This is a genomic window from Paraburkholderia sp. BL27I4N3 (genome assembly GCF_003386115.1).
GTDB lineage: Bacteria > Pseudomonadota > Gammaproteobacteria > Burkholderiales > Burkholderiaceae > Paraburkholderia.
This window is the reverse complement of sequence record NZ_QREJ01000001.1, coordinates 6,665,176-6,892,293: the sequence shown is the minus strand read 5'-3', so window position 1 is coordinate 6,892,293 and position 227,118 is coordinate 6,665,176. Positions and strand designations below refer to the sequence as shown.

Sequence of the window (227,118 nt, the reverse complement as noted above, 5' to 3'; positions counted from 1 at the left end):
CGAACACAGACGGCTGGTTCCCTACCAGCGCTTTCATGCGCTCTTCGACCCCATGGATCCGCTGTCCAGCCGGTACGCCGCGCTAGAGAAAGCTGTTGCTCTTCTGGCTGGGGAGAGCGGCGTCGACTACGGTGCGCTACTCAGTTTGGCGAATGGACTTGCGGGAAAGGAATTTTATTTGCGCTTCAGGCGCAACAGATTCGACGACTATCTGGCTGTCATGGGCAGTCAGATGCACGAACATTCGTTAAAGAAAAAGAGGTGTCTCGTTGAAGCAGAGCGTGCCCGCGTTTTCGATGATGCAACGTTGTCGAAGCCGACCCGGCGGTCGGCGACGTGAGCAAACTCAAAGTCGGCGATGGGGTTCACATCGCCATGAGGACGCCTTGCTGTTGTCGGCGGACAAAGCCGGATTCGCGGCACCTTAACGCGCGGCTTCCCTGCGTCGCAACGAATCAGGCAAGCCGTAGAGCACGATCAGCGCGCACACCAGGCTCATCGTACCGATCACATACAAGGCCGGCGTCGTACTGCCGGTCAGGTCTCTCACACGCCCCACCATGATCGGGCTCACAATCCCGCCGAGTTGGCCGAGCGTGTTAATCAACGCGATCCCACCCGCCGCGCCCGCGCCCGTGACGAGCTTCGGCGGCAGCGCCCAGAACGCTGGAATCGATGCGACCACGCCCGCCCCCATCACAGCCAGCGCGACGACCAGCAACGCCGTCTGCTTGTCGAAGAACCCTGCGGCAAAGAAGCCGATCGCCGACATCACCAGCAAGCCGAACACGAACTTGCGCCGCTCGCCGCTCGCATCAGACAAGCGCCCGACCACTACCATGCAGATTGCGCCGGCAATATAAGGCACCGCCGTCAGCAAGCCGATCACCGTCGGGTTGTTCGTACCCGCCACGTGAATCAGATGCGGCGCCCAGAAATTCAATCCATACGACGCCACCTGAATCAGGAAGTACACCAGCCCCAGCGTGAGAAAGCCCGGCGTCCTGATGGCGCCCATCAACGAATGCCCGGTATCCGGATGACGGCTCTGTTGCGCAATCTGCCCCGAAAGAAAAGACTTTTCCGCGGGCGACAGCCAACCTGCATCCTCGATACGGTCCTTCAACAGTTTCAGCACCAGATAGCCCAGCACGATGCACGGCAACCCGCCGAGCAGAAACAGCCAGTGCCAGCCCGGCATGCCGAGCACGCCGTTCATGTGTCCAATCACGAGTCCGGCAAGCGGCGCGCCGACCAGGCCGGAAAACGCGGACGCGAGAAACAGCATCGACGTGATACGCCCGCGATAGCTCGGCGGAAACCACAGCGTCAGGTAATACAGCACGCCCGGCGCGAAGCCCGCTTCCATGGCGCCGATCACGAAACGCAGCCCGTAGAACTGCCACTCGTTGCTGACGAACACCATCGCGGCCGTCGCCAGTCCCCACGAGATCATGATCCGCGCGATCCAGCGCCGTGCGCCGACCTTGTACAGAAACAGATTGCTTGGTACTTCGAACAGCACGTAACCGATTACGAACAGGCTGGCACCGAGGCCATAAGCGGTGTCGGACAAGCCGAGGTCGCTCTGCAACTGGAACTTCGCGAAGCTGATGTTGATGCGGTCGAAGAACGCAAACAGATAGCAGATCATGATCAACGGCATCAACCGCCACGCCACTTTGCGGATGATGGCCGCAGCATCGTTCGAGCTGTGCTCGCGGTTGCCGGTTGCGACTGCGCCCAGGTCACTCATGTTCGTCTCCAATGCCGGATTCGGCGAAGCCGTCCGGTCGTCTAATCGATTAGGAAAATATCAAATTTGTAGAACGTATTCGGGTACGGGATGCAGGTCGCGGTTACGGCCTGCCTTCGCCAGTTGCCCCGGGACGTCGTGGCCGAGCAACGCGGGCAAGCCGCGCGACAACGCGATCAGCTTTTCCAGATCGATCCCGGTGGGGATGCCCATTTCGTCGCACATGTTCACGAGATCCTCCGTGCAGATATTGCCGGACGCGCCCGGTGCGAACGGACATCCGCCGACGCCACCCAATGCGGCATCGAAGCGGCGCGCGCCGGCTTCGTATGCCGCCAGAACATTCGCAAGACCCAGCCCGCGTGTGTTGTGGAAGTGCAGCGTGAGCGCGGCGGCCGGCAGACGTTCGAGCACGCGTGTGACGAGGCGCGTCACCTGGCGCGGGTTCGCCATGCCGGTCGTGTCGGCAAGCGTGATGCCCTCGATGCCCATCTCACGATATGTATTGACAATGCCGATCACGCGGTCTTCGTCGATCTTGCCTTCGAACGGACAGCCGAATGCCGTCGCCACCGACGCGTTCAACAGCACGCCCGAGCCCTTCACGTGCCGCACGATATCGCCGAACGCCACCAGCGACGACTCGCAGCTCATCCGCATATTGGCCCGGTTGTGCGTCTGACTCGCGGACATCACGAGGTTCAGTTCATCGGCACGCGCAGCCAGCGCGCGTTCGGCGCCCTTCAGATTCGGGATCAACGCCACGTAGATCACGCCCGGTTGCCGCTCGATCTGCTGGAACACCGCCTCGCCGTCACGCAACGCAGGAATCGCTTTCGGCGAAACGAAGGAGCCGGCCTCGATGCGGGTGAAACCCGCGGTGGATAGCGCGTTGATCAGCGCGATCTTGTCGGGCGTATCGACCCATGTGGGTTCGATCTGCAAGCCGTCGCGCGGCGCGACTTCCTGCACGATCAGTTTGTCAAATTGCGGGGTGTTCAAAACGCGAGTCATTGCACGGCTCCTTCGCGGCGCAGCCGCTCGATTTCGTCGTTGGCGAATCCCAGTTGGCTGAGCACGCTGCCGGTATGCTCGCCTAACGTCGGCCCTTGCCAGCGCACTTCGCCCGGCGTGTCCGAGAGCTTCGGCACGATCCCCGGCATCTTCACCGACGCGCCGCCCGGCAGTTGCGCCTCCAGCAACATGTCGCGCGCCTGGTAGTGCGGATCGGCGACGATATCGGCCACCGAATAGATGCGCCCCGAGGGCACTTCAGCACGTTCGAGCGCCGCCAGCACGTCGTCGGTGGAATGGTGCGAAGTCCATTCGGTGATGGCCTGATCGAGCATCGCGCAGTGCCGAACGCGGCCGTCGTTGCGCGCCAACGCGGGATCGTCGGCGAGATCGGGACGGCCGATTACCTGCATCAGGCGTTTGAAAATCGGATCGCTATTACCGGCGATCACGACGAAGCCTTCGTCTTCCGTGCGATACGTATTGGACGGCGCAATGCCAGGCAACGCGCCGCCGCTCCTCTCGCGCACATGGCCGAGCAGATCGTATTCCGGCACGAGGCTTTCCATCAGATTGAACACGCTTTCGACCAGCGATACATCCACCACCTGGCCTTCGCCCTGCCCCGTCTTCACACGCAGCAGCGACATCAGCGCGCCGATCACGCCATGCAGCGACGCAAGCGAATCGCCGAGACTCACGCCCACGCGCGCCGGTGCGCCATCCACTTCGCCGGTCGTGTAGCGGATGCCGCCCATCGCTTCGCCGATCGCGCCGAAGCCAGGACGATCGCGATACGGACCACTCTGACCGTAGCCGGAAATGCGGACCATCGTCAGTTTCGGATTGACAGCGTGCAGCACGTCCCAGCCGAGGCCGAGCTTTTCGAGCGCGCCGGGGCGGAGGTTTTCGATCACGACGTCGGCGTCGGCCGCGAGCCGCTTAACGATCTCGACACCGTCCGCCGACTTCAGATTCACGCAGATGGACTTCTTGTTGCGCGACTGCAGATACCACCAGAGCGAGGTGCCCTCGTGCAGCTTGCGCCATTTGCGAAGGGGATCGCCGCTCTCGGGCGCTTCGATCTTGATGACGTCGGCGCCGAACTCGGCCATGAGGCGCGCGGCAAACGGCGCGGCGATGAGGGTTCCGATCTCGATGACGCGGATACCCTGAAGGGGTCCACCCATAATGCTGTCTCCGATGCTGGTTTCGTGTTGGGAGACAGCTTATGAGCGGTAAGACCGCAGCGTCCAACCGCAAATCGCCAACGACCGTTCGCGAACGGCGAACGCTCTCCTTCAAGCGTTGATGGGCTGGGCTTCCGACGCTTCGACGGTGCGCAGATGGTCGAACAACAGGCGGCTCACCGGCGACAAAGCATCGACATCGCGCACCACCAGCACGAGGCTGCGCGCCGACCAGTCGTCTTCGAGCGGCGCACCGACGAGACCCAGCGGCCGGCCCATCAATTGATACACCTTCAGCGGCAACACGCCGACGCCCATGCCGGCCTGCACCATCCGGCAGACCGCATCGAAGCCGGGCACGTGGATGCGCAACCGCAACGGCTTGCCCGCCTGACGTGCGGCGAGATGCGTGCGGGCGTTGATGGAACTCGCGGCGTGCAGACCGACGTGATCGCCATCCAGCGTTTCGACGAAGGCGACGCTTTCGCGCGCCGCCAACGGATGATCGTCGCGCATTACGAGCACCAGCGAATCGTGCCGGTAGTGTTCGACGTGCAGATCGCGCGTGTCGGCGTCGCCGGAACAAATGCCGACGTCGACGAGGCTGTCGTTGACGGCTTCGACCACGCCGCCGCTCGGCCGCTCTTCCAGATCGAGCTTGACGCGCTCGTGCCGCAACTGGAACGCGCGCAAATCTTCCGGCAGGAATTCGACGATCGCCGAGAGGTTGGCCATCATGCGCACATAGCCGCGCACGCCGCTCGCATGGCCGGCCAGTTCAATGCCGATGTTCTCGATGTCGCGCATCACGCGGCGCGCGTGATGCAGCAGCGTTTCGCCCGCCGGCGTAAGCGTCATGCCACGCGCGTTGCGCTGGAACAGCGTGGCGCCGACCGCCTGTTCGAGTTCGAGCAGACGCTTGCTCGCGGCGGAGACGGCAATCGCCTCGCGCTCGGCGGCACGCGTGAGCGTGCCTTCCTCGTAGACCGCGAGAAAGAGTTGCAGCGTGGTGAGGTCGAGCCTTCGGAGAAGGTTTTTGATTACCATGACGGGGCGCCGCGTTGTTGTGCGATCCGCCTATTCTGACGCCAGACGCAAAAAATAGGTGCCGTGCCCTCGCGGATTCCGCCATTCGTCAAAGGAAGTCTTCCGATGCCCACCGTCGCGATCGCGATCTTTCCCGGGGTGCAGGCGCTCGACGTCGCCGGTCCGGTCGACGTGTTTTCCGAAGCCAACCGCTTCATCGCGCCCGCGGATGCCTACGAGGTCAGGTTGCTCAGCGCCGAAGCCGCCCCGCTGCGCGCGTCCAACGGCATGATGCTGGTCGCCGACGCCACCTTCGACACGGCGCGCGGTCCATTCGATCTTGCGCTGGTCGCGGGCGGCCCGGCGCTACCGGACGTGGTGCCTGATGCGCCACTGCTCGAGTGGTTAGCGAACGTCGCCACAAAGTGCGGCCGCTACGGTTCGATCTGCACCGGCGCGTTCGCGCTCGGTCACGCAGGCCTGCTCGACGATCGCAACGTGACGACGCATTGGCAGCACGCCGCGCAACTGGCGGCGCAATTTCCAAAGGCGCGCGTCGACTTCGACCGTATCTATCTGCGTGACGGGCAACTCGTTACGTCGGCCGGCGTGACCGCGGGCATCGATCTATCGCTCGCTTTAGTTGCGGAGGATCACGGGCCGCACACGGCCCTCGCCGTCGCGAAACGTCTGGTGGTGTTCGCACAGCGGCAAGGCGGCCAGTCGCAATTCAGCCCCTACCTGACGGCGCCCGCCGACGACACCTCGCCAGTCGCCAAGGTCCAGGCGCACGTCATGGAACGGATTCGCGAGAGCTTTTCGGTGAAGCAACTCGCGGATGTCGCAGGCATGAGCGCCCGCAACTTCGCGCGCGTGTTCGTGCAGGAGACCGGCGTGACACCGCATGAATTCGTCGAACGCGCCCGTGTGGATGCGGCGCGCAAGCTGCTCGAAAGCAGCGGTGCGGCGCTCAAGGCGATTGCGTACGACTGCGGCTTCGGCACGGCGGATCGCATGCGTATCGTCTTCACTAAACGGATCGGCGCGACGCCGATGCAGTATCGCGAGCGGTTTCGCCCGGCTTGACGTGAAGCGCATGCACCGGGGGTGAGAGCGGCCGCACGCGGAAAAATGTCGCGTGAGAAAATAGCCACCTTTTCAGGCCAACAATCTCAAGGACGACATGACCACTTCTTCTCCGATCCGCGCGATCGTCACCGGCCACACACGCGGTCTGGGCGCGGCGCTCGCCGAACAACTTCTGGCTCGCGATATCGCCGTGCTGGGATTGTCCCGCTCGCGTCACGAGACGCTCAAAGCGCGCTTCCCGGCGCTGCTCGAAGAAATCGAACTGGAACTGGCCGACACCGCGCGCGTCGCGCACTGGATCGCGAGCGATGCGCTGCGTGGATTTGTCAGCGGCGCGCAGACGGTTCTGCTGATCAACAACGCGGGCATGGTGCAGCCCATCGGCCCAATTGAAGGACAAGACGCGGCATCCATCGCGACCGCCGTGAGCCTGAATGTCGCCACGCCCTTGATGCTGGCCAGCGCGCTCGCCGCAGCCGCCGTCGATGCAAGCGACCGGCGCATCGTGCATATTTCCAGCGGCGCCGCACGCAACGCGTATGCCGGCTGGAGCATCTACTGCGCGACGAAGGCCGCGCTCGATCATCACGCACGCGCCGTCGCGCTCGATGCGAATCGTGCGTTGCGCATCTGCAGCCTGGCGCCGGGTGTGATCGATACGAATATGCAGGCGGAGATTCGCGGTAGCGGCGTCGAACAGTTCCCCATGCGCGAGCGATTCGAAGAACTCAAGCGCAATGGCAAACTGTCGACGCCAGAACAATGTGCGACCCAGTTGCTCGATTACGCATTGAGCGATGCGTTCGGCCAAACGCCGGTCGCCGACATTCGCGAAATCGCAAAGCCCGTGTGACGCGTTGATAACGGATCAATAAGGGAGCAAAAAGGAAGCGTATGACGCGCTCCCGAAAACCCTCACCTTTCGCCTGATCCTCCGCAAATCTACACGCCGGGCGCGACCATCACACCGCGCTCGGCCGCACCGAGTTCGCCGTGCGGCACGAACACATAGCCGCGTCCCCACACCGTTTGCACATAGCGCGGCTCGGACGGATCGATTTCGATCAGCCGACGCAGCCGCCAGATCGACACGTCCAAACTACGCCCTTGATGCAATACGCTATTGCCGCGCAGTTTCTCGTTGAGCTGCACGCGCGTGAGCACGGTCATCGCGTGATTGACGAAGATCTTGAGCAACGCGAACTCGGAACTGCGCAACGCGAAGTGCTCGTTGTCGCGGCGCAATTCGCGCGCGGAGAAGTTCAGTTCGCAGCGGCCGAAGCGATAAGGCGGCCGCGTCTCTGGCGCGCCGGGCGCGAGCGAGCCGCGCCGTCGCAGCAACACGCGAATTCGCGCGAGCAGTTCGGCCGGGTCGGCGGGCTTGCTCATGAAGTCGTCGGCGCCGAGTTCGAGACCGATCACGCGATCAATTGCTTTGCTGCTTGCCGATAGCAGAATCACGGGCACGTCGTTGCCGCTCATGCGCAAGTCGCGCAACACGGCGAGCCCGTCACCGTGCGGCGCCGAGATGTCGAGCACCAGCAACGAAGGCCGCTCCATCTCTATCACATGCTTGAGCCCGGCGGCAGGCGGACGTGCCGACACACCGCAGCCCTGGCCGCGCAATGATTCGCCCACCACGGCAGTCAAGCCGGCGTCGGCACCCACGAAAAGAATATGCTGACTCATCCAACTGATTCCAGGAGACGATCGTTTTTCAGAGACAGGCATCTGGCAGGCGGATATAGCCGATCCGCGCACCCTGTCGTCCGCGTCGCCATCTTCCCTGCTTGCGGGTGTTCTCAAAACGCGGAACAGCCCCTTAGGTTGCCAATTTCTTCCCAACTCTTTCAATGTGAAACGTGATAAGAGTCGGCGCGTGTGACGCACCGTACGAATCACCGGCTCCTCTCCCGAAAGACCTCACCTTAGAGACGGAGCACTTGGGGTTCGAGGCGAGGTGCGCGTCGGATTGCTCCCGAAAACCCTCACCTTTCGAGCTTGGGGGCAGGCCGCAAAGGCATGCTGGGCGCGGTTCGACTACTGCAAAACAGGCCACTCCCGCAAACCCTCACCTTTAAAGCCGGTGGAGTAATTTGCATACCCAGGTAAGCAGCGGCGCGCGTGCGGGCCTTCGCGGGTGATGAAGATGGGAGATTTACGCGGGAGTTGCGCACTGTGATCGTGAGCGCGGATCAATTTCGCCGATCACCGTTTTGATCCCGATGCGCGAAACGCGGAGAAAGCGGCATGGTCCGCGCATGCGGCGATAAACGAGGCGTTGCGGCGAGCGTCGCATGAATACGCGGGAGGTCCCGAATATCCTCACCTTAGAGCAGGCAGAGGCGTCCGGAAGCATCGCCTCGATCGCTGCGCCAGCCGGTTTATCGGCATTTATCCCGTGTTTCGACAGTCGCCGTGACTGCGAAACAGACTCAAACACCGGCGAGCGCAAGTCTCCCGAAAACTCTCACCTTTGCGTTCACTCGCAGCGAAATCCGCGCTCAGCTCGCCAGTTTGCGGAACGTTTCCAGCGCCGCTTCGCCCTTGAACGGTTTGACGATCCAGCCTTTCACTCCGGCTGCCTTGCCGCGCTCCTTCATCGCCGGGCTGCTCTCGGTCGTCAGCATGATGACGTTGACCGTCTTGTTCGCGAGCTCGCCGCGAATCTTCTCGACCATTGTCAGGCCGTCCATATTCGGCATGTTGACGTCGCTGATCACCAGCTTGATGCCGGGGCTCGCCTTCAGCTTGGCGAGGCCGTCCTTGCCGTCCACGGCCGTGTCGACGTCCAGACCGTTTTTCTTCAGAAAGCCGGCCACTTCGTCGCGCACCGTGCTCGAATCATCCACCACCAGAATTTTTGACATGTTTCTTCCTATGACAACACTCAGAACAGATCCAGTTCGCCTGCCTCGACCATTGCGCCGACGTCGTCCGCGACTTCCTTGAAGTCCTCCGGCGACCAGCTCAGGCTGAACACAAAACGTTGATGCAACTTGACCGCGCGGTTCGACTGCGGGTCCTTCAACCAATACGTGAAGCACAGTTGCGGATTGCCGCTGCCGAACGAGATGTACTTGTGCTTGTGATTCACCAGCAGCGGCACTTGCACCTGGCTGCGCGTCCAGGCGTCCGCGTCGCCGGCGTAGCGGTTCTTGAAGGAACCCCAGATCAGATTCGTCACTTCGCCGAGCACGCTGTTCAGGTCGCTGAAATCCGCTTCGCCGTGCCGCGCGTTATCAATCATCTGATAGCGATCAAGCAGTTCGAGGATCGGCGTCTCTTCGGCCTGCATCATCATGTAGCCGCGGCACCATGCGCTTTCCAGCGGAATCAGGCTGAACACCTCACCGAAGATGATGCGGTCGCGCACGATATACGGCGTGTCGCACGTGATGGCCAGGTCCTTGAACACATCGCCAAGAATCGCCTGCGTCATGTCGGCGATGCCACGCACCAGCGCGTTCGGATAATCCAGGCTGAAGATGTAGTCGTCGATCACCTGGCGCAGCGGCGCCATATCGTGCGCGACGTACGCGGCGCAGACCACGCGTCGCAAGCTCTCCGGCAAGCTCTCCATGCCGGGATCGCTGTCCCGGCGCATGATGATAGGCAACTCGGGGCGCACCGCATTGATCCTGATCGCGATCTCGGCGCTCGCTTCCGGCGAGCCGCCATAACTTTCGGCAAACAGCACCGCGCCCAGATCGATGTTCGAGCGCAGCACCGATTGCAGACGATTCTTGCCGACTTTCACGCCGACCAGATTGTTCTCGTCGCAAAAGCGCTTCAGCGCTTCTTTGTGCGCCGGGCAGTCGTCCAGCACCAGCACTTTGCTGACCGGCTTGTTCATGTTCATGTCGCGTCCCCGCTCACAACGGCTAATCAACTCACGGTCAGAACAACTCCAGCTCGCCGCTGGTTTCTTCGACAGCACTCGTATCGGCGACGAAGTCGAGCGGCGCATCCGCGCACACGCACACTGTCGCGGCAAGCCGCACGCCGGCGTCGAGCGTGATCGAATACGACGACAGCAAAGCCGGTTTCAATTCATGCAAATGCGGCAGGCAACGCGCGTTCAGCACATAAGGCGTCGACATCCCGAGGTCGGGGAAATAGCGCAGCAACTCCTGATTCATCGCTCCGCAACACAGATTGCAGATTTCCAGAAAGGCTTCCTGGAAATCGCGTTCTTCTATCGAGTCTTTCAGGTAGTAGCTGCGCGTGCTGTCGTCTTCGTCGAAATGGAGGATCAGCAGCAATCTGAACACGATTGACGAAATGGTCAGCACAACCACTTGCGTGTCTTTGGATACGTCAATATTAGCGTCGGCTATCGGCGCGATCTCGCACAGATCGCCCGAATCCAGCGGCAAGCGCGCCTGCGCCGCCTTGCGAAAAATGCGGTCGAAGCTTTCTCTGGCGTGGGCCGAGATCACGCCGCCACCTCGTGCAGCTTCGAATGAAACTGGTTGGCCAGCGATTCGACGCTGGCCAGCGACGCCGCGATCATCTTGCCGCCCGCCTGAATGTCCTGAAACGTGGACGTCGTGGTCAGGTCGTTGCGATGCAGGCTGTCGCGATAGCTTTTCGACAATTCTTCGGAACGCGCGGCAAGCGCGCGCACTTCACTGGCAACCACGGCAAAGCCGCGACCCGCCGGCCCCGCGCGCGCGGCCTCGATCGACGCGTTCAGCGACACGATCACCACGTGTCGCACAATCGAAGACAGCTCCTGATTCTTCGCATGCATGTCGTGGTTTTGCGTCATCAGCGAGATCATCTGTTCGTGCCAGCGCTCGAATGTCGCGCCGAGACTCTTCAAACGCTCGGCTTCGCCGGCAATCTGCCGCGCGTGATGCGCCAACTGGTCTTTGTCTTCGCTAGCCGACTTCAGTGCCGCTCGCAGTTCGTCAGCGTTGCTTTGTTGTTGCGCGAGTTCCTCGCGCAACAGTGTGGTCAACGCGTGCAGTTCCTGCTCGGCCTGCTCTCGCTTGCGAATGGCTGCGCCGTGATCGGCCCGCTCAGCCTCGAACCTGGAGATGCTGGCTTGCGCTTCGGCACGCAGCCGTGCCGTCAACTTCACGCTGTGCAGCCTGTGCGCGGCAAATGCAAGCAGCGCGGTCACCGCGCTGCTTGCTGCCACCGCCATTACATACTGTTGAATCACAACCGTTCCCTTCGATTTGCGTCGCGACGTACGCCGACCAGGCGCTCAGTCCGCCATCGCGTCGAGTTGCAGTGTGCCGGCTTCGCCTCGCGCTTCCATGCCGAGCGCATCGACGGCAACGTTGTCCGGCAGGCAGACGATCGTCTGGAACTGACGGAAGGCCGCGCCTTTGCGGTCGTCGGTGAAGCGCAGTTCTATGCTGCCGTTCGCACGCTTGAGGAAGTCACGCACGGCGTCCATGCCGACACCACGGCCCGACAACTCCGTGACCGTTTCCGCGGTCGAGAAGCCCGGCCGGAAAATGAAATCGGCGATCGCTTCGTCGCTCGGCGTGTCGTCGCGGCCGATCCAGCCGCGCTCCATGGCGATGCCGCGAATGCGTTCGAGCGCGAGGCCGCGGCCGTCGTCGCTCAGCGTGATTTGCAATGCGCCGCTGTCCACGCCGACTTCGATATCGATCGCGCCGGCCGGCGCCTTGCCGTGGGCGCTGCGCGCCTCGGCGGTTTCAATGCCGTGATCCATCGAATTGCGCAGCAGATGCATGAACACGTTGTTCAGCGTGCCGCCCGCCTGGCCACGCAGACGGTAACCGTTGTCGTCGATATGCACGGTCGGCGCGGGCTTGCCCAACTCGCTCGCCAGCGAGGGCAGCGAGTCGAGCACGCCGGAGAGCGCGTCGCGCACGCTTTCGCTGCCCAGTGCGCGCAGCGTGCGGCGCAGCGCATCGCGCATCGACTGAAGTTCGTGCAGTTCGCCGGCGTTGGTTTGCTCCAGCATGCTCAGCGTGTGCTGGATATGGTCTTTCGCGACCATGACGTAGTGGCCTGAATTGGCGGCGTCGTTCGTCTGACCGTTGCCCTTGCTCTTGCGGCCAAGGCTCTGCTCGTTGATCTTCGCGTAGCTGTCGATGGCATCGCGCACGCGCGTCAGTTCGCGCATCAGATGCTCCTGATCCCACGAACGATCCGCGTCCGGTTGGCGCAGTTCGTGGTAGCTCTGCTCGGTTTCGTGCACGACGTTGGTCAGATGCTGCAGGTTGTAGGTCCGCGCATTGCCCTTGATGGTGTGCATGTTGCGGAACAGTTCGGCAATCGCGGCGTGATCCGCTTCCGAATGCTTGCGAATGATCCGCTCGTTCTCACTGATAAAGCCCGCTGAGCTCTCGATGAAGTGGTGGAACTTCTCCTCACTGACCGCGAGAATCTCGCCGATCATGTCGAGGCGCCGACGTTGTTCGCTGGCTTCGGCGGCCAGCTTGCGCAACTCGGTGACGTCGCGCACGCACAGCATCAGACGCTGGATCACGTCGTTTTCATCGGTAATCGCCGACCAGCTCAGGTCGAGAATCTTCACGCGGCCGTCCGGCATGCGTTTGGAAATTTCGCCGACCAGCAGATGTTGATTGAACGCGAAGTTAATGCAATCTTCGCCGAGACACGCATGCGCCGCGGCATCGACTTGAGAGAGTGCGTCCGAACCGAGATCGGTATCCGCGAACACCAGATCCATCAGGCCGCGCCCGGCGATATCCTTCGTTTCGAAGATGTCTTCCAGATATGCCGAGTACTCGGAGTGGATCACGGCGCCGTCGATCACGGTCAGAATGCCTTGCTGCATGTTCTGCAACATCGCCTGAATGTCAGCGGTTTTCTGCTTGAGTTGTGCCGAGCTTTCCTGGATCTTTTCGATCATGCCGTTGAAGGCGACGATCGAATGGCCGATCTCGTCGAGCCGTCCGACCGGCACGCGCCGTGTGAAGTCCTGGCTCGAAGCGATCTCGCTCATCATCGCCTGCATGCGGCTGAGCGGGCGCGTGATCTGCCGGTAGAGCAGCGAGCCAATGGATGTCAGCAGAATGATCGCGATGCCCGTGACGACGGCGATGGCCGTGGTCGTAGTCGAAAGCGTGGTGTTCAGCGTGCTGATTGCCTCGTCTTTCTCGCGGTTCTTCTCGACGCGCAAGGTCTCGACAATCCCTTCGAGTTCGTCGCGATACTGCGCGACGTTGGCGAACAGATACGCCTGCGCGAGTTCGTTCTTGCCGTCGGCCTTCATTTTGGCGGTCTCGGCAATCGCGGAAAAATAGTTCTCGAGACTGTCGTTGGCCTGCGAAACGAGGCCCTTCTGAGCGTGGCTCGCGGCATCTTTCGCTTGCAACGCGAGCGCCTGTTGCAGCGCGGCGCGCTTCTTCTTCAGTTCGTCCTGCGCCTGCGCGACCATGTTGGCGTCGGGCGCGTACACCAGCGTCATCGTGGCGAGTTGCACGTCCTTGACTTGCGACACGAGGTCGGCGGAAGCGAGCGCGCTGGGCACGACGCCTTCCGTTACCTTGCGCACCTCGGCGGCGCTGCCGCGTGTCTGGTAGACGGCGTATCCGCCGATCGCCGATAACGCGACGAACATCAAAACGACCAATAACGTGATGCGATGACGAATAGTCATGTGAACCCCCCGGGGTCTGGCCTTCGCGCCAGCCCTCGTTGGGAGCAGCGCGTTTTATGCGAAATTTGGTCTGACTTGCAGCGCTGCGGAGTATTGCGTAGGCATGTTACTAAGCGATGACTGAAGACTTTTTTAAAGCGTGTTCAACGCTCTAAATTAATGGCTAAAGTTTCCGCATAAAACGCCGTTAACTAGTGCCATTTTTTGATTTTTGTTCTTGTCACCATTTCAACAAACTGCGCATCCAGACTAAAGCTCCATTCGACATCATGGAGCCAAATGATGAATGTAAGCGTGCGCAGCTATCTGTCCCCGACCCTCGTCCTGCTCGCTTTCGATTGGCCCGAAGGCGGCACGCGCGAAGACTTCCTGGGTTTCGCCATCAAACGGACGCCGGGCTTTCTCTCCGCCGACGGACACGAGCGCGAAGCCAGCAGTTGGCTGCCCAACCGGCTGACCTTCAAAGGCGTGGTGCCTGACACACAGAAAGACGCGCCCACGAATGAAGCGCCCATTCAGAAATTCATGTGGTGGGATGCGCGAATCGACGAAGCGGATCGGGAGAAGTCGTTCACGTATCTCGTCTATCCAGTGGTCGGCGCGCCGGAGGCGCCGCAATTGCTCGACGCCCAGAAGGGCGAATGCAAGCTGACCCTGCCCGCGCATACGGAAGCGAACATTGGCTCGTGGTTCAACCGCGCCGTGGTCAGTTCGCAGGCGTTCGCGCGCAAAGTCGCGGCGCTGCATCTGGCGCCGGATGCAGCGCCGTCGCCGGAGCAAGCGTTGCGCCTGCGCACATGGCTCGCGAACGATCTGCAGGAAGTCTTCGCGCTCACGCTCGGCCATGCGCATCGCGCGGCGTCGGCGGTGTATCACCTGACCGATCCGCTCTGGGCGATTCCCGCCTTCGAGGCCTTCGGCAAGAAGCAGGGCAAAGCATCGCTTGCCATCGTTTACGACTCGCACAAAGTCTCGCAGAAGGGCAAGCCGCCGGCGCCGTCGCCGAATCAGCCCGCAGTCGATCAGCTCGCCGATTTCGCCACCTTCGCGCCGCGTGACAAGACGCACATCATGCATGACAAGTTCATCGTGGTGGACAACGGCAACGGCGAGGCCTCGCCGGCTCGGGTGCTGACGGGCTCGGCCAACTTCACCACCGAAGGCATCACGGAGCAGGCCAACGTGCTCCATCTGTTCGATTCGCCGGAATTGGCCGCGCTGTATAGCGAACGCGCCAAGGCGCTCGCCGGCAATCCGAGCATTGCCGCGACGGCCAGGCTCACGCCGGGCTGGTCCGACTCGATTGCGATCGGCAGCGCGAAAGTGCGGGTCTGTTTTTCGCCGGAAGCAAACGACTCGCGTTTGCAGATCGACACGATCGTCGACGCCATCAACAACGCGAAACACTCGGTGGTGTTCTGCCTCTTCATGCCGACCGACGCGCCGCTGCGCGATGCCTGTTTCGCGGCCGGCGACAAAGGTCGGATGATGTTCGGCCTGGTCAACCACATCAGCCCGACGTCGGCGCAGGCTGCGGAGGAAGCGGAGAAGAACGGACAGATCGTCTCGACGACCGCGCTCGCCAACATGGAGTTGTATCACCGCGGCCGCGACAAGCACGACGTGATCGACGCGGAGTATTTTTCACCGGCAACCGTGCCGGCAGGCTTCGAACCCGAGTTGCGCCTTTTTCCAGGTGAACACGCGCCGAGCTACGCGCCGGTCATCATTCACCACAAGTTTCTCGTCATCGATGCGGAGGGTCCGAATCCCATCGTCTACACGGGCTCAGCAAATATGAGCAACAACTCGGAACATTTCAACGACGAGAACCTGCTGGAGATTCGCGACCGCCGCATCGCCGGCACGTATCTCGCGGAATTTCTACGGCTCTACGAACACTATCGGGCGCGCGCGTTGGCGATACGGCAAAAGAACGACGGCACGCATGAGAGATTGATGCTGGCGCCGGACGGATCGTGGGCAAAGAAGTATTTCGTTGCGGACAGTCCGGAAGGCAAAGCGCGTGTGGCGCTCGCGCACGGCGGCGATTAAACCGCTTGTGGGCGAATGCAAGGTGGTCGAAGCACCGTCAGCGAATCGGCGGAAGATGCTTCGACGCCTCGCGCAAGGTGAGCGGCGAGACGAGCTCTCGCGACGCCGATAGAAAATCGCTCACCGCCTTGGGCGCATGCCGCGCGTAATCCCGCAGTGCCCACCCGATCGCCTTGCGGATAAAGAAGTCCTTTTCCGCAGCCAGCGAACGCGCGTAGCCGAACAGGCGATCTTCGTCGGTATGCCCGCGCCAGCCGAGTTGATGAATCATCGCGATGCGGCGCACCCACATGGATTCGTGCAGAAGCGCCGCATCCATTGCGGCCTGGACTTGCGCTTGCGGCGTCTGGATTCGCGCCGCTTTCAGCACATGACCGACCACGGCCGCGAGGGGGTCGATCGAATCCCACCACGAAGCGTTCTGAGCGATAGTCAGCAAATGCGCGATGTCAATGACGGCAAGTGTTTTGCAGTTGCGCGCCAGCAGATCGGTCGCGACGTACTGGTATTCGCGCGCCGGCATCGTCCATAAGCGATTGGCACACGCCAGCAAGTGATCGGCGTTCTCCACCGGCAGCCGCTTGAAAACCGGCGTTACCGCTTGACGACGCAGCGGCGTCGGCACACCGATAAAATTGAACTGGTGACGCATATAGGCGCGCATGGCGAGCGCGCGCTCCGCGTCCGCATGGGGAGCAAGCGCCGCCTTGATTTCCTTGACGAATGCGTTGGGCGTCATTGAGGAAAGTGCTCGACGTGACCTTCACCGCACCGGCCGACGTCGTGCTCATGCTTCGCGTGCATGGTGATCTCCCGCAGGGTTGGACGTCCATTGGATGGAAGCGTCGAGTAGACGTGGATCGAATCGTAGTTTGCTGGGAAATGAGCGTCAAGGTCACGGAAAACACTGTTCAATAGTCCCGGACTTCTGCTCCCGCATTCCCTCACCTTTAGATTTAAAGTGCGCACCCAGGTAGCGATATTCTCACCTCGCCGGCTCCCGAATCTTCTCACCTGTACGCTTTCAGCCCTGCTCCCAACCTCCGCCCAACACCTTGTACAAAGTCACGAGATTCGCTTGCCGCGACAGCGTATCCGTCGCGAGTTGCTGTTGCGCGGTGTAGAGCGTGCGCTGCGCATCGAGGAACGTGAGAAAGCTATCGGTGCCCGCCTTGTAACGCGCTTCGGCCAACGTGTAGTACCGCTGCGAGGACGCCACGTATTCGCGATCCGCCTGCACCTGATCGACATAAGTGGCGCGCGCCGTCAGCGCATTCGAAACCTCCTTGAACGCCGTCTGGATCGTGCTTTCATAGTCGGCGACCTCGATCTGTTTCTCGATCTTCGCGACATCGAGCGATGCCTTGTTGCTGCCGTAATCGAAGATCGGCATCGACACGCTCGGCGCAAATGCCCACGCTCCGGTGCCGGCCTTGAACAGGCTCGAGAGCGTCGAACTCGACGTGCCGGCCGTCGCGGTCAGCTCGATCTTCGGAAAAAACGCGGCGCGCGCGGCGCCGATGTTCGCATTCGCCGCCTTTAACGCGTGCTCCGCCTGCACGATGTCAGGACGACGGGTGAGCAGCAGCGACGGCACGCCCGCACCGATGTCGGCGAACATCGACTCGTCGTCGAACGGGCGGGCGGGCGGCAGGTCATCGGGAATCGGCGCGCCGAGCACAGCGACCAGGTTGTTGCGGTCCTGCGCGACAGCGCGACGGTAAGACGCAAGACTCGCCTTCGCGCTCGCCAACGAGTTCTCGGCCTGTTGCACGTCGAGCAGAGAAGAATTGCCCAACTCCTGGACACGCTTCGTCACGTCGTAGGTCGACTGATCCGCCTTGACCGTGTCTTCGGTCAACTGCAACAGGCGTTCATCGGACAGCAAGGTCAGATAGTCGGTCGCCACCGTCGCGATCAGACTGATCCGCGTGCTTTGCCGCGATGCATCCGTTGCGAGATAGTTTTCCAGCGCCTGACGCTTCAGGCTTCGCAGGCGTCCAAAGAAATCGATTTCCCACGACGTCGTGCCGACGTTGAGGTCGCTGGCACTGCTCGTCACGCCTTGGGTCCGCTCACGAGTCAGGCTGCCGCTTGCGCTGATCGACGGCGCGAGCGCGGCGCGCGTGATACGGTATTGCGCTTCGTATTCCGCGACGTTCAACGCCGCCACGCGCAAGTCGCGGTTGTTCGCGAGCGCGATTTCGATCAATCGTTGCAGGCGTTCGTCGCGAAAGAAAGTACGCCATGCAGTATCGACGGCAAGCGGCGATGTGGCGGCCGTAGCGCTCGCGCTGTTTGCCGCTGTGCTCGTGCTCGTGCTCGTGCTCGTGCTTTCGTAAGCATCGCCTTGCGGATACGCCACCGCCACCGGCGCTGCGGGCCGTTCATAGTGCGGATCGAGCGTGCAGCCCGCGAGCACGGCGAGCGCAAACGCCACTGCACCGGCACCGAGTTTGAGTCTCATCATTCAACACCTTCCTGTTGCTTGGGGTCGCCGTGTTCGCCGAACAGGCGTCGCACGACGACGAAGAACACCGGCACGAAGAAAATCGCGAGCAACGTGGCGGCGATCATGCCGCCCATCACACCGGTGCCGATTGCATGACGGCTCGCCGAACCGGCGCCGCTGCTGATCACGAGCGGCAAGACGCCGAATATGAACGCGAGCGACGTCATCAGAATCGGCCGCAGCCTCAGCCTGGCGGCTTCGACGGTGGCCTCGATCAGTCCACGGCCCTGCGCTTGCAGATCCTTGGCGAATTCGACAATCAGGATCGCGTTCTTGGTTGACAGACCAATGGTCGCGAGCAGGCCGACCTTGAAGTAAATGTCGTCGGAGAGCCCGCGGATATGCGCGCCCAGCACCGCGCCTAGCACGCCAAGCGGCACCACCAGAATCACCGCGATCGGAATGGACCAGCTTTCGTACAGTCCGGCGAGACAGAGGAACACGACGATCAACGAGATCGCGTACAGATAGATCGCCTGAGAGCCGGCGATGCGCTCCTGGTACGATTGTCCAGTCCAGTCGATGCCATAGCCCGCGGGCAGTTTCTTGACGAGCGCGTCGACGGCGTCCATTGCCTGGCCCGTGCTGGTATTCGCACCGGTTTGCGCGGTGATTTCCATCGCCAGCGTGCGGTTGAAGCGCTCGATCTGCGGCGGCCCGAAGGTCCATTTGCCGGTGGCGAAGGCGGAGAAGGGCACCATCTCGCCGTCGTAGCCGCTGGTGGTCGTGGTGCTCGTACTGCTCGTTGTGCTGGCCGTACTTGTACTTGTGCTCGTCGAAGCAGTGCTCGACCGCACATACCATCGGCCGATGTCCGACGGCATCATCCGGTACGGCGCGTCGGCCTGCACGTAGACCTTTTGAATCCGCCCCGTATCGACATAGTTGTTCACATACGACGAGCCGAACGCGGTCTGCAACGTGTCGTTCACATCGGCAATGGAAAGTCCGAGCGCGCTCGCCTTCTCACGGTCGATGTCGACATGGAACTGCGGCGTGTCGTCGAGACCGCCGGGGCGCATGCCCGACAGCGCGCTGTCTTTGGCTGCGAGCGCCAGCAGTTGCTGGCGGGCGGCCATCAGCTTGTCGTGACCTTGGCCCGCGCGATCTTCGAGTTCGAAGTCGAGGCCGCTCTGCGTGCCGAGTTCCTGAATGGCAGGCGGATTGAGCGCGAAAATCTGCGCGTCGCGCGTGGCCGCGAAGTGCATGTTAGCGTGCTGGATCAGCGCCGCCGCCGAGCCGTCCTTGCCGCGCCGGGTGCTCCAGTCCTTGAGCTTGACGAAGGTCAACGCGTTGTTCTGTCCGGAGCCGTTGAAGCTGAAACCCGTCAGCGCGATGATCTTGTCGACCTGCGGAAGCCCGAGATAATAAGCTTCGACCTTTTTCACGGTCTCCAGCGTCTGCGCGGCCGGCGTGCCGACCGGCGTGGAAATCGACGTGATGATGATCCCCTGATCCTCGTCCGGCAGGTACGACGACGGCAGTTTCATGAAGAGCAACGCCACGACGCCCGCGATCAAGACGTAGATCACCATGTAGCGCATCGGATTGCCGATCACACGCGAGACCGCCGAGTCGTAGCGATCGGTGCCGCGCGCAAGCACGCGGTTGAACCAGCCGAACACGCCACGCTTCGCGTGATGCTCGACGTCCGCGCGCCGTAGCAAGGTCGCGCACAGCGCCGGCGTGAGTGTGAGCGCGAGGAACACCGAGAGAAGCATCGCTGCGACGATCGTCACGGAGAACTGCCGGTAGATCGCACCGGTCGAGCCCGAGAAGAAAGCCATCGGAATGAACACGGCGATCAAGACCGTCGTGATGCCGACCAGCGCGCCGGTGATCTGCTTCATCGCCTTGCGCGTGGCTTCGACGGGCGACAGTCCTTCTTCGGCGATCAACCGCTCGACGTTTTCGACGACCACGATGGCGTCGTCCACCAGCAGGCCGATCGCCAGCACGAGCCCGAACATCGACAGCACGTTGATCGAAAAGCCGACCGCCGACATCACCGCGAACGTGCCGAGCAAAGCAACCGGCACGACAATGGTCGGAATCAGTGTCGCGCGCAGGTTCTGCAAAAACACGTACATCACGACGAAAACCAGCATCACCGCTTCGACCAGTGTCTTCACCACTTCTTCGATCGAGATCTTCACGAACGGCGTGGTGTCGTACGGATAATCGACTACCACGTTGCGCGGCAACTGCCCGCTCATTTCGTCGAGCTTCGCGCGCACGGCCTTCGCCACGCTCATGGCATTCGCACCGCTCGCGAGCTTGACTGCGAGCGATGCGGCCGGCTTGCCGTTCAGGCGCGAGTCCGTACTGTAGTCGTCGCCGCCCACCTCGACGCGCGCGACGTCCTTGAGCATGACCTTCGAGCCGTCGCTATTCACACGCAACAGAATCGCGCCGAACTGCGCGGGTGTGGTGAGCAGGCTCGACGCGGAAATCGTCGCGTTGATAGCTTGCGTTTTCGTGGACGGCGAACCGCCAATCTGGCCCACCGAGAGTTGCACGTTCTGATTCGTGATCGCGGTGGTCACGTCAGCCGTGGTCAGTCCGACTGCCTGCAACTTCACCGGGTCGAGCCAGATGCGCATGGCGTGTTGCGCGCCGAACAGCGTGACGTCGCCCACGCCGTCGATCTGCGTAAGCGGGTCCTCGATTTGCGTCGCGATGATATTGCCGAGATCGATGGAATTCATGCTGCCGTCCGTCGACGACAAGGACACGATCATCAGGAAAGCGTTGGCCGCTTTCGCGACCTGCACGCCTTGCTCCTGAACCGTCTCCGGCAGCGACGAACTGGCCTGCTCGACCTTGTTCTGCACCTGCACCTGAGCAATGTCCGCGTTGGTGCCCTGCTGAAATGTCAGCGTGATACGCGCTTGTCCCGACGAACTGCTGGTGGACGACATGTAGAGCAGATGGTCGATGCCGCTCAGCTTCTGCTCGATCACCTGCGTGACGGTAGTGGCGATCGTTTCCGCCGAGGCGCCGGGATAGGTGGCGGTGATCTGCACGGAGACCGGCGCCACGCTCGGATACTGTTCGACCGGAAGCGTCCCGATGGAAGCGCCGCCAATCATCATGATGACGATGGCGATGACCCACGCGAGAATCGGTCGGTTGATAAAAAATCCTGCCATGAGAATCTCGCTTTAACTATGTGCTGCCGACGTGTTGTCCGCGGTGGCGGGCGTACCCGATGCGCTCGATGCACCCGATGCGTCCGCCGCAGCGGGACTTTCGACCGGCTTGACGAGCGCACCGGCGCGCGCATTCTGCGAGCCCGCGACGATCACGCGATCGCCCGCCTTGAGGCCGCTCGTGACGAGCCAGTCGCTGCCTGATGCGGTGTCGGCGGTCACGGCGGTTTGCGCGACCTTGTTGTCGGCGCCGACGGTGAGCACGCTGGCCGAGCCGTCCGACGCACGCGAGACCGCGAGTTGCGGCACGGTGATTGCCTGCTGATTCACGCCTTCTTCGAGTCGCGCGCGCACGAACATGCCGGGCAGCAACACGCCGTCCGGATTGGGAAACACGCAGCGCAAGGTCACCGAACCGGTGGTGGCATCGACGGTGATATCGGAGAACAGCAGCTTGCCGGGTTGCGCATAGGTGCTGCCGTCTTCCATCACCAGATGAACGACGGCGCCGTCCGTTCCCGACTGCTGCAATTGCCCGCTCGCGAATTCCTTCTGCAAGCGCAGCCAGTCCGCGGAAGAGCGCGTGACGTCGAGATACATTTCCGTGGTTGCTTGCACGGTTGCGAGCGCGGTGGTCTGTTCGGCAGTCACGAGCGCGCCTTCGGTCACGCTCGATTTGCCGATGCGGCCCGCAATCGGCGCCACCACCTTCGTGTAGCCGAGGTTGATCGCCGCGGTCTTTAACGCAGCGCGATCGGCGACCACGTCGGCTTTTGCTTCGTCCAATGCGGCGACGGCGTCGTCGTAGTCCTGGCGACTCACGCCCTGGATTTTCGAGAGCTCGGCATAGCGCGCGGCCTTGGTCTGTGCGGCGCTGGCAGTCGCCACTGCTTTGGCCAGCGTGCCGACTGCCTGGTCATAAGTGGCTTGATAACTGGACGCGTCGATCTGATACAGCACGGCGCCGGCCGCGACTTGCGAGCCCTCGGTGAACAGGCGCTTTCTGACGATGCCTTCAACCTGCGGCCTGACTTCGGCGACGCGAATCGCCGAGAGCCGCCCGGACAATTCCGTGCTCGACACGACGGCATGCGGCGTGATCGTTTCTACGCTGACTTCGGGAACCGACTGCATCGGCCCGTGAGACGCCTGTTCGCCGCAACCCGATAATATGAACGTGGCAGCGGCAACGGCCGCGGCAAGAAGCGTGAACGCCGGCGCGCGCCGCAACGGTTCGACCGCGATGGAGAGAGTGGGCATGCTATGAGCATCCTTCTACTGGATTCGACCAAGGGCCGCCCGGCATGCGCCGTTCGCTCGCGAAGAGCCCACGCAGCGCCGCGCGGGCGGCAAGATGGGGCCCAGCATAGAGAGCTGCGTCTTACGGTGGCTTAGAGAGGGATTACGACGTGTAACGCGGTGAGGAGTCATCGCGTGGAGGGGCGTGAAGGGACGCGATAGTTCGCGCAGGCCACTCGAACTGGCGCCGCTACAGTAATAAACTGTAAGCACGGTTAAGAACCCGAAACCGCCGGCGCCGCGCGATTCGATATATTTCGACGAGCGACAGGCGCGCGCAAACGCCGTCAGTCAAATGTCCTCATCGATCAGGGCCCAGCCATGTCAGACACGCCCATCCAGGTTTTACTGGTCGACGACGACGCCGACCTCCGCGACCTGCTCCGAACCTTCTTCCAGCAACGCGGCATCGAGATGTCCGTGCTGCACGACGCCAATCATCTGGCTCGCCGGCTCGAACGCGAACGGCCGTCCATCATCGTGCTCGATCTGATGATGCCGGGCATCGACGGACTCAGCGCTCTCAAGCAATTGCGCGCCAACGGCGACACGATTCCCGTGATCATGCTGACCGCGCGAGCCGACGATGTGGATCGCGTGATCGGTCTCGAACTCGGCGCCGACGACTATCTCGGCAAACCGTTCATGCCGCAGGAATTGCTCGCACGCATTCATGCCGTGCTGCGCCGGCATGCGCAACCGGCGCCTGCCGCGACGACGCCGGTCGAGAAGCGCGAGGCGCTGCGCTTCGGCCGCTTCCGGCTCGATTTCGCGAGCCGTACGCTGTTTCGCGACGACGAGCCGCTCAAGCTGACCGGCAGTGAATATGCGTTGCTTGAAGTGCTCGCCCTGCATCCCATGGAAACACTGTCGCGCTCGAAGCTCGTCGATCTGCTGCACGGCCCGTATTCGGAAGTGACCGAACGCGGTATCGACGTGCCGGTGTGGCGCCTGCGCCGTCTGCTCGAAGATGATCCGGCCAATCCGCGCCTGATTCAGACCATACGCGGCACCGGCTACATGTTCGTGCCTGGCGGCAGTGACGATGACCAATCCCTTTAACACACTGTTTGGCCGGCTCTCCTTGATGACGGTGAGCCTGATCGTGCTGGTGCACATCACCGCCCTGCTGCTCGTGGACCGTGAGCGCGGGCAGATCGATACGAGTCATGCGCGGCAGGCGCTGCTTCTGGCTGTCCAGGCCGAACACGACGGCGCACTGGCCGCGTCGCACGTTTCGGCGATACTCGGCGTGTCGTATGTCAAGGCGGGCGACGCAATCGCGGCGGGCTGTCCCGCGCCATGCGAGAACACGTCGGGTCCATTCGAACGGGACCTGCGCGCGAAGTTGCCGCCGGGCAGCCAGGTAGTGGCCAACGCCGATGACGGCACGGTGTGGGTGCACTACGCGGGCTACTCGGACTGGCTCAAACTGCAGAATTCGATGCTGCCGCCACGGCGCTTTCTCGGCGCATCGGCAACCATGCTGGTGCTTGCCGTGATCATGGCGTTGGTTGGCGCCTGGCATTTGCAGCGGCCATTGCATCGGCTTGCGCTTGCGGCGCGTGAATTCCGCATCGGCCATCGCGCGCCGGTCGTCGAGGCGAGCGGTCCGCGCGAGTTGAAGGAATTGATCGGCGACTTCAATCAGATGGTGCATGAGCTTGCGCAGGCCGACCAGGAACGCGCGGTGATGCTGGCCGGCGTGGCGCACGATCTGCGCGCGCCGATCACGCGCATGCAGGTGCGCGCGGATCTTCTGCCCGACGAAGCGAACCGTCGCGGCTTTTTGCGCGACGCGGAGTCGTTGTCGCGCATCGTCACGCAGTTTCTGGATTTTGCGCGCGAGACCGCGGATACGTCGCCGCGCACTAACGTCGACGCGCATTGCCGCCGGCATTACGGCGACAGTCTCGCCGACGATGCACTCGTGCGTCTGAATCTGCACGCCGGCGACGGCTTCGAGTTGCCGCTCGTCGACCTGGACCGGATTCTGACGAACCTGATCGAGAACGCACTCACCTATGGTGAACCGCCGGTGGAAATCTCGACGTCACGGCATAACGGCCGCTTTACGCTAGAGGTGCGCGATCACGGCGGCGGCATTCCCGGCGGTCAGCTCGACCGCGCGCTGCAACCCTTCGTGCGACTCGACGAAGCACGCAGCGGCGATGCGCATTGTGGCTTGGGCCTCGCGATCGTTCGGCGTCTGGTGCGCTATAACAGCGGCGCTTTTCATGCGGATAATGCGGCCGACGGCGGGTTCGTGGTGTCGATGACGTTTCCGGCGTAGTTGCTCTCGTGATTGTGCAGATGAACTGTTCGCACGGTTGCCGCGCGTGAACTCACGCACGGCGTGTATCGGTCAGGATTGAACGACGTTGCCGGGAACGACGATCGCACCGTGAGGCCCATCGCCCCCACCGGGGCCACCGCCGCCGGGACCACCGTGACCCGGACCGCCGCCACCCCAACCCGGAGGCGGTCCCCACCAGCATCCGCTCAAGGTTGCGCTCAAGGCGGCTAGCGTCGCGATTGCCAATAACTTCTTCATGCTTTCTCCCTTCGATAAGTCTATGGTCACGTCACGTCGTCGTCCGTATCTGGAGTGGCGACGTCGCGTGTCATGCGCAACTTATCAACCGGCGAAAGATCATGTTTTACGAAGCCGTTACAAGCTCGGTGGTGAAAGGCGCTTGCTGCGAAACTCGTGAGCGCGTGTGTGGCCCGATGGCGCAGGCGACGTGACTTTTTGCAGCGTCGCGCGGGCGAGCTGATGCGTTCACGCTTTGTTTGTATATGGAAGAGGATGTAAGCAGATGGGCGGCATCGGCACTGCGTCGATGCCCTTCGAGGTGAGGTGCTTGGGCGCTTGATGCTTCACCGTCGGCGCTATGAATCGAACTCCCTGGAAATCCTCACCTTGTCATCGGTGCGAATTCAACGCGGCGATGACTCACCTCCTGGAATCGCTCACCTTTGCCGGCTTGTCTCATGAAACGGCTCACCTAGACGTCTTTGTCTCTGACTAAGGTGCGGCTCCCGCTCCTGGGACTGCTCACCTCTCAGCAAATTTTAACTGTCTGTCTCCTGGAAAGCTTCACCGTTGAACGTAATGAAGCGACCTCCTGGAATTCCTCACCTTTGATCGTGGTGGTGCCGTCTCCTGGAATTCCTCACCATTCACCGGTGTGGCGCTATCTCCTGGAAATCCTCACCATCCTGGAACGGCTCACCTCAACGAGCGACCCTATCGGCAAGCCAGACGACTGCTTTTATTGCGGCGTCGAGTGCTTCTTCCTTCGAAGCAAACACGGCACCCGAATAGTATTGGACCGGCGTCCAGGCTCCGCCGTCTTCAACATCGCGGCGAAACTCTTCAAATCCGTAGGTGCTGTCTGAACGCAGGAACAGATCCACGCACCGGTTGTGCTCATCGTTTTCGATGCTGTCGAGCACCAGCGAAGACTTGTCGATACGTGATGACATTTCGAATCTCCACTCGCAGACCGGATTCACACTTTGTCGTTGTCACGACTTACCCGTCGGGATGCTATCACCGCGGGCGACTCCCTGTTTTCGGCCACCCATAGACCATTCGTAATCGGCTTTTTTAAGCGCGGGGATGCCCGGAATCCCGCCATGGGCAGCGCCTCGTCCCATTGTTCGGTTTGTAGCAACTGTGATTTCAAACTATCGGCATAGAAAAAAGATAGGCGCCAACTAAACTGCATCTTGTCAGCAGCGCGCGTCCCATCCGGTTCGCGGTGCTCCTAAAAAAATCGCATTGGAGGTTCATCATGAAAAGCAAACTTCTCACAGCCTTGCTCGTCGCAGCCACTACCGCTTTCGCTGCTCCTGCATTTGCTAGCGGCTACGGTCCAGCACCTTCGTATCGTCCGTCGGTCGGCGCCCCCGCTTCGCAGCGCGGCCAAAGCGCGCAAACCGTCGCAGCAGAACGCAACGACGCAGTCGGTTCGGTCAATAGTTCGTACGGTGGCGTCGTAACGTCGTCCTCGGAATCCGGCAGCCGTCAACCGGACCAGTCGTTTGGTCGTGTGTACGCAGGTCACTAATCTGAAAAGTCGTGTGCGTACCAGGGCTGTGGCGAGGTGTCGAAATGTTGAAGATTATCGAAGGTGCAGCGGTTCTGGGTGCGCTGATGTTGTATCTGGTACCCGCAATGATTGCGGACGCCAGAGAACGGAAAGACGCCTTTGCGGTGACCATGGTGAACATCCTGCTCGGATGGACGGTGATCGGTTGGTTCGCGGCGCTGATCTGGGCGAGGCATCCAGTGAGCGATCGCCGTCTGAAGCACTTCGCGATGCGGGCGCAACGCGCGGTCGCGCGAATCACCATCGATACAATCGTCGCTCGCGCTGAATGCCGTGGTAGTTCGATCCCGGCATTCAATCCGCGTGTTGTGCCGATCGTTGCGCGCATTGCGGCGCGTAGTAGTAGGCGGAAAATTTAGCTCGGGCTGCTGGTTGCGTGGCATCTTCGGATGACCGCGAGCTATCGGGGTATCGAGAGTTCCGTTAGAACTTCACCTTCAACTGAAAGCCGATCGTGAACGGAAGGTCATCTGACGGAATCGGCGGAATCACAATGAAGTTCGCGCCCACGCGCTTGTATTCGACCATAACGATAGGCGCGACCACCGGCCCGACCGTGTGGTTGCGGCCCAAGCCCCAGTTGCCGTAGTTATAGCCCGAGATAATCCCGCCGATGGCCGCGATCCGCACAATGCCCCAGTGCGCGAATTCGGGCGCCCATACCCCGCCACCGTAATACGAAGGCCGGCGCAACGAGTTGCGAAAGCCGCCGGCAGTCAACGCCCATTGGTTATTGAGCCAGCATTCGACGCCCAGGCCCGGGTTGAACTGCTCGAAGTGCGTGTTCGGGTCGGGGTTGATGTGATACGAACCGAGCATGGCGTCGACCCATATGCCGCCCTCGCACCAGTCGCCGGCATGCGCGGCGGTGGCAGCGGCGAAGCTGGCAAAGAGCGCTACTGCGGTACGTCGAATGTTCTTGTTGATCTGCCGAAAATGCATGTCCTCTCCGCCACCGGTCGAGCGCCGGCGTCATCTATGTTCTGGGTATGCCTGCTTGCCGTCCGTCGCGCACTGTACCTCAAGCCGCACACACGATGTTGAGGACACGCTCGGGCGCGCGGGCACAAGACGTGCCCGGTAGCGCAGACACAACAGTAACGGAGAACCGATGGCAGAGCGGTGAACGCGCCTCACGCGTTCACCCGCGGAAGGTCAAAGACCGAGATCGGACAGGCTCGGATGGTCGTCAGGGCGGCGGCCGAGCGGCCAGTGATAGAGACGGTCGGCTTCGCGGATCGGCATATCGTTGATGCTCGCGTGACGGTGCGCCATCAGCCCGTGCTCGTCGAATTCCCAGTTCTCGTTGCCGTACGAGCGGAACCAGTTGTTCGAATCGTCGTGCCATTCATAGGCAAAACGCACGGCGATGCGGTTATCGGTGAACGCCCACAGTTCCTTGATCAAACGGTAATCGAGTTCTCTCGCCCATTTGCGGCGCAGCAAGCCGACAATCTCCGCGCGACCATTCGTGAATTCGGCGCGATTGCGCCAGATGCTATCCACGGTGTAGGCGAGCGACACGCGCTCGGGGTCGCGGGTATTCCAGCCGTCTTCGGCGGCACGCACTTTCTGGATCGCGGTTTCGCGTGTGAAGGGCGGCAGCGGCGGGCGGGTTTCGATTGTGTCGGCCATGATAATTCCTCAGTCAGGTTGCGGTTCGCCGGGATGGCGGTCGTTTGCTTGGCGGTATGCCTGGCTCGCACGCACACTGCGCGTCGAGCAGGACTTGGGCTGCGGCTTGCGCGTCTAGTGCGGCATCGGGCTCGCCGCTCACCAGCGCCACGGCAATGGCGCCATCGAGCAGGATCAGCCATTGACGCGACAGGCGCGCCGCGCGGCGGGTGTCGAGTTCCGACTCCGCCGCGAATGCATCGCATTCGGTTCGCACGAACGCCAGCAGGCGTTCCTTGTGATGGCGCGCGACGATCCGGATCGGGTCGTCCGCGGAGGCAATCTCACCGGATGCATTCAGAAACGCGCAACCGTGAAAATCCTCCGATGCAAACCATTCGCGCAGCACTTCGAACATGCCGAGCAGGCGTTTTCGCGCCGTCTTGCCATGCCGTTGCGTGCCGGCGATAAACCAGTTCATCCAGCGCTCATCGCGCCTGTCGAGCGCGGCCGCAACGAGCGCGTCTTTCGATTCGAAATGCGTGTAAAAGCTTTTGCGCGCTGTGCCGGACTGCTTGACGATCGCGTCCACGCCCGTTGCGTGAATGCCGCCGGCGTAGATCAGCGCCTCAGCCGCGTCCAGCAGCCGCTCGCGCGCGCTGCCGGGTGTGATCGATTCAGTGTGAGTTTCGGTAGCCATGAACGAAGAGTAGAACGATCATTCTCCCTCGTCAAGTCTTTTGCGTTTTTGCAGCGGGAAGGTGCGACCTGCTATCTTGTGCACGATCGGTCAACGGGAACGAACTTCATGAGCACACTGACTCTCCGCGCCACGATCGCGCGCGCCTTGCTCAGCGCAACGCTACTGACGGCGATGGCCTGCACGCCTGTGCAAGTGCTTACGCATACGGTCAGCCAGAACGAGACGCGCGTGCCGCCCGGCCGCTACGAAATCGATCCGGATCACTGCAGCATTACCTTCGACATCGATCACTTCAAGTATTCACGCTTCACGGCGCGCTTCGATCGCAAGAAGGGAGAACTCGACTGGAACGAAGGCGGTCTCGACAAGAGCACGGCATCGGTGACAATCGACGCGGCGAGCATCGATACGAATGTGCCGTTGCTGGACAAGATGGTGAAGAGCGCAAACATGCTCGACGTGGAGCGCTATCCGGAGATTCGCTTCGTCAGCACGCGTTTTGAGCGCACGGGCGAATCGCGCGGCACGTTGACTGGCGATCTGACGATTCGCGGCGTCACGCAACCGGTCACGCTCGACGTCACCTTCAACGGTTTTGCCCCCGATCCGCTCACGAAAAAAGACACGCTCGGCTTTTCCGCCGAGGGTCATTTCAGCCGTGCGAAGTTCGGTTTGGCAACGTGGTATCCGGCCGTCGGCGATGATATTCATGTGCGTATTCAGGCCGAGTTCGTCAAAACGCCCGCAGGCGGTTGAGCGCGGTGCGGGCGTTTTGAACCATGCGTTTGGCGCTGTGCGCGCGCTGCTACGATAGCGCGCGTCAAAGCAGATTCACCACGTGTTAACTCACGCGGCCGTCCAGTCGAGAATGACCTTGCCACTCTCGCCTGAGAGCATCGTGGCGAACGCTTCCTGATAGTCGTCGACCTTGAAATGGTGCGTGAGGATCGGCGAGAGATCCAGCCCGCTTTGCAGCATCGCGACCATCTTGTACCAGGTCTCGAACATCTCTCGCCCATAAATGCCCTTGATTTCGAGGCCTTTGAAGATCACCTGGGTCCAGTCGATCGCGGTCTGCGCGGGCGGAATGCCGAGCAGCGCAATCTTGCCGCCGTGGTTCATCGCTTCGAGCATGCTGGTGAACGCGCTCGGCACACCTGACATTTCCAGCCCGACGTCGAAACCTTCGGCCATGTGCAGATCCGCCATCACGTCGCGCAACGATTCGCGCGAGACATTGACCGCGCGCGTCGCGCCCATCTTGCGCGCAAGTTTGAGGCGATAGTCGTTGACGTCGGTGATCACGACGTTGCGCGCGCCCACGTGTTTCGCGATCGCCACCGCCATGATGCCGATGGGTCCGGCGCCGGTAATCAGCACGTCCTCGCCGACCAGATTGAACGACAGCGCAGTGTGCGTGGCGTTGCCGAACGGATCGAAAATCGCGGCGAGGTCGTCGGAAATCTCCGGCGGAATCTTGAAGGCGTTGAAGGCCGGAATCACCAGATACTCGGCAAACGCACCTTCGCGATTCACGCCGACGCCCACCGTATTGCGGCACAAATGCCGGCGCCCCGCGCGACAATTGCGGCAGAAACCGCAGGTGATATGTCCTTCGCCCGACACGCGATCGCCGATCGCAAAGCCGCGCACTTCCTGGCCCATTTCGACGATTTCGCCCACGTATTCGTGACCGACGTGCATCGGCACGGGAATCGTTTTTTGCGCCCAGTCGTCCCACTTCCAGATGTGGATATCGGTGCCGCAAATCGCGGTGCGCGTGATGCGGATCATCACGTCGTTGTGACCGACTTCGGGTTTCTTGACGTCCGTGAGCGTGAGGCCGGGAGCACGTTCGAGTTTTGCCAATGCTTTCATGTGCGCCTCCGTTTTAAATGACGCCGAGTTCGCGGCCGACGCGGGCGAATGCATCCACCGCGCGGTCGATCTGTTCGGGCGTATGGGCGGCGCTCATCTGCGTGCGAATGCGCGCGCGGCCCTTCGGCACGACCGGGAACGAGAAGCCGATCACGTACACACCTTCTTTCAACAGTGCGTCGGCCATTTTCGAAGCAAGTTGCGCGTCGCCGAGCATGACCGGAATGATCGGATGTTCGCCGGGCACGAGCGTAAAGCCGAGCGCGCTCATTTTGCTGCGGAAGTGCGCGCCGTTTTCGCGCACACGTGCGCGCAGTTGCGCGCCTTCTTCGCTCGCCAGCAGTTCGAGCACTGTCAGCGAAGCGGCGGCGATGCTCGGTGTCAGCGTGTTCGAGAACAGATAGGGACGCGAGCGCTGCCGCAGCAACTCCACGATCTCCTTGCGCGCGGCCACGTAGCCGCCCGATGCGCCGCCGAGCGCTTTACCCAGCGTGCCGGTAATGATGTCGACGCGCGACAGCACGCCGCAATGTTCCGGCGTGCCGCGCCCATGGTCGCCGACAAAACCCACCGCGTGCGAATCGTCGACCATGACGAGCGCGCCGTAACGGTCGGCCAGATCGCAGATGCCGGCGAGATTGGCGATGATGCCGTCCATGGAGAACACGCCGTCGGTCGCGATCAGTGTGAAGCGCGCGCCGGCGGCCTTCGCTTCGACCAGTTTCGCTTCGAGATCGGCGAGATCGTTGTTCTTGTAGCGAAAGCGCTTCGCCTTCGAGAGCCGCACGCCGTCGATGATGCTCGCGTGGTTCAGCTCGTCGCTGATGATGGCGTCGTTTTCGTCGAGCAAGGTTTCGAACAGACCGCCGTTTGCATCGAAGCAACTGGAGTAGAGGATGCAATCGTCGGTTTGCAGAAACGCGGCGAGCGCGTGTTCCAGATCTTTATGCACGGTTTGCGTGCCGCAGATGAAACGCACGGACGCCATGCCGAAGCCGTCGTTGTCGAGGCCTTGCTTGGCGGCATCGATCAGCCGCGCGTCGCCGGCGAGGCCGAGGTAATTGTTCGCACAGAAGTTCAGCACGTCGGTGCCGTTAGCCAGACGAATGTCAGCCGATTGCGGGCTGGCGATCACGCGCTCGTTCTTGTAAAAGCCGTCAGCGCGAATCTGCTCGAGGGTGCCGCGCAGATGGGCGAGGTAAAGGTCACGCATGAACCAGACTCCTGAAATGGGTGATGGCGCCTGTGTCAGCGTGTTCGGCATGTGCGACCACGAGGCGGCCTGTTATAGTCGGCTGTCAGTTTTATCGGATATTTTCGTTTTTCCGAACTAAAATCCGGTATGTCGAACAACTCTAAACGATGGGTCAGGAAATGGCAAGTTCGGGTATCCGCCGCGCCGCAGTCAACGCGGCGCCCACTTCAGGCGTAATGTCGGTGCCGGCAGTCGCGGCGCCGCCGCGCGTCGGCGAACAGATTCAGCGTTTGCGCGCCGAACGGCGCATGACGCTCGACGATCTGTCGCGCGCGGCCGGCGTGTCGAAATCGATGCTCTCGGAAATCGAGCGCGACAAGGCCAATCCGACCATTGCGGTAGCGTGGCGTCTGACCAATGCGCTCGGCGTCAGCCTGGATTCGCTGTTTGCGCCGCAAAAGACGCCGGAAGCGATCGCCGTCTCCGGCCCGCACGAGATTCCCACGTTGAGTGGGCACGACGCCAGGTATCAGTTACGCGTGTGGGGGCCGATCGAGCTGGCCGGCAAGTTCGAATGGTACGAGTTGACGCTGCAGCCGGGCGGGGCGCTGGTATCGAACGCGCACGAACCCGGCACGCGCGAGCATCTGACCGTGCTGCAAGGATCGATTGAAATCGAGGCCGCAGGCGCGACGAAGCGGCTGAAGTCAGCGGACACCGCGCGCTATGTCGCCGACGAGCCGCACGCGATCCGCAACGCCGGCAAGGGCGAGGCGAAGGCGCTGCTGGTGGTGATCCACGGCTGATTTTTCGGCGCACTGTGGCTAGCAGTTGGCGGAATCGACACTTCGGCTGAGGTTGCATCCGACACTGTATATTTGTACAGTACAGGGTATCGACTGGAGCCGATCATGAACAACCTGACAACCGACTCGACCGACCATGCTCTGGCCGCGCTGCGCTATCAAACCGCGGCCCGCGATCTCGAACGAATCGTGCGCAATATTGCTACGCGCTACATCGTTCAGGAGGTGCCGCTCAGCTGGCGTCTGCTGCATGCCATCGAGGCCGAAGCGCTGGCTGACCTCGGCTTCGCCAGCCGGCACGACGCAGTGATGCTTGGCCTTTTTCAGCGTCCGTCCGATCTGCCGTATCCGGAAACGGACGAGGCGGTGGATTTCGGAACGTCCACGGCACTGCCTGCGGTGTTCGCCTTCGCGGTCAGTGCTTATGAGGAGGCGGCACGTCGCGCTGCGCAACCGTCGTCGGAGAACGCGCCTCTCAAACGTGCACGCGCCTGGGGCGACTGACCGACAGCTGCATTTCCATCGGTTGCCACCTACAATGCGTGCAACTAACAGAAAGAAAGCTCATGTCACCTCCCCACCTGACCGACTCGGTCCCACGTCCTGCGCCGTCCACCGATCTCTTCGATCAGCAACGTGAAGACTGGCGTCGCGATCCGCAAATCGCTTTCGACGCATGGCTTGCCAAGCAGCATTTCCGCCGTTCCTCCGCTGAGGTCTACCAGGCGCAATGGGGGCTTTTTCTCGAATGGCTGAGCGTGCGCCAGAAAAGTCTCGTCACTGTCGATGCTCATGCGATTGCCGAGTTCGTCGCTGGTCTCGACGTTAAAAAAACTCAACGTGTACGGTATTTGCGGCTGATCGAACGGGTGCTCGATCATGTGCGCGAAATCGAATCCGCTTCGACCAATCCGGCGCGCTTCATTGCTCAGGATGGCGAAGCAGCGTGGCGGAACGCGCGCGATAACGAGCCGACCGGCTTTCTCAGTCACGCGGAAAGAACGACGCTGATTGCGCATCTGTTTTCGCCGTTACCGGATTTGTCCGCGGCGCAACGTTGGAGGGAGCGGCGCGACCGCGCTTTGATCGCTGTGTTTTTAGGTGGCGGGTTGAAGACGGGCGAGGCCGCAGCGCTTACGGTTAGTTGCGTGAATGCCGGAACGCCCTGGGTGACGATCGAGTCAGCCAACCCGATGCTCACACGGCGTACCCGGCTCGCGCCGTTCGCCGCGGCGATTCTCGACGCGTGGCTGGCGGAACGGCGGCTCTCGGAACTGGCCGGCAATCTGGTGTTTCCCGCATCGCCTTCCGGAAGGCCCATGCATAAAGCCACCATGCTGCGCGCGGTCGACGCCTTGGTCGACGGAGCCGGGATCGCCGAGTCGCGGGCGTCGCGAGCCAGTCCGCAAACATTGCGGAATACGTTCGCGGCGGATCTGTTCGAAAGTGGCGTCGAGGCGGAACTGGTCGGACAATGGCTGGGATTTGTTCAGGCGGTGTCGGCTAACCGTCTGTACCGAGCATGGCAAAACTGGATGGATCAGCAGGATTCTCCCGCCGCCGACGTTCCGGATCCAGCGGTCACACCCTTACCCGCACCTAGACGCGACGGGCGTTTGACGAGGAATGGGGGAGCCGGCGAGCCCTGAAATTCCTCACCTTTCGGGTCCCGAATTTCCTCACCTTTGCCGATTTATCCGCTATTGCACCGCGTCAAACGTCACGCCGACGCCGCAATCGGGTCGCCGGACAGAAACCGGCTAACCGCCTCCAGCCTCGATTCGCCAAGACCCGACGAGTGATCGCACTCGGGACATTGCAGTTCGAAGCGGTGATTCACTTGCGACAGTTCCGGCTCACCTTCCTCACATTTTGGGCACCGCAGCGGAAGGGCGACGTGACCATCCGCGGCCGTGCCGATCGCCCTCAATTCGTCGCCCGTCAAGCGTCCGGCTTCGACTAGCGAGCAGAGCAGATTCGCAATCGCCGGATCGATCCCCTGTTGACCGCGCAAAACAGCGACTTCTTTCATGAGCCTATCTACTTCATCCGATTGCTCGCGCAGTTGGGCGTCGAGTCGGTCGCCGCGCGCCTTGGCCGCGGCGATCTGCTGAATAAACTCAAATTCCTTGCGACTCGCGTCGCGCACCCCCGACTGGTAAGTGGCCGCCATGCTGCGCAACGAATCGAGCTCGACCAGCATCGGCTTGACGCGTCGCTCGGCTTCGGCGACAGCGTCCTTGATCTGCTGCGCATAATGTTCGGTGCTTTGGCGCAATTCGACGTGCAATGCGTCGATCCGGTCTCTCAGCGTCGCGTTGTTCGCGAATTCGTTGTCGAGCCGTTGACGAAGCGCTTCGTTTTCGTGATCGAGCCGGCGCACCGTTGCCTGTAAACCTTCCTGATGAGCATTTCCGTGCGTGGCGGCGTTCGACAACTCGGTCTCGAGCGCGCGAACACGTTCCCAAGCAGCCTCGGCTCGCAACTCGCTGCGCTTGATCGCGTCTTCCGATGCTTGCTGGCGAATTTCCGCGTCTCGAGCGCGCTGGTCAGCGGCGGCGACTTGCGCACGAATTTCCTCGCGCTCGTCGTCGAACGTAGTGCGCGCATGTGAGACGGCTTCTTCAAAAAGTGCACCTAGCAATTCGCCGGCACGATCCTCAAGTGCTTTCGGGATAGCACCTGCGCCGACTTTCACACGCGACACATTCCGGATGCGCTCCCAGAAGTGGTCGATGTCCTTTGGAATGTCGCTCGCGCTACCAGTCTGGGTCAGATCACGAACCGTGGCCATGGACGGGCGAACTCCCAGATCAAAAAACAACCGTTTGCATGCGTGCAGCGAAAGTTCTTGCCGCCGCGCTCCGTTGGCTCGCAGCACTTCCAGCTCGTCCCGAATGGATTGCCGTTCCTGATCCAGATTCATGTATGCCTCGATGTCGCTCGGAATTGGACGAATCATAACAAGTTACGTAATGTTTGCTACGTATTTGTTGGCTGAGGGTACGGAATGGAGAAAAGTGCTGTCTTGCTACCAAAGGTGAGGCGGCGGATTTGTGCTAGCGGATTTTTTCCGTGAAACAAAACGAAGAATAGCCAATAACTTGTTGTAAAGAAAGGGCTTTTAAAGCCTTTACGACGATCGCGCACTGTTTCACGAACGCGTCATGTTGGCTGCATGGGTTTGAGACTTTGTCCGAAGGACACGCGGGGGGAAATTCTAGAGAGTAATAAAAGTAAACACCTTTGAACCCATGTTAAAAACGTTAACGCCACGGCAAAGCCTTACCTGGCAAGGACTTCAGCCCGGTAAGGTGAAGCTTTGCGGGAGAGGTGGTGAGGTCTTGCGGGAATGTCGAGTGATGAGGTTCGGGGGCCTTGGTGAGTGGGTCCGGGACAGAACGTGAGCGGGTTCAGGAACCACCCCAAAAGTGCGGCACAGCCAAAGGTGAGGTTTTGCAGGACCTGAATGCCGTGGATCCCCCCGGCAGTGCTCGACAGTCGGTTTGAGGCCTGGCCTAGGCGAGGGTGAGCGCTTTCGGGATGTGATTGCCTCCCTGTTTTGGGCTGTATTTTGAGCTGGTTAACCCCATTGGTGAGCCAAGTCAGGAGAAAACGCGAACCGAAGGTGAGGCTTTACGGGGTAAGGCGGCGTTTTTGCCTTATTTCTGTGCATTTCGATGCCCAAGGTGAGAGTTTTCGGGAGCGGGCCGGGTTTTTGTCATGAACTTCGGGGTCGGCGCCGATGAGTGGCTCGATGGCCGTGGTCTAAGGTGAGGAAATTCGGGAGGCGGGTTTTGCGCGGTCTGCCGTTCGTGAAATGCACCTGATCTGGGTCAAAGGTGAGGTTTTTCGGGAGGTGTTTGGGAGCTTGACGATCGTCCAGGTGAGGAAATACGGGACCAAAATGGCTTTTATCGGCCCGAAAGGCCCTGCTGACGCTGTCAGAGTCACTTGCATTTAACGGTCGCGGAAATCGAACGGTGAGATTTTTCAGGACTGTGGCGGTCGCGAGCGGAAATGGCTGATTCCTCTGAAATGGGTCTTGAGGTGAGGTTTTCCGGGAGTGGTCGCGGTCGATGGTGCGGGAGTGTAAGTTCTAAGTCGTTGAAAATATGGAATATTATTGTCGTGAGTCACAAAGGTGAGGTTTTTCGGGGGCACGTAACTGAGGTGATGGGAGACCCTCTGATGCCGCTATGGTGAGGTTTTTCGGGACGGTTTTTTGGTGCTTTCGGAGCACAAGTCGTCTGAAGGCCGCGTCGTTCCGAGCGCTCCGCCAGTCTTGAGGTGAGGTTTTTCGGGGGGTATGAGCGGGTTAAACCGACCCATTGGCTCAAGACGCCGTACTTGAAGTTCGTCTGAGGCCGTTGCGCAAGTGGTAGTTGCATCGAAGCACAAACCTCAGGCGGAGTCGAAACAGGCTGGGCACGTGGTTGGAAGGCTTGCGACGCCTGCAGTGAGATCGCTCGTGGGGTGCGGATGCCCTTACGTCTGAGCCGTAGTGTAGGTGCGGTCCCACCAACGCGGGCAAGGCTTGTAGCTGTGTTCAGCCCTTGGCGTGGAGGCGCACGTATCGGCGAGGCGTTCCTCGTCAACGCTGCATCGATTCGGCCGTTCGCGCGTTCGCGCGTTGGCGTCTCGCAATCGCGCTGGTCGGCCGCCGTCCTCCAGTCAAACGATGCTCAAAACTTGTCCCTCGGTTTGATCGGCCATACGAGGACTTAGTCCGTAGCGGCACACCCGTCAAAATTCACCAGGTTTTTTTGAGGTGAGAAGATTCGGGACTGAAAGGCCCTCGTTCGCACTTGCAGCAGAAATGGTCTGAAATTGCCAGGCCCGCGACCTGCAAGGACGGCCCGAACCTGGCGCCAAATGGCTGAGGTGAGGGTTTTCGGGAGTTGCTCGAGGTGAGTCGCGCCTCGTAAACTCGCTTCACCCGCAACGGTGAGATCCACGCTATAGACGCGTATCACCGCAGCCGGTATGCTCTCGCCAAATCCCTCCTCGACCCGACGCATGGCCACGAAGCGCGCGAAGAAGACCGACGTAGTCAGCCCGAGCTCGGCCGAATTGCGCAAAGCCGTCGAGGCGATCGCGATTCAGCCCAAGAGCGGGAAAATCACGCTCCTTACCCGTAAGCTGTTCAACGTGCTTCTCGCCGTGGCTCAACAAGCGGACGAATCCGGCGACACGTATCGGGCCTTGCTGTCCGACATCGTCGCGAACTCCGCGTTTGATTCCAACGACACCGCACTCGTCAAGGAGCACTTGCGGCGCATGGTGTCGGTGCAGGTTGAATGGAGCACGGGCACGTCCAGTCAGAAGCCGGGCCGGAAATGGGGTATTTCCACGCTGATTGCCGACGCGGAAATTCTCGAAGACCCGACCACCCGTCGTGTCTGGGTGGAGTTCTCCTTTGCACCGAAGATCAAGAAAAAGCTACTCGATCCGGTTCAGTACGCCCGCCTGAGTCTCCAGTTCCAAAGCCAGCTGCGCAGCAGCGCGGGCCTCGCGCTGTACGAGATTTGCGTGCGCTATCTGACGAATCCGAGCCATTTGACAATGCGCGAGACGTGGGAATGGTGGCGCCCTATCCTCTCCGGCACGCCGGACACGGAAGCGGGCGATGAAGCGAAGCGCGAATACAAGTACTTCAAGCGGGATTACTTACGGCCGGCCATCGCCGAGGTCAACGCCGTCACCAACATCTTTGTCGAACTGATCGAACATCGCGAAGGGCGGCGGGTCGCCGAGATCCAGTTCCGCGTGACCGAACGGAAGCAGCCGATGCTCGCGCTCGACGAACATCCGAACGTGTTCGATAGCACGCTGGTCGACCGGATGGTGAAGATCGGCATCCCGCTGAAGGAAGCGCAAACGCTCTACGCCGACAGCGAAGAAAATCGCATTCGCGCCGCACTCCAGATGACCGAGCAACGCATGCGCAGCACGTCGCTGCCGCCGGTGCGCAGCGCGCCGGCGCTGTTCAAGGACGCGTTGAAGAAAGGTTACGCGCCGCCGGTCGAAGCGCTGCCGTCAGGTACTGGCGGCAAGGCTGCGGTTGCCGCGCCGGCCGACGACCTCAAAGCGCGCCTGCTAGGAGAGTATTCGGCGTATCGCCGCAAGGAAGCGCGCGAGTTGTACGACGAACAAGGCGAGTCCGAGCGGGATATCGCGCGGCAGTCGTTTGAAGAAGATGAATTGCCGGGACTCGGCACGCACATGCGCGATGACTGGCGTCGTCGTGGGCTGGATTCGAAGATCGTCGAAACGGCATTCTTCGATTGGCTGGCTCGCAAGACCTGGGGCGAGCCCACCGACGGTGATCTGCTTGCCTTCACGCTGAGCCAATCGCGCGCGGCGTAATTACTGGTGGGGCGCGGCTATCGGCTGCCGGCCCCATCGTTCTATCAGTCTTTCCTACTTCAACATCTTCTCAATCTGGCGAAGGATGTCATCACGCTTTTCACGCGTGAGCCCCTTCAAGCGCAGTTCGATTCGATCATCCCCATACGATTTGAGATCGCCGACAGACACGCCGTCGAGTTTGATTTCCAGACGCTGAGCGTAGCGTTGACGGCCCGCAGGTTTGGTGCTTTCCTGGGTGGTCGCTCTTCCCTTGACGATGTCCGCAACTTGCCGCGTACTCAGATCGTCCGAGAGGATTTTGTTGATCAGGCGTAGCGTTGCGTCGGCGCCGCGGGCGGTGTGATAACGACCCACCTGATACGCCATGTTCGAGCCAAAGCGGTCTGGTCGCGCGACCATCTCGTGCATGACGACCTCAGGCAGTTTGGCGATCGACAAGGCGACCGCAACCGTCGACTCATCTAGCCCGAGGTGTTCGGCAAGCTCCTTCTGACTCTGGAAATGCCGATCGTCGAGAAAGCGTTTCCATACAACCGCGTTGTCGAACACCGTCTGCGAATCGCGCTGGACGTTGAGATCGTAGCCAAGCTTGTAGCTCTGGATACCGATCGGCAGATCGATGACGATCGCCTTCACCGTTTCCTTGTTCGCTTCTTTCAGCGCCCGTACCCGCCGCCCGCCATCGCTGACGTAGTACGTGCCGGGATTGTCGTAATCCGGGATGACATGAATCGCCTGCTGCTGCCCCTGCTTCGCCAGATTGACAGCGAGTTCGGCAATCGACGACTTGAGGTAGAAGTGCCGCGGATTGAACGGACTCGGCTTGATCGTCTTCAGCGGCAGATCGATCACCTGGCCCGGTCGGTAGCCGTGCTCGTTGCGCCACGTGCGATAGGCCACCGATTCATTGGCGGCGTCAGCGGCGTCGACTTCGGCAACGCTCTGCGACGGCATGACTGGCGCGATGGTGCGTCTCACCGCGTCGCTACTCTTCGGATCATTCTTGACCAGGCCGTCGATAGCGTTCAGTCGATCGAGGGCGGTTCGCTTTTCGCTGCTGGTTGAATCAGGACGTGCTTGAAAGCCTTTGGCGAATTGGGAGGGTTTCATTCAGGGTCCTTTATGCGCATAAATTTCACGGGAGCAAGGCGGCGATCTCATTCGCGCACGCCCGTACTTCGATGGCAGCCAGTTTGGCGCCGCGATCATTCATCTGAAGCACTGTCTGGCCTAACGCCATGGCCTGCTTGTAGGCCTCACGTGTTGGGATCTGTGTCTTGAGCAACGGGAAGCCGAGCTCCTCCAACGCGCGCTTCAGTTCGCGCGTCAGCATCCGTTTTTCTTCAGTCTTGTTGAGGAGGAAGACTGCACGCAGATCTTCGTTCATCACCTGAGCCTGCTGGACGAGCTTCACCAACCCGATGCTTGACCAGTAGTCGGCGGGGGATGACGAGGTGGGAATCACCGCGACGCTCGCGGCGAGAAGGACGACGCCGGAGACTTTCTCGGTGATAGAAGGCGGGCAGTCGACGACGATGATGTCGTAGTCAGACACGAACTTCTTGATCTCCCGATGAATCTGGCTGCCTGCTTCGGACAGGTTGACGACGGGAAACGGGATACCGGTGTCGCCGTCGGATGATGCACTGGCCCAGTGGATCAGCGTGTTTTGACCGTCTGCGTCTACGACGAGGACGCGTTTGCCTTTCTCATGAAACGCAGCGCCGAGGTGCATCGCGATTGTGCTCTTCCCGACCCCGCCCTTTTGCTGTGTTACCGCGATGATTTCCGCTGCCAATCTTCACCTCCTCTTTTTAGACGCAGATGGATTTTACCTGGATGAATTTGTATATCAATCGTTTTTGTGTAAACGCGAGAAGGATTAGCCGTTCGGGATAGGTTTATGCGCATAAAGAAGGGAGTCGCGCGGCGCTCTGCCGCAGCTGAGGGTGGCCAACGGCCACTAAGGGGCGATGTGTTGGCCGACCGGCCCCGCAGCGCTTGTTGCGCGCTTCAGTGATCCGATTGGCTGCGGATTGACAGCCGCTCAAACGTTCGGCGGACTCAAGCGGTTTTGTGCGCGCGGCGCCAAACCACTTGCACGTGGACAGTGTCCGGATCGCTGTGTCTGACGGTCGGACGTAGTCGGTTATGTGATATGCGTCAGCGGTGAATGCGCGATAGGCCGGCGGAATTGGCCTCAAGATTTATGCGCATAAAGTCGTCGCGGCACCCTGCTTTGACGATCTGTTCGCCCAACAGCGCGCCGGCCTGGTAGCTCAGAGCACCGAAGCGGTTCGCAAGCGTCGAAGCGAGCCAAGCCGAGTTGCCGGAGATCTGGCGCCAGACAAGCCCACAAGCGCTGGCGACGTTCGTAGACGGGCGTGCTCCGACGGGAAAGCGTGACGCTTGAGACACGGGTAATCGCAGAATGCCGGTCGCACGGTTTATGCGCATAAACTGCGAAACGGAAGTGTGAGAGATCGGCGCGCCGTACAACACGCAGGCGCCGCTTTGCCAACCTATTGACCAATCAATCGAACCGGTGGGCTGTTCGCGGGTCCGTGCCTTCGCGTCGCACCCTGTCGGGACTGCTCAAGTTGCGTCACGCCCTGGGTGATTGACAGAACCCAGTGTGGCCCGCCGCGCCCAGCACCATTCGCAGCCGAACGACAAATCCAAAAACGAAGCAAATAGAAGAAGCGCCTCCTCCACGCGAAGACTCAGCCCAGCGTGGACATCACGCTCGTCACGCGATTACGCAATCGTCTCGCACCCGAATCCGCATCAACCGCGCACCGTGCAACCGGCAAATACAAAACCTCCACCGCAACGCATCGATCAGCCAACTCCGCACCCGCTAAAATCCCACCCAACTGCCGCCGCGCACACGTGCCTCCAAACCACCCCGCAAACCCATGATCACGATCTACCACAACCCCCGTTGCTCGAAATCGCGCGCCACCTGCGAGCTAATCGCGACCTCCTACAACAGCGCAAACGAAGCCACAGAAATCGTCGAATACCTGAAGCATCCACTCACAGCGAAACAACTCAAGCAACTCAACGTTCAACTAGGCTGCACCGTCCGTGAAATGCTTCGCGATAGCGAAGCCGAATACAAGGAACTTCAGCTCTCCGACACGGCATTGACCGACACTCAGTTATACGAAGCTTTGGCAAAACATCCGATCCTTCTGCAACGGCCGATCGTCTTGCGAAACGGGCGAGCCGTAATCGGTCGCCCGCCGGAAAACGTTGCCGCGTTATTCGCCTGAATGGCGTGACAAAGCGCTCAAATCGAAGCAGAGTGCCAAGCTAGCAAACTACACTTTGCTATCTGGCAACGCCGCATCCCTGGTCACGATCTTCGTCGGAATGATGCGCAACTCGCTGAAGGTATCGGCGATACGTTGCTGTTCCGCAAGCACGTTCGCATCGACGGGTTTGTACACGTGTGCATAGTGCCGCAAACCCGCTTCGATCACGCCCGCGTCCAGACCCTGAATCGGCGCGAGCTGCGCGGCGGCCTCGCTGTAATGCCCGCGCACCCAAGCGCCTTCTTTGCCCACTTCGTCCATCGTGATCGCGAGCACAGTGGCGTTCCGTTCCGCGAACGACCGCGCGCTCAGGAAGAACTGGTGATGGCTCACAATGCCGTCGGCGTCCGTCAGCAGGCGCGCGTTCGACTGACGCTTCGCCGCTTCGAGAAACGGATCCCAGATCGCCCATGCATCGATCGCCCCGCGTTCGAAGGCGGCGCGCGCATCCGCCGGCGCCAGATAGACCGGTTGAATCTCGCTGTACTTCACGCCGGCTTTCTGCAGCGCGGCGACCAGAAACCAGTGCACGTCCGAACCTTTGTTGAAGGCGATTTTCTTGCCCTTAAGATCGGCCAGCGTTTTGATCGACGCATCCTGATGCACGAGGATGCCTTCGGCATGCGGCGTCGGGACCTCATAGGCGACGTAGACGAAATTCGCGCCGGCGGCCTGCGCGAACACGGGCGGCGCCTCGCCGACATAGCCGAAGTCGATAGCGCCGACATTCAGTCCTTCCAGCAACTGCGGTCCGGCAGGAAACTCAGTCCATTTGACGGTAATGCCGAGCGGCGCAAGCCGTTTTTCGAGCGTGCCGTGCGCCTTCAGTAATACGAGCGTATTGGCGGCTTTCTGATAACCGATGCGAAATTCCTGTGCGTGCGCTTCGGCGGCAAAAACGGACGTGGAGATGACGGGCAGCGTGGCGGCAGCGAACGTTGCGCCCACGCCGGCAATGAACGAGCGGCGCGTGAACAGCGGATGACGTGACATGAGAGGGCTTATGAAAAAGACGGACGCAAAACGGACCGATTGGCTCCGACGATAATTCGTATGCAAGCCTGGACGAACCGATAAATTCGCATAAGCAAATCACGCGGATAAAACGAAGCAGGACGGACTGTGTTTTGCCTGCCTAACTGCGTCGATTCTGAAGCGGTCGCTACAATTCGTCATCCGCGCACGGCCGCGGCTGCGTCATTCGACAAAAAGGAACAGCAGCGTGCATCTGACGACAACACTTGCCCCGTGGTCATCCCACGACACCCAACTCATTCTGTCGTGCGTGCTCGGACTCGCACTGATCATCGTTTTCATCAGTGTGTTTAAACTCGCGCCATTCCTGTCGATTCTGGTCGGCACGTTCGCCGCGGGTTTTGCAGCCGGCCTGCCGCTGGAGGCCGTCGCCAGTGCATTCAGTAAAGGCGCCGGTGCGCTGCTCGGTGACGTCGGCATCATCATTGCGCTCGGCGCCATGCTCGGTGCGCTCATGGCTGAATCCGGCGCGGCCGACCGGCTCGTCTCGACTATTCTCAAACACTCCACGCCACGCACGCTGCCTTGGATGATGGCGGTCGTCGCGCTGATCATCGGCTTGCCGCTCTTCTTCGAAGTCGGCCTCGTGATGATGGTGCCGATCATCTTTGTGATGGCGCGCCGTTCGCAGCAGCCGATCCTGCGCATCGCGATTCCGGCGCTGGCCGGCATGACCACGCTGCATGCGCTCCTGCCGCCGCATCCTGGTCCGCTGATCGCGGTGAGCGCGCTGCATGCCGATCTCGGCCTGACGCTCGGGCTTGGTCTGATCGTCGCGATTCCCGCGGTGATTCTCGCCGGGCCGCTGTATGGCATTTGGTTGTCCAAACGGATGCACGTCGTCGAGCCGGAGGAAATGGGCAAGCTCTTCAGCGCCAAACAAGACACCGGCGAGCCGCCGAGTTTCGCGATCTCGCTCATCACGATCCTGTTGCCCGTCGTGTTGATGCTAGGGCGCACGGTTGCCAAGCTGCTGCTCCAGCCCGAAACGTTCCTTTTCAACACGCTGAATTTTCTCGGTGAGCCGCTGATCGCGCTCGGCCTCACCGTGCTGTTCGCCGTGGTGGCGCTGGGATGGTCGCGGGGCATGGCGCGTGAGCGCGTCGGCGGGATTCTGCGCAAGAGCTTGCCGCCGATCGCCGCGCTGCTGCTGACCATCGGCGCCGGCGGCGGTCTGAAGCAGGCGCTCGTGGTGGCCGGCATCAGCTCGACCATCGGCAAGATCGCGGTCGGCGCGCACATGCCGCTGATTCTGCTGGCGTGGCTGATCGCCGTCGCGCTGCGCCAGGCGACGGGCTCGGCAACGGTCGCCACGACGACAACCGCCGGCATCGTCGCGCCGGTCGTCGCCGGCCTGAGCACGACGCACAATTCGCTGATGGCGCTCGCCATCGGCGCGGGTTCGGTGTTCTTCTGCCACGTGAACGATGCGGGCTTCTGGATGGTCCGCGAGTATTTCGGCCTGCAATTGAAACAGACCGTGCTGGTCTGGTCGGTGTTGCAGACGATCGTGTCCGTCGTCGGCCTCGCGCTCACGCTGGTGTTGTGGACCGTGCTGACTTGACGCCGCATGAGGCTGTCGCGGCGATGGCAGGAATTGATGCGCGGCTGTCCATTCCGGGCGGCCGGCGCCGCTTACACTGCCCGGCAAGCGAACTGCGGTCCCGCAGCGCGCCTCCCTGAAAACGCGGAGCCACCATGCTAGAACTGAGACCGTCCTGTGAAGGATGCGGCAAGTCACTGCCACCGAACGCGTCCGATGCCATGATCTGCACGTACGAGTGCACCTTCTGCGAAATGTGTGCGCTCACTACGCTGCGCAATATCTGTCCGAATTGCGGCGGCAATTTCCAGCATCGACCGGTTCGCACGCGCGCGCAGCTTGAGAAACATCCGGCCGGCACCACGCCGCATCCCGTTTCGCTCGATGAAGCGTCGCACGCGCGTTTCTTCGAGCGTTATCGGGACACGCCGCCCGGCGAGCGCTAGCTCAGATGGCGCGTTCACGCGCGCCGTGACACCAAAGCACGGCGCAGCTCGCGTGCCGTCCTCGCCGGGCGCGTCAATCGTCGTTATTCACCGCACCCGGCGCCGCGATTCCGCTGACCGTATGCGCCGCCACGCGCAGCAGACGGATCTGCTTTCGATAGTTGCGGCAGCCACTGCAGGTCGGCAGATGCAGACGGATCGCGACCCACTCGCCGGTCGTCAAGGAGCGGTCGAGCGCGTCGGACAACAAGCGCGTGATGTGCTTACATTTCCCCATTTGCGTCCTCGCTGGATAGGCCCTTTTCGCTCAGGCAAGTGCGCAAGCGCAGCCGCGCGCGGTAGATCAACACGCTGCAATGATTGGCGCTCATCTGCAATTCCGCGCAAATCGCCTCGGTCTCGAGATCGAGGAATTCGCGCATCATGAACACGCGTCCGATGTGCTCAGGCAAGCGTTCCAGGCACATCTCGAACAAGGTCCAGAACTGTTGCTGACGCAGCACGGTTTCAGGCGTCGGCCACGGGCGCGGCTTGCTTTCGCGCGACCAATGGCCGTTGTCCTTGAACAGCTCGCGATCGAGCAGGCCTTCACCGTCGAGCTCGGACTCGAGCGCCGACAGGTTGATCGTGCGTCGCCGGGCGCGCAGGGTATCGACGAGTTTGTGCCGCAGGATGCCGAACACCCAGGTCTTGTGTTCCGATTGCGCGGCGAATCGATCGGCTTGCGTCCATGCTGCAGCGAGCGCTTCCTGGACGGCGTCTTCCGCGGCGGCGGCATCGCGCAGTTGCAAACGGGCGAAGCGCACCAGGTCGCGTCGCAGTTGCGTCAGATAAACGGGATCGTCGAGCGCCGGCGCGCCTACTTGCGCCATGGACGACCTCGTCGGCGCAACGCTTTCTCGCGCGTGTTTTTTGTTGGATGGTAGCGATTCATAAGCGGGTGGTTGTCCTCGCACTGTGGCTGAGCGTGTGCGCCATTCTCCCGCGAGCGCGTGCGCAATCGAATCGGTATTGAACATAAGCCCGACCTTGAGCGATGACCAGACCCAGTTAGTCGCACCACGCGTACCGTTATGACAGCAACAATAGATTATTGCGAAAATTGAAACCGCACCAATAGTAGTGCCAGTGGCGCACGGCTGCACAAGGAATGCCCACCGTCGATAGGGGCTCCAACTGCCACAAGTCAGCCGGCCAGATTATTTCATGAATTGAAATAAAGTCTTATTGTCTTCGCTGTTTTTCAGCCGCCGATCAGTCGATATTCTTCAGTCCATCGATCGCCCCAGATCGCGAACCAAACGCTGAGGAGCAGCACCATGAAACGCATTCTTTCCGCCCTGATCGCATCCGTCGCCCTGTTTGCCGCCGCTTCCGGCGCTGCTCACGCTGCCGCTCCGTCGCAATGCAACGGCCCGGCCTCGTACTGCAACGTGTTCTTCGGCAACTGATCGGCTGGCGGGCGCGGCCCCGTCGACGACGAAGCTTCCGAAGTCAAGAAGAAGGGCGCCAATGGCGCCCTTTCGCTTTTGAGCCAGAAAAACCAGGCCACGACTCGATGCTAGCCTAAGTATTCCGCCCAGTGTGCCAAGCGCCCCAATCAACCCGGCAACTGCCGTCAGCCGAAGAAATCCAGAAAGAAGGGGTCCGAGGGAAGCGGCACATCTCACGAGCGGAAAACAATACCCGGCACTCCGAAGCAACACTCGCGCCCGGCACGCAAATGCGTTCAATGGTCACCCTACTAACGTGTTACAGTGGGTCAACAGCTTGCAGTTCTCCTGCGCGTACGCGCAGTCTCTGACGCAAACGCCTCGCATCACAGCGCCCTGAACCGAACAGGGTCCCTTCCTCCAAAGCAGCTTCGCGGTGTCGTCAACCTGGCCTATTGAATCGGCCGTTCTTTACGCGCATCGTCGATCAACACCAGGTTTCGCTGGTACGCCGCGTTTTGTTGGGCATGCGCCCGGCAACCAAGCCACGTTCCACGAAAGCGTTCACCGGAGACGAGCATCATGGGCAATACAATCAGAAGTTATCGAGGTCTCGAGATCTATCCGTTGGTGTATCCGCACCAGCCAAGCGGTCTCGACGGCATCCGCCACTACGATTCGGGCTTCGATGCCGCCGTGCGAATCTGCCGGCGCGGCACGGACGACACAATGACCAGCAGCCGCGTGTTTCGCGTGCCGAGTCGTTCGCCGTTCGGCGCGGCCGGCGACGCGCGCATTGCTTCAACCAGCTACGCAGAGCAGGTTATCGACGGCATGGTTGCCGGCCAGTCGATCGCTGGACTCTGATGCGTGCGCCAATGGCAAGTCAAGCTACCAGGCGCTCGCAGAGCGCGAATCTTCCCGCCCTCACGGGGCGCGCGAACTATCAGGTGATGGCGTCCTCGCGCCGCACTTCGAGCGGCACCTTGCCGACGCTGAAAGTGATTCGCTTGAGCGACGAACGGGTCATCTACCCGTTCCGGGGGCACGCCGACATGCCCTTTTTCGAAGACGCCGCAGCGGCGCAGTCGTTCGCTGAAGCCTATGGCTGGCAGTTGGTAGATGGCGACATTGCGGTGCCGGAATGACTTACTGTAAGCGGGACGAGGCAATCTCGTGACGCAACCGCGGTAGAGACACAACGCCACAACCTAAGCGGCCGGGCGAGTCGCCGCTCCGCCGCCACAAGCCACAAACGCCGAGGGCAACATAACGGCGCAATGCGCTACGCCCGCCGCGCTACCGGCGACTAAATCTTCCCGCCGCCATCCATGCCGCTGCCGCGGCGCCACACGTCCTTGCCACGTTCGGACAACTCGCCGCTGCTATGCGTGGCGTCCGCCGCTGTACCGTCGACGGCCATCTCGCCCCCGGCCTGTTCCTGTGCCCGCTGCCTTTCCTTCTTACGAGCGGCGACTGCTTCATCGTGGGATTTGCCTGCGTAATTCGAAGTCATGACCTTATCCTCCAGCAATTAAACGCGCTGACGCGGCGCACGCGACCGGTCATTTATGCCTGCCGCATCGATTTCTATCGAAACAGGGCGGTAGCAGACACCCCTTTGCCTCAAAACGTCCTAGGCCGAAAGCGTGCTTGATTGACAAGGCAAAAGTACCAGTTATCCACAAAGTTATTCAGAGAATCTGTGGATAACTTTGTGCGATGGAAAGTTATCCACATCGCGCCTCCCGTCGTACGTGCCCCAAAAGTCTTGGCGCTGCTATTTTGGTGCCGCCGTCCCCGCCTGCCTACGTTTTGCCTATGATGGACAGTTCGTACCCTTTTGCGCGTCGAGCGCCTTACACAAGGAAGCGAATCATGGCCTATCACATTGCAGTCGTCGTCGGCAGCTTGCGGCGGGAGTCGTTCAACCGGCAGTTGGCGCAAGCCGTGATTTCACTGGCGCCGGCCGACTTCAGCTTCGAATTCATCGATATCGGTTCATTGCCGCTCTACAGCCAGGACTACGACGCCGACTACCCGGAAGCGGGCAAGCATCTAAAGCAGCGCATTGAAGCAGCCGACGGCCTTCTGTTCGTCACCCCCGAATACAATCGCTCCATGCCCGGCGTGCTGAAAAATGCGCTGGATTGGGGTTCCCGCCCGTGGGGCACCAATTCCTGGGGTGGCAAACCCGGCGCGGTGATCGGAACGTCGGTCGGCGCTACCGGCACGGCGTTGGCGCAACAGCATCTGCGCAACGTGCTGGCATATCTGGATGTCGCGGTGCTTGGGCAACCCGAGGTGTTCATCAAGCACGATCCCGCGGTTATCAACGAAAAAGGCGAGATCCTGAACGACGGTACGCGCAAGTTTCTGCAGACTTTCATGGATCGCTACGTTGCGTGGGTTAAACATCGAGGCGCTGCTTAAAAGCGCTCGGGCGGCAACGTTGCGAGAGAGAAGCAAGCTGATCGCGCGGCGAAGGCGGTGGCATGCCGTAACTGCACGGCCTGCCGCCGCGGACGCTCTCATGTTCAGACGTGATGATGTCCCGCCACCCGCTCCCAGCCGTGACGCACGGCTAGCTTGAAGCGCTCCCAGGTGCTATCCGGCGACGTGCTTTCCCAATGGCGCCGTGCTTCCGGCTCGACGTCGTCCCACGGCTGGTCGCGATAGCGCATGTCCTTGCCGATCTCCGCGCCATAGCGGTACGCCGGTACATAGTCTTCGTAACGCGCGTTTTCAGACGCGTACTGTTCGTCGTAGTGCGCGCGGAAATCTTCCTCGTACTCGAGATACTCGTTCGGCATCTGCGCGCCTAAGGCGGCGTGCGGCTGTCCCGCTTCGGAAACGACTTCGGACGGCTGCATGACCGCGCCCGAACCCGGCATCGACCCGGCGGCGATCGCGCTACGGCCCGCGTCGCCGACCAGCGGATCCGTCACCGGTTCGTTGATCGGATCGATCATAGGCCGTTCGCTGAGCGGCGGCGGCACGAACGGCTCGGCGTCGGGGCTTCCGGGCGGCACCGCGTATCGCGGCTCGGCCATCGCGGCAGGCCGTCCTGTCGCCGCCGCGTCCGCGGCGGCTGCGGTCGCGGCCTGCTTCGGGACGCTCGAGGTACGCGGCGTGCCGGGCATCGCCGCGCCGATGCCGAGTTCATCAAGGACAGAATGTTCGCGTCCGGTTTCGTCGACCGGCGCGTCCCAATCGGGCGCGCGTTCGCCGATGTCGGTCGCGCCGAGTCTCGTCAAAGTATCGCGAGCGAGGTCCGCATGAGCTTCGCTCACCGCGTTGACGCATACCAGCACGGCGCCGCGGCGGACGGCTTCGGCGTAGCGTGCCGTTTCCGTTGAGCGTGGACCGCTTGCAAACAGGCTCGACAGGAAGCGCTCGATATTCGCCAGCACGCCCGAACCGGCAACTTCGTCAGTGGCGGAGCCGACCGACGGTTCCGGATTCGCCTGCAATTCGATCGTTTCGCGGCCGAAACCTGTCTGGACGAGCGAGTCGCGCGCTGCTTCCGCTTGCGCGTAGGTGTCGAATAAACCAATCACGGTGTGTCGCATGGCTGTCTCCCGACGTATTTAGGCACAACGGACGACGCATCGACGCGCCGCCCTCCTTGCCTTGTTTCGCCGCAACGATCATGCCGGGCCGGTGCGGCGGGCCTGCGCGCCCGCTGGCGCCTACTCGCGCGCGGCGTCGGCAAAGAAAGCCCGGCGTAAGCGCGCCGCGCTTTTACAACCACCGGTAAATGTAAGACTTCGCCCCGCGCTCGCCAGCGCCGGCCTTACTCCGCCGGATGCGCCGCCGGGTCGGCGCCCGTTTGCGTCAGATCGCGCTGGATCGTTTGCAGGAGTTCTTCCAGCAAACCGATATCGAAAGGCTTGGAAAGCACCCGCAAATCGACATGGCGCGCCCGGTCGAGTTCTTCCGCGTAGCCGGTCACCAGAATGACCGGCAGTTTGGTGTCGAATGCGAGCACCGCCTCGGCCAGATCGATGCCGTTCAGGGTGCCGGGCATATGGATGTCGGACAGCACCAGATCGAACGGCAGCGGTTCGCCGGTGCGCGCTCGACGCGCGTGGGCGTCGTCGAACAGGTGCAGCGCGGTGTCGGCGTTGAAGACGCACGTGACCTGATGGCCCATCATCTGCAGCAGGGCTTCGGTGCCGGCGGCCACTTCCTCGTTGTCCTCGACCAGCAGAATGCGCAAGCCCGGTGGCGCGCCGCTCTCCTCGGCGCCCGAGTCCGGCGGTCCGTCGACCTCCGGCTCGGCTGTGGCGCGCGGCAGATAGAGACGCACGGACGTGCCCGCGCCGACTGCGCTGTCGATCGCGGCAAGGCCGCCGGAGCGCTCGCAGAACGCGAAAACCTGCGGCAAGCCGAGGCCCGTGCCCATGCCTTTCGGCTTGGTCGTGAACAGCGGTTCGAAGGCGCGGGCGAGCACTTCGGGCGCCATGCCCGCGCCGGTATCTTCGAGCGACAGTTGCACGAAGTCGCCCGTCAGCGGAAAGCCGTCTTCGTGCCGGAAATGGATATTGGTCGCGCGCACGGTGAAGCGTCCGCCGTTGGGCATGGCGTCGCGCGCGTTCACCGCAACGTTAATGAGCGCAAGCTCCAGTTCGGCGACGTCGACGCGCATCGGCCAGATCTCGACGCCGATATCGATCACCAGCGACACCTTCGCGCCGAGCGAGGCGCGCAGCAGATCGCGGCACGCCGGCAGCCAGCGTTCGAGCGACAGCGTCTCGTTGCGTAAAGGCTGCTTGCGCGCCACGCCGAGCAATTGCCGCGTAAGCGACTGACCGCTCTTGAGCGCCCGCTCCATTGCCGACAATTCGCGGTCCAGACCCGTTATGCCGCGCCGCCGCGCGATCTGCACATTGGCCGACAGGATCATCAGCAGATTGTTGAAGTCGTGCGCGACGCTGCCGACCAGCGTGCCCAGCGCTTCCATCTTGCGCGACTGACGATACGCGGATTCGATCGAACGGCGCATGGACGCTTCGGCCTGCCAGCGTTCCCACGCTTCCTGTTCGGCGCCGAGGCGGCGCAGCGACAGCCAGATCACGCACCACAACGCAATGGACGGCGAGAACATCGACAGGATCAGCACGCCGAGGTGCCGATACCACGCAGCCCAGATCGCCGAGGCACGATAGCCGCACACCACGTACACGGGATACGAACCGACATGGCGGAAGGCGAGGATGAGATCTTCGCCGTCGACATTCGAATGCATGCGCACTACGCCGGCCCGTCGCCCCTGCGCGAGGGCTTCGGCGAAGGGCGTGTGCGGCGCCATGGCGGTCGGCTCGCGCGGCGTGCGCGGATAGTGCGCGAGGATCGAACCGTCCGCGCGCACGAGGCTCATGGTCATCGGCGTGCCGTTGCTGCTGCCGGTGCCGCCGAGCAGTTCGCGGTAGAACGCGTCGAAATAGCTCGGCCGCAGCGCGACCGAAACCACGCCGGCGAACGAGCCGTCGGCGCCGGGCCGTTCGACGCCCATGTTGAACACCTGTTCGCCGGCCACGTGCCCCGTCATGACCTTCGAGACGTGCTCGAGGTCCTTGCCGTCGCGAATGCCGACGAAATCCTCACGCTCGCCAACCGAGATGGCCGGCGACGGCAGATAGCGGCTGCTGGCAAGCAAGGCGCCGTCGCGCCCGAAGATCGACACGGCCGCCACTTGCGGATAGCCGCCGCCCATGACGCGCAGCTTCTCGTGAATGGCGGCTTCGCGGGCCCGAATGCCGTCGTCGTCGAGCCCCTCGATCAGATCGACGATGCGCGCGTCGAGCGTCTCGTTCATGTCGAACACTTTCAGCGCGTGTTCTTCGGCGATCCGCACGGTGCGCAGCGTCATGTCGGTGGCGTCGGCATCGCGCGTGCGCAAATCGCTAATAGCCATGGCCGCGACATACACGCACGGCAGGACGATCGCCACGATCAACAGCGCGATCAGCGTAATGCGCCGCACATGGAAGTTCTGTTCCGGCACGGCGGGGAACAACGCCTCGTCCTGCCGGCTGGCGGCAAGGCGGCTCGCGGGCGGCGGTTCGAACCGGTCTGGTGTCATTGTCGTTAAAGCGAAGGTCGTTCGGGACGCAGAGGCCGGGAGTCAGCATCATACGAGAAGCATAGACACGGAGCGGCGGTAGAAGTTACCCGCGGCAAACGGAGCCCGCCGTGAGGCCGCTTGCGGCGCCGCCGCGACCGATGACTCATTTGTCTGCTTTAAAACAGCGACGAATCGAGAAGCGCAAACGTACACAAAGGCATGGAAACTGGAAATTCCTTCTGAATCTACCAAAATATTTTCATAAATAGAATTTAATGAGAAAATCTCTTTAATGAAAGTGGAATTGGCGAGTTGCCTTTCCGCCGTTTTGCTTCGAGAATCAGCGCCATGATAAAAATGCGTCCGCCATGTTCGGACGCATCTGCCGCGAGGGCACCCAGCCAAACCATGCGTACCACGCGTGGCGGACGGCGTTCGCGGAATCACATGCGCGGCAAGGGACCAGCCCGATCCACGAAGCCGCGCGGATTCATCTACGGGGTAGGCTTCGAACATGCCGGTCATCGCCGTCGTCCACCGTGCGCGTACGCTTTCAGGCGTGCCAGCCGGTTCCGTGCACCGCGCCGCGCCGCGGGCGCTCCCCGCTCGCCTGCAATCCGCATATCAGCAAGCTTCAGCCCGCTTTGCCGCTGGCCGACAGACATCGCGCTAAAGAATCCGCCTCGATCCGCCGTTAACGCGAATGAGCTAATTCCGCTTTTCGACCCGCCCATGCCTTTGCCTATTGTGATCGCCGATGATTCATTGCTTGCCCGCAAAGTGCTAACCAAGGCACTGCCGCCGGACTGGGAGGTCGACGTCTCTTACGCATCGAACGGGCGCGAGGCGCTCGCTCTGTATCGCGAGGGCAAAGCGTCGGTGATGTTCCTCGACCTGACCATGCCGGACATGACCGGCTATCAGGTGCTGGAAGCGCTTCAACACGAGGATCTGAACACCTTCGTCATCGTCGTCTCCGCCGATGTTCAGCCGATGGCCCAGTCGCGCGTGCGCGCGCTCGGCGCCGCGGCGTTCATCGCGAAGCCCGTGACGCCAGAGGCGCTACTACCCATCCTCAAGGAGTACGGGTTGCATGGCTGAGCCAGTCCTCAACGAAGATCAGCGCGACGCGCTGCAGGAAGTCGCCAATCTGGCGATGGGCCAGGCCGCGACGCGTCTGGCGCGACTCCTCGATGCGTTCATCGAATTGTCGGTGCCGCGCGTGAAAGTGGTGGCGGTCAGCGAGGCGGCGCAGACACTGCGGGAGATGACCGGGATCAAGGACACGGTGAGCGCGGTGCGTCAGGGTTTCCGCTCCGATATCAAGGGCGAGGCGCTGGTGATCTGCCGCAGCGACAGCGTCGAGCAACTGTGCGCACTCGTCAGCGATCCGTATTCGCGCTCGGCTTACGAGGCGGTGAGCCAGACCGAACTCGTGTTCGACGTGGCCAACGTGCTGACCGGCGCCTGCGTGTCGTGCATTCTGGACCAGCTCGGCCGCACGCCGGTCTTCTCCGCGCCGGGTCTGCTCGGCGAAGCCATGACGCTCGACGAAGTCTTCCAGCCGGGCGTGCTGCAGTGGGAAGTGGCCTTGCTGGTCGAAGTGAATTTCGCCCTCGAAGACCAGAGTTTCCGCGCGCATCTCGTCATGCTGATGGCCGAGGAATCGATTCGCCACATGAACAGCGCGCTCGACGCGCTGCTGTCGAGCCTATGAATGTGCCCATGGAATCGTTGAGCGATCTGGTGGTCGAACGTGTCGGCTTCGGCATCTTCGTGTTGGACCGCGACATGAACGTGCTCATGTGGAATCGCTTCATGCAGGATCACAGCGGACTGACGCCGGATCAGGTAGTCGGCAAGTCGCTCTTCACGCATTTTCCGGAACTGCCGCGCGTGTGGCTGTCGCGCAAGATCGAAAGCGTGTTTCAACTCGGCAGCTTTGCATTCAGTTCGTGGGAACAGCGCCCGTATCTTTTCAAGTTCGATCACGACCGGCCGATTACCGGCGGCGTCGATTTCATGCAGCAGGACTGCACCTTCATGCCGCTCATGCGTGAGCGCGAAGTGGTGGCCGTGTGCGTGACCATTTCCGATGTCACGCACGTGAGCATCGTGCAGCGCGAACGCGAGGAAGCGGTTGCAAAGCTGCAGGAATATGCCGATCGCGACGGCCTCACGGGCATCGCCAACCGCCGTTTCTTCGAAGCGCGCCTGCACGACGAATACACGCGCTGGCAGCGCTACGGCGGCGATATGTCGGTGCTGCTGTTCGATCTCGACCACTTCAAGAAAATCAACGACCAGTTCGGCCACGGTGTCGGCGACACGGTGTTGCGCGTGATGGCGCAGCGCGTCGCCGAAGTGGTGCGGGCGCAGGATACCTTCGGGCGCTTCGGCGGCGAGGAATTCGCGTTGCTGCTGCCGTGCACGCCGCTCGACGACGCGATGCGCGTCGCTGAAAAGATCCGCTGCGCGATCGCCGACACACCGGTCGAAGTGCAGGGCACCAGCGTGCCGGTGACGGCGAGCGTCGGCGGTGCGTCGGCGCGGGTCGGCGTGTCGTCGTACGACGTGCTCATCAACGAAGCCGACGCCGCGCTCTACAGCGCGAAGCGGCAAGGTCGCAACCGCTCGGTCGCGTTCGTGTGACGACCTCGTACGGCAGCGGCGTTGCACCTCGCATGAGGCGCGTTTCGAGCCTTGCAGCAAGCCGCCTGACGCACCGTCCCACCGCTTCCAGGCTTCCTTCGGGCCCCATATCCGCCGACGAAACTGCGGCATCTCACAAACGTTGATATACTTTTCGCCGTTTCCGGCCTCCCAGCCGGGCGTTTCGCGCGTGTCCGCGCGCGCGTGCCGCCAGCCCTGCGGGTGGCCATCAAACTTCTTGAACGCCTTTCAGCGGGCGCCTCCAGCGGAGATCGTCTTGGCTGTTTCCAATCTTGTCGTGGACGATACAGAAATCGACGCCGCTGCCGCCACATCCGGCAGCTCGTTCTATCTCGCCATGCGCATCCTGCCGGCCGCGCAGCGCGATGCGATGTATCAGGTCTACGCTTTCTGCCGCGCCGTCGACGATATCGCCGACAGCGACATGCCGCGCGCCGAACGCGCCGCCGCGCTCGAGCGTTGGCGGGCCGATATCGACGCGTGCTACGCCGGCGCGCCGCGCGCTTCGCTGCGCGCGCTCACGCGGCACATTCACACGTTTCACCTGCAGCGCGAGGATTTTCACGCGATGATCGACGGTATGGCGATGGACGCCGCCGAAGACATCTGCGCCCCCGATGAAGCGACGCTCGACCTCTATTGCGACCGCGTCGCCAGCGCGGCGGGCCGTCTTTCAGTGAGGATATTCGGGATGCAGGAAGAGCCCGGCCGTTTGCTCGCGCATCATCTGGGCCGCGCGTTGCAGCTCACCAACATCCTGCGCGATATCGACGAAGACGCCGGCATCAACCGCTGCTATCTGCCGCACGAATTGCTGGCGCGCGAAGGCATCGCGGTGACGAATCCCACGCAGATTGCCGACGACCCGTCGCTGCCGCGCGTGTGCGCCACGCTCGCCGAGCGGGCCAAGGAACACTTCGCCGCCTCCGACGCGATCATGGACCGCGAGCCGCGCAACCATGTGCGCGCGCCGCGCATCATGTCGGGCGTGTATCGCCTGCTGCTCGAACGGACGCTGGAACGCGGCTTCGACATTCCGCGCACGAAGGTCAGCAAGCCGAAGCTCCGCATGCTGTGGATCGTGGCGCGTTACGCGCTCTTCTGAGCTGATGCAAAAGCTCGTACATGTGGTCGGCGCAGGCCTTGCCGGCCTGGCCGCCGCAGTGCAGCTCCAGCGGCGCGGCGCGCACGTCGTGCTGCATGAAGCGGCTGCCCAGGCGGGCGGCCGTTGCCGTTCGTACTACGATGCCAAGCTGGGCGCGACGCTCGACACCGGCAACCACATGGTGGTCTCGGGCAATGCCGCGACGCTCAATTACGCGCGGGCAATCGGCGCCGCCGACGAACTGGTCGGCCCGGCCCAGCCGGAATATCCGTTCGTGGATCTGGCCACGCGGGCTCGCTGGACCGTGCGGCTGTCGCCGGGACATCTGCCATGGTGGGTCTTCGATTCGAACGCGCGCGTACCGAACACCGGGCCGGGCGATTATCTGGCGCTCGCGCCGCTTCTGTTGGCGAGGCCAGGACGCAGCGTCGCGCAGACCATGCGTTGCAACGGTCCGTTGTGGGACCGTCTGCTGCGGCCGCTGTTTCACGCGATGCTGAACGTCGAGCCGCGCGATGCGTCGGCGGAACTGACGGGCGCCATGGTGCGCGAAGCCCTGCTTGCCGGCGGCCTCGCGTGCCGGCCGCTAGTGGCGCGCAACGGGCTGGGCAGCGCGTTCGTCGATCCGGCGTTGCGCCTGCTGCAACATGGCGGCGCGGCGATCAGGCTGGGTTCACGCCTTGACGGAATCGTCTTTGCCGCCGACAACCGCCGCGTGCAAACGCTGCATTTCGCCGACGAAAGCGTCACGCTCGACGCGAACCATGCGGTGATTCTGGCGGTGCCGCCGGACATCGCGCAGACCCTCGTGCAGGGATTGCGCGCACCGACGCGCTTCGCGGCGACCGTCAACGTGCATTTCGCGGTCGAGCCGCCGTTTGGTTTGCCGCAGGTCACCGGGTTGCTCAACGGCACGGCAGAGTGGCTGTTCGCCTTTGAAGGCCGCTTGTCGGTGACCGTGAACGGCGCTGAGCGCCTGCTCGACACGCCGCATGAGGCCCTCGCCGCCACCGTTTGGGCCGAAGTGGCGCAGGCGGCCAGTTTGCCGGTCACGCCGATGCCGGCCTGGCAAGTCGTCGTGGAAAAACGTGCGACTTTCGCCGCGCTGCCGGATCAGGAAACGCGGCGGCCCGGCACGCGCACTCGCTGGAATAACCTGATGCTCGCGGGCGACTGGACGGCTACCGGCCTGCCCGCGACGATTGAAGGCGCGATCCGCTCCGGCCAGAAGGCTGCGGATACGTTGCTGAATGAACCGATGGAACGCCGATGAACGATTTATCTCAAGCCCAGCCGCTGGACGCCGTCTTGCCCGATTTCGCCCCCGCAGCGCCGAGCGCGCCCGCGCCGATGAGTGTGGGCGAAACGCCCGCAGCATCGCTCGACGCCGCGATCACACGCGCGACCGATGCGATTCTCGCCGCGCAGAAGCCGGACGGTCACTGGGTCTACGAACTCGAAGCCGACGCGACGATTCCCGCCGAATACGTGCTGCTGGTTCACTATCTCGGCGAAACGCCGAACGTGGAGCTGGAACAGAAGATCGCCCGCTACCTGCGCCGCATCCAGTTGGCCGACGGCGGCTGGCCGCTGTTCACCGACGGCGCGCTCGACATCAGCGCCAGCGTGAAGGCGTATTTCGCACTGAAGATGATCGGCGATCCGGCCGACGCCGAGCACATGGTGCGCGCGCGCGAGGCGATTCTCGCCCACGGCGGCGCCGAAACCGTGAACGTCTTCACGCGCATTCTGCTCGCGCTGTTCGGCGTGGTGTCGTGGCGCGCGGTGCCGATGATGCCCGTCGAGATCATGCTGTTACCCATGTGGTTCCCGTTCCATCTGTCGAAGGTGTCGTACTGGGCGCGTACGGTGATCGTGCCGCTGCTCGTGTTGAATGCGAAGCGGCCGGTGGCGCGCAACCCGCGCCGTGTGCGCATCGACGAGCTCTTTCGCGGTGCGCCGGTCAACACCGGCCCGCGCGATAGGGCGCCGCATCAGCATGTCGGCTGGTTCCGGTTCTTCAGTGGCGTGGACGTGCTGCTGCGCGCCGTCGACGGTTTGTTCCCGAAGGCGACGCGCGAGCGCGCGGTGCGCGAAGCGGTGGCTTTCGTCGACGAACGGTTGAACGGTGAAGACGGTCTCGGCGCGATTTTCCCGGCCATGGCGAATTCGGTGATGATGTACGACGTGCTCGGTTACCCGGCCGATCATCCGAATCGCGCGATTGCCCGCCAGTCGATCGACAAGCTGCTCGTTATCAAGGATGACGAAGCATATTGCCAGCCGTGTCTGTCGCCGGTGTGGGATACGTCGCTCGCGGCGCATGCGCTGCTCGAAACCGGCGAGGCGCACGCTGAACAGGCCGCCGAACGCGGACTCGCCTGGCTGCGTCCGCTGCAGATTCTCGATGTGCGCGGCGACTGGATTTCGCGTCGTCCCAATGTGCGGCCGGGCGGCTGGGCGTTCCAGTACAACAACGCGCATTACCCGGACGTCGACGATACGGCGGTGGTCGCCATGGCAATGCAGCGCTCGGCAACGGTAACGCAATCGGACGTCGATCGCGAAGCGATTGCACGCGCCCGCGAATGGGTGGTCGGCATGCAGAGCAGCGATGGCGGCTGGGGCGCGTTCGAACCGGAAAACACGCAGTACTACCTGAACAACATTCCGTTCTCCGATCACGGCGCCCTGCTCGATCCGCCGACCGCGGACGTCTCGGGCCGCTGCCTGTCGATGCTCGCGCAACTCGGCGAGCTGCCGCAGAACAGCGAGCCGGCGCAGCGCGCGTTCGACTACATGCTGAAGGAGCAGGAATCGGACGGTAGCTGGTATGGCCGCTGGGGCTTGAACTACATCTATGGCACGTGGACCGCGCTGTGTTCGCTGAACGCTGCCGGCCTGCCACACGACGACCCGCGCATGAAGCGCGCGGCGCAGTGGCTCCTGTCGATCCAGAACGAAGACGGCGGCTGGGGCGAGGGCGGCGAGAGCTACAAGCTCGACTACCACGGCTACGAACGTGCGCCGAGCACGGCGTCGCAGACCGCGTGGGCTCTGATGGGTCTGATGGCGGCCGGCGAAGTGAATCACGAAGCGGTGGCGCGCGGCGTCGCCTACCTGGAGCGTGAGCAGCGCGAGCACGGCCTGTGGGACGAAACCCGCTTCACCGCGACCGGTTTCCCGCGCGTGTTTTATCTGCGCTATCACGGCTATCGCAAGTTCTTCCCGTTGTGGGCGCTGGCGCGCTTCCGCCATCTGAAGCGCAACGGCCTCACGCGCGTCACGGTCGGGATGTGACGGATGCCGCTTTCCCCCAGCCTGTCCGCCGATGACGGCCGCAGTCCCTTGCCGGTGATCGTGGTGACCGGCATGGCGTTCGAAGCCCGCATCGCGCGCGGCGAAGGTGTCGAGGTCGTCTACGCGGCGCGCGCCGATCTGCTGGAGCGCGCGTTGAGCGCGGCGGTCGAACGCGGCTGTTCGGGTATCGTGAGTTTCGGCACGGCGGGCGGTTTGGCGCCGGACCTGGAGCCGGGTTCGCTGATCGTCGCTGACGCCGTCTACGGGCCGTTTGGGCGCCTCCCGACCGATCTGCTATGGTCTGACAGGCTCGCGGCCGCACTGGCCGTTGGGCCGCTCTCCACGCGTTTGCGGCGCGGTCTCGTGGCGGCCGTCGCCGCTCCTCTGGTGGGCGCGGGCGATAAGGACGCGCTGTATCGCTCGAACGGCGCTCTGGGGGTGGATATGGAATCGCACATCGCCGGGGCGAAGGCTGCCGCGCATGGCGTGCCGTTTGCCGTGTGCCGCGCGATTGTCGATCCGGCGTGGCGCACGCTGCCTTCCGCGGCAACCGCCGGCCTGCGCGATGACGGCAGCACAGCGTTGGGGCCGATTCTGCGGGAATTGATGCGACAACCTTCGCAACTCGGCGCGCTGATCCAGCTTGCCGTCGATGCCCGGGCGGCGCGCCTCTCGCTGGTCCACGCACGGCGTGCGATCGAGGAAGCGGGCGCTTTTCGCATGGCTACCTCCTGAAAACGCGTGTGGCTGCGGGCCTTTCCCTTTTATTCAGCAGGTATTGAAATACTGGGGAAAACCCTTATCTTTGGTATAGTGTCAGTGTTAACCCTAGGTCGTGACGCAAGGCGTGCACGCCTGGGCGCCTCGAACACGGAGTACCAAATGAATTTTCACACCAGAAAGTGGGTCAAGCCCGAAGATCTGAACCCGAACGGCACGTTGTTCGGCGGCAGCCTCCTGCGCTGGATCGACGAAGAAGCCGCGATCTACGCCATCTGCCAGATGGACAATCAGCGTGTCGTGACCAAGTTCATGTCCGAGATCAATTTCGTCAGCTCGGCGCGGCAGGGCGACATCATCGAACTCGGAATGACGGCCACGCATTTCGGCCGCACGTCGATCACGCTGCGCTGCGAAGTGCGCAACAAGATCACGCGCAAAAGCATCCTGACCGTCGAGAAGATGGTGTTCGTCAATCTGGACGAAAACGGTGAGCCGGCGCCTCACGGACGTACGCAGATCCGTTATGCGGACGAGGCGTTTGCCCGCTATCGCGAGAATTCGCGGCCGGTGCCGCAAGGCGCGATTGCCGTTGAAGAGGAGCAGGTTGCGTCGCGCGGCGAGGTGGATAGCCTGCATTGAACCGGTTGAATGGCTCTAACGCAGGTTGCGGCGCATCGCGGGCCGAAGCGGTAAGCGGCGATTCGTCCGCTTCTGTGCCAGCGTCGAGTTCGGCTTTACAGGGCGCCCGTTCTGGGCGCCCGTCTAAAATCCCAATACTTATTGCGTCACCGGTGCTGAAGCCGGCTGCGTGCTGTCGGCCGGCGCGGCGGGCGGCGTCGGTGCGGGCGTGCCCGAAGCGCCGTTGGGCGCGGCAGCCGGCGCGATCGGCGTCGAACCTGCCGCGCCGCTCGCGGGCGTTTCGCCTGGATCGCTGTAGTTGGGCACGCCTGCCGGTGCGCCCGTGGCAGCGCCGGAGGCCGCATTCGGCGCTTCCGCGGCATCGCCCGGATCCGCGTAGTTCGGCAAAGCACCTGCAGCGGGCGCGCCGGCTGCGGGTGCCTCCGAGGCGCCGGAATCGCCCTGATCGTCATAGTTGGGCAGCGGCGCTGCGTTGTCGCTCGTGCCGCGCAGACGGGCACGGCGTTGCTGCGTATAGGCATCGCGCACGAACGAGTACTTGTCCAGCGCAGCTTGTTGCAACAGGTCCGACGCACCCAGCAGGTCTGAACGCACGCTCACGAACTGCAGCACGTAGAGCGGATTGCGCACCGCCGGCTCCATGTAGTTCAGCGGGTTGAACTTCACGTCGACGATCAGCCCCATGCTGTCACGCACCGTGCTCGGCCCGAACAGCGGCAGCACCAGGTACGGACCCGACGGAATGCCCCAGTGACCCAGCGTCAGGCCGAAATCCTGATGATGCTTGGGCAGCCCTGCAGGCGTCGCCCAATCGAGCAGGCCGCCCAGGCCGAAAGTCGAATTGAACGCGAAACGGACGAAGTCCTCGGTCGCGTCGGTGAACTTCAGCTGCAGCAGCGCGTTCGCGGCGTTGGTCAGGTCGCCAAGATTCGAGAAAAAGTTGCTCACGGCGGTGCGCAATGGTTGCGGCGTCACCTTCTGGTAACCCTTCGCCACTGGAACAGCGACGTAGCGATCCACGCCGTCGTTGAAATTGAACACGGCCCGGTTCATCGGTTCGAACGGGTCGCCGGGTTTGCGGTCGGGGCCGGTGGCGCAGCCGGAGATCAAACCGGTGGCGACGAGCGCCAGCGCGGCGTTACGCAGCTTCATGCTTATATTCCTTTTTGCTTCGCGCGACGTGAGCGCGGCTTGCCCATCAACACGGGTTGAAACACCACTGCGCCGACCAGTGTGCAAAACAGCGAGAGCGCCAGCAAGCGCCCCATGCTGGACGTTCCCGGATGGTGCGACAGCCAAAGGCTGCCGAACGCGGTCGCCGTGGTCGCCGCGCTGAACAGCACAGCGTGCGTCAGGCTCGACTGCAGAAGGCCGGTCTGACCGTGGCGCCACGCCATCACGAAGTAGATCTTGAACGCTACGCCGACGCCGAGCATCAGCGGCAAAGCGATGATATTCGCAAAGTTCAGCGGCATGCCGAATACCACGCACAACTCGAGCGTCACGAGCGCGGATACCAGCAACGGAACCAGCGTGCGCAACATGTCGCTGACGCGCCGCAGCGCGATCCACAGCAGGATCGCAATCGACACGAGCGCGTAGCCCGCAGCCTGCAGGAACGCCTTGATGATGGTGTCGGCCGAATGAAGGATCGAAATCGGCCCGCCGATCGCGCCCGGCTCCGCTTTCTTCACGGCGTGGGCGAAGTGCGCCAGCATGACGTCGTCGTTCGGATCGGTGCCGGGTTTCACCTTCGGCGCGATGTCCACGAGAGCGCGGCCGTCCTTCGAGACCCAGCCCTTGGAGATTTCCTTGGGCAAATTCTCGCGGGTGATCTCGGTGGGTTGCAGCAGGTTGGCCAACTGCTTCAGTGCGATGCGCAGCGTGTCCGACATTGCGGTTTCGGCGCGGTCGCGCGTGGCGGCATCGGTGGCGGCCAACTTCTGCAATGTGGCGGACAGATGCTTGGCTTCGGCGGCGCCCGGCCCCGGGTGATCGTCGGCGGCAAGCGAGAGCTGGTTCGACGCGCGCTTGAGCGCGGCAACGCGCACGGCGTCCGTTGCCGGTTGCGCGGGCTGTTGCTGCAAGGCGGGCAGTAGCTGCTGCGCGGCGCTCGCGATCAGCATCAGCTTTTGTTGCTGATCGGCGGGCACGAAGGTGTCGAGCGTGGTGACGCGGCCTACTTCCGGCAACGTACGTAAATGGTCGGCTATGCGGTCGGCGTCGGCGAGCGAGGGCGCCAGCACATGCACATTGTTGACCGCGGCCTCCGGCGAATCCTTGAGCGACAACAACGTCGCCATCGACTCCGTATGCGGGTCCTTCAAATGCAGCGGGTTGAAGTCGAAGCGCAGATGCGTGAGCAACGGCGTGGCGCCGATCACGACAATCAGCGTGCCGATCAGCACCGGTTTGCGATGATGAGCGAGGAAATCGTCGACCGGGGCGAGCTGCTTGAAACCTGGCGAACCGGCTTCGCCGGGCGGTCGGAAGATTTTCAGCAGGGCCGGCAGCAGCGTCATGTTGGTGAAGTACGCGACGAACATGCCGACGCCCGCGATCTCACCCAGCTCGGACACGCCGCGGTAAGCCGTCGGCAGGAACGAGAAGAAGCTCAGCGCGACCGCGACCGCGGCGAGCGTGAGCGGCACGCCGATACTGTGCGACGTGTGCATCAGCGCAGCGGAAAGCCGGTTGTCGCGATTGCGCTCCTCGCGATACTTGACGCCGAACTGCACGCCGAAATCGACCCCGAGCCCGACGAACAGCACCATGAAGGCGACCGAAATCATGTTGAGCGCGCCCACCAGCATCAGGCCGAGCGCCGCGGTGATCGCGAGCCCGACGAACAGCGTGATGAACACGGCGGCGATCATGCGGCCCGAGCGCAGCGCCAGCCACAAAATGATCAGCACGACGATGAAGGTGCCGATGCCGTTGAGCACCGCGCCGTCCTTGACCGAAGCGAACTCTTCGTCGGCGAGCGGCTGTTCGCCGGTCAGACGGACGGTGGCGCCGTAGCGCGAGTCGAGGTGCAGCGCGGCCGCGGTGTCGCGGATCGACTTCGACGCCGACGCGCCCGGCTCGAGCGCATCGTAGTTCACGACCGGCTGCACGATGACGAAGGCGCGCGCCGGCTCGGCGGCCGCGCTCTTGTCGACCAGCGCGCGCCACGAGAAGGCGGCTGGCTGGCCGGCCAGTACGCGGTCCAGCGTGGTCGCGCTTTGCGACAGCAGATGGCTCATGTCGCCAAGCTTCACCTGGCCGAGTTGAAGCGGCAGCAACAGGCTCGTGGTCAGCGTGCCGGCAAGGCCGGTCAGGCTCGGATCGTGGGCAAGGGCATTGACGAGCGGGCGGGACTGGACCAACTGCGAGGTGGTCGACATGACCTCGTCGAGGGACGGGAACAGCAGGCCATTGTGTTCGAAGAACGGGCCGCCGGCCGGCTGCGAAACCGCGACGAATTCCTTGGGATCGGCCTTGAGGGCGGTGGTCAGGGCTTGCGCGGCGGCGTCGGCGAATTCCGGCGCGCGCGCTTCGACGACTACCAGCACGGTTTGGCCGCGATCCGGGAAGGCCACGTCCACGGCATGTTCGAGCGCCGACCATTGCTTGTCGTTCTCGATGAGACGGCTGATGTCCGTGTTGATCTTGAAGTTAAAGGCAACGTAGAAACCGCTCAGAACGGCGAGCACGAGCGACAGCGCGACGATCCGCATTGGATGACGCACTGAATAGGCGACGAGACGGACAATAGATGACTTCAGCATGTAGGCGAAATTGGCCTTATCACGGTTGTTGTTTTTGACGAAAGTGCACAAGTATACAGAGACGGAGCGGCGAGCCCCCGGTTCGGTAGCAAGTGCGGCTCCCGCACACGCTCTTCGGGGCGGGAACGCAATCTCGGTATACTGGTCTATCCTGCTTTCGCCGCGTGCTTGCAAGCCCGGCGGTGCTTACTTCTTTCGGGTTCTGTCGAACGTATGAAACGTTATCTGTCTGCTTTTCTGGCTGCGGCCGTGGTGTCCACCGCGGCATATGCGCAAAGCGCGCCCGACGCGGTGGTAAAAAGTGCTGTCGAGGGCACGGTGGCGGCGATGAAGGCCGACCCGCAGGCGCGCGGCGGCGACATGGCGAAGATCACGCAACTGGTCGAGTCACGCTTCCTGCCGGCCACGGACTTTCAGCGCACCACGCGCATCGCGGTCGGCAAGGCCTGGTCCACCGCGACCCCCGACCAGCAAAAGCAACTTTACGAGCAGTTTACGCTGCTGCTCACGCGCACTTATGCGGCCTCGCTGTCGCAACTGCGTGATCAGGACGTAAAGTTTAAGTTCGCGCCGGTCAACGTGCCGGCGGGCGCCAAAGACGTGGTCGTGCAATCGCACGTGCTGAGCAATGGCGGCGATGACGCGATCGACTATCGCATGACCAAAGATGCCGCAGGCTGGAAGGTCTACGACATCAACATGATGGGCGCGTGGCTGATCCAGGTGTATCAGACGCAATTCGCCGATCAGATTTCCAAAGGCGGGATCGACGGGCTGATCAAGTTTTTGACCGCTCACAATGCGCGTAGCGCTGGGTAGCCGTGGGTAGCGGTTGATGGCCCACACGTCGCAACGTGTGAGGCATGAGGCATAAAAAAAGCGCGGTGGCTGAATGGCCACCGCGCTTTTTTGCATACAGGACAAAGGACGGCGCGAGGCCGCCCCTTCGACCGCTTAAGTTGCAGCCGTCGCCGTCTGCACTTTCTTGCCCTTGCCCGACACCTTGATCTCTTCCAGCTTGATCTCGACGTGGCGGGAGAAGACGTACTCGGCGGGACGTTGCTTATCCAAAGGAATGTCCTTCGTGAACGCGCCCGAGGTCTTCGGACCGCGCACGGCAACCTTCAGCGCCTTCAGCGGATGCGTGACCGTGTCCATCACGGCGGTCGCTTCGAAACCGCAGTGCACCATGCAGTCCGCGCACTTCTCGTAGTTACCCGTGCCGTACTTGTCCCAGTCCGTGGTCTCCATCAGTTCCTTGAAGGTCTTCACGTAACCTTCGCCGACCAGATAGCACGGCTTTTGCCAGCCGAACACGGTACGCGCGGGGTTGCCCCACGGCGTGCATTCGTATGTCTGATTACCGGCCAGGAAGTCGAGGAACATGCTCGACTGGCTGAACGACCAGTTCTTGCCGTTGTTGCCGCGCTTGAAAATTTCGCGGAACAGGTGCTTGGTCTTGTCGCGGTTCAGGAAGTGCTGCTGATCCGGCGCGCGTTCGTACGCGTAACCCGGCGAGACGGTGATGCCGTCCACGCCCATCGGGCCCAGCGTGTCGAAGAACGCAGCGACGCGTTCCGGCACGGCGTCGTTGAACAGCGTGCAGTTGATGTTCACGCGGAAACCGCGGCGCTTCGCTTCCTTGATGGCGGCGACAGCCTTGTCGTACACGCCGTCTTGCGACACCGAGTGGTCGTGCGCCTGCTTGTCGCCGTCCAGGTGAACCGACCAGACGAAGTACGGATTCGGCTCGTAGTCGTCCATCTTCTTTTCCATCAGCAGCGCGTTCGTGCACAGGTACACGAACTTCTTGCGCGCCATGATGCCCTTCACGATCTGCGGCATTTCCTTGTGCAGCAGCGGTTCGCCGCCTGCGATCGAGACCACCGGCGCATTGCATTCGTCGACGGCTTCAAGGCATTCCTGCAGCGACAAACGCTGATTCAGGATGGGATCCGGATAGTCGATCTTGCCGCAGCCATTGCAGGCGAGGTTGCAGCGGAACAGCGGCTCCAGCATCAGGGCGAGCGGATAGCGTTTGTTCCCGGACATATGCTGACGCATGATGTATGCGCCGACCCGGACTTTCTGTAGCAGCGGAATAGACAAGACGTCCTCCTTAAACTTCGCGTGCAGCGAGTGGTTGCATCAGCTTCGATGGCAACTTGAATTCGACTTTTTCTTCACGGCCCGCCATCGTCGTGACATCGACAGGCCCCAATGCGCTCAGCGCATCGATTACATTCTTGACCATCTCTTCCGGCGCCGAAGCACCGGCCGTGATGCCGACGGTCTGCACATTCGCAAACCATTCCGGCTTCACTTCCGAACCGTCGGCGACGAGATAGCTCGCCACGCCGCTTTCGCTGCCGATCTCGCGCAGCCGGTTCGAATTCGAACTATTGGTTGCGCCCACCACCAGCAGCACGTCGACCTCCTTGCTCAACTCGCGCACCGCGGCCTGGCGGTTTTGCGTGGCGTAGCAGATGTCGCGCGTATCCGGACCGACAATATCGGTGAAGCGGCGCAGCAGCGCGTCGATGATGCCGCGCGTGTCGTCCACCGAGAGTGTGGTTTGCGTGACATAAGCGAGCGGTGTGTCGAGCGGCAGATCCAGACGCGCGACCTCGGCCTCGCTCTGCACCAGCAGCACTTTGCCCGGAATCTGGCCGATCGTGCCTTCCACTTCCGGATGCCCGGCGTGGCCGATCAGTATCAGCGTGCGGCCGGCGCCGACATACTGGCGGCCCTGCACGTGCACTTTGGTGACCAGCGGGCAGGTCGCGTCGAGCACGTCGAGACCGCGCGCTTCGGCATCGCGCTCAACTGTCTGAGCGACACCGTGGGCGCTGAAAATCGCCACGGCGCCTTGCGGCACCTCGTCGAGCTCCTCGACGAAGCGCGCGCCTTTCTGGCGCAGATTGTCGACCACGTGCCGATTGTGAACAATCTCGTGGCGAACATACACGGGAGCGCCGTGTTGCTGCAACGCGCGATCGACGATCTCGATTGCGCGAACAACACCCGCACAAAAGCCGCGGGGTTGAGCAAGGATGACTCGCATAAGTTGGCGAACTCCGACTGACGCGGGTTTCGAAGAAGTCGGTAAATCTGACTTTATCGCCGCGATCATCTAATTAGTTGACGTCTTGAGCCCCGGCGACGTGCCGGTACAGCAAAACCAAACGCGCATTCTAACGCTATCAGCCGGGCTTTGCTCTGGCAGCGCCCGGCGGGTGTTGGTCTGGCGTCGCAACAGCGGAACGGCGCCCGGCGCGGCAAGCATCGGGTATGGCAATGTGGAAGCGGTAATGATTGCACGCTGCAGCGGTTTGACGGAACCCTTAAACTACGTAGTCGCGCGGCGCCTGGTGCCCGCATTACAAAAGGGTTTCAAGGCTCGCTGGATGGACGTCGATCAATACGAAAACTTTCCGGTCGCGAGCGTGTTGCTGCCCAAGGCGCTGCGCGCGCCCATCGGCATTATCTATCAGGTCGTACGCACGGCGGGCGACATCGCCGACGAAGGCGATTGGAGCGCAGCCGAGCGGCATGCCCGTCTCGCCGACTTCCGCGCCGGCCTCGACGCGGTGGCGGACCAACGCGCGGCGCCAGTCCATCCGCTGTTGTTCGGCAAGCTCGCCTGCGTGGTCGCGCAGTATAAACTGCCGCTCGCGCCGTTCTACGATCTGCTCCAGGGGTGCGCCCAGGATATCGACGCCGGCCGTTTCGCCGACCGCGCCGCGCTGCTCGACTATTGCCGTCACTCGGCCAACCCGCTCGGGCATCTTATGCTGCATCTGATCAACGCGGCCACGCCGGAGAATCTCGCCGAGGCCGACGCGATCTGCACGGCGTCGCAGTTGATCAGCTTCTGGCTGGACGTCTCCGCCGACTGGAAAAAGGACCGCGTGTACCTGCCGCTCGCCGATATGCGGCGCTTCAACGTGACCGAAGCGCACATTGCCAGCGGAGTCGCCGATGAAGACTGGCGGGCGCTCATGGCGCACGAAGTGTCGTTCGTGCGCGAGATGCTCGTGCGTGGCGCGCCGCTCGCCTTGCGGATTCAGGGCAGGCTGGGCATCGAGTTATGCGGTGCCGTTCACGGCGGCCTGCGCTTTCTCGAACGCATCGAGAGCGCGGGCTACGACGTGTTTCACGAGCGGCCGGTGCTCAATACGTTTGACTGGTGCGTGGTCGCGGCCCGCACCGTGGTGATGTGGCTGTCGCGTCGCGTCGGCGTGCAAGCGCGTTCAATCGAGGGTAATGCTTAATGGCGGTGGTTCTGTTTCTTCTGTCGTGTCTCTCCTTGCTGATCTGGTGTGTGCTGCTGTTCGGGCGCGGCGGTTTCTGGCGCGCGCGTCCTGCTGCGCCGCTGACCATCGCGCCGCGCGCAACGTGGCCGGCCGTGGCCGCCGTGGTGCCGGCCCGCAATGAAGTCGATGTGATCGCAGAGGCGGTGACCACACTGCTTCAGCAGGACTATGCGGGCGACTTCCACGTGATCGTCGTCGACGACCACAGCACCGACGGCACCGCCGACGCCGCTCGCGCCGCGGCCCTGCAGTTGCAATGCCCGGACCGTCTGACCGTGTTGAGCGCGAAGCCGCTGCCGCCCGGTTGGTCGGGCAAGGTGTGGGCACAGTCGCAAGGTATCGAGGCCGTGCGCACGCTTGGCTTGTCCGCGGACTACCTTCTGCTGACCGATGCCGACATCGGCCATCCCGCCGACGCGGTCGCGCAACTCGTCGCGCGCGCCGACGCGGAACAGCGCGATCTCGTTTCGCTGATGGTGCGGCTGCGCTGCGATTCGTTCTGGGAAAAGGCGCTGATTCCCGCCTTCGTATTCTTCTTCGCCAAGCTGTACCCGTTCTCGTGGGTCAACAACCCGCGCAATCGGACGGCGGCGGCCGCGGGTGGCTGCATGCTGGTGCGCCGTAGCGCGCTGGAAGAAGCAGGCGGCATCGAGTCGATTCGCGCCGAGCTGATCGACGACTGCAGCCTCGCCGCGCGCATCAAGCATCGCGGCAAGGGGCGTCATCCGATCCGGCTGGATGTGGCGGCGCGCAGCGTGTCGCTGCGTCCGTACGATAGCTGGCGTGAGATCTGGAACATGATCGCGCGCACGGCCTTCACGCAGCTGCGCTACTCGCCGCTGCTGCTGGCCGGCACGCTGGCCGGCATGACGATCATCTATCTGATGCCGCCGGTCGCCGCGCTGGTGCTCGGTCCGACAGGCTGGCCCGCGTGGCTCGCGTGGGCCGCCATGTGTTGCGCGTATGCGCCGATGCTGAGCTATTACCGCCGCTCGCCGTTGTGGGCGCCGTTTCTGCCGCTGATCGCATTGTTCTATGTCGGCGCGACGTTTGCGTCGGCGGTGCGTTATTGGCGCGGCAAGGGCGGACAGTGGAAGGCGCGGGTTCAGGCGCCGGTGCAGGAACGCTGAAGCGAACGGTAGTCGGAAATCGCGGAGGAATGCAAAAGCGGCGCTCATCGGGCGCCGCTTTTTTACTTGGTGAGCATCATGTAAAGCTGGATCACCATGTCGGGCGAAAACGTGAACGGCACCCAGCCGTGGCCGGTGTGGCGCATGACCAGCAGACGGTCGCCATTCGACTGTTTCTGCACCGCCATGACCGGATTCTTGGTGGACACGAAGCGCCAGCCTGGCGGAATGCCCGGCGGCGGTTCCGGCGTCATCGACGCGCGCGCGTTCGACAGTTCCTCGATCAGTTGGCCGATCTGCTCCGCGCGCAACGCGACGGTCTGGCCGCCGATCGTCATGGTGATCTCGTTCTGCGCGGGGCGATTAATTTCGAGCGTGGGCTGAAGCTGCGGGGCCGGCGCCTCACCTTCGACGACGGCCGCCTCGGTCTCAGCCGCATTTGCATTGGATTCGGACGCGACGTGATCCGCGGATGCAGACGCTGGCGGCGCGGCGTTCTGTGCGGGTGTCTCGGAAATGTTTTCGGCCAGCGGGGCCACGACAGCCTGAATGAGCTGATCGACGCCCATTTCCAGTGCGCCGAGCTGTTCGTGAAGATTCATGCGAGCTTTTCTCTGGTAAGACCCACGATTTTAACTGCTGCGCGTAGGCTTTTACCTGTCGCTAACACAGTGACGTTGTAACAAAATGCTTGCGGCCGAGCCGGCTTGCGGGACACAGGCCGCTTGTTCATGCAGATTACTGCTTCAGATAGCCCGCTTGCCTGAACCAGTCGAGCGCGTCGCTCAAGCCCTCGCGATAGGGCCGTGCGCGATAGCCGAGTTCGCGTTCCGCTTTCGCCGACGTGAAATACATCTTGTTCTTCGACATTTTCAAGCCGTCGATGGTGACGAACGGTTCGCGTTTCGTGATCTTGGCGACTGCTTCGGCACCCATGGCCAGCGGATAGAGCGGCCAGCGCGGCAGACTTAGCGTCGGTGCCTTGCGGCCGGTCAGCGCCGCGATATCCGCGAGCATCTGCTGAAGCGGCAGATTTTCGCCGCCGAGAATATAGCGCTCGCCGATCTTGCCACGTTCGAGCGCGAGGAAATGGCCGGCCGCGACGTCATCCACGTGCACGAGATTCAGGCCCGTATCGACGAACGCCGGAATCTTGCCGAGCGCCGCTTCCACGATGATGCGTCCGGTCGGGGTCGGCTTGACGTCGCGCGGTCCGATCGGCGTGGAGGGATTGACGATCACCGCCGGCAAGCCGTCTTCGGCGATCATCCGCTCCACCGCGCGTTCGGCCAGCACCTTGCTGCGTTTGTACACGCCAATCGCCTGATCGGCTTTGAGCGGCGAGGTTTCGTCGGCGGACTGGCCGGAACTGGTCACTTTCAGCGTGGCCACACTGCTCGTGTAGACAATGCGCTCGACGCCTTCCTTCAGCGCCGCGCGCATGGTCGCTTCGGTGCCTTCGAGGTTCGAGCGCTCGATCTCGCTCGGGTCAGGCGCCCACAGCCGATAGTCGGCGGCCACGTGCAGCAGATAGCGCACGCCGCGCAGCGCGTGGCGCATCGACGCTTCGTCGCGCATATCGCCGATCACGATTTCCGCGTCCAGCGACTCGACGTTCTGACGCGGACTGGTGGCCCGCACCAGCACACGCACCTTGAAACCCTTTTGTTGCGCGATGCGCGCCACCGACGAGCCGACGAAGCCGGAGGCGCCGGTCACGAGCACGAGATCGCGATTCTGTTCGGTCATTCTGTTTCCATTTCCCGCATGACAGTCGACGGATTGTACGTGGCGCGCGCGCCGTGCGTCGCGCCGGCGGTCCCATGCGAACAATCAGATGCGCGCTTTGCCGAGCAAGCTCGCCGGGACGCGACTAGAATGCCGGCTTGAAAGTATGCGAAGAGAGGACGGCATGGCCCCGGATCTGGATCAGCGGATCGAAACGTATTACGTGCGCGTGCGCGGCACCGTGCAGGGCGTCGGCTTTCGCCACGCGACTGTGCGGCAGGCGCATGCGCTCGGTATCAAGGGATGGGTGGCGAATCTCGACGACGGCTCTGTCGAAGCGATGTTGCAGGGCTCGGCCAACCAGGTCGACCGGATGCTGTCGTGGTTGCGTCACGGGCCGCCGGCGGCGCGCGTGACCGAGGTGGCCGGCGAAGAGCGCGCGACCGAAAAGCGTTACGAACGTTTCGAGCAGCACTGAGCGGCAGCACGTAGAGCGCGCGAATCACGTAAAACGAAGGCGGCGCGCCATCATGCGATGGCGCGCCGCCTTGCTGTGTTTGCGTGACCGCGCTTCGGTCAGCGGCCCAGCGCGCTCAACGCGCCAGCAGCAGGCTCTCCGCAAAGCCCCATTCGTCTTCGATCCATTGATGACTGCACAGGAAGCCGGCGTCGTCGGCAATCGCGGGCATCTCTTCCGCGCGATATTTGTGGCTGCTCTCGGTCCAGATCGTTTCGCCCGCCTTGAGCGACACCGTCAATTGCGCCGCGCCCACGTGCGCGGTGATGTCGCGCTTGGCTCGCAGATGCATTTCGATGCTGCGCGCGTCCGGGTTGAAGCGCGCGACGTGCTCGAACGCCTCGAGCGGAAAGTCGCCGTCGAGTTCGCGATTGATGCGTGCCAGCAGGTTCAGATTGAACGACGCGGTGACGCCGATCGAGTCGTCATAGGCGGCCACCAGGACGGGCGTCGGCTTGATCAGGTCCGTGCCGAGGAGCAACGCGTCGCCGGGAGCGAGCATGTTGCGGATATCGCGCAGGAAACGTGTTGCCGCGAGTCTGCCGAAATTACCGATCGTACTGCCAAGAAACAGCACAAGTAACCGCTCGTCCGACGCGCGCTGCTTGCTCACTTCAGCAAGGCCGGCCAGGTAATCGCGTTCATAACCGACAATCGAAATGCGCTCGATGTCGCCGAGTTCGCGTCTGCACAACTGCAATGCGCTGCGCGAAATTTCAATCGGACAGTAAGAAGTAGGGCGCTTTTTACACAGCGCTTCCAGAATGCGCCGTGTTTTACGGCCGCTGCCGCTGCCGAGTTCGGCGACCGTCACGTCGTGTGGCAAGTGCGCGACGATGTCCGCGGCGTGTTTGGTAAGCAGGCGTTCCTCCGCGCGCGTCACGCCGTATTCCGGCAACACGGTAATCACTTCGAACAGCGCGGAGCCCACTTCGTCATACAGATACTTGGACGGCAGTTCTTTCTGCGGCGTATGGGTGAGGCCGGCGCGAACGTCGGCGGCAAAGGCGGAGCGTAGGTCGGGCGATGCGTCGTGCGATAGGGCTGGCTGGGTCATGCTGGCTCCAGTAGTCATATTCGATGAGCGGGATGCTGCCGGGCGGCGGCACGCGCGATGAACGCAGTTGAGGCGTGCCGTGGAGAAGAAGGTCGGGCTCGGTCCGTAGGACTGTCATCGCCGGCCTGGCTCAGGGATGCTGCACATGCTGTTCCCAAGGGGACGTCCTTGGGGGCGTTGCGAACGTTAATGCAAGCAGCGTCGCAAGACCAGGTAGCAAGATTCGCGCTTCAGCCGCCTGGCGCGAAATGATGTGGCACGTTGCCGGTGAAAAGACCGGCGTGGTTGGCCGCACATGAAGTTATGTTCTAGTCCATCGACGCGCGATGCGCACGGAATAATTTCAGCTGATTGTTGACAGCGCGCGGCCCCTACGCGGAGCCGCGAACGGATAACCCGTCTAGAATGCCGCCTTCATATCGTTTATCGAAAGCAAAAATACAGTGCTGGACACGCGCTGCCCGCTTATGAGATTCCATTTCCAATGACAACAACGAATGCCGGGCGGCCGCATGCTGCACTGCAAACAACCTCGCCCGCGCACGCGCCGGTGTCGCGTCTCGAAGCGACTGCCCAACGGGGCGCTCGATGAATCAGTATGCCCTGAAGCGCGGGATCGCGTTGTCGGTGTGCGCGACCACGACCTTTGCATTACTGTCCGCTTACGCAACCCTGCTCGCGCCGCTAAGCGGCCTCGACATTTTCGCCTGGCGTGTCGTCCTGACCGTGCCGGGCGCGCTGTTGCTGGTGGCATTGAGAAAGCGCCTGCCCATTCTGCGGCAGCTTCTTTACCGCATGGTGACCGCCCCGAAACTCGGCTTGGCGATGATCGTGAGCGCGGCGTTGCTTGGCGCGCAACTGTGGGTATTTCTGTGGGCGCCTCTACATGGCCGGATGCTCGAAGTCTCGCTCGGCTATTTCCTCCTTCCGCTGACGATGGTGCTTGTCGGGCGCTTTTATTATCACGAGCGTCTGGACCGTTTGCAGTGGCTCGCTGTTGCGTGCGCGGCGATCGGTGTCGGCCATGAACTGTGGGTGACGGGCGCATTTTCGTGGCCGACCTTGCTGGTTTCGCTCGGCTATCCACCGTATTTCGTTTTGCGTCGCAAGATCAATCACGACTCGCTCGCGATGTTCACCGTGGAAATGGCGCTACTGTTGCCGCCGGCAATCGTGCTGGTTTTCAACGGCGGCTCGCTGGCGATGATCGCCGGCCATCCGGATCGGTGGTGGCTACTGTTGCCGGGCCTCGGCGCGCTGAGCACCATTGCGCTGGCGTCGTATCTCAAGGCGAGCCGGTTGTTGCCGGTCGCATTGTTCGGCATTCTCGGCTATGTCGAACCGGTGTTGCTGGTGCTGATCTCGATCACGTTGCTTGGCGAAACGCTGAGCGTCGCGCAGTTGGCGACCTACGTTCCCATCTGGATCGCGGTCGCGCTGACGGCATTGCATAGCGTGCGCCTCATTCGTCTCGCACCGAACTGAGCGGGCTGCGCCGCGGCGAATGAGCCGTCGACGAAGCGGCGGCGCGCTCTAGCGATGCGCGGCCGTGCGGTCCGCGTTGAGACGCGTCGGACCGGCTTGCGCTTCGATTGCTGCGCGCAGTGCGGGCCGCCAGCCGAAGCCGAACAACACTTCGGCCAGCACGAACAGCGGTCCGATCAGCAGGCCGATCACATCGTCCACAAAGGCAGGCTTGCGATGTTCGTAGGCAACGTGCCCGATGAACTGAAACACCCAGCCGACCAGAAAGAGCCCGACGCCGATCACGAGCCACATCAACGTGGATTGTGTGGCTGTCCACTGGCCGAACGCGACGCAGAGCGCGGACACGAAGGCCATCATCACGCCGAGCGGCACGTCGAGCACGAGGTAATACAGCGTGGCCGCGACGAATAAAACCCACGCCGGCGATAGCGTCAGCGGCCAGGCATCGACAACGAAAGCAGGCCGGCTCAACAATACCGCCAGGGCCAGCACGATCATCGGAATGCCGATGAAATGCGTGGCGATATTGCGCCGGTCACGATGGTAGGCCGCGTATTGCGTGAGCTGTTGCGTCAGCGTTCTCATGGATGCCGCTCCTCTGTCAAAGTCAGCATAATCGCGGGCAACGGAATTTGAAACCATCGGGTAGCCGACAATCGGGCACGAGCGCCGTTCTATGAATGCGAGTTTTCCATTGGATGAGCTTGCCGCGCTGCTGGGACGCAGCGCGTGGTTTCGCTCGACGCCGGCTGCCATGCAGGCGCAGTTGATCGAAGCGGGACGTGTCGAACGGCTCGCCGCCGGCCAGCGGCTCTTCACGCGCGGCGATTCCGACGACGGCGTCTATTGCGTGCTCGATGGCCTGGTGAGAATCGGCGCGGCCAGTTCGGCGGGCAAGGAGGCTTTGCTTGCCGTGATCGAGCCGGTGAACTGGTTCGGCGAGATCGCGCTGTTCGACAACCGGCCGCGAAGCCACGACGCGTATGCCGAACGCGATTCCGAGCTGTTTCATGTGCCGCGCGCCGCACTCGTCGCGCTACTGGAACGCACGCCCGCTTATTGGCATCTGTTCGGTCTGCTGTTGACGCAAAAGCTGCGTCTTGCTTTCGACGCGATCGAAGAGGCCGCGTTGCTGCCCGCGGCGCAGCGCGTGGCGCGCCGCTTGTTATTGATGGCGGGTGGTTACGGCGAGCCCGGTGCATTGCGGCGCGTGCTCAAAGTCCCACAGGAAGATCTCGCGATGATGCTGGCGTTGTCCCGGCAAACGATCAACCAGGTGCTGAAGCAGTTCGAAACGCAAGGCGCGCTGAAGCTCGGTTATGCGGAAATCGAAATTGCCGATGTGCAGAAGCTGGCGGCATTGGCTGAGTTGAGTCCCGTGGGGGATTGATTGCGACGAGTAGTCCGCGAGACGCTGCAATGCGTCGATCAGATCCCTGAGAAGCTGATTAGCGCGCCATCACAGCCGCGGTGCGGCGCTTCAACGGTCCGATCATCGCGGCGGGAAGTGTCGCGATCAGTGTGTGCAGTGTGAAGTCGAGGTCGTCGGGAGCGATGTCGAGTTGCACGCGAATTTCCTGGCGAACCGCCTGCGTGGCAACGACATAAACACCAAGAGGGGAATGGAGCAGGGCGCGAAGCTGGGTGCCGGCGAGTTCTTGCGGTCGATGAGGCAAAGTTATCTGCAAGCGGACGCGTGCCGCGAGGAAGGGAATGACGTTGTTGCGCTGAACGTGTGGCTCGTTGAGCGGGTGAATAGAGAAACTGTCGATTGATTGTGTGAGAGCCATGTGATGCGGCGTTTATCGACGCCATGGTTGATCAAGACAGTTCGAGATTAGACGTCTGCGGGTAAACGCGGTGCAAAAATTGGGGTGTGTGTTGGAAAAAAACCGCGCATAAAAAAAGGCGAGTCGTATGACTCGCCCTCCCTGAACGGCACAGTTCGGCTTCGATTACCTATACATGCCTGGCCGGTGCGTGCCGAAACCGATCACGTGTTATTGCGTTTTTGTCGTGTCGGTCTTTGCGCCGTCGGCTTTTACCGGGGCATTGCTGGCCTCTTTCGCGCCCTCCGTTTTAGTCGTGGCGGCGCTCGTTTCAGCCGCGGCCTTCTTGGTGGTCTTGTGGGCTTTTGCCGTGTGATGGGCGGACGTCTTCTTCACGTGCGCTTTGGTCGTGGCTTTGGCCGGCGCCTTCGTTGCTGCGGCGCTGTCGTCCGTGGCGCCCGTTTGAACGGCGGTGCTCGCCTTCAGGTTCGCCTGGCCGGCGGGTTGCGTTTGCGCGGGCTGCGCGGCGGACGGTGCGGCCGTTTGAGCGAAAGCGGTCGACACGAGCAGAGCGGAAGCGAGAGCGGCGAAAAGCGTCTTCATGGTTTAACTCCTGGTTTTAACCGGTTGATTCTTGTGTCGCGGCTGAAATGTTTCAGCGCTGCCGGTTTAACGTTGACGGGAAGACAGGAGTTGACGTCGCTCTGGTGACAAAACGTAACCGCTGAAACATATTGGGGATGCCGAAGCAGTTTCGGCCCTCCGGCTCGCGCCACGGCTACAAGTGGGAAACTCGCTTGTTCGCACCCAAGGCGCTATCTATATTGTGATATAGGAGTTTTTACCGGCGGAATATCATCTGCCTCCCCCGTCAACCGGGCGGCCTGACTTCTGACCTAACTTGGGCGAAACACCAGATGAACCCGTCACTCAAACTCGCGCAGCGGCGCTCGCAGGATCCGGCATTTCTGCAGGGCTACTTCTCTGGCGCCGGCCTGGACATGGGCGCCGGGCGCGATTCCGATTTCGGCTACGCGGGTCTTTTTCCTCGCATCGAACAACTGATTGCCTGGAACGTGAATGAGCGTGACGTTATCTATATGGACGACGCGCCAGCCGATGTATTTGATTTCGTTCATTCAGACTGCCTCGGGCGTTTCGCCAATCCTCATCAAGTGCTCGCAAGGTGGCTCGAACTCATCAAGCCCGGCGGTTATCTGATTTTGACGTTGCCGACCGATTCTCGCGGCGAAGAAATACTCTCGCCCACCCTGACGGACGTCGATCGTGAACGCACCTTCACCCCGCATCGGCCTGACCTGGCGATTGCGGGTTCCGCGAATGCGCTCGACCTGGTGAACAATGCTTCGGCTGTTTCATCGTGCGAACGCTTTTGCGTGCTCTGCGAGTTCGGCGAGAACCGGCAAGAGGGCTTCGCTGACAGACAGCATCAAGCGGCCGCGTACGCGATAGAAATAGTGCTGCGCAAGCGCGATGTGCCTCGAGTCTTCGACCTGGTCACTGCCATGCCGAGTGCGGAAACCGATTCGGCGATGCTGGACCTTTGCCACGAGACGCTAAGACTGTATCCGTATCGACTCCAGACCTACTTCCACATCAACCTCGAACTGGTGCGTCGGGGTCTTTGCGATCAACTGGAGGACTTGTGGGACGAAGGTGTCCGACGACTCCCGAACGAGCGCTTGCCGCGACTCTTCAATGCACTGATGCTGATTGCTGTCGGCAAACTCACCGAGGGTTTTCGTCGACGTGAGGCGCTGTTCGACGGCTCGGATTGGCGAGGCCGGACTACCGTGGCGCCGCCGGCTTATGCAAACTGGCGTGGCGAGTCGCTCGAAGGCAAATCGATCGTTATCTGGAGCGAATTCGGGCTGGGTGACGAGATTTTCTTTTTTCGGTTTGCGCGGATTTTTCGCGAACACTACGGGGCGGTGCGGGTGACGGTGGTATGTCAGGCGCCGCTCGTCGAATTGTTCAGGGCCTCGGGCGAGGCCGCGGCGATCTGCTCCGTCGAAGATGCGCCGCTACTGCCGATTCATGACTATTGGGTCTATCCGCATGCGATCCCGGTGTGGGCATCTCTCGACATCGATCATTTGCCGGACGTGGTGCCGTATCTGCGGGCGGGCGTCGCGCACACACCGATGGCCTTGCCGGGCAATCTGCAGGCATTGAAAGTTGGCGTGATCTTCAAAGGTGCGCCGACGCACGAGAACGACGCTGCCAGATCGCTGCCGTCGCTCAGCTGTCTCGATCCGCTCTTCGCGCTCGAAGACGTGGAGTTCTACATCATGCAGAAGGGCCAAGGCGAAGACGAAGCCGCCGACTACGCCATGCGCTTGCGCAACGTGCATGATCTCGGACCTGGTCTTCGTTCATTTGGCGATACGGCAAAACTGATGGACGCGCTGGACCTGGTCATTAGCGTGGACACATCGGCGGCCAATCTGGCGGGCGCGATGGGTAGGCCGCTGTGGCTAATGCTGCCCATGCTGGGCGACTGGAGATGGCACCTCGAACGGGAAGACAGTCCGTGGTTTCCCTCTGCTCGCCTGTTTCGGGAACAAGGCAGAGGGTGGCCCGAGGTCGTGGAGCGGATTCGCTTGGCTTTGATCGAACTGCGAAACACAAGATGAGGGCCGGCCGCTCGCACGAATAAAATGCATCGCGCCGGTGGCCGGCGCTTTGCGTGACTAATTGAACGGGTTCTGCACGACGCCCGGCTTCGCATCCGGTTCATCCTTGACCTTCGCGGGCAAATTGCTCTGCGCCTGCAAGCTGGCCACGATCGTATCTACAGCGTCTTTCAGTGCCAATGCGGCCTTCAGTCCGCGCTGATCCTGCGTCAGCTCCAGCGTGCCGTTCAGCACGATGCGCGTCGTGCCGTTACTCACGGTCAACGCATCGCCTTGAATGTTGAGCACGTCGTCGTCATTCGAATAGGGTTTAAACACCTTTCAGTCCTCCCGGTCGCTGATCTTTGAGGTTCTCCGGAATGCCCGGAAAACGGATGCCCGATGCTGCTTCAAGTTCGTGAATCGTCTTGATGTCGTAACGATTCGTCGAGACGTTGTCCACTACCACGGCGAACGCCATCTTTCGCGAAGGCACGTAGATCGCCTTGAACAACTGCGTCGGCACGAATACGCCCGTCGGTCCGATAGTCTGCAACTGCTGGCCGTTGAAGATCGGGCCGGTGACCACATAGGTATCGTCGTACGACACTGCGATTTTGCGCACCGACGTTTCAATGCGCGCCCACAGGCGCTGATTGTTCTCGCGGTTTTGCGGCACGACATTGGCCAGCGAGAACGATTGTGCCATCGCTTCCTGATTCCAGCGATTGCCTGCCGGGCTCATATGACCGCGGTCGAATCCGCTGCGTTTGTAGTCCGCGAGCGTGGCGCCTTCACCGTCCGGCAGGCGCGCGTCTTCGAAGAACTTGTTGGTGCGCACCATGTCTTTGGCGGCCTCGATATGATCGCGCGTCAGATGCTCGGCGGACCACAGCGGACCGTGCGTGATGCCCGAATGCAGAACCGCGAAATCGCTATAGCAAAGCATGCGCGTTTTCGACGCCATCTTCTGATTGCTCAGAACCGGCCATTGCGCATTCGATGTGAATTGAGTGCAGGAAGGCGCTGCGCTGGCGTGAGCGGCAACGACGAACAACAGATAGGCAAACCACTTCTTCATGTGTCAGTCAGTCGAGGGATCGGGGGCGCAAGTATAGCGTTGCGAGCCCGTCCCGCGCGACGTGAAATACAGGAAAACACTGGAGGAGAAAACGGATTCGGGCGTTGAGCGCTGTCATGAAAACGATACCGCCGCACGGCGCGCACGGCAACGTCTCACATCTCGCCGCACCAAAAAAAACGGGCCGCCTTGCAGCGACCCTAATGCGTGGACCTCCAACTCTACTCACGCAAACTTAAGGCGACCTTAAATGCGCGAGCGACGAAATCGCAATGAGGGAATCAAAAACGCGGCGTACGAACGCACGGACAAAATGACCCATGCGCTAGCGGAGCGCCGCTCGCGCACGGAAATTTAGACCGATAAAAACGAGTGCTAAAACCTAATTGTCGAACACGCTGTGTTCGGCGCGGACCTGTTGGCGGTCCACTGCTTGCAAGCGCCAGAAGCCGCTGGTCTGCGCGCGCGTCGGCAGGGCGGTCCATGCCGCGGCGCCTTGCGCGGCGCTCACGCGCTGCTTGCGGTCCACGTGTAATCCGCGCAGCGTGCACAGCGGCGCATCCGTGCTGGGCGCACACAAAGTGGTCACGCCGTTATCGTCGCGCAGTTCGCCCCACGGGGGCAGATCGATCCCTTGATGTGCTTCTCTCGACCACCGGTGTTCGTCGGTGTCGAGCCATAGCACAGCGTAATCATGGCTGACGGTGGGATCGGAACCGTTGATGAGGATGGTCAGTCGCATGGCGGGTTCCGTACAAATTGCGAAGTTGTGCTTTAACAGTCTATGCTGCAACGGGCGTTATGCAAGGCAAACCGCGTCACGATCAGGTACGAAAAAAAAGGACGCACGTTGCGCACGGTTGTACGATAGCCGCGTCCTGTTGACGTTCGCGGAGGCACGCCATGCTTCATCGATTTTTGCATTGCACAGTGATGGCGGGATGCCTGAGCGCGGCGGCGATCTCCAACGCCGCCGGGGCGGACAGTGCACCGTTCGCGGCGCCGGCGCCGGTCGTGTATGTCGCCGACTTCGATCTGGACGTCGCGAACGTGACGCCGGACAGCGGACCAGGTCAACGCGTGCGCCGCCTGCGCGGTTTGCTGCCGAGCGGACCCGGACCGATGGGCGAGGACAAAAATCCGCAGGATCATGCGAAACATATCGTGGACGAAATGGCGGAAGCGCTAACGGACGATCTGAAAAAGGCGGGCGTCGACGCGCGCCGCAGTGCGCCGGGTCAACCGTTGCCGGCTTCCGGTTGGCAAGTGCGCGGCGTGTTCTTGAGTGTCGACGACGGCAATCGCCTCAGGCGCGCCATGGTCGGATTCGGCGCCGGCCAGAACGACATTCAGGTCGCGGTGTCGTGCGACAACCTTGGTACGCCTGATTTGCCGCCGCTGTATCAGGCCGTCGACGAAGCCGACAGCAAAGGCATGCCGGGCGCGGCCATCAAACTGAATCCGTACGTGATCGCCGCCAAGTTCGTGATGGCGAGCGGCGACGAGAAGAAGACGATCAAGAAGACGGCTCAACAGATCGCCGATGCGGTGGTCGCAAAACTGCACGGCGCCGCGCAGTCCAAGCCGCAGTAATTCGAGTTGAAACGCCCTCGCCGCGCCGCAGGCGTTTCAACTTTCGAACGTTCAAGCGTTCAGGCCAGATCCAGCGTGCCCGTCAAATCTCCCAGCGGCGCGAGTCCGTTGCTTGCGAATGCCCGATCGCGCGCCACCACGCCATCGAGCGGCGCGAGCCCATGCACGCGGCTGATCAGTCGAAGGATCGAGTTGGTGTCGTACACCGTGTGATCGACGTAACCCTTCTTCGCCAGCGGCGAAATCACCAGCGCGGGAATCCGCGAGCCCGGGCCCCAGCGATCGCCCTTCGGCGGCGACACGTGATCCCACCAGCCGCCGTTCTCGTCGACGGTGACCACCACGACCGTGTTCGTCCATTGCGGCCCACGCTGAATATGCTCGATCACCGTCGCGATGTGACGGTCGCCCGACGCGACATCCGCGTAACCCGCGTGCATGTTCAGATCGCCTTGCGGCTTGTAGAACGCGACCGTCGGTAAGCGTCCTGCATCGATATCCGCGATCAGATGGTTGGTCGACGCGTCGTTGCCGAGGCCGCCATCGCGCAGATACTTGCGCCGCGCCACCGTGCCCGGCGCGTAATTCGTGAAGTAGTTGAACGGCTGATGGTGATACTGGAAGTCGGGCACCGCGCCGGTATCCTGATGCTCCAACGCGTACTGCCACGCGCCGCTGTACCAGGCCCAGTCGACACCCTTGTCGGTCAGCCGGTCGCCGATCGTCGCGTAATTCTGCGGCGGCAGCACGCGCGGATTCGACAGGTCCGCGAAGGCCGGATTGCCGCCTTCGGCCGGCCGCACGTTGCTCGGCTGATAGGGCGGCGCCATCGTGTTGACGGCGTAGCCGTCGGCGGTGAACGCGCCGTCGTTGACGAATTTCGGCGGACCGTCGAGCGCGGAGGCGGGCGAGTCTTCCGCCTGTTTCAGCCGCGTGCCGGTGGGATCGTCGCCGTCGACCACGGACACCATCTTCTTCGCCGGGCTGTTCTGAATGTCGGGATAGAACGGCGCCTGCGCCGAGATCAGGAAGATGTGGTTCAGCCACGAGCCGCCGAAAGCCGCCATGAAGAAGTTGTCGCACAGCGTGTACTGCTGCGCGAGGTTCCACAGACGCAGCGTGTCGGCGGAATTACGGTAGTGTCCCATCACCAGGCCGCCGGAATCGCCCCACGCGGCGAACTGGTTGTTGCGGCCGGCGTTGATCTGCATCTGGTTCTGATAGAAGCGATGCACGAGGTCGCGCGTGATCACGCCGGTCGGCAGCGGCGTGCCCTGCGCGTCGGCGATATGGAACGGGCGGTTGTGCAGATTGACGATATCCTTCTGGCCGATCATGTAGCGCTTGCCGTCCACTTCCTGGGCTTGCGGCACGAGGCCGCCCCAGATGGCCGGCAAGCGCGGCAGCGGCGTCTTGCCGTCGCGGTCGAGTTGCAGATAACGTTCTGCGCTCACGGCGTCGAGCGGATGCTGAACGCCGGGGAAGTTGCCGTACAGGTTTGCGAAGCTGCGGTTCTCCGCGTAGATCACGACGATGTGTTTCACCTGATCGTGAAGCGCGGCGTCCAGACGCAGGTCGGCGGCGCTGCGCGGCGCGCCGGTGCTCGACATGCTTTGGTCGGTTTTGCAGCCCGTCAGCGCCAGTCCGATACCGACTGCTGCCAGGCCGGTAAGGACTCGGCGGCGGTCGGGGTCGTCGGGGCTGTCATCGGCATTCGGCGGCAGGCTGGAGTCGTTGTCGGTCATCGGGAAGCTCCGAAAGGGCTGTGACGGACGCAGGCGCGCTGCTCGGGGCGGCGTGCGCGCGGCACCGGTTGCGGATTCGAGGTGGCCGGACGGTTCCGGCTAGGGGAGTCTACGCTTCACGCGCCAACTATTGTGTGTCGCGTCGACGGCAAGCAGAAGCCAATGCCGCGTATCGACGGGGTGACGCTTTTGCGTGGCATAGCGGTCGACCATCAGTTCGAGTTCGTCGAGCGCGCGGCGGTGGCAGGTGGCATTGGCGCCGGAACCATCCGCGAATTCGACGACGGCGGCCGCCGCCCGGGCCAGTTCGGGCAAGTGCGCGGTGCGCACCGCACAGCCCGGATAAAGGTGCGAATCGGCAACCTGAATCTGAATGGAATCGGACATGAGCGTGGCCTCCCGACGCTTGAGCGGCCCATTGCGCGGCAGCGAGGCCTCGCGCAATGAACCGCTTCAAAAGCATAGCACCCCGTGAAATGGTGGCAGTGCAGCAATTGGCATGGTTAACCGCGGCGCGCCACGCGCTATCATGCTGATCTGACCTTGATGAACAGTAGAAACGGCAGCCAAGATGGCAAAAGAAGAGCAGACAGGAGCGGGACGCAAGCAAGCGAAGCCACGCGGTGCGGCAGCGTCGATTTCGCAGGACGACGCGTTGCCGCAGGCCCAGGCAAACGACGCCGACTCCCAGGATTCCACCGACGAAGAGAGCGCCGGCGGATCGACTTATCTCGTGCCGGGTCTCGAACGCGGTTTGCGCATTCTGGCGGAGTTCAGCGCGCGCGAGCCGGTGCTCGGCGCGCCCGAATTGTCCAAGCGCATCGGCATTCCGCGCACCACGACGTTCCGTTTATTGCAGACGCTCGAAGCGCTCGGCTTTCTCGAACGCGTCAACGGCGACCGCTATTTCCGCCTGAGCGTCGCGGTGCTGAGGCTCGGTTTCGAATATCTGAGTTCGCTCGAATTGACCGATGTCGGCACGCCGATTCTCGAACGCCTGCGCGACGCCACGGGCCTGAGCACGCATCTGCTGATCCGCGATGAGCGCGACGTGGTGTTCGTCGCCAAGGCGCAAACCCATGCGCCCATGTTCAGCTCGGTGAAGGTCCATGTCGGCACGCGCTTGCCGGCGCATGCCACAGTGCATGGTCAGGTGTTGATGGGCGACTTGAGCTTCGAGGAATTGCGGCAGTTGTATCCCGAACCGCAACTCGAACGTTTCACCGAGCGCACGCCGGCCACGGTTGAAGAACTATACGAAAGAGTGCGCGAAAGCGCGGCGCTCGGTTATGCGCTGAGCGAAGCGTCGTTCGAGCGCGGTATTTCTGTAGTGAGCGCGCCCGTGCGCGACCAGAGCGGCAAGATCGCGGCGGCGTTGACCGTCACGATTCCGCGTTCGGATATCGGCGAAACCGAAGAGCGCGAGCCGCTTATCGTCGCGGTTTGCCAGGCGGCGCTCGAACTGTCCGAGCGACTCAGCTACCGGCCGCGTCCGGACGATCCGACAGCGGTTCAGGCGCGCCGCAAGCAGGTGGCGGCGGGCTGATTCCGCGCTATTTCAGCTTTCGCTTCAGCGCTAGTCTGGCTGCGTTCGTAGCCGGACTAGCCGCATCAGATCACAACCCCACCTGTCCCAGCAGAACCTCAGAACGAGTGATGGATGCCAGTCAGAATGATCGTCTGGTTCCGTCCACTCGACACACCCGCCGTAAAGAACGCCGCATCCGTATTCGAACCGGCACGCTCGTACAGAGCGTTCACATACAACTGCGTCGATTTCGACAACGCGTAAATGTCGCCGATTTCGAACTGCGTCCAGCGATGCCCCGCCAGCGTCGTCGTCGCGGCGCCGCCAGCCACGGTGTTGAACGGCGTGAACTGGTAATTCGCGCCGACGTCGTAGCTCTGATACGTGTCCGAGTGGCCGCCCGACTCCAGTTTCACGCGCGTATACAGTCCGTGCACGAGCAGCTTGCCGAACTGGTATGACGCGCCCGCCCCCATGTTCTCGACCTTGTCCGCGGTGTAATTGGCTGCAGCCACGCCCTGGAAGTTGGTGATGCCCGTCGTGACGATCGACGGCGTGCGATTGTGCTCGTTCGCATACGTCGCGCCGGCCTTGAACGGACCGTTCGCATAGCTAAGCGCAAAGCTCAGCGTCTTGCCGGTCGAGAAATTGGTCGTGTTGCCGAGACCCATCATCGCGCCGACCTGGAAGCCGCTGAAACTCGCCGAGCGGAATTTCACCGAATTGTCGAACGGCACCACGCCCGTGTCGGCGAGTTCGTCGATATTGCCCGGATGGAACGCGTACCAGCTTGCCGCCAGATAAGCCGTGCTCAGCGGACCCAGCACATCGAAGCTGAACGGCGTCTGATGACCAAGTGTCAACGTGCCGATCGTGTCCGAGCTCAGACCGACGAACGCCTGGCGATTGAACAGCACGCCCGCTTTAGCGAACGCGCCGGTGTTCGTATAAAAGCCGTTCTCCAACTGGAAAATCGTCTTCAGACCGCCGCCCAGATCTTCCACGCCTTTCAGGCCCCAGCGGTCGGGCTGCATGTTGCCCTGTTCTTCCATCCACTTCGAATGGCCGCCGACATTGCTGATATACGCGACACCGGCATCCAGACTGCCGTATAGCGTCACACTGCTCTGCGCCCATGCGCCTGTCGTTGCGCAGATTGCCGTCAAGGCGGCTGCAATGATGTGCTTCACCGTTGGTTCTCCTGATCACACGACGGGTAGCTCTCGCCAGATTCGTAGTCGCTGATCCGTGCTTTGGGTTGGATGCAGTTCTGCGCCGTTTACGCCGAAACTGCTACGCTTTGTATGTTCCATCTATGGGCGTTTGTATCGCCTATGGAAAATTATAGTGAGTCTGCAGGTGGTCAAAATAAATTTTCGGACCCCGTACAAACCCGTATAAGGGCTGGCCAATACGACTGAAAATTTGGCTTGAGCCTTGCGTGACAAGGCTCGCAGAGCATCGAAGCGGTTCGCGCCCGATTCCGCGACGTTGTCTTTCGAGCGCCACGCTCGGTGTTTTCCCCTATCGGCCGAGATTTTTATTTTCTCCAGCCAAACCCGCTCCTATAATTATCCATACACGAACTGATGTTCCTTGTATGGAACATAGAGCTTCAGGAGAAGGCGAGAAATGACTGAACAATGGCGCTGCGCCGGCCATGCCGGCGACCTGTCCGATGACACGCCGCTCGAGTTCAAACTCGACGGCGCCGAGATCGGCATCTACAAGGTGGGCGAAGCGCTGTACGCGCTGGAAAACGTCTGCCCCCATGCGTACGCGCTGCTGACGCAGGGCTTTGTCGACGGCGACACCGTCGAATGCCCGTTGCACGAAGCCGTGTTCCATATCCCGACCGGTAAATGCTTGAAAGAGCCCGGTGGCCGCGACCTGAAGGTGTACTCGGTGCGCCTCGCGGGTGAAGAAATCCAGATCAAGGTGGAATGACATGCGAGAGCAAATCGTGAACTTCAATCCTTTCCTGAAACCGTGGCTCGCGCCCCAGCCGAACAACGTCGCGGGTAAGGGCGTGATCGAAAAACCGGGCGAGACAGAGAACTTCATCTGGCAAACGCGCAAGGCCGAGCCGACCCAGTACGAAAACGACTTCGGCGACGCGCTCGAAAAAGTCTTCGAAGCCGGCGCGATCGAGTTGCAGGAAGTGGTCGACGGTCTGAACCGCGTCGGCTTCCGCACCTCGGAAGGCGGCACGTGGAACGCCGACCGCCTCGCTGCCGAATTCCGCCTGCTCGCCGAATAGGCGCGCTTTCCCGAACACGTTCATCGCTTTCGTACCCGGAGTCTCTTCATGACGTCCCCCAATACAACTCAAGGCGCGGCGGACCCGATCCAGTCGTATCTGGACAAGGGCCTGCGCAACTACTGGTATCCCGTTGCACCGAGCTGGCAAGTCGGCGACGCGCCGGTCGGCATCACGCGTCTCGGCGATCAGATCGTGCTGTGGCGTGACAAGGAAGGCAAAGTCCGCGCGCTCGAAGACCGCTGCCCGCACCGCGGCGCGCGTCTGTCGCTTGGCTGGAATCTTGGCGGCAGCGTCGCGTGCTGGTATCACGGCATTGAAATCGACGGCAGCGGTGAAGTCACCAAAGTGCCCGCCGTGTCGAACTGTCCGCTGGAAGGCCAGAAGTGCGTGAAGTCGTATCCGGTCGAAGAACATGCCGGCGCAATCTTCCTGTGGTTCGGCGACGAAGCGCATAAGGAGCCCACGCCGCTCGTGCTGCCGGAAGAATTGGTTGGCGAGGAATACGCGAGCTTCCTGTGTATGTCGCACTGGAAATGCAATTACCAGTACGCGATCGACAACGTGATGGACCCCATGCACGGTGCCTATCTGCATGCGACGTCGCACTCGATGGCCGAAGGCGACAAGCAGGCCGACATGCGTGTACGCAAGACCGAAACTGGACTGATGTTTGAAAAGGTCGGCCAGCGCGACGTGAATTTCGACTGGGTGGAACTCGGCGAAACCGGCACGCTGTGGATGCGCCTGGCCATTCCCTACAAGAAGAAGTTCGGCCCGGGCGGCAACTTCGGAATCATCGGTTTCGCAACGCCGGTGGACGGCGACAACTGCCAGGTTTACTTCTGGCGCACTCGCAAGGTGTCGGGCTGGCAGCGCGACGCATGGCGCTTCCTGTATCGCAATCGCCTGGAAGGTCTGCATTGGGCCGTGCTGGAGCAAGACCGCTATGTGCTGGAAAGCATGGCGCCGAACGCGCGCGCTCATGAATTCCTGTATCAGCACGACGTCGGCATGACGCGCGTGCGCCGCATGCTGCGCCAACGTGCGCAGCAGGACTTCGCCGCGCTGGAAGCGCATCGCGCCGAAGCGGCAAAAGCAGGTGTCGCGCAACCGGCGGAAGCAGGCCACAGCCATGCATAACGACGCGTCCGCAGCGCTCAACGGCCGGCGCGTCCTCGTGACGGGCGGCGCGCGTGGTCTCGGCGCGGCGTTCGTCCGCGCGCTGGTGCAGGCCGGTGCGCGCGTCGTGTTCGGCGACGTGCTGCACGACGAAGGCCGCTCGCTCGCGGCATCGCTCGTCGAGCAAGGACATGCGGTCACCTACGTGCCGCTCGATCTCGCCGACCCCGCCAGTATCAAGCAATTTGCGGAGCAAGGCGCGGCGCAACTCGGCGGTCTCGACGCGCTGATCAACAACGCGGCCATCACCAACTCCGGCGGCAAGTTCGCCGACGAGTTGTCTGTCGATACGTGGGACGCCGTGATGAACGTCAACGTGCGCGGCACCTGGCTGATGAGCACCGCCGCGCTGCCGTATCTGCGCGACTCGGGCCGCGGCAGCATCGTCAACATTGCCTCGGATACGGCGATGTGGGGCGCGCCGAAGCTGCTCGCCTATGTCGCGAGCAAAGGCGCGGTGATTTCGATGACCCGCTCGCTGGCGCGTGAATTCGGCGCTCACAACGTAACCGTCAACGCAATCGCGCCGGGGCTGACCGAAGTCGAAGCAACCGCATACGTGCCCGCCGACCGTCACGAGTATTACCTCCAAGGCCGCGCGCTGACGCGCGCACAAGTGCCCGACGACGTCACCGGGCCGGTGCTGTTCCTGTTATCCGATGCCGCTCGCTTCGTGACCGGCCAACTGCTGCCGGTCAACGGCGGCTTCGTGATGAATTGATCTTGTCGAATCGAAAGGAGAAAGAGATGGCGGACGCCGATATCGAACGCAAATCGTGGGACCAACCCGCGGACGCAAGCTTTGCCCAATGGCTGGACAGCCGCGTCGCGCGCCTGGAAACGCGTCGCTACGACTGGGACGCGCTGAAGTTTCAGGCCGACTACGACCCGAAGTACCGCCGCGCGCAGATGCGCTACGTCGGCACCGGCGGCACGGGTGTCGCGAAAGACATGAACACGGTGCCCGCGGGCGGCTTCACGTTCTCGACGATGGTGATTCCGGCCGGCAACATCGGCCCGAGCCATATTCATATGGATGTCGAAGAAATTTTCTTCGTGCTGCGCGGCAAGATGAAAGTGGTCTGCGAGAAAGACGGCGAAACATGGGAAGCCGTGTTGGGCGAACGCGATCTGATCTCGGTGCCGCCGGGTGTGTATCGCACGGAAATCAACGTCGGTGAAGAAGACGCGTTGATGTGCGTGATGCTCGGTTCGCCGAAGCCCATTACGCCGACGTATCCGCCGGATTCGCCGTTGGCCAAGCTCAAGCGCTGAGCCTTCAAACGCTTCCGCAGTTTTAAAACACCCGCGAAGGAAATCATGTCCGCAGTCCCGTCCGTTACAGCTGATCAACACGCCACGCTCGAAGCCCGCGTTGCGCGCTTTCCGGCGCAGCAGATCTGGCTGGCCTCGCAACGCGCGGTGAGCTATCGCGAAGTGGATAGCGCCGACAGTAACGCGCTGCCGCTCGTGCTGCTGCACGGTATCGGTTCGGGCGCGGCGTCGTGGGTGCAGCAGTTCGAAGGGCTCGGTGCGACGCGCCGCGTGCTGGCGTGGGATGCGCCGGGTTATGGCGCATCCACGCCGGTCGCGGCCGGATCGCCCGCCGCAGCCGATTACGCGAGTGTGTTGAAAGAGTGGCTCGACGCGCTCGGCATCGAACGTTGCGTGCTGCTCGGCCATTCGCTCGGCGCGATTATCGCCGGCGCGTTTGCCTTTGAGTATTCGCAGCGTGTGGCCGGTTTGTTGCTCCTGTCGCCGGCTGGTGGCTACGGCGCGGCATCGGTAGAAATGCGTAATACGAAGCGCGATCAGCGTCTCGCGATGCTGGACGAACTCGGCCCGCAAGGACTCGCTGATAAACGCAGTACCAACATGCTGTCCGCTCACGCGAGCGACGAAGCGCGCGCATGGGTGCGCTGGAACATGTCGCGCGTGATTCCGCACGGCTATGCACAGGCCACACATCTGCTCGCCAACGCCGATCTCGCCGGCGATCTCGCGCGCTTTGATGGCCGCGTCAACGTGGCCGTCGGCGCCGACGACACCATTACGACGCCCGAAGCCTGCGGGCGACTCGCGCTCGCCGCCGGCACCAAACTGCAGGTCGTGCCTCACGCGGGCCACGCCGGCTATATCGAAGCCCCCGCCGCGTACATCGCGATCATCGACACGTTCTGTCGCGCGAGCGACGGACAACGGAGCCAATGAATGACGCCCGACACGCCCGACACCGCTCACGCCGAGCGCGACGCGGACGAAGACCGCACCGACACCAACGGCGACACCGCCTACCGGGTGCCCGGTCTTGAACGCGGTCTGAAGATTCTCACGGAATTCTCACCCCGCGAGCCGATTCTCGGCGCACCGGAATTATCCAAGCGCCTGAAGATTCCTCGCACGACGGTGTTCCGTCTGTTGCAAACGCTCGAATCGCTCGGCTTTCTGGAGCGTGCCGACAAGGACCGCAACTATCGCCTCGGCGTCGCGGTGCTGCGGCTCGGTTTCGAATATCTGAGCTCGCTCGAATTGACCGACCTCGGCTTGCCGGTCATCGAGGCGCTGCGTAACGAAACGGGCCTTACCAGCCACATCGTGATTCGCGATGGACGCGATGTCGTGTTCGTCGCCAAGGCGCAAAGCCACACGCCGATTTTCAGTTCCGTGAAGGTCAATGTGGGCACGCGTCTGCCGGCTCATGCCACGACACACGGCCAGGTGCTGATGGGCGACCTGACGCTCGACGAACTGAAGAAGCTCTATCCCGAGCCGGAACTCGAACGCTTCACGAAGCAGACGCCGGTCACCGTCGACGACCTGTACGAACGGATTCGCGACGACGCGCGGCGTGGTTTCGCGATCAGCGAGTCGTCGTTCGAACGCGGCATTTCGGTGGTGAGCGCGCCGGTGCGCAACGACACGGGGCGCATTGTCGCTGTCATCACGACGACGATTCCGCGCCACGAAATCGACGCGTCGCTGCTCGATAGCGGCCTGATCGACCAAGTCCGCCGCGCGGCCGACGACCTCTCGCAGCGGCTCAACTATCGGCCGAAGAGTGGCGCGAAGTCGGGTAGCAACTACATGAAGGCATTGGGGCTCTGATGATCCAAATCGACTTGAGCGGACAGGTAGCGGTGGTGACGGGCGGTTCGTCCGGCATTGGCCTCGCGACTGCCGAACTGTTTCTGCGGGCGGGCGCCTCGGTCGCGATCTGCGGCCGCGACACCGAACGTCTCGCGCAAGCGGAAGCCGCGTTGAAGGCGCAGTTCCCGCAGGCGCAATTGCTCGCGCATCGTTGCAACGTTCTCGACGCTGACGACGTGAAAGCGTTCGCGGACACGGTGAAGACACGTTTCGGCCGCACCGACATGCTGGTGAATAACGCCGGCCAAGGCCGCGTATCGACTTTCGTCGACACCACCGACGATGCCTGGCGCGAAGAACTCGACCTGAAGTACTTCAGCGTGATCCGCCCGACTCGCGCGTTTCTGCCGATGCTGCGCGACGCTTCCAATCCCGCGATTGTCTGCGTCAACTCGCTGCTCGCTCTGCAACCCGAGCCGCACATGGTGGCGACTTCGTCAGCGCGCGCCGGCGTGCAGAACCTGCTCAAGTCGCTCGCGGCGGAGCTCGCGCCGCAGCGCATCCGCGTCAATTCGATTCTGATCGGCATCGTCGAGTCGGGTCAATGGCGCCGCCGTTACGCGAAAGAAGCGCAGCCGGGCCAGAGCTGGGAAGACTGGACCGCCGAACTGGCGCGCAAGAAAAGCATTCCGCTAGGCCGCTTCGGTCGCCCCGAAGAAGCCGCTCAAGCGCTCTTTTATCTGGCTACGACGCTGTCGTCCTATACGACGGGCAGTCATATCGATGTTTCTGGAGGCGTTGCACGACATGTCTAACACAACCACCGTTGGCGAACTGATCGCCGCCTTTCTCGAGCAATGCGGCGTTCAAACCGCATTCGGCGTGATCTCGATCCACAACATGCCGATTCTCGACGCGATCCACAACCGCGGCAAGATCCGCTATGTCGGCGCGCGCGGCGAAGCCGGCGCGGTGAACATGGCCGATGGCCTCGCGCGTGTCTCCGGCGGCCTCGGCGTTGCATTCACCAGCACGGGCACCGCGGCGGGCAACGCAGCGGGCGCGATGGTCGAAGCCTTGACCGCGGGCACCGCGCTGCTGCACGTCACGGGTCAGATCGAAACCGAATACCTCGATCAGGACCTCGCGTATATCCACGAAGCACCGGATCAACTGTCGATGCTGTCGTCGATTTCGAAGGCCGCGTTTCGCGTGCGTTCCGTCGAAACCGCGTTGCCGACGATCCGCGAAGCCGTGCGTGTCGCGCAGACCGCGCCGAGCGGCCCGGTGAGCGTTGAGATTCCGATCGACATTCAGGCCGCCGAAGTGGAATGGCCCGCTGATCTCGCCGCGCCGCACATCACGACGCTCACACATTGCAAGCAGCGCGTCGCGCAACTCGCCGATTCGCTGGCGACGGCCAGGCGCCCGCTGCTGTGGCTGGGCGGCGGCACGCGTCACGCGACGAAGGCAGTCGAGCGTCTGGTCAAGCTCGGGTTCGGCGTCGTGACCAGCGTGCAAGGCCGCGGCGTGCTGCCGGAAGATCATCCGGCGACGCTCGGCGCGTTCAACGTGCATACGGCGGTCGAGAGTTTCTATAAGACGTGCGACGCGCTGCTGGTGGTCGGTTCGCGTCTGCGCGGCAATGAAACGCTGAAGTACAAGCTCGCGTTGCCGCAACCGTTGTATCGCGTCGACGCCGACGCGCTTGCTGATAACCGTGGCTATCACAACGAGATGTTTATCCACGGCGATGCATCTTCGGTGCTCGAAGAACTCGCGACGCTGCTCGAAGGCCGTCTCAAGGTCGATCCGACATTTGCGCAGGATCTCGCGGCCGCACGCGAAAGCGCCGTCGCCGACGTGGGCAAGGGCCTCGGCCCGTACAAGCGTCTCGTCGACGCATTGCAAGCCGCAGTGGGCCGCGACTACAACTGGGTGCGCGACGTCACGATCTCGAACAGCACGTGGGGCAACCGCATGCTGAAGATTTTCTCGCCGCGTGCGGGCGTGCACGCTTTGGGCGGAGGCATCGGCCAGGGCATGCAGATGGGCATCGGCGCGGCGCTTGCGGGTAGCGCGGCGAAGACTGTGTGCCTCGTCGGCGACGGCGGCTTGATGGTCAACGTCGGCGAACTCGCGACGGCCGTGCAGGAAAACGCCAACGTGATGATCGTGCTGATGAACGACCAGTGCTACGGCGTGATCCGCAACATTCAGGACGCGCAATACGGCGGCCGCCGTTGCTACGTCGATCTGCATCAGCCGGATTTTGCGCAGTTCTGCGCGAGCCTCAAGCTCACCCACTACCGCATCAAATCGCTCGACCAGGCCGACGCGATCATTCGCGAAGGCATGGCGAAGACCGGCCCGGTGCTGGTTGAAGTGGACATGCTGTCGGTCGGCTCGTTCGCCACCGCGTTTGCTGGCCCGCCGGTCAAGGAACAGGAGCCGGAACATGCGTGATGCGGGCTACGCGGGGCATCACGCACCCGTCGACGTCGCGATGATCGGCTTCGGCGCGATCGGCCAGGCCGTGTATCGCTCGGTCGCCGCCGATCCGACCGTGCGCGTGTCGCACGTGATCGTGCCGGAGCGTCACATGGCTGCGGTGCGTGAAGTAGTGGGCGACTCGGTGGATGTCGTGGCCTCCGTGTCCGCCTTGAGCAGCCAGCCGCATTTCGCGCTGGAATGCGCGGGACATAGCGCGCTGGTCGATCACGTGGTGCCGTTGCTGAAGGCCGGCACGGACTGCGCGGTTGCGTCGATCGGCGCGCTGTCCGACATGCTGCTGCTGGACGCATTGTCCGCCGCCGCCGATGAAGGCGACGCCACGCTGACGCTGCTCTCCGGCGCGATCGGCGGTGTGGATGCGCTGGCCGCCGCCAAGCTCGGCGGTCTCGACGAAGTGCTGTACACCGGCCGCAAGCCGCCTACGGGTTGGCTCGGCACGCCGGCGGAACAGCTCTGCGATCTGCACACGCTGAATGAAGAGAAGGTGATCTTCGAAGGCAGCGCGCGCGAAGCGGCGCGGCTGTATCCGAAGAACGCCAACGTGGCCGCGACGATCGCGCTGGCGGGCCTCGGTCTGGACCACACCACGGTTCGACTGATCGCGGATCCGAACGTGACGCGCAACGTGCATCGCATCGTGGCGCGCGGCGCATTCGGCGAGATGTCGCTCGAAATGTGCGGCAAGCCGCTCCCGGATAACCCCAAGACGTCCGCACTGACCGCGTATAGCGCGATGCGTGCGCTACGTAATCGCGCGGCACGCTGCGTGATTTAAGCCATCAGTTGAATAGCTGAAGCAAACTGGAATGACCGACATGACTCACTTCGATACCAGCCTCGTGCCCACCGGCGATATTTTCATCGGCGGCGAATGGCGGCAAGGGCGTGGCAACCCGTACACAAGCCTGTATCCGGCGGATCAGTCGGTCAACATGGAAATCTCGACGGCCAATGCCGACGACGCGCGCGACGCCGTGGAAGCCGCGGACCTCGCATGGCGCCGCGCGGACTGGTCGGGTTTGAAGCCGCATCAACGCGCGCTGGTTCTGTACCGCATCGCCGATCTGATCATGGCGCGTCACGAAGCGCTCGCGCAATTGCAGCGCCGCGATAACGGCAAGCCGATCGGCGAAACGCGTGTACTGGTGGCGAGCGCCGCGAACACGTTCCGCTATTTCGCTGCGTGCCTCGAAACACTCGACGAAGAAGTCACGCCCTCGCGTGGCGATTATCTGACAATGAGCATCTACGAGCCGATCGGCGTGATCGCGGCGATTACGCCGTGGAATTCGCCGATTGCTTCCGACGCACAAAAACTCGCTCCGGCGCTCGCGGGTGGCAACGCGGTCGTGTTGAAGCCGGCTGAAGTGACGCCGTTGGTCTCGCTGGCATTGGCGCGCATCTGCGAAGAAGCTGGTGTGCCGAAGGGCGTTCTAAGCGTTGTGCCTGGCAAAGGCTCGGTGATCGGCGACGTGCTGGTGCGTCATCCGCTGGTGAAGAAGGTGTCATTCACGGGCGGCACCGAAGTGGGCCGCGGTATCGCGCGCATCGCGGCGGACAAGCTGATGCCGGTGTCGCTTGAACTGGGCGGCAAGTCGCCGACCATCGTGTTCGACGACGCCGATCTCGATCACGCGGTCAACGGTGTGCTGTACGGCATTTTCAGTTCGTCGGGCGAAGCGTGCATCGCGGGTTCGCGTCTGTTCGTGCAGCGCTCGATCTACGACGTATTCATGAAGCGTCTCGCGGAAGGCGCGCGCAAGCTGCGCGTGGGCGATCCGACGCGTTCCGAAACGCAAATGGGTCCGCTCATTACGGCGGCGCATCGGGAAACCGTCGAGCGTTATGTCGCGCTCGGTCTCGAAGAAGGCGGCCGCTTGCTGTGCGGCGGCGAGCGTCCGGTTGGCGACGGCCGCGAAGCCGGCACGTACTTCCAGCCGACGATTCTCGAAGGCCTCACGAACAACGCCCGCATCTGCCAGGAAGAAATCTTCGGCCCGGTGCTGGTGGCCATGCCGTTCGACGACGAAGCCTCGCTGCTCAAGGAAGCGAACGACAGCGTGTTCGGCCTCGCCGCCGGCATCTGGACGCGCGACTACAAGCGCGCGTACCGGATTGCCCGCGCACTCGAAGCCGGCACCATCTGGATCAACACCTACAAGCTGTTCTCCATCTCGACGCCGTTCAGCGGCTGGAAAGAGAGTGGCATGGGGCGCGAGAAAGGCCGGCTCGGCATCCGCGAATACATGCAACAGAAGAGCCTCTACTGGGGCTTGAACGACGCGCCGCTGGCGTGGGCTAACGCGCCCCGGGCGAATTAATACGCAAGATACGCAAGAGGCACGTTATGACGATTCTCGGCATTGAACAGATTATTTACGGCGTGACGGATCTGGCCACCTGTCGCCGCTTTTTCGCCGACTGGGGCTTGAAGGAAGTCGCGCACGACGAAACCCAGGCGCGTTTCGAAACGCTGAACGGCTGCACGATTCTCGCTGTGAATGCGAATGATCCTTCGCTGCCGCCCGCTTTCGAAGAAGGCCCGACGCTGCGCGAAGTGACGTGGGGCGTGGCCACGAAAGCCGAACTCGACGAACTGCGCGGCCGCTTCGCCGGTCAGCCGGGCCATTTCGAAACCGACGACGCCGTCGGCTGCATCGACCCGAACGGCATGGCGATTCGCGTCGAAGTGACCCGCAAGCGCGCGCTCGACATTCACGGCTCGCCGTCGAACGTGTGGGGCCAGACGCTGCGCGTCGACCAGCCTTCGCCGATTTATGAACGTGCCGAACCGGTCGAAGTAGGCCACGTGGTGTTCTTCACGAACAAACTCGCCGAGCAGGAAAAGTTCTATCAGGAACTGCTCGGCTTCGAAATGTCGGACCGTTATCCGGGCCGTGGCGCGTTCATGCGCTGCGCGCCGCACGGCGGCCATCACGACATTTTCCTGCTGGCCTTGCCCAACGGTAAGCGCGGCCTGAATCACGTCGCGTTCACCGTGCGCGATATTCATGAAGTGTTCGGCGGAGGCATGCATATCAGCCGCTGCGGCTGGGACACGCAACTCGGGCCGGGGCGTCATCCGGTGTCGTCGGCTTACTTCTGGTATTTCCAGAATCCGGCAGGCGGCTTGATCGAGTATTACGCCGACGAAGACCAGCTCACGCCCGAATGGCAGCCGCGCGATTTCGAGCCGGGTCCGACCGTGTTCGCCGAATGGGCGATCGACGGCGGTATCGACGGCAATACGCGACGCCAGAAAAACGCGCAGGCGCCGGAAGGCAAGTTCATGACGGAGCGGAAAAATGACTGACGCTGCTGCTGCAAAGGCGCAAGCCGCCCATGCCGGACTGGAGGCACCGCGCACGATCGTCGTGATTGGCGGCGGCCAGGCGGCCGGCTGGGTCGTGAAGACCTTGCGCAAGGAAGGCTTCGACGGCCGCCTCGTGATGATCGCCGACGAAGTGCATCTGCCGTACGAACGCCCGCCGCTGTCGAAAGCGGTGCTCGCGGGTGAAGCGGATATCGATACCGTGCGGCTCGTAAAGCCCGACGACTTCGAGGCGCTGAATATCGAAGCATGGCAACCGGATTGCGCGACTTCGATCGATCGCGAACAGCGCATCGTGCGCACGCAGTCGGGCCGCGAAGTGCAATACGACCGACTGGTGATCGCCACGGGCGGCGCGGCGCGCAAGCTGCCGGAGTCGCTTGTGAAGACCTCGCACATTGCTTACCTGCGTACGCTCGACGAAGCCGTCGCTCTGGGTGAACGGCTGCGCGCCAGCAAGCGCGTGCTGGTGGTGGGCGGCGGCTGGATCGGTCTCGAAGTCGCGGCGACCGCGCGCAAGCTCGGAGTGGATGCAACAGTAGTGGAAGGCGCGCCGCGTCTGTGCGCACGTTCGCTGCCGCCGATGGTGTCCAGCTTCCTGCTCGATCTGCATCGCGCGAACGGCGTCGACGTGCGTTTGAATGCTTCGCTCGTATCGCTCACGGATCATCCGAACGACGCCAATTGCATTCGCGCCACGTTTGCGGACGGCTCGACGCTCGACGCCGATTTCGCCGTGGCCGGCATCGGGCTTACGCCGCACACGGCGCTGGCGGAAGCGGCGGGCGTGAAGGTGGAAGACGGCATCGTGGTCGATCATTTCGGCGCCACCGACGACCCGCGCATTTTCGCGTGCGGCGACGTCGCCAATCATCCGAGCGCGTGGCTCAAGCGCCGTGTGCGGCTCGAATCTTGGGCCAATGCGCAGAACCAGGCGATTGCCGCCGCGAAAGCATTGCTCGGCACCTTCGAACCGTATGCGGACATTCCGTGGTTCTGGTCCGATCAGTACGACGTCAATCTGCAGATTCTCGGCGACATTCCGGGCGATGCGCAACTGGCTGTACGCGGCGATTTGCCCGGCAAGCGCGCCACGCTGTTTCATCTGGAAGACAGCGCGATTCGCGGCGTGATCGCCATCAATACGCCGCGCGAACTGAAACTGTCGCGCAAATGGATGAACCAAGGCCGGACCATCGACCTTGCCACCCTGACCGACGCCTCAACGGCACTTGCCTAACCACATCTACGGACGGCACAACGGCATGAGAACCATCGACAACACCATGGGGGACCGCAGCAGCGCCGGTGTCTCAGGCCCTGTGACCCGGGGCTCGATCATCGCGCGTCTGGAGCGCTTGCCCAAGAATGCGATGCAGGTGCGCGCGCGCATACTGATCGGTCTCGCGACGTTCTTCGACGGCTTCGACGTGATCGCCATCGCGGCCACGTTGCCGATCCTGATCGCGAAGTGGCATCTCACGCCGTGGGAAATCGGCTTTCTGATCGGCTCCGGTTCGGTCGGGCAACTGATCGGCGCGTTCGTTTTCCCGTGGTATGCGGAGCGCAAGGGGCGCGTGAAGGCGATCGCGCTGAGTTCGGGGATCATCGGCATCACCAGCATTGCTTGCGGTTTTGCGCCGACGTTCGCAGCCTTCGTCGTGTTGCGCGTGATTCAAGGGCTCGGACTCGGCGGCGAGTTGCCGGTGGCCGCGACTTACATCAACGAGATCAGCCGTGCGCATGGCCGTGGCCGTTTCGTGCTGTTGTATGAAATCGTTTTCCCGGTCGGCCTGCTTGCTTCGAATGCGTTGGGTGCGTGGATCGTGCCGCGTTTCGGCTGGCAAGCCATGTACTTTATCGGCGGCATGCCGTTGATTCTGTTCTTCGTGCTGCGCAAACTCGTGCCGGAATCGCCGCGCTGGCTTGCTGAACGTGAACAGATGGCTGACGCGGACGCTGCGGTGCATGTGTTCGAGCGTTCGGTCAAAGGTCCGCTGCCGCCGGTCACTCACACGACTGAATTTGAAGCGATGGCCAATCGCCATCCGAAGCGCCGCATGGGCGACCTGTTTGGTCCGGCGTACCTGAAGCGCACGCTGGCCGTGGCCATGTTGTGGATTACCTGCGGCTTCATTCAATACGGCCTTTCGACGTGGCTGCCGACGATTTACCGCACGATTTATCACGCGCCGCTGCAACTCGCGTTGAATCTTGCGGTGGCCGCTTCGGTGCTCGGCGTGGTGGGCTCGCTCACTTGCGCATTGCTGGTCGACAAGGTGGGACGCAAGCCGATCATCAATCTCTCGTTTGTTGCGTGTGCGATTTCGCTGCTACTGGCGGGTGTGTTCCACGATTCGTCGGTGTATGTCGTGGCGACGTGCTGCGCATTTTCGCTGGGCTTCCTCGCTTGCGGGTTCATCACGGCTTATGTCTATACGCCGGAGTTGTATCCGACGAGTATCCGCGCGATGGGCTGCGGCGTCGGCGGCGCGTGGCTGAAGGTGGCGGCGATCTTCGCGCCGGCTATCGTGTCGAAGACGATGGTCGGCGGCAATTTGCAGGTGGCGTTTTATATTCTCGCGGCCGTGCCGTTTCTTGCGGCGGTGGCGGTGCACTTTCTTGGGATTGAGACCAAGGGGAAGGTGCTGGAGCAGCTCGAGGCTTGAGAATTTCGTGCGGTTCGAGTTTGGTGGGCGGTTGATGTCGTAGTGCCGCAATTAGCTGGGAGACGAGGGGCGCACTGGGTGGTGTGCCCCTTTGTTTTTGTAGCGCGTTTACCGCGTTGCCTGTCGCGTTTCCCGCCGTTGCCTGATCCCCTCAATAACCCAGATACTCATCAACCCCGCACTCACACAAGCGATGATATCCGGCTTATAAATCGCCAGCGCCATCCACACAAGGTTCGCATACCCACGAAAAAACGCCGGTATCGCATTGCGCAAATCATTCCAACGCGTCGTCGCCAGCACGCCGCCCGTGGCCGCCATCACCGCAAACAACGCCCACGCGAACTGCGTCGCACGCACATCCTGTTGCAACAGCAGCACGATCAACGCTACGAATCCTGCGAACCACAAAGGCACGCAAGCCCAAAACAACCGCCGCTGCCGCGCGATCCAACCGCGCCATTCCGCTTGCGAAAGCGAAATGAAGAACGCGAACAGCACACCGTGCGCATAAGGCATCGGCCACGCACGCGGATCCATCGCGATCCAATGACCCGCAAAACCCAACGCCGTCGCGCTGAATGCGGCCAGTATCGCGAGTTCTTTGACGGGCGGCCAGCCGTGAATCAACGCGGCCCAGATTGTACAGACGCCCAACGTGACCATCGCTATTGATGTCGAACGGCCGCTGCCGTCCTCGCACAATGCAAAGGCGGTCGCGCCAAGCCACACCGGAATCCAGCCATACCGCAGCCAGCCGATCGAGCGCAACGCCCGCAGCCGCTGTTGCTGCGGCTCGGACAGCAGCACGGTCGTGGCGGCGACCGTGATCAAGGCAAGCATCAGCGTCGACAGGAAAATGCCCAACTGAGCGGGCGACCACTGATCGAACCACCGGTTGCCGTTGGGGTTCAGCGACGCGTCGGCGAACAGCAAACCGCACCACGCGTTCAACGCGAGCGCCGGACCAAACAGACGGCCCGCGCCGATGCGGAATTTGAGGCAACGTCCCCAGAAATCGACTTTCTCGGCATCGAGCCGCAGCCGTACAACATTCGGATGGTAGCGGCCGAGAGCAGTCAACAACTGCTCCATCTCGGCACGCGCGCCGGCCCGAAGCAATGCACGCGCGCCGGCCGTCATTTGCGGCAGCGGACCTTCGAGCAATGCCATTGCGTTCGTGAAGCGCAGACGCAGCGCGTCGTAGTCTTCATCGGCGAACACGCGGTTCAAGGCGAGCGTGGCGATGGCCGCGTTGCGACGCCGCAAATGTGTCGAGTTGTCCCGCCAGCCGAGCACTGCGCTCAGGTTCATGCGCAGCGCGGCGGGCGTGTCCTCGTTCAGACAATGACACAGCGCCTGCCATTCGAGTTCGTCGCGCGTCGCAATGTTGACGACCGCGGCGAACAAGTCCTGCAGCGAACGGCGCGACTTGAGATCGTCCGCTTGCGCGATGAAGTTGTGCCAGAGTTGGACGGCGGTTCCAAAGGCGTCGGGTTCGGGGGTAGCGGCTTCGATTTCCGAAGCGTCGACCATCACGTGGGACGTCGCCGGCCCGGTTGCGGGCTCGCGCGTGTTTGCAATCAAAACGGCGGGTTCGGCCCCGGAGACGTTCGCTGTCGGCTCCGCTATTGCTGCCTTCGCGACCGCGCCGCTCGCCATCTGCAACGCGGATTCATACGCGTACCGCAGACGCTGAAATGCTTCAGCATCTTCATCCGGACGTTGTTGTTTCAACAGCCGTGCATAAGCGCGACGCACCGCACGCTCATCGGCACTCGACTCGATGCCGAGCACGTCCCAGGGCCATTGATTGTTCGAGATCGTATTCATGGCTGCTCAGTAAGTCACGTGTACATCGAATCGATCCAGCAGCGCGCTCAGTTCACCGCGCGCCTGCGCGATTTCATCGGTATTCTGGCGCTCGATCAGCGCCTGGAAGCGAGCGATATGCGCCGCCAGATATTGCCGATGGTCGCCGAGTGTTTCTTCATAGACGCGGTCGGCGCGCGTCAACAGCGTCCGGTTCTCGAGTTGATCGCGAGGGTGAATCTTCAGCGCGCTCAACGCCGCGAGACGCTGGCGGATTTCTTCCGGCGTCATCACGCCGGGGTTTTCTTCGATCACCATCGCGCGCTTTACGCCGTCCGGAAACGCCGTGGCTTCGACTTCCAGCACACCGTTGATGTCGTAGGTGAAACGCACATCCGCGCCAGCTTCGCCCGCTGCTTTGAGCGGCACTTCGAGCGTGAATTTGCCCAGCGCGACGTTATCCGCGGTCAAGCGCGCTTCGCCCTGAAACACCTTGATGCTGAGCATCTGCTGACGGTCGCGCACCGTGAAAATGCGCTGCATACGGCTCACCGGCACGATCGTATTGCGTTCGATGATCGGCAGAAAATGACCCGGCACGAACTGAGCCGGGCCGACCTGCATGGCCGTGTCGATACCGAGGCTGTAGGGCGCGACATCGGTCAACACCATTTCGTCGAGTCCGGCGTCGCGCCCGACAAGCCCGGCCTGTACCGCCGCGCCGAGCGCGACCACTTCGTCCGGATTCAGATGTCCGGCGGGCAGGCGGCCGAACATCTTCGAGACCAGCTTGCGGACCATCGGCATGCGCGACGCACCACCGACCAAAATGATTTCATCGAGCGCGGCGACGGCGATTTTCGAATCGCGCAATGCGCGTTCCACCGGTTTGCGCAGTCGCTGCAGCAAATGCTCGCAAGTACGCTCCGCGGCGGCCGCATCGAGTTCGAGCGCGTGCTCACGGTCGCCGATCGAAAGTTCAAGCGTGACACTGCCAACGCCGTTCTGCGTCAGCTGACGTTTCGCACGTTCGGCCTGTTGATGCAGCCGTTGCGCGGCAATCGGCGCGAGCGATTGGAGCTTGAGGCCGTTGTGCTGGCAGAAAAACTCGACCAATGCGTCGGTGAAGTCTTCACCGCCCAGAAAATTGTCGCCGGTGCTGGCGCGCACTTCCATCACGCCTTCGAAGAAGTCGAGCACGGAGACGTCGAAGGTGCCGCCGCCCAGATCGAAGATCAGAAACTTGCGCTCGCTATCGCGTTGATGCACGCCGTACGCAAGCGAGGCGGCGGTCGGTTCGTTGACGAGGCGTAGTACATTCAGGCCGGCGAGTTCGCCGGCGATGCGCGTGGCTTTGCGTTGCGCGTCGCTGAAATAAGCGGGCACGGCGATCACGGCGTCGCTGATCGGTGCGCCGAGAAAGGCTTCGGCATCGGCCTTCAACGACTTGAGCACCAGCGAGGACAACTCTTCGGGACGCAGCGTTTGCGTGCCGAGCGGCACGGCGCGGCTTGTGCCCATATAGCGCTTGAAGTTGGCGGCGGTGCGCTCGGGATGCGTATGCAAGCGGTCATGAGCCGGTCGGCCGACGAGAATGGAGCCATCGTCGTCGATGGAGACGCACGACGGCGTGAGCGTCTCGCCTAATGCGTTCGGAATGAGCACGGCGCGGTCGTCGCGCCAGATTGCCACGAGACTGTGGGTGGTTCCAAGATCGATGCCGATGATCGAAGGCATGTACAGTGTCCGATTCGTTTGCGCCCCTCCATGAGGAGATCGCCCAAGTTTTCGCCGATGAACCGCATGGAGCCGGGTGTAGCTCCGTCCAATGGCGATAACGGCAGACCGCACGCAAAACTTGAGCGGCGCGGGTCTGGAAGGCGGCGACACTCGAACTGGACAATGCGCGGCGCATGGTGGCCGCGCGAAAGGTCGGAGATAAGTAGGCGACGCGCCGCGTTGGGCGCGCGGTACGGCAAAGCGAGCGGCATGCGTGCTACGCAAGCCCGCTGCGCGGCATCACAACGCTTTGCGATACACCACGAAGCCTGAGCGATCCGCAACCTTGTCGTAGAGCTTCATCGCCGTCTGATTCGTTTCGTGGGTCTGCCAGTAAACGCGTTGCGAACCATCGGCTTTGGCGCGCTCATATACCGCTTCGATCAACGCGCGGCCGGCGCCCTTGCCGCGCTCGCTGTCGAGCGTGTACAGGTCTTGCAGGTAGCAGATCGGTCCTTTCATCGTCGTGTGACGGTGATACAGGAAATGCACCAGGCCGAGCAACTGGCCGTTACGTTCGGCGACCATCGCATGCATCGGCTCGTAGCCATCGAAGAAACGTTCCCACGTAATTTGCGTAATCTCGCGCGGCAACGCGGTTTCGCCCGAGCGGCCGTAGAACGCGTTGTAAGCGTCCCAGAGCGGTAGCCATGCGTCGAAGTCAGCGGGGACGACGAGGCGAATCTGAATCGGATCGGACATATGCGGTTCCTTGTTGAGTGAAGACTGCCAATCCGTCAGCATAAGAAATTCGACGCACCATTGTTAGCTCCACAGTACGGCCGGAATATGGAGCCACGAGTGGACGATGGGCTGTTGATGTCGAATGTGGAGCGCGGTGCCGCAGCAGCCCCTATGCAAATGGATAGCAGACCGCACTCAGTACGAACGCTGCTTGATACCCCAGCGCCCGTCCTGCCACGTCACGATCCACACATTGCGATGCAGCGTGATGATCGAACCGTCTGCGCGGTTGCGCGAATACACCACACGCAGGTGCACTTTGCGCGGGCTCACCAGCACAGCGTGCTTTTCCTGATACGCGGTGTGATGCCAGCCGGTATCGCGCGTCAGATCGTCGAAGAAGGCGGCGGGCAATTGGCCCGGCCGTTCCCAGATCACCAGTTGTTCGCCCGAAAGAATGACGTGCGGAAAATGCAAATGCGCGTCCATGCCGTCGAGATCGCGTGCGTTGAAGCAGGCGGTAAAACCGTCGATGCAGGCGAGCGCGGCAAGCGTCATCGCGGTTTCGTCGATGCCGTCCTGCTGCGGGATAAACAATGCGTTGGCGTCAACCATCGTTACGTACGAGTAAAAGCAACCGTTCAGACCGTCTCGGCTCTGAGCCAGCGCGTGAGCGTGGCGTCGTCGTCGGTCTCCAGCGTCTCCGCGATTCGCCGTCCTACCGCTGCGCCGAATTTGTAGCCGTGTCCGGAGCAAGCCGATACGACCAACGTGTTGCCGATGCGCTTCGAAAAGAACCGCTTATCCGCCGTGAACGTGTACGCGCACGTTTTTACTTCGGATACCGTATATTCGTCGATCCGGCTAAACGGCGGCGAAAACAGTCGCCGCAAACGGTCGCCCTCACCGGGCGCCGCGACGCGATTCGCATCGGGATCCGGCGTGAGCGATTTATTGATGCCCGCGCCAAACTTCAGACCAATGCCGTCGAGCGGCGGGAGCACATAGCCGTCGCTCGCGCCGCCGATGTCGACGATCGCGGGCGCCTTCGACCACGCGTCTTCCAGATCTACAGGCGGTTCCAGATAAGCAACGGTGTTGCGATACGTCATGAGGTTTTCGGTAAGCGCGGGAAACAGTTGCGGCGTCCACGCGCCCGCGGTGACTACGAGCCGGTCGGCGCGCACGATCTCGTCATTTTCGAGTCGCACGGAAGCGGTCTTCGGATCGACCGCGTGCACCTTGGTGTGCACGCGAATGTCGGCACCGCGCATCTTGAGCCACGCCTTCATGTCGCGCGCAATGCGTTCGCTGAATAGTGCGCCGCCGTCGTGATCGAGGTAAGCGTAACGAAACGTGGACGGGTCGAGAAACGGATAGCGTGCCGCTGCCTCGAGCGGTTCGAGCCGTTCGTACTTGAATCCCATCCGGTCGAGACCAGTGCGGAACTGTTCGGCGCCATCGCCTGCGAATTGCGAAATGCCGAGCACTCCGCAATTTGCGTAATGGGATACGCCGAGATCGTTCCATAGCAGGTCCCAGCTATCGAACGCCTCTTCGATGTTTCGCGCATAACCGTCTGCATCGCCGTATGCGCGACGAATCATGCGATGCCGGTCGCCCGACGCGGCGAGTGGATTTGGAATCGAGCCCTGCTCGATTAATGTGATGTCATGTCCCTGTTTCGAGAGCGACCATGCCGTGCTCAAACCGGCGATGCCCGCGCCTACGATTGTTACCCGCATGCCAACTCCCCCGAGTCGATGGTTCTGGGCCAGAGTCTATCAGCGGGAAAAAATTCAGTGCGCGTTATGTGAATTTTCGCGCGGGTCGGTCGAGGCGAATAAACGATTCAGCAGGCGGTGGTCTCCGCGCGCCGCCGTATCAGTGTTTGCGATTCGAATTGTCGCGAAGCTGGTTGCGTACTTTTTTCGCGGCAAAGAGCGGCACGTAGTCGAATACGCGCGCGTCGTGCCGATAGCTGGCCAAGGTATCCGCGTACATCTTCGAAACGGCTTCCGCCGGCGTGTCCGTTTCCTCGGCGATGCTTTTCACTAATTCGTCTACATTGGGCTCGGGCTGCGACATAGATATCTCCAAAGGTGCAGGCGGGTCAAACGGTGGCACGTGTACGACAGGAGTTTCATTACAGGATGCGATGCGCGGCGATGCCAATTGAATCGACCTATCGCCTGATTTTTTTTCAGAAAGATTTTTGTCTTGCGATGCAGCGAATGCCCGCGCAGCGTGGCCGAGCCAAAAATCAATGCGTGTGCCGGTGATGGATGTCCGGGAAATGCGCATGTGCGTGCGTCATGGGTGCATGGCGGTGCGGATGGGTATGCGGCTCGTCGCCGTCCCATGCGAAATCATGCTCGTGCTGGTGATGCGCGTCGTGCCGGTGACGATGCGAGTGTTCGAGCGGATCGTGCGTGTGCGGATGTTCATGACGTTCGCGAATATGCAGCCACACGCCGAGCGTCATCAAGACGGCGGCGACCCAGAAGAGCGGCTGCGGCAGTTCCGGCCATAGCAGCCATGACAGGGTCACGCCGAATAGCGGCGCAACCGAGAAATAAGCGCCGGTCCGCGCGGTGCCGAGATTGCGCAGCGCGACCACGAACAGCACCAGACTCACGCCGTAGCCGGCAAAGCCGGTGAGCATGGCGAGCGCGACAGTCGAGAGCTTCGGCCATGCGGCGCCGAGGGTGAGCGCGAGCGCCACATTGACCGCACCGGCCACTAGCCCTTTTATGCAGGCAATGAACATCGCGTCGTGCGCCGACACCTTGCGCGTGAGATTGTTGTCCACGGCCCAGCACGCGCAGGCGCCGGCCAGCAGCAGCGTGCCCGGCGGCAATCCCGCCGCGCCTGGATGCCAGGACAGCGCCACGCCGCCCGCGACAATCGCGGCCATGCCGAGGAATACCTGCACGTCGACGTTCTCGCGAAACACGATCCACGCGATCAGCGCGGTGAATACGCCTTCCAGATTCAGCAGCAGCGACCCGGTGGCGGCCGGTGTCGTTTGCAAACCCAGCATCAATAAAGCGGGTCCTGCGACGCCGCCGGCCGCGATCGCGCCCGCCAGCCAAGGGATTTCGCGGAAAGGGAAAGGGCTGTGGCTGGCCGGCTGCCCGCCGCCGCCTTTCAGCCGGCGCGCGAGCATCACCGCGGCAAGGCCGCAGCCGCTGCCGAGGTAGAACAGTCCGGCAAGCAGGAACGGCGAGAGCGAGCCGAGCAGCGCCTTGGCGACCGGTGTCGTCGCGCCGAAGAGGGCGGCGGCAAGCAAGGCGGTGAATGGGGCGTTGAAGCGGATCGACATGACGGAACTGACGTGTGAGCAGGCGTTGCGGACACGATAACGCTAACCGGCTCGCGCCGCTTGTAAGCCCGGCGTAAAGCGTTGCTGAGCAGCGGGTCGGTCGGTAGCGTTGTTAAAGCGTGCAGTTCAGGTGTGACCGCCTGGACGGCTAGAGCACCGCAACGGTCGCGCGTGCGCGAACTTGTCGGCGAGCACCGTTTGCGGGTGGCTTTGTGTCGTGACGCGAATCAGCCGTGCCGACTCACGGGCGCAGCACGCATCCAGACAGCCCTGTCGAACGTAATACGTTTATTGCCGCCACACGTTCGAGGCCGCCGCCATGCGCCGAGTTGTCTATGCCATTGCCACTGCCGCCGCCACTGCTATGGCGTCGCTGCTGCTGCTATCGCTCGCGGCCTGTTCCAACGATCCGCCCAATCCCAACCCGCGTGCGAGCGAGCCGCTCTCCACCGTGCCCGTCGACTTGCCGCGCTATATGGGCCGCTGGTACATCATCGCGAACATTCCGTACTTCGCCGAGCGCGACATGGTGGCGAGCCGCGCCGAATGGACACTGCGCCAGGACGGCAAGATCGACGATTCGTACTACGGCCGCAAGAAGAGCTTCGACGCCGAGGAAAAGCATTACCAGTTTCTCGACACGCCCGTGCCCGGCAAAGACGGCGGCGAGTGGAGCGTGCAGTTGTTCTGGCCCATCCACGTGACGCAACTGACGCTTTATGTCGATCCCGACTATCGCTACACGATCCTCGGCTACCCAGGCAAAAACCTCGGCTGGATTTTTTCGCGTGAACCGGACATGAGCGACGACACGTATCGGGCCTTGCTTGCGCGGCTCGATGCGATGGGCTACGACACGTCGCGTTTCAGGCGTGTGCCGCAGCGGCCGGATCAGTTGGGCAAGCCGGGCTTCGCCTCGCCGGGCGACAAGGACTAGCGGGCGCGCCGCGCGCATCCGATACCGCCGCCGCAGCGTATAACCCGCATCGCCATTGAACGAAGAAACCATGCCGCCACTTGCCACTGCCGTGATTGCCCTAGTCGGACTCGTCGCGATTTTCAGCGCGGTCTGGGCGTGGCAGTTGAAGAGCGAAAACGCCGGCATGGTCGATCCCGTTTGGGCGTATTCGCTCGGCCTCGTCGCGGTGCTCTACGCGGTGCTCGGCACCGGCGACCCCGACGCGCGCGCGTTGACCGCGCTCGGCGGTTTGATCTGGGGCGTGCGGCTGGGCACGCATCTGTGGAAACGCAACGCCGGCAAGCCCGAAGACGCGCGCTATCACCGCTTTCGAGAAGAATGGGGCGACAAGGCGGCGAGCAGGATGTTCTGGTTTTTCCAGTTGCAAGTCGTTATTTCGATGTTGCTGTCGATCGCGTTTCTCGTGCCGTCGTACCGCGGCACGGCGCCCGCTATTGGTTGGGTCGTGCTGGCCGTCGTGGTGTGGATCGTCTCCGTGGCTGGCGAAGCCGTGGCCGACCGCCAGTTGCAAAGCTTCAAGGCCGATGCGGCCAATCGCGACGGGGTGTGCCGTGTCGGCTTGTGGCGTTACTCGCGGCATCCGAACTACTTCTTCGAATGCGTGCATTGGCTGGCTTATATCGCGTTGTCGATCGGCACGCCGTGGGCCTGGTTCACGCTGCTGCCGCCGGTGCTGATGGCGTTTCTGTTGCTGAAGCTCTCCGGCATTCCGTTGCTCGAAGAAAGCATGGCAAAGCGGCGCCCGGGTTACGCCGATTACATGCGCACCACCAGCGCGCTGATTCCGTGGCCGCCGCGGAGTTGAACACGCGACCACGGCGCACGCGCGCATTCAAAAAGTCCAGAATAACGACAGGGAGTCAGTTTCATGAGCCTATCCACCACCGACCAAACCCTGCCGCCATCGCCTGCCGAGCCCAGTGACGGCTGGCTCATTCGAAGCTGCGAACGCGGCTGGCTGCGGGACAGCGTGATCCGCTTCGGCATGCGTCAGTTAATGCGTCAGCGTTTGCGCGACGAAGCGGCCGACAACGGCGAGTTGCGCGCGCAACGGCTCAACCGTCTGCTCGACGATCTGCGTGCAAGCCCGATCGCCATTGAAACGCAAGCGGCCAACTCGCAGCATTACGAGGTGCCGGCGTCGTTCTTTCACGCGCATCTCGGGCCGCATCTGAAGTACTCGTGCTGCCTGTATCCGACCGGCGGGGAGACGCTCGCGCAAGCCGAAGCGGCCATGCTCGAACGCTATGCCGAGCGCGCGGAACTCGCCGACGGTCAGCGGATTCTCGACCTCGGTTGCGGCTGGGGTTCGCTGTCGTTATGGCTGGCGGCGCGTTATCCGAATGCGCGGGTCGTCGCGCTATCGAACTCGCATGGGCAGCGTGCGTTCATCGAAGCGCGCGCCGCGCAGACAGGTTTGCACAACCTCTCCGTGGTGACGGGCAACATTGTCGATTTCGAATTCGACGATGCACAGCTTGGCCGCGGTTTCGACCGTGTGGTGTCGATCGAGATGTTCGAGCATATGAAAAACTATGGCTTGCTGCTCGCGAAAATCGCGCGTTGGATGCGCGACGACGCGAAGCTGTTCGTGCATATCTTCGCGCATCGCACGCTTGCATATCACTTCCAGGTGGAGGACGGCACCGACTGGATGTCGAAGTACTTTTTCACCGGCGGCACGATGCCGTCGGAAGCGCTGCTGCTCAATTTCCAGGACGATCTACGCGTGGAGCGGCAATGGTGGGTGAGCGGCACGCATTACGAGCGCACGGCGAATCATTGGCTTGCCGCGCTCGACGCGGCGCATGATCGGGTGATGCCGATGCTCGCCGATACCTACGGCGCGCGCGACGCGGCAGTGTGGCTGCAACGGTGGCGCATGTTCTATATGGCCGTGGCCGAGCTGTTCGGCTACGCGCATGGCAGCGAATGGGGCGTCGGGCACTATCGGTTCGTCAAGCGCTAGACCGGTCGTTCACCCGTTGCCGCAACCGCCCCGCCTGGCACCGCCACTGACTGGATGCGAATGCAACCAATGGCTCGCTCAGCGAATGCACCGCGCCGGCAGCGCCGATATCGCGGCGCGGCATGAGTCGCCGCACGTTTAGGGTGCAACGTTCCCGCTCAACCCGCGCGCGCGAAATAATCTGAAACATAGTTTTAAGCACCCGGCGGAATAAAGCGTCACACTGGGGCGTTTGTCTATACTGCGGCGCATCTGGATGTGCTACTGCATTGCCGGATTTTCAAACAGCTTTCGCAGCCATGCCGCTGCGGACGGAATAAACATGAACACGCACGCCGACTCTTTGACCGATTCGACCGGCACGCCCGTGCCATCGCGCTATACCCGCACGGCCATGGTGCTGCACTGGCTCATCGCGCTGCTGATGATCGGCAACGTCGTGCTCGGCCTGAGCGCGGATTCGTTGCCGGACGACTGGGTGCGCCCGGTGGTCGACACCCATAAGTCGATCGGCATCACGGTGCTCGGTCTCGCGCTCATGCGCATTTTGTGGCGCGTGTCGCACAAACCGCCGCCGTTGCCGCGCGAGTTTCCGTCGTGGGAAAAGATCGCCGCGCATGTCGCGCATTTTCTGCTCTACCTGCTGATGATTGCACTGCCGCTGTCCGGCTGGCTGCACGATTCCGCATGGAAAGACGCGGCGACGCACCCCATGCACTTGTTCAATCTGTTTCCATGGCCGCGTATCGGCTACGTGATGAACCTCGACCCGGCGCTCAAGGAGACCTTGCACGACCGCTTCGGCGCCTTGCATATATGGCTTGGCTACGCGCTCTATGCGCTGCTGGCCATGCATATCGGCGGCGCGTTGAAGCATCAGTGGATCGATCGTAAGTCGATTCTCAAGCGCATGGTGCCGTGAGCGCAGCCTTCACCTATCAACCGCAACATCGACAAACCCGGCAGTCATTTTGAAGAAAACCCTGGAACAGGCCCTCGCTCTCGCTTCGCCGCGCATCGTGCCGCGTCGCACGACGCCGTTGAGCACGCTGATTCATCTGAGTGTCGTCGTAGTGTGGGTGCTTCTTTTCGCACGCGCCTTCTTTCTGCAGGGCGCGCTGGCATGGTCGACGGGTATCGCCTACGTGGTGTACGACACCTTGCTGCTGGCGTTCGTCACGTGGAAAACACTGCCGTTGATGCGGCGTGCGCCGCCGCTCGAACCGGACTTCGAACGGCGCAGTTTACCGAGCATGGGTGTGATCGTCGCGTCGCATAACGAAGCTACGGTGCTGCCGGTAACGATCGCCGCGCTGCTGCGGCAAACGCATGGGCCGGCACAAATCGTGATTGCCGACGACGGTTCCACCGATGCGACGCGCGAACTGCTCACCGAACGCTTCGGTCTCACCGCCGCAGCCGACGGCGTGCTGAGCGCGCCGAGCGCGCTGTATCCGAATCTGTTCTGGCTGCGCGTGCCGCACGGCGGCAAGGCTCGCGCGCTGAATGCCGCGATCGCCGTGATGACCACGGAAACCGTCATGACGGTAGACGCCGACACCCTGCTCGACGACGACGCCACCTACGCCATGCGCGCCGCTTTCGCGAGCGAGCCGAAGCTGGTTGCCGCGGCGGGCATTCTGGTGCCGGTGTGCGGCAAGTCGGTGTCGGGGCGCGTGTTCCAGTGGTTCCAGACTTACGAGTACATGCGCAACTTCATCGCCCGTTTCGCGTGGATGCGTGCGGACAGCCTGCTGCTGATCTCCGGCGCCTTCGCTTCGTTCAAGCGCGACGCGCTGGTCGACGTGGGCGGCTTCGATCCGCAGTGTCTGGTCGAAGACTACGAGCTGATTCACCGGCTGCGCCGCTATTCAGTCGACCATGACCTCGGCTGGGACGTGCGCGTGGTGGGCGAGGCGCATGCCCGCACCGACGCGCCGGACAACCTCGCCAGCTTTCTGCGTCAACGCCGCCGCTGGTTCGCGGGCTTCCTGCAGACGCAGTACTGGAACCGCGACATGACCGGCAATCCGCGCTACGGCACGCTCGGCATGCTGATGCTGCCGGTCAAGGCGATCGACACCATGCAGCCGATCTACGGCCTCACCGCGTTCGCGCTGCTGCTCGCCTTTGTGTTCGGCGGACATGGCGCGATCGTCGTGTCGATCTTCAGCGTAATCGGTCTGAAAACGGCGATCGACCTCGCGTTCTATCTGTGGAGCATCCATCTGTACCGGCGCTGGACCGGCGAGCGCGCCGGCTCCAGTTTATGGATGGCGATGCTCGCGGCGGTCGCCGAGCCGTTCACGTTTCAGCTGGTGCGGCACGTGGGCGCGGCGCTCGGCTGGCTGCATTTCCTGCGCGGCGGCCGGTCATGGGGCGTGCAGCGCCGCTCGGGGCTGGTGGCGCACGACGAAAGCTGACGCGGCGCGTCGTCTCTTCGGGAAGGTGGGAAGCCAAGCGGCGCGCTTGCGTGGGCAGGCGTCGCCGCAGGCCGCTGCGCGGTCCTCGAACCCATACGGCGTCGGGTTCTAGTAGACTGGCGACGATGCTGCCCGCACTTTGCCGGGCGGCTACCTTCTATCCGCCCGTGCACGGAGAGCCACCTATGCATGCTGTTCCCCCGCTAGAACAAGACACCGTCGATGTAACCGTCGATGCGTCGCCTGCCCAGGCCGCATCGCAGAAACCGGCTCACGCGCCGGGCCAGGCCGCCAACGACGCACCGGTGCGCGATCTGCGCCGCGTCGGTATTCACCCGGACTACTGGTATCCGTTGGCGTGGTCGCACGAGGTGAAGCGGGGCAAGACGCATGGTGTGACGTTTGCGGGCGACCCGATCGTGCTGGCGCGCACGGAATCGGGCAAGGTGTTCGCGCTGGAGGACCGCTGCGCGCATCGTCAGGTGCCGTTGCATCAGGGCGTGGTGGATGGCGAATCGATCCGCTGCGGCTATCACGGCTGGACTTACGACTGCTCGGGCAAGTGCATCGACGTGCCGTACCTGGGCCGCGAGCGTCTGCCGAACGGCGTGCGCTCTTATCCGTGCCGCGAGATCGAAGGCCTGATTTTCGTTTTCCCCGGCGATGCCGCGCTGGCCGAACAACGGCCGCTGCCCGACCTCGCGTCGGTCTCGGACAAGAAGTACAAGACGCGCCGCTTCGGCCGTCCGGTGAATTGCCATTACTCGTTCATGCACGAGAACCTGATGGACATGAACCATCAGTTTCTGCATCGCAAGCAGATGGGGCAGATGCGGGCGCGCTCGCTCGGCCGGCGGCGCGGCGAGGGCTGGGTCGAAGTCGATTACACGTTCGCGCGCATGGCCGGCCAGCAGCCGATCGGCGAAGCGATCGTGTTCGGCCAGAGCCGTAAAACCGGCGGCGACAACGACAAAGACGTGATGACGATCCGCACCGAGTATCCGTATCAGACGCTGCAGATCCGCACGTCGGAGCAGACGCTGGTGATGAATCTGTGGATCATCTACGTGCCGCTCGATCGCGAGCAGCGCACCAACCGCACGTTCGGGCTGCTGTCGATTCGCAAACCGGGCATTCCCGGCGTGTTGAATCTCGCATGGCCGCTGCTGGTGTGGTTCACCGAGCGCATTTTCAAGGAAGACCGCGAGATCGTCGAAGCCGAACAGCGCGCCCACGATTCGCAAGGCGCGGACTGGAATCACGAGGTGTTCCCGGTCATCAACGATCTGCGCGCGTTGCTGCGCGAGAACGGCGCGCCGGATCAAGTGGTGGGCGCCGGCACGGGCGACACGGCCGTGATCCGCTTCTGGGATTCGCGCCGCGGCAGCCCATTGGCGAAGAGCTGAACTTTCCTCTCCGGGGGGAATTAATCCATCTCCGGACGGTAGGGAATTGACGGCAATCGAGCAGCGATAATGGCAACTAATGCACGGCGGTTTGCGCTATTCGACATGCGCGGGCCGCAGACCCGTGTACCATTTCGCTTTTTCCAATCTTCAAGAATAGCCCGTGACTACGCAACAAATCCCTACCGCACCCCGCAAATCCCTCACGCTGCTGCAATTGCTGGGCCTCATCGGCGCCGCCGGCCTGATCGCCGCGATCGTGCTGAACCAGTTCGCCTAATCTCCGCGAGAAGTCTCTGGCGCAACGCTTGCGCCTATGCCGGCACGTCCGCAGGGAGTTTCCTTGCGGGGCGCGTTGCCGGCTTCATCGATATTCCGATTTGCCATGTACAAGAAGGGCGTTGCCGTAGAAATCCAGTTTTCCTCTGAACGGCTCAACGACGGCGCGGGCGATCCCTACTGGATCGATCTGACGCACGCCGAAGCGCAGCGGCTGCTGGAGAGCCTGCAGGCGCGTCTCGCGCAGACCGGCGTCGGCACAGTCGCGCCGTTAGTGGTTAGCCTCGATGAAACGCCTGCGTTGCATGCGGCTGATGCGCAGAGCGCGGCCGTGAATCCCGGCGCGTCGGCGGATGACTTCAAGCAATGGGTCTGCGTGATCTGCGGCTGGGTCTACGACGAAGCCGCAGGTTTGCCGGAAGAAGGCATCGCCGCGGGCACACGCTGGGCGGACGTGCCGGCGGACTGGCGCTGCCCGCTTTGCGACGTGGGCAAGGAAGATTTCGCGCTGGTCGAGTTTTAAGCCCGACCAACGGACAACGCTCAACGGATTGCGTGAAACTCCCGCGGCCTAACCCGCTCCTTCCGGAAAGTCCGCGCCCACCGTGGTGGCTTCCCAGGCATCGAAATCGCCGCGCATGAAGTCCAACTTCTTGCGCGCCAGTTCAAGCGCCATCTTGCCGAGCAGCAAGCGCAGCGGCGGTGTGTCCGACAGTGCGGCGTCGATAATGGCCTGCGCGGCGCGCACCGGGTCGCCCGCCTGCTTGCCGCTGCGCGCTTCGGTCTGCTTGCGGCGCTCGCCGGCCGTGGCCGCGTAGTCGTCGATTACCGTGGCCGATTGTTTGATCGACGGGCCCGCCCAGTTCGTGCGGAACGGCCCCGGTTCGACAATCAGCACGTCGATGCCGAGCGGTTTCACCTCCGTCGCCAGCGATTCGGATAGACCCTCCACCGCGTATTTGGTGGCGTGGTAATAGCCGGTCGCCGCAAAACTCGCAATGCCGCCGATCGACGACACGTTGACGATCAAACCGCTACGCTGCTCGCGCATGATCGGCAAGACCGCCTTCGTGATATCGACGAGGCCGAACACGTTGGTTTCGAACATGGCGCGGACTTCGTCGTCTTCGCCTTCCTCGATCGCCGCCAGATAGCCATAACCCGCGTTGTTGACGAGTGCGTCGATGCGGCCGAAAGGCTGCTTCGCTTGCGTCACCACGTCGTCGATCTGCTTGCGGTTCGTCACATCGAGCGGCAGAACCAATGCGCGGTCGCCGTGGGCTTCGGCAATATCTTTCACTTTCGACGGATCGCGTGCGGTGACCACCGCGCGCCAGCCGCGCTCAAGCACCAGCTTCGCCAATTCGCGGCCAAAGCCGGTGGAACATCCTGTGATCAGCCAGACGGGATTGTCTCGATTCATCATTTGGGAAACTCCTGTTGATGGTCTAGGACATGTGAAATCTCATGCGACGCGAAGGCGCTGTGCGCCGCTCGTGTTCGCAATCGGTGTGCTGCTGTGCTTAGCTTGAAGCGTGCCCGGACTTTTTCGGTGGTGGATGCGGCTGTTGTTCGCGCGCGTTGATTTGCGAACCGAAGCCGTTATTGCTGCTTGCGTCCGGTGTGGGCTTTCAATTGTAGCCGCAGCGCGGCGGCTTCGCTTTGCAGCGCTCTAACGAACTCCCTAGCCAGCGGGTGACCTGGACGATGCTCCGGCTGAATCACACTCACGCGAAACGGCAGCGACACGGCGAGCGGCCGGATATGCAGATGGCGTCCCGCAAAATCGAGGGCTGTCAGCGGATTGACAATCGCGAGGCCAAGCCCTTGCCGAACGAAGGTGCACACGGACACCGCGGTAGGCGTCTCGACGATCTGGCGGCGCGCGATTCCCGCTTGCGCGAAGGTCTCGTCGATCTGAATCCGGTATGGATCGTTCGACGACAGGCTGATGAACGGCTGATTGGCGAAATCCTTCAAGGCGATCACCCGCTTGCCGAGCAACGGATGCCCGTCGGGCAGCACGCACACTTCATCGACTTCGAGCAAGGGCGTCAGGCGCGTGCCGGCCGGCGGCGCGCCATGCTCGGTCAGGCCGAGGTCGTAACGCTGGGCGCTCAGCCATTCCTCGAGAAACGGCGACTCCTGCGCCGCGATCGACAGACTCGCGCCAGGTTGCGCGTCGTGAAAGCGCTTCGCCGCGCCCGGCAAGATCGAATGCGAAAACGCGGGCAACGCGATGACCGAAAGCTGGCCACCCTGGAATTCTCGCAAGCTCGCGGCGGTGGACGCCACGCGTTCGAGCCCGACATAAGCACGCTTGATCTCGTCGAACAAGGTGAGCGCGGACGACGTGGGACGCAGCCGGCCGTTCGTGCGTTCGAACAGGGCAAAGCCGATGCTCTGCTCCATGCGCGCCAGTTCGCGGCTCACCGTGGGCTGCGAGGTGAACAGCATTTCGGCCGCTTTGGTGACGCTGCCCGCGGTCATCAGCGCGCGGAAGACTTCGATATGCCGATGTGTGAGCGCCATGATTGCGTATATCAGAAGTGAATGGACATGTGAAGAATTGGTATTTTACTGAATGACACGTTTTCAGCATCATGTCGCTCACACCAACGCTTCGACATCAAGAGACGTGACCGTGACGCCATTCAATCCGCAACAATTCGTCGAACTCGCCCACGAGCACGGCACGCCGCTGTGGGTCTACGACGCTGACGCAATTCGCACGCGTATTGCCGAATTGCGCAGCTTCGATGTGATCCGCTATGCGCAGAAGGCGTGTTCGAATCTGCATATCCTCAAACTGATGCGCGAGGAAGGGGCCACGGTCGATGCGGTTTCGCTGGGCGAAATCAAACGCAGTCTCGCGGCGGGCTTCACGCCGGATGGCGATCCCGAAGGCGTTGTGTTTACCGCCGATCTGATCGACCACGCGACGCTTGCCACCGTGATCGAGCACCGCATCACGGTCAACGCGGGCTCGCTCGATATGCTCGAACGGATAGGACGGCATGCGCCCGAAGGTCATCGCGTCTGGCTGCGGATCAATCCTGGCTTCGGTCACGGACATAGCAACAAGACGAACACGGGCGGCGAGCATAGCAAGCACGGCATCTGGCTCGACGATGTGCCGCAAGCGGTCGAGCTGGTCCGGCGTTATCGGCTGAAGGTGGTCGGGTTGCACATGCATATCGGTTCGGGCGTCGACTATGGACATCTGTCGCGTGTCTGCGAGGCGATGGTCGAAGCCGTGAGGGGCCTGGGCCACGATATCGAAGCGATCTCCGCGGGAGGTGGCTTGTCGGTGCCGTATCGCGAAGGCGAGCCCGTTATCGATGTCGCGCATTACTTCCGGCTCTGGGACGCGGCGCGTCGGCAGGTCGAAGCGCATGTCGGGCATCGCGTGAGGCTGGAAATCGAGCCGGGGCGCTTTCTGGTTGCACAATCGGGCGTGCTCATCGCGGAAGTTCACGCGTTGAATCGACGCCCCGCGCAGCAGTTTGCTTTGGTCGATGCCGGATTCAACGATCTTGTGAGACCGTCTTTTTACGGCAGTCATCATGAGATGACGGTGTTGAAGCGCGACGGCGCACCGAGCGAAGCGCCGGTCGATTCGTTCGCGGTGGCTGGGCCGCTCTGCGAAGCCGGCGATGTCTTCACGCAAGCCGAAGGCGGCGTCATTACGAACCGCTCGATACACACGCCCGAAGTGGGCGACTTCATCGTGTTTCACGATGCAGGCGCATATGGCGCGTCGATGTCCTCGAACTACAACAGCCGGCCGCTTGCGCCGGAGGTATTGCTGGAGCATGGCAAGCCGCGACTGATCCGGCGGCGTCAGACTATCGACGAGTTGCTCGCGCTCGAACAAACGGCAGCCTGATTTCAGCGCCGCTTCAACGCGCCCGCACCGTGCGCGTATACGAAGCGATCATTGTCGCGAGTTCCTGCGCCGCGGGCGTGAGCGGAATGGCCGCGCGCTGCAGCAGGCAAACGTTCTGTTCGACCGCGCGCTCGCGCACCGGAATAGCGGTGAGCGTGCTCGCAAACGGCCCGCGCTTCACCACGATCGACGCTTCGAGCGACAGGCAATCTGTCGCGCTCACCAGGTGCAGCGTTTCGTACAGGCCTTCCACTGTCGCGACGATTTTCGGCGGCGGCAAGCCGTGGCCTTCGAACAGATGGTTTAGGCGACTGATTTGCGGATCGTCCGTGAGATTCGGCGAGCGCGTGGCGACCCACGTGCAATCGACCAGGTCGGCCAGCGAGGTCGCCCTGGCCTTCGGATGCCCTTGACGGCAGACGATCACCGGATCGGACGGATACAGCGGCATGACAGAGAGGTCCGCCGTATCCGTATGCTTCGACACCAAGGCAACCGCGAAATCCAGCGTGCCTTCACGAATCCACGAAATCATCATGCGCGAAGTGCCGGTACGCAGATGCACCGCGACCCGCTCGAAGCGCGTGCGAAATTCCATCAGCACCGGCGCGAACGCGTCGATCAACGGTTCGGTCGTCATGCCGAACGTGACCTCGCCGACGTAGTCGCCGCGCAGTTGCTGCACTTCCTGCTCCGCGCGTTCGCATTCGCCGATGATCGCGCCCGCGCGCTGCAACAACCGTTGGCCGAGGGCCGTCAGCGCAATGCCGCGGTTCGTGCGGGTGAACAGGGTCGCGCCGAGCATCGATTCGAGATTCTGCAACTGCTGCGTGATACCGCTTTGCGCGATGCCGAGCGCCCGCGACGCCGCGCGGATGCTGCCGTGCTCGGCCACGGCGGTGAACGCGCGGAGTTGGGAGATCGTCAACGCCATGAGGGAATCGCCAGTTCAGTGATCGGTAAAAGTGATCATGATAGTCCGAATGGGGCTTCTTTGAGGCACAGACGCGGCATAGGATAGCTCGGTCGTCATCCGCCCACCCTTACTCCGTGCTCCCATGAAAATTTCGCTGATGATCTTGAGCGCCGCGCTGGCGTTCAGCAGTGGCGCGTTCGCCGTTGAGCCCACTACGCTGCGCCTCGGTATCGACCCGAGCTACCCGCCGATGGACGCCAAGGCGCCCGACGGCAGCTTCAAAGGTTTCGACGTCGATCTCGGCAACGAAATCTGCAAGCGCATCCAGGCGCGCTGCCAGTGGGTCGAACTCGAATTCTCGGGGATGATTCCGGCGCTGCAGGCGCGCAAGATCGACGCGATCCTTTCGTCGATGGCAATCACGGAAAAGCGCGAGCAGCAGATCCTGTTTTCGTCGAAGCTCTTCCAGTTCAAATCGCGGCTGATCGCGCGGCAAGGGTCAGCGCTCGCGGGCGGCACGAGTGCACTGGCCGGCAAGCAGATCGGCGTGCAATCGGGCACGCAGTTCGAGGGCTATGCACTGAAGAACTGGGCGCCGCTCGGCGCGCATGTGGTGGCGTACAAGAGTCAGGACGAGGTGTTCGCCGACTTGCAGAACGGGCGCCTGGACGGCGCATTGCTCGGCTCGGTGGAAGCGGATATCGGTTTCCTGCGCACGCCGGCGGGGAAGGGTTTTGCGTTTGTCGGCGAACCGCTTTCGATGGGCGATCGCGGCGTGGGCATCGGCTTGCGCAAGGATGAGACCGCGGTGCAGGCCTCCATTAACGCGGCCATCGCTTCGATGCTCAAGGACGGCACGTACGCTCAGATCGCCAAGAAGTACTTCGACTTCGATCCGTACGGCAATTGATTTCCGACTTCTCTTAAAGACTCCCGCTCATGAACAGGCAATCGATTCCGCTTCTCTCGCCAGCTATCGGCACGCACCGCGAACTGGTGTCGTTTCACTTTGGCCCGGCGAATAGCGGGCAGAAGATTTATATCCAGTCGTCGCTGCATGCCGATGAAACCCCTGCGATGTTGACGACCGTTCTGCTCAAACGTCGCTTGCTCGAACTGGAAAAGCAGGGCGCGCTGAGCGCGGAAATCGTGCTGGTGCCGGTGGCGAATCCGGTCGGGCTCGGGCAATACGTGCTCGGCCAGTTTCTCGGCCGTTTCGATCTGGGTAGCGGGAAGAATTTCAATCGCCACTTCCCGCAGTTTTCGAAATTGATCGCGCGTGCCAAGGAAACGTTGGGTTCAGATGCAACCGAAAACGTGCGGCTGGTGCGGCAATTGATTGCCGACGAACTGGCCGATCAGAAACCATTGACCGAGTTCGAATCGCTGCAATTGGCGTTGCTGAAGCTCTCGTTCGATGCGGATGTGATTATCGATCTGCATTGTTCGCTCGAAGCGGCCATGCATCTCTACACCAGCGAGGCGGCGTGGCCGGAGTTCGAACCGTTGTCGCGCTATCTTGGCGCGCAGGCGTCGTTGCTTGCCACCAATTCAGGCGGCGAATCGTTCGATGAAACGCACAGCCTGTTGTGGTGGACATTGCAGCAGGAACTGCCGGCCGATAAGCCGGTGCCCCACGGTGCGATTGCAGTGACCGTGGAATGCCGCGGACAGCGCGACGTGTCCTACGAAGTCGCTCAGGAAGATGCGGACGCGCTTGTCGATTATCTTACGTGGCGCAAGGCGATCAAGCTTGATGCCAGGCCTTTGCCGGACCTGCGTTCGCCGGCCACGCCGCTGGCCGGTAGCGAGCAGTTCTATGCGCCTGTCAGCGGGATTCTGATTCATCGCGCGAAGATCGGCGACACGATTCGCGTCGGCCAGGCGCTGTTCGATATCGTCGATCCGCTCACCGACGAGACCACGACGATTGTCAGTAAAACGGAAGGTGTGTTTTACATGCGGCGCGCGATTCGCTTCGTGACGGCCGGCGCGCCGCTCGGCCGTGTGACGGGCGCGCGCCCTTTCAGGACCGGGGTTTTGCTGGGGGCCTGACGTTTTTTATGCAGGCTGGCGTGCGAACCCTATCCGCCGTTTCGTGCAGGACGTCTCGCGTGATTACATAGCGGTACTGGGCTTCGATCAATCATGCCTGTGTTGACCGAAGCCCGCTCACCGTCGAGCGCTCTTAATTCACCACCAACACCGGCGCCACCGCCGCCGGATCGCTAATGCTCGCCCGCCCATTCTCGACGTGACCCGCAACACGGCGCGAGAAGCTTGCATCGTCATTACTTGTCACCGTCAAGTCGTACCAGTGATGGCTCGACGCCAGCACCCACGCTTCTTCGATATGCGCGCCGGCTGGCACCAGCACCGGACGCGGGCGCGCGCCGTACGCGTTGTCCGTCACGAGCAGACGCGCAATCCCGCTGCCCTTGTTGCTGAACTTCAGGAACACGTTGCCGTTCGCGGCGTCGTATTGCACCTTCACTTCCGGCTCGGACGGTTTGTTCTTACCGTGACCGGCGGCGATCTGCGCGTTCTGTGCCGTCGCCTGCTGCGTGTTGCCGGCGAACTTGCGCACGAAACCGTTCGGCCCGAACACTTCGAAGCTGTACACGCCATTGGTCATCGTGAGATCGAAAGTCTCGTTGATCGACTTGCCTGCTTCCACGGTGTAGCGCCACGGACCATCCGTGCGATTCGTCGCGTACATGTAGAAATGCGCGCCCTGATCGCCGGTGTTGCCGATCGCGATCTCGAACGTGTTCTTCTTGTCGTTGGCCTGGCCATTCACGTGCAACTCATACGGCAACGCGCGCGCGAAACGAATGCCGCTTTCCTGCGGATCGATGGTGCCCGGCGTCGCGGGGACAGTCGGCTTCGGCTGCGTTGCGCACTGGTTATCGGCGATGCTCTTGTAGTTGCTCGTGTCCGGCAGCGGCGGCACTTTCGAGTCCGGCGTGCGGAAGTCGAAGGCCGTGGTCAGGTCGCCGCACACCGCGCGACGCCATGCCGTGATATTCGGCTCATACACGCCGAAGCGCGCTTCGATGAAGCGAATCACCGACGTGTGATCGAACACCTGTGAGCAGACGAAACCGCCCTTGCTCCACGGCGACACGATCGTCATCGGCACACGCGGTCCGAGACCGTACGGCAGGCCGTCGGCGGTGTAGCTGCCGCCGCGCAGCGGATTCACCACGTTGTGAATTTCGCCTTCGGTGCTGACCGTCGATTTGCCTTGCGCGCCGGTCGTCGCCGGTTGCGGCGGCACGAGGTGATCGAAGAAGCCGTCGTTCTCGTCGTACATGATGAACAGCACGGTCTTGCTCCACACCTCCGGATTCGACGTCAACGCATCCAGGATCTGCGAGGTGTACTCCGCGCCGTATGCGGGCGTATAGCTCGGGTGTTCCGAGTACGCGGCCGGCGGGCACAACCACGACACCTGCGGCAGCTTGTTGGCCAGCACGTCAGCCTTCAGGTCGTCGATGGTGCGCACGGTTTGCGCGCGCTCATACAACGGCGAGCCCGGCTGCGCATTGATGAAGTTCGTGAAGTTCTGCAGGATGTTGGTGCCGTAGTTGCCGTTCAACGGATCGGCGCCAGTCAGGCCCTGCTGGTACACCTGCCACGAAATGCCCGCGTTTTGCAGACGCTCCGGGTACGTGGTCCACGAGAGCAACTGATAATTCGGCGGACCGTCGCCGTCGACGAAATCGTTGTTGTCGAGGAGCGGTCCGCCCAGCGTGCCGCTCGGATCGACCATGCCGGTCATCAGATACGAACGGTTCGGGTGCGTCGGTCCCGGCAGCGAGCAGAAGTAGGCGTCGCAGACGGTGAATGCATCGGCCAGCGCGTAGTGGAACGGAATGTCGCTGCGCAGGTGGTAGCCCATCGTCATGTCGGTCTTGTTGGCGGGCCACTGGTCGTAGCGGCCGCCGTCGATCGCGGCGTGGGTCTTGTACCAGGAGTGATCCAGATCGCCGACGCATTGCGCACTGGTGGTCGCCGTGTTCAGATGGAACGGCAGGACCGGCTGGGTCGGATCTTCCTTCGACGGTTGATACCACACCGGCTTGCCGTTCGGCAGCGGAATCGGGAAGCGGTCGTTGTAGCCACGCACGCCGCGCATGTGGCCGAAGTAGTGGTCGAACGAGCGGTTCTCCTGCATGAACACGACGATGTGCTCGACATCGCGAATCGTGCCGGTGCGCGAAAACGCGGGAACGGCGAGCGCATTGCGAATCGACTCGGGCAGCGCGGTCAGCGCGGCAGCAGCGCCGGCGGATGAAGCCACGGTCTGCAGGAAACGGCGACGGCTATTTGATGTCATCGAATATCACCTTCTGCGGGGAGGAAGAATAGCGCGCCACGCGCGCCGGTGGAATCGGGTTAGTTGCTGCTGGCGCTGTCGCCGGGTGCGTAGTGCATGACAGGCGCGACTTGCTGGTTGTCCGCGGCGAGACTGGCTTGCATGTTTTGCGTGATCGGATCGGAGGCCGCTGCGGGGTCTGCTGCGAGCGGCGAAGATGCGTTGAGCATTGGCGTCGCGGGAGCGCCGGCCGCGTTCGGCATGGCGTCGTTGTTCGCAACGGCCGGCGTTGAAGAGGCTGCCGACGGCGCGGAATCATCCGCACCACAACCGCTCAACGCTAAAGTTGCAAGTGCAACCAAAGCGGCACTCGCGAGGCGTTGGTTTCTTCTCATGGCTGCATCCCGTTTCGTGAAAGCGGGTGCAGTCTCCAACCCTTTCAAGAAATAATTGTGAAACGTTTGCGAGTGGTAAAACTTGCGTCGATAAGTCGGTTTTTCGAAAGGAAGTGGAAAGTGATAAGTAGGAGAATGGTCACCGCGGCGCCTCATGCCTGACATTCAGGCGCACTAAAAGATGAATGGCTTTGCCTAACCGGTGAGTTCATGACACACATCGAACGACCTTTCGACATGACGCGTCTCGAAGACGAATGGCTGGAAGCGGATGGCTTTGGCGGATTCGCGTCAGGAACCGTGGGCACGCTGCGCACGCGCCGCTATCACGCGCTGCTGCTTACCGCGACGCGCGCGCCGGGCGGTCGCGTGGTGCTGGTGAACGGCATGGAGGCGTGGCTTGAAGCGAACAACGGCGCGCGTTATCCGTTGAGCATGCAGCGATACGTGCCGGACGTTGTCTATCCGGACCTGACCACGAGTCTTGTCTCGTTCGATACGAAGCCGTGGCCAACATGGCGCATTCAGATTGGTGCTAGTGCCGTATTGACCGCCGACGTGTTCGTCAGCAAAGCGACTCGCGAGACGGTTTTGCGTTGGCGGCTGGAGCAGGGTGCGGGAGCCGGTTCCGAAACGAACGCGCTCACGTTGAAGGTCAGGCCACTGCTCTCGGGCCGCGACTACCACGCGCTGCACCATGAGAATGCCGCGTTCAACTTCAACGCGCAGACAAGCGACGACCAGGCCAGCGTAAATTGGCAACCATACGGCGACTTGCCGGTGATCCACGCCGCGACCAACGGCGTCTACACGCACGCGCCCGACTGGTATTGCAACTTTTGCTACGTCCGCGAGCGGGAGCGCGGCCTCGACTTCAGCGAGGACCTCGCGACGCCCGGCATGTTCAGCTTTAATCTCGCCGATGGTGAAGCGGTGATGATCCTCAGCGCGTCAGGCGCCACGAGCGATACGCAACCGGCGAGCGCCAAAGCGGCGGCCATCCATGCCACGGAACTCGCGCGCATCGAACAGCAACGCCGCGACGCGCTCGGCTCGCGGTTGCAACGCTCCGCCGACGCGTACGTCGTGACCCGCAACGAAGGCCGCACGATTCTCGCGGGTTTTCCGTGGTTCACCGACTGGGGCCGCGACACCTTCATTGCAATGCGCGGCTTGCTGATCGCTTCGGGCCGCCTCGACGACGCCGAAGCGATCCTGCTCGAATGGTCGGGTACGTTGTCGGAAGGCATGTTGCCGAATCGCTTTCCCGATTATGGCGACACACCGGAATACAACTCCGTCGACGCATCGTTGTGGTTCATCGTCGCCGTGCACGATTATCTGGCCACGCGTCACGCGAGCGCTGCAACGCAGCAGCGCCTGCAACAGGCATGCGAAGCCATCCTCACGGGTTATACGAAGGGCGCGCGCTTCAACATCCAGGCGTCGGCGGACGATGGCCTGCTGAGCGCCGGCACACCCGGTGTGCAACTCACGTGGATGGATGCGAAAGTCGGCGGCTGGGTGGTCACGCCGCGCATCGGCAAGCCGGTCGAAGTGCAAGCACTTTGGATCAACGCATTGCGCATTGCAGCAACCTGGAATCCGCAATGGCAGCCGGCCGCCGACCGGGCGCTGCAGGCGTTTCATGAACGCTTTCTCGATCCGTCCACGCGAGCGCTGTTCGACAACGTGGACGTCGATCACGTAAAAGGCGCAATAGATCGGGCGATCCGGCCCAATCAGATCTTTGCTCTGGGCGGCCTGCCGTTTCCATTGCTCGACGGCGCGGTGGCGCGCGCGGTGCTCGATCAGGTCGAAGCGCAATTGCTCACGCCGCTGGGACTGAGGACGCTCGCGCCGTCCGATCCTGCCTATCGTGGACATTACGGCGGGTCTCCACTCGAGCGCGATGGCGCCTATCATCAAGGAACCGTGTGGCCGTGGCTGCTCGGTCCGTTCGTCGAAGCGTGGCTGCGAGTCAACGGCGGCGCGGCGGATGCCCGCATGCAGGCGAAAACGCGCTTTCTCGACCCGCTCTACGCGCATCTCGACCACGCCGGTCTCAACCATCTCTCTGAAATCGCCGACGGCGATGCGCCGCACGCACCCGCCGGCACGCCGTTTCAGGCGTGGTCGTTGGGCGAGTTGCTGCGCATTGAACACCTGCTTGCCGGGTTCGCGACCGCCGGCGCCTAAACCGCGCTACGATGTGTGTCCCACCGCCAAGCCGAATGCAAGGACGTAGTCATGCCACCGCTGCGCGCTGCCAATTTGCTCGCCACCATTGAAGGTTCACGGCTGCATTCGGCCGACTGTGCGCATTGGCAGCGCTGGGGCCCCTATCTCAGCGAGCGGCAATGGGGCACGGTGCGCGAGGATTACAGCCCGGACGGCACCGCCTGGGACTATTTTCCGCACGACCATGCGCGCAGCCGCGCCTATCGCTGGGGTGAGGACGGCATTGCCGGCTTCGGCGACGACACGCTAAGCTGGTGCGTTTCGCTAGCGCTATGGAATCGCAACGACGCGATCCTGAAAGAGCGCCTGTTCGGCGTCACGAATGCGCAGGGCAATCATGGCGAGGACGTGAAGGAGCTGTACTTCTACGTCGACGGCACGCCGACGCATTCGTACATGCGCATGCTCTACAAGTATCCGCACGCCGCCTATCCGTACGACGATCTCGTTCAGGAAAACGCGCGCCGTGGCGGCGACATGCCGGAGTACGAAATTCTCGACACGGGCGTGTTCGACGATTCGCGCTACTTCGACGTGCAGGTGGAATACGCCAAACACGCGCCGGACGACATCCTCATGCGCGTGACCATCGAGAATCGCGCGGATCAGGCGGCCTCGCTCGACGTGCTGCCGCAAATCTGGGCGCGCAATTCGTGGTCGTGGAAAGAAAACAAGGACAAGCCCTCGCTCGTCGCCGGCACGGACCATAACGGCGGGGCGCAGGTGGTCGGGCATCAGCATGGGCACGAGCCGATTGTCGTGACGGCATGGTCGAAAGACGCACCGCAGGTGACGTGGCTTTTTTGCGAGAACGACACCAACGTCAAGCGCCTCTTCAACATGGACGGCGCGGGGCCGTTCAAAGACGGCTTCAACGATTACCTGGTGCATGGCGACGAACAGGCGATCCGCCGCGACACCGGCACCAAGGCCGGCGCGCATGCCGCGATTGCACTCGAACCGTATGGACGCGCCGTGGTGTACATGCGCTGGCGCCCGCAGTCGAGTCCCGACGACGTGCAACTCGATGCCGATGCGATCTTCGCACGCCGCATCGCCGAGGCCGACGAATTCTATGGCGCGCTGCAACACGAGATCACTGACCCCGACGCGCGGCTCGTGCAGCGTCAGGCGCTTGCCGGCATGCTGTGGTCGAAGCAGTACTACCAGTACGACGTGCAGCGCTGGCTCGAAGGCGATCCGCTTCAGCCGACGCCGCCCGCCAGCCGCAAGCAGGGCCGCAACAAGGATTGGCGGCACCTGTGCAACGCGGACATTGTGTCGATGCCGGATAAGTGGGAATACCCGTGGTACGCGTCATGGGACTTGGCATTTCATGCGGCCGCATTCGCGCTGATCGACCCGGCGTTCGCGAAACGGCAACTGCTGTTGCTGGTGAAGGACCGCTATCAGCATCCGAACGGTCAGATTCCCGCTTATGAATGGGCGTTCGGCGACGCCAATCCGCCCGTGCATGCGTGGGCCGCGTGGCGCGTGTATGAAATCGACCGCGCGCTCACCGGCAAGGCGGATCGCGATTTTCTGGAACTTGTCTTTCATAAGCTGCTGCTGAATTTCTCGTGGTGGGTGAACCGCAAGGACGCCGACGGCCGCAATATTTTTCAGGGCGGATTTCTCGGGCTGGATAACGTCGGGATCTTCGATCGCTCATCGCCGTTGCCGACCGGCGGGCACATCGACCAGTCCGACGGTACGGCGTGGATGGCCGCGTACGCGCTCGACCTGATGCGTATCGCGCTCGAACTCGCCTACGCCAATCATGTTTTCGTCGACATCGGCGTGAAGTTCTTCGAGCATTTCCTGTATATCGCCGAGGCCGTGAGTTGCGACGACGGCTGCGAAACGGGCCTGTGGGACAGCGAAGACGAGTTCTTCTACGACAAGCTGCACCTGCCGGACGGCAGCAGCATTCCCATGCGGCTGCGCTCGATCGTGGGTCTGATTCCGCTATTCGCGGTGCACGTGCTCGAAGAGCGTCTGCACGGCGGCTTGCCGGGTCTGCGCGCACGTCTGGTCTGGTTCCTCGAACATCGCCCCGATCTGGCGAGGCTGGTCTCGCGCTGGAACGAGCCGGGCAAGGGCAATGCGCTGCTGCTCTCGCTGTTGCGCGGGCATCGCATGAAAGCGTTGTTGCGCCGCGCGCTGGACGAAGGCGAATTCCTTTCCGATCATGGCGTGCGGGCGCTGTCGCAATACCATCGCGATCATCCGTTCGTGTTCAATCACAACGGCGACAGTTTCACCGTGAAGTATTTGCCGGCCGAATCCGATACGCGCGTGTTCGGCGGCAATTCGAACTGGCGCGGTCCGATATGGATGCCGGTGAACTATCTGCTGATCGAGTCGCTATACGAATTTCACCGCTACTACGGCGAGGATTTCAAAGTCGAGTATCCGACCGGTTCGGGCGAGAAGTTCTCGCTGAGCCAGATTGCCGACGAACTGGCGCGCCGCTGCACTACGCTGTTCCTCAAGAACAAGGACGGCGAGCGTCCGGTCATGGGCGCTTATCCGCAATTGCAGGCCGACCCGCGCTCGCGTGACCTGATCCTGTTCCACGAGTATTTCCATGGCGATAACGGGCGCGGCGTGGGCGCTTCGCATCAGACCGGCTGGACCGGGCTGGTTGCGCTGCTGTTGCAGCCGCGCGCGATGAGCGCGTCGGGCAACGTGCCGCTGGCGGGCGAAACAGATCAGGCGCCGATCCCGACGTCACCTTCGGCGCAAGCCACCGCGCCGGCACGCCCGGCCGAACCGGCGCCGGCTGCCGAACCGGCGCACGCATCGGTGAAATAGTGCGCAGCGGCGGCGCGGGCGAGTGAGGTTACACCAGCCATACAACGTCGCAAGGTGAGCAGGTTGCATGGCCGTTTTTGAACTGTGTGGGTTCAAGCGTGGTCTTTCATGTACCACCACGTCCGTTCCATTGGTTTCCAAAAGTGAATCCCATGTCGACTACACCGAATACTCCAGCAGCCGAGCGTCCCGCCGCCAGTCAACCACCGAGCTGCAAGGTCAGCGCGAGCCCGCAGGAAGCGCCGGCCTCGCCGCCCGGCAAGCGGCCGGCGCCGCCGTGCACGCTGGTGATCTTCGGCGCCGGCGGCGACCTGACCAAGCGGCTGCTGATGCCGGCGCTGTACAACCTCGCGGTGGATGGCCTGCTCGACGATGGAATGAAAATCATCGGCGTGAATCACGGCGAGCGCGAGACGAGCGTGTGGCGCGAAGATCTGCACAAGTCGCTCGAACGGTTCGCCGCCGACAAGGCCAGCACCTTCCACGCCGGCAAGCTCGACGACAAGGCGTGGGACTGGGTCGCGCAACGCCTCGAATACATGGCCGGCGAATTCGAAACCGACGACACTTTCACGAAGCTCAAGCAACAGCTCGAACAGGCGCCGGGCGGCAACGTGATCTTCTATCTCGCGGTCAGCTCGCGCTTCTTCAAACCGATCGTCGAGCATCTCGGCAAGGCGGGTCTGCTGAAAGAAGGCGAGGGCGGCGGTTTCCGCCGGATCGTGATCGAGAAACCTTTCGGCACCGATCTCGCTTCGGCAAAAGATCTGAATGCGCACATCCTGTCATATGCAAAAGAAGATCAGGTGTATCGCATCGATCACTTTCTCGGTAAGGACACCGTGCAGAGCATTCTCGCGGTGCGCTTCGCAAACGCGTTGTTCGAACCGGTGTGGCGGCGCGAATATATCGACAGCGTGCAGATCACGGCGGCGGAAACCATCGGCGTGGAAGGGCGCGGCAAGTTCTACGAACAGACCGGCGCGTTCCGCGACATGCTGCCGAACCATCTGTTCCAGTTGCTCGGCATGGTCGCCATGGAACCGCCCAATTCGTTCGATGCCGAAGCCGTGCGCGACAAGAAGGCCGAAATCTTCGACGCGATCAAGCCGCTGACGCCGGACGACGTGGTGTTCGGTCAATACGAAAAGGGGCCGGCCGGTGTCGGCTATCGCGAGGAGCCGGATGTCGCGCCCGGCAGCACGACGGAAACCTATGCGGCGGCGCGCGTGTTCGTCGAGAACTGGCGCTGGGCCGGCGTGCCGTTCTATTTGCGCACCGGCAAACGGTTGGCGGCGCGTCGCACGGAAATCTCGGTGCAGTTGAAGCCGGTGCCGTTCCGCCTGTTTCGCGACACGCCTGTCGACGCGCTCACGCCGAACGTGCTGACCTTGCGAATCGATCCGGCGCACGGTACGAGCTTCGACTTCAATGTAAAAACGCCGGGGCCGGTCATGCAGATCGGCGCGGTGCAGTCGTCGTTCGACTATGGCGACTTCTTCGCGGAACGCGCCAACGTCGGTTATGAAACCTTGCTCTACGACTGCATGCTCGGCGACGAGACGCTGTTCCAGCGCGCCGACAGCATCGAAACGAGCTGGTGCGCGGTCGACGACGTGCTGCATCCAAAAACCGGCGGCGCGGTGCCGGTGCATGGCTATGCGGCCGGCAGCGAAGGCCCCGCGGAAGCCGACGCGCTATTGGCGCGCGACGGCCACGCATGGCGGCCGTTGAAACGGGATGCTGTGCAGAAGAAGTAATTCAACGACGAGTCGCACCAACACAATCGGGGGACACCGTGGTGACACGCAAGACGACACGCAAGACGGCGACGAAGACGCCGGGCAAGACGGCAAGCAAAGCGCCAACGAAGGCGGCGTTTAAACCGTCCGGTAAGGCGTCACGTAAACCGTCGAGTAAGCCATCCAGTAAGCCGAAAGCGACAATCAGCACCGAGCGGATTCTGGCGATCGACGTCGGCGGCACGGGTTTGAAGGCCGCGATTATCGACGCGGACGGCAACATGAAAACCGAGCGCTTACGGATAGCGACGCCACATCCGTGCACGCCGGATCAACTCGTGGACGCGCTGGCGAAGCTGGTTGCGCCGCTCGTCGAACAGGAACCGCCGACGCTGATGTCGATCGGCTTTCCCGGCGTGGTGCGCAACAACCGCATTCTGACGGCGCCGCACTTCGGCGTGGAAGGCTGGCACGACATCCCGCTCGCCGACTCGCTGGCGCAACGTTTGGGCGGCCTGCCGGTGCGCATGATCAACGACGCCGAGATGCAGGGCTTCGCCGCGATCGAAGGCCATGGCCTCGAATTCGTGCTCACGCTTGGCACTGGCGCGGGCACGGCAATGTTCCGCGACGGCGAGTTGATGCCGCATCTGGAACTCGCCCATCATCCGGTTAGCAAGAAGGGCGTGGCGTACGACGAATACATCGGCGACGCGGCGCGTGAAAAAGCCGGGAATAAACGCTGGAACCGGCGCGTTGAGAAGGTAATCGGAATTCTGAGTACGCTCGTGAACTACGACAAGCTGTGGATCGGCGGCGGCAATGCGGCACGCCTTTCGTTCGATCTGCCGCCGAACGTAGCCACCGTTTCGAACGATGCGGGCATCGAAGGCGGCGCGCGTTTATGGCATCCGAGATCCGTGCGCGAGACGCGGCAACTGCCGGAAGCGAATGAGCGGACGGGTCGCTTCAAGTGATGTTGGACCATCGTTGAACCCTGGCTGGAGTCGGAAATGATGATTGGCAGCAATCGCTTCCGCGTCGTACGACGCCTGTTACCGGTCGGCGTGTCGGCCGCGTTGGCGCTTGCCGCAGTGCATGTCCGCGCGGCGGAAGTCTTCGTGGTGTCGTCGCCGGGAACGGCCGACGGCCGCACGCTGGATTCGAGCCACGCGGCGAGCGCGAACAACTGCGGTGGCGGTAATGTATCGCCGGCTCTGCAATGGCGGAATGCGCCTGCCGGCACGAAAAGTTATGCCGTAACACTGTTCGACCCGGACGGCGCGAAGGGTTTGGGCGTTGTGCACTGGGTGCTATACGGCGTCGCACCCTCGACGACCTCGCTCGGGGCCGGCGGCAGCCAGCCGCCCGGCAGCGTCTCCGGTGCGAATCAGACCGGGGGCATCGGGTATCGCGGCCCATGTCCCCCGGTCGGGGACAATCCGCATCACTACGTCGCGCAAGTCTATGCGCTCGATCTGCCGCCGGATGCGCTGCCGCCCGGTTTGACGAGGGATGCGTTGCTTGCCGCAATCAAGGATCACGTGATTGCGGCGACCAGCACGGTGCTGCGTTACGGGCGATAAGCGCGGCGGCCTTCGCCCGCCGCGCATGAGCTTACCGCGCCGCGTCACCCCAGCGATATTCCAGGCTCGCTTCGTCGAGCTGCGTCTTGATCTGCTCGTCGAGCACGAGTTCGGACGCCGCGAGCGTGTCGCTCAATTGCTCGACGCGGCTCGCGCCGATAATCGCCGACGTGACGAGCGGATTCGCCAGCACCCAGGCAAGCGAAACCCGCGTCAACGATTCACCGGTCGGCGCAACGATCGCTTTCAATTGCTCGATCGTCTCGAACTCGCGTTTGTGCCAGTACCGCTGCTGATACATCGCACCGGCCTTGCCGACAGTTTCGGTGAAGCGGCCGGACGCGGGCGCCGCATCCAGTTGATGCTTGCCCGTCAGCAGGCCGCCCGCGAGCGGGTTGTACGGCATCACCGCCAATTGCTCTTCGGCAGCGAGCGGCAGCAGCTCGCGCTCGATCTGGCGGAACAGCAGGTTATAGCGAGGCTGCACGGAGACGAAGCGCGCCGCGCGCAGCACATCGGCGCGGCCCAACGCGCGCGCCAGCCGATACGCGAGAAAGTTCGATACGCCGATATAGCGCGCCTTGCCTGAGCGAACGATCACATCGAGCGCCTCCAGCGTTTCGTCCAGCGGCGTATTCGCGTCGTCGGAATGGAGTTGGTAGAGGTCCACGTAATCCGTGCCGAGGCGTTGCAACGAGGCGTCGATTGCATTCAGCAGATGTTTGCGCGACGCGCCTTGATCCCATGCCGACGGCCCCATCTTGCCCACTGCCTTCGTCGCCAGAATGAAGCGCTCGCGTTTGCCCTTCAGCCAGCGCCCCACGATCTCCTCCGTGCGGCCGGCAAGGTTCTCCGTGCCGCCGAGCGGATACACGTCGGCCGTGTCGATAAAGTTCACGCCGGCATCCGCCGCCGTGTCGAGAATGCGATGCGAGACGTCTTCTTCGGTCTGCAGGCCAAAGGTCATCGTGCCGAGGCACAGGCGGGATACGGTCAGGCCGGTGCGGCCGAACTTGCGGTATTGCATGATCAACTCCGGGGATGAACGAAACAGTTCGATAGGCAGTGTTGCAAAAAGGATAAACGGAGTCGGGATTGGGCGTCGGCCCCAGTCACGGCTGATTGTTATTTAGTTGAAAGCTTTCTGCCGGCGTCTTTTTTACTTCCGATGCCAAAAGTCTTTCCTTTCAATGGCCTTAATATTACAAACGCGTAATGAACCGGCATGTGAACAGGGTTGAAAATTACAAATAGCCTTCATTCGTAAAAAACAGAAACAATTCTGTTACTAGGGGTAAGCGACCGCGCGATTGATGCGATTTTATGCGTGTGGAATGATAGCGATTCTCATTTAACCAATAGCCAGCCATCCCCGACGTCGGTGCTCTGCACACGAGAACGGCAGCCAGCCAATTGCGACTTTGCCGTCGATTCCATCTCAGCCATGCGAATCCGGCAAACGCATCTCCGACGGGAATTCCCATGTTCAACCACACGCCGCTCGCGACAGCGTTAGCTTTTGCCGTTCCTTTTGCGACTCCGGCGGTCGCGCAGACTGCTCCGCAAACCACCTCGCAGCCGGCGGCCGCGAATGCTAATGCGACGACAGCGACGACAACGACGACAACGACGACAACGACGACCGTCGCAGCCGACACCGGCAGCTTGCCGACCATCGGCGTCGCGGCACAAGCTGAACAGCAGGACTTCCAGGCGGAGCGCGCGACGGTCGGTGCAAAGACGCCCACGGCGCTGCGCGACATTCCGCAGACCGTCACCGTCATCAACAAGGCCGTGCTGCAATCGCAAGGCGCCACTTCGTTCCAGGACGCGCTGCGCAATGCGCCGGGCGTAACGATCGGCGCGGCTGAAGGCGGCCAGATCGGCAACAACATCAACCTGCGCGGCTTCACTGCGCAGAACGACATCTACCTCGACGGCTTCCGCGATCGCAACCAGTACTATCGCGACACCTTCGACCTCGAAGAACTCGAAGTGCTGTACGGTCCGTCGTCGATGCTGTTCGGTCGCGGATCGACGGGCGGCGTGATCAACCAGGTCAGCAAGAAAGCGAACCTGCATGACTCGGCGGAAGTCACGGGCATGATCGGCACCGACGCGAAATATCGCAGCACCGTCGACGTGAACCATAAGCTGACGGATACCTCGGCGATTCGCCTGAACGCCTTCGGCCAAAGCCTCGGTTCGACGCGCGATGCGATGAAGAACAAGGACTACGGTATCGCGCCGGAAGTGCGTTTCGGCATAGGCACGCCGACCGAAGTGACGATCTCCGCGCTGATCCAGCACAACTACGACATGCCGGACTACGGCGTGCAGGCGTTGAACGGCCGCCCGTCGCCGGTGCCAAAGAACACGTTCTACGGCTTGACCACCGACCGCACGATTCAGGACGTGCAAACGGTCACCGCCGCGGTCAAGCACAAGTTCTCGGACAACCTGATCCTGACGAACCAGACGCAGTTCTCGCACTCGATGACCGATGCGCGCGAAACCGCGCCGCAAGCGGTGTTGACGGGACCGCTCGCCACCAGCCCCGCGTTGAGCAACGGCAACTTCACGACGCTCTCGCCATCGCAACTGTTCATCAAGTTGCAGAGCCATGACCGTGTGATCGAGAACCACTCGCTCTACAACGACACGATGCTCCAGTACAAGTTCGTCACTGGCCCGATCAAGCACGACCTGATCGCCGGTGTCGACCTCGGCCACGACAGCTACTCGAACCAGGCGTACACCCGCAACAACTTGCCGGTCGTAACGATGGTGAACCCGGCGTATCTGTCCAACCCCGCCGGTGTGACCACCACGGTCGGCAACCACGCCGATTCGGGCTCGAACGAAATTGGCGCGTACGTGAACGACACGGTGTCGATCGGCCAGCAGTGGAAAGTGATTGGCGGTTTGCGTTGGGATCGCTTCCAGGCGCAGATCCACAACACGATCAGCCTGCCGGGCTATGCGACGCAGACCAACTTCTTCACCAGCGTACGCGCCGGGGTAATTTATCAGCCGACCGACTGGCAGTCGTACTACGTGTCGTACGGCACGTCGTTCAATCCATCGCTCGAAGCGCTGACGGTGACCAACCTCACGCAGAACCTCGCGCCTGAGTCGACCAAGTCGTACGAAGTCGGCGGCAAATGGGATCTGCTCGGCGGCAATCTCTCGGTGACGTCGTCATTCTTTCGCGAAGAAAAGACCAACGCGCGCACGCAAGTCTCGCCGACCGAATACGAGCTCGACGGCGACGTCCGTGTGGACGGTTTCCAGGCCGGCGTGACGGGCCATATCACCGACAAGTGGCAGGTGTTCGGCGGCTACACGTACATGGACGCCATCATCCTGAAGGCGCGCGACGGTACGCAAGGGCACGTGCCGGCCAACACGCCGCGCAACACGCTGAGCTTCTGGACCACCTACGCGATCACGCCGCACTGGGAAATCGGCGGCGGTCCGACGTATATGTCGCCGCGCTATGCGTCGAATACCAACTACGTGCAGGTGCCGGGCTACACGCGCTGGGATGCGACCGCTGCGTACCACGCGAAGAAATACGACGTGCGCCTGAACCTGCTGAACATGACCAACAAGTACTACTACGACGCGCTGATTCAGTCCGACGGCGGCCGTTCCGTGCCGGGTATCGGACGCACGTTGCTGGCGACGTTCGACTACCGCTTTTGATACGCGTTGAACCGATGCGTTAGGCTTGCCGTTCTCGAAGACGGCAAGCCGACGCAAAAAGGAAACACCATGTTGCTGCACATACCGAACGTACTGAACGCCGAGCAGTTGCGGCTCGTGCGCGAGCGGCTCGATCAGGCCGGCGACGCCTGGGTGGACGGCCGCGCGACCGCTGGTTATCAGGGCGCGCCGGTCAAGCGTAATCAGCAGATCGCCGAACACACGCCGATTGCGCGTGAACTCGGCGACGTGATTCTCGCGTCGATCGAACGCAACCCGTTGTTCATCAGCGCGGTGTTGCCGAATCAGGTGTATCCGCCGTTGTTCAATCGTTATGAAGGCGGCATGCAGTTCGGCAGTCACGTCGATGGAGCCGTGCGCCTGCTGCCCAACGGTGTGAAGCTGCGCACCGACGTCTCCGTGACGCTGTTCATTTCCGACCCCGCCGACTACGACGGTGGCGAACTCGTGATCGAAGACACGTACGGAGTGCAGCAGGTCAAACTGCCGGCCGGCGACATGATCGTCTATCCGGCGACGAGTTTGCATCAGGTCACGCCGGTCACGCGCGGCGCGCGGATCGCTAGTTTCTTCTGGGTGCAAAGCCTCGTGCGCAGCGATACGCAGCGCGCAATGCTGTTCGACATGGACACAGCGATTCAACGGCTGAACGCCAGCAACGCCGACGATACCGCGCGCCGCAGCCTCGTCGGCATCTATCACAATCTGTTGCGGACATGGAGTGAAACGTGAGCGTACCCGAGGCAATCGACATTCAATCGCCCGCGGGCATCGACCGGACGACGCGCGAGCCGCAGCGGCTGGACAATGACGAATTGAAAGCGCGGCAGCAGCGTTCGCGCCGCGCCACCTTCGTCAAATGGCTGCGCAAGGTGCATGGCTGGATCGGCTTGTGGGGCGCGGCGCTGGGTTTGCTGTTCGGCACCACGGGGTTCCTGCTGAACCACCGCGGCGGGCCGCTCAAAGTATCGACCGGCGAGCCGCAAGTAGCGCTGCTGCAAGTGCCGTTGCCGCAGCCCGCGCCGGAAACGCCGCGCGAGCTGGGCAAGTGGCTCAAGCACGAACTGAAACTGGCGGGCACGCTTGGGCGCGTGCAGAAAGAGCCGGCTCATCCGGTGGCATGGGGCGAGCGTAGCGTCGTCCAGCCGGAGCATTGGCAACTCAACTTCGCGTCGCCGCATGAGAACACCTCCGCCGAGTACTGGGTGGGTAACGGCTATGTGACGGTCAAGCGCAGCGAGAACACATTTCTCGCCATGCTGACGAACCTGCACAAGGGCGTGGGTTTGAGCGTCGGCTGGGTGCTGCTGATCGACACGCTCGCAGGCAGCATCATCTTGCTGTCGCTCACCGGCGTTCTGCTGTGGACGGAGTTGAACAAACGCAAGACCATCGGCGCGGTGTTGGTGCTGGGCTCGATCGTCGCCGCGGTGTGTGTGGGCCTGCTGTAAAGACACTGCAAGCCCGCAGTGATCGAAGAAACCCGGTCGCACGCCGAAGGAATGGCGATCGGGAAAATTGCCTCTCCGCACACATTGCGTCAAGGTATGTTTTACTTGCATTTCGGTTTCATTTCGCGGCGCCGCATCGTTGCCGCCCGATCCTCCGCATAACGCTCATTTCCGCGCGGCGAAAAGCCCGCTGCTTGCGGTTTCGGCGCGTTGTCTTACCTTCCTCCGGCACACCGCTACGTGCGAGAATCGCGCTACATCAATTGCGTGGTGATCGTTAGCCATCCGTCGTATCGGGCACCGCTTTTGCAACAGCGGCCCGCACGAATACGATCCGCCGTGTCGAGGAGATCGCGTTGAAACAGCCGGACCGCTTCATGTCGGACGCACCGCCCGCCGGCGTCGCCGCGCCGTCCTTTCTTGCCGGAGGCGGCGAGCTGGGGGCGCTGATCCGCGCCTACGACTGGACGCAGACAGCACTCGGCGCACCCGATACCTGGCCACAAGGCTTGAAGATCGCGATCCGCATCATGCTCACGTCGCGTCAGCCGATCTGGATCGGCTGGGGCGACGAGCTGCTCTATTTTTACAACGATCCGTACAAGTCGATCATCGGTGGGAAGCATCCGGTCGCGCTCGGTCAACCGACCCGCGTCGTGTGGCGGGAAATCTGGTCCGACATCGAGCCGCTTCTCGATACCGCGCTGGCGGGCGCCGAGGGTACTTTCGTCGAACAGAAGCTGCTCATCATGGAGCGCAATGGCTTTCCGGAGGAGACGTATTACACCTTCTCGTACAGCCCGATTCCCGCCGAGGATGGCGAACCGGGCGGCATCATCTGCGCCAATAGCGATGACACGGCGCAGGTGGTCGGCGAACGGCAACTGGCGCTGCTGAAGGAACTGGCGGCGGCCAGTCCGGACGGCCGCGATTGGCGCGAAGCATGCGAACTCAGCGCGCGCGCGTTGCAAGCGAATCCGCAAGACCTGCCCTTCGCCATGCTTTATGCAGCCGAACCCGGCAGCGACACGGTCACGCTGGTCGGCTCGTGCGGCATTGAGCCGGGCCATCCGGCGGCGCCGCAGACAATGCGCGTCGGAGAATCGCTCTGGCCGATCACCGAGGTCCTCCAGACCCAGGCGCCGCAGACCGTGCGCGACTTGACGCAGCGTTTCGGCACCGCGTTGCCGAGCGGTCCGTGGCATCTCGCGCCGGAGCAGGCAGTCATCCTGCCGGTGTCGGCCGGCGGCGAGTCGACGCAAACAGTCTTGCTGATTGCCGGCTTGAATCCTTGCCGTCTCGTCGACGACGCTTACCGCAGCTTTCTGAACCTGGTCGCCGGACAAATCGGCGCGGCGATCGGCTACGCGCAGGCATATGAAGAAGAGCGGCGGCGCGCGGAAGCGCTGGCCGAAGTCGACCGCGCGAAGACCACGTTCTTCTCCAACATCAGCCACGAATTCCGCACGCCGTTGACGCTGATGCTCGGCCCGCTCGAAGAACTGCTCGCCAGGCCGCAGCCGGGCGCGAGCGGTGATAACGCGCAGACACGCAGCGATATCGACGACCGCGCGCTGATCGAGATCACGCATCGCAACGGTTTGCGCCTGCTGAAGCTCGTCAACGCGTTGCTGGATTTTTCGCGGATCGAGGCGGGGCGCATCGAGATTCACACGCAGCCCACCGACATCGCCTCCTTCACGGCCGAGCTTGCGTCGCTGTTCCAGTCCGCGATAGAGGCGGCCGGCCTGCGCCTCGAAGTTGACGTTCCGGCTACGCCCGTGATCGTGCAGATCGACCGCGAGATGTGGGAAAAGGTCGTGGTGAACCTGCTGTCGAACGCGTACAAGTTCACGTTCTTCGGCACGATCCGCGTCGCGGTTCGCACTGACGAAGGCGGCGGCGTCGAGGTCAGCGTCACGGATAGCGGCATCGGCGTCGCGGAAGAAGAAATGCCGCGTCTTTTCGAGCGCTTTCATCGCGTGGCGGGCGCACCGGGCCGCTCTGTGGAAGGCAGCGGCATCGGGCTCGCAATGGTGCAGGAACTGGTGAAGCTGCACGGCGGCACGGTGCGGGTGGACAGTGTGCTCGGCGAAGGTGCGTGCTTTACCGTTTCGCTGCCGCGCGGCGCCGTGCTGTCCCAAGCCGAGGACGAAGCCGTGCATGCGTCCATGAGCAGGCACGCACGCATGTATGTCGATGCCGCGTTGCGCTGGAGTCCGGAAAACGAAATACTCGATGCCCCGTCGACCGGCGCCTCGCCGGCCAGCGAGGCGTCGGAGGCAGCGCCGGCCGCCGCCGCGCGGCTGCTGGTCGTCGACGACAATGCGGATCTGCGCGAGTACATGAGCCGCATCTTGCGGGCGGCGGGCCACAACGTGCGGCTCGCCACCGACGGTCAGGCGGCGCTCGAAGCCGCGCGCGCCGAACCGCCCGATCTCGTGCTCTCCGACGTGATGATGCCGCGGCTGGACGGCTTCGGCCTGCTGCGCGCACTGCGCGCCGATCCGGATTTGCGCGACACGCCGGTGCTGATGCTGTCGGCCCGCGCGGGTGAGGAAGCGCGCGTCGACGGTATCGAGCATGGCGCCGACGACTATCTGACCAAGCCCTTTTCCGCGCGCGAACTGCTGGCCCGCGTGTCGGGCAACCTGCAACTCGCGCGCTTGCGTCGCGAGACCGAAATGAAGCTGCGCGAGGAATCGCGCACGCTGGAGATTCTCAATCGTGTCGGCTCGACGGTCGCGGCCGAACTCGACCTGAACCGCGCGGTGCAGATCGTCACCGACGCGGCCACCGAACTGACCGGCGCCGCGTTCGGCTCGTTCTTCTACAACGTGCTCGACCAGGAGGGCGGCAGTTACACGCTCTACACGCTGTCCGGCGTGCCGAAGGGGGCGTTCGAGCAGTTTCCCATGCCGCGCAACACGGCGGTGTTCGCGCCCACGTTTCAGGGCGAAGGCATCGTCCGCGTCGGCGACATCACGCAGGATCCGCGCTATGGCCACAACGCGCCGCATCGCGGCATGCCGGAGGGTCATCTGAAGGTGCGCAGCTATCTGGCCGCGCCGGTGCAGTCGCGCAGCGGTACGGTAGTCGGCGGCCTGTTCTTCGGCCACCCGGAGCCCGGCGTGTTCACTGAGCGTGCCGAGCGGATCGTGGCCGGCATCGCCGCGCAGGCGGCGATTGCCATCGACAACGCGCGCTTGTATCAGGCGGCGCAAATCGAAATCGCCGAGCGCACCAAGGCGCAAAGCGCGTTGCGCGATCTGAACGAAACGCTGGAGCGCCGCGTGATCGAAACGGTGGCGGACCGTGATCGTTTATGGGAGTTGAGCGAGGATCTGCTGGTGGTCGCCGACATCGAAGGCGGCCTGCAGCGTGTGAGTCCATCGTGGAGCACGGCGCTCGGTCACGACATGCACTGGCTGATGTCGCGTTCCTATGTCGATCTGGCTCACCCGGACGATGTCGAGACTGTCCGCACGCATCTTGCTGAACTGCGTAGAACGGGCGTGCCGGTGCGCTACGAAAACCGCTTCAGGCGGATCGACGGCACATGGCGTTGGGTCGCGTGGACGCTCGCGCTCGATCCGGACACCGCGCGCATTCACGGCGTGGGCCGCGACGTCACCGCCGACAAGGAAACCACCGAAGCGCTGCGGCACGCCGAAGAAGCGCTGCGCATGGCGCAAAAGATGGAAGCGATCGGCAAGCTCACGGGCGGCGTCGCGCACGACTTCAACAACCTGCTGCAAGTGATCGGCGGCAATCTGCAACTGCTGGCGAAAGACGTCGCCGGTTCGGAGAAGCCCGAGCAGCGCGTGCGCAATGCACTGGCGGGCGTCGCGCGCGGTGCGAACCTCGCCTCGCAACTGCTCGCGTTTGGGCGGCGTCAGCCGCTCGCGCCGAAGGTCGTCAATCTCGGCCGCTTCGTGCGCGGTCTCGACGACATGCTGAGGCGCGCGCTCGGCGACGGCGTCGAAATCGAAACGATCGTGTCGGGCGGCTTGTGGAATACGCTGGTCGATCCGTTCCAGGTCGAGAACGCGCTGCTGAATCTGGCGATCAACGCGCGCGACGCCATGAACGGCCACGGCAAGCTCACGATCGAAGCCGGCAACGCCGCGCTCGACGACGCCTACGCCAAACGCAACGCGGAGGTCACGCCGGGCCAGTACGTGATGCTGGCGGTTACCGACACGGGCCTCGGCATGTCGCCGGAAGTGCGCGAGCGCGTGTTCGAACCGTTCTTCACGACCAAGCCCGAAGGCCAGGGCACGGGCCTCGGCTTGAGCATGGTGTATGGCTTCGTCAAGCAGTCCGGCGGCCATGTGAAGATCTACAGCGAAGAGGGTCACGGCACCACGATTCGCATCTATCTGCCGCGGGTGCGCCAGGAAGAAGACCTCGAAACGAATATCGAAGCCGGTCCCGCCAAGGGCGGCACGGAAACCATTCTCGCGGTCGAGGACGACGAGGAAGTGCGCACGACCGTGGTCGAAATGCTCTCCGATCTCGGCTACCGCGTGCTGAAGGCGAAAGACGCGCAAAGCGCGCTGGCGATCGTGGAAAGCGGCGTGCCGATCGACATGCTGTTTACCGATGTGGTGATGCCCGGCCCATTGCGCAGCACCGAACTCGCCCGCAAGGCGCGCGAGCGGTTGCCGTCGATCGCGGTGCTGTTCACGTCGGGCTACACGGATAATGCGATCGTGCATTCAGGGCGGCTCGATGAAGGCATCGAATTGCTCAGCAAGCCTTATACGCACGAAGCGTTGGCGCGCAAAGTGCGCTACGTGCTGCAAGCGCAGAATCCGCGGGCGGCGGAAATCGCCGAAGCCGAGCAGCATCTTCTGGAGATCGATCCGCCCATGATGCCGGATAGCGCCGATAGTTTCGTTACTCAGACGCGGCCGCGGATTCTGCTGGTGGAAGACGACGAGCTGATTCGTGTGAGCACGGCCGAATTGCTGCGCACCTTCGACTTCGACATTCTGGAAGCCGAAGGCGAGCCTGACGCCAGGCAGATTCTCAGCGAATACACGATCAGTGTGATGCTGACCGACGTGGGGCTGGCGGGCAAGTCGGGTATCGATCTCGCGCTCGACGTGTGTCGCGAGCGGCCTGACCTGCGCGTGATCTTTCTGACCGGCTACGACCTCGTGCTGACGCCGGCGCAGCGCGCGGTCTTGCCGCACGCGATCCTGCTGCGCAAGCCCTACGATCTGCTCGATCTCATCGATGCGCTGAAAACGCCCGTGCGCTAAACCGCGCTGCGCGCGGCCGGCGTTGCCGGCGCGCCAGCGCGAAAATGCGTGCTCGCGCTAGAATTCCTGAAGACCGCCACAATTGCTGGTTCCACCGGAATTCGCCGATGACCACTCCCGCCAACGACGTCGACGCCGCACTCGTCACGCGGCGCTCAATTCGCGCCTTTTTGCCCACGCCGGTGCCGCGCGCCGATATCGAAGCCATTCTCGAAACCGCCAGCCGCGCGCCGTCGGGCACCAATACGCAGCCGTGGAAGGTCTGCGTGGTGACGGGCGAATCGCTGGCGCGTCTCTCGCAGGCCTTGCTCGACGCTTACGACCACCCGCAACGCGACGCGCTGTACCAGGAAGAGTATCCGTACTATCCGAATCGGTGGGTGTCGCCGTACATCGACCGGCGCCGCAAAATCGGCTGGGATCTGTATGGCTTGCTCGGCATCGAAAAGGGCGACAAGGCGCGCATGCACGAGCAGCATGCGCGGAACTATCGCTTCTTCGGCGCGCCGGTGGGCTTGTTCTTCACGATCGACCGGGTGATGGGGCGCGGCAGCTGGCTGGACTACGGCATGTTCCTGCAGTCAATCATGACGGCCGCGCGCGGGCGGGGTCTCGATACGTGTCCGCAGGCCGCGTTCACGCCGTTTCATCGGGTGATTGCGGAGCAGCTCGGTTTGTCGCCTGAAGAGCAACTGGTGTGCGGCATGTCGCTCGGTTTCGCCGACGAAAACGCTTTGGTCAACACGTTACGCAGCGAGCGCGAACCCGTTGAACGGTTCACGCGATTTCTCGATTGACGGCGCTGGATCGCGATCGAGGCAAGTCCCCACTTTCCATCGGACCCATATGAAAACATCGCGTCGCCATTTTCTGCTGCTCGGCGTGAGCGCGGGCTCAGCGCTCATGCTCACACGCGCAGCCTTCGCCGACACCGCGAACAGACTCAGCGAATCCGATCCGAAGGCGCAAGCCGTCGGCTATAAAGAGGACGCGTCCAAGGTCGACAAAGCGAAGTTTCCGGGCTACGCCGCCGGACAAAGCTGTGCCAACTGCTCGCTGTTCCAGGGCAAAGCCAACGACGCATACGGCGGGTGCACGCTGTTCGGTGACAAGCAGGTCGCGGCGCTCGGCTGGTGCAGTTCGTACTCGAATATGTGAACGGCGAGAGGCGGTGCGCGATCCGGTTCGCCGCGCGCCGTATTCACGGCAATCAATTCAACGCGCTCAGCACCAGTTCGTGCGAATGGCCGATCCATACGGCGGCGTCGCGATGATCGCGTAACGCATCGCCCGTATTGGGATGCAGGAAGATATCCAGCGCGCCGTGATTCAGCGTGAGCCAGCCGACCACGTCGGCGAACTGAGCCTGCGTGAACGCGAGCTGATACGACCACATGGGATGCGGCCCAACCGGGCGTTCGTGAAAGCGGCCCAGTTGCAGTGCGTCGCCCCAGTGTGCGTCGATCTGCTCGCGGAAAGTCCACGCGGCGTCGCGGCTGCCCGCGTCGAAATACACGTGGGCGTGCCAGCTCGTGATGGCGGAGGTGTCGCGAAAGGTCATAACAGGTCCGGTGCGTATCAGTCTTTATCCGACATTCATTCTGCTTCAATTTCCGCCGACGCGCGCGGCGCGCGCCTCATGTGAAACTGTCTCTCATCTTGGCCGACGATCTCGAAGCCGAGGCGCTCGTACAGGCGCTGTGCGGGATTGCCTTTGAGCACCTTGAGGGTGACCGGCAACGCGTCGGCCTGCGCGGCACGCAACACCGTGTGCAGCGCGCGTTTGCCGATACCGCGCCCCTGCAGCGCCGGCGCGATCTGCAATTGCACGACGACCCACTCGGTGTCGGCGCGATACGCTTTAAGCAAACCGGCGGGCGCGCCGTCGATGCAAATCACGCGTGCCGTGTCATACCGATGCAGCAGACGAGCGCGATGCTCGGTGTCGTCGGACGGCTCGCCGACGCGCGCGAGATGCTCCGTCATGGTCGCCTTGCGCGGCTCGAATAGAAAGGCCTTGTCTGAATTCAGTGCGGGGCGCAGGGTGAAGACAGGTTCCTTAGCGGACATGTTGGTAACGTTTCCGGCGAGCCGGCGGCCAGTAAGAATGGTCGTGAATTGTCGCGCCAGCAGCGCTTTTTTACCAGGCGGCTATGTTCGCGCCTATCGACATTGCTATTCCCCGGTCATGCGGATGCCGTCGTCGCGGCGTCCGCGCTGCGACGGATTCGTGCGCTGCCGCGCGCGTCGCTTCAGGCGCGGTCGGCGTTTGCGGCTTGCTGGCGGCACGATGCCGACAGTTCGCGTCGCGCTCGCCACGGTTCGTGCGACGCGTTTTGCGCCCGTTGGCATGCGCGTTGCTTTTGCCTCACTCGCGAATTGCTGGCGCGTGCGGGTTCGAACGTCGAACCGCCGAGGAACGACGCCAACTGGCATGACAACGAAAATGCTGAATACGAAACCACATACGGTCACGCACGGCGCCGACGCCGACGCGATCACGCTCGTCTTTTATCCCGATACCGGCTGTCTGCGCTTTGCCGATGCGCGCGGTACGTGTCACGAGCTTCGGCCGCCGCATTCCTGGTTCGCGCTGTCGTCCGCGTCGCGAGGCGCGCGGCGCGGCACGCAAGCCATGACCGAGGGGTTGAATGCGTTGCTGCACGAGTTCCGCGCGAAACGTCCGCGCTGGCCGGGCGCGCACGCTTCAGTCCATTCGACGGTGGTCGAACGCACAGTGAACGCTGCCGTGGAGCGATAGCGTTCATTGATCGGTTGAAAGAACTCGACGAGTGTTTCGCATCTGTATTCAGATTTTTTCGGTGTCGTTCGTTCAACACGGCGAGCGGTTTAACGAACTTTGCGAGGTGGGCCATGGAGATTATCGAGTTTGAACCAAGCGTCTCGGCGGACGGACGCGCGGTGATTTTCCAGCTTTCGACGCGAGGCCGGGACCTCGAATGCGCCGTTACGCGTGAGGCCCTGGAACAGCATTTCTGGTTGCAACGCGACGCCGGCGAGGAACGCGTGCTGAAGACGTTCGCTGACGGCCGCAAACGCATCACCGCTGTGGCGGAGAGAAAGCTGCTGGCGCGTCCGGGCGAAAAAGTGCTGCTGACGATCAGCGATTTCGCCGCACGCGGTTGACGGGATCACGCCGCGCGTCTTGCAAGCCCACATGCTCAAAGAAGATCAGCGAGCGGCGGCGACAGTGCCGTCGCTCGCGTCATTGCGGTTCCGATCGGCGCGCTTTTCGGCTGTGCGGTCGGACTCGTCGACAAAGAGCCCGCTCAGTCGATAACCGCATGTTCCGCCGTCGCGGCGTGTGCTGCGCGGCGCTCACCTCTGACGAAACCGGCCTGTTACAGCGATTCGCCAAACTGGCCTGCCAAATCCCTTCGCTTCGCCCAATTGCATTCGCACCTGCCGGAATACACTGTTTTCCATGGAGCGACAAATCACCGAGCCCCATCGACGCGGTCTTCCCCCCGCGTTGTTTTGAACCGTACCGTTGATGGCAGTTTGCCGCGCTTGTCGAATGCGGCAGGGCAGTAAAGCAGTAGGTAATAGAAGCAGTGCAAACGGCGCGCGATCCATGTAGTTTGCGCGTGAATCAGCAGGGGGTTGCAGTCAGGCGATGTTGAAGGCGAAGGACCGGGCTGTAATTGCAGTGAGCAGTTCAGAAACGAATGTTTTTTGCAGCAGCAGTATCGGCAGCACGGTTTTATTTGTCGTGGTAGTTCAAGCAACACGGTTTTAGCGGGTGCAGTTCAAGTAACAACAGCTTTGCGAGTTTGCGGTGGGTATAGGTCGGCGAGCATCCACGCGCGAGTACGACTGTTCCATCCTGTCAGACCCTGTTCCCTCGCGGGAACAGGGTTTTTTTTCGTCGTGACACGCCATGCGACTTGTAATTGGCAAGTTCGAACCGATATTTCAACGTTGCGCTGCGCGCCACGCTTTTGGCGGAATCGAGCAACCGGCCGGTGGCGCAGTGTGAGATGCTGCATACGAATAGACTTGAAGTCGTTTAAGTCTGTCTTAATAGTTGCTTGCCATGATGGCTTCACAGACTCACATCAGGGCCTGTCAAGCCGCCGGCGTATCGGCGGCGTTTGCCACCGGAGCAGAAGAATTCGGTGGCGAAGCCGAGAGCTAGAGAAGGAGGTTGAACCGATATGTCCAATAAATCGCGAGTCCGCAAGCACAACCAGTCGGCCATGTCCCCGTTGTTGCGCGCGCTAACCTATAGCCGCACCGCTCACGAGCCGGTTACGTCGGCGATGCTGCTGCAGTGCTACACCGCCCTCGACGCATTCCGGCACGGCCACGGCTCTCGGAATCTGCATATGACGTTGAGCCGGCATTTGCTGGTGTCGCAAGAACTTGCGCGCCTTGGCCTCGGCGAAGACGTTCTGTCCGACATCGAGAGCGCACATGCCGCGATGGTTCAACTCGATATGCGCGAACACGACGAAGGCGCGTGGGCACTGCAAGACGGCGAATACGCCCGCTTGTGCACGGCGTTGGCGATTCTCGACGGACAACTGTCCGTGGCATCGCTGAGCGAGATCGCGAGCGCGGAAGCGCGAATGATCGAAGGATTGATGAGGTCCGCGCAGGTGCAGGCGATTGCTGAAGCTACGGTGTAAGCCGCCGCACGCGTTTCTCCTTTCTCAGACGCGCAATTGAAACGTCAACGCCCCGCGGGGCGTTTTTTTATTCTGCCGCGTCGAGAGACCAAGGCAAGGCGCTAATCGTTATGCCGTCGAAATGCTTCAATGCGGCGTTATCGCGCTGCCCAATAGAAATTTCCCAATGACGTGCGGAAATTACGAGTCTCCGTAAGACGCCCAATTAGCCGCGGCATCGGCGCCGGATCAGGTTTGCCGGAGGCTTTCATGCTTGTTAGACTGCCTCTCGCCAGCCCACCGCACGCGCGTTTTGCGTTCATACGCCTCCGGGGCGTTCACATCCGCGGCGCGATCAAAATCGGAGACGCCATGTCTTATATGCTGCTCATTGTCGAACCCCCGAATCAACGGCTTGAACGCGGTGAAGCCGCGGGCCGCGAAGTCTACGATCAGATGGTCCGCTTCGCCTCCGATCTGAAAGAACGCGGCAAACTGGTCGCCGTCGAATCGCTCACCTCCTTGAACGACGCCGTGCGCGTGCAGGTGCGCGACGGTCAGCCGAAACTGCTCGACGGCCCGTTCGCCGAAGCCAAGGAAATGGTCGGCGGGTTCTTCCTCCTGAATTGCGAAACGCGTGAAGAAGCCCTGGCGATTGCCCAAGCGTGCCCGGCCGCAACGTGGTGCACGGTCGAAGTCCGCAAGCTCGGACCTTGTTTCCTCTAGCCGATTCGCGCATCGACAGCATGTGGTCTTGGGGTTTTCCCTGGCGGATCGGCAAGTGTGTCGATCCGGCCGTGCGTTGCTCGTCGTGTGAGTAAGAAGCCAGCCACGGGCGCGGCTCTCCCTCTCACAACGATAAGGAGTCACGGCGATGCGATTCATGATCCTCGTCAAAGCCACCGTTGCCAGCGAAGCCGGTGAGATGCCGGAAGCGTCCCTGATGGCCGCGATGGGCGCGTACCACGAAGAACTGGCCAAAGCCGGCGTGCTGCTCGAGGCCACCGGCCTGCAACCAAGTTCGAAAGGCTGGCGCGTTCGCTACAGCGGCGGCAAGCGCTCGGTGGTCGACGGGCCGTTTCCAGAAACCAGGGAACTGGTTGCCGGCTACACGCTGATCCAGGTGCGCTCGCGTGAGGAAGCCATGGAGTGGGCGCGGCGCTTTCCGGCGCCCTCCGGCGAGCAGGCGGACGGCGAAATCGAAGTGCGTCAATTGTTCGAATTCGACGACTTCGAACCCGGCGCGGAGTTGGACCGGCTCCGCGAACTGGAAGCCGGCAAGCGCTGAAGCTCAAACGCAAAGCGCACGCCGCGCCGGCTTTATCGAAGGGATTCACTATGGTCACGGCGCGACGGCTTTCGCATCGAGCGACCCAAGGCACGTATGGAGATCGTCGATACGGCCGCGCCCTGTCCACAACCGATCATTGGACTCCGTCATGCATAAGCAGATCTACGTCAATCTCGCGGTCGACAATCTCGAACGATCGAAAGCCTTCTTCAGCGCGATTGGTTTGAGCTTCGAACCGCAATTCACGAACGAACAGGCGGCCTGTCTGATTCTCGGCGATAACATCTACGCGATGCTGCTGGTCAAGGACCTGTTCAAGTCGTTCACTCGCAAGTCGCTGTGCGATCCGAAGGAGAGCACGGAAGCACTGGTGGGGTTGTCGTGCGAAAGCCGGGCGGAGGTGGATGCGCTGGTCGCCAAGGCGCTCGCCGCCGGCGGCACCGTACCGCGCGCGCCGCAGGACTACGGCTTCATGTACGGGCACGGCTTCGAGGATATCGACGGCCACATCTGGGAGCTCATCTACATGGACCCGAATGCCAGGGCGAGAGGTTGAAGCCGTGACCACGGCGGCCACTCACCGTGCCATCGAGGCAGTCTGGCGGATCGAGTCCGCCAAGGTCATCGCCCACGTCGCGCGGATCGTGCGCGACGTCGGGCTCGCCGAGGAATTGGCGCAGGACGCGCTGGTGGCCGCGCTCGAACATTGGCCCGACGCGGGCGTGCCCGACAACCCGGGAGCATGGCTGATGGCGACCGCAAAGAACCGTGCGCTCGACCGCTTGCGGCAGGAAGCGCTGCATGCCCGCAAGCGTCAGGAGCTGGGCCACGATCTCGACGCGCTGGAGACGCATCTCGTGCCCGATTTCGTCGATGCCCTCGATGCCGCCCGCGCCGACGATATTGGCGACGACCTGCTGCGGCTCGTGTTCACCGCGTGCCACCCGGTGTTGTCGACCGACGCGCGCGTCGCGCTTACCCTGCGCCTGCTCGGCGGCCTCACTACGGACGAAATCGCGCGTGCGTTTCTGGTGCCGGAGCCGACCGTCGCGCAGCGTATCGTGCGGGCCAAGCGCACGCTCTCGGCGGCCAAGGTGCCGTTCGAGGTGCCGCAGGCCGACGCACGCGCGCCGCGGCTCGCCTCGGTGCTACAGGTCATCTATCTGATTTTCAACGAAGGCTATTCGGCCACGGCCGGCGACGACTGGATGCGTCCGGCGCTCTGCGAGGAAGCGCTGCGGCTCGGCCGCGTGCTGAGCGGTCTGGTGCCCGACGAAAGCGAAGTGCACGGCCTCGTCGCGCTCATGGAGATTCAGGCCTCGCGCACGCATGCGCGCACGGATGCGCAAGGGCGCCCGGTGCTGCTGCTCGATCAGGATCGCAGCCGCTGGGATCCGCTGCTGATCCGTCGCGGGCTGGCCGCGCTCAACAGCGCGCATGCGCTAGGCGGCGCGAGCGGCCCGTATGCGCTGCAGGCAGCGCTCGCCGCGTGTCATGCCCGTGCGCGTCGGGCGAGCGATACCGACTGGGTGCAGATTGTCGCGTTGTATGACGCGCTTGCGCAGGTGGCGCCGTCGCCGGTGGTCGAGTTGAACCGCGCGGTGGCGGTCGGCATGGCGTTCGGTCCGGCGGCCGGCCTGGAGATCGTCGATGCGCTGGCAAGCGACGCCGCGCTGGCGAACTATCACTGGCTGCCGAGTGTGCGCGGCGATCTGCTGGCGAAGCTGGGACGTATGGAAGAAGCGCGCGCCGAATTCGAACGCGCCGCCGGAATGACGCGCAATGCGCGCGAGCGCGAGTTGTTGCTCGAACGCGCACACGGTATCGCGCATTGAGCCTTGCCACGTATCGCTGCGATGTACGCCTTCGCGTCAGACGGCGCATGCTCGCAGCAGATAAAACTCACGCGGGTTATGCTCTTGCGGCGGATCGCTGAGCGGTTCGAGGTAGCGGGTAATGCCGATCCGATCGAATCCCGCAGCCAGGCAGGCGGCTTCGAGTGCTACTGCGTCGTGCACGGTGAAACCGTACTCGGCGAAAGGCATTTCGATTGCTGCCTCTGGTGTGATGGCCGCGATGACCAGCGTGCCGTCCACACGTAACACGCGGCGAATTTCCTTGAGGCCGGCCGGCAGGTCCGGCCAGAAATACGTGCAGTTGCTCGTCACCGCTTTGTCAAACGAGGCGGTGGGGAACGGCATGGCAACGACGTCGGCGGTTTCGAGCCGGACACGGCCGTCGCGCACAAAAGCCGCGTTGCGGCTGCGAGCGGCGGCGATCATGGTCGGCGATATATCGATGCCGGTGAAGCGCAGTGTCTCGGCTTGATCGAGCACGAACGCGATGTGGCCGCCGTTGCCGAGGCCGACTTCGAGCACTCGCTCGTTCGCGTGCAGGTCGAGCAGATCGAATGACGTCATGATGACGGCGTGGTTCGATCGCTCCAACATAGCGCCGACGGCTACGCCGATCTTGCCCGCAGGACAGCCGAGCTGCGGCAGAAGAATGCTTTCCTCGAGATCGGCTGTCACCTCGCCTGACGGACCAGTTGTTTCTCTCACCGCGGGACCTCCATCACAGGTCGCGCCGCTTGCAGTGTCCGCTGCAGACGCGCGTATGGTACGTCCTCCTCAATTTATGTCATGAAGCCACGCCGTGGGTATCTCTTTAATACCCATGCGCGACCGCAACGAAGTCCGGGCCGGGAATCACCACGCCGGCCACTACACAGAGAAAACGCCTGGAACTGCGGATCCATCAACCACGCTGTACGCCTTCGTTCGCGCAGCGCGGCGCACTATCGCCGCACGGCGCTTCACCCATCAAGCCGAGAAAAGCGCCAACGCGCCGGTGATCACGCCCGCGCCCGCCACCACGAACGAGAGATTGCGCAGCCATTTCTTGCGCGTCAGCAACGTGATCGCGCACAGGGCGATCGCCACCTGAATCAGCGTGGTGGCTTGTGCCCAGCGATGATGACCATGCAGCAACGCTTCGCTGTGCGTGTCGTTATCGACGACTTCCTTTTCGAGCGCTTCGGCCTTCGCGCGGATCGGCTCTTTCTGTTGCTTGTATTTGTCGACGTCGGCGAGGAATTTCGCATGCGCGTCCGTGTTGCCGGTGGACAGCGCCGCGCCGAGATCGGCGAGATTTTCCTTCTCGCCCTTCGCCTGGTAGTAGTTCCACTGGTTCGACGCTTCGGTCTTTTTGATCGCGGCTTCGTTCTTGTAGTACAGCGCGAGATTTTCGCTGTTGCCGCTCTGGTACGCGCACAGCGCGCCGATCGTCGCAAGAATGGCGGTGATCACGGCCATGCGGCTCGCAAACGGATCCGCGTCGTGATGACCGGTATGTTCCACGGCATGGTCGTGCGGACCATGCACTTCATATTCTTCAGGCATCTGATTCTCCGAGGCAAAGCTTTTCCTGTCATCTGCGGGCGACGTACGGCCCCGTCGGGCTCAATCTTAGCGTGTGACGACTGGCGGCGGAAAAGGTGCCTTTGAGTAGCGCGGCCGCGTCGGCGTTTTATTCGACGACTCCGCGCGATTTAGTCCGAGAGTAGCGCGCCGGCAAAGATGCGTGTCAATGCATGCTCGACGCCAGCCAGGTCCACATCAACGGAATCATATGTTCGCCGCCTGGCATGCCGGGCACCCCAACCCGCGCGATGGTCGGCGGCGCGGGCGACTTCGCGTCCATCACGCTGTAGAGGCGGCCGACCAGCACGCCGGCAGGCAGCGAGATCAAATGCGCTTTCGTGACTGTTGTATCCGGATGAGAGGCGGGTCGCCACGCCCGCCGGCCGCAATGGCGATCACATTGTGATGACGACCCGGCCGCGCGTGCCGGCGGCCACGGCCTCGTAGGCTTCGCGAGCGCGTTCGAGCGGGAAGGTCTGCGCGATGGCCGGCCCGGTCAGCTTGCCGGCTTCGAAACCCTCGACGAGCGCCGTCATCAACGGAGCCGATTCGGCGACGCCGAGCTTCGCGCTGTCCACGCCCAGCAATTGCGTCTCGTTGTGATAGAAGTCGATCAGGTCGAATTCGACGCGGCGCTTGCCCGTGCCGCTGATTTCGAGCACGCGGCCACGACGTTTGACGAGGCTCAACGCGGTCTCGAACGCCACACCGCCGACTGTGTCGTACACCACGTTCGCACCCGCGCCGTCGGTGCGCGCTCTCAAGCGGTCCGTGACGTTTTCATCGAACGGCACGTAGTCGTCGATCAGGCGGCCCGCCGGCGTGTCCGCGTCGAGCGGATGACGGTCGACGGCGATCACGCGGGCGCCGCGCGCCTTCGCGATCTGCACCACCGCGCCGCCCACGCCGCCACCCGCGCCGATCACGGCGATAGTTTCGCCCGCTTGCAGATGCGCGTACTCGACCGTGCCGAGCCAGGCGACCACGAAGTTCACGCCGATCGCGGAGGCTTCCGCGTGGCTCAGCGTTTTAGGTTTGCGCGCGAGTGCCGCGAGCGGCACCTTGATGAACTCGGCGTGAGTGCCATCGCGCGTGAAGCCGATGTCGCCGCCGGTGCCCCACACTTCAGCGCCGAGCCAGGCCTGCGGGCCGTCCGCCACCACGCCGCTAAAGTCGCGGCCCGGCGTGCGCGGCAACACCGTGTGTTCGAAATGCCCGGAGACGTTCTTGACGTCGCTCGGATTCACCGAGGCCGCCTTGATCTGCACGACGACGTTGTTGGCATCGGCTTGCGGCGTCGGCAGATCGATGTAGTCGAGCACTTCAGGGCCGCCAAAAGATTTGAACTGGATGGCTTTCATCGTATGTCGCTCCAATTGGATTCCGGGCTGCGTTGCGCAGTAGATTAAACGTTGGTCTGGGTGACCGGCACTCAGGCGTTGAGACAAAGACTGTCGAGAATCGGAGTGGATAGTGCCGCGCGAGCGAACGGGCGTCGGCGTGGGCGTCGTCGCGGACTTCGGGCACGGCGGCTCGGTTCAGGCTTCGCGCATTGCCGGCGAAGGTCGCGGATCGGGGCCATTCGTTCGCGAAGCATAGCGCGAGGCGCGGGTCTGTGCAGCTTGCGTGCCGGTCGGCCGTTCGGGATGCGCCTGGATGCGCTCAGGTGCGATGGCCCATCAACAACAGCAGCAGCGAGAGGGTCACGATCGAGCCCACGGTCGACAGCAAAATCGTCCGCGAGGTGATGTGCGCTTCACGTTCGTAGAACTCGGCGAGCATGAACGGGCCGGTGCCGGTAGGCAACGCGGCGAGGATGACCGCCATTTCGACCAGCGTGGACGAGAGTCCGAACACGCGCGCCGCCAGCCACCAGGTCAGCGCCGGCTGCACGAGCAGCTTGACGCCCGTCAGCAGCCAGGAGATGCCTCGTGCGCCAGCGTCGGATGGGCGCTTTTCGGCGAGAAACAGGCCGAGGCTCACCAGCGCGCACGGACTCGCCGCGCCGCCCAGCAGTTTCAGGAAGGTCTCCGCGCTGGCCGGCAACGCGACATGGAGGCTGGCAAACAGCACCCCCGCAATCGGCGACACGATCAGCGGATTGCGCGCGAGAGAGCGCAGCACTTTCAAACCCAGCTTATGCGGCGTGCGCTCGGTCTGCAGACCCACTTCGATCAGCACGATTGCAACCGCGAACAGCACGCAGGCGACGAGGATCGTGGCGATCGTGGTCGGCGTCAGGCTCGCCGAGCCGAACGCGATCATGCCGAGCGGGAAGCCGATGTAACCGGTATTCGGATAGGAAGCCGCGATGGCATCGACGCTCGCATCGGCGAGATGCCGGCCGGTCATCAACCGCATCGCCAGAATCAGCACGAACACGCTGACGCACGCAATCGAAAATGTGGCGACGAACGCCGGTTGGTAGAGCTGCTGCCACGTGGCGTGCGCCATGATGTCGAACAGCAGCGCCGGCAGCGCCAGCCAGACCACGAAGCGATTCAGCTCCGACGCCGAGTTGGGTCCGAGCACGTTGCGCCGGCGGCAGGCGAAACCCGCGAAAATCAGGCCGAAGACGGGAAGCAGGATTTCGAGGGTGGCTAACATCGACGCGCAAAGGTGGGGGAGGAATGGCGATTCGCCAGCGTAGTGGTTAGCGGCGATACAATCAAATCCTGTTTTCATCCGCGGGCTCGCGCGCGGCGTCTGACGATCGCGCAACTGGCCGGTGAGCCGTTCGTGCTCGCATCCGAAGAAGTCGCGCCGACATTGCGCGCGACGATGCTCGAGCATTGCCGGTCGGGCGGCTTCGAACCCGACATACGTTTAGAAGTGCAATTGCAACAGACGGTGCTACGTCTGGTCGACGAAGGGGCGGGCGTGGTGTTCCGGCCGCTGGTCGATGCGCCGCTGATCGAGCAGGTGTCGGCGTGGTTGCCGGCGAATCGCAATCCGTGTCTGGCGCGCTTTCTTGAACTGACGTGAGAGCCGGGCTTATGAACTGGCCAGGTGGTTCGTCTTTGCCGGGTCCACGGTGTCGTCCGGATAACGCAGCGCATCTCGCTTGATGAGCCGGCGGCACCAGAAGGTCCAGGCCGTCAGACCGGCATAGACGCCGTACCTCAGCACGTTGGAGGCGATGACCGAGCGCGGATCGTCGGGCCATTGCCAGACGATCAGACTGCGCAAGATATTCTCGCCCGTCATGCCGATGCCCCACACGAGCGTCATCAAGCGGATGTACGCGACGAGCGAGGGACGTTCGCGCCAATGTCTTTCGAAGCTCTCGACGCTGCGATGATCCTCACGCGACATGGTCGAGCGGGCGAGGTAAAACACCAGCGGCTTGGGCAGCGCGAGCGACAGCAGGAACGACACGCCGATCATGCCGGAGACCATCGGATCTGCGATCTCGCGCATTCGCTTATTGCCGCCAAAGCCGATGCTGAGTGCGAGCAGCGAGAGCACGATGCCGATCAGCACTTGCGCGCTGAGCGCGTCGAAATGGTGATAGCGCAAAAGGTCCCAGCTCATCCACGCAATCAGCGGCAGCGCCGACGCGGCCAGCGCGCCAAGCTGGCCCCAGTGCGGGAATGCGAGCCGGTAGGCGAGCATAGGCAAGGCGACGTTCACGATCAGCGCGGTGAGGTAGCGCAGGCGGAGTTTCATCGACGGTGCGGTGGTGAGCGTGGCAAGGATTTACGGCATACCCGGCGAGTGTAGGGCGAAGTCTCTTCGCATGCCATAGCTTTGCGGCCTGCGCGCGTGGCGGGATTTTTTACACGTCCCTGGCGCGCAAAAAATCTGCGATCATCGAGCCGCTGATTGCCGAGCCACCCCATCCACTATCCGCTCCTACGCAATGTCGCTTGCCCCCACGCTCCTCACCACCCCCCGCCTCACCCTGCGACCCCACACGCGCGACGATTTCCTCGAAAGTCACGCGATGTGGTCCGATCCCGAAGTGATCCGCTATATCGGCGGCAAGCCCTTCACGCGCGAAGAAGTCTGGGCGCGCCTGCTGCGCTACGCCGGACATTGGGCGATGCTGAACTATGGCTATTGGGTCGTGCGGGAGAAGGAGAGCGGCCGGTTTCTCGGCGAAGTCGGCTTTGCCGACTACCATCGCGAGATCGAGCCGTCATTGATGGTGCCCGAAGTCGGCTGGGCGCTGGACCCGGCCGTGCATGGCCGCGGCTACGCGACCGAAGCCGTGCGCGCCGCGCTCGAGTGGGCCGACCAGCAGTGGCCGGATGGCGATACAGCCTGCATCGTCGCGCCGGAGAATCTGCCGTCGCTGCGCGTTGCTCATAAGTGCGGGTATCGTGAGCAACTTCGCACCACGTACAAAGGCAAGCCGACCATCGTGCTGCGTCGGCCGGCCCACACGATTTAATCCGCCGCGCCGCGGTTGCCGATTACCTCAAGCGAGCGTTGCATGCCGGCCGGCTCGACGCTCGGCTCACTGCGCGTCGGGGCTCGCCGCCGCCCTCTGCCGTGCGATCAGATCCACCAGCCGTTCGACCTGCTGCCCTTGCGCATCGAAATTGCCGGCATCGAGCCATCGCGTATAACTCGGACGCAGCGCGGGCCATTCACTGTCGATGATCGAAAACCACGCAGTGTCGCGATTGCGTTCGCGATACACGATCGCCTGGCGGAAGATCCCCTCGAACGTGAAGCCGTAGCGCAACGCCGCCGTGCGTGACGGCTCGTTTAACGAATCGCACTTCCATTCAAAGCGCCGATAGCCGAGTTTGTCGAACACCTGCGTCATCAGCAGAAACATCGCTTCGGTGGCGACGCGCGTGCGCTTCAGGCGCGGCGAATACGTGACGTGGCCGACTTCGATCACGCCGTTCGCGCGGTCGATCCGCATCAGCGCCAGTGTGCCGACCGCTTTGCCGGTCGCCAGGTCGATCACGGCGTGGTGCAGCGGATCGGCGGACGCGGCGGCGCGCGTCAGATGCTCGCGATAGGCGGCGAGACTCTCGAACGGACCGACGCTCAGATAGGTCCAGTCGCGGCCGTCTGTGGCCGAGCTGTACGCGTCGTAGAGGTCCGCGGCGTGACGTTCCACGTCCACCGGTTCGATCCGGCAATAGCGGCCTGCCAGCGGCTCGCGGCCAGGAGCCTGGGCGCCGTTCCAACCCGGCACGGGGGCGCCGATCGGCTGGTCGAATGCGTTGCGTCTGGATTCCATATCGTTGATCCCATGCAGGAGGGTTGAAGGTGGCTGTCGGTTACGAATGATCGTCGATGATGGGAGAACGATACGGCAAACGTGGTATGTTAAAAAGATCCACGTCAACGTCATTTGATAGGTCCAGACGCGATGATCGAGATCATTGGTCCGCTTACCAGTCCGGCTGCGTCGGCGCTCGCCGGCGGCGGCGCAAGGCCCGAGCCGCTGCAAAAACAATTGCTTGAGCGCCTGCAGCAAGCGATTCTCGCGGGCCGTTTGCCGGCGGGATCGCTGCTGCCGTCATCGCGCCTGCTCGCGGCGGAAATGGGCGTGTCACGCAACACCGTGGTGATCGCGTACGAGCATCTGGCCGCGGTGGGTTATGTGGTCGCCGACAAGAAGGGCACGCGCGTGAGCCCGCTCTCCAGTCCGTCCGCACGCGGTGAGCCGTCCTCGCAGCCGGCCGCGCGGGATGTGGCCTACGCGGCCCGCGTCGGGCAGTTCGCGGCCACGCGCACCCACGCCGACAACACCTTGCCTCTGACACCCGGCACACCCGCCCTGGACCGTTTCCCGCTGGCCGCGTGGCGGCGCGCGCTCGAACGCTCCATGGAGCGCGCGTTGCCCCTCGCGCTCGGCTACGGCACGCCTGCTGGCGAGCCGGCGTTGCGCGACGCCATCGCCGCACATTTGCGCATGGCGCGCGGCGTGCGCTGCGACGGCTCGCAAGTGGTGATCACGGAGGGCGCGCAGGAGGCGCTGAACCTGTGCGTTCGCCTCTTCACCAATCCGGGCGATGTCGCGTGGGTCGAGGACCCCGGCTATCGCGGCGCGAAGGCCGCGTTCAATCTGGGCGACCTGGCCACTCGGCCGATACCCGTCGACGCCGAAGGCATGGCGGTGCCATCCGACGCATGGCGCACGCAGCCGCCGAAGCTGATCTACACGTCGCCTGCGCATCAATATCCGACCGGTTCGGTGCTGTCCGTGGCGCGTCGTCTGGAGCTGATCGCCCAGGCGCGCCGCAGCGGCGCGTGGCTGATCGAAGACGATTACGACGGCGAGTTCCGCCACACCGGCGAGCCGATCGCCAGCATGCAAGGGCTGGTCGAGGACGCGCCCGTGCTGTACGTCGGCTCGTTCAGCAAAACGATGTTCCCCGCGCTGCGCATCGGCTTCGTGGTGCTGCCGCGCCCGATCGCCGCGCACACCGCCATCGCGGTGCAGGAGATGCTGCGCGGCGGGCATCGGCTCGAACAACTGGCGCTCGCGCATTTCATCGAAAGCGGCGAGTTCGGGCGGCATCTCGGGCGCATGCGGCGTCTGTACCGCGAGCGGCAGCAGGCGTTGCGCGACGCGCTGACCACACATTTCGCGCCGTCGCAGATTCTCGGCGGCAATTGCGGCATGCATCTGACGCTGCGCTTGCCGCCGCGCATCGACGATCGGACGCTCGCCGAACGTGCGCTCGCCCAAGGGCTCAATCCGCGCGCGCTGTCCGGTTTCGCGTTACAGCCGCGCGCCGAAACGAATGGGCTCGTGATCGGTTACGGCAGTACGCCGGCCGAACGACTGGCGCCCGCAATCCGTGTGCTGGCCGGGCTCGCGGCCGAGTTGGACGGCAAGCCGAAGCGTCGTCCGGCAGCCGCGTCCGCCGCGAAGACGCGCGCGTAACTTTTTGGGTTTGTCCGCGTGGCCCATGTCGCGCTATCGTGTCGGTTATGCGCGGCGATTTCGGAATGTGCGACATCGACGAATCGCCCGCAGCTCATGCCGCCCGCGCCGCACCGCAACATCGCCTGACCTGCGGTGCTGCAAGCGCGCTTGCCGGGCCGTCGCCAGGCGCCGGCATGAAAAAGGCCTTTGTTGTGGTTATCTATGATGATCTATCCGACCGGAGACGACATGAAGGAAATCGAACCGACCCCGTGGTTTGAGCTTGAGGCCCACACGCCCGTCCGTGAAGGCTGGTATGAGGTGCAGTTGACGAGCGGGGACACGGCCTTTGCGAAGTTTGGCGATGGCGTATGGACCGAGAAACCGTTGCTCGTGTTCACCCACTGGCGCGGCTTGTCCGCCGATCCATCGACAGCCGGCGAAGGCGAAGCCGAATCGATCGCCGCCGAGGCCACCGCGGCCCAAGGCGTGCGCGCCGCCTGGAACGCGTTCTTCCCAGGGCTTGGCGAGGAACAGCACAAGCCACTGGATGCCGTGCCCAACGGTAAAGCGCCGCACTGATGCACGCCGGGCGGCGGCTCACGAGTTGCCGCCCTGATTTGCCTGACGTTACTCGCGCTTCAGCGCTTCAGCGTTTGAGCGCCTCGGCAGCCAGCCTGCCGATCTCCATATCGATGTCGGGCGCCTGGCCCGTCTCAAGAATCCACGCCGCGGACAAACCGGACCACGCCAGTGTCCACTGCAGCAGACGGCGCCGATCGAGTCCAGCCATCCGCGCGACCCGTTCGGCGCGACGCTCGAACCATCCCGGTCGCAACGCCGACGCCTCGTCGGGATTGCAGAAAATGTTTGCGTAGTCGAATCCGCGTTCGCCGTAGAGACCTTTCGGGTCGATCGCCAGCCAGCCGCGCAGGCCGAAATCGAGCACGTTGCCGTGATGGATGTCGCCGTGCAACACCACCGGATCTTGCGGCGCGGCGAGCAGAGCTTGCGCGACGGTGGCGCTGTCCTCCAACCAGCCGCCGTATTTTTGCGCGGCCGGCCACAGGCTTGCGAACCAGCGCGGTAAATCGATCAATTCGGGCAGTGGTTTGTTTCGCGGCGCGTGGAGCCGCGCGGCGGTGGCGCAGAGAATGCCGGTGGCTTGGTCGTCGGAGTCGCTATTGCTGGAGCGTGCCAGGTCCGCCAGCGCGTGATTGCTTTGCGCGCGCTCGAGCAGCAGGGCGTCGGCATCGTGCGCGAGCACGCGGGCCGCGCCTTCGCCGTCCCACCACACCATCAACCGCGCGCCGAATTTCTCTTCGGGTTCCTGCGCGACTTTCAGCATCGCGGGAATGCCGTGATGGCGCACCGGCAGCAGCCGGCTGCTGTGTGTGCGAATCGGCGCGCCGTCCTGCTGCAAATCCCATTTGACGATGTATTCAGTGAACATTCGAGCTTCAGTTCGCGAGCGCGGCGACGTTGCTGTCAGCGGCATGTAGGCAGGCGATGTGCACGGCTCCTCCAGCGGATGACACGGTCTTGCATTCTCGCCTGGATCGGCCCGACATGGCGTGCACGGCGCGTCCCGAGTCCCGACGCTACAATCGCTCCCATTCATTTGATGCGGGATCACGTATGAAAATAACCCGAGAACCCGTGGCCTTGCCGCGGGCCACGCAACTGCTGAATCATGGGCCGGTCACGATCATCACCAGCGCGCACGGCGGCCGCTCGAACGTAATGGCGGCATCGTGGGCGATGCCGCTCGACTTCAACCCGCCGAAGGTCGTGGTGGTAGTGGATAGCCGCACGCTCACGCGACAGCTGATCGAGGCAAGCGGCGTATTCGGACTGCAGCTGCCGAGCCGTGGATTCGCCGCGCAAACGCTGGCAGTGGGTACGAACGCGGGCACGGAACTCGACAAGTTCTCCGCCTTCGACCTGGAGACGTTCCCCGCGCAACAGATCGACGTGCCCATGCTCGCGGGTTGCATCACCTGGATGGAGTGCAAGGTCATTCCGGACGATAGCCAGCGCCACGATCTGATCATCGGCGAAGTGGTCGCGGCGTATGCGGATAGCCGCGTCTATTCGAACAACCGCTGGCATTTCGGCGACGATCCCGATCTGCGCACCTGTCACTACGTGGCCGGCGGAACGTTCTTTGCCACGGGCGATGCGTTCGAGGTAGACGCCGTAGCGAATGGCACGGCGGACTGAGTGCCGGCGGGCGCGCGAATACGCGCACCACTCACGCGTCGCCCTCGGCAAACTTCTTCAGCGCGTCTCCCGCTAACCGATACCGTACCCATTCGCTTTGCGCGCTCGCGCCGATCGATTCGTAAAAGCCGATGGCCGGCTCGTTCCAGTCGAGCACGCTCCATTCGAAGCGGCCGCAACCGGTGTCGCAGGCAATGCGCGCGAGGTGGCGCAGCATCTGTTTGCCCGCGCCGCTGCCGCGCGATGCCGGCGACACGTACAGGTCTTCCAGATAAAGCCCCTGCTTGCCGAGCCAGGTGGAATACGAAAAAAAGTAGACGCAAAAGCCGATGGGCTCGCCGTTCATCTCGCAGATCAGCGCCTTCGCGCTGGAAGCGGCGGAAAACAGGCTCGCTTCGATGTCGTCGACGGTTGCGACGACTTCGTGCTCCGCTTTTTCGTACACAGCGAGTTCGGTGATGAAGCGAAGAATCAACGCTGCGTCGGCGGAGCGAGCGGGACGGATATGGATAGTCAAGGTCAGAGGCTCGATTGATCGGTTGAGTGGTGCAGACCGAAGTTTCGCGCAGACGCACGGGCTTCGGATCAGACATGCATCGTAGCGTTTAACATGCCGTTCTGACCAGAGCGCGACAAGAATGCGATTGACGTCCCGTCACAAAATCGCTTACCGTCGATCCATGGACTTCCACTCGATACCCTTCGCAACCGTCACCACCACGACGACCACCTTCACAGGCGGGTCGTCTGGAGGTTGCGCGCACTAGAAGCAGGACGCTGTGGGAACCACCAAAGGCCTCGCCGGAAACGGACGGGGCCTTTGGCGTTTCTGGACCTCCGTTTGCGGCATCCATTCGCGGTAACCGATCAATGGAGCAAGACAGTGAACGATATCGACCATCGTGTACTCGGCAACAAACTCGACCTCTTCCATCAACAGGAAGAAGGCGCCGGCATGGTTTTCTGGCACCCGCGCGGCTGGGAGCTGTATCGCGTGCTCGAAGATTATGTGCGTGCGCGCATGCGTCGCGCGGGGTTTCGCGAGATACGCACGCCGCAACTGCTGGCGCGCTCGCTGTGGGAAAAGAGCGGGCATTGGGAGAAGTTCGGCGCGGCGATGTATTCGTTAGCCGATGCGGAAGAAGGCCGCGCGCTGTGTCTGAAGCCGATGAGTTGTCCCTGTCACGTGCAGGTGTTCAATCACCGCGTGCGGTCTTATCGCGAGTTGCCGGTGCGGTACAGCGAGTTCGGCGCGTGTCATCGCGATGAGCCGTCGGGCTCGCTTGAAGGGCTGAAGCGCACGCGTGCTTTCGTGCAAGACGATGCGCATGTGTTCTGCACGGAGGCTCATATCGAGGCGGAAGTCGGCCGCTTCTGCGCATTGCTGCGTGCGGTCCATGCGGATCTCGGTTTTCCCGGGTTCAAGGTCGCGCTCGCGACGCGGCCGGCTATGCGCGCGGGCGACGATCAAACGTGGGATCGCGCGGAAGATGCGTTGGCGAACGCGGCGCGTGCGGCCGGGCTTGAGTTCGACGTGCTCGAAGGCGAGGGCGCTTTTTACGGGCCGAAACTCGAATTTCATCTGAAGGACAGCCGTGCGCGGAGTTGGCAGTGCGGCACGATCCAGCTCGATTTCGTGCTGCCCGAGCGGCTCGACGCGGAGTTCGTCAACGAGCGCAATGAGCGTGAGCGGCCTGTGATGATACATCACGCGGTACTCGGCAGTATGGAGCGGTTCATCGCGATGCTGCTCGAACATCACGAAGGATGGTTGCCGGTGTGGCTGGCTCCTGAACAGGTCGTGGTTGCGACGATTAGCGATGCGAATAGCGCTCACGCGCAAAAGGTCATGCAGGTGCTCGACGATGTGGGTGTCAGGGCGGTGCTCGATAGCCGGCCGGAACGGCTGGAGAAGAAGATCGTCGATGCGCGCGAGAAGCAGGTGCCGCTTCTGGTCGTGGTGGGCTCGCGCGATGAGCGGGATCGGACGATTAGTATTCGCCTGCGGGATGGGCGGCAAATGAATTTGTCGTTTGCCGAGGGCGTCGAATATTTGAGGGTGGCGGGGCAGCCACCGGGGATGGCTCCAAAGGTTTAACGCGACGGTTGCTGGGGGCGTTTCGAGTCGCGCCCTCCGGCCGGCCGATTCGACGGCGGGCGGCGCGGCGTCATGCCTTACAGGCAAGAACTTACAGCACTTCCGCAAACAACCGCCCCCACCGCGCCAACGGCTCCACGTCCACCCGCGCATCGGCCAGTTGACGCGCGGCCGCCCGAATCCGGCTCACGTCGAACTGGCCGAGCGCCTGCTCGGACAGCGCGATCTCTGTCACCGTGAAGCGGGCAAAATGCGCGCTGACGTGCGGCAGTTCGCTCAGCATTGCCGCCGTCATCGACTCGAGCGCGGTGTTCGACGACGGCGTCAGAATGCCGAGCCGAATTCGTTTGCTTTGCATCTTGCAGCATCCCCTTTCCTTTAATCGGCGAGCAACAGCTTCACGCCCTCAGCCGCTTCATAACGCAGCGCGTCGAGATCGAGACCGGGAATCACGCCGTTATCCACCACCACGCGACCGTTCACCACGTTATAACGAACGCGCGCCGGCTCGCCGGCCGTCACCGGCGCAACGGCAACATCATGGAAACCGTTGAAGCGCAGATTGCTGACGTCATACAGCACGAAGTCCGCCGCCATGCCTACTTCAAGTGTGCCGACCGCATCGAGTCCGAGCACGCCCGCGCCGCCCGCGCTGCCCCAATGGATCGTCTCTTCCACCGTGGTCGCCGACGCGCCCTGCGCCGCGCGATGCACGAGCCATGCGAAATGCGCTTCATTGGTCATGCTGCCGGATTCGTTCGACGCCACGCCGTCCACGGCGAGCGACATCGGCACGCCCGCGGCCGCCATCTGCGGTGCGGGCGCAATGCCGCTGCCCAGCCGCGCATTGCTGACCGGGCAATGCGAGCATCCGCTGCCGGTTTCAGCGAGCATCGCAATCTCGCTCGCTTGCAGATGCACGAGATGCGCGAACCACACATCCGGACCAAGCCACTCGTGATCGGCGACGAACTCGACCGGCAGTTTGTTGAAGCGCTCCTTGCAGAAATCGACATAACGGGTCGTCTCGGACAGATGCGTATGCAACCTCAAACCCATCCGCCGAGCCGCGCGCGCGACTTCAGGCAACAGTTCGGGCGGCAGGGAAAACGTCGGCGTGGTCGGCGCGACTACGACACGACGCATCGAGGCATCGCCACCGTCGTGATAGCGCGACTTCAAACGTTCGATATCGGCGAGCATCTGATCGAGCGTCTCAGGCTTGAGCGCGACTTTGGAAAACCCCGGATGATCCCCCGCCGCCTGCAATGCGCCGCCCCGGCACAACACGAAGCGCATGCCGAACGACGCCGCTTCGTCGAATAGCAGATCGCCGGTTTCGGTGGTGCCGTCTGCGTGGTAGAGATAGTGATGATCGGCACAGGTCGTCACGCCGGAGAGCAGCAACTCGGCAAGACCCAGGCGAGCGGCAACGCGCGCCAGCTCCGGCGTAAAGCGCGCGAGACGCGGATACGGCACGGCAGCCAGCCATTCCTGCAAATCCGCATTGATACCGGACGGCACGGCCTTCAGCAGATTCTGGAACAGATGATGATGCGTGTTCACCCAGCCCGGATACACCACGCACGAACGCGCGTCGATCACGCGTTCATCGGCACGCGGGTCGAGATTCGGCGCGATGGTTTCGATACGGCCATTGCGAATCCGCAGATCGACCTGGCCGAGCCTTGCGCGCTCGCCGCTCATTCCGCTCATCACCGCGACAGGGTTTTTGATCAGCAACGCTTCAGTTTGCATGCTCACGATTCGATATCCTTTCAGTTACTGCGAAGCGGCTGTCTTTGCAAAGACAGCCGCGCTCGTCATGCAACGTCCGCTTATTCGCGGACCATGTTGTGCGCCGGCACGACGTCCTCTTCATGCGCGCCATTGAGCACCGCGTTCAGCACGACGGAAACGAGGCACGCCAGCACCACGCCGCTGTGCAGGAACGGTTGCGTCCAGTCGGGCATGTGCTTGAAGACTTGCGGCGCCATCACCGGAATCAACGCGGTGGCGATCGTAAAGCCGACGATCAACACGTTGTAGCGATTGCGCTCGAAGTCAACTTTCGCCAGCGTCTGCACACCGGCCGCGACCACAACGCCGAACATGGCGATACCTGCGCCGCCGAGCGCGGCGGAAGGCGTCGACGCAACCACCGCGCCGATCTTCGGCACCAGCGCCACCACGCACATCAGCACGCCGCTGATCGCCACCACCCAGCGGCTGCGCACGCCGGTCAGAATGACGAGGCCAACGTTCTCCATGAACGCGATGAACGGAAACGCCGCGAACATGCCGGCAATCGCGCTCGCCAGACCGTTGGCACGCATGCCGCGCACCACGTCCTCCTCGCTCACGTCCTTATCGACGATGTCGCCGATCGCGACGAACAGGCCCATGGATTCGACCATCTGCACCACCATCACGACGATCATCGTCAACACCGGCACCAGCGAAAACACGGGCGTGCCAAAGTGAAACGGCACCGGCATGGTGAACCACGGCGCCTGCGCCACGCTCGCGAAGTTGCCCATGCCGAGCGAGCACGCCAGAATGCCGCCGGCAATCAAACCGATCAGCACGGACAGATTGCGCAGGAACGCATTGGCAAAACGGTTGATCGCGAGAATCACCAGCGCGACGAACAGCGTGACGCTCAGGAAGGGCAGCGCGCCGAACTGCTGCTGCGCGGCCTCGCCGCCACCGGCCCATTGATACGCGACGGGAAACAACTGCAAGCCGATCACGGTCACGATGCAGCCGGTCACCACAGGCGGAAAGAACCTTCGTAAGCGCCCGACCAGCGGCGCGGCGAACATTGTGAACAGACCCGCGCCAATCACCGCGCCGCACACGCCGGCGAAACCGACACCCGGACTCGTGCCGATCGCAATGACCGGTCCGACGCTGCTGAATGCGACGCCCTGCAGAATCGGCAGACGCACACCAAACTTCCAGATGCCGACGGTTTGCAGAATCGTCGAGATGCCTGAGCAAAACAGCGCCGTGCTAATGAGCACGGTGGTGTCGGCTGGCGACATCTTCAGCGCCGACGCGACGATCAGCGGCACCGCGATGGCGCCGATGTAAGCCACTAGCATGTGTTGCAAGCCGAGCGTGATCATCTGGCGCTTCGGCAGAATGCGATCGACGGGGTGTATGGCGGTGTTCATGACGTGTCTCCAAATTGTGGTTATCGATCGGAGCGCGCCGCACGGACCTGGCCGCGCGGCACTACGACGCGCACCGACCGGATCTCCCGTCAGGCCGCAACCGGCACGGCCAGACAGGCATGGAAGCGGTCGGTCAGTGCGGCGCGATCGAGATCGCGTCCGATGAAAACGATGCGGCACGAGCGCGGCTCACTCCCCCACACTTGCGCCGCGCGCAGTTCGATGACGTTGTGGACGCCTTGCAGCACATAGCGATGCGACTGGCCTTGCACGGCGAGAATGCCCTTCATACGGAACAGGTTCGTGGCATCCGAGTTGCGCAGTTCGGCGAGCCACGTTTGCAGCGCGTCGAGGTCGATATCCGCATCGACTTCGATCCCGACCGAGGAAACGCTTTCGTCGTGCTGGTGATCGGCGTGATCGTCGTCGTGATGGGCATGCTCGTGTTCGTGTTCTTCGTGACCGTGCGCGTGTTCTTCATGCAGGCCATCGGTCTCGACGAGAATTTGCGAGAACTCGTTTGCACCCACGCCGAGAATCTTGCCGAGGTCGATCTGCGCGTAGCTCGACTCGACGATTTCCGCCGTGGCATTGAGTCCACGAATGCGTTGCGTCAGCGAAGCGATATCGTCTGGTCCTACCAGATCGACCTTGTTGATGACGATACGGTCCGCGCACACGATCTGATCGACGGCCTGGTTGTCGCTGCCGTCGAGCACCAGATCGTCCAGATGCGCGGCGATATGCTTCGCATCCACCATCGTGACGACGGCATCGAGGGTGACCTGTTTAGCAATGGGATCGTCGAGAAAGAACGTCTGCGCGACGGGATACGGATCGGCGAGCCCGCTGGTTTCGACGATGATGTGATCGAGCCGGTCCGGCCGCTCCACGAGCATGCGCACGATCCTCACCAGATCCTCGCGCACCGCGCCGACGCAGCACACGCAGCCATTCGTCATTTCATAGATCTCTTCGGTCGATTCGAGCACTAGGCCACCGTCGATGCCGATTTCGCCGAATTCGTTTTCAATCACCGCGATCTTGCGGCCATGCTTCTCGCGCAGGATGTAGTTGAGCAGCGTCGTTTTGCCCGCGCCGAGAAAGCCGGTCAGCACCGTGACGGGGATTTTCTCGATTTCGTTGTGAGTGGTGTGAATGTGATTCATGGCTCGTCTCCGTTTCATCGTTCGTACTGCGGTTCGGCTATCAGGCGATATGCGGTGCTTATGCTTGAACTTCTCGCCAGCGTTTGACGGTGCCCGCTTCGAGACCAAACAGATCGAGCACACGGCCAAGCGTGTGATCGATCATCTGGTCGAGTGAAGCGGGGCGCGCATAAAACGCCGGCACGGGCGGCGCGACGATCGCGCCCATTTCGGTTACGGCAATCATGTTGCGCAGATGCGCCAGCGTGTACGGCGTTTCACGCGCGAGCAGCACCAGCGGGCGGCGCTCTTTCAACGTGACATCGGCGGCGCGTGAGATCAGGCTCGACGACATGCCGCTGGCAATTTCGGCAAGCGTCTTCATCGAACAGGGCGCGACGATCATGCCCAGCGAGCGGAACGAGCCGCTGGAGATGGCCGCGGCCATGTCGTCGCAGCGATAGGTGGCGCTCGCAAGCGCGCTGACGTCGGCGAACTTGTAGTCGGTTTCGTGCGTCATCGTGAGCAGCGCGCTGCGTGAGACGGCCAGATGCGTTTCGATATCGAGCTGACGCAGCAATTGCAGCAGACGCACGCCATACGTAAAGCCGGATGCGCCGCTGATGCCGACTACGAGTCGCCGCGCGCTCATCGCTGTACTCCGGCGGCGCGGGCCAGAATGTCGACGGCCTGTTGCGAAGCGCGTTCGCTGATCCGTGCGCGTGTGCCGTCGAAATGCGAGCCGCGCGTCGCGTCGATGCCCATACGCGACGTGGTGCCCGCCGCGGACGACGAAGGATCGAGCGGACTGCCCGGCAAACCATCGACGATAAACACGTCTTCGTGCGGCTGAAAATGCGTGGCGATCGCCCACAGCACCTGCGAGTCGTTAGTGATGTCGATGTCGCTATCCACGGCGACGACGTTCTTCAGGTAGGGATCCCAGCCGAGCAGCGCGAGCATGATCTGGCGTGCTTCGCCGTCGCGCGTCTGATTCAGCGCGACGTAGCAATGGAAGTGGGTGCCGGAGTTGGGATAGTGCAATGCTGTGACGGACGGAAAGCGCGCCTTCAGCTTCTCGCTCATCTCCGCTTCACGCGGTAAGCGGGCTAAAGTCAGATGTTCCGCGTAAGGACCGCCGACTACATCGACGAGCCACGCATCGTTACGGCGCATCATCGTGTCGAGGCGCAGCACGTTGTTCGTCGAGCGGTCCGACGAATAGCCGGTGAATTCGCCGAACGGGCCTTCTTCGGCGTGCGCGGACGGATCGATCGTGCCTTCCAGCACGAACTCGGCGGAAGCGGGTACGCCGATGCCGTAGCGCGGCGTGCGCACCAGTTCCAGTGGCGCACCGAACAGACCGCCTGCGATTGCGCGTTCGTCGGTGCCGAACGGCACGCGTGCGGCGGCGGCCAGCATGAACAGCGGATGCGCGCCGATCACCATCGCGACTTTCAACGTGTCGCCGCGTGCCTGGGCGGTTTGCAGCATGCGCCAGAGGTGGCCGCGCGAATGCAGGCTGGTGGCCAAAGCGTTTTTGGCATGACGCATCGAACGGTGATAGCTGAGGTTCGCCACGCCGGTGACCGGATCTTCCGCGACGATCACCGCATTCGTGATGTATGGACCACGGTCGGTATCGAAGTGGCGGATCATCGGCAATTGTGCGAGATCGACGGCGTCGCCTTCGATCACCTGATCCAGTACGGGGCCGTTCGACACGAACACGGGCGCTATAGGCGTATTCGCGCGTTGTTGATATGCGTCGAACAGGCCGGCCGCGTCGACGTCGAACAGACGCCCAATGCGTGTACGCGAAGCAAAGAAATTCGTGACGAGAGGCGTTGCGATCCCGTCGACCTTTTCGCAAACCAGCATGGGATGCTGCCCGCGCGCCGCGAGTTCGGCTACGACCGCCGTAACATCCTGATCGGCGGACAGTGGTTGCGAGAGCGTCAAGACATCATCGGGATAGTGCTCGCGATACGCATGCGCAAAGCGATGAAAATCCTGCGTGGCGCGGAAGAGGTTATCCGCCATAGTGAACTCCGTGTGAGCAGCAGAGGCAGGCGCGGCACGAACCGCGCCTGCTTTCTTTCGAACGATCAATCAGTTAGCGTTAGGCCGGCTGCGTGACGTCATTCACGTAAGTCGCCTTCAAACGTTTTTCCGCTTCGGCGAGATCCTTCGGCGGCTTGGTCGGCTCGATTCCGACGAGACGGGCGATGTTGTTGCCCATATAGTCTTCGAGACCGTCCTCGTCCAGATTCATGCCTTGCGGCGCGGGACCGCACAGCATTTCCAGTTCGCGCAGCCACATTCCCGGTTCGTTCGGCGGCGAATCCGTGCCGAACACGATCTTGTTGCGAGGCAGTTCACGAGCGAATTCGACGATGCGCGACTGATAGCACCAGCCCGATTCGCAATACACGTTCGGCGTATCCATCGCCATCCAGAAGGCTTCGAACGAGTAGTTGCCGCCCGTCTGAATCCCGAAGTGACCGATGATGAAATTCACCATCGGGAATTCGCGGATGATCGGATAGAACTGCGTCGGGATCGTGTACGGTCCGTCGCCGGTGTGAATCAGCACGACCACGCCGAGCTCCGCGCACTTCTTCATGGCCGGACGCAACCAGTCGAGCGCGCGGTCCGGCCGGTAGCCGTGCATGTTCGCGTGCAGTTTGAGCATCTTGAAGCCGTATTCCTTCACGTGGAATTCGAGCTCGGCCGCGCCGTTTTCCGGACCCCAGCGCGGGTTGTACGTGAAGTTGCCGATAAAGCGATCCGGGTACTTCTGCGTCAATTCGGCGATATACGACATGTAGTCACGAATGCCTTCACGACCGCGGCGATTGCCGTCGCGATAGCCGGTGTTGCCCGGCGGCGGCTGAATGAAGCCCATGTCGATCCGGCGCGGCTTGCCGTTGATGATGTACGGGCCGTCCATCATCTTCAGCAGGCGTTCGCCGGTGAACGGCTCGCCGGTATGACGCCACGCTTCGTCGACGAGATTCGTGGGATGCAGATGGGTATCGATGATCATCAGCGGGCTCCTGCGTAGTCGGCTTGGCCCGCGTGTTTCTTCGCGGCGCCGGCGTGGTGTTTCAGATAGGCTTGCGCTTCTTCCACGCTCTTCGGCGGCGCGCTCGGCTCGATGCCGATCATGCGGGCGAGGTTGTTGCCGAGATAGTCCTCGAGCGTGTCTTCGTCGAGATTCAGGCCTTGCGGCGGTTCGTGGCACAACACTTCGAGCAAACGCAACCACATGCCCGGCTCGTTCGGCGGCGTGTCGGAACCGTAGAGAATCTTGTGCGTGGGCAGTACCTTCGCGAATTCGACGATTCGCGATTGCAGGCACCAGCTCGATTCGCAATACACGTTCGGCGTATCGAGCGCCATCTGGTACGGCTCGAAGCAATACACACCGCCCGTCTGCACGCCGAAGTGCGCCATGATGAAATTCACCGACGGGAATTCGCGAATCAGCGGATACCACTCGCTCGGAATGCTGTACGGGCCGTCGCCGGTGTGGAGCTTCACGAGCAGGCCGAGATCCGCGCATTTGCGCAACGCGGGGCGCAACCAGTCGAGCGCGCGGTCGGGACGGTAGGCGTGCATGTTGGCCTGCAACTGCACCATCTTGAAGCCGTGTTCCTTCGCATAGAACTCGATCGCTTCGGCGCCGTTCTCCGGACCGCAACGCGGGTTGTAGACGAAACAGCCGAGCAAACGGTCCGGATACTTCTGAATGCATTCGACCGTGTACGCCATGTAGTCGTCGATCGACTCGCGGCCCGAGCGATCGCCGTCGGTCCACGTATAGATGGTGTTGCCTTGCGGCGGCTGGATGAAGGCCTTGTCGATGCGGCGAGGCTTGCCGTTGATGATGTAGGGGCCGTCCATCACCTCGATCAGACGCTCGCCGGAAAATGGCTCGCCGTCATGGCGCCACGCGAGGTCGACCAGGTTGGTCGGATAACAGCTAGTGTCGATGATCATGTACTCGATCTCCTTGAGAGGAACTGGTGTATCCAGTTGCCGGATCGCGGGCAGGCGCATCGATGGAACCCAGCCCGTTGGGCTTGCCCATGCGGCCCTTTGCAAGACGCTGTTTTTGAGCGCCTTCCCCTCGCCGGCATCGAGTGTCACACTGATGTGCACTGCTGCTTGCGATGCAGTCTCACAAGATAAAAACGCTCTGTACAATATTTTTTAACCACGATCTTGATACGTTTGCGATATGGACATCCGGCTGTTGCGTTACTTCGCGGTGCTTGCCGACGAACTGCATTTCGGCCGGGCAGCCGCGCGGCTGCACATTTCCCAGCCGCCGCTGAGTCAGCAGATTCGCATCCTTGAAGAAGAGATGGGCACCGCGTTGTTCACACGCTCGCAACACCGTGTCGAACTCACCGAGGCAGGGAAAACACTTAAAGAACAGGTGCCGTTGATCTTCGCTCAGTTCGAACGCGCGATCGATCTGACGCGTTGCGCGGGACGTGGCGAAGTAGGAAGTCTCGAGATCGGCATCATCAGTTCGGCGATGGTCGAGCCGATTCCGCGCGCGCTACGGGTATTCGCTGAGAAGCATCCGCAAGTGCGGTGGACGCTGCATGAGATGACACCGGCCGCGCAGATTCTCGCGCTAAAAGAGCGGCGGCTCGATGTGTGTTTCTTTCGCGTTTCGCATGAAGACCCCGAGATTCGCAGCGAGGTGGTGATGCGCGAGTCGGCGGTCGTGGCGTTGCCGTTGGGGCATGCGCTGGCGTCGCGTGGGGAGATTGCATTGCGGGAGTTGGAGGCCGAGCGTTTCGTGTCGTTCGGTTTGCGGCAGTCGCAACTGGCGCGTTTTCTACAGGACTGTTGCGTCGAAGCAGGGTTTACACCTCGCATCGAACAGGAAGTGGTCGAGGTGCATACGCTCTTGTGCCTCGTGCGCGAAGGCTTGGGCGTGGCACTGCTGCCTTCTTCCGCGCGGCAGTTGTCGACGGGCGGCGTTGCGTTCGTGCCGGTGGCCGCGCCGCGTCCCGAAGTATCGCTGCACGCGCGCTATCGTGCCGAAACGCCTTCGCCGGTGTTGTCGTTGTTTCTCGATACCGTGCGGGAAGTGGCGGCCAGTACGACCTAACGCGTACTGTTGGTTTGCGCGACCAGGTTGCGGATCACGTCGATTAACGGCGCCACACGCTCGGCTTTCTCGCGCGGCCACACGGCGTAAAGGTTGTAGTGCGTTGGAATCTCCACTTGCGTGAGTTCGACCAGATCGCCGTTGCGTTGCGCGTCGGCGGCGAGCAGGCCGCGCGCCAAACCTGCGCCGACGCCTGCGCTCGCGGCTGCGATCAACCCGGCCGCGTTGTCGAAAACCGCTACTGCGTCGGGCTCGACCTCCGGCAAGCCCGCAGCGGCGAGCCAGGGAATCCACGAGCGCTTCGTATAGCCTAGCAACGGCAAATCCAATAGCTGCTCAGGCGTGAGCGGTACGCTAAGCCCGCGTGTCTGCAATAGCGAAGGCGAACCCACCGCCGTCAGACGGTCGCCGCAAATCAGCGCGTTTTCGAAGCCGTCCCATTCTCCATACCCGTACCGCAACGCAATATCCACGCGCTCGAACGCGCTGCGATCGTGGCGCGGCGTGGACAACACCGTGAGCGACGTGCCCGTCAGCGCGCCGAGCAACGTGGGCAAACGCGCCACCAGCCAACTCTGCGCGAGTTCGGGATCGACGTCGAGCGTAATGGACTGCTTGACCGTCCGCTCTTTTACCGACGACAACGCGCGATCGATCTGCTCGAAGCCATCCGCCAACTGATTCGCGAACAACACGCCCGCATCCGTCAGCACCACGCGGCCGCTTTCGCGTACGAAAAGCGGTTGGCCGACGAACTCTTCGAGCGTGCGGATCTGCTGGCTGATCGCGCTATGCGTGAGCGACAACTGCCGCGCCGCGCTCGAAAAGCTGCCGACGCGCGCGGCCTGCAGAAAGGCTTGCATCGATTGAATGGACGGATAGCGCTTCAACATGGTGTTAGCCGGACTTACAGACGGTGGAAGAAATGGTCGCTGGCGTTGCGCTTAACGGCTTTCAATAATGGCCGCAAGCACGCGGCCCTTGTCACGCATCGACGCATCCACTCATGCATGCGCCGCGCTGCACAATCACATTCAGGAGACAGCGCATGATCGAGATCGTGGTCAACGGCACGCGGCACTCGCTCGACAATGTACCGGAAGACATGCCCCTGTTGTGGGTGTTGCGCGACCGGCTCAAATTGACCGGCACGAAATTCGGCTGCGGCGGCGGCTTTTGCGGCGCGTGTACGGTGCATCTCGAAGGCGAGGCAGTGCGCTCCTGTTTGCTGCCCGCTGTTGCCGTGGCGGGCAAACGCATTGCGACGATAGAAGGGTTGTCGAAGGACGGCCGGCATCCGCTGCAACTCGCGTGGATCGCGGAAGATGTGCCGCAATGCGGCTACTGCCAGTCCGGCCAATTGATGCAGGCGGCCGCGTTTCTCAAGGACAAGCCGATCGTCAACGACGAAACCATCACGGCGGCGATGTCGGGCAACATCTGTCGATGCGGCACCTACTCGCGCATTCGCAAGGCGATCAAGCGAGCGGCGTCGGGCGAACCGGCGTTGGCGGCGGTGGATATGCCTGAGTGTGCAGCGGCCTGCTCGTCCTATGTCACGAGCGGGGAGGCCTGAATGCGCCACGACAAAGAGGTGTTGACCAGCGGTCATGGCGCTGCGCGTCGGCGGTTTATTAAACAGAGCTCGGCGTTGGTGGCTTCCGGGCTCGCAATCGGCTTTCAGTTGCCCGAAGCGTTCGCCAAGGGCGACGACAAAAGCGGCGATCCCAAACCGCAGGCCGGTGAATTCGAACCGAATGCGTGGGTGCGCGTGCTACCCGACGATACGATCAAACTCGTGGTCCATAAACACGATTCCGGCACGGGGACGCGTACCGCGCTCGCTGCGATGGTCGCGGAAGAACTGGACGTCGATCTGTTTCGCGTCGATGTGATCACGCCGGAGAATCCGTTTTACGGCGACTACGTTCATCCGTTGTGGAAGGTGTTTTCGACGGGCGGGAGTACGAGCGTGTCGTTGGAATACGAACGCTTGCGACGTGCGGGCGCGACGGCCCGCGCCATGTTGATTGCTGCTGCAGCGAAACAATGGAATGTGGCGCCGTCGACGTGTTCGACGGAAAACGGCTTCGTGGTCGATAAAGCCAACGGCAAGCGTGCGAACTATGGGTCGCTTGCGCAGGTCGCGGCGCAAATGCCCGCGCCGAAAGACGTTGTTTTGAAAGATCCGTCGCAGTTCAAATACATCGGCAAATTGCGGAATAAGCGCGGCGCTGCGGAGAAGGCGAGGGGCGCGTTTCCATACAGCATCGACGTGTCGTTGCCGGGCATGCTGGTCGCGGTCGTCACGCGTGCGCCGGTGATCGATGCACGCGTGCGTAGCGTGGATGCTAAAGCCGCGCTGGCCGTGCCAGGTGTGCGGCAGGTGTTGCAGATTCCTGGCCGGCCCGACATTCTCGGCGGCAATCAGGCGGGTGTTGCTGTGTTGGCCGATGACTACTGGTCCGCGCATAAGGGGCAGGCGGCGCTGCATGTGGAGTGGGAAGACAGTCCGCTGGAGACTTTCGATAGCAGCACGCTTGCTGCGCGTCAGGCGGCGTGGCTCGATGATCCTGCGGCGCGGGTGGTGCCGACTATTCAGAGTGGAGATTCGAAGACCGCGTTTCCGCACGGGGCGCGGGTGATCGAGGCTGCTTATTCGATGCCTTATAAGGCGCAGTGTCCGCTTGAGCCGATTAACGTTACCGCGTGGGCTAAGAAGGACGGCTCGATTGAGTATTGGGGTGGGCTGCAAGTGCCGTCGACGGTGCGGGAGGCGGCTGAGGTGATCGGCGGTATTCCCACGAATCGTGTCGTGCTGCATGAGCTTGTTTCAGGCGGCAGCTTTGGGTCGCGTGAGTCGAAGTACTGGCTTTTTGAAGTGACGTGGCTTGCGTTGAAAGTCGGGAAGCCGGTCAAGTTGATGAATAGCCGTGAAGATGAAATGCGGGCGCTTTACTACCACTCGGCGAGTTTTCATCGGGCGAAGGCTGTGCTCGATTCGCGCGGGAATCTGGCGACGTTGCAATTGCGGGCGGTGATGCCTGCTTCGCCGGAACAATGGGAGCCTGGGTACTTCGATCGGCCGGATCGAATGGATTACAGCACCACGGAAGCGATCAGCAAGTATGAGTTTGCTTATGGGGCGCCGCATCTGGATATTGGGTGGGTGCGGCACGAGACGGGTGTGCCGACTGGCTGGTATCGGGCGGTGAGTTATATCCCGAATGTGTTCGCGGTTGAGTCGTTTCTGGATGAAGCGGCGCATGCGGGGCATCGGGATCCCGTTGAGTTTCGGCTCGCGCATATGAAGGATCCGAGGCATCAGGCTGTTTTGCGGGAGGCGGCGAAGCGGGCCGGGTGGGGGCAGGCGCTCCCTGCTGGGACTGCTTTGGGCGTGGCGACCAATCAGGCGTATAGCAGTTATGTGGCGGTGGTGGCGCGGGTGGCGCGGAAGGGTGATGGCGTTGTGGTTGAGAAGCTGACTTGCGTGGCGGATTGCGGGTTGGCGGTTTCGCCTGGTGGGGTCGAAGAGCAGCTTTATGGTGGCTTGATGTGGGGACTAGGTCATGCGACTGCGGATCGGGTCGATATTCGGCATGGGCAGGTGGAGCAGAGGAACTTCGATACGTACCGGGTGATGCGGATGAGTGATATGCCGGAGGTCGACGTTTTCATCGTGCAGGGAGACACGTCTAAGCCCGGTGGCGTGGGGGAGTTGTCGAGTCCCTCGGTGGCGCCGGCGGTGGGGAATGCGGTTTTCAGGCTGACCGGGAGGAGGGTTAGGGAGACGCCTTTTGATCTGGTGAACGTGGCTGGGAAAGCGAAGGCTTGAGAACGAGGCCGGCCGGTCACATCGCGATATCCCAAGGGATGATAGCTTGCGTAATGGGATCGATACCTTGCTGTTCGCGTGTCGGTCTGAACCGACGCGCGCCGTTCATCCGCCGTGCGGCTGCGGATCGGCGCTTCGCTGTCGTTCGCGACGCGACGCGGACAGCCGCAGTCGAGGAGGGCCATCAACTCTGCGGTTGGTCCTGTGGAACAATATCGCCCGCGGCGACGACGGCATTCCTTCCATTCCTTTTGGCCGCGTACAGCGCCAGATCAGCTGAATTCGTCAATTCATCTAGTGACGATGGAAGTGAGCGTCGACCAGTCGCGCATCCAATACTCACCGTGAAATGTGGAATTGCTTCGAATGGTATTGCCGGAGGACCACAGTCAACTTCCTGACGGATAGCTTCAGCGATCTTAAGTGCTCCCGCTTTGTCCGTATGAGGCAGCACGACAACAAACTCTTCCCCGCCATATCGCGCAGCGAGATCGCCACGACGACGCACGTGTCGATTGATACATTCCGCGAGGTGTTTCAATGCAATATCACCTTGAGCGTGACCGTGCCTGTCGTTGTATTGTTTGAAGTTATCCGCATCGACGAACAGCAGCGACAAAGAACCATCGCTGCGCTGCAGTGTTGCCCACTCGTTTTCGAGGGCATGGTCGAGAGCACGGCGGTTCTTGAGCCCTGTAAGCGAGTCGGTTCGCGATAGCTCCTTGAGCAGTACCTGAGCCTTTGCGTGGTCCCGCAATGCAAAAGCAAGGAGCCAGACCACCGCGCAGAACGCAAGGCTGACAGACAACGCGGAGATTCCGACTATCCATGTCAGTCGTTTCCAGGATGCCAGTACGTCAGTTTCCGCCGGCGCGACAACGGCGATAAGCGGCGTTCCGGGAACCCGCTGGAATGTATACAGGCGTACGACTCCGTCCGAGATCGAGGGGGCAGCATAGAACCCGGAATCATGGTTCACCATATGCGGAAACGTCGGTGACTTACCCACGTTGACCAGCCTGGCATTGCTCATTGCGGGATTTCTGGCCACCAGCGTACCGTCCGTGCGGACGATCGCAGTGACACCGTTTGGCCCAACGTCCAGTTTTGCGAGCAGTTGATTGAAGTATTCGACGTCAATGGCAACGATCGCCACTCCGGCGAACGACCCGTCTGGCCGGTTCATTCTTCGCGTCATCGCAATTGACTGCGCCCCCGGCCGCGACCGCGGCCGGTAGACGGATGACACATAAAGGCCAATATTCGCCGAATTGCGATGTGCAATGAAATAGTCACGGTCGCTGAAATCCCAATTGTGGGCGCGCGAGCAGCAGCCGTCGGTCAGATGACCCCGATCATCTGTAATTCCCATGCCGGTGACGTACTCAGCAGCGGTTCGATCAAACAGCAATTCGTGACGTAGGTCCGGATCCATAGCCTGGATGGCGGGATTGTTCAGCGACGCTACCAGAGTGCGAAGGGACGTGTCAGACGTTTCAATGGTTCGGGCGATGTTGCTGACCAGAACGGCGGTGACGTTTCTGGACATTTCATGAGCATGTTCGACAGTCGTGTCACGAGCGGCCAGAAGCGTGAGCACGCTGATTGCCATTACGGCCACGGCCATCAGGCTGGCTAGAGCACCGACGATCAAGGGGTGTCGGCCCGCGAGAACAGCCAGTTTTCCGGTGGTGATAGAAAAAGACACGTTAATGTTGTCGTGAGAACACTCGGTCCATACGTCGTCGTCGCGCAGTCGTGGCGAGAATGTCGACTTGGTGCAGCGGGTCCAGCGGCAAAGGATTGCCCGAGTGTCGTGGCTAGCCGATGACCAGGTTTACGGCAAAGGCAGTAAAAAGTAGAGACTACGGCGCTTCTGCAGGACAATTTTACCGCACCCGCCGACGGCAAAAATGGCCAGGAGCGCAACTGGAGCACTGCGCCCGCGCAGGCTTGGCCGTCACTGGATTCGGCTCGAAAGACGAGCTATCGGCCGGTTCCAAAGGCGCTACCACCGAGCGCCAAACGCTATTACGACAGAATTAAAATATATTTGTATCGATATCAACAAGCATGTAGATTACGTTACATGAATGAATTCACCGACTGGCTACTTCTCGTGCTGTCGCTGCCGACGGACAGTGCGACGGCGCGCATGCGGTACTGGCGCGCGCTGAAGGCAAAAGGCTGTGCGGTCCTGCGCGATGGCGCGTATCTGCTCCCTGCCGCGGGAGAGGCGGGGATGGCTGAAATGTGTGACGGCATCCGACAGGCGGGCGGGGCCGCCTATTTGATGTGGTTTACAAGCCGCGATGCGTCCCAGGAACAGCAATTTCGGACCCTATTCGACCGCGCAGACGACTACGCGAATTTTCAGCGGTCTGTGGAGGATGCCCGGAAAACGCTTGCCAGCATCAGCCTCGCCGAGGCTTCCAGGCTCGTGCGCAAGATACGTAAGGAATTTGAAGCGATTGCCGCAGTTGACTTCTTCCCGAACGACTCATTGGTTCGAGCGCAGTCCGCCTGCCACGACTTTCTCGAAGCTGCGGAAGCCGTGTTGTCTCCAGGTGAGCCACACGAGAGCGAAGGAGCCATTCGCCCCCTGAATCATGACAAGTTTCAGGGGCGCGTTTGGGCGACCCGTCAACATCTTTGGGTTGATCGGGTGGCCAGCGCGTGGCTCATCAAACGTTTTGTTGATAGCAACGCCCGGTTCCTGTGGCTTGCTTTCCCGGGTGACTGTCCTGAGGACGCTGTGGGGTTCGACTTCGATGGCGCGAGCTTCTCGCACATCGACGGCCGCGTGACCTTTGAAGTGCTCGCTGCCAGTTTTGGCGTCGATAGCGAGCCTGGGATGATGGGACTCGCGAACATGGTTCATGCGCTCGATATCGGTGGCCTCGTCGTACCGGAGGCCGCCGGCTTCGAGGCAGTCATGACAGGTGCACGAGAACGCGGTCTGGGTGATGACGACCTCGTTAGCGAAATGGGTCGTGTGCTGGACTCTTTGCTCGCACATTTCGCCGCAACTGAAAAGAGTACGGCTAGATAACGTAGCGGTCGTCCCGACCGCGCCATTGCTCTATTCAATCCAGTCGCACGCCGCAGTCAACAAGTCGAGGCGAAGCCAAAAATGAAACACAGTCAGTTAGAGCATGAGGATGACATGGCTACTACTCGAGAGGCGCCGCCCGAGTCAGTCAGCTTCCGGCAGGCTTTCTGGTATTGGCTTCGCCTTGGTTTCATCAGTTTTGGTGGACCTGCGGGGCAGATTGCCATCATGCATCAGGACCTGGTCGAGCGGAAAAGGTGGATTTCCGAAAAGCGGTTTTTGCATGCTTTGAACTACTGCATGATTTTACCCGGCCCGGAGGCACAGCAACTCGCCACGTACATCGGTTGGTTGATGCACCGGACATGGGGCGGCGTCATTGCCGGGGGTCTCTTCGTACTGCCGTCCCTCTTCATCCTGATAGCGCTTTCATGGATCTACACGGCATTCGGCAGCGTGCCTGCAGTGGCTGGTGTGTTATACGGCATCAAGCCGGCTGTTACCGCCATTGTCGTGTTCGCGGCTTACCGCATTGGCTCTCGCGCCTTGAAGAACGCCTGGCTATGGGCAATTGCAGCGGCCGCGTTCCTCGCTATTTTCGTATTGAATTTGCCATTTCCCGTCATCGTCCTGGTCGCGGGCATCATCGGTTACTTTGGCGGTAAGTATGCCCCGACCAGGTTCGCTGTTGGCGGAGGCCACAAAGCCGGTGACACCGCCTTTGGCCGCGCAATCCTCGACGACGACACACCGACGCCCAGACACGCGCTCTTCACATGGAAGCGGTTTGTTGTCGTGTTTGCCGTCTTCGTTCTTATCTGGCTCGTCGTCATCGGCACGCTAACCGCCTTGTATGGCTGGACCGGAACGTTCACGCAAATGGCGTGGTTTTTCACTAAAGCTGCGTTGCTGACGTTCGGTGGCGCATATGCCGTTCTTCCTTACGTCTATCAGGGGGCGGTCGACAACTATCACTGGCTGACCAGTCTTCAGATGATAGATGGCCTTGCCCTGGGGGAGACGACGCCGGGACCGCTCATCATGGTCGTCTCCTTTGTGGGATTCGTCGGCGGCTGGACCAAGGTCGTGTTCGGCCCGGATGCCGCACTCGCATCAGCAATCGTCGCCTCTGTCGTCGTGACGTTCTTTACTTTCCTTCCGTCCTTCTTGTTCATTCTGCTCGGCGGCCCATTCATCGAGACGACTCACGGCAATCTGAAATTCACAGCGCCGCTAACTGGCATAACCGCAGCTGTAGTCGGTGTGATCGTGAACCTCGCCGTGTTCTTTGCCCTTCACGTGCTATGGCCGCATGGGCTGCACGGCGGCTTCGACTGGCCATCGCTGGTGATCGGCTTGAGCGCGGGCGTAGCCTTGTTTCGATTCAAGGTCGGCGTGATATCGGTCATTTTGACTTGCGGCCTTGTGGGTCTCGCGTTGCGCTTGTTTCTGTTTTAAGGAATGCGAACCCAATGCGGCTCACGGCCCTCAAGCCATCAGTTGGGCACCCTTTCTCCAGATCCTGGCGTTAAGACCTGTACGCCCTTTTTGGTCACGGCACGGTGTGTTCAAACTGCGCCGACAGTTGCCCATCGCGCGTGACCACGGTCCAGCCGTCTTCTTCGGTTCGAACAGAACGTTGCCCCTGGTTGATCATGGGTTCGATGGTAAACACCAAGCCTTCCTGCAACAACAGACCCGTCTGCGGCTTTCCCCAATGCCATGTCCGCAATATTCCCGAACGACCGAATAGCCATTTCTGCGAGCGTGCCGCTCGATAGCATGACCCACATCGCCAAGTCTGGCGCCGGGGCGAACGGCCTTGATCCCTTTGCACATCGCTTCGTAGGTCACTTGCACGAGCCGTTTTGCCAGGGGAGACACCTCTCCTACAAGATAGGTATTACTGGAGTCCGCGATGTATATGAGCGGACGCATCGGTCGCATCGCGCTCATCCTTCAGCCGATAGCGCGCTTACCGACGACCCACCCGCCACATGCATCTGCACCGCCGTGACGAGCGGGCGGGGTTCCTCAGATCTTCAACGGCAGCCAGATCTCAAGCCCGCCCATCCCGCTGACGGGATCGAACTTCTCGTCATAGCGCTCAAAATTCGGCGCATCGGCAGGAATATGTCCCGATGCCGGCAGCCACTGATTCCAGATCGTATTCCAGGTGCGCCGGATAGTCGAAATATGCTCGCGATGGCTGAACACCGCATACCGCTGCGGCGAAATACGCAAGCGGCTCAGATCGGCAGGTAATGCCGAAAAGTCACTGACTTCGACGCCGCACAGATAATCGATGTTGCCGCTGTCGTCGGCGTTATAGCAAACGCCATACGCCACATTGCCGACTTGCCCCGGCACTTTGCCGAAGTAGTCGCCAAAACGCTGCCACTGCGACGGAATCGCGGCACAGGTTTCGCTGGTGTAACGCTCGCTCAGGCCCGCGACGAGAAATGCTTTGCCGTCTTCAAAGCGCGGCGGTTCGAGATGGGTAAGCAGGGTTTCGTCCATTTTGATCGGCTCCACGAGGGCGAGATTGTCGAGATGGCCACGCGCGCGCAGCGCGTCGGGCGTGAGCCCGAATTGATCGCGAAACGCACGCGTGAATGCCTCGTGAGAGCCGTAGCCAGCGTCGATGGCGACCGCGAGGATATCCGGTGCGCCGCTCGCCAGCCGACGCGCCGCTTCGCTCAAGCGACGCCCGCGCACGTAGCGCATCACCGAAAACCCCGTGGCCGCTTCGAAGGCGCGCGCCAGGTGAAAACGCGATACGCATCCGCAGTTAGCGATGTCGTCCAGCGTCAACTCGTGGGCAAAGTGGCTTTCGATAAACCACAGCGCTTTTCCAACCGGGTTCATATGGCTCTCATGTCAGCATGGAACCAGCATAGCGAGCGCCAATGCGGGGTGTTTGATCGGGATTGCGGTTTTGCGGAAACGCGTTTTAACAGTTTTCGGTCGCGGCTTTGTTGCCGGTGGCGGTGGAACGTTCGTCCGCGGCCGTCGCGTGGCGACCGTGAGCGTCTTCGTGAGCACCCGCACTACCCGCGTGCCCGGTCCGCAGCAACAAGCCACCCAGAATCCCCGCCACCGCCGCAAAAATCGCCCCAGACAAAAACGCGACGTGATACCCGCTATTCAGCGCCGCCACGGCATTGCCAGATGACGCCTGCATCGCCTGACTCCGCGCCGCGGCCAGACTCGCCAGCACCGCGAGCCCGAGCGCGCCACCCATCATGAACGATGTATTGACGATACCCGACGCGAGCCCCGAATCGCCAGGATCAACATCGCTCATAGCCGCGAGCAGCATCGGATTAAAGGCAATTCCCGCGCCGAAGCCGAGCAGAATCATCCCCGGCATGACATCGAGCACAAAACTGCCGCCAACTGGCGCGCGAGCAAACAACGCAAGACCGCAAGCCGCGACCAGCAGACCCACGGCCAGCGGAACATGCAGCCCAAAGCGCATTACCACCCGCGCCGACAGCCCGAGCGAAAAGAACCCCATGATCAAATTAGCCGGCAGGAACGCAAGCCCGACCTGCAACGGCCGATACCCGAGCACACGCTGCAAATACAGCGCGGACATAAAGAACCACGCAAACATTGCAGCAGCCCACAACACGCCGACTACATTCGCCGTCGCCACATTGCGCAAGCGAAACAAACCGAGCGGCATCAACGGATGCTGCACACGCGATTCGATCACGAGAAACACAATGAGCAGAGCCACCGCGGCAAACAGCAAGCTGAGCGTCTGTGCGGAAGCCCAGCCAGCTTCATTGCCGTTCACAACAGCGTAGACAGCGAGCATCAGCGAAACGGTGACGGACACCGCGCCGGCCACATCGAGCCGCTCGCCGTGCGCATGACCGCGCGCGGACGGCAACAGTGCGACACAGAGCGCGTACACGGCGATACCAATGGGCAGATTGACGAGAAAGATCCAGTGCCAGCTCAGCAAATTGGTAAGCAACCCACCGAGCAACACGCCGATACTGCCGCCACCAGCACACACGAACCCATACACACCCATGGCTTTCGCGCGTTCGCCGGGTTCGGTGAACAGATTCATGATGAGCGACAGCGAGACCGCCGAAACAATGGCGCCTGCTACGCCTTGAACCGCACGCGCACACACCAGCAGTCCTTGCGAATTGGAAATCCCGCAAGCAAGCGATGCCAGCGTAAACAACGTGATACCGATAAGAAACAGCTTGCGATGCCCATACAGGTCGCCGAGCCGCCCGCCTAGCAGCAGACAACCACCGAAGGTCAGCATGTACGCATTCACCACCCACACGAGCGACGTCTCGGTAAACCCAAGATCCGCAGCGATGGACGGGAGCGCGACGTTCACGATCGTCGTATCGAGCACGATCATGAGCACGCCGAGGCACAGCACGATCAGTGCGAGCCAGCGCTTGTTGCCGTGGATGGAATGGGTCATGCGGGCGACTCCTTGGGCATGGTCGATTGGATGCCGAACATGCCGCGGCTGAAACGGATGCCGTGCCAAAAAATGCCGGCGCAGTTCAGACCAACCGTTTGGCAACTCGTTGACGACAATGGGATTTGTCAGTCTAGCACCCGCGGATTTCGGCCCACAACTACGAGTTCCAGGTCGGCGCAACCCTCAATCGCCGCCAAGCAATTCGTACTTGCCGCCACGCTCGAGCGCGCTCTGATATGCCGGCCTTGCATGAATGCGCTTCAGGAAATCGACCACTGCCGGAATCTGGCCTTCCATGCCGCCGCGCGCCGTGCCGGCTTCGAGCGGGAAACTCATCTGCACGTCCGCCGCCGTGAAGTCGTTGCCGACGAACCAGCCGGTCTTGCTCAACTCCTGATTGATATAACCGAGGTGCAGCTTCAATTGCGGATCGATGAAACTCGATTGCAGCGTGCCGGCGATCTTGCGCGCAATCGGCTTCGCGAAAAACGGCATCGGCGCGCTGGCAATCCGCAGCGCCACGAGCTTGAGCAACAGCGGCGGCATTGCCGAACCTTCCGCGTAATGCAGCCAGTACGTGTAGCGTAGCCGCTCCGGCGTGCCCGGTGCCGGCGCAAAACGTCCCTGCCCGTATTTGTCGATCAGATATTCGATGATGGCGCCCGATTCGGCGATCGTCTGGCCGTCGTCGGTAATCACCGGCGATTTGCCGAGCGGATGCACCGCGCGCAACTCGGGCGGCGCGAGCATCGTCTTCGGATCGCGCTGGTAACGCTTGATCTCGTACGGCACGCCGAGTTCTTCGAGCAGCCACAGCACACGCTGCGAGCGGGAGTTGTTCAGATGATGGACGATCAGCATGGGTCGAGTGACGGTGGCGAGTTGAGTGTCACATCATAAGGATGTTGCGCAGAGGCGGGCCTCTAGTCGCGCGTCACACGCGTGATTTGCCGCCCATCAACTGATTCGACGGCAGCGTCTCGTCGAGCAGCTTGCGCGCGCTCTCGATGCCGGCCACCGGTAATCCCTCGGGATTCAGCAAGCCCACCTGCACAAGCACGGAAGCCTGATCCCAATAGATGTGCTCGTTAAAGAGCTTGTCGCCTCGGAAACAAACGACGGCGAGCATGGGTACCTCGAAATACTTACCGGTCGGCGCAACGCCGGGCAGCAACCAGTCGATTTCGCAGCTATGCGTACAGCTAAAAATGAATTCATCGACGATGCGATCCGCGCCGATGGTGCGTGAAATCGGAATCAGCTTCGTATCGACGGGATTCGAGTTGACGAAGTGATGCGTATAGAAACGCTTCAGGTTGTCGTGACCCACGCCGCCGGTCATGGTCGGAACGTGATTGACGTAGGGTTGCGCGACCATGGTCGGCATGACGGCGTCCACGTCGCGCGTGGCGAACTCGTAATAGCAATGCGCTTCCCACAGCGCGTTGAGATCGTAGACCGGGCCGAGCACCTTGCGCAGCAGCGCGAGCGTGCGCGAATACGCCATCATCGCGGCGGGTTTGTCGTATTGCGGGCGCGACGGCGCGGCGAACGCGTGATCGCAACCCGGGTACACGTATTGCTCAATTTGCGGCCGCGTACGCAATGCGGCGCTGATTCGTTCGCGGGTTTCCGCCGGACAGTGCGAGTCGTTTTCAGGGAAGTGAAACACCATCGGGCAGCGAATTGCGGGCACTTCATCCAGATGCGCTTCGAGGCCGACGCCGTAGTAGCTGACCGCGCAATCGACATCGGTGCGCGCTGCACTGAGGAACGCGAGCTCGCCGCCGAGGCAGTAGCCCACCGCACCGACTTTGCCGGCCTGTTCAGGCATGGCGCGCAATGCAGCGACGGTGGCGGCGATATCGTCGATGGCCAGATCCGTGTCGAATTGCCCGAGATAGTCGAGCGCCTGTTTCATGTCGGCTTCGCCATAACCGAGCACGATGCCCGGTTTGATCCGCCAGAACAGATCGGGCACCAGCACCACATAACCTTCTTCAGCGAAGCGGTCGGCCATCGCCTTCATGGTGTCGTTGATGCCGAAAATTTCCTGCAGGAGCACGAGTCCCGGGCCCGACCCTTGCGCGGGGCGCGCGACGTAGGCATTGAAACGGTCGCCATCCTGGGCGACGACTTCGATGAAAGAGGCGGCCATGCGGTGTGTCTCCATGCAGATAGTTTGGGCTATGCCATGGTACGCAACTCGAAACGTTTGAGCTTGCCGGTTTCGGTGCGCGGCAATGAATCGACGAAAACGATGACGCGTGGATATTTATACGGCGCCACGCTATTTTTCACGAAATCCTGCAGTTGCGCGACCAGTTTGTCGTCGCGCTCGTAACCGGGATTCACCACGACGAATGCCTTGACGATCTGCCCGCGAGTTTCGTCCGGCACGCCGATCACGCCGCATTCGGACACTGCGTCGTGTTGCAGCAGGACACTCTCCACTTCGGGCCCGGAGATGTTGTAGCCGGCGGAGACGATCATATCGTCGGCGCGCGCCTGGTAGAACACGTAACCGTCTTCGTCGAGATAGACGGAATCGCCTGGCAAGTTCCAGCCTTCGCGCACGAACTTCTTCTGCCGCTCGTCGGCGAGATAGCGGCAGCCGGTCGGGCCGCGCACCGCCAGTTTGCCGATCGTACCTGGCGCGACCGGCCGCATGTCGTCGTCCACCGCTTGCACGGCGTAACCCGGCACCGCACGGCCGATGGCGTTCGGGCGAATCTCGTCGCCCTGAGCCGAAATGAAAATGTGGATCAACTCCGTGCCGCCAATACCGTCGATCATGTCGATGCCGGTCGCGTCGCGCCATAAACGCCGCGTCGAATCCGGCAATGCCTCACCCGCAGACACGGTCTTCTTCAACGAGGAGACGTCGTGGCGCGCAACCAGCGGCGCCATTTGCCGATAGAACGTCGGCGCAGTGAACATGACGGTCGCATGAAAACGTTCGACGGTCTGCAGCAAAGTCTCAGGCGTGAGCTTCTCGATCAGCACTGTGGACGCGCCCACTCGCAACGGAAAGCACAGCAAGCCGCCAAGTCCGAACGTGAACGCGAGTGGCGGCGTGCCGCAAAAGATATCGCTCGGCGTAGGCTTGAGCACGTGACGCGGAAACAGATCGCACATTGCCACGACATCGCGATGAAAGTGCATGCAGCCTTTCGGCGCGCCGGTCGTGCCGCTGGTGAAGGCGATCAGGCAGACGTCGTCTGCGGCAGTGTCGCACGCGGTGAAGTGGTCGGGCTTGTTGATCGCGAGCGTATCGAGGGAATCAGCGGCGTCGTCGTGAAAGAGGCGCGTTTGCTTCAGGCCCGCGCAGTAAAACTCGTCTTCTGGATCGCTGCAACGTGCGAGTTCGGCGGTCAGGCGCGCGTCGCACAACGCCGCGCCAACTTGCGCTTTCTCGATGATCTGCTTCAATTCCTTGGCGCGCAGAAGCGGCATGGTCGGCACCACGACGAGCCCAACCTTCAGCGCGGCGAGTGCGGTCACGGCCATATGCAGCGTGTTCGGGCCGCGCAGTAAAACGCGGTTGCCGGGCTGCAGTCCCATTTCGTCGACCAGCACGTGCGCGCTGCGATTCACGAGCGCCAGCAGTTCGCCGTAAGTGGTGGCGCGCGGTGTTCCGTCGACATCGGACCAGATTGCCGGATCATCGCGGTGGCCTGCATCGATGGTTCTGTCGAGCAACTCCGTGGCGCAGTTCAGGCGCGCCGGGTACGCGACGTCCGGGTGGTCGAGCAGAAAGACGGGCCATTGATCCTGCGGCGGAAGATTGTCGCGCGCGAAGGTATCGACGTGTGCTGACGGTTCCATCATGGTCTCCCGGGCGTTGAGCCGGCTAAATGCGCTTCGGTTGGCTTGGTGGTTTCGTTTCGTGTGCTCTGTTGCTCGGTTACTGAGGGACCACCGCGGTCCCTTCGATCTCAACTTTCGCTTCATCTTCGATAAGCGCGACCACTTGAACCGCGCTCATCGCAATGTCGTAGTCGCCGATCAACTCGCGAAACGCATGGCCGATGTCTTTCAGCGACGCGAGATATTCGCGTTTGTCGGTGACGTACCACGTCAATCGCACCAGATGCTCAGGCTTGCCGCCCGCTTCATGCAAAACGGCGAGCACATTCTTGAGCGCCTGGATGGCTTGCGCGGCGAAGTCGGTGGTCTGGAAACGCGCCTGTTCGTCCCAGCCGATCTGACCGGCAATGAACACCTGCGTGCCGGTTGCCGCGACGCCGTTAGCGTAACCACGCGGCTTGACCCAGCCGGCGGGGAGAAGAGCTTTTTTCATGAGCGATGCGCCTCAGTGGAGTCGGGCTGTGGGGCGAACGTCGCGAGGGCGCTCGCGATGTCGGCGGGAATGTCGATGGATGTGCCGCGCTCGAGCGACGTCGTGACGAGCACCTGTTTCGCGCGGAAACGCGTTTCGCCGTTGCAATGGCCGACAATATCGACGCTGATCGAACGCCGCCCGATTGCTGTAACGTTAAGGGTCAGCCAGATGGTTTCGCCCATCTGGCTCGGCCGTGAAAACTCGCAATCGAGTTTGACGATCGGCAAACCGAGGCGGCGTTGCGAGATCATGTGCGCGTAGTCGATATGCAGGCCTTCGTTGAACCAGTCTTCGACCAGCGCGTTGGTCATCACCAGATATTGCGGGAAGAACACGATGCCCGCCGGATCGCAGTGCGAGAAACGGATGCGCACGGGCCGTTCGAAAGACGCGCTCATTTGGCGTTGTCTCCGGCAGTCGCGGCAGCGTGCGCTTTCAACAGATCGCGTCCGATAATCAGTTGCTGCACTTCGGTCGCGCCTTCGTAAATGCGCAGCGCTCGAATCTCGCGATACAGCATTTCGACGGCCGTGCCGCTTTGCACGCCCATGCCGCCGTAGAGTTGCACGGCAGCGTCGATCACCTGTTGCGCGCCTTCGCTTGCGTGCCACTTTGCCATCGCGGCTTCGCGCGTGACGCTTTCACCTTGATCGCGCAGCCACGCGGCGCGGTAGACCAGCAACGCGCTGCTGTCGATGGTCAATGCCATCTGCGCGAGTTTCGCCTGTGTCAGTTGAAAATCGCCGAGCGTCTGGCCGAACATCTTGCGCGACGCAGCGCGCGAGATACCTTCGGCCATCGCATGACGCGCGAATCCGAGCGACGCGGCCGCCACGGACGTGCGGAAAATATCCAGCGTGCGCATGGCGAGCTTGAAACCTTCGCCGGGCACCCCGAGCATCTGGCTGCGCGGCACGCGCGCGCCGGCAAAGTGCAAGCGTGCGAGCGGATGTGGCGCGATCACGTCGATGCGTTCCGCGATCTCGAGTCCCGGCGTATCCGCGTCGATAATGAATGCGCTGATGCCGCGCGCGCCCGGCGCTTCACCGGTTCTCGCGAACACCACGTAGAAATCGGCGATGCCGCCGTTGGAGATCCACGTCTTGTCGCCGTCGAGCACGTAGGCGTCGCCGTCTTCGCGGGCGGAGAGCGCCATGGCGGCGACATCGGATCCGGCTTCGGGTTCGGACAGCGCGAACGCTGCGAGCGCCGTGCCATTGGCGACGCGCGGCAGATAGCGGGTCTTTTGTTCGTGCGTGCCGCCGAGCGAGATCGCGCCCGAACCGAGTCCTTGCATGGCCAAAGCGAAGTCCGCGAGGCCGGAGTGTTTGGCCAGCGTTTCGCGCAGCAGGCAAACGGCGCGCGTGTCGATCGTGTCACCGTGGCCGCCGTATGCGACGCCGCCCACGCCATATTTCAGCCAGCCCGCCGCGCCGAGTTCACGCACCAGGTGACGACAGGTTGCATCGACCTCCTTGTGGTCTTCGTGCTTGAGCTTCTCGCGGCACCATGCTTCGATACCTGCAGCCAGCTCGCGATGACGCGGCTCGAAGAACGGCCACGCCAGCGCGCTATGCAGATCCAGTTCGGTGTTGGCGCTCAACTCAATCTCCTTCGAACACCGGACGCGATTTCGCGGCAAACGCACTGTAGGCGCGCTCGAAATCGCGTGTGCTCATGCAGATGGCCTGGGCTTGCGCTTCCGACTCGATTGCTTCGTCGATACTCATGCTCCATTCCTGATGCAGCATCTTCTTGGTGATGCCGTGCGCGAAAGTCGGGCCGGCGACGAGATCGGAGGCGAGCTTGTGCGCTTCTTCAAGTAGCGCGGCGGGTTCGCACAGCCGGTTGTAGAAGCCCCACGCGTGGCCTTCTTCGCCGCTTGCCGAGCGTCCGGTGAAGAGCAGTTCGGCGGCGCGTCCCTGGCCGATGATGCGCGGCAGAATCGCGCAGGCGCCCATATCGCAACCGGCGAGACCGACGCGCGAGAACAGGAAAGCGAGCTTGCTGCGCGCGGTGCCGAGCCGCATATCGGACGACATGGCGAGAATCGCGCCGGCACCGGCACAGACGCCGTCGACCGCGGCAATTACCGGCTGCGGGCAATGGCGCATGGCTTTCACCAGATCGCCGGTCATGCGCGTGAAGAGCAGCAGTTCAGGCATCGGCAGATCGATCAGCGGCGCGATGATGTCGTGCACGTCGCCGCCGGAGCAGAAGTTGTCGCCCGCGCCGTGAATCACGACAGCTTTGACGTCGGTCGCATACGTCAATTGCCGGAACAGATCGCGCAACTCCGCGTACGACTCGAAAGTCAGCGGGTTCTTGCGCTCGGGGCGATTCAGCGTGATCGTCGCGACCTTGCCGGCGACCTGCCAACCGAAGTGCCGCGCTTCGTAGCCGGCTAGCGTGAGGCGATTGCCGGCCAGCAAGGCGTCGGCGTTGGATCGTGTCATGAGTCTCTCTCCGCGGTTCGATGCCGATCAGTCTTTCAGACTGTCGAGTAGATGTTGCTTGAGTTTGCCCAGGCGCTGATGAGTGCGCGATTTTTCATCGAGGCTCAAACCGCCGAACAGTTCGACTACCCATTGCTCGTGTGCGATCGCCATCTTGTCGAACGCTTTGCGTCCGGCGGGCGTCAGGCACACGCTGATCGAGCGTCGATCGTTCGGATCGTTGTCGCGCGACACCAGGCCTTCTTTTTCGAGCTGATCCGTAATACCGGTGATGTTGCCGCCTGTCACCATCAAACGACGCGACAACTCGGTCATCTTCAGGCCTTCGGGATGTCGTTCCAATTGGGCCATCAGATCAAAACGCGGCAACGTGGTGTCGAATTCGTTGCGCAGACGCTTGCGCAATTCCGCTTGCACGAGGTTGGTCGTGGTCAGCATGCGCAGCCACAGACGCAGGCCCATGTGGCTATCCGCGCCCGTGCTCATTTCGAGGTCCACGACGTTCTCCGCGGGTTTCGGCACGCCTTTGCGCGGCGGCTTCGTTTCAGCCGCCGCCGTGGGCTTTTTGATGTTGGATGACTTGGTCACATCACTTCTCCACCAGAGATGGAAATGGATTGCCCCGTGACGGCGTCCGAGCCGGGTTGGCAAAGCCAGAGGACGGCATTGGCAACCTGTTCCGGACTCACGAAGCGACGTTGCGGATTCGAGCGAAGCAAGGTTTCGCGCGCCTGCTGTTCGGTGCGCGAGGTCTTGCTGGTGATCTGTTCGAGCGATGCGTGCAGCAGTTCCGTTTCCGTGTAGCCGGGGCACACGGCGTTGACGGTGACGCCTTTCGTCGCGACTTCCAACGCGAGTGAGCGCGTGAGACCGATCACGCCATGTTTCGCGGCGCAATAGGCGGCGACGTACGCGTAGCCGATTTGTCCCGCCGTGCTGGCCACATTGATGATGCGTCCATGCCCGCGTTCGAGCATGCGTGGCAACACAGCGCGCGTGCCGAGGAAGACGCCGGTAAGGTTCACGTCGAGCATGCGCTGCCAGAGCGCCGTGTCGGTGTGTGTGAACGGCGCGGCTTGCGCCTGGCCCGCGTTGTTGATGAGGATGTCGACTTCGCCGGCTTCACCAAAAGCGCTTGCGACGGAGTCTTCCTGAGTGACGTCGACGCTAATGCAAGCGACGTCGCCCAGCGTCCGGCATTTCTCGCGCTGTACGTCGAGACGTTCCGCGTTGCGGCCCATCAACGTGACGCGCGCTCCGGCACGCAGCAGCGCTTCCGCGACGGCGGCGCCGATGCCGCTGCCGCCGCCAGTGACGACCGCGTGCTGTCCCGCGAGTGTCGAATTGAGGGTGTTCACACGGTTCCTTCGGCGCGTTGCGCGCGTTCTTGCGGCGACAGCCCCGCGTTTGCGGCGGCTTGAGCGCGCTCGCGTTCGAGGTTGCGTTCGAGTTGAGACTTCGCCGCGGTGTAGGGCTTCGGCCACATCACGTCGAAATAGCCGATCTTGGCCGCTTCGTTCAACGTCCACGAAGGATTCGCCAGATGCGGGCGCGCAATCGCGCACAGATCCGCGCGGCCTGCCGCGATGATGCTATTCACGTGATCCGCTTCGGAGATCGCGCCGACCGCGATCGTCGCGATACCCGCTTCGTTGCGCACGCGGTCGGCGAACGGCGTTTGGAACATGCGGCCGAAAACCGGTTTTTCTTCCTTGCTGACCTGGCCCGACGAGACATCGATCATGTCGGCGCCGGCCGCCTTGAAAGCCTCAGCGATCTTGACTGCGTCGTCGGGTGTCGTGCCGCCTTCGACCCAATCGTTCGCGGAGATGCGCACGGAAATCGGCTTGTCTTGCGGCCAGACCGCGCGGATCGCCTTGAAAACCTGCAACGGATAGCGCAGACGATTTTCCAGCGAGCCGCCGTAGTCGTCAGTGCGATGATTGGTGAGCGGCGACAGAAAGCTCGACAGGAAATAGCCGTGCGCGCAATGTAATTCGAGCCAGTCGAACCCTGCCTCGGCCGACATTTGCGTGGCGCGGACGAACTGCGCTTCGATTTCGCGCAGCTCGTCTTGTGTGGCTTCGCGCGAATGCTGGCTGACGCCGCGCAGATATTGTTGCGGCGACGCCGAGATGAGCGGCCAGTTGCCTTCCGCGAGTGGTTGATCGATGCCTTCCCACGAAACACGTGTCGAGCCTTTCGCGCCCGAATGGCCGAGCTGGATTCCAATCTTCGCATCCGACTGACGATGCACCAGGTCGACGATGCGCTTCCATGCGGTGAGATGCTCCGGCGTATACATGCCGGGACACGCGGGCGTGATGCGCGCTTCGGGGGAGACGCAGGTCATTTCCGTCATGACCAGCCCAGCGCCGCCCATCGCGCGAGCGCCGAGATGCATCAGATGATAGTCGCCCGCAATGCCGTCGACGGCGGAGTATTGCGCCATCGGCGAAACGACTACGCGGTTTTTTAGCGTCACGCCGCGCAACGTGAAGGGCGTGAACATGGGCGGGACAGAGTGCTTCTCGGGCGCGCGATTCACGCCGGAGCGCTGGGCGAGCCAGTCTTCGAAGCTTGATAGATACTTTGCATCGCGTTCACGCAGATTTTCATGCGAGATGCGCTGTGAGCGCGTGAGCAGCGAATACGCGAACTGTTCCGGCTCGAACGACGTATAGCGGTCCACATGCTCGAACCATTCCGTCGAATTGCGCGCCGCGTTCTGAATACGCAATACGTCGATGCTGCGCACGTCGGTGTAATGCTTCAGCGCGGCGGCCAGATCACCCGGATGCGCGCCCATGCTGTTGGCGAGTTCGATCGAATCTTCAAGCGCGAGCTTGGTGCCCGAGCCTATCGAGAAATGAGCAGTGTGCGCGGCGTCGCCCATGAGGACGACTGGCGTTTGCGTGCCGTCAGCGTTGTTGCGCCAATGCACCCACTCGTCGTTGACGACACGCGGGAAGCGAATCCATTGCGACGAGCCGCGCAAATGCGCCGCGTTGGATAGCAGCGCATTGCCGTCCAGATACTTCGCGAACAGCTTTTCGCAAAAGGCGATGCTGTCCTCTTTGCTCATTTCGTCGAGGCCGGCGGCGCGCCACACGCGCTCCGGCGTTTCGACGATAAACGTGGAGGTCTGATCGTCGAAGCGATAAGCGTGCGCCTGGAACCAGCCGAATTCGGTTTCTTCGAAGGCGAACGTGAAGGCGTCGAAGAGTTTTTTGGTGCCGAGCCAGACGAAGCGGCAGTCGCGCATGTCGATGGCGGGCCGATAGGTGGCCGCGTACTTTTGACGGACTGCGCTGTTCGCGCCGTCGCAGGCGATGATCAGGTCGGCTTCGTAGACGCTGTCGTCCGTGACTTGGGTTTCGAAAACCAGCCTGACGCCCAGTTCTTCACAGCGTGCCTGCAAGATATTCAGCAGACGTTTGCGGCCGATCCCGCAGAAGCCGTGACCCGACGAACGGATTTGCCGGCCGCGGAAATTGATCTCGATGTCGTCCCAGTGATTGAAGGCGTCGAGGATGGCGTCGGCACTGGGGGCGTCGGCGGCGCGCAGATTGCCGAGCGTCTGGTCGGAGAAGACGACGCCCCAGCCGAAGGTGTCGTACGGACGGTTGCGCTCGACGACCGTGACATCGTAGGCCGGGTTCCGGCTCTTCATCAAAAGGCCGAAGTACAGGCCGGCTGGGCCGCCACCAATGCAAACGATGCGCATGCTTGTTCCCCATGTGTGAACGCTGCTGACGGGGGTAATTTAGGCTTAGATAGTTTAGATGTCAACTAAATATGGGTGGGGAGGTGGCGGGGCGCCGCGGTGAGCCGAACGCCCGCATCCCGGCGCCGCTTCGTAGCTCGAGCGATTCGCCGACACTGATAACCAACGCACATTAATCGTTCCAAAAATAGCACTTATCGTTTCGCGCGGTTCGGGCGAATATTCGCCAAACAACAAAGCGCCCGAACACCGCAAGTTAAAAATCTCTGGAGACACCTCGATGCATCCCTCCTCACCCCCGCTGGCCCCCGGGCAATCGAAGGCTTCCGCCGTGCTGCGCGTGACGGCAGGCAACTTCCTGGAGCAGTTCGACTTCTTCCTGTTCGGCTTCTACGCCACGCAGATCGCCGCGGTCTTTTTCCCGGCGGGGAGCGAGTTCGCCTCACTGATGATGACGTTCGCAGTGTTTGGCGCAGGCTTCCTGATGCGGCCGCTCGGCGCGATCATCCTCGGCGCGTATATCGACGATGTCGGCCGCCGCAAGGGCCTGATTGTCACGCTGTCGATCATGGCGAGCGGCACCATCCTGATCGCGTTCGTGCCCGGCTATGCGACGATCGGACTGTTCGCTCCGGCCCTGGTTCTCCTTGGCCGTCTGCTGCAGGGCTTCTCCGCGGGTGCGGAACTGGGCGGGGTATCGGTCTATCTCGCAGAGATGGCGACGCCGGGCCACAAGGGTTTCTTCACGAGTTGGCAGTCGGCGAGCCAGCAAGTGGCGATCGTCGTCGCTGCCGCGCTCGGCTTCGCGCTCAATCATTGGCTGGACACGGCGGCGATCGCCGCGTGGGGATGGCGCGTGCCGTTCTTCGTCGGCTGCATGATCGTGCCTTTTATTTTCATCTTGCGGCGCAATCTCGAGGAAACGCAAGAATTCAAACAGCGCCAGCGTCGCCCGACCATGAAAGCAGTCTTTACGACGCTCGTGCAGAACTGGAATGTCGTGATCGCAGGCGTGCTGCTGGTCGCCATGACCACGACGAGCTTTTATCTGATCACGGTGTACGCACCGACCTTTGGCAAGACCGTCCTGCATCTGAGCACGGCAGATAGTCTGCTGGTCACGCTGTGCGTGGGCGTCTCGAACTTCATCTGGCTGCCGATCGGCGGCGCGCTGTCGGACCGGATTGGACGCCGTCCGCTCCTTCTCGGAATGACGAGCCTGGCGATTGCAACCGCCTACCCCGCGCTATCGCTGCTGGCTCATGCGCCGAGCTTCGTCAACATGCTGCTTGTGCTGCTCTGGCTCTCGTTCATGTACGGCATGTATAACGGCGCGATGGTCGTCGCGCTCACCGAAGTGATGCCGGTCGAAGTGCGTGTTGCCGGATTCTCTTTGGCCTACAGCCTCGCGACGGCGGTCTTCGGCGGTTTCACGCCCGTTATCTCGACCGCGCTCATTCACATGACCGGCGATAAAGCCGCGCCGGGCTACTGGATGAGCTTTGCCGCGGTATGCGGGCTCGGTGCCACGCTCGCACTGTATCGGCGCCGTCGTGCTCCGCTGCATGCGGCTTCCTGAAGCATCGCTTCGCTCCTCGAACTTCATCCCGACGTTCATTCAACCATGAAATCCATCCTTCTGAAACTCTGCGCCACAGCGCTCCTCGGCGGCGCCGCCGCAGCGAACGTGCAGGCCGCCGAACTGCACGTGATGAGCTCCGGCGGCTTCACCGCCGCCTACAAGCTGCTCGGCCCGAAGTTCGCGGCGTCCACGGGCAACACGCTCGATACCGCGCTCGGACCGTCGATGGGCAAGTCGCCGGAGGCCATTCCGAACCGGCTTCAGCGCGGCGAGGCCGCCGACGTGGTGATCATGGTCGGCTATGCACTCGACGACCTCATCAAGCAGGGCAAGGTGATCCCCGATTCACGCGTGGAGCTCGCGGATTCTCGCATCGGAATGGTCGTGCGCGATGGCGCGCCGAAGCCCGACATCGGGTCAGAGGCGGCGCTCAAGGAAACCTTGCTGCATACCCGGTCGATCGCTTACTCGGATAGCGCGAGCGGTGTCTATATCGAGCGCGAGTTGTTCAAGCGTCTCGGCATCGAGGAGCAGGTGAAGAGCAAGGCGAAGATGATCCCGAAGATTCCGGTGGCGTCGGTGGTTGCGACCGGCGACTACGAAGTGGGATTTCAGCAGGTGAGCGAGTTGCTCCCGGTGAAGGGCGCGGCGTACGTCGGCAAGATTCCGGAGTCGATGCAGTCCGTCACGCGCTATGCGGCCGGCATCCCGGTCGGCGCGCAGCATCCGAAGGAAGCGAAAGCGCTGCTCGACTATCTCGCGTCGCCCGCCGTGCAGCCGGTGGTGACATCGACCGGGCTCGATTCGGTCGCCGCGCACTGAGACGACGGCAACGATTCAGCCCGGCAGGTCCGCGGGCTGATCGAAAGCCTCTTCGGGCTCGTGCGCCAGACTCAATGCGTTCTGCAGACGTGTTCGGTCGCAGGCGCGCTCCCACATCGAGACGAAGATCACCGCGCAGGCGTTGCTGATCACGCTCGTCAGCGCACGCGCCTCGGACATGAAGCGATCGATGCCGACCAGTAGCGCGACGCCTGCCACCGGCAGATCGGGAATGACAGCGAGCGTCGCGACGAGCGCAACCAGTCCGCTGCCCGACACGCCCGCCGCGCCCTTCGACGTGATCAGCATGACCAGCAGCATCGTCGCGATCTGGCCGCCCGACAGGTGTACGTCGCACGCTTGCGCGATGAACATCGAGGCGAGCGTCAGGTAGATTGCCGTGCCGTCGAGATTGAAGGAATAGCCGGCTGGCAGCACGAGACCCACAATGCCTTTGTCGCAGCCAAGCGCTTCGAGCTTGACGATGAGGCGAGGCAGCACCGGTTCGGTCGATGACGTCGCGAGCACGATGACGAGTTCCTCGCGAATGTAGCGCAGCAAACGCCAGAGGGAGAAGCGATGCAGGCGTGCGAGGGGACCGAGCACGCAGACCACGAACAGCAGGCACGCCGCATAGAACGACAACATCAGCATGCCGAGCGAGCCGATCGAATGGATGCCGAAACGGCCCACCGTGAACGCCATCGCGCCGAATGCTCCGATGGGGGCGAGACGCATGATCAGTGCGAGGATGCGGAACAGCACATGCGCGACGCTATCGATGAATTCCCGCACTCGCCGTCCGACGCTTCCGCCGGCGTTCAATGCGAAGCCGAACAGAAGGGCAAGCAGCAGGACCGGCAGAACCTCGCCTTTCTCGAAGGCGCCGACGAGCGTCTCCGGAATCAGATGCAGTGCGAATTCGACAAGCCCGTGCGGCTGCGTGCGCGTTGAATACTGCGCCAGGAAGGCCGTGTCCAGATGATGCGCGTCGATGTGCAAACCCGCACCCGGATGCAGCGCGAACGCGGTCGCAAGGCCCAGACCAAGCGCAACGATGGTAAGAGCGTAGAACAGCGCGAGCGCTTTCAGGATGATCCGGCCGATTTTCGAGCCGCTTGCAAGCGACGTGATGCCGATGACGATCGTGCAAAAGACGATTGGCGCGATCATCATCCGAACCAGTGCGACGAAAGCATCGCTGAGCGGTTTGAGCGACGCGCCGGCCTGTGGCCAGAAGTGGCCGACGGTCATGCCGAGCGCCATTCCAACGAGGACCTGGACGTAAAGCAGCCGGAACGGCCCTGGCAGTGTCATGTCGAGGTCTTCTTCGCCGCGCGGGCCACGCCGCTGGGTTTCGCGTCGAGAATCATCTGATAGAACTGCTGCGCGGCCGGCGCGAGCGGACGCCCCCGGCGTCTGACAATGCCGACTCGCCTCGTCACGACCGGATCGACGAGCGGCACGCTGGTCAAAATCGGATGGCCCCGCATGGGCATTGCCATTGAAGGTACCGCTGCCACACCGAGTCCCGCTTCGATCAGGCCGAGCATGGTGGTGACATGGCGCGTCTCGCAGACGCTCGGCACTGCCGGCGCCACGTTGGTCAACGCCTGATCGAGCAGCAGGCGGTTGCCGGAAGTCTTGTCCACGGAGACATATTCGTGTTCATAAAGCTCGCTCCAGGTCACCCGCTTTTTCCGGGCAAGGGGATGATCGCGACGGCACGCGGCGACGAACCGTTCTTGCAGCAGCACCTTGAACTCGACTTCGGTTTCCTGGCTGCCCATGAAGCTGACGCCGAAATCGGCTTCGCCGCTGATAACCGAGCCGAGCACTTCGTTGGCGCTCGAGTCCAGCAGCTTGACCCGGATGCGCGGATAGCGGCTGTGATAGGCGGCAACGACGCTCGGCAGGAAATAGTAGGCAACCGACGGCACGCATGCGATGGTGACATGACCGAGGCGGCTGCTGGAGACGTCGCGAATACCGAGCAATGCGACATCGAGATCGTCGAGAAGTTGTTCCGCGCTCGGGGCGAACACGCGACCTATGGTGGTGAGCGTCACGCTGCGGGTGGTCCGCTCGAAGAGCCGCACGCCGAGCGCCGCTTCGAGCTTTTCGATGCGCCGGCTCAGCGCCGGCTGAGAAATATTGACCGCCTCCGCTGCTTTGCGAAAGCTACCCAACTCCACGACGGCTCGAAACGCCTGCAGATCGTTCAGGTCGAAGTTGACACCCACAAGACATCCTCCGCATTGTCGATGTGGCTATTTTGCATGATGCGGGTGAAAGCGCCCATCGAGGACTACATTGGGTGGTTAGACCGCGAGGGGTTGGCGGAGTGGGGGTCAGGGGGGGGATCGTCGTGTCGGTGGTTATTCGTGGCCGAGAGGTGGGCGTCTCTTCGTGGCCGACGAACTGAGCTGCACGACGACTGGCTGAGGTCGTTGGAGTCATTCGAACATGAATGGCGGCCGTGCCCTCCCAGGCTTGTATCTGCCCGCCGCAGGTGGTCGGTCAATAACGCGGCACCGGTCCGCTATTCGCAATACGAGGCGTCTGGTCGAACCCGGGTCTACGTCCAGGCCGCCCCCGGTTCGTGCCGCCGTCAAACCCCGGGACTGCGCGGCGACCCTCACCAACCGTCAATCGGTGCTCGTACCATTAAACTCGACGATTTCAACCCAGTTCGCCCCCTTACCCACCGGATACTGTCCAATCGCGCTCAGCGCACCGGACTTCCGGTCAATACGATAAGCGCTTAGATTCGCCGACAACTGACCGACCGCCAGCAGGTACGCGCCAGACGGATCGATATTGAACCCACGTGGCTGCTTTTCAGTCTGGTACGTGCCGATACGCGTCAGCTTGCCCGAGCGCATGCTGACCTTATACGCGGCGAGCGTGCTGGACGTGCGCTCCGACGTATACAGAAGACGCCCGTCGGGAGTCAGGTGGAGATCGGCTCCCCACGGTTTGTCACCCGAGAAATCAGGCGGCAGGATGGAGATCGTCTGAATCGGCTTGACCGTGTCGCGCGTGCCATCGAAGGCGAGCACATGCAGTTTGCCGTCAAGCTCATCGATCAGATACGCGAACCGATGATCCGGCGAAAAGATGAAATGGCGCGGTCCCGATTTCGGTGGCAACGAATACGCGGGCGCGGCGTCCTCAGTCAACTGGCCGTTCGACGCGTCGAACTTGAGACGCAGCCAGGCATCCGAGCCGAGCACCGACGCGAACACGTAGCGATTGTCAGGCGCGTTGCGAATCGCGTGAGCCATTGGGCCCGTCTTGACGATCTGCTGCACTTCGCCGACCACCCCGTCCGCACCGATCCGGTTCACCGCCAGAAGGTTGCCGCCGTATGACGCGGAAAACAGGTAGCGGCCGTTCGCATCCGTCGAGACATAGGCCATGCTTTCCGCGAGCGGCGCTCTGCCGAGTTCGATCAGCCGGCCATCGAGCGGATTAACCGCAAAACTCACCACGCGATACGGCTGCGAGCGCAGCCCGGCATAAAGCCGGAGATGGTCGGGCGAAAACGCCATCGGCATCACCGTTGCGCCGACCGCCACGGTCTCCACGGCCGTCAGCGAGCCATTCGACTTGTCGAGGCTGAAAACGGAAATATCCTTGCTATCGGCATTCGATACGTATGCGTACGTTGCGGCCTGCGAGGCGCTGGACAGCACGGCGGCCAACCCGACTGCCGCTACACCGAGGATACCTTTAACGTTCATGCTCAAACTCCGGATACAAATGGTTGAAGTCGCCGAACGCCGCCGGCGCCCACCGTCGGACGACGAACAGCGATGCGGCTTTACCTGGGAAACGCTTGCTTGATCGGCGACGGGCGTTGATCGTTCGCGCCGTCTGTCAACGGGCAAGACGAAACGCCGAGACAGCATCCGTCAGCAACTGCGCCTGCTGCTCGAGAGCGCTCGCGGCGGCGGCGGCCTCCTCGACGAGCGCTGCATTCTGTTGGGTCACCGGTCCATTTGCGTCACCGCCTGGCCAACCTGTTCGATGCCAGTGCTCTGCTCGATCGTCGCCGCCTTGATCTCATTCATGATGGTGGCCACGCTGCGTACGGCGCCGACAATTTCCTTCATCGACTGCCCCGCCTGCGCGACCAGGTTATTCCCGTTCGCCACGTCCTCGACCGAGGCGCCGATCAAGGCCTTGATTTCACGGGCAGCGTCCGCGCTACGTAGCGCGAGACTGCGAACCTCGCTTGCGACGACGGCGAAACCGCGTCCCTGCTCGCCCGCCCGCGCCGATTCAACCGCTGCATTCAACGCGAGGATATTGGTCTGAAATGCAATACTGTCGATCATCCCGGTAATCTCGGCGATCCTGCGCGAGCTTTCGCTGATGGCATTCATCGTCTGGATGGCGCGCTCGACAACTTCGCCGCCGGTCTGCGCGACATCCGCCGCGCTCGAAGCCTGTGTGCTTGCCTGCTGCGCATTGTCCGCGTTCTGTTTGACGGTCGACGTCAGCTGTTCCATGCTCGCGGCGGTTTGCTCCAGCGCCGCAGACTGCTGCTCGGTGCGGCTCGACAGATCGAGGTTGCCCGCCGCGATCTCCCGCGCGCCACCATAAATCGCTTCGCAACTGTTGCGCACGTTTGCCACGGTCTGGGATAAACCGCGCTGCATCCGCTGCATCGCTGCGAAAAGCTGACCGATCTCGTTATCGCTCGCTTCGGGGATGAGCGCCGTCAGATCGTTCGCCGCGATCTGATCGAGCAGGTCAGCGGCCTCCTTCAGCGGCGTCGTCACGATACGCCGCAGCGCGAAATGGGTGGCGACGATCAGCGCAAGCGCGCCGGCCACCCCGATAACGACCAGACTGACGACCCATTGATATTCGCGCTCGGCCTGCGCAATAGCATCGTTCGACAGCGTGTTCGCCATGCTCTGGAATTTCTCGACGTTCACCGAATACGCTGCGCCGGCCGCCGTAATGTCGCGATCGTTGATCGCGACATAGGCGTTCGTATCACCGGCACGCACGGCATCGACGGCTTTCTTCAGGATTGCCGCGAGATTGTTCGACGATTCGACCAACTGTTGTTTCAACCCGTCATCCTGACCACTAAAAGAGGCCGCATCACGAAACGACTGCGTTTCCGCGGCCGCCCGGTCCAACGTCGTCCCGGCGCTTTTCAACGCCGAGTCTCGCGTTGCCTCGTCGTTGCGTTCCTTCAAGGCCGAATAGGCCCGCGTCAGCGCGGCTCGGGTGCGTGTGGAGTCCTTGTATCCGTCGTTGACAAGGATTTCCTGCGTCGCAATCTGATGAATGCGAGCAAGATTGGCATTCGCGCGACTGAGCGTGGTGACGCCGAGCACCCCGCCAAACAAAATCATCGTGGCAAAGATCACGAAGATAGCAAGGAGGCTTTTTCGAACCGATACGTTCCGCATACTGCTTCTAGTCCATCGTTGTACGATGACTTGTTTACGGCAGATCGACCGATTTCCTTAGAAAAATAGACATTTCGACGGCCGTTCCTCTATTTGGCCGGGCGCCGTCGGTCGTCCGCTGGCCTCGATCGCCGGCGAGGGGTTAGTTGTACGATGACTTGTGCGCCGCAGAGTTGATTGAGCGATTGCGGGCAAAGGCCGCCCTTCGTGGCCGGCTGTCTCACGCGAACGCCACACATCGCGAGATCTCGCCCACGGCAATCGGCACCACGCAACCCCGAGCGGCCTAGCATTTCCTGAACGCTGCCGTGCCGTGATCTACGTAGTCTGTGTCGATTCAGGCACCACGGATGATGCGAATGCATGGGGATATTCGTGACGAAACCAGTCTTTCACCTGCTCGTGGTTGAGCGCAAAGAATTCGCGCGATCTCGGTATCAAGACAAAACCAAAAGCGAGCAGACAGGTGGCGAGACCGAAGCATGTATAGACCTTGCCTACCGCCCAATGCGTGAGCGCCGCACCTGCGATCATCGGACCAAGAATGCCCGCAATCTGCGTGGTCATCATGCTGGCAGCGAGAATGCGCACGCGGAAATTCTGCGGGATAGCCAACGAGCGGTGAGTCGCGCCGACGAGGCCCATCGATGCATTGGCGAAACCCACACACGTAAGCGTCAATACGAGAACGACAGGTGAATGCGCCCAGCCGGAAGCAGCGAGTGCCAGCCCTTCGCACATCGCGGCCCCCACCCGGACGTTGAATCGGCCGAAACGACTGACCAGTGCATCAGAACCACGAAAGCTTCCGAGTAGTAAACCTATGGACAAGGCCGCTTCGCAAACGCCTAGCCACAGACCCGACAGCCCGAGCGATTGGACTTTGAGCGGGATCAGCATGCCGACTGCGGGACCTTGGAATATCCAGACGAGGAAGTTTACGAGTGTCCAGCCGCGCTCCAACGGGACGATCCATTTAGCATGCAGCCCGGCGCGCAGGTCTTTCCACCAACGAGCTAGACCGCGATGGTGTTCGCTATGCTGAGATTGAGATGGAAGATGCAAAGTCACGTAAGCAGCGACGCCGAGCAGTATGCCGTTCATCCAAAATGTTGCAGCTATACCGCCCGAGGCCAGTGTCGCACCGGCCAATGCTGGCCCTAAGGCACGGCCAACTGCCTGCGTCGATTTACGAAGACGAAGCGCTTCGGCCAAACGGTTCGCCGGAACAAGTTCAGCCGAAATGGTGGAGCTGGCCGGGTCAACGAAAGCTTTCGCTATGACGCTGACCACGCCTATGCAGATGATGAGCATGAGTCGGTAGTCGGACAGCGAGGCGAGCGTCGCGAGGATGAAGGCGACGACCATCAGGGCGCACATACCCCATGCAATCTGCTGTCTCTTTGCGTAGCGATCGCCGAGTGGCGCAAGCAGTGGCATTGCAAAAATCGTGGTAATCGCGATGCTTACGCTATAGATCGCCAAGTCATGCGCGCCGCCCCGGTGAACGATCCACCAGGGGAGCGTGATATAGCCAACCATTTCTGCCAGGATCCTCATCAGATCGCTGAGAAGCAGACTGGCAAGAGGGACGCCGATCGAGCTTACGCGAGCCTTGATTTCCCGAATCACCGTCTTCCCCCTGTTGAGCTCGTGATGCTACCTCAACATTTTTCTCTCCGTTTAGATGCTCGTCTCCAGAGGCCGACATTTCACTAGTGGATGCTGTACCCGATTCACGGCTGGCGACGCTTCGCGTCGCGATTGCCGGCAATTCGCGCAGCTATGTCGACTGGTTGTTCATGGGCGACGGAGGTCGATGTGAAGGCCGAACCGAACCACCTATGCGTCGTTCGTCACCGGCTGGCGAGGAATTCGGTAGACCACGGACATGTACTTCGGCGTCAGGCGGCTTTCCACAACGACGCCTCCCAACGACTCGGCGATGCGCCGACTGGGGCGGTTCTCTTCGGCAACCGGATAGGTAAAGCTTTCAGAGCCAATGGTTCGCGTTGCCCAGCGTGCAACTAGCGTTACAGCTTCACGACCAAAGCCATTTCGATGACGATCTTCACGAATCCAGATGCCGAGTTCCGGGCTCGCGGTATGTACGCGGTGAAGTCCGGCCAACCCAAGGAAACTCCCGTCAGCGCGTTGACGCACTGCGAATACATAGTCTGACCCATCGGCTATCGACGGTATCCAGGACCGCCAAACACCGTCAAAATCATCCCGGGATGCCGGTGGGTCCCATGCCATGTGACGGGTGAGCGAAGGGGTGATGCATGAAAACGTCGCATTGGCGTCGCTGGCCGAGAACGGTTTGATCAGGAGCCGGGTTGATTCAATCTGAATTTCTGTCGGCCGCAGCAGCATCTCAAGTCCTCCGTCGAGGTTTGTTTATATTCACCAATTAAAAATCATCTAGCGGACCTCCTGCCGCCTCGCTGCTGAAGCGACGGTGTTGTAAGCCCGGTGGTGTTCACTCGAGCTGGTTAAGCGTGATTGCCTTGGGCAATACCTTCGGTTCGACTGGCTGACGCACATAGTAGACATCCCACTCTCTTTCGTCCGTCTGTACGAATCCATAGCGCTGGTAGAAGCGGTTTGAATCACTGCCGCGCAAAGCACCGACCCGGATTGGCAGGCGTTGCGCGTCGGCGCGTGCGAACACGTCCCGCAAGACGGCCGCGCCGACTCCTTTCCCTTGATGCTCCGGCAGGATGTACAGGTGGTCGAGTAGCCAGTGGTCTGCCTGCGGGCGAATAAGGATAAAGCCCGACCGCACGCCATCGATCTCTATGAATCGACAAAGCGCAGGATCGAATGACGCCAGGAAGCGCTCGCGAGCACGCTGCGGATCGAAACGGCCGATACGCTCCAGACTCTCGCGCATCGCGGCGATACGAATGGCGACCAACGTGTCCTTTGGTTGGCATTCGCCCGCATGCAGTGTCACGGACGCAGATGCCAGCGCTCGGCCCGAGCCTCGAGCAACGAGAGCGGCCGCCTGCGCGTTGACCGCTAGCGCGATCCGCCACGCGTGTCCTGCAACGACGAAATTCCAGCCGCCGGCACCGACCATGTCCCGGCGTAAGGTTTAATTCGCGCGGCCGGTACGGGCTTGCCAATGAAATATCCCTGCACGGCATCGCATCCAAGCTCGGTGACGAGCGCGAGTTGCATTTCGGTCTCGACGCCTTCCGCGACCGTTCTCATGCCCAGCGCGCGCGCAAGCGCCACCACCGCTTCGACCATCGCGCGCGCCCGGTGACAGGTCTCCTTCACGGAGAGCTCCTGCACGAACGACTTGTCGATCTTAATGCAGTCGACAGGTAGCCGTGCAAGGTATGCAAGGCTGGAGTAGCCGGTGCCGAAATCGTCGAGCGAGACGGTCACGCCGAGTTTTCGCACAGCCGAAAGCGCACGCGACGCGGCGGCGAAGTCGCTCATCACGGCGCTCTCCGTCACCTCGATTTCAAGTACGGAAGCGCCTACGCCGGCCGCCTCGGCCGCCTGCGAGACGAGTGCGGCGAGATCGCAGTTCTGGATCGTCGTGGCCGAAAGGTTGACAGCGACTTTGAACGGCCTGTGGTCGGTCGCCTGCCATTGCGCCGCCTGGCGGAGCGCGAGGCGAATTAGCCATTCGCCCGTTGCCTCATAGGCCGGCGATTCAAGCAGCACATCGAGAAAGTCGCCCGGGGCGAGCAGCCCCAGTTGCGGGTGGTTCCATCGCAGAAGCGCCTCCGCTCCGTAGATGCGGCCAGCATGCAGGTCCAGCTGCGGCTGGTAATGCAGTTCGAATTGGCGCGCGGCGCTGGCGCTCTCCAGATCCGCGCGCAGCCGCAGGCGATGCGCGAGGCGCTGCGCATCCTCCTGGCCAAACGACCACACTTGCGAACCTCCCGCGCGCTTCGCGTGATACATCGCGGTGTCCGCGTTACGCAGCAGCTCGGCCGCATTCGACGCCGACGCAGGGTAGCGCGCCACGCCGATGCTCGCGCCCAACGATGCCCGCACGCACGGCGTCTGAATCGGCTCGCGCAAACGTGCGATGACGTCGCGCGCCACGCTCGCGGCCTCGCCCTCGGGCGCGTCGACGATGAGAATCACGAATTCGTCGCCGCCAACGCGCGATGCATGGACGCGTTCGGTGACCATGTCCGAAAGACGCTCGCCGATGACACGCAGCACTTCATCGCCGGCCGCGTGGCCAAACGAATCGTTGATATCCTTGAAGCGGTCGAGGTCGATGAAAAGCAGATCGACGGAAGCGGCCCCGCCATCATCGCCGAGATGGTTTAGGCGCAGCAGCAGTTCCCGCCGGTTGATCAGGCCGGTCAGTTCATCATGCGTGGCTTGGCGCGACAGGCGTTCAGAGGTCGCGCGCGCTTCGGTGACATCGCGAACCAGCACGATGACACCGCTGTCGCGCGGGAATGCCCGCACTTCAAACCAGGTGCCGAGCGGCGCATAGAAGTCAGTCGCGCTGCTGGGCATATGTGTCTCGGCCGCCTGCCGATAGGCTGTTTCGTAGCTCGACCCGATGAGGTCTGGGTATTCGGCCCAGATCTCGCGACCCAGCAGGTCCGCGGGCCGACGTTTCAGCAGTCGCGCGGCGGTCTCGTTGATGTTCTGAAACTTCCACTCCCGGTCGAGCGCCATGACGCCGTCCGTGATGTGATCGAGTATTTGAAAATCTTCCACGTCCTTGCTCCCTCGACATATCCGCAATCGCTACCAGCTTGTATCGTAAGATCAAATTGGGCAATTGAGAACTTAGATGTTTTCGGGCTCGCCACCTGCGGTGGCTGATCGAGCTTTCAGGTGTGGACGCCCGTCGGGCGAACCCGACTCACCACGGCCGTTTGACTTTCTCGAAAACCGGCGATGACGCCAGGAGGCAAAATGTCGCACGACCACGCGTCTTCGCAATCCGGCGGAGCCTTGGCATCTGAACAGTCCTCGTATTGTCCGTCAGCACTGCCTTAGCATGCCAATCGGCCACGCATTTTGTTTTTCAACCGCAGTGCGAAAATCAATGGGCACTACGGCAGGTGCTCGTCCCCGCCTGGGTCTGAACACGGTAAGCCGCTCGTCGCAGGTCAGTTGTCGGAAGCGTCGCTGTTAGCCGCATACAACGCTTCTCCGAATGACTACCATGCGGACGGCGACGAGCAGTATTGGACAGGGGCCAACGCGCGTTATCCGTCAGATGCGGTATACAAAGGCCGACAAAAAAGCAAGGACAACTGCGAGAAAAGCGACAACAATAGGAAGCTGCTCCGAGCCATTTCCCGTTTCTCGGGGAGGCCGGAAAAAATTGCAGTTCGAATTTCCGCTTTTGCGATGCTGAGCGGCGATTCGCTTCATAAAAACGGAGCTGTGGAAGGAGGCGCCAGATATCATTGCAGCCAATCGCAACCTGCTATCCGGGCAAGGTCGGAACGCATAGATTGATCGACCTGGCCCGGCAGACCAAACACAAGACAAGGAAGCAACCCATGCAGCAACTGGTCAGGCATCCAATCATCCTGTTCGCCATCTCCTTCGTGCTCATGTTCATGGCCGCATGGATTGGTAGCGGGTTTCTGCGCTCACGCATGCCAATCGATGAAGACACGCGCGACGACTTCAAGCTCGTCCAGTCGGCGACCTTGACATTGCTCGCGCTTGTCATCGGTTTCAGCCTGTCGATGGCGGTGGGCCGTTACGACCAGCGGAAGAACCTCGAAGAGGAAGAAGCCAACGCGATCGGAACCGAGTTCATTCGTGCCGACCTCCTGGCCTCAAGCGAAGCGGCCGAGATACGCTCGCTCCTCGCTCAATATCTGATGATGCGTGTCGAGTTCTACCAGACGCGCGATCTGCATCGGGTCGAGCAGATCAATACGGCCACCGCCGATCTGCAAAACAGGTTGTGGGCCGCTGCCAAGAGCGGCGCGGTCAAACAGCCCAACCCGCTAAGCGCACTCGTTGTCGCGGGTATGAACGACGTAATCAACGCCCAAGGCTACACGCAGGCGGCCTGGTGGAATCGCATCCCGGTGGCCGCGTGGATACTCATGATCATGATTGGATTGTTCGCCAATCTGCTCGTGGGATACGGAGTAGCACATACGGATGTGAAAAAGCGCTTCCTTCTGGTCATGCCGCTCACCGTGTCTCTTTCATTCCTGTTGATCGCGGACATTGATAGCCCGCGTAACGGTATTATCCGCGTCGCACCTCAAAATCTGCTCAGCACCGCACAGTCGTTACCTAAGCCTTAGCGCCCAAGGAATTTCCGCCGAGTTAGCTGGAGTTGCCGGTAGCGAATTAAAGGAGGAACAGCAAGGCGAGTGACGTGACGTGGAACGCTCGGGCGGATCTGCGAACGCTTCCGGCGCGCGGCTATAATCGCGCTCGAACATGGCCAGAGGAAGTTACTCGTGAAAAAGATCGCCGCATTTGCGCTCGCCGCGCTTGTATTGACCGCTTGCTCGTCTGCCGAAAAGCGGGAGCAGCAGGAACAGAAGTTCCTCCACAACGAAACCAACCTTGCCGCCGCTCAACGCAATGCGGCAGTCGATTGCCAACCGGCGAACTGCGACGCCGCCTGGGCGCTGACGAAACGCTATATCGAGCAGCATTCCGATACGGCCGTTACGCGGGCGGACGCGGTCGCAATCGACACCGATGTGCCCGGTGGTTCGGGCAAGGTTGCCTTTTCCGCGACCCGCGCCGCAAAAGGTGCGGGTGCGACTTTGACGCTCTTCGCGCAATGCCGCGGTATGTACGGGCCGGAGAATGCGAAGGGTTCGGACTACGACGAGTGCGCCGAAAAAATCCTCAAGACGCAGAACGGCTATGTGGCGTTTCTCAGGTCACATGCGTCGGGTCAGTAACGGCCGGATTGTTCCTCCAGCGTTAAGGAAGGTCTGCACAACCCGCTTTTTGAAGCGTTATCTTTCACATCCTGCGCGGCCTCGGCGTTCAGATTTTTGTCGGTGAGTTGATTGCCGGAGTTTTTTCCGCGCACCGGAGCGCTCCAACCAGATATATGGCCTTCATCGGCCCGGTGTTTCAAGCTTTGCGCAAAGCTCTACGTGCCATCCATAGATTGCCCAAAGCAAACAGCGTGGTGACCTGGGCGGTGTTCTTCATCAAACCACGATAGCGGGTCTTCATGTAACCGAACTGCCGTTTGAGGATGCGAAACGGGTGTTCGACCTTGGCCCGGATACCCGCCTTCAGGCGTTCGATCTGATCGTATATCGCGTCCAGCGAATCACTCAGATCCAGTTTCCTTCGCTTTGCCGGTCGCATTGCAACATGCCAACGAACCGCGTCAGCCTCACATCGCTTTTCGATACCCAGATATCCGGCGTCCGCGTACACATCCGTTTCTTCACCATGCAGCAACGCCTGGGCTACCGTGATGTCGTGAACATTGGCCGCCGTTCCAATGACCGTATGGACCAGGCCCGAGTCGGCGTCCACGCCGATATGCATTTTCATCCCGAAGTACCAGTTACCACCTTTCTGCGTCGATTGCATTTCAGGATCGCGCGTGCCGGAGCCATTCTTTGTCGAACTGGGCGCGGCAATCAGGGTGGCGTCGACTGCCGAACCAGCCTTGAGCATCAGGCCTTTCTCCGTCAGGATTTCATTGACCAGCGCCAGCATTTGCACCGCCAGTCCGTGCGTTTCCAGCAGATGGCGGAACCGAAGAATCGTGCTTTCATCCGGCAAGCGAACCATCCCGCCGTCGAGACCCGCGAACTCGCGATACAGCGGCACGTCATAGAGTGCCTCTTCCATAGCAGGGTCTGACAAACCGAACCATTGCTGCATGAAATGAATCTGCAGCATCGTCGCAATCGGGAACGGCGGCCGACCGGTTTTGCCCGTGGGATAGTGCGGCTCGATCAGCGCAATCAGCTTCAACCAAGGCACAACGCGTCGCATCTCATCGAGAAATTCCCGCTTGCGCGTGCGCTTCGTTGACAGATCCAGACCAAGACCAAGTTGCGTCATCACACTGCTCCTCACCCAATTAGCTCTGTTTCCAGGATAGCTCAGCAGCAACACAATGCCAGGACTTCTGCAGACCTTCCTTAACGTACCCTTCGTCCGGTGCTATCGATCACCTGTTCGCCGTCCTCTTTTGCAAACGCGCGTTGCTGACCGGCGGGCAGGATGTCGAGCACGATTTCGGAAGGTCTGCATAAGCGCACGCCGAGCGGTGTGACGACAATCGGACGATTGATGAGAATTGGATGGGCCAGCATCGCCTCGAGTAACTGCTCATCGCTCAGGGTTGTATCAGCGAGGCCGAGTTGGTCATAGGGCGTGCCTTTTTCCCGTAGCGCGGTTCGCACGGTAAGGCCCGCGCGTTCGATCAGGTTCTTCAGCGTGTCCCGATCCGGCGGGCTCTTCAGATATTCGACGATCTCCGGCTCGATGCCGGCATTGCGAATCATCGCCAACGTGTTGCGCGAAGTGCCGCAATCCGGATTGTGATAGATCGTGACGCTCATACACGTTGTCCCTTCACGTTGTGTTTCGTCTCGTACCAGTGCTGCGAACGATTGACGACGCCGACCACCAGCAGCATTACCGGCACTTCGATCAGCACGCCGACAACGGTAGCCAGCGCGGCGCCCGAGTGGAATCCGAACAGACTGATCGCCGTGGCGACCGCCAGTTCGAAGAAATTGCTCGCGCCGATCAGGCTCGACGGACCCGCCACACAATGCGCAACGCCGAGCCGGCGATTCAGCAGATACGCAAGCCCGGAGTTGAAAAACACCTGAATCAGAATCGGCACCGCGAGCATGGCGATGACCAGCGGTTCGTCGACAATGGCTTGTCCCTGAAAGGCGAACAGCAACACCAGTGTGGCGAGCAGCGCACCGATCGAGTAGGGGCCGAGATGGGCGACGACCTGCTGGAAATAGGCGTCGCCCCTGGTCAGAAGACGCCGCCGCAGCAACTGGGCGAGGATGACCGGAACGACGATGTAGAGACCGACTGATGTGATCAACGTGTCCCATGGCACCGTGATGGCTGATAGACCCAGCAAAAGCGCGACCAGCGGCGCGAAAGCCACGATCATGATGGAGTCGTTCAGCGCCACTTGTGAGAGCGTGAAATACGGGTCGCCTTTGCAAAGCTGCGACCAGACGAACACCATGGCCGTGCAGGGTGCCGCGGCCAGCAGAATGAGGCCTGCGATATAGCTGTCGAGTTGAGCGGCGGGAAGCCACGGCGCGAAGACATGCCGGATAAAAATCCAGCCGAGCAGCGCCATTGAAAACGGCTTGACGAGCCAGTTCACGAACAGGGTGACGCCGATGCCGCGCCATTGGCTTTTCACCTGCGTCATGGCGGTGAAATCGATCTTGATCAGCATCGGGATGATCATCACCCAGATCAGCACGCCGACCGGAAGATTGACCTGCGCCACTTCCATACGGCCGATCGCCTGAAATGGCAGGGGCAGCCACTGTCCAAGTGCGACGCCGCATACGATGCACAGCGCGACCCACACGGTCAGGTAACGCTCGAAGAACCCGATCGCGGGCTGCGCGCCGCGAATGGTCGTGACAGTGCCGGTCATTTTTCGCAGCAGCCCGGAAGATCCGTCGCGCTGCACGTCGCGCCGGCACAGCAGTTCTCTGTCAGGAAGCCAATCAGATCCGTCATGGATTCGAAATTCGCCGAATAGATGACGAAGCGGCCGTCTTGCCGCGGCGTCACCATTTCAGCATGCGTCAGGTCCTTGAGATGAAAGGACAGGCTGGACGGCGAGAGCCCTAGCTGTTGCGCGATTTCACCGGCCGCCATGCCGTCTTTCCCAGCGACAACCAGCAGGCGGAAAATCGCCAGGCGAGTTTCATGAGCGAGCGCGCCGAGTGCGCGTACCACGAGGTTCGAGTTCATGACCGAACAATACGCCTCTCGCTTTTATATTTCAAGTATTGTTGAAATGACGCTATGAGCATCGCGGCTGAAGCGGATCACATGAAGGGTAGGTTCTATTGGAATTGCGCAGGCGATGGTCGGCTGAACTTCGCCGTACGGCCCTGCGCGCACGCTTAACTTGACCGAGATTGCATTTGGTCTCCGCGCGAACCATACTTGTTTTTTCCTTTATTGCTCGCGGTGAACGGCGATGAACGGTAACGATCCTGACGGCGATCCCCACCCGCACCCGCACACCCACACGCACGACCATCACGGCAGTGCTTTGTCGGAATTGGATCTGCGTGTTCGTGCTCTGGAGTCTCTGCTGGTCGAAAAAGGCTATGTCGATCCGCAGGCGCTGGACGCACTCGTCGAAACCTATGAGCACAAAGTCGGGCCGCGCAACGGTGCCCGTGTAGTTGCAAAAGCGTGGCGTGATCCGGCGTACAAGCAATGGCTGCTCCACGACGCCACCGCAGCGATCGCGTCACTCGGCTATACGGGCCGGCAGGGCGAGCACATGATCGTGTTGGAGAACACACCCGCGATCCACAACATGGTGGTCTGCACATTGTGTTCGTGCTACCCGTGGCCTGTGCTCGGACTGCCGCCGGTGTGGTACAAGTCGGCGCCATACCGTTCGCGTGCCGTCATCGATCCACGCGGTGTATTGAAGGAGTTCGGCTTCGAATTACCTGCGGAGGTCGAGTTCCGTGTGTGGGACTCCACCGCTGAAGTCCGGTACCTCGTTTTGCCTATGCAGCCGCCAGGGACTGACGGTTTCTCCGAAGAGGCGCTAGCCGAACTGGTCACGCGCGATTCGATGATCGGCACTGGATTGCCGAAGACTCCCGAGTCGACACGGGGGACACCATGAACGGCGCGCAGGACCTCGGTGGCATGCAGTCTTTCGGTCCGATAAGCCCTGATAACGACATTTCGCCGTTTCACGCCGACTGGGAGCGAAGGGTCCACGCGACCACAATCGCCATGGGCGCGACCGGCAAGTGGAACATCGACATGTCGCGCGCGGCGCGGGAGAGTTTGCCGCCAGCGCAATACCTTTCTAGTAGCTACTACCAGATCTGGTTCGAGGGTTTGGAGAAACTCATCCTGAGTACAGGTCTGGCCACGGCCGGCGAAATCGAATCAGGCGAGTCGACGAATCCAGCGGTGCCGGTTCCGCGCGTGTTGATGGCTAAAGATGTATCGGCGGCGCTGTTTCGCGGCAGTCCCGTCGATCGGCCCGCAACCGTGGCAGCCAAGTTTGCAATCGGCGATAGAGTGCGGGCCCGGCAAATCAATCCTTCTTCGCACACTCGTTTGCCGCGTTATTGTCGGGGCAAACGCGGGCGCATTGTCGCCGTGCACGGCGCGCACGTTTTTCCCGACGCCAATGCGATCGGCCTCGGCGAGCAGCCGCAATGGCTCTACACGGTGTGCTTCGACGGTGCGGAGTTGTGGGGGTCTGATACGACGGCGGCGTCGGTGTGCGTCGACTGCTGGGAACCCTATCTCGAGCTGCCTTCTACTCACGATGACTGAGGCTCGAACTAAACTGCCCGCACTGCGCGCCGCATTGCCGACACTGCCTTGCGACGACGCAGGGCCGGTTTTCAACGCACCGTGGGAAGCGCAGGCGTTTGCGATGACGCTGGCGTTGCACGAGCGCGGCATGTTCAGCTGGGGCGAGTGGGCTGTGTGCCTGAACGAGGCAATTCGCGACGCGCAGGCCGCCGGCGACGAGGACCACGGCGACACTTATTACTCGCATTGGCTGACTGCACTGGAGCGCATCAGCACGATCAAGGGACTCGTAACCGACGACTCGCTTTTGCATCGCCGCGACGCATGGGACGCAGCAGCGCGCCGCACGCCGCACGGACAGCCGATCGAACTCGGGTAGGGTGCGCGTGATTGTTAATCCTCACGTTACGACTTGAAAAGCGGATTGCCGGCATCTAACGTTCTGCGTGGATGCCGAGGAGACGACGATGACAAGAATCGAAGCAAAGCTGGCGCAAATGGGATTGACCTTGCCGCAGCCGTTGCAGATGCCAGCAAACGTGCGCATGTCGTTGCCCTTCGCCTGGGTGCGCGTGAGCGGCACGCGAGCATTTGTCTCGGGCCACGTGCCGCTCAATGCGGACGGGACGATCGCGCAGCCCGTCGGCAAAGTCGGCGCGGAAGTTTCGCCGGACGAAGGCTACGCAGCAGCACGCCTTGTAGCGCTCGCACAATTGGCGAGTCTTCAGAAAGCGCTCGGCGACCTGGACCGCATTACGGCGTGGGTACGTGTCTTCGCAATGATCAACGCAGCGCCAACTTTCGACCAGATGCCACGGATCGCCAATGGCTTCTCGGATTTGATCCTTGAGCTGTTCGGGCCGGATATTGGAACGCATGCCCGGTCGGCAGTCGGCGTGACGCTCCCCCTCAACGTGCCCGTGGAATGCGAGGCAGAGGTCGAGTTCGACTGATCGCGTCTGCAGGCATCTGGAACGCTGGCCTGCACGCCGTTGCGCGTGCGTCGTCAGTCAGGAATCACAGGTTCGACGAGCCTAGCTAGTTGGACAAGCGACTCCTGCCAACCGAGGTAGCACATCTCCACAGGAATGACCTCGGGCACGCCCTCCTGCAAAACGGTGAGTTCGGTTCCGCACGACAATTGCCGCAATGAAATGGTGGCCTGCATCTCGCCCGGCAGATTCGGGTCGTCGAATCGGTCCGAGTAGCGGATTTTCTCGAACGGCACCAGTTCGAGATACTCGCCGCCGAACGAGTGGCTGTGGCCGGTGCCGAAGTTGCGAAAAGACATCTTATGGGTGCCGCCGACCTTCGCATCCATGTGGTGTACCTGACAGGTGAAACCGTACGGCGGAAGCCACCGGACTATCGCATCCGGTTCGAGGAAGGCGCGATAGATGCGTTCGGGCGTGGCACGCAAGACTCGGTGGAGGTGGATCGTTCCGGTAGCCATGGTGTGTTCTCCTTTCATTACAGAAGTTGGACATACTCCTACGACGATCCGACGACGCCGATATCGACGCAGGTTGAGACCAGGAAAAACCCTCAGGCGTTGTGCGGTTCATACTCGCAATCGACGGCAAGCTTACTCCCTCGGCGTGGCCCATTGTGCGGGCCCGCCCGGTGTTCCGGTCGGCGCGCTGGTCGCGCGCAGGGACATCGAGTTGGGTTTTCAGCAGTTAAGTGAATTGATGCACTTGCCAGGCATCCATGTGACGGGTCCTATGCCTGCGGACGTTAAGATCGTAACCGTCTTCTCAGCCGGCATACGTATGGCATCCTGGCGGAAAGATGCCGCAAAGGCGTTCTTCTCTTTTCTGGCTTTGTCGCAGTGCAATCAAGCCAAGCTGAGTCACGGGATAAAGGCTGCGTTCCGGTAAATGCCGAACGATTCACCGCTCCTTTTTTTGCGCCTGCGCGGCGACCATCCAGCAGACCACTGCACCCGCGGCCCAAGCGCACGCGAACATCAGTTCGAGATCGAGCATGCCCTGGAAATTCTCCGCATTTTCGTAGCTGCATGTCCGATGAGTCTGAAACTGGATGCAGCCGGTTTGCATGTCCTGGAAAACGACAAATAACTTGTACAAGCCGAACAGCGTGAATGCCAGCGCGAGAAGCGCGAGTTTTTTTGGTTTTGTCATCGCATGTTCCGTGGGTTCGGTCTGACAGGATACCAATTGTCGGCGATACACACGCGCTGATTTCCTGATTCGACAGGTCGCGGGAAATCGTAGAGAATCGATCGGCATGTCCCGCTGCGGATTGGCGCACTTGCGACTTTCCTTCCGCGAGTCTTCAAACGACACGTGACCTAACCTGCTCCGACATCGACATGATGAGTGCCAACGCCGACGGCCGGTTCGCGCATAAGGACGGCACGCCGTATCCCGCTTGACTTGCACGCGACCTCAGCGCTTATATTCCAGACGATTAACGATGCAGCCACTGATTCAAATTGTGGTGGCATTAAAGGGGACCAGAATCGATGAATAAAGAATTGGTCAATGCATCGGAACGGATCGACGAACTGATTGCGGGTCTAACGGACTGGCGTGGCAAAACGTTCGCGAGTGTCCGCAAGGTCATCCTTGAGGCCGACCCGGAGATCATTGAGGAATGGAAATGGATGGGTAGCCCGGTGTGGTCCCGGGACGGCATGATCGCGGTCGCCAACGCGCACAAGGGGAAGGTGAAGGTTACCTTTGCGCATGGGGCCAGCCTCGATGATCCTGACAAGCTATTCAACGCGGGTCTTGAAGGCAACGCGCGACGCGCCATCGATTTTTTGGAAGGCGATAAGGTCAATGCGCGCGCGCTAAAAAATCTCGTGCGCGCTGCGATTGCATACAACCAGACCCATTTGAAGAAGAACAAAACGTCCGCGAGCACGCGGGCGAAAGTGGTCAAAAGTAAAGCGGGGTGAAGGTGGCGCCGTTGGCTATCTTGGAGCGGAAAACACAGCGCCGTGTTGCGCCGGTTCGACTACGGTGATTCCGCTAGACGCTATCACGCGAACGCGGATCGCTCATCCGTGTTGTCGGTTTTGGGAAGCAACGCGGACGTCTCGCACCCATCGCGCACAATGCCGAAGTGTTTATCGAGCGCCTGGCGATCGGTTTGTCGTTGCTGGCGGCGCTTTGCTGGAACGTCGCGCTGACGCTGGCCACACGTCACGCGCGCAGCACGACCTAACCCGCTATGCGCGTTGCCTCGCATTCGCACTGGACTCGCCCAGATAGACCCGTTAGTCTGGGAACGTTGCACGAAGCAATCTGGCGATGCAGTTCCTAACCGACAACGTGGGAGCAGAAACATGGAAGTGAGCACGGAAGCGCTTGTTGACATGCTGCGAGAAGTCGAAGCCGACGACCCGATCGACTACGCCGACCTTCCCTTCGGAGAACAGGAACTCAGGCGTCTGGTGATGACCTCGCTCGTCGAGCGCCACCACCAGGTCGAGGCCGGCAACATGTCGGTGTCCGACATCCATGCGCTGTACCTGCTGAGCACCGCCAAGCTGGTTCTTGAAAACACCGTGCTCCACGCAAGGCTGCTTCTGCTTCAGGGGCGGCAGATCGACGTGCAGTCGCTGCTGGCTCCATTCACGCTCAAGGGCAAATCGTAGGCTGGGCGAGCGGACGCTCAATGGCAGAGCGTCCTCGCCGCCAGCCGCTCAGTTCTGAAAATAGTTCAGACCGAGCGCATTTTTCACCTCGGATACCGTCGCGCCCGCCACTTCCCGCGCGCGCATCGTCCCGCGGCGCAGGACGTTCAGCACCTCGGCACGGTCGGATTCAAACTCGCGGCGGCGCTCGCGAATCGGGGCGATCAATGACTGCAGGCGTTCGTTGAGCACGCGCTTGACTGCGCTATCGCCAAGGCCGCCACGGCGGTAGTGGGCCTTGAGTTCGTCGACCATCGGGACGTCCGGCTCGAACGCGTCGAGAAACGCGAACACCACATTGCCTTCCACCTGGCCCGGATCGCTGACGCGCAGATGGTTGGGGTCGGTGTACATGTTGTTCACGGCCTTGGTGATTTCGTCCGGCGTCGCGCCCAGCGTGATCGCGTTCCCCAGCGACTTGCTCATCTTGGCTTTGCCGTCGATGCCCGGCAGCCGTGCAACGTGCGAGAGCACGGCTTCGCATTCGACCAGCACCTGTCGATCGACTGTGTTGTTAAAACGGCGTACCAGCTCGTTGGTTTGTTCGATCATCGGCAACTGGTCGTCGCCGACAGGTACGCGCGTCGCCTTGAACGCGGTGATGTCGGCGGCCTGGCTGACCGGATACGTCAGAAAGCCGGCGGGGATGTCCCGCTCGAAACCGCGCAGCACGATTTCCGCCTTGATGGTCGGGTTACGCTCGAGGCGCGCGACCGTGACGAGATTGAGCAGGTACTGGGTCAGTTCCGCCAGCTCGGGCACCTGCGACTGGATGAAGATGGTCGACTTCGCCGGATCGATGCCGACGGCGAGATAGTCGAGCGCGACCTCGATGACATTTTCCGTGACTTTCTGATGCCGGCCGACGTTGTCGGTCATGGCCTGCGCATCGGCCAGCAGCAGGAACTGCTGCGCCTCGTGCTGGAGCCGCACGCGCGAGCGCAACGAGCCGATATAGTGGCCAAGGTGCAGCGGGCCGGTCGTGCGGTCGCCGGTCAGGATAATGGGTTGGTTCGTGGTCGTTTTTGCGTCTGTCATGGTCTGGGGTTGTGCGTTTGTCGATACCACCAGCCGTCGGCGCGCAGAAACGAAAATGCCGCCAGGACTGGCGGCATCACGTTTCGATGGTCGAGTGGAAACGGGCCGCCTAAGTCAGGCGCGCCACCAACAGTTCAGCGTGATCGGCTTCGTATCCATCGGCAGAGTATAACGCGGCGGATCGCAAGGTCGTCGACGGCGTCCCGGAAAGTGCGTCCGCAACGCCGCACCCGCGAGTGCGGACGAGTGATGGCGACGCGCCCCGCAACCCGCCGTACAACCGATTCGCACCCCTGCCTAGGCCGCCGAAAAAACAACCGCCGCGGCGTCCTCGACCTGCGTGAAAGTGCGCACAAAGCGATAGGCCTGGCCACCGATCTCCATCTCGTTGACGCCCGAGCGCGTCAGTACCAGCATCTCATTGGCGAGCGGGATGGCAATCGTGCCGAGCTTCTTCATTTCCTCGATCAGACCGGCCGGGTCGCCCAGGTAGACGGTGCAAACGTCGTTCGCGGGGCGCGTCATGACCACGCTCGACGCCTTGTCGAGCGAGAGTTCGAGATACTCGACCAACGTCTGGAGCGACTCTGGCACGGGCTCGCGAGAGCCGTTCATCAATGTATTTGCGACTGTCATCTCGTAGTCCCCCATCGCGCCGATCTACGGGTACGCCGCTGGAAATCAGCGGTTCATCCACTATACGGCATCGTACATCGATACTCGACTCGCGCGGCTTCCGGGGGGGCGGCAATGAACAGTCCGAAAACCCCCAGCACCGACTTCGGCTCCAGAAACGCTTCCAGCGCGAACGTACCATATTCACGTCCAATACCGGATTGCCCGAAGCCGCCGAACGGCGCGGCCGGCTCATGCGCCAGCGTGTTGACCGGCGCGCGTTCCGCTTCGATCCGCGCCGCGACCTCGTGCGCGCGCGGCGTGTCTTGTGACAACGGATAAGCCGGCAAACCGTCGCGCGTATCGTTGGCGATCGTGATGACATCGTCTATGTCGCCATAGGGGGACGATCGACAGCACTGGGCCAAATATCCTCTCACGCGCAGTCGTCATGTCGTTCGTGACGTCGCCGAAAACGGTCGGGCGCACGAACCAACCCGCGTTTAATGCTGGATACGGCACGCTGCAAGTCATTTTTTCCGGCCCAGAGGGAAGTCGACTCGTTTTGTCAGTCGAATTAACCCGATCCTCTGCGTTTACGCAATAATCGCGATACGCGCGGGTTTCGATTTATCAACCATCAAAAATGCGTAGGTCATGGCTTTCAGCGAACCAAGGTCTCCATTTTTCAAGTGGGTCGTCTCTTCCTCTCAGGATCTGAGCGCGGATAATCGCCAGATACTGCTTGCCAATCTGTTCACGCGAACCGCGTCGATCGTGTTCGCATCGATTTGTGAAATCAGCGTCTGCGCTACCGCTTACTACCTTTATCCCAAGGCGCTTTACGCGAGTTGGGGCGGCGCCGTTGTCGCATTGCTGATTGCCCGGCTCGCCTTGATCTGGTTGTGCTGCTCGCGCAGCGCCAACGGCCGGCCCACTCCTACCTCCGCATTCCTGTTTGCGAGCCTCCTCTGGAGCGTGCTGTTCGGCTACGGCACCCTGCTGTGCAATATCAGCGGAGACCAGACGCTGTTCCTGCTCGGCAACGTTTGCGCCGTGGGCGTCATCGGCGGATTGGCCGGCCGCAATGCCGGCACCCCTCGGCTCGTATTGCTGCAAATCACGTTCATTCTTGGACTCCTGGCTCTCGGGGCGGCGCTGTCGCCCGGCTCCGGAAAACTGGTGCTGCTGTTCCAGGCGCCGTTCTGCGCCGCCGGCTTCTTTACGGTTGCGCTGCGCAGCAATCGCGACACGGTCGCGTTGCTTCTGGCGCGGGAAAACAGCCACCGGCTCGCTCATCACGACAGCCTAACCGGCTTGCCCAATCGCGCGCGTATCAGTGAACTGCTGCTCGAACGCACAGAGATGGGCGCCATGCGCGAAGATCAATCGTTCGCTGTTCTATTGATCGATCTGGACGGATTCAAGGCCATCAATGACAGCCTAGGCCATGCCGCCGGCGATCAGATTCTTCAGGAAGCGGCAATTCGCTTGTGTGAAGTGTTGCCGAGCGGCGACCTTGTCGGACGCCTGGCTGGCGACGAGTTCGTGGCGCTTTCCGATGGCACGGGCCAGGCTCGCGACGTGCGCATTCTGGCGGACCGAATCGTGAAGACCTTGGCCCGCCCGTTCGCGCTGCGCGAGGCGCTGGTGCATATCGGCGCGAGCGTGGGTGTCTCGCTCTATCCAGACCACGCGAAAACCGGCCCGCAACTGCTGATTTGCGCCGATCGCGCGTTGTATGCGGTGAAACGCAGCGGCAAAAGCGCGTTCGCTATTTTCGACGCCGCGAAGCACGCGTCGGATGAAAGCCTGAGCCTTCTGCGCAGCGATCTGGAAGGCGCGCTGCATTCCTTCAGCGGTCTGCGCATGGAGTACCAGCCCATTGTCGATCTCAGCAGCGGTGCGGTGTCCGGCCGCGAGGCCCTGATCCGCTGGACCCATCCCACGCGCGGCGAACTCTCGCCTGCCGCGTTCATTCCTACCGCCGAACGTACGGGCCTCATTCTGTCCCTGGGCGAGTGGGCCTTGCTGCAATCGTGCAAGGAAGCGGTGACCTGGCGAGACAAGGTGACCGTCGCCGTGAATGTATCGCCGGTGCAATTGCGGGAGGAGTCGTTTGCGTCGACCGTTTCGGCGATTCTGCGCAAGACGAAGTTGCCGCCGCAGCGCCTGAATATCGAGGTCACGGAAACGGTGCTGCTGAACGACGATGTCGTGACCCGGCGCAACGTCGGAAGGCTGCGAGCGTTGGGCATCGGGCTCGCGCTCGACGATTTCGGCACCGGCTTTTCGACCATGTCGACCCTCGTGCGCTTTTCGTTCGACAAGCTCAAGATCGATAGCTCGTTCGTCAAGGAGTCCGTGCATCGTCGGGAGTCGGCGGCGGTAGTGCGTGGGATCGTCGCGTTGGCGCGGGAAATCGGCATACCGACCACGGCGGAAGGCATCGAGACCCAAGAGCAACTGGATTTCGTGCGCGCCTGCGGATGCACGCACGCCCAAGGCTTTCTGCTCGGCATGCCAGTGCCAAGCCACGAGATTGCGCGGATAGAAGAGAAGGTTGCTGCTCATTCCGCTGACAAGGAATGAGCGTTCACGAATGCCGACACCGAGGCGACTATGGAACCTGCCTTGCAATTCCAGTTGCGGATTACTGTCTCGCCGGAACTGGCCGACACGTTACATACCGAGCCCACCGGTGCGTCGCATAGCGCGCTCCGCGATGTTCTGCGCCGGCACGACGCGACGTTGAAATGCCAGTTCGATGCATTCGCCGACTATGTGAGCGAAGCAGAACGCGAGGGCACGGAAAACTATCCGCTCTACCAATGGACCCGCGAGACAATCGAGAACCCGGAGAAGAAGGCGAAGTACCTGCGGTCGTTTACCGTTTATGTGAATGGCGGCGAAGTCTACGGTAAAGATGCCGCCGATATTTTGGAAAACGAACTATTGCAGCTGGTCAGTGAAGACGGAATACAACGCGTGTCCCGATTCGATACCAATCCGGCGAATAACCCGCAACCGCCCCAGCGTTAGGCGCGACACTTACTAAACGTAAAGTTCGTCGAGCCTTTCAACGTTGTCAGCGAATCGTCATTCTCTGCATGTGCCGTTGCCCGGCGTTCGCTCGGTGCGGAACGGCATTCAACACCAAACTCGCTCGCCGTTCACCATCACATCATTGCGTGTCGTCGCCGCGCCCTTGCGCTTCGAATGCGGGCGAACGCTCTGCGCCTCACGCGGTTTCATCTGAGTGTCATAGCCTGGCGACTACGATGGCTGGTCGTTTCCGTTGCGCGCCGGTTTCCAGCGCACTCGCCGTTCACGAAGAACGCGGTGTGCCCCGCCTGCGCGTCGGCGTCCTTCCACCCCCGTACAACAACACCAGACATGTCGAACAAAAAAATCGCTAAGGCTTCGCCGATCGATCAAGGCGCTTCCATCGTCTCGCGTCGTGGGTTCCTGAAGTTTGCCGGCGCATCCAGTCTCGCTACGGCGGCCGGCACCCTATCGTCGGCCGCGCGCGCGGCGAACAGCACGCCCGATGGCACACCGGAGCAGGTCCACCTGACCTGGGGCAACGATCCGACCCACGAGGTCACGGTGTCGTGGGCGTCGCTTGCGCCGGCGGTCAACCCGCAGGTGCGCGTTAGCGGCGCGCGCGAGGGGAGACATACGGTGCCTGGTATCCAAAGCACATACACCGACGGCCTCAACGGCGAAGTCGTGTTCACGTATCACGCGCGTCTGCGAGACCTGAAGCCCGATACGAGCTACGAATACGAAGTGACCGCCGACAACGACAGCAACGCCGCGCAGCCCTTCACGGCCAGTTTCCGTACTGCGCCGCGCGGGCGAGCGCCGTTTCGCTGGACCAGCTACGGCGATCTCGCGACGCCGAACACCGGCTGGGTTCTGTCATCGCCGCAAAGCCGCTTCGCGGTGCAGGCGGTCGAGCGCTTTCAGCCGCTGTTCCACTTGCTCAACGGCGACCTGTGCTACGCCAATCTGAATCCGACGCACCAGCCGGACGCGTGGCGCGACTTCGGCAACAACTGCCAGACGTCCGCGTCGAACCGGCCGTGGATGCCGTGTCCGGGCAACCACGAGCTTGAGTTTCATAACGGCGAACAAGGCCTCGCTTCGTATCTCGCGCGCTATACGCTGCCGGACAATCACACGCGCTTTCAGGGCCGCTGGTACAGCTTCCGCGTAAGCTCCGTGCTGTTCATTTCGCTCGATGCCGACGACGTCGTCTATCAGGACGCGGCTGCGTTCGTTGCCGGCCCGGATCCGCTGGTGCCGGTTGCGAGCACCGGCAATCCGCCCATCCAGCCCGGCACTTCGCTCTATGTGCGCGGTTATAGCGCCGGCGAACAGACGCGGTGGCTCGAAAAGACATTGCGCCATGCCGCTGAAGACGACGAGGTCGACTGGATCATCGTGCAGATGCATCAGGACGCGCTGAGTTCGTCGAAGACCGGCAACGGGTCCGATAAGGGCATCCGCGATGCGTGGTTGCCGCTGTTCGATCGCTACGGCGTGGACCTGGTGCTGTGCGGTCATGATCACGACTACGAACGCAGCTATCCCGTGCGCGGCTGCAACCATAACAAGGGCACCGACATCGCGACGGGCCGGCCGGTGGATACGTTGCAGCCGAAACCGGTGATGTCGGCGGTGTCGCCGGGTGCATCGACGTTCGATACGAGCCACGGCACGATTCACCTGATTCTCGGCGGCGGCGGCACGAGCGCGCCGCTGGACGTCTATGGCATGGATGTCGGCACGGGGCAGCCGCAGGCGCGTATTTTTACGCGTCCCAACCGCCCGGTGGCCGGCACGACGGCAGGGACTTTCGTGCGCGCGAGCGCGGACGCCGTGGAAGACGCGATCTGGTCGGCGCAACGCGATACCGGCACCGGTTATGGGATCGCGGTGTTCGATCATGATCCGGGGCATCCGGGCGGCGAGACTACGATCACGATGAACTACTATCACGCGCCCGGCGCGGACCAGGTGCCGACGCAGAACTACGAATTGTTCGAGACCGTCGAGTTGAAAAAGAAGCGGCGCGGATAGGGTTCGAATGAGCGGTTGGCGGGCTGCGGATTGCGACAGCTCGCCAGTATTGTCGGCGCGATAATCAATATGGTTGGCTGTCCGATGGATATTGGAAAACACCGGACGATGGTCTCTTCCGTTTCGGCTTGAAGCGATAAAAGCTTCCGCTCTCGGCCCCTCGATCATTTTGTTACACGTCTTACCGATGTGCTGCGACGTGGTTACAAGAGCCTTTCAAAAGCGCGGTTATACTCGGCGCCGTCAACAACAATGAAAGAGCTTTTTATGTCGAAGAAAATCCTCAAGATTGTTGCCGTTGCGGCGCTCGCGGCTTCGGCGTCGTTGTCGGCAATGGCTGGCGATATGAACAACGCGCTGGGTGGCGCGCTCGGCGGCGTGGCCGGCGCTGCGCTGGGCGGCGCGGTAGGCGGCAGCACGGGCGCCGTGCTTGGCGGCGCAGTGGGTGGCGGCGCCGGCGGCGCGGTCACGTCGAACCGCAGGGAGCGCACCGGTGCCATTATTGGCGGCGCGCTGGGCGGCGGCGCGGGCACGGCGGCCGGCAATGCGATGGGCGGTCGCGGCGGTGGTCTTGTCGGCGCTGCGTTGGGCGGCGGTGCGGGTTCGGCGCTCGGCGGCAACATCTCGCGCTCCAACTCGTATGCCGACGACTATTCCCGCGGCGACCGATCGGGCAAGCGTCATCATAAGCATCGGCATTACGACTGAACGGCACGCGAGAGGCCGGCGTAGTGCGTAGCACAGATACGTGTCTGCGCGCCCAGAGTGCCGGGCGATAGGTGGCCGACGCTCTGCATTGACTTTGCTTCCTCGATGGTTATCGTAAACGGTCCTCGCAGCGCAGTCGCATGCCGACACGCGTTGCGAGAATACTTCACGATTCCTCCGTCCTCAGGAGACAAACAAAGATGCCACGAGTGTATTGCGCTGGTCCGCTCTTCAACGCAGCCGAACGAGCCGAAATGGATTCGATCGCCGCCACGCTGGAGGCGGCGGGCTTGACGACATTTCTTCCGCATCGCGACGGTCTCGAGTTCGCGAAGCTGAAGCCGGAACTCGAGAAACTCGGCGCGTCGGTTGAAGAAGCCGCGGACATGCTCGACCGCGCAATCTTCAGCCTGGATACGTATCAGTTGCTCAGGCGTTGCGATGTGGTCGTCGCCAATCTCAACGGCCGCGTCGCCGATGAAGGCACGGTTGTCGAGGCATCGTTGGCGTGGCACGCGGGCAAACCGCTCGTGCTCTTCAAGGCTGACGCACGGTCCATGCTCAGCGGCTCCGACAATCCAATGCTCACGGGCCTGGCCGATTTCCACTTGGTCGACCAACTGTCCGCGTTGCCCCAGGCTGTTGTGGACGCTGTCAAACGCGATCGGAGTGACAGAGTGGAACGGACATTGGAGAGTGGCGCGGAGATCGCGTCGCTTCGCGAGAGCGGTGGTGAGTTGAGC

The 227,118-nt window shown here is 62.1% G+C and carries 213 protein-coding genes and 6 pseudogenes (2 of these 219 cut by a window edge); 107 read left to right on the top strand and 112 right to left on the bottom strand.

The genetic code is table 11. The annotated features are described in order from the left end of the window. A protein-coding gene (locus tag B0G71_RS31375; protein ID WP_116146676.1) for a hypothetical protein crosses the window boundary here: on the top strand, window positions 1-340 show its 3' portion. It extends 50 nt beyond the left edge of the window; the window shows 340 of its 390 coding nt (coding positions 51-390); its start codon lies beyond the left edge, outside the window; its stop codon occupies window positions 338-340. Between the two features lie 84 nt (window positions 341-424). On the opposite strand, the gene B0G71_RS31370 is transcribed toward B0G71_RS31375, so the two are convergent. The 4 genes from B0G71_RS31370 to B0G71_RS31355 form a co-directional block, all read right to left on the bottom strand. Then, a complete protein-coding gene (locus tag B0G71_RS31370; RefSeq protein ID WP_106281570.1) occupies window positions 425-1,756 on the bottom strand; it encodes an MFS transporter in 1,332 nt (443 codons plus the stop codon). 60 nt (window positions 1,757-1,816) lie between these two features. Continuing rightward, window positions 1,817-2,770: a hydroxymethylglutaryl-CoA lyase gene (locus B0G71_RS31365; protein ID WP_116146674.1), complete on the bottom strand. Its 954-nt coding sequence runs from the start codon at window positions 2,768-2,770 to the stop codon at window positions 1,817-1,819. Then, the gene (locus tag B0G71_RS31360) at window positions 2,767-3,960 is read right to left on the bottom strand and encodes a CaiB/BaiF CoA-transferase family protein (RefSeq protein ID WP_116146672.1); all 1,194 of its coding nucleotides are present in this window, start codon (window positions 3,958-3,960) and stop codon (window positions 2,767-2,769) included. The genes B0G71_RS31365 and B0G71_RS31360 overlap by 4 nt, the downstream gene beginning before the upstream one ends. 111 nt (window positions 3,961-4,071) lie before the next feature. Then, entirely contained in the window at window positions 4,072-5,007 is a 936-nt protein-coding gene (locus B0G71_RS31355) for a LysR family transcriptional regulator (protein ID WP_116146670.1), read from the bottom strand. A gap of 105 nt (window positions 5,008-5,112) precedes the next feature. Between B0G71_RS31355 and B0G71_RS31350 the strand changes: the two genes are divergently transcribed. Both B0G71_RS31350 and B0G71_RS31345 read left to right on the top strand, forming a co-directional pair. Next, the gene (locus tag B0G71_RS31350) at window positions 5,113-6,072 is read left to right on the top strand and encodes a GlxA family transcriptional regulator (protein WP_116146668.1); all 960 of its coding nucleotides are present in this window, start codon (window positions 5,113-5,115) and stop codon (window positions 6,070-6,072) included. A 97-nt stretch (window positions 6,073-6,169) separates the two neighbouring features. After that, window positions 6,170-6,928 (top strand): SDR family oxidoreductase, encoded by a 759-nt coding sequence (locus tag B0G71_RS31345; protein WP_116146666.1) that lies wholly within the window; start codon window positions 6,170-6,172, stop codon window positions 6,926-6,928. A gap of 89 nt (window positions 6,929-7,017) precedes the next feature. Here the strand turns inward: B0G71_RS31345 and B0G71_RS31340 are convergent, their stop codons facing one another. From B0G71_RS31340 to B0G71_RS31315, 6 genes are all read right to left on the bottom strand, one after another. Beyond that, window positions 7,018-7,764: a winged helix-turn-helix domain-containing protein gene (locus B0G71_RS31340; protein WP_116122749.1), complete on the bottom strand. Its 747-nt coding sequence runs from the start codon at window positions 7,762-7,764 to the stop codon at window positions 7,018-7,020. A gap of 815 nt (window positions 7,765-8,579) precedes the next feature. Further along, the gene (locus B0G71_RS31335; protein WP_116146664.1) at window positions 8,580-8,945 is read right to left on the bottom strand and encodes a response regulator; all 366 of its coding nucleotides are present in this window, start codon (window positions 8,943-8,945) and stop codon (window positions 8,580-8,582) included. A 20-nt stretch (window positions 8,946-8,965) separates the two neighbouring features. After that, the gene (locus B0G71_RS31330; RefSeq protein ID WP_116146662.1) at window positions 8,966-9,937 is read right to left on the bottom strand and encodes a chemotaxis protein CheX; all 972 of its coding nucleotides are present in this window, start codon (window positions 9,935-9,937) and stop codon (window positions 8,966-8,968) included. 37 nt (window positions 9,938-9,974) lie between these two features. Next, window positions 9,975-10,517 carry a hypothetical protein gene (locus B0G71_RS31325; protein WP_116146660.1) on the bottom strand — a complete coding sequence of 181 codons (543 nt, stop codon included), beginning with the start codon at window positions 10,515-10,517 and terminating at the stop codon, window positions 9,975-9,977. Beyond that, entirely contained in the window at window positions 10,514-11,248 is a 735-nt protein-coding gene (locus B0G71_RS31320; RefSeq protein WP_116146658.1) for a methyl-accepting chemotaxis protein, read from the bottom strand. The genes B0G71_RS31325 and B0G71_RS31320 overlap by 4 nt, the downstream gene beginning before the upstream one ends. Before the next feature lie 45 nt (window positions 11,249-11,293). After that, window positions 11,294-13,690 carry a HAMP domain-containing protein gene (locus B0G71_RS31315; protein ID WP_116146656.1) on the bottom strand — a complete coding sequence of 799 codons (2,397 nt, stop codon included), beginning with the start codon at window positions 13,688-13,690 and terminating at the stop codon, window positions 11,294-11,296. Between the two features lie 282 nt (window positions 13,691-13,972). On the opposite strand from B0G71_RS31315, the gene B0G71_RS31310 reads away from it, so the two are divergent. After that, entirely contained in the window at window positions 13,973-15,745 is a 1,773-nt protein-coding gene (locus tag B0G71_RS31310; RefSeq protein ID WP_116146654.1) for a phospholipase D-like domain-containing protein, read from the top strand. 37 nt (window positions 15,746-15,782) lie between these two features. On the opposite strand, the gene B0G71_RS31305 is transcribed toward B0G71_RS31310, so the two are convergent. From B0G71_RS31305 to B0G71_RS31290, 4 genes are all read right to left on the bottom strand, one after another. Further along, window positions 15,783-16,484, bottom strand: a complete 702-nt coding sequence (locus B0G71_RS31305; protein WP_116146652.1) for a DNA alkylation repair protein — start codon at window positions 16,482-16,484, stop codon at window positions 15,783-15,785. A gap of 285 nt (window positions 16,485-16,769) precedes the next feature. After that, window positions 16,770-18,215, bottom strand: coding sequence for an efflux transporter outer membrane subunit (locus tag B0G71_RS31300; RefSeq protein WP_116146650.1), 1,446 nt, complete (start codon window positions 18,213-18,215; stop codon window positions 16,770-16,772). Beyond that, on the bottom strand, window positions 18,212-21,409 hold the full coding sequence (locus tag B0G71_RS31295) for an efflux RND transporter permease subunit (RefSeq protein ID WP_116146648.1): 3,198 nt from the start codon (window positions 21,407-21,409) through the stop codon (window positions 18,212-18,214). Before B0G71_RS31295 ends, B0G71_RS31300 begins: the two co-directional genes overlap by 4 nt. 12 nt (window positions 21,410-21,421) lie before the next feature. Continuing rightward, on the bottom strand, window positions 21,422-22,669 hold the full coding sequence (locus B0G71_RS31290; protein WP_116146647.1) for an efflux RND transporter periplasmic adaptor subunit: 1,248 nt from the start codon (window positions 22,667-22,669) through the stop codon (window positions 21,422-21,424). 360 nt (window positions 22,670-23,029) lie between these two features. Between B0G71_RS31290 and B0G71_RS31285 the strand changes: the two genes are divergently transcribed. Then, window positions 23,030-23,770, top strand: coding sequence for a response regulator (locus B0G71_RS31285; protein WP_116146645.1), 741 nt, complete (start codon window positions 23,030-23,032; stop codon window positions 23,768-23,770). Continuing rightward, window positions 23,754-25,001 (top strand): ATP-binding protein, encoded by a 1,248-nt coding sequence (locus tag B0G71_RS31280; protein WP_116146643.1) that lies wholly within the window; start codon window positions 23,754-23,756, stop codon window positions 24,999-25,001. Before B0G71_RS31285 ends, B0G71_RS31280 begins: the two co-directional genes overlap by 17 nt. Window positions 25,002-25,073: 72 nt before the next feature. Here the strand turns inward: B0G71_RS31280 and B0G71_RS31275 are convergent, their stop codons facing one another. Next, window positions 25,074-25,262, bottom strand: coding sequence for a hypothetical protein (locus B0G71_RS31275; RefSeq protein ID WP_106281534.1), 189 nt, complete (start codon window positions 25,260-25,262; stop codon window positions 25,074-25,076). 683 nt (window positions 25,263-25,945) lie between these two features. Further along, a complete protein-coding gene (locus tag B0G71_RS31270) occupies window positions 25,946-26,197 on the bottom strand; it encodes a hypothetical protein (RefSeq protein WP_116146641.1) in 252 nt (83 codons plus the stop codon). A gap of 311 nt (window positions 26,198-26,508) precedes the next feature. On the opposite strand from B0G71_RS31270, the gene B0G71_RS31265 reads away from it, so the two are divergent. After that, window positions 26,509-26,784, top strand: a complete 276-nt coding sequence (locus tag B0G71_RS31265; RefSeq protein WP_116146639.1) for a hypothetical protein — start codon at window positions 26,509-26,511, stop codon at window positions 26,782-26,784. A gap of 44 nt (window positions 26,785-26,828) precedes the next feature. Then, on the top strand, window positions 26,829-27,185 hold the full coding sequence (locus tag B0G71_RS31260; protein WP_116146637.1) for a superinfection immunity protein: 357 nt from the start codon (window positions 26,829-26,831) through the stop codon (window positions 27,183-27,185). 64 nt (window positions 27,186-27,249) lie between these two features. Here the strand turns inward: B0G71_RS31260 and B0G71_RS31255 are convergent, their stop codons facing one another. The 3 genes from B0G71_RS31255 to B0G71_RS31245 form a co-directional block, all read right to left on the bottom strand. Then, entirely contained in the window at window positions 27,250-27,768 is a 519-nt protein-coding gene (locus B0G71_RS31255; RefSeq protein WP_116146635.1) for a hypothetical protein, read from the bottom strand. Window positions 27,769-27,981: 213 nt separating this feature from the next. Then, window positions 27,982-28,461, bottom strand: a complete 480-nt coding sequence (locus tag B0G71_RS31250; protein WP_116146633.1) for a nuclear transport factor 2 family protein — start codon at window positions 28,459-28,461, stop codon at window positions 27,982-27,984. Window positions 28,462-28,474: 13 nt separating this feature from the next. Then, window positions 28,475-29,140: a TetR/AcrR family transcriptional regulator gene (locus B0G71_RS31245; RefSeq protein WP_116146631.1), complete on the bottom strand. Its 666-nt coding sequence runs from the start codon at window positions 29,138-29,140 to the stop codon at window positions 28,475-28,477. A gap of 108 nt (window positions 29,141-29,248) precedes the next feature. Between B0G71_RS31245 and B0G71_RS31240 the strand changes: the two genes are divergently transcribed. After that, window positions 29,249-29,899, top strand: coding sequence for a YceI family protein (locus tag B0G71_RS31240; protein WP_116146630.1), 651 nt, complete (start codon window positions 29,249-29,251; stop codon window positions 29,897-29,899). 90 nt (window positions 29,900-29,989) lie between these two features. On the opposite strand, the gene tdh is transcribed toward B0G71_RS31240, so the two are convergent. Together tdh and B0G71_RS31230 are read right to left on the bottom strand one after the other, a co-directional pair. Beyond that, entirely contained in the window at window positions 29,990-31,021 is a 1,032-nt protein-coding gene (tdh, locus tag B0G71_RS31235; RefSeq protein ID WP_116149037.1) for an L-threonine 3-dehydrogenase, read from the bottom strand. Window positions 31,022-31,034: 13 nt separating this feature from the next. Further along, entirely contained in the window at window positions 31,035-32,234 is a 1,200-nt protein-coding gene (locus tag B0G71_RS31230) for a glycine C-acetyltransferase (protein ID WP_116146628.1), read from the bottom strand. A 149-nt stretch (window positions 32,235-32,383) separates the two neighbouring features. Here B0G71_RS31230 and B0G71_RS31225 point away from each other — a divergent pair, with 149 nt between their 5' ends. The 3 genes from B0G71_RS31225 (at window position 32,384) to B0G71_RS31215 (ending at window position 34,671) form a co-directional block, all read left to right on the top strand. After that, window positions 32,384-33,022 (top strand): helix-turn-helix domain-containing protein, encoded by a 639-nt coding sequence (locus B0G71_RS31225; RefSeq protein WP_116146626.1) that lies wholly within the window; start codon window positions 32,384-32,386, stop codon window positions 33,020-33,022. Window positions 33,023-33,127: 105 nt separating this feature from the next. Then, a complete protein-coding gene (locus B0G71_RS31220; protein ID WP_116146624.1) occupies window positions 33,128-33,526 on the top strand; it encodes a DUF2471 family protein in 399 nt (132 codons plus the stop codon). Between the two features lie 62 nt (window positions 33,527-33,588). Then, a complete protein-coding gene (locus B0G71_RS31215) occupies window positions 33,589-34,671 on the top strand; it encodes a tyrosine-type recombinase/integrase (RefSeq protein ID WP_116146622.1) in 1,083 nt (360 codons plus the stop codon). A 71-nt stretch (window positions 34,672-34,742) separates the two neighbouring features. On the opposite strand, the gene B0G71_RS31210 is transcribed toward B0G71_RS31215, so the two are convergent. Further along, window positions 34,743-35,948, bottom strand: coding sequence for a DNA-binding protein (locus tag B0G71_RS31210; protein WP_116149035.1), 1,206 nt, complete (start codon window positions 35,946-35,948; stop codon window positions 34,743-34,745). 2,093 nt (window positions 35,949-38,041) lie between these two features. On the opposite strand from B0G71_RS31210, the gene B0G71_RS31205 reads away from it, so the two are divergent. Next, window positions 38,042-39,391, top strand: coding sequence for a replication initiation protein (locus tag B0G71_RS31205; RefSeq protein ID WP_106281512.1), 1,350 nt, complete (start codon window positions 38,042-38,044; stop codon window positions 39,389-39,391). Between the two features lie 54 nt (window positions 39,392-39,445). On the opposite strand, the gene B0G71_RS31200 is transcribed toward B0G71_RS31205, so the two are convergent. Further along, window positions 39,446-40,504: a ParB/RepB/Spo0J family partition protein gene (locus B0G71_RS31200; protein WP_116146620.1), complete on the bottom strand. Its 1,059-nt coding sequence runs from the start codon at window positions 40,502-40,504 to the stop codon at window positions 39,446-39,448. A gap of 25 nt (window positions 40,505-40,529) precedes the next feature. Further along, entirely contained in the window at window positions 40,530-41,192 is a 663-nt protein-coding gene (gene parA / locus B0G71_RS31195; protein ID WP_012428795.1) for a ParA family partition ATPase, read from the bottom strand. Between the two features lie 1,120 nt (window positions 41,193-42,312). Between parA and arsC (B0G71_RS31185) the strand changes: the two genes are divergently transcribed. Beyond that, on the top strand, window positions 42,313-42,672 hold the full coding sequence (gene arsC, locus B0G71_RS31185; RefSeq protein WP_116146617.1) for an arsenate reductase (glutaredoxin): 360 nt from the start codon (window positions 42,313-42,315) through the stop codon (window positions 42,670-42,672). Between the two features lie 48 nt (window positions 42,673-42,720). On the opposite strand, the gene B0G71_RS31180 is transcribed toward arsC (B0G71_RS31185), so the two are convergent. Further along, window positions 42,721-43,707 (bottom strand): sulfonate ABC transporter substrate-binding protein, encoded by a 987-nt coding sequence (locus tag B0G71_RS31180; RefSeq protein ID WP_116146615.1) that lies wholly within the window; start codon window positions 43,705-43,707, stop codon window positions 42,721-42,723. Window positions 43,708-43,936: 229 nt separating this feature from the next. Between B0G71_RS31180 and B0G71_RS31175 the strand changes: the two genes are divergently transcribed. Both B0G71_RS31175 and B0G71_RS31170 read left to right on the top strand, forming a co-directional pair. Further along, on the top strand, window positions 43,937-45,313 hold the full coding sequence (locus tag B0G71_RS31175) for a gluconate:H+ symporter (protein ID WP_116146613.1): 1,377 nt from the start codon (window positions 43,937-43,939) through the stop codon (window positions 45,311-45,313). 134 nt (window positions 45,314-45,447) lie between these two features. Next, a complete protein-coding gene (locus B0G71_RS31170) occupies window positions 45,448-45,738 on the top strand; it encodes a DUF1272 domain-containing protein (RefSeq protein ID WP_116146612.1) in 291 nt (96 codons plus the stop codon). A gap of 73 nt (window positions 45,739-45,811) precedes the next feature. Here B0G71_RS31170 and B0G71_RS31165 read toward each other — a convergent pair whose 3' ends face one another. After that, complete coding sequence (locus tag B0G71_RS31165; RefSeq protein WP_106281500.1) at window positions 45,812-46,015, bottom strand: zf-HC2 domain-containing protein; 204 nt, start codon at window positions 46,013-46,015, stop codon at window positions 45,812-45,814. Beyond that, window positions 46,002-46,610, bottom strand: a complete 609-nt coding sequence (locus tag B0G71_RS31160) for an RNA polymerase factor sigma-70 (protein ID WP_116146610.1) — start codon at window positions 46,608-46,610, stop codon at window positions 46,002-46,004. Before B0G71_RS31160 ends, B0G71_RS31165 begins: the two co-directional genes overlap by 14 nt. Before the next feature lie 447 nt (window positions 46,611-47,057). On the opposite strand from B0G71_RS31160, the gene B0G71_RS42170 reads away from it, so the two are divergent. The 3 genes from B0G71_RS42170 to B0G71_RS31150 all read left to right on the top strand — a co-directional run bounded on the left by B0G71_RS42170 (window position 47,058) and on the right by B0G71_RS31150 (window position 48,319). Continuing rightward, the gene (locus B0G71_RS42170) at window positions 47,058-47,189 is read left to right on the top strand and encodes a hypothetical protein (protein ID WP_013341997.1); all 132 of its coding nucleotides are present in this window, start codon (window positions 47,058-47,060) and stop codon (window positions 47,187-47,189) included. Window positions 47,190-47,753: 564 nt separating this feature from the next. Then, complete coding sequence (locus B0G71_RS31155; RefSeq protein ID WP_106281496.1) at window positions 47,754-48,038, top strand: hypothetical protein; 285 nt, start codon at window positions 47,754-47,756, stop codon at window positions 48,036-48,038. 11 nt (window positions 48,039-48,049) lie between these two features. Beyond that, window positions 48,050-48,319 carry a DUF6723 family protein gene (locus tag B0G71_RS31150; protein ID WP_241974842.1) on the top strand — a complete coding sequence of 90 codons (270 nt, stop codon included), beginning with the start codon at window positions 48,050-48,052 and terminating at the stop codon, window positions 48,317-48,319. A gap of 161 nt (window positions 48,320-48,480) precedes the next feature. Here B0G71_RS31150 and B0G71_RS31145 read toward each other — a convergent pair whose 3' ends face one another. Beyond that, window positions 48,481-48,687, bottom strand: a complete 207-nt coding sequence (locus B0G71_RS31145) for a hypothetical protein (protein WP_116146608.1) — start codon at window positions 48,685-48,687, stop codon at window positions 48,481-48,483. Window positions 48,688-49,049: 362 nt separating this feature from the next. Between B0G71_RS31145 and B0G71_RS31140 the strand changes: the two genes are divergently transcribed. Beyond that, window positions 49,050-49,604, top strand: a complete 555-nt coding sequence (locus tag B0G71_RS31140) for an NADPH-dependent FMN reductase (RefSeq protein WP_116146607.1) — start codon at window positions 49,050-49,052, stop codon at window positions 49,602-49,604. Between the two features lie 104 nt (window positions 49,605-49,708). Here B0G71_RS31140 and B0G71_RS31135 read toward each other — a convergent pair whose 3' ends face one another. The 3 genes from B0G71_RS31135 to B0G71_RS41055 form a co-directional block, all read right to left on the bottom strand. Continuing rightward, window positions 49,709-50,743 carry a hypothetical protein gene (locus B0G71_RS31135; RefSeq protein WP_116146605.1) on the bottom strand — a complete coding sequence of 345 codons (1,035 nt, stop codon included), beginning with the start codon at window positions 50,741-50,743 and terminating at the stop codon, window positions 49,709-49,711. A 224-nt stretch (window positions 50,744-50,967) separates the two neighbouring features. After that, window positions 50,968-53,259 (bottom strand): hybrid sensor histidine kinase/response regulator, encoded by a 2,292-nt coding sequence (locus B0G71_RS31130; protein ID WP_116146603.1) that lies wholly within the window; start codon window positions 53,257-53,259, stop codon window positions 50,968-50,970. Between the two features lie 48 nt (window positions 53,260-53,307). After that, window positions 53,308-53,766, bottom strand: coding sequence for a hypothetical protein (locus tag B0G71_RS41055; RefSeq protein ID WP_147308721.1), 459 nt, complete (start codon window positions 53,764-53,766; stop codon window positions 53,308-53,310). Between the two features lie 207 nt (window positions 53,767-53,973). On the opposite strand from B0G71_RS41055, the gene B0G71_RS31125 reads away from it, so the two are divergent. The 8 genes from B0G71_RS31125 to B0G71_RS31090 all read left to right on the top strand — a co-directional run bounded on the left by B0G71_RS31125 (window position 53,974) and on the right by B0G71_RS31090 (window position 61,681). Next, window positions 53,974-54,342: a response regulator gene (locus B0G71_RS31125; protein ID WP_116146602.1), complete on the top strand. Its 369-nt coding sequence runs from the start codon at window positions 53,974-53,976 to the stop codon at window positions 54,340-54,342. Beyond that, entirely contained in the window at window positions 54,335-54,958 is a 624-nt protein-coding gene (locus B0G71_RS31120; protein WP_116122782.1) for a chemotaxis protein CheC, read from the top strand. The genes B0G71_RS31125 and B0G71_RS31120 overlap by 8 nt, the downstream gene beginning before the upstream one ends. Next, the gene (locus B0G71_RS31115) at window positions 54,955-55,893 is read left to right on the top strand and encodes a diguanylate cyclase (protein ID WP_116146600.1); all 939 of its coding nucleotides are present in this window, start codon (window positions 54,955-54,957) and stop codon (window positions 55,891-55,893) included. The genes B0G71_RS31120 and B0G71_RS31115 overlap by 4 nt, the downstream gene beginning before the upstream one ends. 277 nt (window positions 55,894-56,170) lie before the next feature. After that, on the top strand, window positions 56,171-57,019 hold the full coding sequence (hpnD, locus tag B0G71_RS31110) for a presqualene diphosphate synthase HpnD (protein ID WP_116146598.1): 849 nt from the start codon (window positions 56,171-56,173) through the stop codon (window positions 57,017-57,019). A gap of 4 nt (window positions 57,020-57,023) precedes the next feature. Beyond that, the gene (gene hpnE, locus B0G71_RS31105; RefSeq protein WP_116146596.1) at window positions 57,024-58,292 is read left to right on the top strand and encodes a hydroxysqualene dehydroxylase HpnE; all 1,269 of its coding nucleotides are present in this window, start codon (window positions 57,024-57,026) and stop codon (window positions 58,290-58,292) included. Continuing rightward, on the top strand, window positions 58,289-60,319 hold the full coding sequence (gene shc / locus B0G71_RS31100; protein WP_116146595.1) for a squalene--hopene cyclase: 2,031 nt from the start codon (window positions 58,289-58,291) through the stop codon (window positions 60,317-60,319). The genes hpnE and shc overlap by 4 nt, the downstream gene beginning before the upstream one ends. 3 nt (window positions 60,320-60,322) lie before the next feature. After that, window positions 60,323-61,054 (top strand): phosphorylase, encoded by a 732-nt coding sequence (locus B0G71_RS31095; RefSeq protein ID WP_116146593.1) that lies wholly within the window; start codon window positions 60,323-60,325, stop codon window positions 61,052-61,054. Between the two features lie 147 nt (window positions 61,055-61,201). Continuing rightward, window positions 61,202-61,681 (top strand): acyl-CoA thioesterase, encoded by a 480-nt coding sequence (locus B0G71_RS31090; RefSeq protein ID WP_116146592.1) that lies wholly within the window; start codon window positions 61,202-61,204, stop codon window positions 61,679-61,681. 138 nt (window positions 61,682-61,819) lie between these two features. On the opposite strand, the gene B0G71_RS31085 is transcribed toward B0G71_RS31090, so the two are convergent. Both B0G71_RS31085 and B0G71_RS31080 read right to left on the bottom strand, forming a co-directional pair. Further along, window positions 61,820-62,833 (bottom strand): VacJ family lipoprotein, encoded by a 1,014-nt coding sequence (locus tag B0G71_RS31085; protein WP_116146590.1) that lies wholly within the window; start codon window positions 62,831-62,833, stop codon window positions 61,820-61,822. A 2-nt stretch (window positions 62,834-62,835) separates the two neighbouring features. Further along, a complete protein-coding gene (locus tag B0G71_RS31080) occupies window positions 62,836-65,451 on the bottom strand; it encodes an MMPL family transporter (protein WP_116149033.1) in 2,616 nt (871 codons plus the stop codon). 213 nt (window positions 65,452-65,664) lie between these two features. On the opposite strand from B0G71_RS31080, the gene B0G71_RS31075 reads away from it, so the two are divergent. Beyond that, complete coding sequence (locus B0G71_RS31075; RefSeq protein ID WP_116146589.1) at window positions 65,665-66,270, top strand: phospholipid-binding protein MlaC; 606 nt, start codon at window positions 65,665-65,667, stop codon at window positions 66,268-66,270. A 135-nt stretch (window positions 66,271-66,405) separates the two neighbouring features. Here the strand turns inward: B0G71_RS31075 and hpnH are convergent, their stop codons facing one another. Further along, window positions 66,406-67,560, bottom strand: coding sequence for an adenosyl-hopene transferase HpnH (gene hpnH / locus B0G71_RS31070; RefSeq protein WP_106281471.1), 1,155 nt, complete (start codon window positions 67,558-67,560; stop codon window positions 66,406-66,408). A 10-nt stretch (window positions 67,561-67,570) separates the two neighbouring features. Continuing rightward, window positions 67,571-68,515 carry a 4-hydroxy-3-methylbut-2-enyl diphosphate reductase gene (gene ispH / locus B0G71_RS31065; RefSeq protein WP_116146587.1) on the bottom strand — a complete coding sequence of 315 codons (945 nt, stop codon included), beginning with the start codon at window positions 68,513-68,515 and terminating at the stop codon, window positions 67,571-67,573. A 343-nt stretch (window positions 68,516-68,858) separates the two neighbouring features. Here ispH and hpnC point away from each other — a divergent pair, with 343 nt between their 5' ends. Together hpnC and B0G71_RS31055 are read left to right on the top strand one after the other, a co-directional pair. Continuing rightward, window positions 68,859-69,725, top strand: a complete 867-nt coding sequence (gene hpnC / locus B0G71_RS31060; RefSeq protein ID WP_116149031.1) for a squalene synthase HpnC — start codon at window positions 68,859-68,861, stop codon at window positions 69,723-69,725. After that, on the top strand, window positions 69,725-70,897 hold the full coding sequence (locus B0G71_RS31055) for a glycosyltransferase (protein WP_116146585.1): 1,173 nt from the start codon (window positions 69,725-69,727) through the stop codon (window positions 70,895-70,897). Before hpnC ends, B0G71_RS31055 begins: the two co-directional genes overlap by 1 nt. A gap of 62 nt (window positions 70,898-70,959) precedes the next feature. Here the strand turns inward: B0G71_RS31055 and B0G71_RS31050 are convergent, their stop codons facing one another. Both B0G71_RS31050 and hpnA read right to left on the bottom strand, forming a co-directional pair. Beyond that, window positions 70,960-71,499 (bottom strand): hypothetical protein, encoded by a 540-nt coding sequence (locus B0G71_RS31050; protein ID WP_116146584.1) that lies wholly within the window; start codon window positions 71,497-71,499, stop codon window positions 70,960-70,962. Window positions 71,500-71,635: 136 nt separating this feature from the next. After that, on the bottom strand, window positions 71,636-72,646 hold the full coding sequence (gene hpnA / locus B0G71_RS31045) for a hopanoid-associated sugar epimerase (protein ID WP_116146582.1): 1,011 nt from the start codon (window positions 72,644-72,646) through the stop codon (window positions 71,636-71,638). A gap of 163 nt (window positions 72,647-72,809) precedes the next feature. Between hpnA and B0G71_RS31040 the strand changes: the two genes are divergently transcribed. Then, window positions 72,810-73,103, top strand: coding sequence for an acylphosphatase (locus B0G71_RS31040; RefSeq protein ID WP_012428825.1), 294 nt, complete (start codon window positions 72,810-72,812; stop codon window positions 73,101-73,103). Window positions 73,104-73,218: 115 nt separating this feature from the next. On the opposite strand, the gene egtD is transcribed toward B0G71_RS31040, so the two are convergent. Then, window positions 73,219-74,199 (bottom strand): L-histidine N(alpha)-methyltransferase, encoded by a 981-nt coding sequence (gene egtD / locus B0G71_RS31035; RefSeq protein WP_106281461.1) that lies wholly within the window; start codon window positions 74,197-74,199, stop codon window positions 73,219-73,221. Between the two features lie 588 nt (window positions 74,200-74,787). Here egtD and rarD point away from each other — a divergent pair. Beyond that, the gene (rarD, locus tag B0G71_RS31030; RefSeq protein ID WP_116146580.1) at window positions 74,788-75,684 is read left to right on the top strand and encodes an EamA family transporter RarD; all 897 of its coding nucleotides are present in this window, start codon (window positions 74,788-74,790) and stop codon (window positions 75,682-75,684) included. Between the two features lie 48 nt (window positions 75,685-75,732). Here the strand turns inward: rarD and B0G71_RS31025 are convergent, their stop codons facing one another. Further along, window positions 75,733-76,272 (bottom strand): DUF962 domain-containing protein, encoded by a 540-nt coding sequence (locus B0G71_RS31025; RefSeq protein ID WP_116146579.1) that lies wholly within the window; start codon window positions 76,270-76,272, stop codon window positions 75,733-75,735. 91 nt (window positions 76,273-76,363) lie between these two features. On the opposite strand from B0G71_RS31025, the gene B0G71_RS31020 reads away from it, so the two are divergent. Then, a complete protein-coding gene (locus B0G71_RS31020) occupies window positions 76,364-77,077 on the top strand; it encodes a Crp/Fnr family transcriptional regulator (RefSeq protein ID WP_116146577.1) in 714 nt (237 codons plus the stop codon). Between the two features lie 58 nt (window positions 77,078-77,135). On the opposite strand, the gene B0G71_RS31015 is transcribed toward B0G71_RS31020, so the two are convergent. Further along, complete coding sequence (locus tag B0G71_RS31015) at window positions 77,136-77,477, bottom strand: hypothetical protein (protein ID WP_116146575.1); 342 nt, start codon at window positions 77,475-77,477, stop codon at window positions 77,136-77,138. A 210-nt stretch (window positions 77,478-77,687) separates the two neighbouring features. Beyond that, window positions 77,688-78,059 carry a hypothetical protein gene (locus tag B0G71_RS31010; RefSeq protein WP_106281452.1) on the bottom strand — a complete coding sequence of 124 codons (372 nt, stop codon included), beginning with the start codon at window positions 78,057-78,059 and terminating at the stop codon, window positions 77,688-77,690. A 314-nt stretch (window positions 78,060-78,373) separates the two neighbouring features. Here B0G71_RS31010 and B0G71_RS31005 point away from each other — a divergent pair, with 314 nt between their 5' ends. Next, complete coding sequence (locus B0G71_RS31005) at window positions 78,374-80,113, top strand: methyltransferase type 11 (protein WP_116146574.1); 1,740 nt, start codon at window positions 78,374-78,376, stop codon at window positions 80,111-80,113. A gap of 57 nt (window positions 80,114-80,170) precedes the next feature. Here B0G71_RS31005 and B0G71_RS31000 read toward each other — a convergent pair whose 3' ends face one another. From B0G71_RS31000 to B0G71_RS30990, 3 genes are all read right to left on the bottom strand, one after another. Continuing rightward, window positions 80,171-80,431, bottom strand: a complete 261-nt coding sequence (locus B0G71_RS31000; RefSeq protein ID WP_116146572.1) for a hypothetical protein — start codon at window positions 80,429-80,431, stop codon at window positions 80,171-80,173. Further along, window positions 80,424-81,173, bottom strand: a complete 750-nt coding sequence (locus B0G71_RS30995) for a DNA/RNA non-specific endonuclease (RefSeq protein ID WP_116146570.1) — start codon at window positions 81,171-81,173, stop codon at window positions 80,424-80,426. Before B0G71_RS30995 ends, B0G71_RS31000 begins: the two co-directional genes overlap by 8 nt. A gap of 382 nt (window positions 81,174-81,555) precedes the next feature. Next, window positions 81,556-81,915 carry a DUF3564 domain-containing protein gene (locus B0G71_RS30990; RefSeq protein WP_116146569.1) on the bottom strand — a complete coding sequence of 120 codons (360 nt, stop codon included), beginning with the start codon at window positions 81,913-81,915 and terminating at the stop codon, window positions 81,556-81,558. A 161-nt stretch (window positions 81,916-82,076) separates the two neighbouring features. On the opposite strand from B0G71_RS30990, the gene B0G71_RS30985 reads away from it, so the two are divergent. Next, window positions 82,077-82,766 (top strand): DUF4410 domain-containing protein, encoded by a 690-nt coding sequence (locus B0G71_RS30985; protein ID WP_116146567.1) that lies wholly within the window; start codon window positions 82,077-82,079, stop codon window positions 82,764-82,766. Between the two features lie 59 nt (window positions 82,767-82,825). Here B0G71_RS30985 and B0G71_RS30980 read toward each other — a convergent pair whose 3' ends face one another. Both B0G71_RS30980 and B0G71_RS30975 read right to left on the bottom strand, forming a co-directional pair. Further along, window positions 82,826-84,511 (bottom strand): acid phosphatase, encoded by a 1,686-nt coding sequence (locus B0G71_RS30980; RefSeq protein WP_116146565.1) that lies wholly within the window; start codon window positions 84,509-84,511, stop codon window positions 82,826-82,828. A gap of 99 nt (window positions 84,512-84,610) precedes the next feature. Further along, complete coding sequence (locus B0G71_RS30975; RefSeq protein WP_106286450.1) at window positions 84,611-84,898, bottom strand: hypothetical protein; 288 nt, start codon at window positions 84,896-84,898, stop codon at window positions 84,611-84,613. Window positions 84,899-85,082: 184 nt separating this feature from the next. Between B0G71_RS30975 and B0G71_RS30970 the strand changes: the two genes are divergently transcribed. After that, window positions 85,083-86,057, top strand: coding sequence for an IclR family transcriptional regulator (locus tag B0G71_RS30970; RefSeq protein ID WP_116146564.1), 975 nt, complete (start codon window positions 85,083-85,085; stop codon window positions 86,055-86,057). Between the two features lie 98 nt (window positions 86,058-86,155). Here B0G71_RS30970 and B0G71_RS30965 read toward each other — a convergent pair whose 3' ends face one another. Further along, the gene (locus B0G71_RS30965; protein WP_116146562.1) at window positions 86,156-87,229 is read right to left on the bottom strand and encodes a porin; all 1,074 of its coding nucleotides are present in this window, start codon (window positions 87,227-87,229) and stop codon (window positions 86,156-86,158) included. A gap of 442 nt (window positions 87,230-87,671) precedes the next feature. Between B0G71_RS30965 and B0G71_RS30960 the strand changes: the two genes are divergently transcribed. The 14 genes from B0G71_RS30960 to B0G71_RS30895 are packed head-to-tail and all read left to right on the top strand — an operon-like array spanning window position 87,672 to window position 101,082. Beyond that, the gene (locus B0G71_RS30960) at window positions 87,672-87,986 is read left to right on the top strand and encodes a non-heme iron oxygenase ferredoxin subunit (protein ID WP_116122805.1); all 315 of its coding nucleotides are present in this window, start codon (window positions 87,672-87,674) and stop codon (window positions 87,984-87,986) included. A gap of 1 nt (window position 87,987) precedes the next feature. After that, entirely contained in the window at window positions 87,988-88,299 is a 312-nt protein-coding gene (locus B0G71_RS30955) for a recombinase-like helix-turn-helix domain-containing protein (protein WP_116146560.1), read from the top strand. A gap of 48 nt (window positions 88,300-88,347) precedes the next feature. Beyond that, entirely contained in the window at window positions 88,348-89,442 is a 1,095-nt protein-coding gene (locus B0G71_RS30950; protein ID WP_116146559.1) for an aromatic ring-hydroxylating dioxygenase subunit alpha, read from the top strand. Then, window positions 89,435-90,202, top strand: a complete 768-nt coding sequence (locus B0G71_RS30945; protein WP_116149029.1) for an SDR family oxidoreductase — start codon at window positions 89,435-89,437, stop codon at window positions 90,200-90,202. The genes B0G71_RS30950 and B0G71_RS30945 overlap by 8 nt, the downstream gene beginning before the upstream one ends. 26 nt (window positions 90,203-90,228) lie before the next feature. Continuing rightward, window positions 90,229-90,756, top strand: coding sequence for a cupin domain-containing protein (locus B0G71_RS30940; RefSeq protein ID WP_116122809.1), 528 nt, complete (start codon window positions 90,229-90,231; stop codon window positions 90,754-90,756). A 45-nt stretch (window positions 90,757-90,801) separates the two neighbouring features. Further along, a complete protein-coding gene (locus B0G71_RS30935) occupies window positions 90,802-91,692 on the top strand; it encodes an alpha/beta fold hydrolase (RefSeq protein ID WP_116146557.1) in 891 nt (296 codons plus the stop codon). Next, window positions 91,693-92,586 (top strand): IclR family transcriptional regulator, encoded by an 894-nt coding sequence (locus B0G71_RS30930; protein ID WP_116146556.1) that lies wholly within the window; start codon window positions 91,693-91,695, stop codon window positions 92,584-92,586. It abuts the gene before it with no gap. After that, window positions 92,586-93,383 carry an SDR family oxidoreductase gene (locus B0G71_RS30925; RefSeq protein WP_116146554.1) on the top strand — a complete coding sequence of 266 codons (798 nt, stop codon included), beginning with the start codon at window positions 92,586-92,588 and terminating at the stop codon, window positions 93,381-93,383. The genes B0G71_RS30930 and B0G71_RS30925 overlap by 1 nt, the downstream gene beginning before the upstream one ends. After that, the gene (locus B0G71_RS30920) at window positions 93,376-95,034 is read left to right on the top strand and encodes a thiamine pyrophosphate-binding protein (protein ID WP_116149027.1); all 1,659 of its coding nucleotides are present in this window, start codon (window positions 93,376-93,378) and stop codon (window positions 95,032-95,034) included. The genes B0G71_RS30925 and B0G71_RS30920 overlap by 8 nt, the downstream gene beginning before the upstream one ends. After that, window positions 95,027-95,857, top strand: a complete 831-nt coding sequence (locus B0G71_RS30915; protein WP_116146552.1) for an aspartate dehydrogenase — start codon at window positions 95,027-95,029, stop codon at window positions 95,855-95,857. The genes B0G71_RS30920 and B0G71_RS30915 overlap by 8 nt, the downstream gene beginning before the upstream one ends. A 40-nt stretch (window positions 95,858-95,897) precedes the next feature. Further along, complete coding sequence (locus B0G71_RS30910; protein WP_116149025.1) at window positions 95,898-97,403, top strand: aldehyde dehydrogenase; 1,506 nt, start codon at window positions 95,898-95,900, stop codon at window positions 97,401-97,403. A 26-nt stretch (window positions 97,404-97,429) separates the two neighbouring features. After that, the gene (locus tag B0G71_RS30905) at window positions 97,430-98,395 is read left to right on the top strand and encodes a VOC family protein (RefSeq protein ID WP_116146551.1); all 966 of its coding nucleotides are present in this window, start codon (window positions 97,430-97,432) and stop codon (window positions 98,393-98,395) included. Continuing rightward, the gene (locus B0G71_RS30900; protein ID WP_116146549.1) at window positions 98,388-99,653 is read left to right on the top strand and encodes an NAD(P)/FAD-dependent oxidoreductase; all 1,266 of its coding nucleotides are present in this window, start codon (window positions 98,388-98,390) and stop codon (window positions 99,651-99,653) included. Before B0G71_RS30905 ends, B0G71_RS30900 begins: the two co-directional genes overlap by 8 nt. A gap of 25 nt (window positions 99,654-99,678) precedes the next feature. After that, window positions 99,679-101,082, top strand: a complete 1,404-nt coding sequence (locus B0G71_RS30895) for an MFS transporter (protein WP_116146548.1) — start codon at window positions 99,679-99,681, stop codon at window positions 101,080-101,082. 108 nt (window positions 101,083-101,190) lie between these two features. Here the strand turns inward: B0G71_RS30895 and B0G71_RS30890 are convergent, their stop codons facing one another. The 7 genes from B0G71_RS30890 to B0G71_RS30860 form a co-directional block, all read right to left on the bottom strand. Next, window positions 101,191-102,915, bottom strand: a complete 1,725-nt coding sequence (locus B0G71_RS30890) for a J domain-containing protein (protein ID WP_116146546.1) — start codon at window positions 102,913-102,915, stop codon at window positions 101,191-101,193. 6 nt (window positions 102,916-102,921) lie between these two features. After that, a complete protein-coding gene (locus B0G71_RS30885; RefSeq protein ID WP_116146545.1) occupies window positions 102,922-104,631 on the bottom strand; it encodes a molecular chaperone HscC in 1,710 nt (569 codons plus the stop codon). A 282-nt stretch (window positions 104,632-104,913) separates the two neighbouring features. Continuing rightward, on the bottom strand, window positions 104,914-105,375 hold the full coding sequence (locus B0G71_RS30880; protein ID WP_116149023.1) for a GNAT family N-acetyltransferase: 462 nt from the start codon (window positions 105,373-105,375) through the stop codon (window positions 104,914-104,916). Between the two features lie 177 nt (window positions 105,376-105,552). Beyond that, the gene (locus B0G71_RS30875; protein ID WP_116146543.1) at window positions 105,553-105,972 is read right to left on the bottom strand and encodes a hypothetical protein; all 420 of its coding nucleotides are present in this window, start codon (window positions 105,970-105,972) and stop codon (window positions 105,553-105,555) included. A gap of 26 nt (window positions 105,973-105,998) precedes the next feature. After that, complete coding sequence (locus B0G71_RS30870) at window positions 105,999-107,102, bottom strand: FAD-binding oxidoreductase (RefSeq protein WP_116146542.1); 1,104 nt, start codon at window positions 107,100-107,102, stop codon at window positions 105,999-106,001. A 139-nt stretch (window positions 107,103-107,241) separates the two neighbouring features. Then, window positions 107,242-107,445 carry a DUF3562 domain-containing protein gene (locus tag B0G71_RS30865; RefSeq protein ID WP_116146540.1) on the bottom strand — a complete coding sequence of 68 codons (204 nt, stop codon included), beginning with the start codon at window positions 107,443-107,445 and terminating at the stop codon, window positions 107,242-107,244. 175 nt (window positions 107,446-107,620) lie between these two features. Continuing rightward, window positions 107,621-108,682, bottom strand: a complete 1,062-nt coding sequence (locus B0G71_RS30860; protein WP_116146539.1) for a DMT family transporter — start codon at window positions 108,680-108,682, stop codon at window positions 107,621-107,623. A gap of 319 nt (window positions 108,683-109,001) precedes the next feature. Between B0G71_RS30860 and B0G71_RS30855 the strand changes: the two genes are divergently transcribed. The 7 genes from B0G71_RS30855 to B0G71_RS42555 all read left to right on the top strand — a co-directional run bounded on the left by B0G71_RS30855 (window position 109,002) and on the right by B0G71_RS42555 (window position 116,261). Next, window positions 109,002-109,619, top strand: coding sequence for a lipocalin family protein (locus B0G71_RS30855; RefSeq protein ID WP_116146537.1), 618 nt, complete (start codon window positions 109,002-109,004; stop codon window positions 109,617-109,619). Between the two features lie 70 nt (window positions 109,620-109,689). Beyond that, a complete protein-coding gene (locus tag B0G71_RS30850) occupies window positions 109,690-110,466 on the top strand; it encodes a DUF1295 domain-containing protein (protein WP_116149021.1) in 777 nt (258 codons plus the stop codon). A 63-nt stretch (window positions 110,467-110,529) separates the two neighbouring features. Further along, window positions 110,530-111,630, top strand: a complete 1,101-nt coding sequence (locus B0G71_RS30845; protein ID WP_116146536.1) for a cyclopropane-fatty-acyl-phospholipid synthase family protein — start codon at window positions 110,530-110,532, stop codon at window positions 111,628-111,630. A gap of 322 nt (window positions 111,631-111,952) precedes the next feature. Continuing rightward, window positions 111,953-112,552 carry a cytochrome b gene (locus B0G71_RS30840; RefSeq protein WP_116146534.1) on the top strand — a complete coding sequence of 200 codons (600 nt, stop codon included), beginning with the start codon at window positions 111,953-111,955 and terminating at the stop codon, window positions 112,550-112,552. Window positions 112,553-112,601: 49 nt separating this feature from the next. Then, window positions 112,602-114,053: a glycosyltransferase family 2 protein gene (locus B0G71_RS30835; protein WP_116146533.1), complete on the top strand. Its 1,452-nt coding sequence runs from the start codon at window positions 112,602-112,604 to the stop codon at window positions 114,051-114,053. 185 nt (window positions 114,054-114,238) lie between these two features. Continuing rightward, a complete protein-coding gene (locus B0G71_RS30830) occupies window positions 114,239-115,459 on the top strand; it encodes an aromatic ring-hydroxylating dioxygenase subunit alpha (protein ID WP_116146531.1) in 1,221 nt (406 codons plus the stop codon). A 385-nt stretch (window positions 115,460-115,844) separates the two neighbouring features. Then, the gene (locus B0G71_RS42555) at window positions 115,845-116,261 is read left to right on the top strand and encodes a rubredoxin (RefSeq protein ID WP_116146529.1); all 417 of its coding nucleotides are present in this window, start codon (window positions 115,845-115,847) and stop codon (window positions 116,259-116,261) included. Window positions 116,262-116,309: 48 nt separating this feature from the next. Here the strand turns inward: B0G71_RS42555 and B0G71_RS30815 are convergent, their stop codons facing one another. Both B0G71_RS30815 and B0G71_RS30810 read right to left on the bottom strand, forming a co-directional pair. Further along, window positions 116,310-117,164 (bottom strand): oxidoreductase, encoded by an 855-nt coding sequence (locus B0G71_RS30815; protein ID WP_116146528.1) that lies wholly within the window; start codon window positions 117,162-117,164, stop codon window positions 116,310-116,312. 176 nt (window positions 117,165-117,340) lie between these two features. Further along, window positions 117,341-118,270, bottom strand: coding sequence for a LysR family transcriptional regulator (locus B0G71_RS30810; protein WP_116146526.1), 930 nt, complete (start codon window positions 118,268-118,270; stop codon window positions 117,341-117,343). 112 nt (window positions 118,271-118,382) lie between these two features. Between B0G71_RS30810 and lysA the strand changes: the two genes are divergently transcribed. Beyond that, the gene (gene lysA, locus B0G71_RS30805; RefSeq protein ID WP_116149019.1) at window positions 118,383-119,627 is read left to right on the top strand and encodes a diaminopimelate decarboxylase; all 1,245 of its coding nucleotides are present in this window, start codon (window positions 118,383-118,385) and stop codon (window positions 119,625-119,627) included. 13 nt (window positions 119,628-119,640) lie between these two features. Here the strand turns inward: lysA and B0G71_RS30800 are convergent, their stop codons facing one another. Then, the gene (locus B0G71_RS30800) at window positions 119,641-120,561 is read right to left on the bottom strand and encodes a LysR family transcriptional regulator (RefSeq protein ID WP_116146525.1); all 921 of its coding nucleotides are present in this window, start codon (window positions 120,559-120,561) and stop codon (window positions 119,641-119,643) included. A 124-nt stretch (window positions 120,562-120,685) separates the two neighbouring features. On the opposite strand from B0G71_RS30800, the gene B0G71_RS30795 reads away from it, so the two are divergent. Further along, complete coding sequence (locus B0G71_RS30795; RefSeq protein WP_116146523.1) at window positions 120,686-121,453, top strand: transporter substrate-binding domain-containing protein; 768 nt, start codon at window positions 120,686-120,688, stop codon at window positions 121,451-121,453. Between the two features lie 29 nt (window positions 121,454-121,482). Next, a complete protein-coding gene (locus B0G71_RS30790; RefSeq protein ID WP_116146522.1) occupies window positions 121,483-122,598 on the top strand; it encodes a succinylglutamate desuccinylase/aspartoacylase family protein in 1,116 nt (371 codons plus the stop codon). A gap of 133 nt (window positions 122,599-122,731) precedes the next feature. Here B0G71_RS30790 and B0G71_RS30785 read toward each other — a convergent pair whose 3' ends face one another. Together B0G71_RS30785 and B0G71_RS30780 are read right to left on the bottom strand one after the other, a co-directional pair. Beyond that, a complete protein-coding gene (locus B0G71_RS30785; RefSeq protein ID WP_116146520.1) occupies window positions 122,732-124,885 on the bottom strand; it encodes a phosphocholine-specific phospholipase C in 2,154 nt (717 codons plus the stop codon). A 59-nt stretch (window positions 124,886-124,944) separates the two neighbouring features. Continuing rightward, window positions 124,945-125,259, bottom strand: a complete 315-nt coding sequence (locus B0G71_RS30780; protein ID WP_116146519.1) for a hypothetical protein — start codon at window positions 125,257-125,259, stop codon at window positions 124,945-124,947. Between the two features lie 210 nt (window positions 125,260-125,469). Between B0G71_RS30780 and B0G71_RS30775 the strand changes: the two genes are divergently transcribed. The 5 genes from B0G71_RS30775 to B0G71_RS30755 all read left to right on the top strand — a co-directional run bounded on the left by B0G71_RS30775 (window position 125,470) and on the right by B0G71_RS30755 (window position 133,645). Further along, a complete protein-coding gene (locus B0G71_RS30775) occupies window positions 125,470-127,458 on the top strand; it encodes an amylo-alpha-1,6-glucosidase (RefSeq protein ID WP_116146517.1) in 1,989 nt (662 codons plus the stop codon). A gap of 51 nt (window positions 127,459-127,509) precedes the next feature. Beyond that, window positions 127,510-130,317 (top strand): MGH1-like glycoside hydrolase domain-containing protein, encoded by a 2,808-nt coding sequence (locus B0G71_RS30770; protein ID WP_116146516.1) that lies wholly within the window; start codon window positions 127,510-127,512, stop codon window positions 130,315-130,317. 152 nt (window positions 130,318-130,469) lie between these two features. Further along, a complete protein-coding gene (gene zwf / locus B0G71_RS30765; RefSeq protein ID WP_116146514.1) occupies window positions 130,470-132,077 on the top strand; it encodes a glucose-6-phosphate dehydrogenase in 1,608 nt (535 codons plus the stop codon). Between the two features lie 185 nt (window positions 132,078-132,262). Continuing rightward, a complete protein-coding gene (locus B0G71_RS30760) occupies window positions 132,263-133,036 on the top strand; it encodes an ROK family protein (RefSeq protein ID WP_116149018.1) in 774 nt (257 codons plus the stop codon). A 39-nt stretch (window positions 133,037-133,075) separates the two neighbouring features. Further along, window positions 133,076-133,645, top strand: coding sequence for a YbhB/YbcL family Raf kinase inhibitor-like protein (locus tag B0G71_RS30755; protein ID WP_116149016.1), 570 nt, complete (start codon window positions 133,076-133,078; stop codon window positions 133,643-133,645). A gap of 31 nt (window positions 133,646-133,676) precedes the next feature. Here B0G71_RS30755 and B0G71_RS30750 read toward each other — a convergent pair whose 3' ends face one another. Beyond that, on the bottom strand, window positions 133,677-134,672 hold the full coding sequence (locus B0G71_RS30750) for an aldo/keto reductase (protein ID WP_116146513.1): 996 nt from the start codon (window positions 134,670-134,672) through the stop codon (window positions 133,677-133,679). A gap of 455 nt (window positions 134,673-135,127) precedes the next feature. Here B0G71_RS30750 and B0G71_RS30745 point away from each other — a divergent pair, with 455 nt between their 5' ends. From B0G71_RS30745 to B0G71_RS30720, 6 genes are all read left to right on the top strand, one after another. After that, on the top strand, window positions 135,128-137,353 hold the full coding sequence (locus B0G71_RS30745) for a TonB-dependent siderophore receptor (protein ID WP_116146511.1): 2,226 nt from the start codon (window positions 135,128-135,130) through the stop codon (window positions 137,351-137,353). A 69-nt stretch (window positions 137,354-137,422) separates the two neighbouring features. Continuing rightward, window positions 137,423-138,106, top strand: a complete 684-nt coding sequence (locus B0G71_RS30740) for a Fe2+-dependent dioxygenase (protein ID WP_116146510.1) — start codon at window positions 137,423-137,425, stop codon at window positions 138,104-138,106. After that, window positions 138,103-138,825, top strand: a complete 723-nt coding sequence (locus B0G71_RS30735; protein WP_116146508.1) for a PepSY-associated TM helix domain-containing protein — start codon at window positions 138,103-138,105, stop codon at window positions 138,823-138,825. Before B0G71_RS30740 ends, B0G71_RS30735 begins: the two co-directional genes overlap by 4 nt. Window positions 138,826-139,202: 377 nt before the next feature. Further along, window positions 139,203-144,095: a response regulator gene (locus B0G71_RS30730; RefSeq protein WP_116149014.1), complete on the top strand. Its 4,893-nt coding sequence runs from the start codon at window positions 139,203-139,205 to the stop codon at window positions 144,093-144,095. Window positions 144,096-144,202: 107 nt separating this feature from the next. Continuing rightward, a complete protein-coding gene (locus B0G71_RS30725; protein ID WP_116146507.1) occupies window positions 144,203-144,892 on the top strand; it encodes a nitroreductase in 690 nt (229 codons plus the stop codon). A gap of 49 nt (window positions 144,893-144,941) precedes the next feature. Beyond that, the gene (locus B0G71_RS30720) at window positions 144,942-145,253 is read left to right on the top strand and encodes a high-potential iron-sulfur protein (protein WP_116122841.1); all 312 of its coding nucleotides are present in this window, start codon (window positions 144,942-144,944) and stop codon (window positions 145,251-145,253) included. A 52-nt stretch (window positions 145,254-145,305) separates the two neighbouring features. Here B0G71_RS30720 and B0G71_RS30715 read toward each other — a convergent pair whose 3' ends face one another. Continuing rightward, a complete protein-coding gene (locus B0G71_RS30715) occupies window positions 145,306-145,656 on the bottom strand; it encodes a DOPA 4,5-dioxygenase family protein (RefSeq protein WP_116146505.1) in 351 nt (116 codons plus the stop codon). Between the two features lie 35 nt (window positions 145,657-145,691). After that, window positions 145,692-146,165, bottom strand: coding sequence for an N-acetyltransferase (locus B0G71_RS30710; protein WP_116146504.1), 474 nt, complete (start codon window positions 146,163-146,165; stop codon window positions 145,692-145,694). 364 nt (window positions 146,166-146,529) lie between these two features. Between B0G71_RS30710 and B0G71_RS30705 the strand changes: the two genes are divergently transcribed. The 7 genes from B0G71_RS30705 to B0G71_RS30675 all read left to right on the top strand — a co-directional run bounded on the left by B0G71_RS30705 (window position 146,530) and on the right by B0G71_RS30675 (window position 151,852). Continuing rightward, entirely contained in the window at window positions 146,530-146,856 is a 327-nt protein-coding gene (locus B0G71_RS30705; RefSeq protein ID WP_116146502.1) for a hypothetical protein, read from the top strand. A gap of 113 nt (window positions 146,857-146,969) precedes the next feature. Further along, the gene (locus B0G71_RS30700; RefSeq protein WP_106279033.1) at window positions 146,970-147,242 is read left to right on the top strand and encodes a DUF1488 domain-containing protein; all 273 of its coding nucleotides are present in this window, start codon (window positions 146,970-146,972) and stop codon (window positions 147,240-147,242) included. Window positions 147,243-148,273: 1,031 nt separating this feature from the next. Further along, a complete protein-coding gene (locus B0G71_RS30695; RefSeq protein WP_116122845.1) occupies window positions 148,274-148,747 on the top strand; it encodes a hypothetical protein in 474 nt (157 codons plus the stop codon). A gap of 351 nt (window positions 148,748-149,098) precedes the next feature. Further along, window positions 149,099-149,452: a YciI family protein gene (locus tag B0G71_RS30690; protein WP_116146501.1), complete on the top strand. Its 354-nt coding sequence runs from the start codon at window positions 149,099-149,101 to the stop codon at window positions 149,450-149,452. A 148-nt stretch (window positions 149,453-149,600) separates the two neighbouring features. Then, a complete protein-coding gene (locus B0G71_RS30685) occupies window positions 149,601-150,014 on the top strand; it encodes a YciI family protein (RefSeq protein ID WP_116146499.1) in 414 nt (137 codons plus the stop codon). Between the two features lie 151 nt (window positions 150,015-150,165). Then, the gene (locus tag B0G71_RS30680) at window positions 150,166-150,573 is read left to right on the top strand and encodes a VOC family protein (RefSeq protein WP_106279025.1); all 408 of its coding nucleotides are present in this window, start codon (window positions 150,166-150,168) and stop codon (window positions 150,571-150,573) included. Window positions 150,574-150,577: 4 nt separating this feature from the next. Continuing rightward, window positions 150,578-151,852, top strand: a complete 1,275-nt coding sequence (locus B0G71_RS30675) for an RNA polymerase sigma factor (RefSeq protein WP_116146498.1) — start codon at window positions 150,578-150,580, stop codon at window positions 151,850-151,852. 36 nt (window positions 151,853-151,888) lie between these two features. On the opposite strand, the gene B0G71_RS30670 is transcribed toward B0G71_RS30675, so the two are convergent. From B0G71_RS30670 to B0G71_RS30650, 5 genes are all read right to left on the bottom strand, one after another. Continuing rightward, window positions 151,889-152,578 (bottom strand): class I SAM-dependent methyltransferase, encoded by a 690-nt coding sequence (locus tag B0G71_RS30670; protein WP_116146496.1) that lies wholly within the window; start codon window positions 152,576-152,578, stop codon window positions 151,889-151,891. Between the two features lie 261 nt (window positions 152,579-152,839). Beyond that, window positions 152,840-153,418: a DUF4337 domain-containing protein gene (locus B0G71_RS30665; RefSeq protein WP_116146495.1), complete on the bottom strand. Its 579-nt coding sequence runs from the start codon at window positions 153,416-153,418 to the stop codon at window positions 152,840-152,842. Window positions 153,419-153,602: 184 nt separating this feature from the next. Next, complete coding sequence (locus B0G71_RS30660) at window positions 153,603-153,767, bottom strand: DUF1427 family protein (protein WP_116146493.1); 165 nt, start codon at window positions 153,765-153,767, stop codon at window positions 153,603-153,605. Between the two features lie 67 nt (window positions 153,768-153,834). After that, complete coding sequence (locus B0G71_RS30655) at window positions 153,835-154,800, bottom strand: zinc-binding alcohol dehydrogenase family protein (RefSeq protein WP_116146492.1); 966 nt, start codon at window positions 154,798-154,800, stop codon at window positions 153,835-153,837. A 301-nt stretch (window positions 154,801-155,101) separates the two neighbouring features. Continuing rightward, window positions 155,102-156,046, bottom strand: coding sequence for an AEC family transporter (locus tag B0G71_RS30650; RefSeq protein WP_116146490.1), 945 nt, complete (start codon window positions 156,044-156,046; stop codon window positions 155,102-155,104). Between the two features lie 75 nt (window positions 156,047-156,121). Between B0G71_RS30650 and B0G71_RS30645 the strand changes: the two are divergent. Beyond that, window positions 156,122-156,424: pseudogene (locus B0G71_RS30645) on the top strand (LysR substrate-binding domain-containing protein); the annotation flags it as partial. 9 nt (window positions 156,425-156,433) lie between these two features. On the opposite strand, the gene B0G71_RS30640 reads toward B0G71_RS30645, so the two are convergent. Further along, window positions 156,434-157,108, bottom strand: coding sequence for a VC0807 family protein (locus B0G71_RS30640; RefSeq protein ID WP_116146488.1), 675 nt, complete (start codon window positions 157,106-157,108; stop codon window positions 156,434-156,436). A gap of 193 nt (window positions 157,109-157,301) precedes the next feature. Here B0G71_RS30640 and B0G71_RS30635 point away from each other — a divergent pair, with 193 nt between their 5' ends. Continuing rightward, the gene (locus tag B0G71_RS30635; protein WP_116146487.1) at window positions 157,302-157,835 is read left to right on the top strand and encodes a GNAT family N-acetyltransferase; all 534 of its coding nucleotides are present in this window, start codon (window positions 157,302-157,304) and stop codon (window positions 157,833-157,835) included. Between the two features lie 66 nt (window positions 157,836-157,901). Here the strand turns inward: B0G71_RS30635 and B0G71_RS30630 are convergent, their stop codons facing one another. Further along, window positions 157,902-158,642 carry a GNAT family N-acetyltransferase gene (locus B0G71_RS30630; protein ID WP_116146485.1) on the bottom strand — a complete coding sequence of 247 codons (741 nt, stop codon included), beginning with the start codon at window positions 158,640-158,642 and terminating at the stop codon, window positions 157,902-157,904. A 132-nt stretch (window positions 158,643-158,774) separates the two neighbouring features. Between B0G71_RS30630 and B0G71_RS30625 the strand changes: the two genes are divergently transcribed. Together B0G71_RS30625 and B0G71_RS30620 are read left to right on the top strand one after the other, a co-directional pair. Then, window positions 158,775-160,298, top strand: a complete 1,524-nt coding sequence (locus B0G71_RS30625; RefSeq protein ID WP_116146484.1) for a PLP-dependent aminotransferase family protein — start codon at window positions 158,775-158,777, stop codon at window positions 160,296-160,298. Window positions 160,299-160,529: 231 nt separating this feature from the next. Continuing rightward, entirely contained in the window at window positions 160,530-160,862 is a 333-nt protein-coding gene (locus B0G71_RS30620; RefSeq protein WP_012428912.1) for a hypothetical protein, read from the top strand. 67 nt (window positions 160,863-160,929) lie between these two features. On the opposite strand, the gene B0G71_RS30615 is transcribed toward B0G71_RS30620, so the two are convergent. Then, window positions 160,930-161,733, bottom strand: coding sequence for an aminoglycoside phosphotransferase family protein (locus B0G71_RS30615; RefSeq protein WP_116146482.1), 804 nt, complete (start codon window positions 161,731-161,733; stop codon window positions 160,930-160,932). Window positions 161,734-161,918: 185 nt separating this feature from the next. On the opposite strand from B0G71_RS30615, the gene B0G71_RS30610 reads away from it, so the two are divergent. Beyond that, window positions 161,919-162,503 (top strand): flavin reductase family protein, encoded by a 585-nt coding sequence (locus B0G71_RS30610; RefSeq protein ID WP_116146481.1) that lies wholly within the window; start codon window positions 161,919-161,921, stop codon window positions 162,501-162,503. 31 nt (window positions 162,504-162,534) lie between these two features. Here the strand turns inward: B0G71_RS30610 and B0G71_RS30605 are convergent, their stop codons facing one another. Beyond that, window positions 162,535-163,020, bottom strand: coding sequence for a GNAT family N-acetyltransferase (locus B0G71_RS30605; protein WP_116146479.1), 486 nt, complete (start codon window positions 163,018-163,020; stop codon window positions 162,535-162,537). 366 nt (window positions 163,021-163,386) lie between these two features. Here B0G71_RS30605 and thrS point away from each other — a divergent pair, with 366 nt between their 5' ends. Next, a complete protein-coding gene (thrS, locus tag B0G71_RS30600; RefSeq protein WP_116149012.1) occupies window positions 163,387-164,601 on the top strand; it encodes a threonine--tRNA ligase in 1,215 nt (404 codons plus the stop codon). 136 nt (window positions 164,602-164,737) lie between these two features. Here the strand turns inward: thrS and B0G71_RS30595 are convergent. From B0G71_RS30595 to B0G71_RS30560, 8 genes and pseudogenes are all read right to left on the bottom strand, one after another. Further along, window positions 164,738-164,959, bottom strand: a pseudogene (locus tag B0G71_RS30595) (Asp/Glu/hydantoin racemase); the annotation flags it as partial. 20 nt (window positions 164,960-164,979) lie between these two features. Beyond that, window positions 164,980-166,359: an amidohydrolase family protein gene (locus B0G71_RS30590; RefSeq protein WP_404935490.1), complete on the bottom strand. Its 1,380-nt coding sequence runs from the start codon at window positions 166,357-166,359 to the stop codon at window positions 164,980-164,982. An 80-nt stretch (window positions 166,360-166,439) separates the two neighbouring features. After that, the gene (locus B0G71_RS30585; protein WP_116146476.1) at window positions 166,440-167,780 is read right to left on the bottom strand and encodes a nucleobase:cation symporter-2 family protein; all 1,341 of its coding nucleotides are present in this window, start codon (window positions 167,778-167,780) and stop codon (window positions 166,440-166,442) included. Between the two features lie 89 nt (window positions 167,781-167,869). Continuing rightward, the gene (locus B0G71_RS30580; protein WP_116146474.1) at window positions 167,870-168,949 is read right to left on the bottom strand and encodes a GTP-binding protein; all 1,080 of its coding nucleotides are present in this window, start codon (window positions 168,947-168,949) and stop codon (window positions 167,870-167,872) included. Window positions 168,950-169,007: 58 nt separating this feature from the next. Further along, window positions 169,008-169,580, bottom strand: coding sequence for a UbiX family flavin prenyltransferase (locus tag B0G71_RS30575; RefSeq protein ID WP_116146473.1), 573 nt, complete (start codon window positions 169,578-169,580; stop codon window positions 169,008-169,010). Then, window positions 169,577-170,971, bottom strand: a complete 1,395-nt coding sequence (locus B0G71_RS30570) for a UbiD family decarboxylase (RefSeq protein WP_116146471.1) — start codon at window positions 170,969-170,971, stop codon at window positions 169,577-169,579. Before B0G71_RS30570 ends, B0G71_RS30575 begins: the two co-directional genes overlap by 4 nt. A gap of 79 nt (window positions 170,972-171,050) precedes the next feature. Beyond that, complete coding sequence (locus tag B0G71_RS30565; RefSeq protein WP_012428924.1) at window positions 171,051-171,977, bottom strand: amidohydrolase family protein; 927 nt, start codon at window positions 171,975-171,977, stop codon at window positions 171,051-171,053. Then, on the bottom strand, window positions 171,977-172,933 hold the full coding sequence (locus tag B0G71_RS30560; RefSeq protein WP_116146470.1) for an amidohydrolase family protein: 957 nt from the start codon (window positions 172,931-172,933) through the stop codon (window positions 171,977-171,979). The genes B0G71_RS30565 and B0G71_RS30560 overlap by 1 nt, the downstream gene beginning before the upstream one ends. 241 nt (window positions 172,934-173,174) lie before the next feature. Here B0G71_RS30560 and B0G71_RS30555 point away from each other — a divergent pair, with 241 nt between their 5' ends. Further along, window positions 173,175-174,062 carry a LysR substrate-binding domain-containing protein gene (locus tag B0G71_RS30555; protein WP_116146468.1) on the top strand — a complete coding sequence of 296 codons (888 nt, stop codon included), beginning with the start codon at window positions 173,175-173,177 and terminating at the stop codon, window positions 174,060-174,062. Here B0G71_RS30555 and B0G71_RS30550 read toward each other — a convergent pair. Next, window positions 174,059-174,955, bottom strand: a complete 897-nt coding sequence (locus B0G71_RS30550) for a LysR substrate-binding domain-containing protein (protein ID WP_116146467.1) — start codon at window positions 174,953-174,955, stop codon at window positions 174,059-174,061. The genes B0G71_RS30555 and B0G71_RS30550 overlap by 4 nt on opposite strands. Before the next feature lie 155 nt (window positions 174,956-175,110). On the opposite strand from B0G71_RS30550, the gene B0G71_RS30545 reads away from it, so the two are divergent. Together B0G71_RS30545 and B0G71_RS30540 are read left to right on the top strand one after the other, a co-directional pair. Then, window positions 175,111-175,638 carry a (2Fe-2S)-binding protein gene (locus B0G71_RS30545; RefSeq protein ID WP_116146465.1) on the top strand — a complete coding sequence of 176 codons (528 nt, stop codon included), beginning with the start codon at window positions 175,111-175,113 and terminating at the stop codon, window positions 175,636-175,638. After that, a complete protein-coding gene (locus tag B0G71_RS30540; protein ID WP_116146464.1) occupies window positions 175,639-177,897 on the top strand; it encodes a xanthine dehydrogenase family protein molybdopterin-binding subunit in 2,259 nt (752 codons plus the stop codon). It begins immediately after the preceding gene. Window positions 177,898-178,081: 184 nt separating this feature from the next. Here the strand turns inward: B0G71_RS30540 and B0G71_RS30535 are convergent, their stop codons facing one another. Continuing rightward, window positions 178,082-179,524, bottom strand: coding sequence for a diguanylate cyclase (locus B0G71_RS30535; RefSeq protein WP_116149010.1), 1,443 nt, complete (start codon window positions 179,522-179,524; stop codon window positions 178,082-178,084). Between the two features lie 462 nt (window positions 179,525-179,986). On the opposite strand from B0G71_RS30535, the gene B0G71_RS30530 reads away from it, so the two are divergent. Together B0G71_RS30530 and chrA are read left to right on the top strand one after the other, a co-directional pair. Then, on the top strand, window positions 179,987-180,949 hold the full coding sequence (locus B0G71_RS30530) for a chromate resistance protein ChrB domain-containing protein (protein WP_116146462.1): 963 nt from the start codon (window positions 179,987-179,989) through the stop codon (window positions 180,947-180,949). A gap of 114 nt (window positions 180,950-181,063) precedes the next feature. Beyond that, complete coding sequence (chrA, locus tag B0G71_RS30525) at window positions 181,064-182,407, top strand: chromate efflux transporter (protein ID WP_106279178.1); 1,344 nt, start codon at window positions 181,064-181,066, stop codon at window positions 182,405-182,407. Between the two features lie 38 nt (window positions 182,408-182,445). Here chrA and B0G71_RS30520 read toward each other — a convergent pair. The 13 genes and pseudogenes from B0G71_RS30520 to B0G71_RS30460 form a co-directional block, all read right to left on the bottom strand. Then, a pseudogene (locus tag B0G71_RS30520) lies at window positions 182,446-182,872 on the bottom strand (M24 family metallopeptidase); the annotation flags it as partial. Window positions 182,873-182,983: 111 nt separating this feature from the next. Next, window positions 182,984-183,817 carry an AraC family transcriptional regulator gene (locus tag B0G71_RS30515; RefSeq protein ID WP_116146461.1) on the bottom strand — a complete coding sequence of 278 codons (834 nt, stop codon included), beginning with the start codon at window positions 183,815-183,817 and terminating at the stop codon, window positions 182,984-182,986. Window positions 183,818-183,902: 85 nt separating this feature from the next. Further along, on the bottom strand, window positions 183,903-185,411 hold the full coding sequence (locus B0G71_RS30510; RefSeq protein WP_116146459.1) for a DHA2 family efflux MFS transporter permease subunit: 1,509 nt from the start codon (window positions 185,409-185,411) through the stop codon (window positions 183,903-183,905). Between the two features lie 186 nt (window positions 185,412-185,597). Continuing rightward, window positions 185,598-186,275: a glutathione S-transferase gene (locus B0G71_RS30505; protein WP_116146457.1), complete on the bottom strand. Its 678-nt coding sequence runs from the start codon at window positions 186,273-186,275 to the stop codon at window positions 185,598-185,600. 73 nt (window positions 186,276-186,348) lie between these two features. Then, window positions 186,349-187,572, bottom strand: coding sequence for a dienelactone hydrolase family protein (locus B0G71_RS30500; RefSeq protein WP_116146456.1), 1,224 nt, complete (start codon window positions 187,570-187,572; stop codon window positions 186,349-186,351). Between the two features lie 29 nt (window positions 187,573-187,601). Next, window positions 187,602-189,242, bottom strand: coding sequence for an AMP-binding protein (locus B0G71_RS30495; RefSeq protein WP_116146454.1), 1,641 nt, complete (start codon window positions 189,240-189,242; stop codon window positions 187,602-187,604). Window positions 189,243-189,321: 79 nt separating this feature from the next. Beyond that, the gene (locus B0G71_RS30490; RefSeq protein ID WP_116146453.1) at window positions 189,322-189,717 is read right to left on the bottom strand and encodes a RidA family protein; all 396 of its coding nucleotides are present in this window, start codon (window positions 189,715-189,717) and stop codon (window positions 189,322-189,324) included. Next, complete coding sequence (locus B0G71_RS30485) at window positions 189,714-190,157, bottom strand: thioesterase family protein (protein ID WP_116146451.1); 444 nt, start codon at window positions 190,155-190,157, stop codon at window positions 189,714-189,716. The genes B0G71_RS30490 and B0G71_RS30485 overlap by 4 nt, the downstream gene beginning before the upstream one ends. Beyond that, on the bottom strand, window positions 190,154-191,362 hold the full coding sequence (locus B0G71_RS30480) for an acyl-CoA dehydrogenase family protein (RefSeq protein ID WP_116146450.1): 1,209 nt from the start codon (window positions 191,360-191,362) through the stop codon (window positions 190,154-190,156). The genes B0G71_RS30485 and B0G71_RS30480 overlap by 4 nt, the downstream gene beginning before the upstream one ends. A gap of 1 nt (window position 191,363) precedes the next feature. Then, window positions 191,364-192,215: an enoyl-CoA hydratase family protein gene (locus tag B0G71_RS30475; protein ID WP_116146448.1), complete on the bottom strand. Its 852-nt coding sequence runs from the start codon at window positions 192,213-192,215 to the stop codon at window positions 191,364-191,366. 27 nt (window positions 192,216-192,242) lie between these two features. Beyond that, on the bottom strand, window positions 192,243-192,803 hold the full coding sequence (locus B0G71_RS30470) for a MarR family winged helix-turn-helix transcriptional regulator (RefSeq protein WP_116146447.1): 561 nt from the start codon (window positions 192,801-192,803) through the stop codon (window positions 192,243-192,245). Then, window positions 192,800-193,573 carry an SDR family NAD(P)-dependent oxidoreductase gene (locus B0G71_RS30465; RefSeq protein WP_116146445.1) on the bottom strand — a complete coding sequence of 258 codons (774 nt, stop codon included), beginning with the start codon at window positions 193,571-193,573 and terminating at the stop codon, window positions 192,800-192,802. Before B0G71_RS30465 ends, B0G71_RS30470 begins: the two co-directional genes overlap by 4 nt. Beyond that, entirely contained in the window at window positions 193,570-195,942 is a 2,373-nt protein-coding gene (locus B0G71_RS30460) for a bifunctional salicylyl-CoA 5-hydroxylase/oxidoreductase (protein WP_116146437.1), read from the bottom strand. The genes B0G71_RS30465 and B0G71_RS30460 overlap by 4 nt, the downstream gene beginning before the upstream one ends. 280 nt (window positions 195,943-196,222) lie before the next feature. On the opposite strand from B0G71_RS30460, the gene B0G71_RS30455 reads away from it, so the two are divergent. After that, window positions 196,223-197,521 (top strand): MFS transporter, encoded by a 1,299-nt coding sequence (locus B0G71_RS30455; protein ID WP_116146435.1) that lies wholly within the window; start codon window positions 196,223-196,225, stop codon window positions 197,519-197,521. 45 nt (window positions 197,522-197,566) lie between these two features. Continuing rightward, on the top strand, window positions 197,567-198,346 hold the full coding sequence (locus B0G71_RS30450; RefSeq protein WP_116146434.1) for a substrate-binding domain-containing protein: 780 nt from the start codon (window positions 197,567-197,569) through the stop codon (window positions 198,344-198,346). 15 nt (window positions 198,347-198,361) lie between these two features. On the opposite strand, the gene dctA is transcribed toward B0G71_RS30450, so the two are convergent. The 8 genes and pseudogenes from dctA to B0G71_RS30410 form a co-directional block, all read right to left on the bottom strand. Continuing rightward, window positions 198,362-199,663 (bottom strand): C4-dicarboxylate transporter DctA, encoded by a 1,302-nt coding sequence (dctA, locus tag B0G71_RS30445; protein WP_116146432.1) that lies wholly within the window; start codon window positions 199,661-199,663, stop codon window positions 198,362-198,364. Beyond that, the gene (locus B0G71_RS30440; RefSeq protein WP_116146431.1) at window positions 199,660-200,589 is read right to left on the bottom strand and encodes a LysR family transcriptional regulator; all 930 of its coding nucleotides are present in this window, start codon (window positions 200,587-200,589) and stop codon (window positions 199,660-199,662) included. Before B0G71_RS30440 ends, dctA begins: the two co-directional genes overlap by 4 nt. A gap of 405 nt (window positions 200,590-200,994) precedes the next feature. Continuing rightward, window positions 200,995-202,092, bottom strand: coding sequence for a beta-propeller fold lactonase family protein (locus tag B0G71_RS30435; RefSeq protein ID WP_116146429.1), 1,098 nt, complete (start codon window positions 202,090-202,092; stop codon window positions 200,995-200,997). A gap of 136 nt (window positions 202,093-202,228) precedes the next feature. Then, window positions 202,229-203,781, bottom strand: a pseudogene (locus B0G71_RS30430) (methyl-accepting chemotaxis protein). A 318-nt stretch (window positions 203,782-204,099) separates the two neighbouring features. After that, window positions 204,100-205,413, bottom strand: a complete 1,314-nt coding sequence (locus tag B0G71_RS30425) for an MFS transporter (protein WP_258875695.1) — start codon at window positions 205,411-205,413, stop codon at window positions 204,100-204,102. Window positions 205,414-205,623: 210 nt separating this feature from the next. Next, window positions 205,624-206,157, bottom strand: coding sequence for a GNAT family N-acetyltransferase (locus B0G71_RS30420; protein ID WP_116146428.1), 534 nt, complete (start codon window positions 206,155-206,157; stop codon window positions 205,624-205,626). A 106-nt stretch (window positions 206,158-206,263) separates the two neighbouring features. Beyond that, on the bottom strand, window positions 206,264-206,740 hold the full coding sequence (locus tag B0G71_RS30415; RefSeq protein ID WP_116149006.1) for a GNAT family N-acetyltransferase: 477 nt from the start codon (window positions 206,738-206,740) through the stop codon (window positions 206,264-206,266). 65 nt (window positions 206,741-206,805) lie between these two features. Beyond that, complete coding sequence (locus B0G71_RS30410) at window positions 206,806-208,488, bottom strand: bifunctional diguanylate cyclase/phosphodiesterase (protein WP_116146426.1); 1,683 nt, start codon at window positions 208,486-208,488, stop codon at window positions 206,806-206,808. Window positions 208,489-209,285: 797 nt separating this feature from the next. On the opposite strand from B0G71_RS30410, the gene B0G71_RS30405 reads away from it, so the two are divergent. Both B0G71_RS30405 and B0G71_RS30400 read left to right on the top strand, forming a co-directional pair. Beyond that, the gene (locus B0G71_RS30405) at window positions 209,286-210,053 is read left to right on the top strand and encodes a hypothetical protein (RefSeq protein WP_116146425.1); all 768 of its coding nucleotides are present in this window, start codon (window positions 209,286-209,288) and stop codon (window positions 210,051-210,053) included. Window positions 210,054-210,212: 159 nt separating this feature from the next. Then, a complete protein-coding gene (locus tag B0G71_RS30400) occupies window positions 210,213-210,668 on the top strand; it encodes a hypothetical protein (protein ID WP_116146423.1) in 456 nt (151 codons plus the stop codon). On the opposite strand, the gene B0G71_RS41050 is transcribed toward B0G71_RS30400, so the two are convergent. The 5 genes from B0G71_RS41050 to B0G71_RS30380 form a co-directional block, all read right to left on the bottom strand. Then, window positions 210,662-210,850, bottom strand: coding sequence for a hypothetical protein (locus B0G71_RS41050; protein WP_147308719.1), 189 nt, complete (start codon window positions 210,848-210,850; stop codon window positions 210,662-210,664). The genes B0G71_RS30400 and B0G71_RS41050 overlap by 7 nt on opposite strands. After that, window positions 210,847-211,800, bottom strand: coding sequence for an IS5 family transposase (locus B0G71_RS30395; RefSeq protein ID WP_116146422.1), 954 nt, complete (start codon window positions 211,798-211,800; stop codon window positions 210,847-210,849). The genes B0G71_RS41050 and B0G71_RS30395 overlap by 4 nt, the downstream gene beginning before the upstream one ends. An 80-nt stretch (window positions 211,801-211,880) precedes the next feature. Further along, complete coding sequence (gene arsC, locus B0G71_RS30390) at window positions 211,881-212,303, bottom strand: arsenate reductase (glutaredoxin) (protein WP_116146420.1); 423 nt, start codon at window positions 212,301-212,303, stop codon at window positions 211,881-211,883. Then, window positions 212,300-213,385 (bottom strand): ACR3 family arsenite efflux transporter, encoded by a 1,086-nt coding sequence (arsB, locus tag B0G71_RS30385; protein WP_116146418.1) that lies wholly within the window; start codon window positions 213,383-213,385, stop codon window positions 212,300-212,302. Before arsB ends, arsC (B0G71_RS30390) begins: the two co-directional genes overlap by 4 nt. Next, window positions 213,382-213,708 (bottom strand): helix-turn-helix transcriptional regulator, encoded by a 327-nt coding sequence (locus tag B0G71_RS30380; RefSeq protein WP_116146417.1) that lies wholly within the window; start codon window positions 213,706-213,708, stop codon window positions 213,382-213,384. Before B0G71_RS30380 ends, arsB begins: the two co-directional genes overlap by 4 nt. A 232-nt stretch (window positions 213,709-213,940) precedes the next feature. Here B0G71_RS30380 and nthA point away from each other — a divergent pair, with 232 nt between their 5' ends. The 4 genes from nthA (at window position 213,941) to B0G71_RS30360 (ending at window position 216,212) form a co-directional block, all read left to right on the top strand. Continuing rightward, window positions 213,941-214,609, top strand: a complete 669-nt coding sequence (nthA, locus tag B0G71_RS30375) for a nitrile hydratase subunit alpha (protein ID WP_116146415.1) — start codon at window positions 213,941-213,943, stop codon at window positions 214,607-214,609. Then, window positions 214,606-215,277: a nitrile hydratase subunit beta gene (nthB, locus tag B0G71_RS30370; RefSeq protein ID WP_116146414.1), complete on the top strand. Its 672-nt coding sequence runs from the start codon at window positions 214,606-214,608 to the stop codon at window positions 215,275-215,277. The genes nthA and nthB overlap by 4 nt, the downstream gene beginning before the upstream one ends. Continuing rightward, window positions 215,270-215,638, top strand: coding sequence for a nitrile hydratase accessory protein (locus B0G71_RS30365; RefSeq protein ID WP_116146412.1), 369 nt, complete (start codon window positions 215,270-215,272; stop codon window positions 215,636-215,638). The genes nthB and B0G71_RS30365 overlap by 8 nt, the downstream gene beginning before the upstream one ends. An 88-nt stretch (window positions 215,639-215,726) precedes the next feature. Beyond that, window positions 215,727-216,212 carry a RidA family protein gene (locus B0G71_RS30360; RefSeq protein ID WP_116146411.1) on the top strand — a complete coding sequence of 162 codons (486 nt, stop codon included), beginning with the start codon at window positions 215,727-215,729 and terminating at the stop codon, window positions 216,210-216,212. A 53-nt stretch (window positions 216,213-216,265) separates the two neighbouring features. Here B0G71_RS30360 and B0G71_RS30355 read toward each other — a convergent pair whose 3' ends face one another. Further along, entirely contained in the window at window positions 216,266-216,712 is a 447-nt protein-coding gene (locus B0G71_RS30355) for an SRPBCC family protein (protein ID WP_116146409.1), read from the bottom strand. Here B0G71_RS30355 and B0G71_RS42735 point away from each other — a divergent pair. Next, window positions 216,657-217,139: a substrate-binding domain-containing protein gene (locus B0G71_RS42735; RefSeq protein WP_404935416.1), complete on the top strand. Its 483-nt coding sequence runs from the start codon at window positions 216,657-216,659 to the stop codon at window positions 217,137-217,139. The genes B0G71_RS30355 and B0G71_RS42735 overlap by 56 nt on opposite strands. Window positions 217,140-217,151: 12 nt before the next feature. Here the strand turns inward: B0G71_RS42735 and B0G71_RS30345 are convergent, their stop codons facing one another. Beyond that, entirely contained in the window at window positions 217,152-217,403 is a 252-nt protein-coding gene (locus B0G71_RS30345) for a hypothetical protein (protein ID WP_106278920.1), read from the bottom strand. A gap of 170 nt (window positions 217,404-217,573) precedes the next feature. Here B0G71_RS30345 and B0G71_RS42165 point away from each other — a divergent pair. The 3 genes and pseudogenes from B0G71_RS42165 to B0G71_RS30330 all read left to right on the top strand — a co-directional run. Then, a pseudogene (locus B0G71_RS42165) lies at window positions 217,574-217,657 on the top strand (transcriptional regulator); the annotation flags it as partial. Window positions 217,658-217,747: 90 nt separating this feature from the next. Continuing rightward, on the top strand, window positions 217,748-218,185 hold the full coding sequence (locus B0G71_RS30335; protein ID WP_116146406.1) for a DUF1801 domain-containing protein: 438 nt from the start codon (window positions 217,748-217,750) through the stop codon (window positions 218,183-218,185). A 390-nt stretch (window positions 218,186-218,575) separates the two neighbouring features. Next, entirely contained in the window at window positions 218,576-218,887 is a 312-nt protein-coding gene (locus B0G71_RS30330; protein ID WP_012428971.1) for a hypothetical protein, read from the top strand. A 48-nt stretch (window positions 218,888-218,935) separates the two neighbouring features. On the opposite strand, the gene trpS is transcribed toward B0G71_RS30330, so the two are convergent. The 3 genes and pseudogenes from trpS to B0G71_RS30315 form a co-directional block, all read right to left on the bottom strand. Beyond that, a complete protein-coding gene (trpS, locus tag B0G71_RS30325; RefSeq protein WP_116146405.1) occupies window positions 218,936-219,964 on the bottom strand; it encodes a tryptophan--tRNA ligase in 1,029 nt (342 codons plus the stop codon). A gap of 297 nt (window positions 219,965-220,261) precedes the next feature. Then, a complete protein-coding gene (locus tag B0G71_RS30320) occupies window positions 220,262-220,600 on the bottom strand; it encodes a hypothetical protein (protein ID WP_116149004.1) in 339 nt (112 codons plus the stop codon). Between the two features lie 53 nt (window positions 220,601-220,653). Further along, window positions 220,654-221,149, bottom strand: a pseudogene (locus B0G71_RS30315) (aldehyde dehydrogenase family protein); the annotation flags it as partial. Between the two features lie 87 nt (window positions 221,150-221,236). Here B0G71_RS30315 and B0G71_RS30310 point away from each other — a divergent pair. The 5 genes from B0G71_RS30310 to B0G71_RS30290 form a co-directional block, all read left to right on the top strand. Then, on the top strand, window positions 221,237-223,171 hold the full coding sequence (locus B0G71_RS30310; RefSeq protein WP_116146403.1) for a bifunctional diguanylate cyclase/phosphodiesterase: 1,935 nt from the start codon (window positions 221,237-221,239) through the stop codon (window positions 223,169-223,171). Window positions 223,172-223,201: 30 nt separating this feature from the next. After that, window positions 223,202-223,621, top strand: coding sequence for a hypothetical protein (locus B0G71_RS30305; protein WP_116146401.1), 420 nt, complete (start codon window positions 223,202-223,204; stop codon window positions 223,619-223,621). A gap of 354 nt (window positions 223,622-223,975) precedes the next feature. Then, window positions 223,976-225,667, top strand: coding sequence for a metallophosphoesterase family protein (locus B0G71_RS30300; RefSeq protein WP_116146400.1), 1,692 nt, complete (start codon window positions 223,976-223,978; stop codon window positions 225,665-225,667). A gap of 267 nt (window positions 225,668-225,934) precedes the next feature. Continuing rightward, a complete protein-coding gene (locus B0G71_RS30295; RefSeq protein ID WP_106278903.1) occupies window positions 225,935-226,375 on the top strand; it encodes a hypothetical protein in 441 nt (146 codons plus the stop codon). Window positions 226,376-226,515: 140 nt separating this feature from the next. Further along, window positions 226,516-227,118 carry the 5' portion of a nucleoside 2-deoxyribosyltransferase gene (locus B0G71_RS30290; protein ID WP_309546276.1) on the top strand. Its footprint extends 42 nt past the window's final position, so 603 of the gene's 645 nt are visible here — the first part of the coding sequence; the start codon lies at window positions 226,516-226,518; the stop codon falls past the right edge of the window.

Bases quoted from the DNA above. Each gene is read 5' to 3' on its own strand.
- B0G71_RS31370 (WP_106281570.1), bottom strand. From the start codon at position 1,756: ATGAGTGACCTGGGCGCAGTCGCAACCGGCAACCGCGAGCACAGCTCG.
- B0G71_RS31365 (WP_116146674.1), bottom strand. From the start codon at position 2,770: ATGACTCGCGTTTTGAACACCCCGCAATTTGACAAACTGATCGTGCAG.
- B0G71_RS31360 (WP_116146672.1), bottom strand. From the start codon at position 3,960: ATGGGTGGACCCCTTCAGGGTATCCGCGTCATCGAGATCGGAACCCTC.
- B0G71_RS31355 (WP_116146670.1), bottom strand. From the start codon at position 5,007: ATGGTAATCAAAAACCTTCTCCGAAGGCTCGACCTCACCACGCTGCAA.
- B0G71_RS31350 (WP_116146668.1), top strand. From the start codon at position 5,113: ATGCCCACCGTCGCGATCGCGATCTTTCCCGGGGTGCAGGCGCTCGAC.
- B0G71_RS31345 (WP_116146666.1), top strand. From the start codon at position 6,170: ATGACCACTTCTTCTCCGATCCGCGCGATCGTCACCGGCCACACACGC.
- B0G71_RS31340 (WP_116122749.1), bottom strand. From the start codon at position 7,764: ATGAGTCAGCATATTCTTTTCGTGGGTGCCGACGCCGGCTTGACTGCC.
- B0G71_RS31335 (WP_116146664.1), bottom strand. From the start codon at position 8,945: ATGTCAAAAATTCTGGTGGTGGATGATTCGAGCACGGTGCGCGACGAA.
- B0G71_RS31330 (WP_116146662.1), bottom strand. From the start codon at position 9,937: ATGAACATGAACAAGCCGGTCAGCAAAGTGCTGGTGCTGGACGACTGC.
- B0G71_RS31315 (WP_116146656.1), bottom strand. From the start codon at position 13,690: ATGACTATTCGTCATCGCATCACGTTATTGGTCGTTTTGATGTTCGTC.
- B0G71_RS31310 (WP_116146654.1), top strand. From the start codon at position 13,973: ATGAATGTAAGCGTGCGCAGCTATCTGTCCCCGACCCTCGTCCTGCTC.
- B0G71_RS31305 (WP_116146652.1), bottom strand. From the start codon at position 16,484: ATGACGCCCAACGCATTCGTCAAGGAAATCAAGGCGGCGCTTGCTCCC.
- B0G71_RS31300 (WP_116146650.1), bottom strand. From the start codon at position 18,215: ATGATGAGACTCAAACTCGGTGCCGGTGCAGTGGCGTTTGCGCTCGCC.
- B0G71_RS31295 (WP_116146648.1), bottom strand. From the start codon at position 21,409: ATGGCAGGATTTTTTATCAACCGACCGATTCTCGCGTGGGTCATCGCC.
- B0G71_RS31290 (WP_116146647.1), bottom strand. From the start codon at position 22,669: ATGCCCACTCTCTCCATCGCGGTCGAACCGTTGCGGCGCGCGCCGGCG.
- B0G71_RS31285 (WP_116146645.1), top strand. From the start codon at position 23,030: ATGTCAGACACGCCCATCCAGGTTTTACTGGTCGACGACGACGCCGAC.
- B0G71_RS31280 (WP_116146643.1), top strand. From the start codon at position 23,754: ATGACCAATCCCTTTAACACACTGTTTGGCCGGCTCTCCTTGATGACG.
- B0G71_RS31275 (WP_106281534.1), bottom strand. From the start codon at position 25,262: ATGAAGAAGTTATTGGCAATCGCGACGCTAGCCGCCTTGAGCGCAACC.
- B0G71_RS31270 (WP_116146641.1), bottom strand. From the start codon at position 26,197: ATGTCATCACGTATCGACAAGTCTTCGCTGGTGCTCGACAGCATCGAA.
- B0G71_RS31265 (WP_116146639.1), top strand. From the start codon at position 26,509: ATGAAAAGCAAACTTCTCACAGCCTTGCTCGTCGCAGCCACTACCGCT.
- B0G71_RS31260 (WP_116146637.1), top strand. From the start codon at position 26,829: ATGTTGAAGATTATCGAAGGTGCAGCGGTTCTGGGTGCGCTGATGTTG.
- B0G71_RS31255 (WP_116146635.1), bottom strand. From the start codon at position 27,768: ATGCATTTTCGGCAGATCAACAAGAACATTCGACGTACCGCAGTAGCG.
- B0G71_RS31250 (WP_116146633.1), bottom strand. From the start codon at position 28,461: ATGGCCGACACAATCGAAACCCGCCCGCCGCTGCCGCCCTTCACACGC.
- B0G71_RS31245 (WP_116146631.1), bottom strand. From the start codon at position 29,140: ATGGCTACCGAAACTCACACTGAATCGATCACACCCGGCAGCGCGCGC.
- B0G71_RS31240 (WP_116146630.1), top strand. From the start codon at position 29,249: ATGAGCACACTGACTCTCCGCGCCACGATCGCGCGCGCCTTGCTCAGC.
- tdh (WP_116149037.1), bottom strand. From the start codon at position 31,021: ATGAAAGCATTGGCAAAACTCGAACGTGCTCCCGGCCTCACGCTCACG.
- B0G71_RS31230 (WP_116146628.1), bottom strand. From the start codon at position 32,234: ATGCGTGACCTTTACCTCGCCCATCTGCGCGGCACCCTCGAGCAGATT.
- B0G71_RS31225 (WP_116146626.1), top strand. From the start codon at position 32,384: ATGGGTCAGGAAATGGCAAGTTCGGGTATCCGCCGCGCCGCAGTCAAC.
- B0G71_RS31220 (WP_116146624.1), top strand. From the start codon at position 33,128: ATGAACAACCTGACAACCGACTCGACCGACCATGCTCTGGCCGCGCTG.
- B0G71_RS31215 (WP_116146622.1), top strand. From the start codon at position 33,589: ATGTCACCTCCCCACCTGACCGACTCGGTCCCACGTCCTGCGCCGTCC.
- B0G71_RS31210 (WP_116149035.1), bottom strand. From the start codon at position 35,948: ATGAATCTGGATCAGGAACGGCAATCCATTCGGGACGAGCTGGAAGTG.
- B0G71_RS31205 (WP_106281512.1), top strand. From the start codon at position 38,042: ATGGCCACGAAGCGCGCGAAGAAGACCGACGTAGTCAGCCCGAGCTCG.
- B0G71_RS31200 (WP_116146620.1), bottom strand. From the start codon at position 40,504: ATGAAACCCTCCCAATTCGCCAAAGGCTTTCAAGCACGTCCTGATTCA.
- arsC (WP_116146617.1), top strand. From the start codon at position 42,313: ATGATCACGATCTACCACAACCCCCGTTGCTCGAAATCGCGCGCCACC.
- B0G71_RS31180 (WP_116146615.1), bottom strand. From the start codon at position 43,707: ATGTCACGTCATCCGCTGTTCACGCGCCGCTCGTTCATTGCCGGCGTG.
- B0G71_RS31170 (WP_116146612.1), top strand. From the start codon at position 45,448: ATGCTAGAACTGAGACCGTCCTGTGAAGGATGCGGCAAGTCACTGCCA.
- B0G71_RS31165 (WP_106281500.1), bottom strand. From the start codon at position 46,015: ATGGGGAAATGTAAGCACATCACGCGCTTGTTGTCCGACGCGCTCGAC.
- B0G71_RS31160 (WP_116146610.1), bottom strand. From the start codon at position 46,610: ATGGCGCAAGTAGGCGCGCCGGCGCTCGACGATCCCGTTTATCTGACG.
- B0G71_RS42170 (WP_013341997.1), top strand. From the start codon at position 47,058: ATGAAACGCATTCTTTCCGCCCTGATCGCATCCGTCGCCCTGTTTGCC.
- B0G71_RS31155 (WP_106281496.1), top strand. From the start codon at position 47,754: ATGGGCAATACAATCAGAAGTTATCGAGGTCTCGAGATCTATCCGTTG.
- B0G71_RS31150 (WP_241974842.1), top strand. From the start codon at position 48,050: ATGGCAAGTCAAGCTACCAGGCGCTCGCAGAGCGCGAATCTTCCCGCC.
- B0G71_RS31145 (WP_116146608.1), bottom strand. From the start codon at position 48,687: ATGACTTCGAATTACGCAGGCAAATCCCACGATGAAGCAGTCGCCGCT.
- B0G71_RS31140 (WP_116146607.1), top strand. From the start codon at position 49,050: ATGGCCTATCACATTGCAGTCGTCGTCGGCAGCTTGCGGCGGGAGTCG.
- B0G71_RS31135 (WP_116146605.1), bottom strand. From the start codon at position 50,743: ATGCGACACACCGTGATTGGTTTATTCGACACCTACGCGCAAGCGGAA.
- B0G71_RS31130 (WP_116146603.1), bottom strand. From the start codon at position 53,259: ATGACACCAGACCGGTTCGAACCGCCGCCCGCGAGCCGCCTTGCCGCC.
- B0G71_RS41055 (WP_147308721.1), bottom strand. From the start codon at position 53,766: ATGACCGGCATGTTCGAAGCCTACCCCGTAGATGAATCCGCGCGGCTT.
- B0G71_RS31125 (WP_116146602.1), top strand. From the start codon at position 53,974: ATGCCTTTGCCTATTGTGATCGCCGATGATTCATTGCTTGCCCGCAAA.
- B0G71_RS31120 (WP_116122782.1), top strand. From the start codon at position 54,335: ATGGCTGAGCCAGTCCTCAACGAAGATCAGCGCGACGCGCTGCAGGAA.
- B0G71_RS31115 (WP_116146600.1), top strand. From the start codon at position 54,955: ATGAATGTGCCCATGGAATCGTTGAGCGATCTGGTGGTCGAACGTGTC.
- hpnE (WP_116146596.1), top strand. From the start codon at position 57,024: ATGCAAAAGCTCGTACATGTGGTCGGCGCAGGCCTTGCCGGCCTGGCC.
- shc (WP_116146595.1), top strand. From the start codon at position 58,289: ATGAACGATTTATCTCAAGCCCAGCCGCTGGACGCCGTCTTGCCCGAT.
- B0G71_RS31095 (WP_116146593.1), top strand. From the start codon at position 60,323: ATGCCGCTTTCCCCCAGCCTGTCCGCCGATGACGGCCGCAGTCCCTTG.
- B0G71_RS31090 (WP_116146592.1), top strand. From the start codon at position 61,202: ATGAATTTTCACACCAGAAAGTGGGTCAAGCCCGAAGATCTGAACCCG.
- B0G71_RS31085 (WP_116146590.1), bottom strand. From the start codon at position 62,833: ATGAAGCTGCGTAACGCCGCGCTGGCGCTCGTCGCCACCGGTTTGATC.
- B0G71_RS31080 (WP_116149033.1), bottom strand. From the start codon at position 65,451: ATGCTGAAGTCATCTATTGTCCGTCTCGTCGCCTATTCAGTGCGTCAT.
- B0G71_RS31075 (WP_116146589.1), top strand. From the start codon at position 65,665: ATGAAACGTTATCTGTCTGCTTTTCTGGCTGCGGCCGTGGTGTCCACC.
- ispH (WP_116146587.1), bottom strand. From the start codon at position 68,515: ATGCGAGTCATCCTTGCTCAACCCCGCGGCTTTTGTGCGGGTGTTGTT.
- hpnC (WP_116149031.1), top strand. From the start codon at position 68,859: ATGGACGTCGATCAATACGAAAACTTTCCGGTCGCGAGCGTGTTGCTG.
- B0G71_RS31055 (WP_116146585.1), top strand. From the start codon at position 69,725: ATGGCGGTGGTTCTGTTTCTTCTGTCGTGTCTCTCCTTGCTGATCTGG.
- B0G71_RS31050 (WP_116146584.1), bottom strand. From the start codon at position 71,499: ATGAATCTTCACGAACAGCTCGGCGCACTGGAAATGGGCGTCGATCAG.
- hpnA (WP_116146582.1), bottom strand. From the start codon at position 72,646: ATGACCGAACAGAATCGCGATCTCGTGCTCGTGACCGGCGCCTCCGGC.
- B0G71_RS31040 (WP_012428825.1), top strand. From the start codon at position 72,810: ATGGCCCCGGATCTGGATCAGCGGATCGAAACGTATTACGTGCGCGTG.
- egtD (WP_106281461.1), bottom strand. From the start codon at position 74,199: ATGACCCAGCCAGCCCTATCGCACGACGCATCGCCCGACCTACGCTCC.
- rarD (WP_116146580.1), top strand. From the start codon at position 74,788: ATGAATCAGTATGCCCTGAAGCGCGGGATCGCGTTGTCGGTGTGCGCG.
- B0G71_RS31025 (WP_116146579.1), bottom strand. From the start codon at position 76,272: ATGAGAACGCTGACGCAACAGCTCACGCAATACGCGGCCTACCATCGT.
- B0G71_RS31020 (WP_116146577.1), top strand. From the start codon at position 76,364: ATGAATGCGAGTTTTCCATTGGATGAGCTTGCCGCGCTGCTGGGACGC.
- B0G71_RS31015 (WP_116146575.1), bottom strand. From the start codon at position 77,477: ATGGCTCTCACACAATCAATCGACAGTTTCTCTATTCACCCGCTCAAC.
- B0G71_RS31010 (WP_106281452.1), bottom strand. From the start codon at position 78,059: ATGAAGACGCTTTTCGCCGCTCTCGCTTCCGCTCTGCTCGTGTCGACC.
- B0G71_RS31005 (WP_116146574.1), top strand. From the start codon at position 78,374: ATGAACCCGTCACTCAAACTCGCGCAGCGGCGCTCGCAGGATCCGGCA.
- B0G71_RS30995 (WP_116146570.1), bottom strand. From the start codon at position 81,173: ATGAAGAAGTGGTTTGCCTATCTGTTGTTCGTCGTTGCCGCTCACGCC.
- B0G71_RS30990 (WP_116146569.1), bottom strand. From the start codon at position 81,915: ATGCGACTGACCATCCTCATCAACGGTTCCGATCCCACCGTCAGCCAT.
- B0G71_RS30985 (WP_116146567.1), top strand. From the start codon at position 82,077: ATGCTTCATCGATTTTTGCATTGCACAGTGATGGCGGGATGCCTGAGC.
- B0G71_RS30980 (WP_116146565.1), bottom strand. From the start codon at position 84,511: ATGACCGACAACGACTCCAGCCTGCCGCCGAATGCCGATGACAGCCCC.
- B0G71_RS30975 (WP_106286450.1), bottom strand. From the start codon at position 84,898: ATGTCCGATTCCATTCAGATTCAGGTTGCCGATTCGCACCTTTATCCG.
- B0G71_RS30970 (WP_116146564.1), top strand. From the start codon at position 85,083: ATGGCAAAAGAAGAGCAGACAGGAGCGGGACGCAAGCAAGCGAAGCCA.
- B0G71_RS30960 (WP_116122805.1), top strand. From the start codon at position 87,672: ATGACTGAACAATGGCGCTGCGCCGGCCATGCCGGCGACCTGTCCGAT.
- B0G71_RS30955 (WP_116146560.1), top strand. From the start codon at position 87,988: ATGCGAGAGCAAATCGTGAACTTCAATCCTTTCCTGAAACCGTGGCTC.
- B0G71_RS30950 (WP_116146559.1), top strand. From the start codon at position 88,348: ATGACGTCCCCCAATACAACTCAAGGCGCGGCGGACCCGATCCAGTCG.
- B0G71_RS30945 (WP_116149029.1), top strand. From the start codon at position 89,435: ATGCATAACGACGCGTCCGCAGCGCTCAACGGCCGGCGCGTCCTCGTG.
- B0G71_RS30940 (WP_116122809.1), top strand. From the start codon at position 90,229: ATGGCGGACGCCGATATCGAACGCAAATCGTGGGACCAACCCGCGGAC.
- B0G71_RS30935 (WP_116146557.1), top strand. From the start codon at position 90,802: ATGTCCGCAGTCCCGTCCGTTACAGCTGATCAACACGCCACGCTCGAA.
- B0G71_RS30930 (WP_116146556.1), top strand. From the start codon at position 91,693: ATGACGCCCGACACGCCCGACACCGCTCACGCCGAGCGCGACGCGGAC.
- B0G71_RS30925 (WP_116146554.1), top strand. From the start codon at position 92,586: ATGATCCAAATCGACTTGAGCGGACAGGTAGCGGTGGTGACGGGCGGT.
- B0G71_RS30920 (WP_116149027.1), top strand. From the start codon at position 93,376: ATGTCTAACACAACCACCGTTGGCGAACTGATCGCCGCCTTTCTCGAG.
- B0G71_RS30915 (WP_116146552.1), top strand. From the start codon at position 95,027: ATGCGTGATGCGGGCTACGCGGGGCATCACGCACCCGTCGACGTCGCG.
- B0G71_RS30910 (WP_116149025.1), top strand. From the start codon at position 95,898: ATGACTCACTTCGATACCAGCCTCGTGCCCACCGGCGATATTTTCATC.
- B0G71_RS30905 (WP_116146551.1), top strand. From the start codon at position 97,430: ATGACGATTCTCGGCATTGAACAGATTATTTACGGCGTGACGGATCTG.
- B0G71_RS30900 (WP_116146549.1), top strand. From the start codon at position 98,388: ATGACTGACGCTGCTGCTGCAAAGGCGCAAGCCGCCCATGCCGGACTG.
- B0G71_RS30895 (WP_116146548.1), top strand. From the start codon at position 99,679: ATGAGAACCATCGACAACACCATGGGGGACCGCAGCAGCGCCGGTGTC.
- B0G71_RS30890 (WP_116146546.1), bottom strand. From the start codon at position 102,915: ATGAATACGATCTCGAACAATCAATGGCCCTGGGACGTGCTCGGCATC.
- B0G71_RS30885 (WP_116146545.1), bottom strand. From the start codon at position 104,631: ATGCCTTCGATCATCGGCATCGATCTTGGAACCACCCACAGTCTCGTG.
- B0G71_RS30880 (WP_116149023.1), bottom strand. From the start codon at position 105,375: ATGTCCGATCCGATTCAGATTCGCCTCGTCGTCCCCGCTGACTTCGAC.
- B0G71_RS30875 (WP_116146543.1), bottom strand. From the start codon at position 105,972: ATGGTTGACGCCAACGCATTGTTTATCCCGCAGCAGGACGGCATCGAC.
- B0G71_RS30870 (WP_116146542.1), bottom strand. From the start codon at position 107,102: ATGCGGGTAACAATCGTAGGCGCGGGCATCGCCGGTTTGAGCACGGCA.
- B0G71_RS30865 (WP_116146540.1), bottom strand. From the start codon at position 107,445: ATGTCGCAGCCCGAGCCCAATGTAGACGAATTAGTGAAAAGCATCGCC.
- B0G71_RS30860 (WP_116146539.1), bottom strand. From the start codon at position 108,682: ATGTCGATCCGCTTCAACGCCCCATTCACCGCCTTGCTTGCCGCCGCC.
- B0G71_RS30855 (WP_116146537.1), top strand. From the start codon at position 109,002: ATGCGCCGAGTTGTCTATGCCATTGCCACTGCCGCCGCCACTGCTATG.
- B0G71_RS30850 (WP_116149021.1), top strand. From the start codon at position 109,690: ATGCCGCCACTTGCCACTGCCGTGATTGCCCTAGTCGGACTCGTCGCG.
- B0G71_RS30845 (WP_116146536.1), top strand. From the start codon at position 110,530: ATGAGCCTATCCACCACCGACCAAACCCTGCCGCCATCGCCTGCCGAG.
- B0G71_RS30840 (WP_116146534.1), top strand. From the start codon at position 111,953: ATGAACACGCACGCCGACTCTTTGACCGATTCGACCGGCACGCCCGTG.
- B0G71_RS30830 (WP_116146531.1), top strand. From the start codon at position 114,239: ATGCATGCTGTTCCCCCGCTAGAACAAGACACCGTCGATGTAACCGTC.
- B0G71_RS42555 (WP_116146529.1), top strand. From the start codon at position 115,845: ATGTACAAGAAGGGCGTTGCCGTAGAAATCCAGTTTTCCTCTGAACGG.
- B0G71_RS30815 (WP_116146528.1), bottom strand. From the start codon at position 117,164: ATGATGAATCGAGACAATCCCGTCTGGCTGATCACAGGATGTTCCACC.
- B0G71_RS30810 (WP_116146526.1), bottom strand. From the start codon at position 118,270: ATGGCGCTCACACATCGGCATATCGAAGTCTTCCGCGCGCTGATGACC.
- B0G71_RS30800 (WP_116146525.1), bottom strand. From the start codon at position 120,561: ATGGCGTTGACGATCTCCCAACTCCGCGCGTTCACCGCCGTGGCCGAG.
- B0G71_RS30795 (WP_116146523.1), top strand. From the start codon at position 120,686: ATGAAAATTTCGCTGATGATCTTGAGCGCCGCGCTGGCGTTCAGCAGT.
- B0G71_RS30790 (WP_116146522.1), top strand. From the start codon at position 121,483: ATGAACAGGCAATCGATTCCGCTTCTCTCGCCAGCTATCGGCACGCAC.
- B0G71_RS30785 (WP_116146520.1), bottom strand. From the start codon at position 124,885: ATGACATCAAATAGCCGTCGCCGTTTCCTGCAGACCGTGGCTTCATCC.
- B0G71_RS30780 (WP_116146519.1), bottom strand. From the start codon at position 125,259: ATGAGAAGAAACCAACGCCTCGCGAGTGCCGCTTTGGTTGCACTTGCA.
- B0G71_RS30775 (WP_116146517.1), top strand. From the start codon at position 125,470: ATGACACACATCGAACGACCTTTCGACATGACGCGTCTCGAAGACGAA.
- B0G71_RS30770 (WP_116146516.1), top strand. From the start codon at position 127,510: ATGCCACCGCTGCGCGCTGCCAATTTGCTCGCCACCATTGAAGGTTCA.
- zwf (WP_116146514.1), top strand. From the start codon at position 130,470: ATGTCGACTACACCGAATACTCCAGCAGCCGAGCGTCCCGCCGCCAGT.
- B0G71_RS30755 (WP_116149016.1), top strand. From the start codon at position 133,076: ATGATTGGCAGCAATCGCTTCCGCGTCGTACGACGCCTGTTACCGGTC.
- B0G71_RS30750 (WP_116146513.1), bottom strand. From the start codon at position 134,672: ATGCAATACCGCAAGTTCGGCCGCACCGGCCTGACCGTATCCCGCCTG.
- B0G71_RS30745 (WP_116146511.1), top strand. From the start codon at position 135,128: ATGTTCAACCACACGCCGCTCGCGACAGCGTTAGCTTTTGCCGTTCCT.
- B0G71_RS30740 (WP_116146510.1), top strand. From the start codon at position 137,423: ATGTTGCTGCACATACCGAACGTACTGAACGCCGAGCAGTTGCGGCTC.
- B0G71_RS30730 (WP_116149014.1), top strand. From the start codon at position 139,203: ATGTCGGACGCACCGCCCGCCGGCGTCGCCGCGCCGTCCTTTCTTGCC.
- B0G71_RS30725 (WP_116146507.1), top strand. From the start codon at position 144,203: ATGACCACTCCCGCCAACGACGTCGACGCCGCACTCGTCACGCGGCGC.
- B0G71_RS30720 (WP_116122841.1), top strand. From the start codon at position 144,942: ATGAAAACATCGCGTCGCCATTTTCTGCTGCTCGGCGTGAGCGCGGGC.
- B0G71_RS30715 (WP_116146505.1), bottom strand. From the start codon at position 145,656: ATGACCTTTCGCGACACCTCCGCCATCACGAGCTGGCACGCCCACGTG.
- B0G71_RS30710 (WP_116146504.1), bottom strand. From the start codon at position 146,165: ATGTCCGCTAAGGAACCTGTCTTCACCCTGCGCCCCGCACTGAATTCA.
- B0G71_RS30705 (WP_116146502.1), top strand. From the start codon at position 146,530: ATGACAACGAAAATGCTGAATACGAAACCACATACGGTCACGCACGGC.
- B0G71_RS30700 (WP_106279033.1), top strand. From the start codon at position 146,970: ATGGAGATTATCGAGTTTGAACCAAGCGTCTCGGCGGACGGACGCGCG.
- B0G71_RS30695 (WP_116122845.1), top strand. From the start codon at position 148,274: ATGTCCAATAAATCGCGAGTCCGCAAGCACAACCAGTCGGCCATGTCC.
- B0G71_RS30690 (WP_116146501.1), top strand. From the start codon at position 149,099: ATGTCTTATATGCTGCTCATTGTCGAACCCCCGAATCAACGGCTTGAA.
- B0G71_RS30685 (WP_116146499.1), top strand. From the start codon at position 149,601: ATGCGATTCATGATCCTCGTCAAAGCCACCGTTGCCAGCGAAGCCGGT.
- B0G71_RS30680 (WP_106279025.1), top strand. From the start codon at position 150,166: ATGCATAAGCAGATCTACGTCAATCTCGCGGTCGACAATCTCGAACGA.
- B0G71_RS30665 (WP_116146495.1), bottom strand. From the start codon at position 153,418: ATGCCTGAAGAATATGAAGTGCATGGTCCGCACGACCATGCCGTGGAA.
- B0G71_RS30655 (WP_116146492.1), bottom strand. From the start codon at position 154,800: ATGAAAGCCATCCAGTTCAAATCTTTTGGCGGCCCTGAAGTGCTCGAC.
- B0G71_RS30650 (WP_116146490.1), bottom strand. From the start codon at position 156,046: ATGTTAGCCACCCTCGAAATCCTGCTTCCCGTCTTCGGCCTGATTTTC.
- B0G71_RS30640 (WP_116146488.1), bottom strand. From the start codon at position 157,108: ATGAAACTCCGCCTGCGCTACCTCACCGCGCTGATCGTGAACGTCGCC.
- B0G71_RS30635 (WP_116146487.1), top strand. From the start codon at position 157,302: ATGTCGCTTGCCCCCACGCTCCTCACCACCCCCCGCCTCACCCTGCGA.
- B0G71_RS30630 (WP_116146485.1), bottom strand. From the start codon at position 158,642: ATGGAATCCAGACGCAACGCATTCGACCAGCCGATCGGCGCCCCCGTG.
- B0G71_RS30625 (WP_116146484.1), top strand. From the start codon at position 158,775: ATGATCGAGATCATTGGTCCGCTTACCAGTCCGGCTGCGTCGGCGCTC.
- B0G71_RS30620 (WP_012428912.1), top strand. From the start codon at position 160,530: ATGAAGGAAATCGAACCGACCCCGTGGTTTGAGCTTGAGGCCCACACG.
- B0G71_RS30615 (WP_116146482.1), bottom strand. From the start codon at position 161,733: ATGTTCACTGAATACATCGTCAAATGGGATTTGCAGCAGGACGGCGCG.
- B0G71_RS30610 (WP_116146481.1), top strand. From the start codon at position 161,919: ATGAAAATAACCCGAGAACCCGTGGCCTTGCCGCGGGCCACGCAACTG.
- B0G71_RS30590 (WP_404935490.1), bottom strand. From the start codon at position 166,359: ATGCAAACTGAAGCGTTGCTGATCAAAAACCCTGTCGCGGTGATGAGC.
- B0G71_RS30585 (WP_116146476.1), bottom strand. From the start codon at position 167,780: ATGAACACCGCCATACACCCCGTCGATCGCATTCTGCCGAAGCGCCAG.
- B0G71_RS30580 (WP_116146474.1), bottom strand. From the start codon at position 168,949: ATGAATCACATTCACACCACTCACAACGAAATCGAGAAAATCCCCGTC.
- B0G71_RS30575 (WP_116146473.1), bottom strand. From the start codon at position 169,580: ATGAGCGCGCGGCGACTCGTAGTCGGCATCAGCGGCGCATCCGGCTTT.
- B0G71_RS30570 (WP_116146471.1), bottom strand. From the start codon at position 170,971: ATGGCGGATAACCTCTTCCGCGCCACGCAGGATTTTCATCGCTTTGCG.
- B0G71_RS30565 (WP_012428924.1), bottom strand. From the start codon at position 171,977: ATGATCATCGATACCCATCTGCATCCCACGAATCTCGTCGACGAAGCG.
- B0G71_RS30560 (WP_116146470.1), bottom strand. From the start codon at position 172,933: ATGATCATCGACACTAGCTGTTATCCGACCAACCTGGTCGACCTCGCG.
- B0G71_RS30555 (WP_116146468.1), top strand. From the start codon at position 173,175: ATGGACATCCGGCTGTTGCGTTACTTCGCGGTGCTTGCCGACGAACTG.
- B0G71_RS30550 (WP_116146467.1), bottom strand. From the start codon at position 174,955: ATGTTGAAGCGCTATCCGTCCATTCAATCGATGCAAGCCTTTCTGCAG.
- B0G71_RS30545 (WP_116146465.1), top strand. From the start codon at position 175,111: ATGATCGAGATCGTGGTCAACGGCACGCGGCACTCGCTCGACAATGTA.
- B0G71_RS30540 (WP_116146464.1), top strand. From the start codon at position 175,639: ATGCGCCACGACAAAGAGGTGTTGACCAGCGGTCATGGCGCTGCGCGT.
- B0G71_RS30535 (WP_116149010.1), bottom strand. From the start codon at position 179,524: ATGGCCGTGGCCGTAATGGCAATCAGCGTGCTCACGCTTCTGGCCGCT.
- B0G71_RS30530 (WP_116146462.1), top strand. From the start codon at position 179,987: ATGAATGAATTCACCGACTGGCTACTTCTCGTGCTGTCGCTGCCGACG.
- chrA (WP_106279178.1), top strand. From the start codon at position 181,064: ATGGCTACTACTCGAGAGGCGCCGCCCGAGTCAGTCAGCTTCCGGCAG.
- B0G71_RS30515 (WP_116146461.1), bottom strand. From the start codon at position 183,817: ATGAACCCGGTTGGAAAAGCGCTGTGGTTTATCGAAAGCCACTTTGCC.
- B0G71_RS30510 (WP_116146459.1), bottom strand. From the start codon at position 185,411: ATGACCCATTCCATCCACGGCAACAAGCGCTGGCTCGCACTGATCGTG.
- B0G71_RS30505 (WP_116146457.1), bottom strand. From the start codon at position 186,275: ATGCTGATCGTCCATCATCTGAACAACTCCCGCTCGCAGCGTGTGCTG.
- B0G71_RS30500 (WP_116146456.1), bottom strand. From the start codon at position 187,572: ATGGCCGCCTCTTTCATCGAAGTCGTCGCCCAGGATGGCGACCGTTTC.
- B0G71_RS30495 (WP_116146454.1), bottom strand. From the start codon at position 189,242: ATGGAACCGTCAGCACACGTCGATACCTTCGCGCGCGACAATCTTCCG.
- B0G71_RS30490 (WP_116146453.1), bottom strand. From the start codon at position 189,717: ATGAAAAAAGCTCTTCTCCCCGCCGGCTGGGTCAAGCCGCGTGGTTAC.
- B0G71_RS30485 (WP_116146451.1), bottom strand. From the start codon at position 190,157: ATGAGCGCGTCTTTCGAACGGCCCGTGCGCATCCGTTTCTCGCACTGC.
- B0G71_RS30475 (WP_116146448.1), bottom strand. From the start codon at position 192,215: ATGACACGATCCAACGCCGACGCCTTGCTGGCCGGCAATCGCCTCACG.
- B0G71_RS30460 (WP_116146437.1), bottom strand. From the start codon at position 195,942: ATGCGCATCGTTTGCATTGGTGGCGGCCCAGCCGGCCTGTACTTCGGC.
- B0G71_RS30455 (WP_116146435.1), top strand. From the start codon at position 196,223: ATGCATCCCTCCTCACCCCCGCTGGCCCCCGGGCAATCGAAGGCTTCC.
- B0G71_RS30450 (WP_116146434.1), top strand. From the start codon at position 197,567: ATGAAATCCATCCTTCTGAAACTCTGCGCCACAGCGCTCCTCGGCGGC.
- dctA (WP_116146432.1), bottom strand. From the start codon at position 199,663: ATGACACTGCCAGGGCCGTTCCGGCTGCTTTACGTCCAGGTCCTCGTT.
- B0G71_RS30435 (WP_116146429.1), bottom strand. From the start codon at position 202,092: ATGAACGTTAAAGGTATCCTCGGTGTAGCGGCAGTCGGGTTGGCCGCC.
- B0G71_RS30420 (WP_116146428.1), bottom strand. From the start codon at position 206,157: ATGCTGCTGCGGCCGACAGAAATTCAGATTGAATCAACCCGGCTCCTG.
- B0G71_RS30405 (WP_116146425.1), top strand. From the start codon at position 209,286: ATGCAGCAACTGGTCAGGCATCCAATCATCCTGTTCGCCATCTCCTTC.
- B0G71_RS30395 (WP_116146422.1), bottom strand. From the start codon at position 211,800: ATGACGCAACTTGGTCTTGGTCTGGATCTGTCAACGAAGCGCACGCGC.
- arsC (WP_116146420.1), bottom strand. From the start codon at position 212,303: ATGAGCGTCACGATCTATCACAATCCGGATTGCGGCACTTCGCGCAAC.
- arsB (WP_116146418.1), bottom strand. From the start codon at position 213,385: ATGACCGGCACTGTCACGACCATTCGCGGCGCGCAGCCCGCGATCGGG.
- B0G71_RS30380 (WP_116146417.1), bottom strand. From the start codon at position 213,708: ATGAACTCGAACCTCGTGGTACGCGCACTCGGCGCGCTCGCTCATGAA.
- nthA (WP_116146415.1), top strand. From the start codon at position 213,941: ATGAACGGTAACGATCCTGACGGCGATCCCCACCCGCACCCGCACACC.
- nthB (WP_116146414.1), top strand. From the start codon at position 214,606: ATGAACGGCGCGCAGGACCTCGGTGGCATGCAGTCTTTCGGTCCGATA.
- B0G71_RS30365 (WP_116146412.1), top strand. From the start codon at position 215,270: ATGACTGAGGCTCGAACTAAACTGCCCGCACTGCGCGCCGCATTGCCG.
- B0G71_RS30360 (WP_116146411.1), top strand. From the start codon at position 215,727: ATGACAAGAATCGAAGCAAAGCTGGCGCAAATGGGATTGACCTTGCCG.
- B0G71_RS42735 (WP_404935416.1), top strand. From the start codon at position 216,657: ATGCGTTCGGGCGTGGCACGCAAGACTCGGTGGAGGTGGATCGTTCCG.
- B0G71_RS30355 (WP_116146409.1), bottom strand. From the start codon at position 216,712: ATGGCTACCGGAACGATCCACCTCCACCGAGTCTTGCGTGCCACGCCC.
- B0G71_RS30345 (WP_106278920.1), bottom strand. From the start codon at position 217,403: ATGACAAAACCAAAAAAACTCGCGCTTCTCGCGCTGGCATTCACGCTG.
- B0G71_RS30335 (WP_116146406.1), top strand. From the start codon at position 217,748: ATGAATAAAGAATTGGTCAATGCATCGGAACGGATCGACGAACTGATT.
- B0G71_RS30330 (WP_012428971.1), top strand. From the start codon at position 218,576: ATGGAAGTGAGCACGGAAGCGCTTGTTGACATGCTGCGAGAAGTCGAA.
- trpS (WP_116146405.1), bottom strand. From the start codon at position 219,964: ATGACAGACGCAAAAACGACCACGAACCAACCCATTATCCTGACCGGC.
- B0G71_RS30320 (WP_116149004.1), bottom strand. From the start codon at position 220,600: ATGACAGTCGCAAATACATTGATGAACGGCTCTCGCGAGCCCGTGCCA.
- B0G71_RS30310 (WP_116146403.1), top strand. From the start codon at position 221,237: ATGGCTTTCAGCGAACCAAGGTCTCCATTTTTCAAGTGGGTCGTCTCT.
- B0G71_RS30305 (WP_116146401.1), top strand. From the start codon at position 223,202: ATGGAACCTGCCTTGCAATTCCAGTTGCGGATTACTGTCTCGCCGGAA.
- B0G71_RS30300 (WP_116146400.1), top strand. From the start codon at position 223,976: ATGTCGAACAAAAAAATCGCTAAGGCTTCGCCGATCGATCAAGGCGCT.
- B0G71_RS30295 (WP_106278903.1), top strand. From the start codon at position 225,935: ATGTCGAAGAAAATCCTCAAGATTGTTGCCGTTGCGGCGCTCGCGGCT.